The sequence below is a fragment of the Flavobacterium ardleyense genome (genome assembly GCF_042686085.1).
GTDB classification, from domain to species: Bacteria; Bacteroidota; Bacteroidia; order Flavobacteriales; family Flavobacteriaceae; genus Flavobacterium; species Flavobacterium ardleyense.
Genome location: NZ_JBHUOL010000010.1, coordinates 115,343 through 324,224 on the forward strand (window position 1 = coordinate 115,343; position 208,882 = coordinate 324,224).

A 208,882-nucleotide genomic window follows, 5' to 3' on the forward strand; every position below is an offset into this window, starting at 1 on the left:
AGCTTCTGATAATCTGTATTTTTCGAAATTATCTTCAATTTCTAATAACGCTTTCTGCAACTTCGCTTCGTACCATTCGATTGCAACTTTCGATGCCTCTGGTTGCACGATATCTGCTACTTCCCAACCTTTTATTAACTTGAAAGCATTCCAAATTTTGTTTGAAAATCCTTTTCCTTGATTGCATAATTCTTCGTCAAACAAAATGTCGTTTCCAGCCGAAGCACTTAATAGTAATCCAACACGAACACCATCAGCACCAAATTTTTCAATTAAGCCCAAAGGTTCTGGAGAATTTCCTAAAGATTTAGACATTTTACGACCTTGACTATCACGTACTAATCCAGTTAAATATACATTTGAAAATGGTTTTTCACCTGCATATTCATAACCTGCAATAATCATACGCGCAACCCAGAAGAATAAAATATCCGGACCCGTTACTAAATCATTTGTAGGATAATAATATTTAAAATCTTCATTTTCTGGATCTAAAACACCTCCAAAAACAGCCATTGGCCATAACCAAGATGAGAACCAAGTGTCTAAAGCATCTGCGTCCTGTCTTAAGTTGGCAGTGGTCAGTGATGAGTTGGCAGTTTTTACTTTCGCAAGCTCAAGTGCTTCTCCAATGTTTTTTGCTACTACGAAATCTTCTTTTCCGTCACCATAGAAATAAGCCGGAATTTGTTGGCCCCACCACAATTGACGTGAAATATTCCAATCGCGAATATTGTTTAACCAATGTGCATAAGTATTATTAAAACGATTTGGATATAATTTGATTTCATCTGATTCTAAAACGGCTTTGATAGCTGGTTTTACCAATTCTTCCATGCTTAAAAACCACTGATCAGACAAACGAGGTTCGATTACCGCTTTTGTACGTTCAGAAGTTCCTACTTTATTTAAATGCGTTTCGGTTTTTGCCAAAGCACCTTTTGTTTCTAATTCTTTTGCAATTTCTTCACGTACTACGAAACGATCTTTTCCTTGATAATGCAATCCAAATGAGTTCAGAGAAGCATCTTCATTAAAAATATCGATAATTTCTAAATTGTGTTTATCACCTAAAGCTTTATCGTTAGTATCGTGAGCCGGAGTTACTTTTAAACATCCAGTTCCGAATTCCACATCAACGTATTCGTCTTCAATAATTGGAATTACACGACCACAAATTGGAACAATTGCTTTTTTCCCTTTTAAATGTGTAAAACGTTCGTCATCTGGATTAATACAAATCGCGGTATCGCCAAAAATAGTTTCTGGACGCGTTGTTGCTACGGTTAAAAATTCTGATGAACCTTCAATTTGATAGTTGATGAAATATAATTTCCCTTGTCTTTCTTCGAAAATTACTTCTTCGTCTGACAATGTTGTTTTTGCTTCTGGATCCCAGTTCACCATTCTGAAACCTCTATAAATCAAACCTTTGTTGTATAAATCTACAAAAGAATGAATTACAGATTCAGACATGTCTGGATCCATTGTGAATTTCGTACGACTCCAATCGCACGAACAACCCAATTGTTTTAGTTGTTCTAAAATGGTTCCGCCGTATTTATCGGTCCATTCCCAAGCGTGTTTTAGGAATTCTTCACGAGTTAAGTCATTTTTATTGATTCCTTCTTCTTTTAATTTAGCTACAACTTTTGCTTCGGTTGCAATAGAAGCGTGATCAGTTCCAGGAACCCAACAAGCGTTAAATCCTTTTAAACGCGCGCGACGAATCAATACATCTTGAATTGTATTGTTCAACATGTGTCCCATATGCAATACTCCAGTCACGTTTGGTGGCGGAATTACAATGGTGTAAGGCGTTCTATGGTCGGGTTTTGAAGTGAAATAATCATTTTTCATCCAATAGTCGTACCACTTTTGTTCTACTTCTTTAGCGTTAAATTGAGCTGGAATCATATTTTATTTTTATTATATGTATAATGAAATGGAGTTACAAAAAAGCCTAAACTTCACTAGCTAGCCCCGATGGGAGCGGCATCCCGCCATTTTCTGGCGGATAGAGCGGACAGCGGGAATATGGACAACTAATAAGTGCCGAGCCATTCGGTTCTAAAAACACATTAGTTAAAACTTTGGTATGTTTTTTGTATTACTCTATGCAAAAGTAACTATATCACGAAAATAAAAAAAATGTTATGAGTACTTTGTTAGTTGCAAATATTTATTAAATTTACAGAAACCTATTAATTTATAAGATGATGAAAAAAATACTTGTTTATTTAACTGTTTTAGTTGGTATAACGTCTTTTGCTCAGAACGGTGCAAAGATTGAATTCAAACAAGAAACAATCAATTATGGAGAAGTTGAAAAGGGAAAAGATGATGGAATAAGAATTTTCGAATTTACCAATACTGGAGATGCTCCACTTACTATTATAAATGCGAAGTCAAGTTGTGGTTGTACTGTGCCGGAATGGCCAAAAGAGCCAATAGCTCCGGGAAAGAAAGGACAAATTAAAGTACAATACAATATGAATCCAGGTCCGATAAGTAAAACGATTACGATTGAAAGTAATGCAGTAAATCAGAAAAATGGAATGGTAGCACTTCGAATTAAAGGAAATGTTGTGGTAAAACAGGAAGTTAGTCCTCTAGTGAAAAAGAAAGGTTTTCCGAACTCATAATTAAAAGGTCCCAATTATATTGGGGCCTTTTTTTATAGTATTTTTTCTAAGTTAAATTCAAAATTAAGTTCTTTACCTTCTCGCTCTACACTGATTTTAATGCGTGTACCAGATTCTGATGTAAATAAATTTGTAATAGATTCTACGGTTAATTTATGGGCTTCCTTATTGTTTATTTTGATGATTTTATCGCCTACTTGTAATCCTGCATTAGCTGCGACTGAATTTTTTCTAATAGCATAAATTTCAAAAACGGATTTAAGCTTGTATTGGTAATTGAATTTTACATTTGAATTATCAAAAATAACTTTTTCAGAATGTAAGTTAGAACTTGAATAACTGGCGCTTTTTACTTCTTTTACCCATTGTAAGCCTGCATGTTGTATTTCAATACCTGCCATATTATACTCAAAAGGTAAACTAAAGTTATCGTTTTTCTTGAAGTAAAAATTTTTATTTTTATAATCTAAAATCCAATTGAACCTTTTAATGATTTCTCCTCCCAGCGAACCGTTACGGTCTTTAAAAATTCTTTTTTGATCGAAAAATATTTTTTCTGGATAAGCTACTAGTGCATTTCTTAAAATGTGATCCTCTAACATAACTTCTGATACTCTGGATTTTTTGCCCTCTATATCACCGGAAAAACCTCTTCCAAGCACATCAACAAAATAATTCTTGTTGCATTGAATGCTATCGTTTTCAAACAACCATAGTCCATCACTAAGTCCACTATCAAAAAGTAATTTTAATTTTAACTGTTTATCATCCACTTTAGCTTGTAAAAAAATGTAAGGTTTATTTTCGCTAAACGCTACAGTTGCTTTTTTGTATTTTTTTTGGAGTTTTTGGAGTTTTTTTTCTTTTTCCTTATAAATAATTATCCTACTTCTTTGATAGTCAATTTCAACTAAATGGTTTTCAAATAGAAAGTTTCCGAGAATTCCATTTACAGGAATGCCCAATTTATTTACAAAGCTTATTTCATGATTTTTTAAGAAAATCACTTCGAAATCAGTTTCTGTGTAATCCTTAATTTCGAGTTTATTCTTCTTTGACAGGTAACCTTCAATTGCTTCTTTTGTGCCAGCGCCCGAAACGATAATTTTATCTGCTTCATTGATGACTAATGAATCATTTGCTGGAACACTAAAAATCAAATTCTTTGACGATCCTGTATCTAAAATCATTTTTAATGCTGTTCCGTTAAATACAACATCAACAATCATTATATTATGAGTGAGCTCAAAAGGAATAGTTATTCTGTCTTTTTTTGATGCCCACTCAAATTGTGAGTATACTTCTCCAAAGTAAAGAAAACATAATAAGGGGATTAAATGCTTACTCATAAATAGATATATTATTAAATGTAAGTATTTTTTCGATTCTATAATCGTATTTAACACTTTTTAATGACTTGTTTGACATATATGACAAAAAAAAATCGCAATTTTGCATCTATCTAAATTAACAAGACATGCCAAAAGTATCCCTTAAAGGGCAACAAATGCCAGAATCGCCAATTAGAAAATTGGTTCCTTATGCTGATATTGCTAGAAAAAAAGGAAATAAAGTATATCATTTGAATATTGGTCAACCTGATATCAAGACTCCTGAAGTAGCTTTACAAGCTGTTAAAAACGCTGATATTAGCGTATTAGAATACAGTCACTCAGCTGGTTTTGAAAGCTATAGAACAAAACTTTCTCACTATTATAAAAATCAAGGTTTACCGATAGATACGCAAGATATCATTATCACTACAGGTGGTTCTGAAGCACTTATGTTTGCTATGGGAAGTACAATGGATGTGGATGATGAAATCATTATTCCAGAGCCATTTTACGCGAATTATAATGGTTTTTCTACAGCTTCAGGTGTGAAAGTAGTTCCTGTAATTTCAGGAATTGAAACTGGTTTTGCTTTGCCTCCTATCGAAGCTTTTGAGAAATTAATTACGCCAAAGACAAAAGCAATTTTAATTTGTAATCCAGGTAACCCAACAGGTTATTTATACTCAAAAGAGGAAATCTTAAAGTTAGCAGAAATTGTTAAGAAACACGATTTATTTTTAATTGCTGATGAAGTTTATAGAGAGTTTATCTATGATGGAGACGAACATTTTTCAGTGATGAATGTTCCAGGATTAGAAGAACATGCTATTATGATTGATTCGGTATCAAAACGCTACAGTATGTGTGGTGCTCGTATTGGTTGTATTGTTTCTAAAAATAAAGAAGTAATGGCAACTGCAATGAAATTTGCACAAGCACGTTTAAGCCCTCCAACTTATGCTCAAATTGCGAGTGAAGCAGCATTAGATACGCCACAAAGTTATTTTGACGATGTAATTTCAGAATATAGAGAAAGAAGAGATACTTTAATTTCAGAATTACAAAAAATTGAAGGAATTACTGTTGCAACACCAAAAGGAGCTTTCTATTGTATTGCAAAATTACCAATTGATAACGCAGATAAATTTGCACAATGGTTGTTAGAGTCATATGATTTCAATGGTGAAACTGTAATGGTGGCACCAGCGGCAGGTTTTTACTCTACTCCAGGTGTGGGATTAGATGAAGTTAGAATAGCTTACGTTTTAAAGAAAGAAGATCTAATAAAATCAGTTCAGATTTTAAAAGAAGCAATTACTGTTTACAACAATAAATAGTTTTAAATTATATAAATGAAAAAGCTCAATAGTGATATTGAGCTTTTTTTGTGGCGGATTTTTTAATGATTTAGTATGTACCACATAAAATAAAGCGATACTAGTTAAAGTATCGCTTTTGTTAAATTCTAAATTTTATAAATTATCTTATTAAAGAGAAATGGGCTTTAAATTGTTTACTCGATCCATTTTCTAAATAATCGACAGTGAACCAGTAATCTGTTGAAGGCAATTTGCTACCGTTATATAAACCGTCCCATCCTAATTGATCTGCTGGACGAATTTTCTTGAGTAGTTTGCCATATCTATCATATATAAATACCACTGCGTTGTCTTGATCTTCTAAGCCGATAACATTCCAAGTATCGTTGACTCCGTCACCATTTGGTGTGAAATAGTTCGGAAAACCTATTACTAAAACATCTTCAGTCAAGAAGGTACAACCTTGTGTATCAATTACGGTGATTGTATGTGGTCCAGAGCTTACGCCTTCAAATATATTTGATTCCTGTAATTCCCCTTGATCTAATTGATAGAGTAACGAACCTGTTCCACCTACTACTGTTGCTATAATAGTGGCATTATTACTAAAAGCATTGGTAACAATTGTTGTTAGTGAACTAGCTGGATATACAAAGTCAACCGTTGCAAATACTTCTTCGGACTTGCAAGTAGTTGTTGTGTTGGTTATAACTACAGAGTAGATTCCCACCTCATTTGCTGTATAAGTTGGCTGGTTTGCACCTGGAATTAATACACCATCTAAAAACCAATCAAAACTATAGCCAGTGGTTGCTAAGCCGGTATCCAATGTATAAAATTGAAAAGCCACACCTGTTGTTTCATTAACACATATTGTACCATCTTCTAAAGTTGGTTTTGGCAATGGATTTACAACTACCGTCACGGTAATTGCTGCGCCAGTACAGCCGTTCAATGCTGGAGTAACAGTGTAAATTACCGTTCCTTGTACTGTCGAAGCTATTAAACTATCAGTGATAGCAACTCCTGAACCAGCATTTGCTCCTGTTACATTCGTACTACTAAAGACAGTCCACTCAAATACAGTTCCTGCAATTGAAGCACTTAAATTAATATTTAGAGGATCGCCCGTACAAATTTCAGTGGTAGGTATTGCTCCGAAGAATTCCGGACGTGGTTTCACAGTTACTTGCACAGTTACTGGTAATCCAATACATCCGTTTAATGAAGGTGTAATAGTATAAATGACAAATCCACCTGTGGTAGCATCTGCAGAAGTTAATACGTCGTTAATTTTTGTACCACCTGCATTACTTGCTCCTGTTACTCCCGTAGCCGTGGATGTCCAAGTATAAGTAACTCCTGAAATATTACTAGAGAAATCAATTAGAGTTGCATTGCCTGAACAAATATCACTTAGTGCTGGGTCGGCAGTCATTATTGGCGTTGGATTAACATAAATAGTTATTACTTTCGGTGTTCCTGAACAGCTATTAGCTAAAGGAGTAATCGTATAAGTAACAAAACCACCACTTAAGTCATTATCTAAATTTAATGTTTGTGTGATTGTATCCCCATTGCCATTAATTATTAAAGCGCTATCTAAATTAGATGAAATTGCGCTCCAAGTAAATGTAGTTCCAGGAACTGTACTAGTTAAAGTAATGTTAGTAGTAGCACCAGAACAATAAGAAGTACTTGGCGAAGCTATGATTACTTCTGGGCGTGCGATAACTTGCACTGTCATTTGCGTTGTTGTTCCACATTCTCCTGTAGCTGGTGTAAAAGTATAAGTGGTAGAAGCATTTTCATTAAATAATGGGCTCCATGTTCCTACTATACCATTATTACTTCTTGTAGGTAATACTACAGCAATACCTTGACAGATAGGTTGAATTTGTGTAAAGGTTGGTAGTACAGGAATAAGTCCAGCACCATTACTAAATAATGCAGAAGCAACTGAAGTACATGTTGCGTTTGCTGAAGTAACAGTATAATTTGTGCCTAATGCCATACCGGAAATTAACCCTCCAGCTCCTACTGTAGGACCAGCTGGTGTGAATGTGTAAATATTTGCAACGTCATAGTTAGAAATAGTACTAGTACCATCCGCTAAACATGTAGGAAGGACAGATGCAATTGTTGGAACCGCTGGAGTTACCAACATGAAATCATTACTGAACGCTAATGAGGCAACTGATGAACAGCTTCCGTTATCGGCAACAACTGTATAACTTGTCCCTATAGTCATGTCAGAAATTAATCCTGCAACACCTACTGTTGGACCTGCTGGTGTAAATACATATGTTAAAGCTCCGTCGTAATTTGTGATCGTAGAAACACCGTCTGATGCACAAGTGGCTGCTGTAGTAGCAACTGTTGGTTGCACTGGAGTAACTAACATTGTTCCATTACTAAATAATGCAGAAGCAACCGAAGTACATGTTGCATTTGCTGAAGTAACAGTATAATCTGTTCCTAATGTCATTCCGGAAATTAATCCACCCGCTCCAATTGTAGGTCCAGCTGGTGTAAATGCAAAAGTATTTGCAACATCATAGTTAGAAATAGTACTAGTACCATCCGCTAAACAAGTAGGAAGGACAGATGCAATTGTTGGAACCGCTGGAGTTACCAACATTAAATCATTACTGAAAGTTGCTGAGTCAACTGATGAACAACTTCCGTTATCGGCAACAACCGTATAACTTGTACCTGCAGTCATGCTAGAAATTAATCCTGCAACACCTACTGTTGGACCTGCTGGTGTAAATACATACGTTAAAGCTCCGTCGTAATTTGTGATAGTAGAAACACCGTCTGATGCACAAGTGGCTGCTGTAGTAGCAACTGTTGGTTGCACTGGAGTAACTAACATTGTTCCATTACTAAATAATGCAGAAGCAACCGAAGTACATGTTGCATTTGCTGAAGTAACAGTATAATCTGTTCCTAATGTCATTCCGGAAATTAATCCACCCGCTCCAATTGTAGGTCCAGCTGGTGTAAATGCATAAGTATTTGCAACATCATAGTTAGAAATAGTACTAGTACCCTCCGCTAAACAAGTAGGCAAGAAAGATGCAATTGTTGGAATTGCTGGAGTTACTAACATTAAATCATTACTGAACGCCGCTGAGGCAACTGATGAACAGCTTCCATTATCGGCAACAACCGTATAACTTGTACCTGCAGTCATGCTAGAAATTAATCCTGCAACACCTACTGTTGGACCTGCTGGTGTAAATACATACGTTAAAGCTCCGTCGTAATTTGTGATAGTAGAAACACCGTCTGATGCACAACTAGTTGCCGTAGTAGCAACTGTTGGTTGCACTGGAGTTACTAACATTGTTCCATTACTAAATAATGCAGAAGCAACCGAAGTACATGTTGCATTTGCTGAAGTAACAGTATAATCTGTTCCTAATGTCATCCCGGAAATTAATCCGCCAGCTCCTACTGTAGGACCAGCTGGTGTGAATGTATAAGTATTTGCAACGTCATAGTTAGAAATAGTACTAGTACCATCCGCTAAACATGTAGGAAGGACAGATGCAATTGTTGGAACCGCTGGAGTTACCAACATTAATTCATTACTGAAAGTTGCTGAGGCAACTGATGAACAGCTTCCGTTATCGGCAACAACTGTATAACTTGTCCCTATAGTAATGTCAGAAATTAATCCTGCAACACCTACTGTTGGACCTGCTGGTGTAAATACATATGTTAAAGCTCCGTCGTAATTTGTGATAGTAGAAATACCGTCTGATGCACAAGTAGCTGTCGTAGTAGCAACTATCGGTTGCACCGGAATTGACAATTGTGCTCCATTATTGAATAATACAGAAGCAACCGAAGTACATGTTGCGTTTGCTGACGTAACAGTGTAATCTGTTCCTAATGTCATCCCAGAAATTAATCCACCCGCTCCTACAGTAGGACCAGCTGGTGTAAATGTATAAATATTTGCAACATCATAGTTAGAAATAGTACTAGTACCATCCGCTAAACAAGTAGGCGTTACAGATGTAATTGCTGGAACCGCTGGGGTTACCAACATTAAATCGTTACTGAACGCTGCTGAGTCAACTGATGAACAGCTTCCGTTATCGGCAACAACTGTATAACTTGTCCCGACAATCATGTCAGAAATTAATCCTGCAACACCTACTGTTGGACCCGCTGGTGTAAATACATATGTTAAAGCTCCATCGTAATTTGTGATAGTAGAAACACCGTCTGCTGCACAAGTAGCTGCCGTAGTAGTAATTATTGACTGCACTGGAATTGACAACTGCGCAACATTACTAAAGGGGACTGACGCTCCTGAGGTTGTAGTCCCATCATTAGCTGTTACTGTATAATCAGTTCCTAGTATCATTCCACTAATTACACCACCTGCTCCTACTGTAGGACCAACTGGTGTAAATGTATAAATTAAAGCTGCGTCGTAATTTAATATAACACTACTACCATCTACTGTACATGTTGGTGCAGTTGTTGTGATAGTGGGAACTGAAACTGTTGAACAGCTGTAATCTAGAAAAACAGAATTACCAACATCATTACAAACTGGATTACCTAAATTTTCGATGCGAATATAAATCTCTATAGATGCTGTTGGGCTATAATTAGCAGGATCTGCGATAAAATTTGAAGAACCATTCCAAGAATCCGTGACATTTTCATAAAAATAAACGACAAAATCTGCAGGCGATAAAGGTGCCACCATAGCAGGGATTAATGAAGTTAAATCATAAGGACCGCAACCAATAGGAATAGGTGATGGTGGCGGTACTACATTAGGTGGTACTGAAAATGCTATGACTATACTATCTGTAGCGAGATCCGAACATCCTGGTCTAGTAACTTCTACAGACCAAGTACCAGCTTGATTTACATTTAATGAATTAACAGTAGTAGTAGTAAAAGGAACACCATTAAAAAACCATGAGTAAGTTGGAGTTCCCGCCGTCGTAGGAGCTTGATTAAAAGTTGCAGTAATCGTATAATCTGTAATAGTTGTAGAACAGAATAACTCATCTTTTCCTAAATCAACTCCACAAACAATTTCACAGCTTAAAGCACCCGCTCCACCATTTTGAATTAAGCTGTAAGAACCAACTTGACCACTAAAATTAGTAACCAATAGCATATAAAACTGACCAGCAACTGCGTTTGTAATATTTACATCTTCGGTTCCTGAAGCTGAATAACTACAATCAACAACATTGCTAGGCCCTGTGTAACCTGGAGTATAGCCATATAAATTATTACAGTTATATGGTGTGTTAAATGGACCCCAAAGAATAAAATCCACATCAAGAGGAGAACCACCGCTAGTGGTCTGAGATAGTATAAAATCAATATTCCCTGATTGACCAACTTGTAAATAAAACCAAGCGGGATTTGGTGTAGAACCTAAACACCCGACAGATCCTGGGCTTACAACTCCAGTATTATTAGGGAAAGGTCCCTGATTACCCGAACACATTGCTGCAGCATTTTCACAAGTAGATGACTGTGAAAATGAGAAAGCAGATATAAATAAAAATAACAGTATTAATTTCTTCATAGCTCTTTATTTTAAAAACATAAAATAAGACCAATCTGATGCTTGCTCTTTATTGACTTCTTTCACCACAACTCTATATTTAAAGCATTTAGCCATTACTTCGAAGTGATTTAATTGATAAGATCCTTTTACTGAAAAGTTATCTTTATTTAATATTGAAAACTGAGATTTAAAATCATTTGCGTTTTCTCCGTTAAAACAATCGTAAATGGAATATACTTCTATAATAACTTCTTTATTTTTTAAATCTACTGAAGAGAAGTCCCACGAGATTTTAGCATCATTAATATAATCAAATTTTGAGTTGTCGATTTTTTCAATTTTAACCGCTTTTAGGTATGGATTTTTCAAATCTAATTTTTCTTGAGAAAAACCAGAAATTGTTATCAATACAACAAGAAATTGTAATAATTTTTTCATTATGTAGTTTATAAGTATGGTTTGATAAGCAAATTTAACAAAAAATTATAATTAACAAATATTTATTTAATAATTAACATATAGAAAGATTTAATAAAAGTTAATTGATTATCAATACTTATTAAAAGTTTATTAATTATCTTTGCATTCATTAAAAAATGCTAGTAATTTAATTGATACCCATGATACAAAACGAGGATTTTCAGGACGAATTAGGAAATAATCATGTTGCAACAAGTGCTGAAACACCAATGCGAGCTGATGCTTTTGTGATTTCTGACGAAGAAAAAATTGAATTGATAAAAAAAGATGTTGAAAAAATACTAAACACACTTGGTTTAGATTTAACGGACGACAGCTTAAAAGGTACTCCAAACCGAGTAGCGAAAATGTTTGTGAAAGAAATTTTTGGTGGATTAAATCCAGCGAAAAAACCAAGTTCTTCAACATTTGACAACAAATACAAGTACAACGAAATGCTTGTTGAGAAAAACATTGTTGTGTATTCTACTTGTGAACACCATTTATTGCCGATTGTAGGTCGTGCTCACGTGGCTTATATATCTAAAGGAACAGTTGTAGGTTTATCAAAAATGAATCGTATTGTTGATTATTTCTCAAAAAGACCACAAGTACAGGAACGTTTAACGATTCAAATTGTACAAGAATTGCAAAAAGTATTAGGTACGGATGACGTAGCTTGTGTAATTGACGCTAAACATTTATGTGTAAACTCAAGAGGAATTAGAGATATCGAAAGTAGCACGGTTACTGCTGAATTTGGCGGGAAATTTAAAGAAGATATTACAAGAAAAGAATTCTTGAATTATATTCAATTAGACACGAAGTTTTAAGTAGGTTGTAGGTTATAAATTGAATTAGATGCTGAAATAAATTCAGCATGAAAATAATCTTTTTACTGAATATTGCCACTGAAAACTGAAAACTGAAAACTGAAAACTGAGACTGACCACTGCCTACTGAATTAGCCCTGATAGGAATGAAAAGCCCGGAGCAAGAAAAATTTAGTTTTTGTTGTTTTAAAAATGCGACCAAAGAAGCACTTTTTAAAGCATAGAAAAACAAATTTTTATGCGAGGAATTGTAGTGGATAGCAGGATTGGCTTCAAAAATACTGAAATAAATTCAGCACAATAAAATAAAAAAACATGGAATTATATAAAAATCAAGCGTTAAAAATCTACAACACACTTTCGAGTGAGAAATCAACCTTTACTCCTATTCATGAGGGAAATATTGGGATGTATGTTTGTGGGCCTACGGTTTACAGCAATGTGCACCTAGGTAATGTGCGAACTTTTATGAGTTTTGATGTTATTTTCAGATATTTAAAATATCTAGGTTACAATGTTCGTTACGTAAGAAATATTACAGATGCTGGGCATTTAACTGATGACGGTGACGTGGATAATGACCGTTTTGTGAAGCAATCTCGTTTGGAAAAATTAGAACCCATGGAAATTGTACAGAAATATACTGTGGATTTTCATAAGGTTTTAGATACATTTAATTTTTTACCACCAACGATTGAACCGACCGCAACCGGACATATTTTAGAGCAAATAGAATTGACGGAAAAGTTAATTGCTGATGGTTTTGCTTACGAAAGTAACGGTTCGGTATATTTTGATGTGTTTGCTTACAATGCAAAAGGATTAAATTATGGCGAACTAAGCAATAGAAATGTTGAAGAATTATTTGCCAATACAAGAGATTTAGACGGTCAAAGTGAAAAGAAAAATCCACAAGATTTTGCACTTTGGAAAAATGCTTCTCCGGCACATATTATGCGTTGGAACTCGCCTTGGGGTGAAGGATTTCCAGGTTGGCATTTAGAATGTACTGCCATGAGTACGAAATACTTAGGTGAAAAATTTGATATTCACGGTGGCGGAATGGATTTAAAATTTCCACATCATGAATGTGAAGTAGCACAAGGAAAAGCGTGCAACGGACATACTCCAGTAAATTACTGGATGCACACAAATATGCTGACAATGAATGGTTTACGCATGAGTAAATCGACTGGTAATTATATTCTTCCAATGGAATTAGTTACTGGAGAAAATACTTTTTTCGAGAAAGCTTTTGCTCCAAATATCGTTCGTTTTTGTTTTTCGCAAGCCCATTATCGCAGTGTTTTAGATATTTCTAATGACGCGATGGTAGCAAGTGAAAAAGGTTTTAATCGTTTGATGGAAGCTTACAAATTGATTTCAAACCTAACTGCAAGTGCAACTTCTTCTTTAGACATTAAGGCTTGGAGACAAAGTTGTTATGATGCGATGAATGACGATTTTAATACACCAATTTTAATTGCACAATTGTTTGAGGGTTCTCGTTTTATTAATATTGTATATGACAACAAAGAAACTTTAACTGCCGAAGATATTCAACTTTTGGAAGCTACACTAAGTGGTTTCTTGTTTGATGTTTTAGGATTGCGAAATGAAAATACAGTTAGTGGAAGTTCAGATGCAACCGAGAAATTAAATGGTGTAGTTGAAATGTTAATTGGCATGCGTAATCAAGCAAGAGCTAATAAAGATTTCGCTATGTCTGACCAAATTAGAGATGAATTGTTAGCCATTGGTATTCAGTTGAAAGACGGAAAAGAAGGAACAACATTTTCAGTATAATAAATAAAAAATCTCTTTACGGAGATTTTTTTATGATGTAAAGTAAGAATATATGTGTAAAACCAGCGCTTCTATAAAACCAAAATCTCTAAAACAATGGATCGTTTTTCCATTGGTTTTATTGGTGCGATTTTATCAGGTAGGGATTTCACCTTTTACACCAGCTACTTGTAGATATGAGCCGACATGCTCAACTTACACACTTCAAGCATTGCAAAAACACGGATTATTTAAGGGAGGATGGCTCTCGATTAAACGTATTGCAAGTTGTAATCCTTGGGGAAAAACCGGTTATGATCCGGTTCCTTAATTATTAAAACAATAAACCTAGTCCTTCCAAGTTTTGCTATAGTTGAACGTGACTTTGCAATTGAAAAATTTCTTTGGACAATATTAACAACATTCCGGATAATAATATTTATTTTTACTTTTTTAAATAGAATAAACACTTATGATTTACGCTCTAAATATGGTTTGGAATCCTTCTGAAGGAATTGATTTTGGTTTTTTTATGTTACGTTTTTACAGTTTATCTTGGGTGTTAGCCTTTGGATTAGGTTGGTACGTAATCAAACCTATTTTTATTAGAGAACACGAGTCCGTAGATTCGTTAGATAAGCTTTTCGTTTATACGCTTGTTGCTACAATGTTAGGTGCAAGATTAGGACACGTTCTTTTTTACCAATCTGAATTATTTTACGAAGATCCTTTAAGTATTATCTTACCTATTAGTACAAGACCAACATTGCATTTCACTGGTTTTGCAGGATTAGCGAGTCATGGCGCAGCAATAGGAATTATTTTAACCATGTTTTATATTCAGAAAAGAGTGATAAAACGTTCCTTTTTATGGATTTTAGATCGTATTGTAATTCCAGTTTCTTTAGGTGCGATTTTTATTCGTTTGGGAAATTTTGTCAACTCTGAAATCATTGGTAAAGTAACTTCGCCAGATAGTTTTTTAGCGATGAAGTTTATTAGAGGTGAAGATTATAATGGCCCATTAGGTGAACCCGCTATAAAAGCACAAACGCAACTTCAAGATGCGCACCAAGCTTTTACTGCTGTGGCAAATGATCCACAATTTAAAACTATTTTAGACACATTTCCATATAGATACCCAGCACAGTTATATGAAGCAATATGTTATGTTTTTGTATTTGGTATTTTGATGTTTTTATATTGGAAAACCGAAGCAAGAAACAAACCTGGTTACTTATTTGGATTGTTTTTAATTTTGTTATGGACAATTCGCTTTGTAGTTGAGTTCTTTAAAGATAGTCAAGGTGGATTCGAAAAGTATCCGATATTTAACGCTCTATCGACAGGACAATGGTTAAGTATTCCATTTATAATTATAGGCTTCTACTTTGTACTGAAAGCAAAGGAAGTTAAGCCTTCACTTTAGAAAATTACAAATCTTAAAGTCAATGTGATGTTATTTTACGAAAAACCACATTAGCTATTTATACAAAAAAGCGATTAGAAATTCTAATCGCTTTTTTTGTGTTCTTTTATTCCTTTTTCTTTTGATCTTCGATACTTATTCCTATTCCTAAGACATTTGGTAAATAAGGTCCGTTAAAATTGTTTTTAATTCTGAAAGTATACTTTCCTATTTCCGGTTTGAAGTTGGGTTTGATTTGGAAATACACATCGCAAATGTCACCTGAACAATCTCCAAGTTCTTTTCCTGCAGCATCTTTTAACTTTAAATCAACAGGAATGATTTCAGTTTTTCCACTTGGTGAAATGATTACAACTTCTAAAGGAATCGATTCAAACTGATAGCCATAAATGTGTCCAAAATGTAATTTTAGCAACACCTTAGCGTCCCTATTTGTATTTGTATACTCTGATACTCTTTCGTTTGTTATAGCCCAGCGATTGTCTTCAAAATCACGATCAAAGGAATTATAGATTTCATTTGTATTACACAATTGAAACAAACACAGCATACAAACAAAAATAAATTTAGATTTCATATTCATAACGTTTTAGAATTATAAATATATAAAAAAAGTCCTGATGAAAATCAGGACTTTTTAAAACTATATAAAAAAGTGTTTAGTCTTCTTTCTTGAATTCAGCCATTTTACGACCTTCTTCTTCACCAATTGCATCTGCCATTAATGGTGTTGCAACGAATAGCGATGAATAAGTTCCTACTAAAATACCTACTAAAATAGCGAATACAAATCCTCTAATAGTTTCTCCACCTAAGATGAAGATTGAAACTAGTACAACTAAAGTTGTAGCAGAAGTATTCACTGTTCTAGATAATGTAGTGTTCAACGCTTTGTTCACTAATCCTTTAAAATCTGGTGATGAATTATAATTTAAATATTCACGTACTCTATCAAATACAATTACCGTGTCATTCAATGAATATCCAATTACAGTTAAGATTGCAGCAATAAATGCTTGGTCTAATTCCATGTTGAAAGGTAAAAAGTTGTAGAAGAATGAGAAAATACCCAATACAATAATAATATCATGTGTTACTGCTATTACTGCAGCAAATCCAAATTGCCATTTGCGGAATGTAACCATTAAGTAAATGAATACAACTAGTAAAGATCCCATAACTGCCCATAAAGAGTTCGTTTTAATATCCTTAGAAACTGTTCCAGTTACTTTAGCTGAAGATAAAATACCTACAGTTTTTCCGTCGTATAAATTAGCAAACTGCTCATAAGTCAAATTAGCTGGTAAGTTTTTCTTTAAACCTTCAAATAATTTTTCGTTAACTTCTCTATCCACTCCATCACCTTCTTCGTCAACTTTATATTTTGTAGTGATTTTTAATTGGTTGTCTGTACCAAATTTTTTAACCTCTGCTCCTGCTTCACCAAAAACAGCACTTAAATCTTTTGTTACATCATCTGAAACAACAGCCTTGTCAAAACGTACTTGGTATGTTCTACCACCTACGAAGTCAATTCCTGGATTCAATCCTTTAGTAACTAAAGAAACTATACTTAAAACAACTAAGATTGCAGAAATAGTGTACGTAATTTTCTTTTTCCCTAAGAAGTCAAAATTTAAATTTTTAAACCAGTTCTTAGTTAATGTAGTAGAGAATGTTAATTTCTCATTACGAGATAAACTATAATCTAAGATCATTCTTGTTACGAAAACCGCTGTAAACACAGAAGTAATAATACCAATTAATAAAGTAGTTGCGAAACCTTTAATTGGTCCTGTACCAAATACTAATAAAATGATTGCTGTTAAAGCAGTAGTGACGTTAGCATCAACAATTGAAGATAATGCTCCTTTCCATGTAAATGCATAGTCTGTAGCTTCTTGAACTGTTCTTCCGTTATCTAATTCTTCTTTTGCTCTTTCAAAGATAATTACGTTGGCATCTACCGCCATACCAATTGTTAATACAATACCCGCAATACCAGGCAATGTTAATACTGCTCCAAAACTTGCTAATGCACCAAATATAAATAAGATGTTCACTAACAAAGCCAAGTTAGCGTAGAAACCAGCTTTTCCGTAATAAACTACCATCCACAACAATACTAAAGAGAAACCTAAAACGAAAGAAATTAATCCGTTATTGATTGCTTCTTGTCCTAAAGATGGACCTACTAATTCTGATTGAACAATTTCTGCTCTTGCTGGTAATTTACCTGCTCCTAATATTTTTGTTAAATCTTGTGCGTCTTCAATAGTAAAACTACCTGAGATTCTAGAACTTCCTCCAGTAATTGGTTCATTAACTTGTGGTGCAGAATAAACCTTGTTATCCATTACAATAGCAATGAATCCTTGTTCTTTTGCAACTTTACTAGTCAATTTTTCCCACTCACGTGTTCCGTAAGTGTTCATATTCATGCTAACTCCTTGTTTTCCAAATTCGTCAGCTTCAGCTCTTGTATTAGTGATCATATCACCAGACAATGCCGGTTTGCCAGAAGCATCACCTTTTAATAAATATAAACGTGTAAATTCTGGGTTTTTTTCATCTGCTTTTTCCCAAACGAATCTAGAATGTGTTAAGTTACTTGGTTGCATTGCTTTAATATCGCTTCTTTTAAAGTAAGAATTGATAAGCGCTGTATCTTTTACTTTAGCAATACCAATAACTGGCGAACCAACTGGTTGTTGCGATAAAGGCTGTAATTTATCGAAAAGTGGATTTACAACTGCAGAAGAATCTGCTTTGTCAACTAATAAAGAATCAATACCTGTTGTTTTAACTGGCGCTTCTTTTTTAACTATTTCTGTTTTCTTTAATGCTTCGTTAATCTCAATTAAGTATCCGAATGCATCAGAATCTGTATGTGCAATCCAAAACTCTAATTGTGCTGAAGTTTGTAAGATTTTTTTAATTTTATCTACATCTTTAGCTCCTGGTAATTCTACCAAGATTCTTCCTGAGTTTCCTAATAATTGAATATTTGGTTGCGTAACACCAAACTGGTCAATACGCTCTCTTAGTACTTTAAAAGCACTTTCAACAGACTCATTAACTTTTAGTTTAATAATAGGTTGAACTTGTTTGTTAGTCATTCCTATTTTTATAACACCATCAAGATTTTTATTTCTAAAAACATCTACGTCTGCTAATTTTAAATTCGCTTTATCAGCTTCGTCAAAAAATGCATCGATAAAATCCTGATTTCCTTGTTGATTTACTTTTGCATCAGCAAGTGCTTTGTTGAAAGCTGGATTTTTTGTTTCGTTTGCCAATCCTTTTAGAATGTCTTTAACCGAAATTTGAAGAATTACGTTTAATCCTCCTTCAAGGTCAAGACCCTTATTGATTTGATTATCGGTTACTTCTTTGTATGTTTTTCCAAGAAATACTTTTTCTCTTTTTAAAGAGTCTAAGTACTGTAATTCTTTTTTGGAATCTCCTTTTGCAAATGCTTTAGCGTCATTTAATATGCCGTTTGCTGCAAAGGTGAATGAAAGTTGGTACACACATACCAAAGCAAAGATAATTGCGAAAAATTTAATAAGTCCTCTATTCTGCATTAGTCTATAATTTATTATTCTTATTTTATAAAAACGGACAAATATATAATTTACAATAGGAAATAGCAATTTTATTTTGATTAAAATTCCATTATACCCCTGATTGTAATGAAAAGCCTTTTAATTGTTAAAAATATATAGCTTTTACAATGAAAAACAGCGACCTAAGAAGCTCGTTTTTTGTTGCTAAAACCTTATTTTTACAATAAAAGCTTGTAATGAAAAGCGGGATTAGGTTCAAAAAAAAACTGCCAATTTCTTGACAGTTTCAGTATGAATTTCCCTACTATTACAACACTGATTTTAAATCGGCATTCATAGCTCTAACTGCTTCTGCTGATTTTGCAAAAGCCGCTTTTTCAGTATCATTTAATTTGACATCGATGATTTCTTCTACACCATTTCTTCCGATAATACATGGAACTCCCATGCAAATATCTTCTTGTCCATATTCGCCTTCTAAGAAAACTGAACAAGCAATCATGCGTTTTTGATTATTTAAAATGCTATCTACTAAATAAGCAACAGAAGCTCCTGGTGCATACCAAGCAGATGTTCCTAACAATCCTGTTAAAGTAGCTCCACCAACCATTGTAGAGGCAGCAACTTTATCTAATTCTTCTTGAGATAAATAATTAGAAACTGGTGCTCCATTGTAAGATGCTAAACGTGTTAATGGAATCATAGTTGTATCTCCATGACCACCAATAACCATTCCTTGTACATCATTACTTGGTTTATCTAAAGCTTTTGATAAGAAATATTTGAAACGTGAGCTATCTAAAGCCCCACCCATTCCAATTACTCTATTTTTAGGTAAACCTGTAGCTTTTAATGTTAAGTAAGTCATTGTATCCATTGGATTAGACACTACTACAATAATTGCTTCTGGCGAATGAACTAAAATGTTCTCAGCAACCGATTTAACGATTCCTGCGTTAATTCCAATTAATTCTTCACGAGTCATTCCTGGTTTTCTTGGAATTCCTGATGTAATTACAACTACATCACTTCCTGCTGTTTTAGAATAATCTCCAGTTGTTCCGGTTACTTGTGTGTTAAAAACAGTTGTTGTAGCACATTGCATGATATCCATAGCTTTACCTTCAGCAAAACCTTCTTTGATATCGACTAATACTACTTCACTTGCAATTTCTCTGTACGAAATAACGTCTGCGCATGTTGCACCAACGTTACCCGCACCAACTATAGTTACTTTCATTTTATTGTGTATGTTAAAATTATTAAATTCAGATTAAATCTTATTTTTTGTATTCTATTATTTTCGAGTACAAATTTACCAAAAAGCATTTAAAAATTAGATAAAAAAATTGGTTATTTACTATCCATTTAAAAAATTATATTGATTCAGTTTATACTTTTAGAATACAAAAGGGCATCTGAAAACAGACACCCTTTTGGTTATAATTTTGAGACAGCTTGACGCATTCCTTTTTGCAATAAAAAGAAAGCACTAAACAATCCTATTTTAAAATTTGAATTACGCATCAATTTTTGCGTAAGATGCATTTTTCTCAATAAATTCTCTACGTGGTGGAACCTCATCGCCCATTAACATAGAGAAAACTCGATCTGCTTCTGCTAAACTATCAATAGTTATTTTACGAAGCGTTCTGAAATCAGGATTTAATGTTGTGTCCCACAATTGTTCTGCGTTCATTTCCCCAAGACCTTTATAACGCTGGATTCCTGCGCTTCCTCCCATTCTTGCATTGGCAGAATCACGTTGATCATCATTCCAAGCGTATTCTTTTTTGTTTCCTTTTTTAACTAAATATAAAGGAGGAGTTGCAATATAAACGTGACCATTTTCGATTAACTCCTTCATATAACGGAAGAAGAAAGTCAAAATTAATGTTGAAATGTGAGAACCATCGACATCGGCATCACACATAATCACTACTTTATGGTAACGTAATTTTGCTAAGTTTAGAGCTTTACTATCTTCCTCTGTACCGATTGTAACACCAAGTGCAGTAAAGATATTTCGGATTTCTTCGTTTTCAAAAACTTTATGTTGCATTGCTTTTTCAACATTCAAAATCTTACCACGTAATGGTAGAATAGCTTGGAAAGCTCTATCACGACCTTGTTTAGCAGTTCCACCCGCCGAATCTCCCTCTACAAGGAAAATTTCGCATCTTGCTGGATCTTGTTCTGAACAATCTGATAGTTTTCCTGGTAATCCACCGCCACCCATAACGGTTTTACGCTGCACCATTTCACGTGCTTTTTTAGCAGCGTGACGTGCTTGAGCAGCCAAAATTACTTTTTGAACTATAATTCTTGCATCATTTGGATTTTCTTCCAAATAATTTTCTAACATTTCTGAAACTGATTGAGAAACTGGAGAAACTACTTCTCTATTTCCTAATTTAGTTTTAGTTTGACCTTCAAATTGAGGTTCTTGTACTTTTACCGAAATAATAGCCGTTAAACCTTCACGGAAGTCATCTCCAGAAATTTCGAATTTTAATTTATCTAACAATCCAGAAGAATCTGCATATTTCTTAAGCGTACGAGTTAAACCCATACGGAAACCTTGCAAGTGCGTTCCTCCTTCGTGTGTGTTGATATTATTTACATAAGAAAAAATGTTTTCCGTATAACTTTCATTATAGATAAGCGCTACTTCAACTGGAATATCTCCTTTTTCAAGTTCCATAGAAATTACATCACCAATAATAGGCACACGATTTCCATCTAAAAACTTGATAAATTCTTTCAATCCTTCTTCTGAATAGAATGTTTCGACTCTAACTTCTCCTTTTTCATCAATATCTCTCTTGTCTGTCAAAATGATTCTTAATCCTTTATTCAAGAAAGAAAGTTCGCGTAAACGAGCTGCTAATGTATCGTAAGCATATTCTAATGTTTGTGTAAAAATAGTAGGGTCTGGTCTAAAAGTAACTAATGTTCCTCTTTTATCTGTTTCCCCTATTTGTTTAACAGGATATAATGCTTTTCCTTTTTCGTATTCTTGTTCGTAAATTTTTCCGTCTTTAAAAACCGTAGCTCTTAAATGATCAGAAAGTGCATTTACACACGAAACACCAACACCGTGCAATCCTCCAGAAACCTTATAAGAATCTTTGTCGAATTTACCTCCAGCACCAATTTTAGTCATTACAACTTGAAGTGCTGAAACGCCTTCTTTTTTATGAAGGTCAACAGGAATACCACGTCCATTATCTTCTACAGAAACGGAATTGTCCTCATTAATAGCCACAAGAATAGTATCACAATGACCTGCTAAAGCTTCGTCAATTGAGTTATCTACTACTTCATATACTAAATGATGCAAACCTCTTGTACCTGTATCACCAATATACATCGAAGGACGCATTCTAACGTGCTCCATTCCTTCTAAGGCCTGTATACTATCCGCGGAATAGCCACCTTTGTTTATTTCTTCACTCATATTTATTAAATCTTAAACGACTTTTCTGTTAAACACACAAATATAGCCATTTAAAAAAGAAAATAGCTAAAAAGCACCTTAAAATCGCTTGAAGTTATCAACATTTGTTAATTTCTTAAAAGTGGCGCAAATGCGATAAAAAAAGGCTAATATCGAGTTTTAGCTCGTTTAGCCTTTTGTTTAAATTCAATTATTTATAAAGTCCCTTAAAAGCGGTTTAATGAACTCGAAAAATTAGTAATAATTTGAGATTTTAAGTACAATAGTCCTTTTACCGAAAATTTAAAACTTAAATTGCCTCTTGAAATGCTACTTCTTTTTGATAAGCATCAGCATGAACATTTGCAACCGCTCTTCCGGATGGATCGTTCATGTTTTTAAAAGCTTCATCCCACTCTAACGCAATTTTTGTACTGCAAGCCACACTCGCTTCTTGCGGAACACTTAAAGCTGCTGCATCACTTGGAAAATGATCCGTAAAAATCGAACGGTAGTAATACTCTTCTTTAGATGTTGGTGTTTGAATTGGAAATTTATATTTCGCGCTAGCTAATTGTTCATCCGAAACTTCTTTTGCAACGACTTGCTTCAAGGTATCAATCCAGCTGTAACCAACACCGTCACTGAATTGTTCTTTTTGGCGCCAAGCCACACTTTCTGGCAACATGTCTTCAAAAGCTTTTCGCAAAACCCATTTCTCCATGCGCTCACCGTTAATCATTTTATCTTGTGGGTTGATTCTCATGGCAACATCCATAAATTCTTTGTCCAAAAATGGTACACGACCTTCAATTCCCCAAGCGGCTAAACTTTTGTTGGCACGAAGACAATCGTACATATGCAATTTACCCAATTTACGAACTGTTTCTTCATGAAATTCTTGTGCGTTTGGTGCTTTATGAAAATATAAATAACCGCCAAATAATTCATCCGAACCTTCTCCCGAAAGCACCATTTTAATTCCCATTGATTTGATTACTCTTGCCATCAAATACATTGGTGTCGAAGCTCTAATTGTAGTTACATCATAGGTTTCAATGTTATAAATCACATCTTTAATAGCATCTAATCCTTCTTGAATGGTGAATTTTATTTCGTGATGAATGGTTGCTAAATGATCTGCGACTTTTCGGGCTGCAGCCAAATCAGGCGAACCTTCTAAACCAACTGCGAAAGAATGCAATTGCGGATACCAAGCATCTGATTTTCCGTCGTTTTCAATTCGTTTCTGCGCATATTTTTTGGCAATAGCCGAAGTAATAGAAGAATCTAATCCGCCCGAAAGTAATACGCCATAAGGCACATCGCTCATTAATTGTCTTTTTACCGCAGCTTCTAACGCTTCTTTAATTGCAGTAATACTAGTTTCGTTTTCTTTAACAGCTTCAAATTCCGTCCATTCTCTTTTGTACCATTGCACAAATTCTCCGTCTTTACTCGACATATAGTGTCCGGGCGGAAATAACTCAATTTTAGTACAAATACCTTCCAATGCTTTTAATTCGGATGCAACAAAAAATGTTCCGTGTTCATCCCATCCTATATATAAAGGTATAATTCCCATATGATCACGCGCAATAAAATATTCGTCTTTTACAACATCATAAATCGCGAAGCCAAAAATTCCATTCATTTCATCTGTAAAATTGACACCTTTTTCTTGGTATAAAGCTAAAATAACTTCGCAATCACTTTCGGTTTGAAATTCGTATTTCCCTTCGAATTGTTTTCTCAATTCACGATGGTTGTATATTTCGCCATTTGCAGCTAACACTAAACTTTTATCTTTTGATACCAAAGGTTGTTTCCCAGAAGCCGGATCTACAATAGCTAAACGTTCGTGAGCCATTATAGCTTTTTCATCACTATAAACTCCACTCCAATCTGGTCCTCGATGACGAAGTTTCTTAGACATTTCTAAAACCTTTGGTCTTAAAGTTGTTGCTTTTTGTTTCAAATCGAATGCACATACTATCCCACACATAATTCCTATATTTTTAAGTTTCTTAGTTTAAAGGATTATGTAACTAACCGTTTAAATCTTCAACAAAATTGAGTAATTAAGTTTAAGTACGAAACCATAAATCAATTATTAGTTATAAATAACAACTAAAAAACAGCTTTTAGATTAAATATGCAGTCAAAAAGAATGATTTTAATTTGTTTTGGTTACAAATCATAAAAAAACCACCCTAATGAGTGGTTGTGTGTTTTTATTCTATAGCTTTAATCTGGAAAACATTGGAATTTATTTGGACCACATCGCCACCTCCTTTTCCCATCAATTGACTTCCTAAAGGAGATTCTGAGGAAACTGCTATTATAGCAATCTCATCAATTTGGATTTTAGGCATGGCTCCACTAATATAAAACCACATGCCATTAGCTTGAACCAAACTTCCTAACGCTACTTTATTGTGCTTAGCATTTGTGTCAATTTTGTCAATTAATGCCTTTTGATTCAGATTTTCGGCTAATTTATGATTGAGTTTCTCTTGTTCCAAATGCATCATCGCCAAAGCTGTTTCATGTTTGTCTCCTGCCGAACCTTTAGCATCATTTTGTGCATCTCGTGCTAAATCAGAAATCATAAAACGCAACTCTTGAATCTTTTCTGATAAAAGATTTTGATACTCTACTTTTATCTTTTGTTTAAATGTCATAACCATAGTATTTTGGGACGAAGAAGTTGATACTCTAACTTTTATATAGTATTTTTTATGCTACAGAAATATCTATTTACAACTTGATGATTTTGTTATGAAGATGTTAACGCAGAATTGTTTTATATATTGTAAGAATTGTCACGAAAATAACCCTTAAAAAAAAGGCACAAAGAATAATAATATTCTTTGTGCCTCATTCTCTTACTTTATCTTATAATTTCCTAGAAATCAAATTTATAATTCGCTCCTAAAAGTATTTGAATTCCCTGAACTGGCATATTTGTCCAACGGTTATATTGTTGGTTTGCTAAATTATTCGCTTTTAAAAATCCAGTTAATCTTGCGTTGTATTTATAACCTACGTGTGCATTCAAATCAAAATAACTGTCTAAATTTTGCACTTTTTGTGTAAACGTTGCTGGGATTATTGCCATGTCGTCTTGAACGGTAATCATGTCTTTTCTTTCTCCAACAAAGAACACATTAGCGCCCGCATACCATTTTTCATTAATGTCAAAATCAATTGTAGTTCCAACTTTTAATTGTGGCAAATTCCATGCTTCTGCTTGTCTGTCTGTAGTAAAGTTATTATACGTTGCATTTACGCCAAATGAAACTGTTTTAGAAAAATCTGCTTTTAACTCTCCGAAAAGACTTAACGTTTTTACATTATCATAAACTACACCAAATGAATTACCGTAAGCGTAACCTTCCGTGTTAGCATAAGCTGGGTCGAATTCATTACTAACAAACATTGCTTTATCATCCTGATTCAAATACGAAGCTCTTACATTGAAAGCAACCGAATTCGCTAACTTACCTTTTAAACCCGCATAAATATCATATTTATTATCTGTAGGCGAAACGGAAATCGTTGGTGAAATAAATGCATTATCCTCCACGAAATCAGCATACGAATTTTGTTGCAAACTTCCTTCTGCACCAGCATAAGCGATTAAAATATCTCCCACTAATTTATAAGAGGCTTTAATGTTTGGATAAACAAAAATCTTACCATCACTTTCACCATTTACTTTAGCCGTTGCATAAAAGACTCCAGCACCAAGTTGAACCGATAAATCATCTTGCTGATATAAGATACTTGGTTTAATTCCCGCAATAATTGTACTGTATTTTAATTCCGAATCTACATCTAACATTCTCGCAAATGAACCACCCACGTAATCCACAACTAAATCAGCCTTAATTTTCTGACTCATTACTTCAAAGTCAAAATCTGGCTTGATAAAAAAGCGATTTTCACCTGAACTATATCCGTCTGAAAAACGTTTAAACTGCATTGACGCTTCCTTAAATATTCCATCTTTAAAACCTAATTTCCCACCTAATGCAATTGTGTTATAGCTTTGTTTCGAATCAATTCCTCCAATCGTTGCATCATCAAAAAAGATATTTTCTGATGGTAAACCATACCAGTTATAGACTTGGTTTTTTACGCCTAAATCTACATTCCAACTCATATCGCGCTCACGCACACCATACGTTAAATCTAAGCTAGTAGTTCCATATTTATCATCTAGTTGCAAATCTTTAATTCCTCCTTGAGAAGATAAATGACGCAACATTCCACCTACATAATTGCTTCGGCTTAAATTCTGAGTAATAAATAATTCTGCATTGATCGTTGGATAATTCCCAAAACCTAAAGTTGCATAGTTGTTGTATAATTTTTCTTTCTCAGTTTTATCAACTCCTGCTGCTTTTCCTTTAGCTGGAGTAAAAGTGGAAGCTACCGGAAACGAGAAAATGTTATATTGGATTGGTTCTTTCTTTTGCTCTTCTTCATCTTCTAACACAGGTGTTTCTTTGACTTTAAAAGCATCGGAAATAGTAGGCGTGTAAGGTTTAACAATGTTTACCACTTCAGAACCAATATTTTCATCTTTCTTCTGAGAAAACGAAAACTGGAACATTGTGAAAACTATTAAAACGGAAAAATATATTTTGTATTTGTTCATATTCTGAATATTTAAATGCAACAATTAATGAAGCACGACAATGAAATAAGGTGATTATTTTGTGATTGATGAATTTCGTTTTGCTTCCTCTCCTTTAACAACAGCTAATTCTTTCTGAGCCTCTTCAACTACATCTGCGTATTCTGAGAAGTTGTCAATTATACTTTTCAAAATTTCTGTAGCTTGAAAACTGTCATTCAACTGATAATAATTCTTTGCCATTAGCACTAAAGCTTTTGCTCCAAAATATTTATAGCCAGAATAATCCGTTGCGATTTTCTCCACTACTTTGTTAGAAGCATCGTATTTTTCTTCTTTGTTTTTAAAATAAGCATCATAATATAAGGCTTCCGCTTTAAGTTCTCCTTTTGCAATCTTATTTAAATTAGCATAAGCTTCTTTAGCTTTCGCTTCATCATTTGTTTTCACAGCGGCACGTGCCACAATAATTTGCGCATCACTCTTAATACGATCATCCACTTTATCGTTTGCTAAAACTTTATCAGCATAAACTACAGCATTTGAATAATCTTGTTTCTCATAGTATGATTTCATCAAATTCGACTTCGCATACATTCTATTTTGCGGGAATTCAGCTTCAGCTTCTAATCGTTTTAAAACTGGAATTGCACTGTCATAATTCTTAACTTTTAAATGTACCTGACATAATCTTGCTAAAGCTTGCTCGGTAAATTCATTTCTTGGTTTTACTACTACAAAATCATAATGTTTTACTGAATTCGCTTCTAAATTATCAGCAAAGTACAATTGCGCCAAATAGAAATTTGCTTTCAAAGCATGTAATCCATTTGGAAATTTGCTCACATAACTTGTAAATCCCGAAATGGCTAATTTTGAATTATTCTGTAAATATTGTTTTTCAGCCGATTCGTAAGTATCATTATCTAAATCTGCATTTGAAACCTCTACGAATGAAAGTGTTTTTACCCAATCTGCATATTCGTCAACTTTTCCATTATCAACATAAATCAAACGCGCTGTTGAAACTGCTTCAATTGATTCAGGCGAATTTGGAAATTCTGCTACAACTTTTTTAAATTTGACTAACGCCGGTTGCGTTTTGTTTCCGTTGTAGTAAATTAATCCTTGTTTCAAAATTGCTTTTGCAACATACGAACTAGATTTATAGCCATTAATTAATTTGTCATAAGTCGCAATCGCTTTATCTGTTTGGCTTTGGTTCACATAGGTATTTCCTAATTCATACAAAGCGTCATCTGCATATTGTGACGTAGGATACGTTTTTGCAAACTTCTCTAAATCTTCAATTTTTTTATCTGGTTTACTTACAAATCCGTAGCTAATTCCTTTTTGAAACGCCGCGTAATCTGCATCCACACTTTTCATATCGATTGCTTTGTTGTAAGCATCCATTGCAGGCCAATATTTTGTTGAGATGAAGTTACAATCTCCCAAGCGCAAATAAGAATCGGTTAGTCTTACCTTATCATCTTTACTAGAAACCGTATAATCATCGAATCTCTTAATTGCATTATCGTAATCTTTCAATTTGAAATAAGCATACGCCAAATTATAATTCGCATTACTATATTCAGGTGTATTTGGAGCTTCTGAACTGTTTAAGAATTGTAAAAAGCTTAATTTTGATTCTTCGAATTGGTCTAAACTATACTCTGTTTCTCCTTTCCAAAAAGTAGCTCTTGCTGTAAATTTTTTATCTTTATTTTCAGCCAGAGACTTCTTGAATAATCCGTAAGCACCTTTATAATCTCCATCTGTGTATAATTCTAAACCTCTGTAGAAAGTTACTTTTTGATAAGCCAACTTATTTTCAGGCGATTTACTTTTTTCTAACAATACTAGAGCTTCTTTATAATTTTTAGAAGTAATGTAAGAGCTAATTAACAAGGTATTGATTTCTTGTTTGCTGGCAGAATTCGGATATTTAGCTAAATAAGCATTCATGATTTCAGGAACAGATTGGTATGGATTCCCAATTTCATAACTCAGTTTAGCGTAATTTAAAGAAGCATCTTCCTGAATTTTCACATCAAACTGCATTTCCGAAGCTTTTTTGAAGGCATTCAAAGCTTGTTGCTTCTTATTAGTGTTCAAATAACTTTCAGCTAAATGATAATAAGCATTTTGAGCTACAGCATCATTTCCATCAATAATTTTATTGAATTGCGTAATTGCGTTTTCGTAATCTTTTTGTTGGTAATACGTATAACCTAGCTGATAGAAATCAGTATTATTCCATTTTCCTTTTTTTCCTTTATAGGCTAATAAATAAGGTAATGCTTTATCATATTGCTTCAAGTTGAAATAACTTTCACCAATAATTTTAGATAGTTCACTTTTTTCGTCGGCTCTAGATTTTGGCATTTGACCTTCACCTAAATCGATTGCTTTTTGAAAATTTCCCAATTTAAAATTCATATCGGCTTGGAAATAGCCCATTTTTTCTTTGTACTTATCCTGGTCTGAAACTTGTTCGAAATATTCATTCGCACTTTTATAATCATCCGTTTCATAAGACATAAAACCTAAATAGTATTTAGCTTGACTACCAAAAGTTTTAGAATTGACAACCATATTAAAGTATTTGACAGCTTCTTTGTTGTTTTTTATGGTGAAATAGGCATATCCTTTCTGAAAATTGTATTTTTCTTTATCAGCAAATGACATAGAACTAGCATCAGCTTTATCAAACCATTCGATAGCTTTTGGATAATTCCCTTCGTCAAAATAGTAATGTGCTACTTCAATATAAGCTTGATTTGTTTTGGTACTTGTAGGATATTCCTCTACAAATTCTTCGACTAAAACATCGGCGCCCATTTGGTTCAAACGGATTGCGCAGTTTGCGATATAATACGCACAATCTGCCTCAACTTCCTGATTTTGAGTCTTCGTTTTAACTTTGTCAAACAAAATTTGAGACGCTTGATATTGCTTGTCTTTATATAATTCAACAGCACGATTAAATTCGGTTAAGTCGTGTGTGTAAACAGCGGATTGTTGTGCAAAAAGAGTTCCAGAAAAGAAAACTATTAAAAAGGAAAGTTTTAAATACTTTATCATGTTATTCGTTTATTATAAGTTCCAAATATAAGGCTTATTCCTACTATAAACGAAGCAACTTAACATATTATTGTACTACTTTTAAACATAGTTTTTAACGAGAGTTGCAATTTTTTAGGTATTATCATTTAAAATTTTGATACCGAATCATAAGTTCTTACTTTTACATTTCAAAATACAAATTCACTATGTCAGAAGCAGTTCTATCTTTAAAAAACGCAACTATTTATCAAGAAAAAAATCCAGTTTTAACCGATGTAAATATCGAAGTTCAAAAAGGAGAGTTTATCTATTTAATTGGTAGGACAGGTTCGGGAAAAAGTAGTTTTCTAAAAACGCTTTACGCTGATTTAGCATTAACCCAAGGCGAAGGAAATATAGTCGATTATAATTTAGCAACTTTACAAGAAAAAGAAATTCCGTACCTGAGAAGAAAATTAGGAATTGTTTTTCAAGATTTTAAATTATTGCCAGATCGTAGTATAAAAGAGAATTTGCTTTTTGTATTAAAAGCTACCGGATGGGCTGAAAAAGCAGAAATGGAACTGAAAATTGAAGAAGTTTTAGATAAAGTTGGTATGAAAGGATTTGCTTCAAAATTGCCTCACCAACTTTCTGGAGGTGAACAACAGCGTATTGGTATTGCCAGAGCTTTATTAAACGATCCCGAATTAATTTTAGCGGATGAGCCAACAGGAAATTTAGATCCACAAACCAGCATAGAAATTATGGAAGTGCTTAAAAAAATCCATGAAAACGGAAAAACTATTTTAATGGCAACGCACGATTACGCTTTGGTTTTAAAATATCCTTCAAAAACATTGAAATTTGACGAAGGAAAGATTTTTGAAGTAGTTCAAAGAGTGGTTTAACTCTGAGAATCTTTTTTGTAATAGTGAGGATTTTCTTTAACTCCTTTTTTGAAAACTTTTCTCAAATTCATTCGCAACCAAGTATCAGTTTGTAATACCAAATCTATAAATTTATTTTCAGGTCTACCTCTAAATGAAGTTACATGAAAAGTATCAAATTTTTCTAACGGGACATCAGAAAAATAATAATTTGATACACATTTGCGTTCCTTATCTACAACAATTGGTGAAACAGAGTGTAGCGACTTGTTATGGGTAGCCATTACTGCCAACCTATTAAACCTACTTTCAATGGTAATCTGTTTTTCTGAAAGTCCAATTGGCCACAGTTCTAAATTTCCACCATTTTCTAATTTCCAATCTGGTGTTACATAATATAAAAGATTTAAAACACGCCATCTATTTCGTTCTTTATCGTGTGAATTATCTAAATGAGGATTTAAAAATTGTTTATACCCCATTAATGAAATACCTCCAGCATATAATTTTTCATCGGGAAAGGCCTGACTAATATTGCATACTTCAGCAATCAGCTTAACAATGCGTTCATCTTGAAATGCATATATAATATTTTCCAAAATTGGAGCATATAAATTCATTTGAGCAGCAACAAATTTATCTTCCCGAATACTTTTTTTCAAGACCATTTCAGCTGTTCTGGGAAAGCTTTCATGAATTTGAAGGGCTAAGTCTTGGGGCAAAAGATCATCAATAAAAAAAAAACCAATTTCATTTTTAGAATTCTTGAATTGTTCCGCTACAATCTCCTTGTTTTTCTCTATTTTTGAAAATATAATGTCAGCGAGCTGTTTTTTAGTCATCCTGAAAATTTTTATAAAATTAGTTAAATTTATTCAAAATGTTATCCATATTAATTCCAACATATAATTATTCCGTTTCACCTCTTATTTTGGAATTAAAAAGTCAAGCTGATCTACTAACTCTTCCTTATGAAATCATTGTTTTAGATGATTCAAGTTCTCTTTTTTTAGCTGAAAATCAAAAAATAAAGGAACTTGAAAATTGTTATTATCTAAAAAATGAAACAAATATTGGTCGCACAGCGACAAGAAATTTATTAGCAAAAAAAGCGACATTTAATAATTTATTATTTTTAGATGCGGATGTTTTTCCTGAAAAAAAGGCTTTTTTATCAAATTATAGTAAAATGGTTGACAAATTAGAAAATACTGTCATCTTCGGAGGTTATAAATATGTTACGGTTATTCCAGAAGAGTCAAAATCATTACGCTATTATTACGGGAAAGATAGAGAAGAAAAAGAAGCTTCAATCAGAAACAAAAACCCATATGGTTTCGTTTTCTCGGGAAATATGCTGATTTGTAAAAATATTTTTTTGGAAAATAATTATAAAAAATCTGACAATTTATATGGTTTGGATAATATATTTTCCCATCAACTCTATACCAAGAACATAAAGGCATTACATATTGATAATGGTATCTTTCATAATGGTTTGGAAGAAAATGAAGTATTTTTCACTAAATCTTTAGAAAGTGTGACAGCAAGAAAACAAATTTTATCAAACGATAAAAAAGGTTCGGAAATAAATAGTTTATTGCGCTATTATTCAATTTTAAAAAAAATAAAACTTCTTTTTGTTGCGAAAATTCTATTCAAATGGAGCGAGAAATATATGAAAAACAAAATAATAGCAGAAAAACCAAATTTGTTCTATTTTGACTTATACCGATTGGGTTATATTTGTAGTTTAGAAAATTAAAATGTATACAAAAATAAAGAAAAATTTATTTCAAATAATTCCGAAAAATTTCATTTTAAAAAACGAAGTTTGGCTTCGTAATTTACACTACCATTTGTTTTATAAAGGTAATAATCATGAATGTAGTATTTGTAAAAAGAAAGTAAAACAGTTTTTAAAGAATCATAATCATCTTATTTGTCCCAACTGTGGAAGCATTCAACGTAACAGACGATTGTGGCAACTTTTAGATCAAGAATTTATTATAAATAACACTACTATTTTAGATTTTTCGCCTTCTCGTGTTTTGTTTCGAAAATTAAAAAATAATAAAAAAATAAATTACATAAGTACTGATTTTGAAAATGAATTTATAGCTGATTATTCTTTTGACATTACCAATATCGACTTAAAAAGCAAAAGTATCCATTTGATTATCTGTTATCATATTTTAGAACATATTGAAAACGATAAAAAAGCGATGCAAGAACTTTTTCGAATCCTTAAAAATGGAGGAAAAGCATTAATTCAAACTCCTTTTAAAGACGGCGAAATTTATGAAGATTATTCAATAACTGATCCTGAAGAACGCAAAATTCATTTTGGACAAGAAGATCATGTTAGATTTTATAGTATTGATGGCTTAAAAAATCGCCTAGAAAATGAAGGTTTTAATGTGGAAATTCGAAAATTTGATAAAGAAGAATATTATCTAGGATTAGAAACTAACGAAACTATTTTAATTTGTCACAAAGAATGAATCCACAAATTTCAATAGTAATTCCTGTTTATAATAAGGATAAATGTATTGAAGACACGCTAAAAAGTATTTTTAGTCAGACGTTTACTGCTTATGAAATAATCATCATTAACGATGGTTCAACTGATGCTTCAGAAGTTGAAATTCTAAAATTTCAATCTGAAAAAATAAAGTATTTTAAGACGGAAAACAGAGGAGTTTCTCAAGCTAGAAATTTAGGTATCGATAAAGCAACTGGAACTTATATTGCATTTTTAGATGCTGATGATATTTGGTTTCCTAATCATTTGCAAAATCTTGTAGCATTAGTTAATAATTATCCAAATTGCGGAATTTACGCTACCAATTATGAGTTTTATTTCAATGAAAATAAAATCATAAAACCGAAATTTAAAGATATTCCCGCAGAAAATTGGCAAGGAATTGTTGTAGATTATTTCATAAGTAGTTTAGAATATCATTTGGTTTGGACAAGTGCTGCTTTAATTCCCAAAGCTATTTTTGCAACTGTTGGTAATTTTGATGAGAAAATTACACTTGGCGCAGGAGAAGATACAGATTTATGGATGCGAATTGCATTGCGCTATAAAATTGCATTTACTACTGTTGTTTCGGCCCAATATATTATGGAAAGTTCTTCTAAAATAAGTTCCATTAATACCAAAAAACGCACTTTCCCAAAGTTAGATAAATTTAAAAAAGAAGAGAAGAATAATCCATCTTTACATAAATTTTTAAATGTACAACGTACAATTTATGCCTTAAAGCACAAATTAGTAAACGATATTGACAAATTCAAATTTTATTATTCTGAAATTGATCAAAAACTATTAGACTTTAAAACAAAAATATTGTTAAAAATGCCTAATTCGTTTCTAATTCTACTATATAACGGAATGAGAAAAATAAAAAATAGTTCATTTTACTTTTATTTGTACACCAATATTATTAAGAAATAAGAGTTGATTTGATAAATTCTTCAAAATCTCTGACATAATCTTCTTCACAAAAAACATCAGAAGCGACGACTAGACAAACGGCTCCAGAGGAAAAGTTTTTGAGTTCTCTCCAAATACCATTATGGATTAATAATCCTTCAAAAGGTCTATTAAGAGGGATGGTTTTTTGGTGAGTCCCATCATTTAAAACAACGTCAAAACTTCCAGAAAGTGCAATTAAAAACTCTTGCTGCTCAATATGTGAATGTCCACCTCTTTCTGCACCAGTTGGCACATCATATAAGTAGTAAACGCGTTTAAATTCAAAAGGAATTACGTTCTTTTCAATTACAGAAAGATTTCCTCTTGGATCTTCTATTTTTGGGATTTGTACTATTTTTATATTCATTTTTATTGCTTAAAAAACGTTAACCAATCTACATAAATTTTATCGAAACTGTGCAATTTTGCTCGACTATTTGAAGCGTTTTTAATTTTAGAGTATTTATTTTGATCTAAAGTTATATGATTCATTTGAAAAGTTAAATCATCAAAATCCTGATTTTTAACCAAAATTCCAGTTTCGTTGTGGATGATCATTTCGTTAGGTCCTGATTCACAGTCAAAGGAAATAACTGGTGTTCCGCAAGCCATTGCTTCATTAATTACAGTTGGAAATCCCTCATTTTTACTAGTTAACACATAAAATAATGCATTTTTATAGAATTTATATGGGTTTTTTTGAAACCCTAAAAAAACTACATTTTCATAAACATTCATTTTTTTTGCTAATTCTGGAAGTTTTTGCTCTTCATAACCATCTCCCAAAAGCACTAATTGAATATTATTTTGCGGAAGAATAGACTTTGAGTAGGCTTCTATCAATAAATCAAACTGTTTAATATTTTCCTTATCATTCATTCTTCCAGCTGAAACAATATATTTTCCACTAATAGAAATTGGTTCATTTGCTAAACTTTTTAAAGATTGAAGTGCTAAAGGATTATAAAGTGTTGTAACATTATCATACTTGTAACGTAGTTTGACTTTTTCCTCAATAGCTTTTGAAACCGTAACAATTCCATATACACTTTTATATAAATTTGAAGCTAAATAGTCGCTACCAGGAAAATAAAATTCAGTATGGAAACTTCGAATTGTTGGAATATAATTTTCACTGTTGAACAATAATTGCATTGTCAGCCATTCTTGAACAAAAGAGCTTTTATTTCTAAAATCAATAATAAAATCAAACCTTTGTTGTTTTAAAAAGCGTTTCAAAACAAATAATCGTTTTATTCGATTGAAAATTCCTTTTGATTTTATTTTACCTAAATTTAGTAATTCACCCGAATAATCAAACGTAACTTTATCAACCACAATAACATTCCAAACAATATGATGATTTTCGAAAAATAATTTCGATAACAAAGCATGATTTTTATTAGAACCACCGTTTGCCAGGCTTGTACCAATGAGGCAAATTTTTAGCGATGATGGTTGAAAATTCGGCATTAATACTTAATTTAGACCACAAATATACTAAATATGCGTATTTTACTACTAGGCGATTACAGTAAATTACATAATTCATTAAAAGAAGGTCTAATAGCATTGGGTAACGAAGTTATTCTAGTGAGCGACGGCGATGATTTCAAAAACTACCCTTGCGATTATTCGATTCGTCCTAAATTTTTGCAAAGTTTTGGTGTTCGAAAAATTAAAAATCTGGTTTTTAGAATTACAAAATTTGATATTTGTGATTTAGAAAGAGGCATCCGGTTTTATTTTCTATTAAAAAAATTAAAAGGTTTTGATGCTGTTCAATTGATTAATGAAAGAAGTATTAAAACAACAGTCTCATTTGAGCAATATTTATTAAAAAAGATCTTTGAAAACAATAATAAAGTTTTTCTATTGTCTTGTGGAACTGATTTTGTAAACACGCAATTTTTATTAAAAAATAGTTTAAAATATTCCGTATTCACACCCTATTTCAATAATGAAACTGATTTAAAATGCTATTCTTACATGCTTTATTATGTGTCAAAATCACATCAAAAATTGCACCGTTTTGTATATGAAAATTGTGCAGGAGTTATTGCCTCGGATATGGATTATCACTTGCCACTTCTTAATTACAATAGCTATTTAGGCTTAATTGCAAATCCAATTAACACAGATGAAATCAGTTATTGTGAACCTGAAATAAATGATAAAATAATTATTTTTTTAGGTATAAATCGCTACAGTTATATTAGAAAAGGAATTATATTTTTTGAAAAAGCGTTGGCAGTTATTAAAGAAAAATATGCTGATAAAATTGAAATTATTATAACCGAAAACATTCCTTACACTGAATATATCAAGTTATATAGCCAAGCTCATATTTTGTTAGATCAAGTATACGCCTATGACCAAGGCTATAATGCACTAGAGGCTATGGCGCACGGAAAAGTAGTTTTCACAGGAGCAGAAACTGAATTTTTAGAACATTATAACTTATCCGAAGATGAAGTTTGCATCAATGCCCTACCTGACGAAAATGATATTGTTGCCAAACTTTCATTACTAATCGAAAATCCTAAAAAAATCTCAGAAATTTCAAAAAATGCAAGAAGTTTTATTGAAAAAGAGCACGATTATAAAGTTATTGCAAATACGTATTTAACTACTTGGTTTGAAAAATAAGTTTTCTAAAGTAAATACAAAGTATTAAAAAATATAATACATTAGTTAGACCATAAGCCATAACAGCACCTGTTGCGAAGTATTTAGGTATAAGAAGATTACTAAATAAGAAAAGTGCTCCAAAAGAGATGATTTCAGTTACAAAATAAGCTTTCACAATTTTTTTATAATAGAAACGTATTCCTAAAATTAAGGACATGGCTCTAAAAAAATCACCTACCATTTGCCAAAAAAACAAATTTGAAACAGGAATAAAGCTTTTGTTCAACAAGATTTGAATGGCTAAATTTCGTGTAAAATAGAGCACGATTAATCCTACTAAAAAAACAGGAATTATAGATTTATAATAATTGAAGGTCACAGTTCTTTCTGTAGCTCTATCTTTTGCTTTTGATAATTCAGGTAAAAAATAAAACGTAATTAACGAAGAAATAAAAAGCATATAGAAACCTGAAATTCGCTGCATTGCTTCATAATAACCTGCATCGTCAATAGTAGCAGTTTTACTGATTAAATTCCGAATAAAAATATAAATTGTTGCGCCTGTTGTCGCCGAAAAAAGCGCCATAAATCCTAAGGGAAGAAGATTTTTCAAAAGTTGAAAATCAATCTTACTTCTAGAAAGCACTGTTTTTATTGCAAAAAGCTTTTGGAAGTAGTATCCCGAAAATAAAAACTGAAAAAAAGAAAGTGTTGAAATAGAAATCAAAGCACCGTAAATTCCAAACTGCCACATCAACAGCAAAGAAATAATCAAACCCACAAAAGTGCTGTAAATATTTATTGCAGTTACTTTCTTGTATTGACTAAATCCATTAATTATCGATATAAAAAACAAATGAAAGACCTGGAAAGGCAAGAAAAAAGCAACGTAATATAATATGAAATGATAATTGGAATTATTTTCAAAAATTAGATGACTAAAAAAAGAATTTCCTGCTACAAGAATGATGCATAAAGCCAAGACAACGTACAGAAGAGTCCAAAATACATTGGCAACAAATTGACTTAACTTCTCTTCTTCTTTATGATAATTTGCAACCGATTTTACAATTCCGTTTTGCAAACCCAAAATCCCAACATTTTCTATTATGTTAGTAAGATTCCTCAAATTCCCCATCAATGCCATTCCAGAAGGTCCAATAAAATAGGCAATTGCTTTGGAAGAGACAAAACCTGTAATTACACGGACTAAAATAGCTAAACTATTCAAAGATGCTACTTTAAATACTTGCTTTTGAAAAATTTTCTGAAAAATATTCAATTTAATAGCTATTTAAAATTGTGATTATTTTTTGAATTTCATCAATTGTCAAAGTTGAATTTAATGGAATACTCAAAACTTCTCTATGAATTTGCTCTGTGGTGGGAAACGATAAATTATTCCACTCAGCCAATGCTTTTTGTTTATGCGGTGGAATTGGATAATGAATCATTGAATCTATGCCATTTGATTTTAAATGTTCTTGTAATGCTACTCTATTTTCGGTACGAAGTACAAATAAATGAAAGACGTGATTATTAGCCTCGTCCCAATATGGCAAAGTAATTTTATCGTTTTTAATTTGAGAAATATACATTTTCGCAAGCGCTCTTCTAATTTGACTTTCTTTGTCTAAATAAGGTAATTTCACATTTAAAAAAGCAGCTTGCAATTCATCTAAACGCGAATTTACACCAATATATTCATTCTCATATTTAATTTTTGAGCCATAATTTCGAAGCGCAAACAAGACATTTGCTAATTCATCGTCATTAGTTGTAATTGCACCGCCATCGCCTAAAGCTCCAAGATTTTTTCCTGGATAAAAGCTATAGGCTGTTGGGTGATGGGTGTTATGTGATGAGTGCTGAGATGCTGAAACAAGTTTAGCATGACAAACTGTACCTGACAACTCTGCCTGATTACTATCTACTGAACACTGAACATTAAATTTTGCGCCATGAGCTTGTGCACCATCTTCAACTACCAACAAATTATGTTTTTGAGCAATTGCGTTTATTTGATCCATTTCACAAAGTTGACCATAGAGATGAACAGGTAAAATAGCTCTTGTTTTTGAAGTGATTTTAGCTTCAATCAAATCGGGATTAATATTATACGTTTCTAATCTAGGTTCAACTAAAACCGGAACTAAATCAGCTTGTAAAATCGCGAAAATACTTGCTACATAGGTATTCGCGGGAACAATGACTTCATCGCCTTTTTGCAATTTCCCTAATTGAATGTAGGCTTTGAAAATCAAAACCAAAGCGTCTAATCCGTTACCAACACCAATACAATGTTTTGAATTCGTATATAACGCAAAATTGTTTTCAAAGGATTTGACTTCCTTTCCTAAAATATACCAACCTTCGGCTAAAAATTGATTTAATTTTTCTCTTAATTCCTTTTCAAAAGGTCGGTTTAATTTTTGTAAATCAAGAAATTTTATCATACTAATACGTTTTCAAGATTGCTATAATTTTTGGTGTCAATAGTATAAAAATTTTGAACTATTGTACGAGCACCAAGACTTTCTTTCCAATAAATTAGTCCTGAGTTTATATTTCTACCTTCATTTTCATTTGAAATTCCAAAATCAAAATACTTCTTATCTGCGAAAACATTTTTTATCAAATGATGATATAAAAAATCTAATCCGCCTAAATGATTATGTTTTGACAACCCTGAAATATATTGTGAATGTGCTACATTTTTAGTTTCAAAAACAGTAGTTCCAGCAACTAACTCGTTTTCGAAGTAGACATTGAATTGGCGAATGTTTCTTGAAAATTTAGAATGTAGTATTTGTATTTCTTGCAAAGAATGTACTGGTTTAGCATTGTGTTTTTCTTTTAAATTGGGTATTAACAGTTCTTTCCAGAATGATGTAAATTCATTCTCTTCTTTTACGACTAATTTATTTGTATTACCTCTTTCGATTCCTCTTTTTCTAATTTGAGAAAAATAAATAGGTTCATTCAAATCAATTACGGATAATGCATCGCATCTTATTTTTTTTGCATCCAAAATAAATAGTAAATACTCCATTTCGTCACTTGGAAAAGAAGTATAAATAGTTGGAATGTTTTTCAACTCAAGTTTTAAAAATGCATTTTCGTATAAAAAAGAAAGTATTTCTTTAAAAACAACTATAATCTCTGCAAACTTAACTTCATATTTAAAAACCAATCCTCCATACGTTAATCCTTGATGCGAAAAAAGCGTCTCTCCTACTCTATTTGCAGGTAAAATAGCTTTTAAATTTTGCTTCTCATCAAAAACAAGCAGTGAAAAATCATTAAATCTGTCCTTATGATATTCCATAAAATCACGATGAAACAAAAAAGTAGCATTTTTTGCATTAGCTACAAATTCATTCCAAATCCCAGCATCTTCTGATTGATATTTTTTAATGATATACTTTTTCAAAACTTCTATTTAAAGTGGAAAATTACTAATTTTTTACTGGATGGGCTTTCAATATTCCATAATTTAAAAAAAAAATAGTAAATTGGTTCCATAATTTCTCAATACCAACAAGTTGAAAAGATTACCATACCTTGTTTTCCTGCTCCAAATGATATATCCTACAGTAGTGAGAAGTCAAGATATTTCGCTTTATGAACAAGTCAACGGTCGTTATGACTTCACATTTGTGGGAAACACAATGAATAGTGCTGAAAACAATCCAACAAATTATTTAGTAACTGGAACTTCTTCTACGGCAGATTTATATTTAAATCCAGATGACACCTTAATTAAAGCCTACTTATATTGGGCTGGAAGTGGCGATGGTGATTTTGAAGTCGAGCTGAATGGTGTTCCAATAATTGCCGAGCGTACTTTTAGTCATTCTACATTCTACGATCCCTATACTTTTACTTATTTCAGTGCTTTTAAAGACATTACCTCTATTGTTGCTACTACTGGAAACGGTACTTATAAGATATCTGATTTAGATATATCTCCTTTTGAAATGCTTCACTACAGTAGAAAAACAAATTTTGCAGGTTGGGCAATTTTAATAGTGTACCAAAATGACACACTTCCTCTGAACCAATTGAATATTTACGATGGTTTACAAGGTGTTCCCGATAATTTACAAATTGATTTGACGAACTTATATGTTTTAGATAATAGTGGAGCAACAGCTGGTTTTATTGCGTGGGAAGGCGATTCGCAACTAGCAACGGAGACTTTTACAGTAAACGGAGTGGTTCTAAGTAATGCTTCAAATCCAGCTAATAATGTATTTAATAGTACGAGTTCGGTTACGGGTTCAAATACTTTATACAATATGGATTTGGATATTTATGACATTGAAGATTATATTGAAATTGGTGATACCGAAGCCACAATTACACTTTCTTCGTTCCAAGATTTCATTATGATTAATACCGTTGTCACGAAATTAAATAGTCAATTACCCGATGCAACCATCGTTTTAAATGATTATCAAACTTCCTGTAATTCGGGAACAATCGAACTAAACTACACGGTTTACAATATAAATAGTACTGAATTATTACCTGCTTCAACTCCTATTTCTTTTTACAATGGTTCACAATTAATTGGCACTTCTGCAACCGAATTTGACATTTTAATAGGTGGGAATGAATTAGGTTCAATTACATTAAATCTTCCTGCTGATACTCCTGAAACCTTTACTCTTTTAGCTGTTGTGGATGACATTGGAAACGGAAGTGGCATCGTAATCGAATTAAACGAAAACAACAATTCGAGCGAATTGTTAGTTAAACAGTGGTTATCGCCGAAATTCAATTTAGTACCAGATTTAATAAGTTGTAACTTAGGTTTTACAAAAGCAATTTTTAATTTTTCTAGGTATGAAGAGTTTGTGAAAACAGATAGCGATCAAACAGTTTCATTTTATAATTCCTTAGATGATGCGTCGAATAAAGTCAATGAAATTTCAAACATCACTAATTACGAGGCATTTACGACCACAAAACAAATATTTATTCGAATTGAAGATGAATATTGCTATTCCATAACTTCTTTTAATTTACTTACAAAAAACTGTCCGCCAATAATTTATAACTTTGTATCGGCTAATAATGACAATTCAAATGATGGATTTTTTATTGATGGCTTACGCGATATTTTCGTCAATTATAAAATAGAAATTTATAATCGCTGGGGAAAACACATTTGGACAGGCGATCAAAACAAACCCGATTGGAGTGGTTATGTGGCGGAAGGAATCGGAACTAAAAAAGCTCCAGCTGGAACTTATTTTTACATTTTATATCTAAATGATTCTGATTATCCAAAACCATTAACAGGCTATTTATATCTTACATACTAAGCTTACATATTTTGAGTATAAAAATTATAATCTTTTAAAATAGTACGAATAAAATCTTGATCATGACCCGATTGATTTTTAATTCCCGTAACAGAAAGTATTTTTTCCCTTAGTTTAATTATCGTAGCATAATCTCTTGTCGTCGCGGCCGTTTCAAAAGTTTCCTTGATAATTCTGACATCATTATCTGATAATTTAATTACCAAAGGATATGTAGGTACATAATCGACGTTAATATCTTGAATAATTGTATGGTTGATATTAATCTTATTCTTCAAACTTATTACAGCAGTTCCAGCAGCCATATCTCCTAACCGTTGATTTTTGTTACTTGCAATTACAGTAATTAATGCTATTATTCCATTACCAATCGAAATTTCTACCAAACGAAATAACCATCGAACTAAATAATCAGCGAAACCAGCTTGGTATCCATCTAGCTTAATAACTTTAGTTTTCATAATGCGTTTTCCAATAGTTTGTCCTTCAAATAAACTTTCTTGAACAATACTATAAAACATTATTGGTGAATAAATCGCTAAATAAATAGCCATCGTAGACCAGTTATCCATCGCATTAATGGCGCGGTCATAACCACTTTGTCTTAAAATAAAAACTAAAACTAAAACATAGGCTGTCATTACCACAATATCAAGGAGTTGCGATGCAATTCTATCACCTACAGAAGCAGCCGTAAAATTTATATTAACATTTTGTGTAGTATTTATGGATAATTGTGTCATATTTTTATATTTTAGCCCCCGATGAGAGAAATTGCATTTATTAAGCAAAATAAAGAAAAATGGCTTGAATTTGAACAAGCTATTTTTGGTAAAACTAAAAAAAATCCTGATGACTTAGCTAATTTGTACATACATTTAGTTAATGACTTGTCCTATGCACAAACTTATTACCCTAAAAGTAAGACAGTTGTCTACTTAAATCACTTAGCTGCGCAAACCTATCAAAAGATTTATAAGACGAAAAGAACGGAAACAAATCGAATAAAATATTTCTTTTTGACTGAAGTTCCACTTCTAGTCTATGAATATCGCAGGTATATTTTGTATGCTTTTCTTCTTTTTGGTATTTTAACAGCCATTGGAGTTGTATCAGCGAAAAATGATGCAAATTTCGTTCGATTGATTTTAGGTGATCAATACGTAAACATGACCCTCGAAAATATCGAAGATGGAAATCCAGTTGCGGTTTACAAAACAGGCAGTAATTGGGGAAGTTTCATTGGAATTACGCTTAATAATTTACGAGTTGGTGCACTTTCCTACTTCTTTGGCATTTTCATAGGAATAGGAACGTTTTATATATTAATGAAAAATTGCATTATGCTTGGTTCATTTCAATACTTTTTTTACGAAAGAGGTGTGTTTTGGGAAAGTGTTAGAGGCGTTTGGATTCACGGTTCCATGGAAATTTTTGCTATTGTAATTGAAGCTGCAGCCGGATTTATATTAGGCGCCAGTATTTTATTCCCTAGAACTTTCTCCCGAGTCAATTCTTTTAAAATAGGATTTAAAAATAGTTTCAAAATCTTTCTCAGCACCATGCCTTTTACATTTGCGGCAGGTTTCTTAGAAGGTTATATCACAAGATATTCAATGGAAATGCCAACCTATTTAAGTGTTGGAATCATATTAATTACGCTTTCTTTAATTAGTTTTTATTATTTAATTTACCCTTTTATAGTACATAAAAAAACCAAAAAATATGTTTCAACTTTATAAAAAAAGAGATTTCAGCTCATTAGTGGGTGATACTTTTAACTTTTTTAAGTTGGAAGGAAAAAATTATTTTAAAAACTACTTTATTATTAATGGTAGTTTGTTATTGCTTTTGGTGGTCATCTTCTATTTCTTTACCAGTATTTTTATACAAGGTGCGCTTACAAATATTCAAACTCCAAACGAGGAAAGTTTTTACAATGAAATGTATAGTAATTTAGGCCTATTTATTGGGCTTGGAACATTAATGCTCTTACTTATTATTGTCATTTCGATGTTGAATTACTCGTTTCCAGTCGCTTATCTTAAATTGATGGAGCAAAATAAAGAACGAAATTTCGAAAACTTAATACAATATTTTAAAAGTAAAGTAGGTCGAATTATTATATTCTTTCTACTTTCTATCGTGGTTCTGTTTCCATTACTTTTTGTTGTAATGTTTCTAACCTTCTTATCCGTTTTTATACTTATTGGGATTCCCTTGATTATCTTATTAACTCCAACATTAATGAGTTTTGTATCGCTATTCTACTATACTTATATTACAGAAGAAATAGGTTATTTTGAAGCGTTTGGAAAGGCTTTTGAAATGCTGAAAAAGAACTATTTTCCTATTGTTGGCGCTACATTTATCATGCATCTCATTACACAAATTACATTGGGAATTTTCACTATCATTCCTTATATAATTGGAATGATTTTCCTCTTTACAAATCCAGAAGCTATTGAAAACGAAAAGAATAATGGTTTTTCTGCAATAGCTATGATCCTAGTAGCAATTATTATAATTGCAACTATATTCAACTATACATTACAAAATTTAATGCTAGTAAATCAAGGAATTACTTATTATAGCTGTAAAGAAGAATTAGAAAATGTAAGTTTAAACAAAAGCATTGATTTAATTGGAACTGATGAAGCTTAAATACACGCTATACTCCCTACTCCTTTTCTTCGGAAATGCAATTGGCTTCTCGCAAGTTCAATCTGATTCTCTTGGTTACACCTCAAGAAAATTTGGTGATTTAAAAAATAAATACACCGGTTCTGATTTCAATTATATCGAAAGAACAAAGGTTGACACGTCTGCTTGGGACCGATTCTGGAGCGCTATAGGTAGATTTTTAAGCAATTTATTTGACTTCGGAAATGGCGTACAAGCACTGAGTGGTCTTGAAATCGTGATGAAAGTAATTGCGCTTTTGGTAATTATTTTTGTAGTTTACTTAATTGTTAAAATAATCATCAACAAAGAAGGTGGCTGGGTTTTCGGAAAATCTCCGAAGAAAATCAAAATCACAGAAATCACAGAAGAAGATATACATTCGATGGATTTTAGAAGTGCGATCACTACCGCTAAAAATGAAAAAAACCTACGATTAGCTACTAGATATTATTATTTATGGTTGTTAAAGTCGTTTTCAGACAAGGATATTATTGAGTGGGATATTGAAAAAACGAATGCTGATTATCTGAGTGAAATTTCGAATTTACAACTTAAAAAAGAATTTCAGTTTCTATCGTATGTCTATGAATACAGTTGGTATGGTGAATTTGAATTGACCTCAATCGATTTCGAAAGAACAGAAATTACTTTTCAAAAATTAATCGCAAGTAAATAAGATGCCAAAAAGTTTAAAAATATATTTATTCCTTTTAGTACTAATTTTTGTTGGTATTATTTGGGCAGACGCTACAAAAGACAAACCAATCGACTGGCGCGAAACCTATTCGATCAAAGATAAGATTCCGTTTGGGATGTATGTTTTTGACCAAGAATTTAAACAGGCGTTTGATACTCAAATTGTTGAAAAATTCAGCGAAACTCCTTACGAATATTTTGATGCTAAATACAGCAGTGAAGATTCCACTTATACCATCAATGGAACGGCTCTATTTATAGATAAAAGTTATGCAATAGATGAATATTCTGAAAAGGAGCTATTTTATTTTGCAAGTTATGGAAATGATGTGTTTTTGAGCACTTCAAATTTATCGCAATCTATGGCAGATTCTCTCGGATTTGAAATTGGATATCATAATAATTTTATCGATTCGCTTCAATTTAAAACGGAAGGATACGATAAACCGGATAATTTCTATTTTAAAAAAGGAATTAATAATGCATATTTCTCAAAAATCGATAGCACAACAACTTGGGTTTTAGGAACGCAAATCGATACCAAAGGAAAAGAAGTAACAAATTTTATTAGAGCTCCTTACAAAGGAGGTTTCTTCTATTTACATTTACAACCCGTAGTTTTTACCAATTACTATATGTTGGATAAAAATATAAAATATGCCGAAAATGTTTTAGAGTACATTCCTGAAGAAACTAACATCTACTGGAATGTAAAACAAAGAGAAGGCATTTCGAGTTCGCCAATGCGCTATTTATTGACTCAACCTGCTTTAAAATGGGCTTGGTTTTTGGCTTGGATTACCTTTATCATTTTTATGTTTTTTAATGCAAAAAGAAGACAAAGAGTTATACCAATTATTGAACCGTTGAAAAACACGACAGTTGATTTTACAAAAACAATTGGTAATCTCTATTATCAAGAGAAAAATCATCAAAATATTGCCGAAAAGAAAGTTGTTTTCTTCTTGGAAAAAATCCGAAACGAATACTATATTGACACGTTTAATTTAGATGAAACGTTTTGCAATAGGCTCCAACAAAAAACTGGAAATCAGAAAAAAGATATTGAAGAAGTGGTTTATCAAATTAAAAGAATTAGAAATCAAGGACAAACCACAGAACAAGAATTAATTACTTTTAACAATCTACTTGAAAAACTCAATTTATAACTGAAGTTGTTATAATATAAAAATGATGTTAGAAGTGAAAAATTAAAGAGAAAAAATATTTACTAATACTAAAAAATCAGTACCAATCATTAAAATCTGATGTTACTGTGTTCAAAAAAAATATGGGAAATAATTTTGAAAATACAACCGAACAAAACGAAAATGTAAATTTCGAATCGCGCTTAAATTTACAGCCGTTGCAAGAAAACGTTCAAAAGGTAAAAGCAGAAATAGGTAAAGTAATCGTGGGTCAAAGCAAAATGATTGATCAACTATTAGTAGCTGTTTTGTCTAACGGACACGTTTTATTAGAAGGAGTTCCTGGTGTGGCAAAAACCATAAGTGCGAAACTTTTGGCAAAAACGCTATCATTAGATTTCAGTAGAATTCAATTCACGCCAGATTTGATGCCTTCGGACATCATTGGAACATCAATTTTTGATTTGTCGAAATCAACTTTTGAATTTAAAAAAGGTCCGATTTTCTCTAATTTCGTTTTAATTGACGAAATCAATCGTGCGCCAGCAAAAACACAAGCAGCTTTGTTTGAAGTTATGGAAGAACGTCAAATTACGGCAGACGGCACCACTTACATTTTAGAAAAACCGTTTTTAGTAATTGCTACACAAAACCCTATTGAGCAAGAAGGAACCTATCGTTTGCCAGAAGCCCAATTAGACCGTTTTCTGTTTAAAATCACAATTGATTATCCAAATTTAGAAGAAGAAATCTATATTATTCAAAAAGAAAACGAATTACAGAGTCGTAATAAAATGGATACGATTGCGACAATTATTTCGCAAAGTAATATCATCGAATTTCAGGAATTAGTGAAGCAAATCCTAATTGAACAAAACTTAATTGAATACATAGCAAAAATAGTTTTGAATACACGTGAAAATGCCTTTTTATATTTAGGTGCTTCGCCAAGAGCTTCGATTGCGATTTTAAATGCATCTAAAGGTTTTGCTGCTTTAAGAGGAAGAGATTTTGTTACGCCAGACGATATTAAAGAAGCGGCTATTCCAGTTTTACAACACCGTGTTTTAGTTACTCCTGAACGCGAAATGGAAGGAATTACGAGCATTGAAATCATCAAGCAAATTGTGGATTCAGTAGAAATTCCGAGATAAATACTTACGTTTTAATTCAAACTAATGATTCGATTTTTCAAGCAACTTTACCTCAATAATTTCCTTTTTTATTGCCTTATGGGAATCATATTGCTATTTGTAGTAGCGTATTTTTATCCAGTGCTTTATAATGGCGTTTGGTATTTGTTGTATCTTTTGATCTTGTTTACAGCGATTGATATCTTACTATTATTTGTTTCCGATAAGAAAGTAATTGGAATTCGAAATATGTCGGAAAAGCTTTCAAATGGTGATGAAAACGAAATTAGTATTGCATTAAACAATCAATTCACCTTTGCCGTGTCGGTGAAAATAATTGACGAAATTCCGTTTCAATTCCAACAACGCAATTTTGAAGTAAAAAGAAAGATTAAACCCAAGGCTAAAGACGATTACCGCTACTTTTTAAGGCCAACGGAACGCGGTGAATATCTTTTTGGGAATTTGAATTTGTATGTTGCTTCGCCTCTTCGTTTCATTAGTCGAAGATTCACTTACGATAATAATCAAATGGTGCCAACCTATCCATCCTATATGCAATTGCGTAAATATGATTTGATGGCTTTTTCTAATAATTTATCTCAATATGGTTTAAAAAAGATTAGAAGAATTGGACACACTATGGAATTTGAGCAAATCAAAGAATATGTCCAAGGAGACGATTTAAGAACCATAAACTGGAAAGCTACGGCGAAGAAAAACCAATTAATGGTGAATCAGTTTCAGGATGAAAAATCGCAAAACGTTTATATGGTGATTGACAAAGGGCGCGTTATGAAAATGCCTTTTAACGGATTAAGTTTGTTAGATTATGCCATTAACGCGACATTAGTTTTATCGAACGTAATTTTAAAAAAACAGGATAAAGCAGGAATTTTAGCCTTTTCTAAAAAAGTAGAAAACCGAGTAGTTGCAGAAAAAAGACAAAGTCAAATGCAACTGATAATGGAAAATTTATACAACGTAAAAACCGATTTCTTTGAAAGTGATTTTAGCCGTTTGTATGTTGACATTAAGAAAAACATCAACCAAAGAAGTTTGATTATGTTGTATACCAACTTTGAAACTCTAGATGGTTTACACCGCCAACTTCCCTATTTAAAAGGAATTGCAAAAAATCATTTGTTAGTTGTAGTGTTTTTTAATAATACCGAATTAAACGAACTGATCCAAAAGAAAGCTGGAACTGTTCAGGAAATATATGACAAAGTAATAGCTGAGAAATTTGTTTTCGAAAAGCGTTTGATTGTCAACGAATTAAGAAAATACGGAATCTATTCAGTTTTAACTGAACCTGATAAATTGACTTTAGATACTATAAATAAATACTTAGAAATCAAAGCAAGAGGGATTTTGTAAGCAGACAATTTGTATTTATTGTAAAAATAAAGGATAGGACAATGCGCAGCAAAAAAATGTTTTTAATTTTCTTCTTGACTCTTTTTCTTACTAATTGTAAAGACAAGAAAATCGAATTACAAAAAGAAAGCATAAATCTAGAAAAGGTTCAAATTGACACCTCCAAAATTGCTGTTTTAAAATATGATAGCAGGTTTTTTGTAAGCAACAACCAATCTAAACCAACTAATTTAGCAGCTGACGATTTTATTAAAGTTGAAAAAATGCTGCACAATTTCATTAGTGATTATAATGCTGAACAAAATAGTAACTCTTCCGAATCAAAGCGAATAACCGAAGATTTATTAATCAATCTGAATCGCTACAAAAGACAGTATTTTGCGCTGCTAAATGCTAAAGGAGAAAAAGAAATTTGGATTAATTGTTTTTGTAAAGACAATAATCCGAATTGGAAAACAGAAAAAGTAATTGTCAAAGATGGTGGCAATTGCTATTTCAATTTAAAAGTAAACTTAACTACAGAAGAGTATTACGAAGTATATATTAATGGGAATGCTTAATTAGAAAAACATTAACTATTACTTTTTTAGATAGTAATAAGAAAGTAGTTGAAATCGCTATATTTATTGCTAGCAACTATTCGTAATTCTACTAACATTCACTTAGTACTATTGAAAACGATAACAAGATGGTTTGCGTTAGTGATGGGAGTGGCATCCTTTTTGTTTTTTTTCAAAACAAAAAGATAGAACGGACAGCACGACCTGAAAGGGAACGCCCAAATAAAAAATCTTAAATTAAATTAAAATGTCCTGCTTTCTACGATTCAATTATTAATTCTAATCTAAGTTCTCCATTAGATAATGTTCTGACAATAATAGCACTTAAATCTAAATCCTCAATATCGTGTCCCCAGATTCCATACTTTCCATCTGTTTGATTTCTGTTCTGTAAGCCTTTACTCTCACTTGAAGGAACTGTTTTGGTTTTAGCGGAATTCTCTTCTTCTTGATAAATTTCGTTGTAAGCAATACTTATTTTTTGAGCAAGTTCTTTACGTGTAAATCCTTTTGGATTATTGGACTTTATATTAATTTCAATTTCCTTGGCTAACGGATAATCAATAACTAAAGTGACATTATTGCTGTCAATTACGAATTCGTCTTTATCAATTAGGTTCTCTATCTCCGGATTTTTAACAGAGATCCACGGAATAATTCCATCTTCAAAAACTTCAGACATGGTTTTGTCGTCCGTTTTTACTTGAAATAATATTTCAGAAGAATTCTGTACTACTTCTGAAGTATTTTTTTCGTTTTTGTTAGTACAACCTAAAATTAGGCACGAAAATAAAATTTTGATAAATAAGTTTTTCATAATGTGCCTGATTTTAGGTTGTAATAAATTTATTTTTTAATTACTTTTCTTACTAGAGTCGTTCCGTCTTCAAATGCTATTTTAAGGAAGTAAATACCTTTGCTTACAAAAGAAGTGTCAATAGTTTTGCCTCCAACGTTCTTAACTACTGAACCATTTAAATTTAGCAACGAAAGCTCTTTTATTTCATTTTCAGAATAAACATTTAGTTCATTTTCAAATGGATTCAAAAAATGTACTTCATCTATTTTATCTACATCAGCTATTGAAAGGTTTGCAGGTATATATTTTGCAACAAAGTAGTTTTCACCTGCATCAGTATATTGTCCAGAAACTAAAAATGTTTCGCTGTTTATAAGGATAATATTATCTATAATTTCTTCCTCCGTATTTGTGTTTTCAATAAAAAAACCTTCGGTATTAAAGTCTGTATCAATAGTTCCATCCTCATTATATTGAACTATGTATGCATTTATTGGCGATTGTCCCAGGTTAGTGACTCCTGCAAACAGCAATTTATTACCGTTCGCTTTATAATCAATCAAGAGTGGCGGGTTATTGTTTTCTATTAAATTACCGTTTTGTCCAAATGTAGTGTCGATTGTTCCATTTTGTAAATAACGCGTTATACGCAATTGTGCTTCTCTTGAAGTTACAACAATAATTCTTCCTGTATTATCTGTAAAAAGTCCAAAACCTGTATCGTCATTATCTAAATCTGTAATATCCACTCCTCCATCTGTTCCAAAACTTGTAACTAAATCACCATTTGTACTCTTCTTCACAAGTTTGTATTGACCGGAACCTCCTAAACCTGCGCTAATAATACTTAAAAGATTATTATCATTTGCATAGATAGTTATACTTATTGGCGTGTCAACTTTTCCATCTATACCAAAAGAACTATCGATAATTCCATTACTGGTTAATTTAATAATATGCCCATGTCCTATTGCAAGGATCGAATTATCTGGCTCTATTAAAACGCTTCTTAAATCTTGCGATTGAGCGCTTAAATCAACTTCGCCATTGTTTCCAAAAGTAGTTACTGAATTGCCATTTGCATCTAACTTAAAAAGCTTTGCAGGAAAATTAAAATTAAATAATATTTCACCGTTTGTCAAAAGAGTAATACCTAATAAATCTTCAGACATACCCGTTATGTTGAAATAGCCATTAGTTGCAAATGTGGAATCTAGTGAGCCGTCAGCATTTAACCTTGCAATAAAATTTGTACCAGAAGCTTCTAAGTAACCTGCAAATAAAATCTTACCATCAGGTTGTAACGTCATATATGATCCTGTAGAACCAACTCGGTCAAGAGCAGCTATTCCATCTGTTCCAAAAGAATTGTCTAAAGCAATATTCTGACTACTAACATTATATGTTATAAGCGTAATAATTAAGAGTAATGTTTTTTTCATGTTGATAAATTATTGATTTAAGGATTTTTCATCCTGCTAGTTGCTAACGCTAGTGATGTTATAAGTTTGCGTTGTATTTTTGCAAAAATAGTAAAATATTTAAAAATAATAAGAAAAATTGTATGGTAAAGAATTCAGATATTACGATGTAATTACTGTCTCAATAATTCTCCACAACATCTAACTGATTCATAACGAGTGATGAATAGTTGTTTTAAAAAAAAAGAGATCTATTAAGCAGTACTTGTGAACGCTTTCATAGTATTTCTACCTAATTATATAATGTTTTTATTTCGCTGCTTTAATAACGTATAAACTGTATGGATCAATCGTGAAAAGTTTAAAATTTAGTTTTTTATCGGAGTAATAAAAATAAGGATTGTAATGTTTTTCTAAAGTGTCTTTATGTTGTGCGATTTTTTCTCCTTTAGCTTCATAAAATTCCTGTGTGGAACCTGATTCGCCAAAAGATATTGGTTTTATGAATTTCAAAGTGTCTTTTCCAACATAAAGATTACAAAATAAATTACCATTTACTTCGATGGATTCGCTTGAACCAGAATTTCCACCGATGTTATGTGTGACTCTTTCAAACTTTTCTCGTTGAAAATAAACAGGCTTAAAATTACTCCAGTCTGGTGCATTGCCATAATTATTTTCTTCATATTTCCCAAAAACATTGGCATAATAAGTAGTTTCACCTCGTTGTTCACTAACTTTATCGCGATCAGGCATAATAATATTAGTAAAGAATTTATACCATTTCCCTTCCGAAAAATAAACAATTTGTTGTTCTGGATTCTTACCTTCTACTGTGTAATTATTACCTTCTATTTTATAATATCCTCTTCCATAAACAATTCGCTCATAAAGTTTTACCTGTTCTTCCTCGTTCCACTGCAAATCTTTATTTTTAAATTCGAAAGGTTTTGAAAGCGTATCACCATCTAATATCCAACTTTTATAGTAGTTCTTATTAATGTTTACAATATAATCGTCAAACAGAATTTCCGTATAATTTTCATAGGTACGTTTAAAGACATAACTGTCTATAATGTTCCCATCTTTATCCAACTTATAAGTAGTATAATCTTGAAAAATCGTATTGCCACCACCATAGCGGTCCTTTTCTACCTCTTCGAAATCCCTATCTTTAGGAATGACACTAGTAATCACAATCAAATTATTTTTAGAAGAAATAAAATGACTAATCGGATCAAAGCTTTTAAACTTTAATTGCATTTCATACTTACCGAAATAAATTGGTTCGTCAGTAAGTACAGTTTGATAACTTTCATAGGCTTTGGGTAATTTCGAATTGTTAAATAAGTTTTTATTATATATATCCGCATCGCTATTTACGAGTATTACATAGCCTATAAAAATAACAATACCACCGAAAAGCCAGGGCAATTTTTTAATAGTCCTAAAATGGTTGTAAACGAAATAAAACACAAAGCTTACAACAAAAAGTATTATTCCGCCAATAATGGCTGCCAATTCTTCATACATTCCGCTAACCACAAAAGGCATAACTATAGCGTATATAAAGGTAATCACAAATGAGATCACAAAGGCTGTAAAATACGGACTATTCTTGTTTTCAGACATCTTTAAATACGTTATTTGAAGTGTTTTATAGTACTAAACTACTGTAATTATTTATATTAGACACGCTCATAATCTCCTTTCCAGTTCTGAATTGCTTTTTTGATGGCATCGCCTGAAAGGTTTTCAGTTAAAGCTCTTTGTGTAAGTGCTTTTAATTCTACATCAGGCGCGAAACGAAGCGCAAATAACTGGTCATCTTTTAATTGGTGCTCAAACTCTTCAAACCTTTGTCCAGTTGTGGCTAAATAACGATATCTAAGTTCTAGTCTCACAATTCTGTTTTGTAAAGTAAGTGCGTAATGCTGACGCAACATAAAAGCCAAACAAAACAATACCACAAAAATAGCACTGATAAAAGCCCAAAGTAAAACATCATCTGTTGTAAACGCAAAATAGACACTAAAAGCTATAAAGGCCATAATTACAGGGTAATATACAAAATGATGTGGCGGATAAAACCGAATGTGATTCTTGTAAGATTGCGTTTCCATATTTTTATTTTTCTTAAAGGTAGGTAAAGTAATTTATTTTTAAATTTTAGATAAATAAAAATATATTTATTTCTAAAACAATCACTAAACATTAATTTCTAAAAACCTTAAACGTCATTTTCAATTTAAACGTTCATTAATTAACGTCTCGAGGATTTCCGAACTATTCTTTATCAACTTTTCCAATTTCTAAATTACAAAATTTTCCTTCTTTTGTTATTGATTTTACTTCGAGCTCGTGTCCTGAATACATTGCGCGTATCGTTTTGATTAGGTCCGATGGATAAGAAGTGTTTTCAGCAGGTAATTTTTCTCCTTCGAGATTTTCTAACCAAATACTATCGTTTATTTTGCTCCAGTAAGTGGCGCTAATTTCTTTATTCACAACTTTTATTTTGATTTTAGACTTCACTAAATCCTGTTCGCACTGAAAACGTAAAGATAAATTTGTTTTAGGATTAAATTTTGGTCGTATTTTTTTTGACCATTCTTCTCGATGTTCTCTTTCGTCCTCATCAATTATGTCGTTATCAATGGACATTGTAAGATTTACTGGTACAGAATCACTTTCGATTTCGACTACTTCATTTTCAACGGATAAAAAATCCGTTATTTCTAAATTACTGTCTATAAAATCATGAGCTGATGAATCAACTTTCCCTTTATCGTCCCCATAATCTTTCGCAAAAATGTCAATAATCTCCGAATCTGGATTTTTTAAAAGAGTAAGTTCTTCTGCAATTTCCACTGTATCGTCACTTTCTATGCTATCAAACTTGACATTATCTTCTAAAGGTAATTTTGGTAAAACTTTGCGTGGCTTGAATAAAAATGAAAAAAATCCCATACGTAAAAGGTTTTGTTTGATGTTATGTTTCTACAACAGTTGACAGCTTCTAAATAATTTAAAAGCTCTAAATAATCAATTCGAAAATATAATAAACACGAATATAAAACTTTTCTTATAACATTATAGTGTATTCTTAAATATTTCTGTTCGATAAATTTTTCGCTTACCTCCTTTCCAAGCACATAAAATCAACCAAAACTAAATCCTAAAACACCTCCTAAATTCTAAATTTTGATTTTACTACGGGTTTGCGTTAGTGGTGGGAACGGCATCCTTTTTATATGTTTTCGATTTGCAAAAAATCGAAAACATATAAAAAGATATAGTGGACGACACGACCTGAAAGGGAACGCCCAAAAAACATTTGTTAAAACGATTTAAAAAATTCTTTATACTGAGATAATTTTTATCTTTAGCCTTTCCAAAACCAAAAAATATGAGATACTTATCGTTACTGATGGTTTTCTTGGTTTCCTTTAGCGGGAATTCGCAAGAATACTTTCCAAAAAATGATGGCGTAAAACAAAGTTTTATAAACTTTTACGCGCTAACTAATGCCACAATTTATGTTTCGGCCACGCAAAAGCTTGAAAAAGCGACATTGTTAGTGAAAGAAAATAAAATTATTGAAGTGGGAACTTCAGTTGCTATTCCAAAAGGTGCTATCGTTATCGATGCGACCGGAAAAACAATTTATCCTTCCTTCATTGAATTATACAGTGAGTTTGGAATTGTAAAGCCAACAGCAAGGCCAAGTGGGAATTTTAGTCCGCAATACGATAGTAATCGTGAAGGATATTACTGGAACGATCACGTGAAACCGGAGTACAATGCTTACGAAAATTTAGGTTTCGAAGAGAAAAACGCTGGACTTCTAAGAGAAGCTGGTTTTGGAACTGTTTTGAGTCACCACAGCGATGGCGTTATTGCAGGAACAGGAATTCTTTGGACATTAAACGAAAATGGTGGAAATGCTAACAGAATTATTAAAGACAAGGCTTCACAACATTTTACCTTTAGCCGAAGTAAATTTACAAAGCAAAGTTATCCGTCGTCAATGATGGGAAGTATGGCGTTGATTCGTCAGGTTTTTCACGATGCAAAATGGTATGCGCAAGGTAATGCAACGAATAAAGATATGTCCTTAGAAGCATTCAATGCGAATAAATCTTTGTTGCAAATAATCAACGCGAACGATAAATTAACCGATTTAAGAGCTTCTAAATTAGGAAACGAGTTTGGGGTGAAATTCTTAATCAAAGGTGGTGGAAATGAATTCGAAAGAATTGAAGAAATCAAAAAAACGGGTGCCACTTATATTATTCCAATCGATTTTCCGGAAGCTTATGATGTTTCTGATCCTTATTTAGCTCAACAAGTAAGTTTGAGCGATATGAAATTTTGGAATCAGGCGCCATTTAACTTGAAGATTTTAGCTGAGAATAATGTGGCTTTCGTAATTTCTTCTTCTGGTCTGAAAGATTTAAAATCGTTTTTACCGAATTTAAGAAAAGCCGTTTTATATGGTTTACCGAAAGAAAAAGCGCTACTAGCTTTGAGCGAAACTCCAGCAAAATTAGTAAATCAGTTTGATAAAGTAGGTTCAATTTCGAAAGGGAAATTAGCGAATTTCATCGTTGTTTCTGGTGATTTATTTGATGAGAAAACTACGATATTAGAGAATTGGGTTCAGGGAAACAGAAGTACAATTGATAAAATCAACCCAACCGATATTAGAGGAACTTATGCTTTAGCATTTGACAACCAAGAATTTGAATTAAAAATCAATGGCGAAACTTCGAAGTTTGAAGCAAAAACCGTTCGTGATAGTTTAGATTATGGTACGAAACTTCAGTTTTCAGATCCTTGGGTGAATTTGGTAATTAGAAATCAAGATTCAACTAAAGCGAACTTCGTAAGACTTTCAGGAACTTTCGTTGCAGGAAGTATGCAAGGAAAAGCCGTTTTAGAAAATGGTAAAGAAACTACTTGGACGGCAACTAAAAAAGATAGTTCAGATACAAAAGATAAGAAAGAAGATAAAAAAGACGAACCAAAAACGCCTGAAATGTATGCTATTACATTTCCAAATATCGCATACGGAAATACCGAAAAACCAAAACAAGAAACCTTGTTGTTTAAAAATGCAACAGTTTGGACGGGTGAAAAAGATGGAATCTTAACAGAGACTGACGTTTTGATTACAAACGGAAAGATTTCGAAGATTGGTAAAAACCTTTCGGCATCGAATGCAAAAACAATTGATGCAACCGGAAAACATTTAACAGCTGGAATCATTGACGAACATTCGCACATCGCAATTTCGAATGGTGTAAATGAAGGCGGACAAAATTCATCGGCAGAAGTAACGATTGAAGATGTTGTAAATTCTGAAGATATCAATATTTACAGAAATTTAGCGGGTGGCGTTACTTCTTCCAATTTATTACACGGTTCTGCGAATCCTATTGGTGGTCGTGCTGCGTTTGTGAAATTGAAATGGGGTTATTCACCAGAAGAAATGATTGTTAAAGACGCTCCAAAATACATCAAATTTGCTTTGGGTGAAAACGTAAAACAATCGAATTGGGGTGAAAATGCTCGTAATCGTTTTCCGCAATCGCGTATGGGTGTGGAACAAGTTTATGAAGATTATTTCACAAGAGCACAAGAGTATAAAAACGAATGGAATGCTTTTAAAACGGCAAAAGGAAAAAATAAGGTTTCACCAAGATACGATGTAGAAATGGAAGTTTTAGGCGAAATTTTAGCTAAGAAACGTTTCATTACTTGTCACTCTTATGTGCAATCTGAAATTAATATGCTAATGAAAGTCGCGGAACGTTTTGATTTTAAAATTCAAACCTTTACACACATTTTAGAAGGGTATAAATTAGCAGATAAAATGGCAGAACACGGAGTTGCAGGCTCAACATTTGCAGACTGGTGGGCTTATAAATATGAAGTAAACGACGCAATTCCTTACAATGCTTCAATCATGCAAAGTCAAGGTGTGAAAGTTTCTATCAATTCAGATGATGCTGAAATGTCGCGTCGTTTGAATCAAGAAGCTGCGAAAACTGTGAAATACGGAAACGTAACCGAAGAAGAAGCTTGGAATTTTGTAACGATTAATCCAGCACAAATTCTTCAGGTTGACGATAAAACCGGAAGTATCAAAGTAGGCAAAGATGCGGATGTAGTGCTTTGGACAGAAAGTCCATTGTCAATTTACACGCGTGCTGAAAAAACGGTTGTAGATGGAATTGTTTTTTACGATTTAGAAAAAGAAAACGAAACTTTAGGAGCAATCCAAAAAGAACGTGCAGCTTTAATCAATTTAATGCTTGACGCGAAAAACAAAGGAATGAAAACGCAAATGCCTAAGAAAAAGGAAAATGGTCATTATCACTGTGATACTATGGGCGAATATTGCAAAGAATCTCACTACAAACACAACTAATTATGAAAAAATATATAGTTCTTTTATCGCTGTCTTTGTTTGGGTTTGCCCAACAAACTCCGGCGCCAAAACAAACAAAAAGTATTCTTATTTTAAATGCGAAAGCCCATTTAGGAAACGGACAAGTAATTGAAAATAGTTTGATTTCGATCGTTGATGGAAAAATTGCAGCTATTGGTGATGCCACAGTTATGAGAGTTGCAGCGCATGATGTTACAATTGATGCTTCAGGAAAACACGTTTATCCAGGATTTATTGCACCAAATTCAACTTTAGGGTTGGTAGAAATTGACGCGGTTAGAGCTTCAGACGATGAAAGTGAAATTGGTGAATTTAATCCACACGTAAGAAGTATCATTGCTTACAACTCGGAATCTAAACTGGTTGAAACTACGCGACCAAATGGTGTTTTAATTGCACAGATTACTCCAAGAGGCGGCAGAATTCCAGGAAGTTCGTCGATTGTACAATTAGACGCTTGGACTTGGGAAGACGCAACGATTAAAGTGAATGATGGAATTCACTTAAACTGGCCAAAAAGCTATTCAAGAGCCGGTTGGTGGGCAGAACCAGGAGGAATTGAAATCAACAAAAACTACGAGCCACAAACTAAGTCGATCCAAGAGTACTTTGAAAGTGCCTTCGCTTATTTGGGAAGTAAAAACACAAAAAAAGATATTCCTTTTGAAGCGATGAATGGCTTACAATCAGGTCAAAAGACATTGTATATCAACGCAAATGGTGAAAAAGAAATTATTGATGCTGTTTTATTCAAAAAGAAAAACAATATCAAGAATATGACAATCGTTGGTGGATATTATGCTTTTAGAGTTGCACCATTATTAAAAGAAAATAATGTTTCTGTACTTTTAAAAAGAGTACACGATTTGCCTTTATTAGAAGATGAAGACGTCAATTTACCTTACAAAAATGCTAAATTATTAGTAGATGCTGGTGTTTTAGTTGGATTAGAAAATGCTGGTGATATGGAACGTATGCAAACTAGAAACCTACCTTTTTATGCTGGAACTTGTGCAGCTTGGGGACTTTCAAAAGAACAAGCTTTGCAATTAATTTCAGGAAACACCGCTAAAATATTAGGAATTGACGAACAATACGGAACTTTAGAAGCTGGTAAAAGTGCTACCTTATTTATTTCGGAAGGCGATGCTTTAGACATGAAATCGAACTTAATTTCATTGGCCTTTATCGATGGTAGAAATATCAGTTTAGATAGTCATCATACCGAATTGTACAAACGCTACAAAGAGAAATTTGAGCAAGCAAAAAAATAAATATTTGCCAAAAAGATTCAAAGCCACAAAGTATTTAATATTTTGTGGCTTTTTTAATGAAAAAACATACGATAATTCATATATATATATTCGTTTTAAAGACTTCACTTCAAAAAACAAAGTCTTGTTGAAAAAAAATATATCTTTGCTTTTTAAAATAATCCTTAGCGACTTCGTGTCTTTGTGGCAAATATGAAACAAATTACTTCTGTTCAAAATCCGTTTATCAAATCGTTGGTTCAACTTCAGGAAAAAGCAAAAGTTCGTAAACAAACGGGCACTTTTTTAATTGAAGGAAAGCGTGAAATCGAATTGGCCTTAAAGGGCGGTTATGAAATAGAAACAATTTTGTTTTTACCTGAAATAATTTCGGAAAAGGAATTAGGACATTTATTAGGTTCGAGTTATGCCGATAAAATCGAAATTTCTAAAGATGTTTATCAAAAATTAGCTTATCGCGATACTACAGAAGGAATTTTAGCGATTGCCAAAACAAAATCATTGGCTTTATCGGATTTAAAATTATCTAAAAATCCTTTAATTCTTATTGGAGAATCCTTAGAAAAACCTGGAAATATTGGTGCAATTTTAAGAACTGCTGATGCTGCAAATTGCGATGCTGTAATTATTGCCAATCCAAAAAGCGATTTATACAATCCAAATATTGTTCGTTCAAGCGTAGGTTGCTTGTTCACAAGACAAATTGCAGTGGGTTCAACCGAAGAAGTAATTGCGTTTTTAAAGGAAAAGAATATTAATTTTTATTCGGCCACTTTGCAAGATTCTACGGAATATCACACACAAGATTACACTACTCCTACTGCTTTAGTTGTGGGAACAGAAGCGACTGGTTTGTCTGAAAAATGGCGTACAGAAAGCACTAAAAACATTATCATTCCGATGCAAGGTGAAATTGATTCTATGAATGTTTCCGTCGCTGCCGCGATTTTACTGTTTGAAGCCAAAAGACAGCGACAATTTCAATAGCAATTACAAGCGCAGCATTCAATTTAAAATACAACAACAATTGCAATTTCAAATAGTAAATTAATTTATCGATTTTCTTTTAACATTATTGCATAATTCAAATTTTCGCCTTACTTTTAATAGGTTAAAGAAACTATATGACAGAATTAGAATTAGAAGCCGAGAACAAAGCAATCGCCCAAGAATACAAAGAATTACTTCGTATCAGTTATCAAACGCTTACCGATGAAGATAAGAAAATCATACGTAAAGCATTTGATGTAGCTGTTGATGCGCACAAAGATCAGCGCAGAAAATCTGGTGAAGCTTATATTTTTCATCCTATTGCTGTGGCGAAAATTGTCGCTAGAGATATTGGATTAGGCGCTACTTCGATTGCAGCGGCTTTAATGCACGATGTCGTTGAAGATACTGATATTACAGTTCAAGACATTGAAAAAATGTTCAATCCTAAAATTGCACAATTAGTTGAAGGATTAACCAAGATTGCCAAAGTAAAAACGGATCAGGAAATTTCAATGCAAGCGGAAAATTTCCGTAAAATGCTATTCACTTTAAATGATGACGTTAGGGTAATTATAATTAAAATCGCCGATAGATTGCACAATATGCAAACTATGGGAAGTATGGCGGATTATAAACAAGCCAAAATTGCTTCTGAAACTTTATATATTTATGCGCCACTCGCCCATCGATTAGGCTTGTACAATATCAAAACTCAGTTAGAGGATTTAGGATTAAAGTATACTGAGCCTGAAGTTTACAACGATATCGTTAGTAAAATCAAAGAAACCAAAGAAGAACAAGACGAATATATTAAATTCATTACTGACATTTTAAGTAAATCACTTGAAGCGGAAGATATTAAATTTACGATTAAAGGCCGACCGAAGTCTATTTATTCTATTCGGAGAAAAATGAAAGCGCAAAGCGTTACGTTTGATGAAGTTTATGACAAATTTGCCCTGCGAATTGTCTATGAATCTAATCTTCACGAAGAGAAATTCGTAGCTTGGAAAATTTATTCGGTGGTAACAGATCATTATCGTCCATCGCCAAGTAGATTGCGTGACTGGATTTCATCGCCGAAATCATCTGGTTATGAAGCGCTTCACATTACAGTAATGGGCCCGAAAGGGCGGTGGGTAGAAATTCAAGTTCGTAGTGAACGCATGAATGAGATCGCTGAAAAAGGTTACGCTGCACATTACAAATATAAAACTGGTGCCACTGAAGAGCACGGTTTAGAAATTTGGTTGAACCAATTAAAAGAAGCTTTAGAAAGTTCAGAAGGAAATGCTGTCGACTTTGTCGAAGACTTCAAGCTGAATCTATATGCTAAAGAAATTTATATTTTCACACCGAAAGGAGAAATTAAATCCTTGCCAAAAGGTGCAACTTCTCTAGATTTCGCATTTAGTATTCACTCTGAAATTGGTGTAAAAACAAGAGGAACAAGAGTAAACGGAAAATTAGTTCCTTTAAATCACGTTTTAAACAGCGGTGACCAGGTGGAGATTATTACTTCGGTAAATCAAAAACCAACTCTGCAATGGCTAGATTATGTGACGACTTCAAGAGCGAAAAATAAAATTAAAAATGCTTTAAACGAGAATGTAAAAAAAATTGGAGAAGACGGAAAAGAATTACTAGAGCGAAAATTACGTCATTTAAAAATCACTTTGAATGAAACTACAGTTAACGAATTAGTGAATTTCTTCAAGCTGAATACCAGTTTAGATCTGTTTTATAAAGCTGGAATTGGTGCTATCGAAAATCAACAATTAAAAGATTACGCTGCTCAAAAAAGCAATACGTTAGTAAACTTCTTTAAGAAAACTATTAAACGTTCGCCTTCACCAAATGAGCAATTCAACAAAAATGAAAGCGATAAGAAGTATGACATGCTCGTTTTTGGTTCTGAGCAAGATAAGTTAGACTATAAATTATCTACGTGTTGTAACCCGATTCCTGGTGACGAAGTGTTTGGCTTTGTTACAATTAACGAAGGAATCAAAGTACATAAAAAAGATTGTCCAAATGCAATTAGCATGCAATCGAATTATGCCTATCGAATTATTCAGGCAAAATGGATTGATTCTTCACAGCAAGAATTTAAAGCAATTTTGAAAATTACAGGAATGGATACAATGGGGTTAACCAATGAGTTAACAAAAGTTATATCGAATCAAATGAATGTTAACATACAAAGTATTGGATTAAGTAGTGAAGCTGGAATTTTCAAAGGCCAAGTTTCAGTAATTGTCCAAAACAATATAATTCTCAAAAAACTAATCGAAAATATTAAAAAAGTTGACGGAATTGAAAAAGTAATCAGGGTGAATAACAATTAAAATGATGCATAAAATAAGTAAACAAAAAGTTCTACTACTATTTTGTTTCATTGTAACCCAATTATTTTTGAACTGCAGCCCAAAACACGCAAGTCAGTTGGCCATAAGACAACAAACAGATTATGGCAACATTAGAATTTATACCAGGCTCGACACTTTAAAATTCAGAGACGAAAATTTTAAAGATGAAGTAAGAATCAGTTATTTAAAAATTGATTTAGAAGAAGCGAAGATTTCTTATGCAAATGAAACTTTTCTGGAAGGAGAGCAACGCGATGTGCCAAACTTAAAAAAAATATTTAAAAGTAAGGAATCTAATTATTACGTGGTGACAAGCGCCAATACATTTGAAATTCCTAAATCAGTATCTAAATATAAAAGAGCGTGGAATGATTTTGCAACACCAGGAAGATCAGTAACGCGCGCTAAAAAATACACTGTTTCGGGAAATTCAATACGATCTAAAAATTCAAAACCTGGATCATCTCATGTTTTTGACCCATCACTTACATTAAAAGCTAATGAAAATTAGTCTATACTTTTTAAAACCTATAAAATTCAACATACCAGAAACTTGGTACTTGGATAAAATAAATTATCTTTGCCAATATCTGGAGGTAACCTTATGGAAAACAAAAATCAAGAAATTGTAAAGACTGTTTTTACAAAATATTTAGAAGATAAAGCGCACCGCAAAACGCCGGAACGCTTTGCTATTCTTCAAGAGATTTACGCAGCTACTGAGCATTTTGATATCGAATCTTTGTATATCAAAATGAAAAATAAAAACTATCGTGTGAGTAGAGCTACTTTGTACAACACTATTGAACTTTTATTAGAATGTGGTTTGGTACGCCGTCATCAATTTGGACAAAATCAAGCGCATTACGAGAAATCGTATTTCGACAAGCAACATGATCATATCATTCTAACGGATACGGGAGAAGTTATGGAATTTTGCGATCCAAGAATTCAACAAATCAAAGAAACCATGGAAGAAATGTTTGGAATTGATATTCAATCGCATTCCTTATATTTCTACGGAACAAAAAAGAAATAAATACACAAACAACAACTAACAACAACACAATGACTGTAGATTTGCTACTTGGATTACAATGGGGAGACGAAGGAAAAGGAAAAATCGTTGACGTTCTTACCTCAAATTATGATATTATTGCCCGTTTTCAAGGAGGTCCTAATGCAGGACATACTTTAGAGTTTGACGGAATTAAACACGTTTTAAGAACAATTCCATCTGGAATTTTCCATAAAAAAGCGATCAACATCATCGGAAACGGTGTTGTAATTGACCCAGTAGTTTTTCAAAAAGAAATTGAAGGTTTAGCAAAATTTGACCTTGACATCGTAAGTAAACTACTTATTTCAAGAAAAGCGCATTTAATTTTACCAACACATCGTTTATTAGACGCTGCTTCTGAAGCTTCAAAAGGAAAAGCTAAAATTGGTTCTACTTTGAAAGGAATTGGCCCAACATACATGGACAAAACTGGAAGAAACGGTATTCGTGTTGGCGATATTGAATTAGAAGATTTCGAACAACGTTACAGACATTTAGCTGACAAGCATGAAGCTATGATTTCGTTCTATAATGTTGATTTACAATATGATTTAAAAGAATTAGAAGATGAATTCTTCGCAGCAGTTAATGAGTTGAAAAAATTAACTTTCATTGACAGTGAGGAATATTTAAACAAAGCATTAAAAGAAGGAAAATCAATATTAGCTGAAGGAGCGCAAGGTTCTTTATTAGATGTTGATTTCGGAACTTATCCTTTCGTAACTTCTTCAAATACTACCGCTGCTGGTGCTTGTACTGGTTTAGGAATTGCTCCTAACAAAGTAAAAGACGTTTTTGGAATTTTCAAGGCGTATATCACAAGAGTTGGAAGTGGACCATTCCCTACAGAAGATTTTACAACTGCTGGAGAAACAATGGCAAAAGTAGGAAATGAATTTGGATCAGTAACTGGGCGTGCGCGCCGTTGTGGTTGGTTAGATTTAGTTGCTTTGAAATATGCAGTTCAAGTAAATGGAGTTACTCAATTATATATGATGAAAGGTGATGTTCTTTCAGGATTTGACACTTTACAAGTTTGTACAGGTTATAATTACAAAGGACAAACGATTCAGCATTTACCTTATAACATTGAACCAGAAAATGTTACGCCAATTTTTACAGAAATGAAAGGATGGCATGCAGATTTAACTGGAATGACAACTTATGATGAATTGCCATTAGAGTTAAAAGAATATATTGAGTTTATTGAGAAAGAAGTTGAAGTGCCTATTAAAGTAATTTCAGTAGGACCAGATAGAAAACAAACAATTACCAAATAATATTAAAAACGCTTTCAATTGAAAGCGTTTTTTTTGCTTAAAATGATAATTTATTCTTAATTACCAATGCCTTTTAGAGTTTTTACTTAAATTTGACTCAAAATAAATACGTCTTGAAAAAAACATTTTTTTATACTACCATTTTATTCTTTTTTGTGGCTTTAGGTTTAGCCCAAGAAAACAAGGAAATCACTATTGAAAATTCTGATTTCATTGATAAAAATCAAAATGAAATTCCTGGAGCGATTGTGTTTACAGGAAATGTTCGCCTTTTACATAATGGTGTGAAGATTAGTTGTAATAAAGCGTATCAATTTGAAGATGAGAAATACATCAAAGCATTTGGGAATGTGCAGATAAATCAAGGTGATTCTATCTTTCTAAACAGCAAGTACGCTGAGTATGACGGAAAAATAGAGCTTGCTTTTGCTACGGGAGATGTTTCGTTGCGTTCACCAGAATCGACTTTAGTAACAGATACTGTATATTTTGACAAGAAAAATCAGGAAGCTTTTTACAACTCTTATGGAACTATTCAGAACAAGGAGAACACTTTAAAAAGTAAATCAGGCCGTTATTATTTGGACAAAAAAAAGTACAAATTCACAACAGCGGTTACCCTAACAAATCCGCAAAGTGTCATTAAAACAAATAACTTAGATTTCTACGAAAATAATGGTCACGCTTATGTTTTTGGACCTACAACCATTACAAGTAAAGGAAATGTGATTTATACCGAAAACGGCTTCTACGACACTAAGAAAGATGTTGGAAAACTTACTAAAAATTCAAAAATCACCTATGATAATAAAATAATTGAAGGTGACGATTTGTTTTTTGACCAAAAGAAGAATTATTCAAGAGGAGTTAATAATGTAAAGATTACCGATACCATAAATAAAGTTATTGCTACCGGCCATTATGCAGAATTATATCGAAATATTGAAACCAAAAAAGACTCAATGGTTTTAACGAGAAAAGCTTTGGTTAAAACATTGATAGAAAAAGACACCATGTATATGCATGGAAAGAAAATTATCGTTTCCGGACCTCAAACAGATCGTGTAATTAGAGCTTTTGATAATGTAAGATTTTATAAAACCGATATGAGTGGTAAGTGTGATTCGTTGCATTCAAGTACGAAAAACCAATTAACACAATTAATAGGAAATCCAGTTTTATGGAATGGCGAAAACCAAATGACAGGTGACGTGATGCATTTAGTTGGTAATAATGAAACTGAAAAACTTGATTCACTAAAAGTATTAAGTAATGCCTTTATCATTCAAAAAGACAGTTTGAGTAAAAACGGTTACAACCAAATGAAGGGTCAGAATTTATATGGAAGATTTGAAGACAACAAACTTCGAGAAGTAGATATTATAAAAAATGCAGAGTCCATCTACTATATTTGGACCGAAAAAAATGAATTTGTAGGCATCCGGAAAGCAGTGTGTAGCCGGATTAATATAGAAATGCTAGACAATCAAATAGAAACCGTAACTGGTCATAAGGATACAGAAAGCATCATTTATCCAGAAGACGCATTTCCCGAAAATGCACGAAGATTGAGGGGTTTTGTTTGGCGAGGCGATGAGCGAATTCTCACGCAAGACGACATTTTTCCAGCTGAAGAATTAGCTATAGACAAAAAAGTGCAAATCGAAGCGAAGAGTAAAGCGATTGAAAGTGAAATACCAATGGAAATTCAGAAAGAAACATTGGAGAAAAACAGCAAAAAATCAAAAACTAAAAGCTCTCCTAAAAAACCTACCAAAGCTGCAAAACAGACCTTAAAAACAGCAAGTAAATAATCTTTTAAAACGTTACAACAACGTAATAATTAAACGATTCAAAAAAATGATTGAAGATTTTTTTAAATACCAAGCCCAAACATCACCTTATCCATTAGCTTTAGAAGTAGCTTATGCGAAAGGATCCTATATTTATGACACAAGTGGCAATCCATATTTAGATTTTGTTGCAGGAGTTTCTGCATGCACATTAGGTCATCAACCGAAACGTGTAAATGATGCAATTAAGAAACAATTGGATACGTATTCGCACGTAATGGTTTATGGCGAATATGCCCAACATCCAGCAACAGAATTATGTAAATTATTAGCCGAGAACCTTCCCTACCCGCTTACTAAAACCTATTTAGTTAATTCTGGAACGGAAGCCATCGAAGGCGCTTTGAAGTTAGCTCGACGTATTACAGGGCGAAGTCAATTGATTTCCTGTCACAACGCTTATCATGGAAACACGATGGGAAGCATGAGCGTGATGGGATTCGAAGAACGCAAACAAGTTTTTCGTCCTTTGATTCCTGATGTGGATTTTATCACCTTCAACAACGAAGCCGATTTAGAAAAAATAACTACTAAAACAGCCGGAATCCTTTTAGAAACGATTCAAGGTGGCGCTGGTTTTATTGAACCTCATAATGATTTTCTTAAAAAAGTGCGTCAACGTTGTGACGAAGTAGGCGCCATTATGATATTAGACGAAATTCAACCTGGATTTGGTCGTACTGGTAAACTATTTGGATTTCAAAACTATGACGTTATTCCAGATGTTGTGGTTATGGGAAAAGGAATGGGCGGTGGCATGCCTGTTGGTGCTTTTACAGCATCAGAAAAAATGATGGACTTGTTGTCTCATGATCCAAAATTAGGACATATTACAACTTTTGGCGGACATCCTGTCATAGCTGCTGCTTGTTTGGCAACACTTCAAGAAGTTATTGAGACAAATTTGATGGCGGAAGCTTTGGAAAAAGAACAATTGTTCAGAAGTCTCTTAGTACATCCATTAATTAAGGAAATTCGCGGTCGAGGATTGATGTTAGCGGCGATGACTGAATCCGCTGATGTTACAAACGAGGTTATTCTACGTTGCCATAAAAGAGGTTTAATTTTATTTTGGTTGTTATTTGAAGGTTGTGCTATTCGAATTACGCCTCCTTTAACACTTTCAAACGAAGAAATTGAAAAAGGATGTGGCATTGTTATTGAGGTACTTAATGAAATTGAAAAAGAGTTGCAGAAATAGATATTGACAGCTCAATTGCTATTGATATCGACATTGTAAATTGTTAATTAAATTGTTTACAACAATTCCTTTTTTAACCTATGCTTGAATGTATTATAATTACCTTTATTTAGGATAATTCAAAAAAGAAAGCGCTATGAATTTGAGTCACGAAGAAGAAGAAAACAGCTTATCCTTATCTAAATTTGAATCAATGTTAAAGACTAACAAAGTTTTTTTCTTTGATTCTGAAGAGTTTGAAGATATCATTCTTCACTATATGGATACGGGAAGAATGAATTTAGCAAAAAAAGCGCTAAAATTAGGCTTGGAACAACATCCAAAATCTACGGGATTAAAATTAGTCCAAGTAGAAATGTTAGTTTATGAAGATAAACTCGAAGTAGCTGAAAAGTTATTGAACGAGTTGTATGCTATTGAACCTACTAACGAAGAAATATACATCCAGAAAGCCAATATATATTCCAAAAAAGACCAACACGAAAAAGCAATTGAATATTTAAAAATTGCATTAGAATATACCGACGATTTTGCTGACGTGCATTCTATGATTGGTATGGAATATCTTTTTATGGATAATTTAGAATTAGCAAAAGAGAATTTCATTAAATGCTTAGATGAAGATACCGAAGATTATTCGGCACTTTATAACGTGGTGTATTGTTTTGATTTTTTAGATCAAAACGAAGAAGCTGTAGTTTATTTAAATAATTTTATCGATAAGAATCCGTATAGTGAAGTGGCTTGGCATCAGTTAGGTCGCCAATTTTATGCGCTTAAAAACTACGAAAAAGCGGTTTGGGCATTCGATTATGCAACGCTGATTGATGAAGGTTTCTTAGGAGCTTTTATGGAAAAAGCGAAATCATATGAAAAACTAAAACAGTATAAAGAAGCGATTGAATGCTACAAAATAGCTATTGAATTAGATGATCCTTCTTCTTTTGTTTTACTTCGAATGGCAAAATGTTATGAGCGTCTTGAGAATTACGAATTTGCGTTAAATTATTACCAACAAACCGTGCATGAAGATCCTTCGCTAGATAAAGGTTGGATTGCAATCACTGATTTCTATATTCGTCAAAAAAACTATCAAAAAGCATTGTATTATGTGAATAAAGCAATTGCCATTGATGGTGAAAACCCAATGTATTGGAAACGCTACGCTGCAGTAAACAGTGCTTTACACTTTTTTGAAGAGGCAGAATTTGGCTACCGAAGAGCATTTGAATCTGGCGATGTCAATTTAGATACTTTTACACTTTGGACCGATGTTTTACAATTTTTAGGTGAATTTGAATCAGCTGTAGCCATTTTATTAGAAGCTACAGATCAATTCCCTGAAGAATATGAAATTGAATATCGCTTAGCAGGTTTATATTTTTTGATGAACAAAAAAATTAAAGCTACTTTTCATTTAAACAATGGATTACGATTGAATTATAAAAACAAAACCGTGCTAAGAGATTATTTCCCAGTTGTTTGGGAACGAACAGAGGTTAAAAATCTAATTGCTAAATTTAATAAATAACCTACATCTTTTGAGAACATCCGAAAATAATTCTCTGTTAAGCTGTCATGAAAATTCGAAACACTTCAGCTTAAAAGACATTCTGAAATAAATTCAGAAAAACAAAATTCAATTTTTCCGGATCGTTACTATATTGTTATGAGAAAACTATTCCCTGATTATTTAATTATTACACTAAAAGGCCTTGCAATGGGCGCTGCTGATGTGGTACCTGGTGTTTCTGGCGGCACAATTGCTTTTATTTCTGGTATCTATCAAGAATTAATTGATAGCATCAATAATGTTAATCTTTCCGTATTAAAAACATTCAGAAAAGAAGGTTTAAAAGCGGCTTGGCAGCAAGTTAACGGTAGCTTTTTACTTGCCTTACTAACAGGAATTTTCATCAGTGTTTTGACATTTTCTAAAATAATCACTCACTTATTAGAAGATCATCCCATTTTAGTTTGGTCATTCTTTTTCGGGTTAATTATCGCAAGTATTGTATTAATTTTTAAAGAAACCAGCAATTGGAAAGTTGTTGACGTTTTAGCTTTGGTTATAGGAATTGTAATCTCTTACTATATCACGATTGCACGACCGGTAAGCTCTCCAGACAGCTATTGGTATATATTCCTATCTGGATTCATTGCTATTATTGCTATGATTTTACCTGGAATCTCAGGAGCATTTATCTTGTTATTAATGGGTTCCTATGAAACGGTGATTGGAACAATCAATCGATTTAGAGAAGGAATTGTAAACTTTGACATGCAAATATTAGGTGAAGCAATGTTGAAATTAAGTGTTTTCGCACTTGGTGCAATTATCGGCTTGAAGTCCTTTTCTAAAATTTTACATTGGATGTTTGCAAAGCATAAAAACACCACATTAGCCCTACTAATAGGATTTATGGCAGGTTCTTTAAATAAAGTTTGGCCTTGGAAACAAGTTTTAGAAACCAGGGTAAATAGTCATGGTGAAGTTGTGCCTTTTATTGAAAATAGTGTTTTACCGCAAAACTTCGAGGGTAATCCACAGGTAATGACTGCTGTTATTCTTGCAATAGTAGGTTTTATAGTTATTTTCGGAATGGAAAAAATGGCTAGCAAATTAGGTAAAAACTAATGCTTTATAACACTAATTCAAGAAATTCGAAGTAACTTTGAATAGTATTTTAAAACAATCACAATGAAAAAGAAAAGCAAAAAACAGTTGAAATTTGGTATTATTGGCCGAAATATAGACTATTCTTTTTCTAAAAATTATTTTGCGGAAAAGTTTGAAGTCAACCATTTTGCGAACTGCGAATACAAGAATTACGATATCCAAAGTATCAAAGATTTTCCTAAATTAATTGCTGATAGTAAAGGTTTAGTTGGACTAAATATAACAATTCCGTATAAAGAAGAAATCATTCCTTACTTAGATAAAGTTTCGAAAAAAGCTAAAAAAATTGGTGCGGTAAATTGCATTACAGTTTCAAGAAATAAAAAACTAAAAGGCTACAATACCGATTATTACGGCTTTAAAAAAACGTTAGCACCACTTTTAAAAGAGCATCATAAAAAAGCATTGATTTTAGGAACAGGTGGCGCAAGTAAAGCGGTTGCTTATGCTTTACAAAAATTAAAAATTGAGTACGATTTCGTTTCTCGAACGCCAGATGAATTTCAATTAGCCTATTCCGATTTAAACGCTGAAATTTTCGATGAATATCATATAATTATCAACACAACTCCCATTGGAACTCATCCAAATATTGAAGATTGTCCTGATTTGGATTATAATTTATTTACCAAAAAGCACATTGCATATGATTTAGTTTACAATCCCGAAAAAACTGCTTTTTTAAGAAAGGCAAAAGAACAAGGGTCTAAGGTGAAAAACGGTTATGAAATGTTAGTTTTTCAAGCTGAGAAAGCTTGGGAAATTTGGAATGAATAAATTTTATTTATTGCTATTAAAAGATGCACAATGAACTAATTTCCAAATCCAAAAGGAGCAAATATAATCTAGTTCTAGTAGGACTTGGAATAATAATGCTGACCTTCTTCATTTATCTAATTGATATAAATTTTCAACCAACAAATGAATATGAAGAAGATCTTAAACCATTTGGATTTTTATTTCCGATCTTAGTTATTATATATTGCTTCTATTACTTATTAAATCAGAAGCGATTTTATGTATATAATACATATTTTGAAATTAAAGTTTTATTTAAAACTGATAAATATTTTTATTCAGAAATAAAAACGCATTATTCAGAAGAGTTTCAAGGGAAATATAGTGAATGGACTGAACATTATTTAGTTTTCAATACAGACGAAAAGATTACAATCGTCACAACAGAATACGATAATTTTCACGAGTTTTTCTATGAAATCAAACAACGAATTAAGAAAAATAAAAAGTTAAACACACTACTGAAGCAACCTAAATCGTTAAGATATGCAGTAATTTGTGGCATTATATCGTTGGTTCTTTTTTATTTTTCGAGCTATTTCTATGACTTTCGACCAATCGACCATAAAGATTATTTGTATATGCAAACTGTGCTACAAAATGATGAAACATTCGTGAGAAACGGAGAAGGTAAAAAACAAATTGAGATTGAAGTAATTGAACAAAAGGACTTTAATTTCATAATTAGCGGAAATAGTTATGCAGCAATTTCTGATCAATATAGTTTTAACGAAACTTTTAAAAAAGGTAATAAAATAGCAATCGGAATTAAAAAAGACGAATTCATTAAAAAAATATCAAAAACAAAAAAGCTGTCTTTTTTAGATAAATATTTTAATTTCAAATTAATTAGAGTTCATCAAATTAAAGATGCAACTGGTAAAAGTCTTATTGATTTGGAAGAAATTAACCGACTCAATACTGAAAGCAATTACCTTTCTATTGGTACACTTTCATTATTTGGATTATTATTTTTATTCTTGACTTTTGGAAATTACAAAGCGCATTTAAAAACTAATAAGTAATCTGAGTAACTAAAACCTAGTGCGAAGATAAATTGCTTCGATACATTTTCTTACAATAGTTCCAAATAGTATATCATAATTAGATATAATAGTTATTTGAGCAATCTTTTCAAAGAAAATAAGATTTAAATAGGCGATTTTTTTTGAATTTTGGTGGTGCTTTACTATCTTCACATAATATTAGTAACCTTAAGCATTTACACAATGTCAGAAGCACAACATGATAACCTGCAAAACGCAGACGGAGCAGACACAATTGAACAACAAGATGGTGTTACAATCAATAGTCAATCAGTTTTAGAAGAAATAGACAATTCTAATGCAGAAGAGAATGAAGATGACTCGATAAAAGGCAAACACGAAATTCCAATGCTGGAATACGATACGCTTTCTATGGAAGATTTAACGGCCGAATTGGAAAAATTGGTTGAGAATGAAAAAGTAATGGCTGTCAAAGACCACGTTGAGGAAATCAGAAAAGCATTTACAGACAAATATCATGAATTTATTGATGAGAAGAGAGAAGAATTCAATGCCCAAAACAATGAAGAAGGCTTGGATTTTGAATATCATTTTCCACTTAAGAATAAATTTGATACAATATTAAATTCTTACAGATCTAGTAAATCTAAGCATTTTAAAGAATTACAAAACAACTTAGAGAACAATTTTACAACACGTGAAAACTTAATTGAGGAGTTGAAACACTTAATCGATTCTGGTGAAACTAATATTGGAGATATGTTTAAAAAAGCCAACGATATTCGTGATCGTTGGAAAAATGCAGGAGCAATTCCAAGAGATAAATACAATATCTTATGGAATAACTACCATTTTCACATGGAGCGTTTTTATGATGTAATGCATTTAGACAAAGAAGCGCGTGACATTGATTTGAAGAATAATTTAGAGCACAAACAACATATTATTGTTAAAGCGAAAGAATTATTAAACGAAGCTGATGTGATGAAAGCTTTCCGCGAATTGCAATTGTTACATCGCGTTTGGAAAGAAGAAATTGGTCCGGTTGATAGAGATCAAAGAGAATTGATTTGGAATGAATTCAGTGAAATTACGAAGCAAATGCATGATAAGCGTGAAGGTTTATATGCCGTTGCTAGAGAAAAAGAAACTGACAACTTAGCCATAAAAAACGAAATTATCTTGTTAATTGAAACTTTGGGAACCGAGAAAATCGACTCACATAGTGGATGGCAGGCACAAATAAAAAAATTAGAAGCTTTGCGCGAAGCCTTTTTCAAAGCAGGAAAAGTGCCAGCGGAAGTTACAGAAGAAACTTGGGGTAAATTCAAAAATGCTGTTAGAGCTTTCAACGTGAATAAAAATGTCTTTTACAAAGATATTAAGCACGAGCAACACGAGAATTTACTTAAGAAACAAGCTTTGGTTGAAAAAGCTAAATCATTACAAGAAAGCGCTGATTTCAATGCAGCAACTCCTGTAATGAAGCAAATTCAAAACGATTGGAAGAAAATTGGTCACGTGCCAAGAAAATATTCAGATAGTATTTGGAAAGAATTCAAAGATGCTTGTAACGCCTATTTCGACAGAATGCACGATGCGAGAAATGCTGAAAGCACTGAAGAAGTTGAAGCTTTTGAAAAGAAAAAAACGTTCTTAGACGAATTAAAATCGTTTGAATTAACAGGCGATCACAAAATCGATTTAGACGCGATTAAAGTACACATTGCTACTTGGAAAACTTTTGGTAGAGTGCCACACAATCGCAGACATATTGAAGGAAAATTTAATAAGATTTTAGACGCATTGTTTGAAAAATTAAGTTTATCTAAAAAAGATACGGAGATGATCCGTTTTAATAATCGTTTAGAGCATATGAGCGAAAATGATGATAAACGCGCTTTAGAACAAGAACAGTATTTCATTAGAAAGAAAATTGACGAAGTTCAAGGTGAGATTTTCCAATTAGAAAATAACATTCAATTTATTAGCAGCAGCTCTAAAGGGAAAAATCCTTTTATTGAAGAGGTAGAAAAAAGTATCGAACGTCATAAAGATGATTTGAAACTGTGGAAAGAAAAGCTACAACAAATTAAAAGTCTTTAATTATAGAAATCCCAAGTTTAGGCTTGGGATTTTTTTTATAATTCGTTTTAATAAATTTTACGAATCGTTATGGTTTCATAGGGGAAAATGAGATGCTGAAACGAGTTCAGCATTACAAGTTTGTGGGTAACTTAATATTTCGTGGAATAAATCTCGCAGCTATGAAATATACATATTGAGATGCTGAAACGAGTTCAGCATGACAAGTTTGTGGGTAGCTTCATATTATGTTGAATAAATCTCGCAGCTATTAAACATACATATTGAGATGCTGAAACGAGTTCAGCATGATTAGGTTTCCGGAAAGTATATAACGTAAATTTTTAAGCATTAGTAAATCCGCTCACAAATTAAAATGTTTCTTACACACTACATACTGCAAACTGAAAACTACATTCTCTTCGCTTCTTCCCAAAAAACATCCATTTCGGCTAATGTCATATCGGCTAATGACTTTCCTAATTCGATTGCTTTACTTTCTAAATATTGAAAACGTCTGATGAATTTCTTATTGGTTCGTTCTAAAGCGTCTTCTGGATTAATTTTCAAAAATCGGGCATAATTTATCAATGAGAATAAAACATCTCCAAATTCAGCTTCCATTTTCTCTTGATCACCTGCTTCCACCTCAACCTGCAATTCTTTTAGCTCTTCTTGGACTTTATCCCAAACATGTTCTGGCTCTTCAAAATCAAAACCTACTCCTTTTACCTTCTCTTGAATGCGACTCGCTTTTACTAATGCTGGCAGACTTTTTGGAACACCTTCTAAAACAGATTTTTTGCCTTCTTTTAGTTTCAATTTTTCCCAATTGCGTTTTACTTCCTCTTCATCAGCAACTACAACATCACTATAAATATGCGGATGTCGGTGTATTAATTTATCACAAATAGAGTTCGCCACATCACCAATATCAAAAGCATTAGATTCACTTCCAATTTTTGAATAAAAAACAATATGCAATAACACATCGCCCAACTCCTTTTTGATTTCTTCCAAATCATTATCCAAAATAGCATCACCTAATTCATAGGTTTCCTCAATGGTTAAATGACGTAAACTTTCTAAGGTCTGTTTTTTATCCCATGGACATTTCTCACGGAGATCGTCCATAATATCAAGTAAACGTCCGAAAGCATCGAGTTTTTGTTGGCGTGTGTTCATTAGTAGTTGAATGTTATTGGTTTTTATTTAAAATACGGAAACAATTTCAGCATGACAAAAGTATAAAAATAAAAAATCCCGCGTTTAAAACGCAGGATTAATTGATATAATTTTCTTTTGCTTATTCAGCAGCCGGAGTTTCTTCTTCTTTAACTTCTTTTGATAAAGCTTCTACTGATACAAATCCTTTTGGTTGTAACAAGTTGTACCAATTTAAGATTTTTTTGATGTCAGAAGTATAAACTCTGTCTTCATCAAATTCTGGTAAAACTTCTCTAAAATAAGCTTTTAATTTTGCATCATCTTCTTTGTGAGACATTGCTAAACCATCATTCTCTTTAGTCGCAATTGCTTTTAAAACCTCAGCTAAACGTATTTCTTCTGAATAAGTATAAACTGCAATTTCAGACAACAAACTTACATTTGCTCTCATTCCTACAGTTATTCTTTTACCGTCTAATAAAGATTCGGCAACAAAACCTGTACGTGTTTGAATTTTTAATTCATATAATCCTGGTTTCCCAGAAACGGCTAATATTTTTTGAATACTCATGTTACTTGATTATTAAGGTTGGCAAATATATATTTTAAAGTTTAAAGACAAAATAAAAAATTGCTAAAAAATTAAAAACTTTTTCACAAACCACTTATTTCTAAAATTACCTTGCTCTTTTATTTACGAATTTCATTTTATAGTCGGGTCTAGCCTTACCATCCATGATATTTTGCAGTTTTTTAGCACATAATTTCTTTTTTAGAGAAGAAATGTGGTCTGTAAACAATATACCTTCGATATGATCGTACTCGTGCTGAATAACACGCGCGATTAATCCGTCGTAAACTTCAGTTTTTTTATTAAAATCTTCGTCAAAATACTCAATAGTAATTGTATCATGACGAAGCACATCTTCACGAACGTCTGGAATACTCAGACAACCTTCGTTAAACGCCCAAATATCACCTTCTTCTTTTAGAATTTTAGCATTAATAAAAGTTTTCTTGAATTCTTTCATTAACGCTGCTTCCTCTTCAGAGATATCATCGCCATCGCTAAATGGCTCAGTGTCCACAATAAACAAGCGAATAGGTAATCCTATTTGAGGTGCTGCTAAACCTACGCCGTGCGCATGATACATTGTATCATACATATTAGTAATTACTTCTTTTAAGTTGGGATAATCTTCCGGAATTACCTCTCCTACTTTGCGTAAAACTGGTTCTCCGTATCCATATATTGATAAAATCATGGTATTCGTATTATTTTTTGAAAGTGCAAAAGTACTATTTTTTATAATGCAAATAATCTTGAAGCATAATTGTTGCTGCAATTTCGTCAACTAATGCTTTATTTTGTCTTTGTTTTTTATTCAAACCACTATCAATCATCGTCTGAAAAGCCATTTTTGAAGTAAAACGTTCGTCTACTCTCGCTAAAGGCATTTCGGGGAAAGCTTTTACAAATTTCGCTACAAAAGCATTGATAATTGCAGCACTTTGCGATGGAGTTCCATCCATCTGCTTGGGTTCACCCACAATAACCTCAACTACCTTTTCTTTTAAAAAATAGTCTTTTAAAAAAGGAATTGCAGTTTCTGAAGCAATGGTAGTTAGCCCGAAAGCTATCATTTGCATTTCATCTGTTACTGCAATTCCTGTTCGTTTTATTCCGTAATCTATTGCTAAAATTCGCATTCAATAATTAGTTTCAGCAAAGATAAGCAGTTATTATTTAATAATTTCAAACTCAGCTATAGGAGCCATTTTTGCTTTATTTAATTTTAATGTTTCACCATCAAAGTTATAATTATCAGCCAATTCTAAAACTTCTGCTAATTCCTTTTCCATTGAAGAATCTGGACAAGCCATCATCGTCATACCTACTTTTGAAAATTTAATTTGGTTTTCTGCTTCTTTCAATTCATAATCTCCCATCATATTATTACAACCAGCATAACCAGAAAATCTTCCGTCAGTGCTAAAAATAATACCTAATTCTCTTTCTTCGTCTTTATTTTTCTCTATCGCTTTTCCGTTTAACTTTACTAAACGCCATGAAGAATTTGATAATACAACAGCACCATCTGTTGTTTCAACAGCATCCGATTGAACAACAATTGTATCGTTAGTAGTGTTATCATTGTTTTTTTCTGCTTCCTCTTTACATGACATAAAAGATAAGCTTACAAGTGCTAAAAGGATTAAATTCTTTTTCATAATAGTTTAATTTTTTACTAATTTAATTAATTTATAGATTGTAATAGCAAAAACAATTCCAAAATTATATAAAATGGTATATTTGCTACATAAATCAATTACAACAATGACTATTTTAAAAGCAACAATAGAACAAGCATGGGAAAATCGTGCTTTATTACAAGAAGACGCAACTCAAAAAGCGATTAGAGAAGTTATCGAATTATTAGATAGCGGTAAACTTCGCGTGGCTGAACCAATAAATGATGGGTGGCAAGTTAACGAATGGGTAAAAAAAGCCGTAGTTATGTACTTCCCTATTCAGAAAATGGAAACTTGGGAAGCGGGGATTTTTGAATTCCACGATAAAATGTTGTTGAAACGTGATTATGCTGCAAAAGGAATTCGCGTAGTGCCAAATGCAGTAGCAAGATATGGCGCATACATTTCAAGTGGCGTTATTTTAATGCCAAGTTATGTAAATATTGGTGCTTATGTAGATGAAGGAACAATGGTAGACACATGGGCAACCGTGGGAAGTTGTGCACAAATTGGGAAAAACGTTCACCTTTCTGGTGGTGTTGGAATCGGTGGTGTCCTAGAACCATTACAAGCAGCTCCAGTAATTATTGAAGACGGTGCTTTCATCGGGTCAAGATGTATTGTAGTTGAAGGTGTGCGTGTAGAGAAAGAAGCTGTTTTAGGTGCAAACGTTGTTTTGACTGCTTCTACTAAAATTATTGACGTTACTGGTGCAGAACCAAAAGAATATAAAGGAATTGTTCCAGCTCGCTCAGTAGTGATTCCAGGAAGTTATACTAAGAAATTTCCTGCTGGCGAATTTCAAGTACCTTGTGCTTTAATCATTGGCCAAAGAAAAGCTTCAACTGACTTGAAAACTTCTCTAAACGATGCATTGAGAGATTATAGCGTTGCCGTATAATTAACTTATTTTAAAAATCTACAAATTCATTCTATGCAAAATTATTTCCAAAGTATTAAACTGTTTTTTAAACGTTTTTTAATTGTACTTTTTGTTTATCAAATTTGTAGATTTTTATTTTATTTTTTCAATCGAAATGCCTTTGAAAGTATTTCAGCAAAGGGTTTTTTAGGTGGAATTCACTTTGATTTATCTGCCATTGCTTACATTAATTTACTATTTGTAGTGCTTCATCTGATTCCAGGAAATTTCAAATATAGACCTAATTATCAGAAAGGATTAAAAATTGCTTTCTATGTTGTTAACATAATCTTCATCCTAACAAATTTTGTAGATTTCGAATATTATAAATTCACGGGAAGACGCAGTACATTTGGTATGATTACCGCAACTGGTATGGAAAATGAAATTGGAGGGCTAATCTTTTCCTTTTTAATGGAGTTTTGGTACATTCCTTTATTAGCAATTCTCTTAGCTTTTGCATTTTGGAAAGCAATTCCAAATCTAAAAAATACAATCGAAACTAGCTCTAGTACACTGCAATTGCTAAAACAAAGTGGTTTATTTATCGTTTTATTAGCTTTTGTATTTTTACTAGGTCGTGGTGGAATTCAGAAAAAACCAATACGTATTGTGGATGCCGTAAATTATGGGTCTATCAATCAATCGGCAATTGTACTAAATACACCGTTTTGTATTCTAAAGACAATTGGTAAAAAGGAAACATTAGAATCGCCAAAGTTCTTTTCAGAAAGCGAATTAAATGAAATATTTAATCCAATAACGCAAACAAAGACTTCGGGCGAACCAAACAAAAAGAATGTTGTAATTCTGATTTTAGAAAGCTTTGGTAGAGAAAATACACAACGTGGACAAACTCCTTTTCTAGATTCACTAATTGAGAAATCATTGTTTTTTGAAAATGGATTCGCTAATGGGAAACTATCTATTGATGCCGTTCCTTCAACACTTTCAAGCATTCCAAGCTTAATGAACAATTCACTTATCACATCTAGTTATGCAATTAATGAAGTGTATGCTTTACCTAAGATTTTAAAAGATAATGGCTATCAAACTTCATTTTTTCATGGTGCTTTTAATGGCAGTCAGAACTTTGACCAATATTGTAAGGTAGCAGGATTCGACGCGTATTATGGAAAAGATGAATACGAAGGACCTGAAGCGTTTGACGGAAGATGGGGGATTTTTGATGAAGAATTTTTACAATATTTTTCAGGTAAAATGACGCAGTTCAAACAGCCGTTTTTCACCACATTATTCACAATTTCTTCTCACAATCCTTATATTATTCCTGAAAAGCACAAAGGTAAATTCCCGAAAGGAACAACTAAAATTCATGAAAGCATTGCTTATTCCGACTTCGCGTTACAACGCTTTTTTGAAACAGCTTCAAAGCAAGATTGGTATAAAAACACTTTATTCGTTGTTGTTGCCGATCACACTTCAGCAGAACCAACAGAAGACAAATATAAAACGAACGTAGGAAAATTTAGAATTCCAATATTATTTTTCGATCCTTCAAACCCTGAAATGGTTGGAAAAAACATGAAGAATCTACAACAAATCGATGTAATGCCTTCAGTATTAGATTACTTAAACATTGACACAAAAATGATTTCTTATGGTAAATCGTATCAATCTGAAAAGGATTTTGTAGTCTACTATTTGGATAATATTTATCATTATGTTTCAGGTGATTTCTATATGGCATTCGACGGAAAGAAATCATTAGGTTTATATAATTTCAAAGATGACGAATTACTAAAAACTAATCTACTAAAAACCGACAAAGCACAAGCTGACGAGATGGAACGCTTTATAAAAGCTTACATACAAAGTTTTAACGAACGCTTGATAGGAAACAAATTAACGATTCAGTAATTTTTCTTGACGCTGTAGTTTTAATAATTTAGCATATTTCATGTGGGAAAAAAAACCTTGAATTAATGCAATTGTAATACCGTCAATTCCGTTAAAAATTCCTTTTTTAAAGAAGTAACATCTAATAAAGGCAGTTAATCCATTCATTACAGGTTTGGCTGCTCCTACTCTTTTACCTTTATCAAAAAGTTGTTGTGCATGCCAAGTAGAATATTGATTTTTCTTTGCTATAATTTGCTCTAATGAATCCCAACCATAATGCAAAATATGAACAGGAACTCTTTTTTCGTTTGTAGTAACGATCGATTGATGCACTTTAGCGTCTGATGGTCTAGCTGTTTTCTTATTAAAAAAACGAACTTTGTGGTCTGGATACCATCCCGAAAAATCAATTAATTCATCTCCCAAAAAGTTTTTTACTCGAAACGAAAAAGCATCATAATTTCCTTCTAAGTATTTTTCTTTAACAATAAAATCAGTAGCATCTGTATCTAAAAACTCATCAGCATCTAAATTCAAAATCCAGTCATTAGCACAAAATGGGATTCCATGACTACGTTGCGGACCGTCACCTAAAAACTTTTGAGAAATAACTTTGGCTCCTTTTTCTTCGGCAATTTTCACAGTGTTGTCTGAACTTAAAGAATCTACAATAATAACTTCATTACACACTTTAAACAACGCGTCAATGCAGTTCCCTATGTTTTTTTCTTCGTTAAAAGTAATCACCAAGCCACTAATTGCCATAAAAAAGATATTTTTACAAAAATAGCTAAAATATTTTGTTATCAAAGCATAGAAATAGCTTCTACTTATGTATTTTCGCAGTAAATATATTTAAAAATTAACTTCTAAGTATGAAAAAGGTTTTGATTGTTGCTCCAGAATATATGGGTTATATTGTAAAAGTTGCAGATGAGCTTAGAAAAAATCAAGATTTAGAAGTTACTGATATTCATATCCCTACGTATAAATATAGTAGTTTAATTACAAAAGTTAAAAACTTTTATCTGAAGCGCGTTTCAAAAGATGTAAAATTCAAATACAGAGAAAAGTATATTAAAACAATTATTAAAAAGGAGACATTTGATATAATTTTAATTATTCGACCTGATTTATTTTCATTTGAATCTTTAGTTGATCTTAAATCTAAAACCAAAAACTTTAAAACATATTTCTTTGACGGGATACATCGTTATCCTAAAAAAAAGAAACTGCTCCCTTTATTTGATGAAATTTATAGTTTTGAACCAAGTGATTGCAAAGAATTTGGCTTTAAATTTATTACAAACTTTATTTATGAACTAGAAGCACCAACTACTACTTCCGAATCTTTAAAGTATAGTGTTTTTAACATTACTAGTTTCGATAGAAAAAGATTTGCTACTTTACTTAAAATCGCGAAGGTATTAAAAGAGCAGCAAAACGTTTTTAAAATAATTGTCAAGACTACTAAAAAAATCCCATCGACTGATTTAATAGAAATAATAAAAAATCCTATTCCTTTAGAAGAAGTAAAACTATACATAAAACAAGCAGTTTGTATGCTGGATTTAGGTGTAATCGATAAACATAGAGGACTAACTTTTAGAGTTTTTGAAGCGCTTGGTTATCATAAAAAAATCATTACTAATAATTCAGAAATTGCAACTTACGATTTCTACAATCCCCAAAACATCTTAATTATTGATGATCAAAACATTTCAATTCCAAATGATTTTTTAAATTCGCCTTATGCGCCCATTCCAGACGCTATAATTCGAAAATACACTTTGAGTAATTGGGTTGAAACGGTTTTTAAAGAAGTAATTTAAATTAAAAGACATTTAATGAAAATATTAATTATCCAACAAAAAAGAATTGGTGATGTTTTAACAAGCACCATTTTAAGTAATAACTTGAAAAAAAAATATCCTGATGCCATCATTGATTATATGTGCTATGCGCACTGTGTTGATGTATTGATAGGAAATCCAAATATTAATGAAATAATAGTTCTTGAACAAGAAGTTAGAAAGTCATATCCTAAATTGTTCAAGTTTTTCTGGCAAATAAGAAAAAGAAAATACAATGTAATTATTGATGCTTACAGCAAGCTTGAAACCAATTTAATAACATTATTTTCGGGAGCAGCAACAAAAATTTCATATCATAAGAGTTACTCCGTTGTTTTCTATAATCACAACATGAAGCGAATTGAAAATGGTACAAAATCAGATTTAGGATTAGCCATTGATAATAGATTAATGCTTTTAGAACCACTAATTAAAGAGCCAGTAAAAGACTACAAACCTCTTTTGTTTTTGACTCCAAAAGAAATTCTAGAAGGTAAAGAAATACTGGAAAATGCGAATATTAACACAGCAACTAAGCCTTTAGTAATGTTTAGTATTCTAGGTAGCGAATGGTATAAATCGTACCCATTTGAAAAAATGGCGCAATTGATTGACCATACAGTAACACAAACCAATGCAGATATCCTTTTTAATTACGTTCCTTCTCAAATTGAAGATGCAACAAAGATTTACGATTTCTGTGCAGCTAAAACGAAAGCAAATATTCACTTTAATGTTTATGGCAAAAGCCTACGTCAATTTTTAGGATTGTTATCACATTGTAAAATGCTAATTGGTAATGAAGGTGGGACAGTAAATATGGCTAAGGCTTTAAATGTGCCAACATTTTCACTTTTTTCTCCATCAGTAGATAAGGAAACTTGGCAAATTTTTGAAGATAATAAAAATATTTCCATACATCTGAAAGACATAAAACCAGAGATTTATGAACAACATGACGGTTTATATATTAAAGAACATACGTTTAAATACTTTGATGAATATCCAATTGAGTTAATTAAAGATAAACTGGATGATTTTTTTAATGCGGTGCTGGAAAAATAAATTTAAATTAATTAACAGCTAGTATTACTTTATAATGGTAGCTGTTGATTATTTTAGAGAAGAAGAAATTATAAATATTGTGAAATTCCATTTTCAATATAAGTAATATTATTCTTTCTATTATAACCGCGAATTGCATTATTTTTTTTCCATATTTCTGGTGAAGCATATCCTCTTTTGTGATCTAGATGCAAACAAACCGCAGCATAACGAACTTGCTTGGCTAACACGCCATAATTGAATAAACGCTCGCCTACTTCCCTATCTAAACCTCCGTATTGCATTGCTTCATTAAATCCATTAATTGCTAGCAGATCACTTTTAAAACAAGAAGTATTGTGTCCGTTGAATGTTTTTTTTGTAGGAGTTAACCAATTCATTAAAGTTGCAATAAAAGGCATCTTAATTAGTTTTGACAATTTAAAACTTTTCCCTACACCGTTTTTTATCAACCATGATATATTGAAGCATTGTTCATTATCAATAGTTTCTGGCGTAATTTTTATAGAAGTTTCCATTGGTAATTTAAAATAGCCTCCTGATAAGAAATATCCCTTTTCTTTGTGTTTTAGGTGTTGGGCTACAAAGTCTTTACGCGGAATACAATCTCCATCAGTAAACAATAAATAAGGAGCGTTAGCTTGAATAATGGCTTTATTGAGGATTTTGCATTTTTGAAAACCATCATCTTCATGCCAAACATGAAGGACGGGGTGTTTGAATTTATCTTTAAAAGAATCAACTACCTGTTTTGTTTTTTCAGAAGAACCGTCATCAGCAATTACCAACTCAAAATCCTGCACTGTTTGTAAGCTATAGCCAACAAGCACTTTTTTAAGCCATTCTTCGGAATTGAATGTAGTAATTAAAATGGATAATTTCATTTATTGGATAAAAAGTGAAAATTACTACTTTTTCCAGAATTTAAGCTTCCGTTTGATTCTTTTTTTTCTTGCAAAACGATATTGAAAATCGGAAGTAAGTTGCCACATTGTTTCGAATACTTTAGTCTCGTCTTCACCATAGAGCTTTGCATATTCATTACTCATGATAGCTATCATTTCTTTTTTTGGAGTTATTTTTGAAAGATTCTTCATGCGCGTTTGAAAATCAATCGTTTGATGGAATTTCATTCGATTTAAATCGACCAGATAAAAAGAATACTTTCCATTTCCTTCATTAATAATTAAAGTATTACCAGGTGAATGATCTAAAAACTCTATCCCTTTTTGATGCATATCGAAAGTAAATTGCGTAAACTGGCGCAAAATATTTTCGCTATCCGGATAATCTGTCTCTACTAATTCTCGATAGGTTAAATCGCAATTCAAATGTTCGCAAACATAATAACTTTCATTTAATCCTAAAACATCAAAATTTTCAAAATACGCAATCGGCTCTGGTGTTCCAATTCCCTTTTCTAATAAAATAGAAGCATATTCAAAGGAACGTTTAGCCTTCGATTTTCTAAAATATCGATATGCAATTTTATTAATTAAATTCGGTTTTTTGAAGGCTTTTACACTAATAGTTTTACCATCAATTTCAAATAATTTTATACTATTTCTATTACCAATGATAAAATCAACACCAGAATTTTCAAAATATTTTATGTAATTATCAATGATATTTTCAAATTTTAAAAATTTTTTGTGGTATTTTGAAAGCATAAATAAATATTTTAATCCAAAAGTAAATATTATCTACTACTAATCAAATTTAATAGTTAATTTTACGCCAAATATTTTTTTTCTCAAGATGAAAATCACTGTAATATCCTATGACAATTGGGGCTTTAATAAACATATTGTCAATTCTTTGATTGCGAACAATCATGAAGTAAAACATATCGATTTTAGTAAATTTAAATATAAATACCCTAATTTTTTATTTAAAATTTACAATTTCACTTTAAAGACTTTTTTTAAGCAAAACCTAAAAACAAAGTTTTATGGCAAATGCATTTTAAGTGAACTTGATAAAAACCAAGAAAAACAAGATTTAATTTTGACAATTAAAGGTGATTTCATTGCGCCTGAATATGCAAAACAGATTAAGAACTACACTAAAAAATCAACAGCATTCTTTAATGATAACATAAAAAGATGTCCGAAAATCATTGGAGTTTTAAATTGTTTTGACGAAGTGTATTCATTTGAAAAAGAAGATTGTGAAAAGTATAACTTAAAACACAAAACAAATTTTATTTATAATTTTCAAACAGGAAACACAACTAAAGAAGTTAAGACAACCGTTTTTAATGTTTCATCTATTGGAAAAAGGATTGAGCTGATCAGCAAAATTGCATCGGAATTAAAACGACAAAATATTTTGTACAATATTCTAATTTTCGACAAAAAAAACAAACTTAAAAACAACTCATTAGTAACTTCAATCCAACATACTATTTCTTTAGAAGAAGTAAATGATTATATTAGCAATTCAAGTTGTTTGTTAGATTTACAGCGAAAAAATCAGTCGGGATTATCTTTTAGGGTTTTTGAAAGTATGGGATTGCATAAAAAACTAATTACTACAAACTCCTCTATTAAAAATTACGAGTTTTATAATGAAAATAACATACTAATAATTGATTCTAGTAATCCAATTATTGATGCTGATTTTTGCAATAAACCTTATCAAGCAGTTCCTGCTACTATTCTTGAACAATATAAATTAACAGGTTGGATAAATGATTTTTTAGTTTAAGAAATCGCAAAATAATTTGTCACAAAAACATAAAACATGAAGTCTATAAATTACGCTTTTTTAAAACAATTATATTTACAGTTTGTATTAAATTTTTTCGTAGTGCTCATAATAGCCTTACCTTACTTAAGTTATATTGAAAATGACAATGAAATAAAAGCGAAAATTTATTTTTACGCGACCACACTGAGTCACTTCTTCTTTTTAGCCGCCTTACCACTGTTAGTTGCGATGTTAATTTATTTGATTTCTAGATCAATTAAATTGAGTAGTATAATCTTCATGACGTTAATGATTATTATGCTTGTTGTTTTAAAAATTGATGCAAATATTTTTACTCAATTTAGGTATCATTTATCTCCTATTGTATTTAGTTTATTGTTTGGAAAAAGAGCTAGCGACATCTTTCAGTTTTCGTCATCAAATGTAATAACTGGTGTTCTGTTTATAGTGGGGTTGATCTTAATGCAGTTACTGTTTTTTTACGTGGCAAAGAAAATAATTGCACGAAAAAACAAATTTTATATTAAAAAAACACTTGCGTTTTTCTTAATCTGCTTACTATATAGTCATGCAATGTTCGCTTGGGCAGATGTGAATTTTTACAGACCAATCTTACAATATAAAAATGTATATCCTGCTTTTTTCCCACTAACTGCAGAAGGGTTTATGACCAAATTAGGATTAGTGGACGAAGAATTAATTAAAAAAAATAAAAAAATTAGTCAAAATCAGACGCAAAACTCTGTTCAATACCCCTTAAAACCAATAACTTCAATTCCTGTAGAAAATAAAAAAGATATACTTTTTATAATTATCGACTCTTGGCGATTTGATTGTTTAACAGATGAAATCACGCCGAATGTAAATAAATTCGCTGCACAATCACAATTATTCCACAACCACAATAGTGGTTCTAATATGACAACAGGCGGTATATTTTCATTATTTTATGGAATACCTGCTACATATTTTGACTCCTTTACTGGCATTGAAAAATCGCCCGTTTTCATTGATGAATTACAAAAGCAAAATTATGAAATTGGTGTTTTTAGCAGTTCAACTATAGAAAACCCGCCATTTGACAGAAACGTTTTTATCAAATTGAAAGATATTCGATTATTTTCTGATGGTGTTTCTCCTTCAGAAAGAGATCTAGATGTCACAAAAGACTGGATGGCATTTGACAAAAAAAGAGATCTATCAAAACCATCTTTTAGCTTTCTATTTTATGACGCTGCACATGGATTTGATTATCCAGATTCCTACAACATTCCTTTTAAACCTTCTTTAGCTGAAGTAGATTTTCTTGATTTAAACGACAGTTACGATGCTAAACCGCTCATAAACAGATATAAAAACGCCCTTCACTTTATAGATAATGAAGTAGGTAAAGTAATTGAACACCTTAAGAGTCAGAATAAGTTAGAGAATACAATTATTGTGATTACAGGTGATCACGGACAAGAATTTAATGATAATAAAAAAGGATATTGGCAACACGGTGGAAACTTTTCGAAATTCCAGATTCAAGTTCCAATGATAATCTATGATGCTTCCAAAGAGGCTAAACAGTACAATCACCTAACTTTACATTATGACATTGTGCCATCATTAATGAAAAATTATTTAGGCACCACTACTAATATCGGAGATTTTAGTGTAGGGCAAAACATCTTTGAAAGTAAGAAAAGAGATTGGTTTGTTTGTGGCTATAATCAAAAATACTCCGTGATTGAGCAAAATAAAATTACAAACATCTATACTTCTGGATTATTTGACATTACTGATTTAAAGTTAAACATTCTCAATCACGACCTTAATTATGATGTAATTGAACATGCGTTTGCAGATACAAATAAATTTTATATCAAGAAGAAATAACTCAAATAGGGACTTGATTAACATCGAAGTTTATAAAAAAAGCAAATTCATTAAATAAAGAACTATTTATATTAATTAAGAATTATCTTCGTTGCCGCTAAAAGCTTTAAGTTCTATATAAATCACTACAAGTACTTGAAAAAAGAAATAGCGAAACGTAGCTTATTATTATTGCCAAATATATGCCGAAAAATATTTACATTGTTTGTCCTCCAAATAAAGCAACAGGTGGACCTGAAGCATTACATCAATTAGGTTATATCCTAAACACTTTAGGTTATAATGCAAAAATGCTCTATTCAACTTATAAGAAAGAGCCTGTACATCCATTCTATAAAAACTATGATGTTCCTTATGTAAGGAACGTAAAAGACAGCGTAGATAATGTGATTGTAATTCCAGAGTCCATGACTAATCTGATTGCAAAATATCCATTATCACAAAAGAAAATATGGTGGTTAAGCCTTGATTTCTATGAGGTATTAATGAATAATAGAGAAAATAAAAAGAACTGGATTAGAAAACTTTTTGTTCCTTATAAACATACAGAATATCGTTTTGAGTCTAACAAATCAGTTACACATTGGTACCAATCTCAAAGAACTAAAGAGTTTTTACTAACTAAAAAATTAGATAATAAAATAGATTATTTATGCGATTATGTTAACGAACTTTTCTTCGAGAATCTTCCTGATTCATTTTCAAAGGAAAACAATATCACTTATAATCCGAAAAAAGGCTTACACAAAATCGAGAAATACATGAAGCTTTTACCTCAGTACAATTGGATTCCCTTATCCGGTATGACTAGAGAAGAAATGAGGGTTACGTTACGAAAAGCAAAACTTCATATTGATTTTGGCTATTTTCCGGGTCGCGACAAAATCCCTAGAGAAGCTTTGATTTCTGGTGTTTGTTTAATAACTGGTAGAGATGGAACTTCAGCTTTTACAGAAGATTTAGGTATTCCAGAGAAGTATAAATTACATAAAGATGAAATCTCAACTGAGAAAATAACCGCACTCATAAATCATACAATGCAGAATTATGAAGAGGTTTTTAGTGAATTTATAGCTTTTAGAAATTTTGTAATGAGCGAGAAAGAAAGTATGATTAAAAATGTGGAAAAACTTTTTACCAAAGCATAATTACTTCACTTGTATCGCGTTACTCATAAAGTACAAAATGCCCATCTAATGAAAATTTGCATAATTAGTTTTGATTCTACATATTTTGATCACAACATTAAACTTGAACTAGAAAGAAGAAGTATTGATGTAAATCATATTGACGCTTCAAAGTTTAAATTCAAATATAAATCCGTTTTCGATAGAATAAATATAAATCTCAACAATAAAGAATATAAAAAAAACAAAAAGAGAGAAGCTCTTGAAGAATATATTCTAAAAAAAATTACAGCAATTGGAAAACAGGAAATTATCCTCTTTATTCGACCCGATAAAATAAGCAGAGTAACCCATTTAGAAATAAAAAAACAAACTAAAACATACATTAGTTACATATATGATAGTTGTAAACGATTTCCGATAGACCATCTCTTAAATGGTGTATTTGATGAAATATTTTCGTTTGATTTAGTTGATTCAAAAAAATACAATTTCACCTTTATCCCTAATTACATTTATATGGAGAAAAGAGAGTCGGATTTAAGTAAATTAAACAACAACATCTTCATGGTAATTTCAATAGACGAACGTTTTAATTTCTTAAACAAACTTGCAAACTATCTTTCCAGCCAAAATATTAGTTATAAGTTTATAGCTGTAGGTAAAAAACTTCCCGAAAAAACAAATAAGAATATTGTTTTTTCTAAAAGAACGTTACTTCCTTGTGATTTAAAAGACGACTTAGAGCATTCCAAAATATTTTTAGATTTAATTCGAAAAGATCATAATGGATTAAGTTTTAGAATATTTGAAGCTATAGCTATGCAAAGAAAAATAATTACCACGAACAAAACAATAAAGAATTACGATTTTTACAACCCAAATAATATTTTAATCCTCGATAGTGACACCGATATCAATATAAGTAATGATTTTCTAGCCACACCTTATGAACCATTAAGCGAAGCTATTTATTGTAAATATACCATTCAAAATTGGGTAAACACCGTATTTAAAATCAACTAATTACTTTACTAAACTAAGAATCTTCTCTTCTATTGGTAATCTTTACGATGGAACTTTTACATTTCAAAAACAGCGGATGAAAAACGACAAATTTATTTCTTGTACGGATGTGTATTATTCCGCTTATGCCAAATAAAATCTATATTAATATCAGGTATTTTAACTTCCACAAATAAGTCTTATCGTTTATTTTTTTTTTGAACTACATGATTTGATGGCTCTATATATTTAATAGAATTGAATTAAGAAATAATTATCGAAGATATTTTAATTTCTTAAATTATTCTTTAGTAAAACCACATCGAATTAATATTGTGCAAATGAATAATGAGATTTTTAAGAAACATATCGAGAAAGAACACATTATAAAGACAAGGATTTTAAAGTGGTTAAAAAATTACGATGTTATTCTACCTTATAAAAGAAGTTTAAAAAACGATCACCAATATATTTCCATTACTCAAGAATATTGCCTAAATCACATAGAAAATGATTGGAATGTAACCATGCAAATTATTTTAGAAAAATATCCTGATTACCAAAAGAGCATCAAGAAGTACTTAGATAATAATAATAAAATATTTTTGATGAATATGTTTGTTAGTAATCGTAAATTTGTGGACGATTATTGCTCCTGGCTTTTTGATATTTTATTTGAAGTAGAAAAAAGAATCAGTTTTAGTGATGATCCTTATCAAAAGAGAGATTTTGGATTTATTAGTGAACGATTATTTACTTTATATATTTTTCACAACAAACTAAAAGTCAAAGAATTACCTTTATTATTTATTAAAGATTATTTTTAAAAATGGAAAACATCAATACCGAAGTACACAACGCTTACGAAATCATCAAAGACGGTGGCATTATCTTATATCCTACGGATACCGTTTGGGGAATTGGTTGCGATGCCACGAATGAAGAAGCTATAAAGAAAATTTACGCGCTAAAAAAACGTGTAGAAAGCAAAAGCATGATTATTTTGATGAATAGCGAACGTATGATTTATAATGTATTCAAAGAAGTTCCAGAAGTAGCTTGGCAAATTTTAGATTTGTCAGAAAATCCGACAACTTTAATTTTAGACAATCCAAGAAACGTCGCGAAAAATATAATTGCAGCAGACAACACCTTAGGAGTTCGATTGGTGACTGATCCGTTCTGTTTCAAACTGATGGAACGCATGAAAAAACCATTAGTTTCCACATCGGCTAATATTTCTGGAATCTTAAGCCCTACTTCATTTAAAGATATTAGTCCAGAAATTATAAATGGTGTCGACTATGTCGTAAATTTGCACAAAGACAAAGTATGTAAAAATCCTTCTACGATTATTAAGTTAGGATTGAATATGCAGGTTAAGGTTATTAGAAAATAATAAAACTTCATTATTTGCCATTTACTAAAGGAAAATTCCATCTAAAATTATGTGATTTTTTTCTTTAGTCGAAATGTCAAAAATTAAATACAGAATGAATTACAAACAACATTTAGAACATCCCATTTTTGATATAATTTCGAAAGCAGCACAAGAATTAAACTTGGAATGCTATGTAATTGGCGGTTTTGTTCGTGATATATTATTAGAACGAGATCATAAAAAAGACATTGATATTGTTGCTGTTGGTAGTGGAATTGAACTCGCTTTAAAAGTGTCCGAATTAATTCCGTTTCATCCAAAGGTACAAGTTTTTAAAAATTATGGGACAGCAATGCTTCGTTATGATGACATTGATGTGGAATTTGTGGGAGCTCGAAAAGAATCGTATTCACACGATAGTCGCAATCCACTAGTTGAAAACGGAACTTTAAAAGACGATCAAGAACGACGAGATTTAACTATAAATGCTTTGGCTTTCTCATTAAATCTTGACAATTTTGGTGATTTGTTAGACCCTTTTAATGGTGTATCAGATTTAGAGCATAAAATCATCAAAACGCCTCTGAATCCTGATATTACGTATTCAGATGATCCGTTGCGAATGATGCGTGCCATTCGATTTGCTACCCAACTAAATTTTCAAATCGAAGACGAATCATTAGAAGCGATTTCTCGAAATAAAGAACGTATTTCAATTATTTCAGGCGAACGTATTGTTGATGAATTACATAAAATATTAGCTTCAGAAAAACCTTCTGTTGGGTTTATATTACTATACAAAACTGGTCTTTTGGACATTATCTTACCGGAATTAACGGCTTTGAATAATGTGGAAGAAGTAGAAGGTCATACACACAAAAACAATTTTTATCATACCTTAGAAGTTGTTGATAATATTTGTCCGAATACGGATGATGTTTGGCTAAGATGGTCCGCATTATTACACGATATTGGAAAAGCTCCGACAAAAAGATTTAGTAAAAAACAAGGTTGGACCTTCCACGGACATGAATTTTTAGGCGGAAAAATGGTCAAAAAAATATTTGAACGTTTGCACATGCCTTTGAATCATAAAATGAAGTTTGTCCAAAAAATGGTTATGATGAGTTCACGCCCCATTGTTCTAGCAGAAGATATTGTTACGGATTCAGCTGTTCGAAGATTGGTTTTTGATGCTGGTGAAGATGTTGAAAACCTTATGATTTTATGCGAAGCTGATATAACTACAAAAAATTCGAAAAAATTCCAGAAATATCATAATAACTTCAAAATTGTACGTACAAAAATTGTTGAAGTTGAAGAAAAAGATAGAGTTCGTGTCTTTCAACCGCCTATTTCGGGCGAACAAATTATGGAATTATTTGATCTAAAACCATGTAGAGAAATTGGCCAACTAAAAGAAGCGGTTAAAGAAGCCATTTTAGAGGGCGAAATTCAAAATGAATACGAAGCCGCTTTAGCATTTGTGCTTGAAAAAGCCAAGAAAATGGGATTAGAAAGAGTTTAACTATTGTTTCATTTGAATATCAAATCAATTTATTAATTTTACTAAAAATATGGATTATGACAATTGCTGAACAAAAATTAGAATTGATTCAAAAGATAATCGCTTGTAACGATATCAATATTTTAATGGAGATTAAAGCGATACTTCTTGCAGATAAAAACAAAGTAGCTGAGCCATCTACCTCTTACGAAAAGGAAGAAAAAGTTTATGTGTTCAATGAATGGCAACAAGAAAGAATTCATAAATCAATCAAACAAGTCGAAAACGGAGAATTTTTAACTGAAGAAGAAGCTGAAAAAGATATTCAAGAATGGTTCAAGGAACAAGAAAAATTATTTGGTCAGTAAATGCCGTTGAAGTCAAGAAAAATATCTTTAACTATTGGAATAATACAAATAAATCAACTGTTTACAGTAAAAAATTAGACCGAATTTTTAAAGAAACACTTAAACAAATGACTTCTTTCTCAGAAGGTTCAATTACGACTACTTATAAAAATATCAGAATGGTACTAGTACGAGATTATTATATAATTTTTGAGATCACTGACAAAGCTATTACCGTTTTAGACATTTGGGACACAAGGCAAAATCCGGAAAATTTTCCAATAGAATAAAAATGAAAAACAATAAATCAGTCATCATTTGGCTACTTTCAGGTTGTGTATTGCTATTTATCATGGTTATGGTAGGCGGAATTACACGTTTAACAAATTCAGGTTTATCAATGACCGATTGGCATTTAATAAACGACACCTTCCCTCCTATGTCGGAAGAAAAATGGGTCGAATATTTCGAAGAATATAAAAAGTTTCCAGAATACCTTCAGGTTAATCAGTACAAAGACTTTCAATTAGACGATTATAAATTCATTTTCTTTTGGGAATGGTTTCACCGTTTTATTGGTAGAATTATCGGTGTAGTCTTTATCATTCCATTTATTTATTTCTGGGTTAAGAAACGATTGGATAAAGAAACCATCAAAAAGTGTTTCATTTTATTAGGAATGGGAGCTTTCCAAGGTTTTCTAGGCTGGTTTATGGTGGCTAGTGGCTTAAAAGACATGCCCGATGTGAGTCATTTCAGATTAGCAATTCACTTAACTTTCGCTTTTATTACGTTTGCTTACACGCTTTGGGTAGCTTTAGACTTAATTTATCCAAACAAGAGATTACCTGTTTTACCATTAAGAAAAATAGCACGAATTGCATTAGCTGTTTTAATCATCCAAATCATTTATGGAGGATTTGTTGCTGGTTTAAATGCTGGTTTAATTCACAACCATTGGCCTTTAATGAGTGATGGTCAATTTTTTCACGATAGTATTAAGTTAGAGCAATCAAACTTATTATTAGCCTTTATAGAAGGAAAAAGTGGTGTGCAATTCATTCATAGAACTTTCGCCTATTTCGTAGTAGGAATGATCATATTATTGTTCATTAAAAGCCGTAATTTCATACTAGATAAAGGACAAGATACAGGTGTGAAAATCGTGTTGGTATTTGTATTCCTACAATTCGTTTTAGGAGTTTTCACATTGTTATATCACGTGCCACTTTGGTTGGGATTAGCCCATCAATTAATGGCATTTTTGTTATTGACCGCCATGACATTTACAACACATCGTTTTTCGAAATAAAAAATTATAATTGGGTTCCGACTATATTGTCACATTTACATTGATATTAATTACATGTCTAAACTTGCCGAAAAAGATAAATTTTTAGATTTATCCGACTATGGAAGACCTTTAGGAAAAGCGATTGCTTTGCAATTAAAAAACACAAAATTCACACCAATTCATGTGACCCTACTTTTTGGGATATCAGGATTAATTGCCATTTACTGCATCTTAGAAAAGCAGTATTTATTAGCGGGGTTTTTCATCGTTTTGAAATCAATTATTGATGCTGCCGATGGCGAATTAGCACGTATAAAAAACACACCATCCTACTCTGGAAGATATTTAGATAGTGTGTTTGATATTGTATTAAATTTCTTGTTTTTTATGACGATTTATTATGTTTCAAATGCTTCAATTTGGCTAACATTACTAGCGTTTTTTTGTATCCAATTACAAGGAACATTATACAATTATTACTACGTAATTTTAAGAAACAAATCAGTTGGTGGAGATTCTACTTCTAAGATTTTTGAATACAAATCGCCTAAAGCATTGCCAGGAGAAAGTCAAAAAACAGTTGATATTCTGTTCCAGTTTTACACTATTTTCTACGGAGGTTTTGACAAGATAATTCACGCTTTAGACCAAGACGCTTACAAAGTAAAAACGTTCCCAAATTGGTTTATGACGGCAGTATCAATTTATGGATTGGGATTTCAATTGTTGATTATTGCGATTCTTTTACCATTAAATCTGATTGATTACATCGTTCCATTTTTTATTATATTTACTGTATTCCTCTTTGTTTTAATCGGTATTAGAAAGCGATACATTAAGGCGTAAAGCGAGCCATAGGATTTATCTATAGTTGTTATTTAAAAAATTGATTCCCATTACTTTATACAAAATCAATTCAACCATAAATTTACTATGTATTTCTATCCGATCCAAGATTTAAAATCGGAAACTTTTTCTCTAGAAACAATAACCTCATCGTCTTTATAAGAAGGTAAAATCACCTTTAAACGCGAATTGCTATACATCTGAATTTCCTTAATCGCTTTCAATGGAACGATAAACTTTCGGCTAACGCGATAAAAATCTTTCGGATCAAGCTCTGCTTCTATTTGTTCTAAGTTGCAATCTAAAAGATAATTTCGGTTTTCTAAAGTATGCAAATAAGTGCCTTTATTTTCACTGTAAAAACATTCCACCTCATCAATACCAATCACTTTAAGTTGTTGTCCGATTTTTACAGAAAAACGCTTTTTATACTCTTTCGCTTCATTGCCTAAAAACATCTTTTTAATCATATCAAAATCCAACGAAGAAACACTGCTTTTTTGCTGTTGATTTTTGAATTTATTAATCGCTTTTTCGAGCTCCTCTTCGTCGATTGGTTTCAGCAAATAATCAATGCTATTTAGCTTGAAAGCACGCAACGCATATTCGTCAAAAGCAGTCGTAAAAATGATGGCACTTTTGACTTCAATTTTCTCGAATATCTCAAACGATAAACCATCCGATAATTGAATGTCTAGAAATATTAAATCGGGATGTTTATTCTCCTGAAACCATGCGATTGCTTCTTCAACCGAATGCAACATTTGATCGACTTCTAAGCCTAATTTCTCTATTTTTCTTTGCAATAATCTTGCAGCTGGTTTTTCGTCTTCAATGATGATTATGTTCATTTTAAATAATGGTTATAAATTTAAGTGCTTAAAAGATTAAAAGGTTTTGCGAAAATACTCCGACTGAAAACTGCGACTGAGAACTGAAAACTTATTTATTCCCAAACTCGTTTTTTATCTTCTTCCATAAACTCTCTAATCTTTTTTTCTTCCCAATCTTTGCCTAAAATAAAGTTAGGTAAAAACACCGAAAGACCGTGTGCTAAAAGTCCAATTCCCCAAAAGAATAATGTCACGAAATTTTCGATTTTAAAATAGCTCTCTCCTTCTTTTAAATTCTGAATATTTAGAATTACAATCATAGCATTTATCACCAAATAAACCAATGCGTGAGTATAAAAACTTTTGATTCTTTTTACACGTTTAAGTGCTTGTTCGTATTTTATTATATCTTGATTTTCCATTTTATTATTTTTTTTTAAATGCCGCGAAGTCGCTAAGCATGAAGTTTATATTTTCAATTTAAGTAAGTCATTATTTTTAGTCTGAACGTCCAAATTCAGACCGTCAGAAAATCTAATTTATTTCCACTGATTACTTTTCTCTTTGTTCATTATTTCTTGAATTTTTCGTTCTTCCCAAGTCTTTCCATAACCAAATACACTAAAAGCGTGAATTGTCAATCCCATTCCCCAACCTAATAACGGAAACCAAAACCATTGAAAACTGGTGGTTGAAAGATTTAAGAATATTAACCCTGGAATTACCAGGCAATAAGAAATTAAACTGCCGTAAAATCCTATCAATGCGTCTAAACGTTTTTTTGCTCTGTCGTAAGCAGATTTCTCGTTGAAATTATATGTTGTTTCCATAACTGATATTTGTTTGGTTAAAATTGGAAGTCTTACGATAAAGTGCTCATTGGTGTTTTCTACCAATACATGTCTTTGAGATAAAATCGCATAACGATTCACGATGTTTTGCAGTCCAACGCCTTTTCGATCTTGTAAAACTTCTTTCTTTTGTAAATTATTTGAAATTACTAATTGATCATTTTCAATACTGATTTTAATATGCAACGGTTTTGTTTCGCTAACCACATTGTGTTTGATGCAATTTTCTAACAACAATTGCAACGACAACGGAACGACTTTTGCTTCTTCATTTTCAAAATTTTCCGGAATTTCGAAGGTTATGCTATTTTCAAAACGCATCATCAATAAATTCATATACGTTTTAGCGAAGTGCAATTCTTCCGAAACAGAAACCAAATCTTTGTCTTTTTGTTCTAAAACGTAGCGATAAATTTTGGATAATGATGTGGTGAATTTTTGTGCATTTGCAGGATTTTCCTCAATTATCGAACTCAAAACATTCAGACTATTAAATAAGAAATGTGGATCAATTTGATTTTTTAGACTTTCAAATTGTGCTGAAGCCGTTCCTGCAATTATTTTTTGTTGCTTAACTTTATTTTCTTGGTAAGCTTTGTAAAAATAAAAGGCGTGAAAAGCCAACGTGATGAAAAAAGTTATAATAATTGCTATCAGATAGTTTAAAGTCGATTCGTTTTTAAGGAATTCTGTAAGAGTTGCACCTTCCACAACAACATCTTCAAAAATCCGAAGCAAGAAAATAACTAGAATCGAAATCGCAAATGAGCCTAAAAAACCAAGCAATATTCTTCTTTTTGTAAAGCGTTCGGATTTAAAAATAGAATCTAAATAAATGAACAATATCGCGTTAGCAAAATATAAGGCAAATCCGTACAGAACCGTATATCCAAAATTGATGGCTAAATCCCTATTCAATGCTACGGTAATTCCGCTTATCAAACGTATTAATACTAAAACTAAAAATACGGAAACTGATATGATTAAGGCTCTCGGAACTTCTTTTATAAGTTTTTGAATCATTTTTGTGTTTATTTACAGTTTTTCAATGCTTCTTGAGCTTTCTCTAAACCCCAATTCGGATGCAACGCTGTTTCAGGTTTAAAAGTAGCAAAAAGTTTGATTGATTTTTCAATCTGTTCACACATTGGTTGCGTATCTTGACCAAAATAATTCGCCATTCCCATTTCAAAAGAAGCTTTTTGAAAAATAACTCTCGGATTTTCGGGAGCAATTTCATAAGCTTTATTCAAAAGAGCTTCTACGTCTCCAGATAAACTCCGACCATATGTCATCGGGTCATATACAATCCAAGCCGTGTGAATCATCGCTTGCATCACTAAAACTTCCGGATTATCACCAGCCGAACCATTACAAACATCTTGTGCTTTTTGGGCATTTTGTAATAACAGAATTGTTTTTGCTTTGTCTTTTTCCTCAAAAGCCTGAACCGTGTTTACCATTGCGATGTAATAATTTGGCAACCAATTGTTTTTTTCAACCGAAGCAATTCGTTCAAAATGCACTAAAGCTTCCGTAGTCTTTCCTTCTTTCCAAGTTTTTAAAGCCGAAGCCATTCCTTGATCAAATTTTGTTTGTGCTGTTACAGCCGAAGCAACAAACAATGCGATAAATATAATAATTCGTATCATAATGTGAAAAATTTAATTGTTATTGATTTTGATTTTGAACTTAAACTTGTTCCTGTTTGATGATTCAAAATTGCGACACTTCACACCTTTTAAAAATTTATGTTGACCGAATTGTATTTTTTTAAGGATGAATTGTATTTTTTAACTTTATTATAAACCGTTTTATTTTCTTATGCCCTAAATTTGCACTTTCACTTCATTTCCAAACTTGATTTATGAGCACTATAACTCACGTAAAAAAACATTTTGTATTTATAAAGTATCAAAAACTCATTATAGCAGCAATAGTAATTGGTTTTTTAGCTTCATTTCTAGCCATATCTTTAAAAAGAGGCACCGAACATTATGAAGAATTACTTTTTAATCATGCTTCTGAAAATAATTTTTTATTGTTTGTATTTCCATTAATTGGTTTGACTATTATTGCTTTTTTAAGATATTATCTATTCAATAATAAGGCGAACAAAGGCATCAAGGAAATATTTGAAACTACCGAAAAAAGAAAAAACAGCTTGCCTATTTATAAAATTCCTTCACACTTTATTAATGGTTTATTCACGGTTATTTTTGGTGGTTCTACTGGAATTGAAGTTTCAACGGTTGTGGCTGCTGCAACAATTGGTTCGATAACCCAACAAAAAGAAAACTTATTAAATCGCCATAAATTAGAATTGATTTGTGCCGGAGTAGCAGCTGGAATAACCGCACTATTTTTCAGTCCTTTTGCAGGAATTCTATTTGCTTACGAAGTAATTTCAAAAAAATTATCGAAAGCTTTTATTTTAGTCACTACAATATCAGTTACAGTTTCGATTGTGATTTGTATTTTATTACACGAAAAACCACTATTTAATGTCGTAATCCAAGAATGGCAATGGAAAGCATTTCCCTATTTCATTTTACTAGGAATTATTGCAGGAATGAACGCGGTTTATCTTACGAAAACAGTATTATTCTTTAAAGCAAAATTTGCTACGTTCAAGAAAAATTCTACAAAAGTAATTTTGAGTGCCGTTTTCATTAGTATTGGATTATTCGTCTTACCTCAATTATATGGCGATGGCTATCATGCAATCAAAGAAAATTTAGCTAATTCTAATACTTTGGTATTAACGATTCCAATATTCATCACCATAATCGGAATCATCATTTTTAAGCCAATTCTTACTTCACTTACACTTGCTGGTGGTGGCGATGGCGGCGTTTTTGCACCAAGTATTTTTATCGGAGGATTTATCGGCCTGTTATTAGCCGTTGTGTTGAATACGTTTTTTAATGCTAACGTAATTCCTTTAAACTTTATGATCATCGGAATGGGTGCAATGCTAAGTGCTAGTATTCACGCACCTTTTACAGCGATATTTTTAACTTGCGGATTAGTCAATGATTACAGTTTATTATTCCCTATTTTAGTAACTTGTTTAGTTGCTAAATATGTTTCAAAAAGAATTTATCCCTTTACCGTTTATAGTTTCGCAAAAAACAAATTATGTCTTCAAGAAAAAAAATAAAGCGTAATTACAGAAAAGCAAAATACGTTTTTTATAGAGAAACACTAATCGATTACAGAGAGCATTTTTGGGCTTTTGTGGGTTCCTTTATTGGACTAGGCTTAATAAGTCTTTTGCAATTTAAAATTTTCACGCCACAAGATTACGTTTTTCTAATTGGATCATTCGGTGCTTCTTCTGTGCTTATTTATGGCGTTATTGAAAGTCCGTTGGCCCAACCTCGAAATTTAATTGGTGGTCATGTGGTTTCTGCCATTGTTGGTGTTACCATTCAAAAACTACTTCCCGATTTAATTTGGATTGCCGCACCATTAGCGGTTTCGTTGTCCATTATATTAATGCAAGTTACCAAAACCTTACATCCGCCTGGAGGTGCGACGGCTTTGATCGCTATTGCAGGTTCAGAAAAAGTAAAAGAATTAGGGTATTGGTATGTTGTTTCTCCCGTTTTATTGGGAACAATTATATTATTAATTACGGCTTTGGTGTTTAACAATATGTCTTCAAAAAGACAATATCCGGCAAGAGGCAACTTTTTATCTAAAAAAGAACTTAAAAAACGAATCCCTTTTCTGTAAGTTTGTACTTTCACAGAAAAGATATTTATGGCATTTCAAGATATTTTAGATTCAATTTATACCGAAGTTCTTCAAGTTGAAAATACGGGAAAGAAGGCCGATTATATTCCGGAAATAGAAAAAGTTGATGGCGATAAATACGGAATTGCTTTAGTAGATATAAATCAGAAAGTATTTACTAAAGGTGATGCTAATGAGAAATTTTCGATTCAAAGTATCTCCAAAGTAATCACAACGTCTTTAATTTTTTCAAAAATCGGAAATGAGCTTTGGAAACGAGTGGGCAAAGAACCTTCGGGCAATGCATTTAACTCGCTAATTCAATTGGAATTTGAAAAAGGAATTCCGAGAAATCCATTTATAAACGCTGGTGCTTTGGTAATCGCCGACTTAATGCTAGAACATTTCGAAAATCCAAAAGAATATTTACTAAATTTCGTAAGAGAACTGACCGAAAATCCGACCATAAATTACAATCAGAATGTAATTCAATCGGAAACTGAAAATGGTTATAGAAATGCAGCTTTGGTCAATTTTATAAAATCATTTGACAACATCAAACACCAGCCCGAAGAAGTTTTAGACTTTTATTACCACCAATGTTCTATTGAAATGACTTGCGTGGATTTGGCCAAATGTTTTCAAGTATTTGCAAATAATGGTGTGATTCCGCAAAGCAATAAACAATTTCTAACTTCTAGCCAATGCAAACGAATGAATGCGTTGATGCAAATGTGTGGCTTTTATGATCAAGCGGGCGAATTCACTTTTAAAGTTGGATTACCCGGAAAAAGTGGTGTTGGTGGTGGCGTTGTTGCCATTTTTCCAAATCATTACACGGTAGCCGTTTGGAGTCCGAAATTAAATAAAAAAGGAAATTCATTCTACGGTTTAGAAACGTTAGAACGCTTAACGACTGAAACCGAAGCTTCAATCTTTTAAATAATACTTATGAAAAAAATATGTATCCTTCTTCTTGTCTTCCCAATATTGACCTTCGCGCAAGATTTTAAACAACAATTCAACGAAAAATTTAAAACTAAAGATTATAAATTTGAAGAAGTCAAAACTATTCTTGATAATTGGAAAGTAAAATCAAAAAATGACGTTGATTATTACATCGCTGCGTTTAACTTTTACTTTACAGAATCACAAAAAGAAATGATTCAGTTGGCAGCAAAAGTTCCTGATGACAATCGTGAAGCTTTAGTGCTAAAAGATTCTTTAGGAAATTCTGCAGGTTATATGTATTCGCAAATTACTAATAATGATTCGCTATTTGCAATTTCACAAAAAACAATAGACGAAGGCATAAAATTATTTCCAAATCGACTGGATTTACGTTTTGGCAAAATTCACACTTTAGGAAAATATGAACGATTTGAAGAATACACGAATGAAATTCTAAAAACGATTGACTATTCTGAAAATATAAAACACCAATGGCTTTAGGCTGAAAATAAAAAACGTGACGATCCCGAACACTTTTTCATTGATGCGGTGCAACGTTATCAAAACCATTTATATCAGCTCGAACTGGATGACAATATGAAAAAAGTCGCCAAGAAAATGTATGAAACCTTTCCTTCTAGTGTTTATACAATTTCTAGCTATGGTGTAACATTTTTATTAGAGAACAAAAATAAAGAAGCTTTAGAACTGTATAAAAAAGCAGAGAAAATCAATCCCAATGACGTTATTGTTTTAAATAATATTGCAATAATTTACGAACGTTTGGCTGACATTGAACAAGCTAAAAAATATTACAAGAAAATTGTAAGTGTTGGCGATGAGAAATCAAAAACATTAGCGCAAAAGAAACTAGCCGAATTAAAATAAAATCGTAGTAAAATTCAAAATAGCGAATTTTACAGCGCAGATAGTTCTATCTGTTAAAATACTAAAAACAGAGGAGGTTTTCACTCAAGAAACCTAAAACAAGAAATTTCCGTATATGAATGTATGCGAAAACTACTCTTACTCCTGCTTCTAACTATTTTGCCAACAACAATAGTTGCTCAAAAAATAGATAATATGGTTGCTTTTAGAACCATTAAAAGTGATTCCTACTTTCGATTCAACTATGAAAACGATTATTTTGCCTCCACAGATGAAAATTATACGCAAGGTTATAATTTAGAACTCGTATTGCCTGTTTTCAAAAAAAATCCAATCAACTATCTTTTTTATAAACCTGAAAATAGTATTATTAAATACGGTTTAGCACTAGAACATATTGGGTTTACGCCAGATGCTTACGAAAAAACTGAAATTCAGTATAACGATCGTCCTTTTGCTTCTGCCATAATGCTAAAAAGTTTTCTAATCGCAACAGATACCCTTCAAAAAAGTAGCTTTACTTCTTCCTTTAGTCTAGGAATAATCGGTCCAGGAGCTTTTGGAAAAGAAATGCAAGTCGGCATTCACGAAGCCACCGGAAATGTTATTCCACAAGGATGGCGCAATCAAATTAAAAATGACGCCGTTATCAATTATGAAATTGCTTATGAAAAACAACTTGTACGACTAAAAAATATATTTTCATTGCAAACTAAAACCACTTTAAAAGTTGGAACCTTGCATACCAATGCTTCCGTTGGATTAAATGCAACAATCGGTTTGATTAATAACGCGTTTAATTCCTCAAAAGATAAATTCAATTTCTATTTTTATACACAACCTGTTGTTAGTGTTATTGGATATGATGCTACTTTACAAGGTGGCATATTTAATAGAGAAAGCCCTTATGTAATTGTAAGTAATGACATCAACCGATTTACTGCCCAACATAATTATGGTTTTATTTTAAAAACGAAAACACTTTACTTTGAATATTCAAGAAGCAGCATCACTAGAGAATTTAAATATGGAACTGCTGCAAAATGGGGCGGCGTTAGAATTGGTTTTACCTTCTAAAATAAAATCACAAATAAAATCTTATTAACAATTCTTAAATTCCAAATGGCAAATCGTAAATAATACTTACTTTTGCAGTTCTTAAAATTACAATCCTTATGATTTATAAATTCCGAGCTATTCTCGATGCAGAAGAAGATATTTTTAGAGATATCGCTATAGAAAGTGACGCTACTTTAGAAGATTTACACAATGCTTTAATCAATGCTTTTGGCTTTGACGGATCAGAAGTTGGTGCGTTTTATACTTGCGGCAAAGACTGGGCTTGGCATGAAGAAGATGGAATTCCGATGTTTGACACAGGCGATATTCCAGGTGAAATCAAAACAATGGCCGAGTACAAATTAGACGATTTAGTACACGAACAAAACACCAAATTAGTTTATATCTACGATTTATTTTCAATGTGGACATTCTTCTTAGAATTAGCTGCAATTGAAGAGAAAATTCCGGGTGAAATCTATCCAACACTTTTGTTTTCGCACGGTGAATTACCAGACGAAGCAGGTCAAAGTGGATTAAGAGGCGATTTAACAAACGACGATATGTTTGGTGAATTTGAAGATGATTTAGACGAAGATGATTTAGATATGTTTGAAGGCGACGAAGGCTACGAAGACATGGGTTTTGAAGAAAACTACAACTAGTCCCCTAACCCGCAAAAGGGGAAATAAAAACTAACACGTCCCGTTCTCTTCCCCTTTGGGGAGGCTGGTTGGGGCAAATAATTTACAAAAATGATTAATCTATTTAATACTCATATTGAGAATTTATCCATTCACCGCGTTGGAAACAAAAGTAGAAACGAAGCCTTGTTTTTATCAGACAATCCGTATGGTTTGAATGATGAAATTATGCCTTTGTTAAAAGAATACTTCTTCAAATCGTTTAGAGAAAAAGAAGAAAACTACTATCAATTTGCACACGAAGTAGATTTAGAATATAACGATATGTATAATTTTGCAACGGAAGTGTTCAACAATCCGAGCGAGATTCATAATGTATCTAAAAAAATCACAAAACACCTTTTTGAACAATCGAATCATCCGCACATTAAAAACGGAGAAGTTTATGTAGCTTATTTATCACATGTTTCTATTGACAATAATGTGGTAGATGCGATTGGAATTTTCAAAAGTGAAGTACAAACTGATTTCTTACAATTTGAAGAAAACGGAAGCAACTTAGAAATGATTTTACAGCAAGGAATCAACTTAAGTAAATTAGATAAAGGTTGTTTAATCTTCAATTACAAAAAAGAAGAAGGGTATAAAATTCTAACGGTGGACAGTAATCGTTATGATGCACGTTATTGGTTAGAACATTTCCTAGCAGTCGATGCGTTTCAAGATGAAAACTTCATGACTAAGAAATATTTAAAATTCTGTCAAGAGTTTGCTAAAGAAGTAGTGCTTCCGGCCGAAGACAAACAACAAGAAGTTTTGTTTATGAACCGTGCCATCAATCACTTTGCTAAGAATGATGAGTTTGAAGAAACTGCTTTCTTGAATGAAGTAATGCAAAATCCGGAGTTTATTCCTGAATTTAAAAACTACAAGGTAGATAAAGGAGCAAAATATAGCATCGAAGACGTTTCTAGTTTCCCTATTGCAAATGCAGCTGTTACCGATGTGCGTCGTACTTTGAAAAATACGATTATTTTAGATACCAATATCCAAATCAAATTAGATTTTATCAATCCAGAAAGTGCGGAGAAATTTGTAGAAAAAGGTTGGGACGAAGAAAAACAAATGTATTATTACTTGGTTTACTTCAACAAAGAACAAAAATCATAAGTTACTGCTTATAAAAAATACCAAGCCTCAGCTATTCATTTAGTTGAGGCTTTTTTTTGAAAGAACTTTAACACAATATTTTGTTTAATCTTTTTACTTTATAATTAAACGTTTTGTACCTTTGATAAAAATATAAAGTATTATGGCAAAGAAAAAAGAAATTACCAAACAAGATATAGTAGGTTTCTACATTGATTATTATTTAGAAAATAACAAACAACCTGAATCAGTTTACAAATTCGCGAAGCATTATGGTTTTGAAGAACCGTTTTTTTACGCAACTTTTTCTTCATTTGAACAAATTGAGAAAACTTATTTCTCTTCAATATTTGAACAAACCATGTCCTTATTAGAAAAAAGCGAAGAGTTTTCAGGATACGATGCAAGAACAAAATTGTTAAGTTTCTATTTCACATATTTCGAAATGCTAACGGCAAACAGAAGTTTCACATTAGCACTTTTACAACAAGATAAAAACAAGTTGAAAAGCTTGGCGAAACTATCAGATTTCAGAAAACACTTCATCAACTTTTACAATGAACTAGAAATTGAGCGAATTGATTTAAAACAAGAGAAATTAGTTGAAATTCAAGAAAAAAGCATGAGTCAAATGGCTTGGTTCCAATTGCTTCTTACTTTAAAATTCTGGATGGACGATACTTCTCTATCTTTTGAAAAAACAGACATTTATATTGAGAAATCAGTTAATACAAGTTTTGACTTAATGGACATTGCTCCTTTAAAAAGTCTAATTGACTTCGGAAAATTTATGTGGAAAGAAAAAGTTTCGTTTAAAATGTAATACCCTTCAAACAAATAGTTTGAGAACAATATAGCTTTAAATTTAAAGTAAAAAAAATGAAAACAATAGACAGTATTCCTACTTCTAAAATTCAACGCGCTTCTAAACTGATTCAAACCGGTGCAAAAGTTGGGGTAAATTACCTGAAATATTACGGGGACAAACTTACCAAAACCGAAGAAGAAGCTAAAGAAAACCTGAACATCAACAACGCTGCTGATATTTATGACGGGTTGAAACAACTTAAGGGAAGTGCTTTGAAAGTTGCTCAAATGTTGAGTATGGACAAAAACATCTTGCCAAAAGCTTATGTGGAGAAATTCTCATTGGCTCAGTTTTCGGTGCCACCTTTGTCGCCGCCTTTAGTGAATAAAACGTTTAAGAAATATTTTGGCAAACCGCCACAAGAATTGTTTGACACCTTTAATTCTACTTCTGTAAACGCGGCAAGTATTGGTCAAGTGCATCAAGCGACTAAAGATGGTAAAAATTTAGCGGTTAAAATCCAATATCCGGGTGTTGCAGAAAGCATTAGTTCAGATTTGGCGATGGTGAAACCTATTGCTATTAAAATGTTTAATATTAGAGGAAAAGACTCGGACAAATACTTTAAAGAAGTTGAAGATAAATTGATTGAAGAAACCAATTACGTCATCGAAGTTAAGCAAAGTATCGAAATGGCCGAAGCTTGTAAACACATTCCAAACCTGATTTTTCCACAATACTATGCAGAATGGTCTTCGGATAAAATCATTACGATGGATTGGATGACGGGCGAACATTTGTCTGAATTCACCGCTTACAATACCGATAATGCCAAGTCAAATATCTTAGGACAAACGCTTTGGGATTTTTATATGTTCCAAATGCACAACCTTCGGAAAGTCCACGCAGATCCGCATCCTGGGAATTTCCTAATCACAAAAGACACCCAATTAGTGGCCTTAGATTTTGGATGCATCAAAGAAGTGCCAGACGATTTCTATATTCCGTATTTTGAATTGGCCGAAAAGAAAAATCTAGATAATCCCGTTTATTTCCAGTCGAAATTATACGAATTAGAGATTTTAAGAAAAGAAGACACCAAAGAAGAAGTAGAATTTTTCACCGAAATGTTTCACGAATTACTAAGTTTATTCGCCCGACCATTTCACGTAGAAGAATTTGATTTCTCAGACGACGGTTTCTTTGGCGAAATTGCCGATTTAGGCGAACGCTATTCAAAAAGCACCGAATTACGCAATATGAACGGTAACCGTGGCTCCAAACATTTCATTTACATCAACCGCACCTTCTTTGGTTTATACAATTTAATGCACGATTTAAAAGCCGACAAAGTCCAAATCAACAACTTTAGAAAGTACTAACTTTTTGCCCCATAATTACCTTAAGAATCCTCAACCAGCCATAGTTGAGGATTTTTTTTGTTTTATTTTTTGGGCGTGCCCTTTCAGGTGGAGCTCTTCGTTGCAATCTTTTTTTTAAAGAAAAAAAAAAAGGATTTCCACTGCGATCACTCACGCAATATTGTCCTAAATTGATAAATTGTTTGATGGTGATAATTTGTGCTGGAATTTAAATTCTTCTAACGTTATGCAGTTTTGCATTATTATTTCAAAATTTGTAGGAAATGGAGGATTTTTATTTACATTTGGGAAGAAGATAGATTTTTTTTAAAAAATTTTTTATGACAAATTTGGTGGTTAGTTAATGTTAACTAATTTACAATAAAGTTAGTTGATATTTTAAAATTATAGTATTAATGAATTTCGTAGACATATCAAACTTAAATATAACAACTGAACTAGAGGTATTAAAAAGAGACACTCAACGTTATAGTTCTTTCCTTTACCAACACAAAGGTGTTTTTTTTGCAGATAATAAGAGGATAGGAAATAATGATTCAGAAGAAGCAAAGACAAAATTTATTAATGTTTTAACAAAAGCGAAAGAAGAAAATGTTTCTCTAGTATTATCACCTGAATACTCCTGTCCAAAATCAGTAATAGATGACATAATAGCTAATCCAGAATTACAACCTTCACAACAAAAAATTTGGGCTCTAGGTGGTGAATCTCTCAACAAAGAAGAATTGAAATATTTTAAAGATTTACAAAATGTAAATATTCATATTCATTTTGAAAATTGTTATGATATTTCAGATAAAAATTATGTAGACCCTTTATACTATATTTTTAAAGGAAAGCATAATGGAGATGATAAACTGATAATATTAATTCAGTTCAAAACTAGTCATATGGGAGGCTTATGGAGTAGCCAAACAGAGCCGGACAATATAATTGAAGGAGATACTATTTATATTATCAAGAATAATAATCAATCAGTTAGACTGATGTCTTTTATATGTTCTGAAGCTATGAATTTTACCGCTCAATATGAGCCACAATTAATTCAACATCATAACTGGTTAGATTCACCTTACCTAATGTTGAGTCTTCAATTTAACCCCAATCCATCACATCCTAATTTCATTGCTTTTAAACAATTTGTGTTAAGTAATGAAAGAAGGGAATTAATTTCATTGAATTGGGGTTTTTCAACAACTATTTTTGGTAAGGGAGCTCTTTATGCAGAAAATAATGCTCCTAGAAGTGGTATATATTTCAAAACATCAGACACTGAATTAGATTATAAAAAGGATAAAATAATTAATAACCACAAGAAAGGACTATATTTTTTACAAATTAAGAGAGAAAAACGTGTTTATTTTTTAAATCGAGATATAGAATTATTTAAAATTCATAATAAATCTGTTCATATTATTGAAGGTGTAGATGAACAAAGAAGAAGAGAAGGACCTACTGTAAGTAATATATATTTATTGGATGATACTTTCAACATATTAGAAATTTTAGGAGATATACCTGATAATCATATTAGATTTTTGACTAAACAAGGAGTTTCAAACACGTATTTTCTAGATTCAACAAAATCAGTTATTGATAAAGAAATTCTTCTTAACATTTCGACTGGCAAAGTAAAACCTAAAGAAGGAAACAAATGGTCCGATATTATCAATCTAAATAGTTTTTCTCTAAATGAAGCAGATGAATGTAATAATAGGTTAACTTACCTAGAAGACACGTATGTTAATAGTGAAACTAATAGAAGTAATTATTGTTCAAGCATAATAGAATTAGATAACAATATTTTACCTAATAATTCTTTATATCCACATAGCTTAAAACGCTTTAAATATAAGGATTTGAAATTAGCTTTTTCTAATGATGCAAGTGATTATAGCTACCTTTATAATGTTGTTAATGAAAGTAATGAGATTCAAAAAGCTACAATTTGTTATTTGGGGTATGCATCAGATAGAGATATTGAGCATACTTTTGATGAATTACAAAAACTATTTGAAAAAGGCACTGTTGGAATCGATACCATTGTAGTTTATTACAAGCGAGGTAATTCAATCTTAGAAAAATCAATCCCAGACGCAGCAGCAATAACTAAAACACCAACAAATCATAATTCAATAACCGAATAAATTATGAATATTCAGCAAATAATAGATAAATCCCAAAACATCTTCCCTAATGGTCTAGAGCAGATAAATGATACTTTATATAAAGCAAAATACCAAATTACAGACAAAACTGCTGGTATATATTTTTTAAACTTTGAAAAAGAAATTACAGAAGATTATTTTGAAGAATTACAATATAAACATTTAGCAGAAGAATTCTATAATCAAGAAGAAACTCTTCAATGGAATATCTATTTGTTATTTGTAAATAGTAAGATTTCCGATGATTTGAAAATAAAAATTTTAAAGGATGATAAGTATGCTCGGAAATTAGTTTTTACTGATGCTGAATTTATTGATTATTTTAAACTTGAAAAATCAGTTAAAACAGAACTACCAAATATCTTATCTGAATGGAAAGATGAGTTAAACAAAGTGGGACTGCAAGAATTATATTCTACTGCATCTATAGAAGGTATTGTTAGAAATTTTCTTAATGATACAGCAAATGCCCCTAAAAAACGAGTAGATAAACCGCTAGGACATATTCCCAATATAAACAAGGTTAACTCAATAAGTTTAAAAGAGTCTTACAGACGATATCCTCAAGAAATTAGGGATTTCAATTTCGGTTCAGTAAACTTATTTACAGGCTCTAATGGAGTTGGAAAAACAAGTGTTTTGGAATCAATAGAATTAATTCTAACTGGTGATACGCAAAGGAACAAAGGTAAGTCTGAAATTTCAAATTCTATAACAGCTGTTTTGAATGACAGTATTTCTGATGAATATATTCATAATACTAAAAAGTATAAAGAAAGAGGAATAAAATGGTATAATAGACGAGAAAATGAACAAGGTAATCAAACATATAAATCCTTTAATCAATTTAATTTTTTTAATACGGATGCTGCACAACAATTCTCCAATGCAAACGAATGGGATACAATAAATGAGTCATTAAAAGAAATAGTTTTAGGAGAAGAATATACTACTTTAAAAGCTAAAATAGGAAAAGTATATGATAGGTTAAAATCGGAACTTAAAAAAACATCAGAAGTCTTAGATTACAAAAAGAATAATGTACAAATAAACAATAAAAGAATAAATGAATTAAAAATTGATAAAAACTTTGATGAACTTAAAGAAAATATCAAATATAATATTTCAAACTTAAAATACAGAAATCCAATTGATGAATCTAACTATTCATTTGCAAATCTGTTTATTAATGAATTAAACAATGAACTTGAATTTATTTTAAATAATACATCGTTTATTAATTACAATGCTTTTATAGAATTTAAAGAACAGTTTAAAACACGTGTCTCTTTAATAACCGTGAGGAAAAAAATATACAATGACAATAAAAATAAATTTAATAAATTTATTTCAGATAGATTAAAAAATGAAAATATTCTTGTAAAAGGAAACAGATTATTAAAATATATAAAAATTGATAGTAGTAATAATATTGAAGAGGTAGAACTTAATAATGAAAATTACAAAGTATTACTTCAAATAATTAATACTTTAAAAGATTTAACAGATTTACAATTTGATATTTATAATTTAAAAGAAGAAAAAAAAACTTTATCAGCTATAATACAGGAGAAAAAAGATTCTCTTAAAATTAAACAAGAATTATATATTTCACTAAAAATTGAAATAGAAACTTTACAAAGTAGTTTCAACCAAAATCAAAAGTTAATAAATCAACTTAGAAATTTAGGAAAAGAAATATTAAATCATAATTCACACAATAATAATTGTCCTCTATGTGAACAAGAAATATCCAAAGATTTATTATTATCTAAACTTGAAAATGAATTTTCAAATGATCAAGTCAAAAGACTTATAAATGAAAAAAACGAAAAAATTAGTAACTTATTAAAAGAAATTAATGCTTTTGAAACGGAAATAAAAAACTTAATTCATTATGATGCTGTTATTGCTAATTCATTCAAAGAATATGATAATTTAAGTATTGAATCAATTAATAAAACAATTGCAAAAACTTTGACGAAAGAAAAAGAGTTATTATCGCAAAAAGAGAAAAATGACAGTATAATGTCACAAATTAATTTAATTGAAGGTAGTATTTCAGAATATTCCAATTTGAAATCCGAATTATCATTAATTTATGAAGGTAAAGAAATTTCTAACAAACAGATTTTGGAAGAAATTATTACGAATTTAATTAATGAGATAGCCTCAAGTTATATTATATCTGCCAAAATAAAATCTGAAAACATTGATATTATAGAATATCTAAATAATGAATTAAAATTAAAAGATCATGAAGATAATATTGACAGAATTGAAGAAATTGTAAAATCCGATGAAACTCTAATAGAAACAATAAACTTTAGTTTTGATAAAATCAAACAATACATCAAAATACCAAATGATGAAAAAATTATTGACATATCAAAAGAATTATCACTGTTAAAAGAAAACTTAAATACATTAACTCAATTAGAAAATAGTCAAAATGAAATTAAAAAACTATTGAGTACTAATAGTGAAATAGAAATTTCAGTACCTTTAGATGAAACATTGAAAAACAGACTAAGTAAAGCCGTGCGAGTATTAAATAAATTAAGCGGTAATATTGAGGATTCTATATTACAGGAGTTTTTCGATACAAATTTAAATGAAATAAAGGATATTTTTAAAACGATACATTCACCTCAAGAGTTTACTGATATTAAGTTTATAAATAAGAAATTGGTTTTATTTAAAGATGATGACGATACAACTTATGAGATTTCACAAATTAGCACAGGTCAAAGAGGAGCTTTAGTGCTATCTATTTTTATAAGTTTAAATAGAAAATTACAGGATGGTCCACAAATATTAATCTTCGATGATCCTGTAACTTTTATAGATGACTTCAATGCTTTATCCTTTTTAGATTTCTTAAGATATTTTATTGTAAAAGAAAACAAGCAAATCTTCTTCGCAACGGCAAATAAAAAATTCGCAAGTCTTTTCAAAAAGAAATTTGATTTCTTAGGTGAAGATGAGTTTAAAGAATTTAAATTAGAAAGATAAAAACACCAACTAAATAGTGCTTATTAGAAAATTAAATATTTGGGTAAATTTATAATTCGCATAAAGGAAAATTTTTGAAGATTATTTGATTTTTTCAAAATCCGCTTCTTCAACAAGTACTAAAACGGGAAATATTATTTAGTTTAAAATCGTTAAATAAAATAATTAGCTGTAAATAAAAATCTACTTAAAAGTATAATTAATGCCACAAGAAACGAAATCCACCAAACTATCACCAATAACCAACGCATTATTTATCGGGTTCTTATTTGGCATTGTATTTTACAGCATTGCAAAAAATACTTGGGGTTTGTTTACGTTAATTCCATTGTTTATCGCTTACAAATTAATAAAGAATTCTAAAAATAGATAGTTGTTAAAACCTCTACTCCAAATAAAAAACCATGAAAATATTGAAAAACTTTTCTTTACTACTACTTTTTGCAATGGTTGTAAACCTTTTTTCTTGCAGATCAATTCCTGAAAATGCGGTAGCAGTTAAAACTTTTGAAAAAGAAAAATACCTTGGCAAATGGTATGAAATTGCTCGCCTTGATTTCAAATTTGAAAAAGATTTAAATAATACGACTGCAGAATATTCGCTAAGAGAAGATGGAAAAATTAAAGTCGTTAATAAAGGATACAACACAAAAAAAGAGAAGTGGTCACAAGCGATAGGAAAAGCTAAATTTGTGGGTGCTGAAAATGTGGCAATGCTTAAAGTTTCTTTCTTTGGCCCTTTCTATTCGGGATATAATGTAATCGCAATTGACGAAAATTACAACTATGCTTTGGTCGCTGGAAAGAACAAAAAATTCTTATGGATTTTAGCAAGAGAAACAACTATTCCTGAAGATATTAAACAAAACTATTTAAAAATTGCTCAAAATATTGGCTACAATACAAACGATCTTTTATGGATTGAACATAATAATCAGAAGTAAGCGCATATTTTTAATTTTTCCGCTGTACTAATACCTAAACGCCTTCGGTTAATTATTAAAGCGAATAAAGAAAAATATTTGGAAAAGTTATCCATCAGAAGTAACTCAAAAGCTATGTCTCAACTTCGGGCAATCGGCACAATTGCAAAAACTTGATTGCAAGTATATCTTCAACGAAATCTAACAGCTTTTTAATTTTAAAAATGGCTTTTTTTATACGGCAAAAGAATTATAAAGTTTCGAGCCATTTTCGTTCATCAAATAGTGAAGAGTTTACAAAAAAATTCGCATTAAAAAATGGTAAACCAATACCTTTTTTACTATATCTTCGTTTTATAAAAAGTGGGCTTTCTTAAAAACCACAAGTCGGCAAGCAAGAATTCGTTAGCGTAATTAGTATTGAAAAAAGAATAAGATGAATAAAGAACTTTGGGATAAGATAACAGCATTTGATTTTGATAAACCTTACACCGAATACGGGTTTTCTATTCGGTTAGCAAATGAGAATTATTGGACAAAGGAATTTACAGCACTTGCTCTTTTAGAATACAAAAAATTCATGTATTTGGCCGCAACGTCAGAATTTATGGTTTCGCCTTCTGCAATTGTAGATACGGTTTGGCACCAACATTTAATTTTCACGCAGTCGTATCAAGAGTTTTGCACGTTGCTTAAAAAGCAAATCCAACATATTCCTTCAACCCATAACAGAGAAGACTTCGAGAAGTTTAAAGAAGCGAAAATAAAAACAAATACGCTTTATTCGGCTATTTTTGGGCAACAGCCTACAACCATTTGGGAATGCAACGATATGTTTGAAAGCTTAAATTTGGTCAAAGCCAAAATAAATATTCGAACGTTTACCATCTTTGGTATTCTGGTGTGTATCTTATTGACGGTTCCGGCTTATTTTGTGCTAGAACCTTTGTATGTGAAAATCAATAATCCTGATTTCATCTTCGGTTATATTTTCTTAGCGGTTGCTGCATTTATAGGTCTTGAAATATACAATCGTTTGACACTAAATACCATCGCGCAAGCATTTGACAAAAAATCATTCATATTCAACCTCACTCCTTTTGAACTTATTTATTTAAAAACACAAAAAACTTCAAATGTTATCCATGGAACGGTTAATGAATTAATAGCGAATAAAACAATTCATGTCAACAGCGATAAATCAATAGAACTTTCTGCTGTTCAGAAAATTACATCAGATGAGCAACTTCAAACCGTGAAAAGTTTACAAGATATTAATCAAACCTTTTATCCTACTTTATCAAAACTACTGCTTCAAAAACCCATATTTGGAAACATCAGCAATTGTATGGATGCTTTTCAAAAACATTGCGCTAAATCACAGAAATTCGCGAATCTCTTTTATACGAACTTTTCGGTTTTAGCACTACTAGTAATGCTTGGATTCCTTAGAGCAACAATCGGATTTTCAAGAGATAAAGCCGTTACTCAAATTATATTTGCCTGCATAATTTTGACCATTATAGCAGTTATTTCCCTAATACGATTAACGAAACTTATGGGTACAAAGACAATTCCGGAACTATACAGAAATCAAATTCTGACGAAACAACAAATTGCGGACAACTGGCAATGGACTTATTTTCTGTTAGGCGCTTCTGTATTATCAACCTCCTTTGCTCCTCTTGCAAGTTACACGGACAGCAGTTTTAGCAGTGGCAGTTCTTGCGGTAGTTCCTGTGGAGGTGGCGGAAGCAGTTGTGGAAGTTCATGCGGCGGTTGTGGTGGTGATTAATAGAAACAGCCAAATTTATAACTAAGCCAAGCAACAGGACGTTATACCAAAGTAAAACGGAAATTTAAATCAACAAGTCTTCAATGAAAACTATAATTAACTTTATAATTACGCTGCTTTTTGTAATTCCAACAATTGGTAACGCCCAACTTTGTATCATTTACGATAAAGATGGCGCAACCAATGTGCGGGAAGAAGCAAGTATTCGTTCCAAAGTAATTGGTAAGTTGTTTGAAGGACAAGTTTTTGCGATTTCAAGTTACATAGAGGCAGAGGTGAACCAATCTAAAGAATGGATTGCAGTTAATTTTCCACTAGAAAAAAATGCAAAAGAGAAGAAATTCCTAAAATTTGACGGAGAAGAAAAAGTAGGTTTCGTACACAAAAGCAGATTGGTTGAATTAGACGAGTTACCCGTTTTTGAGCGAATTAAAGAGCAAAAGAATAAAGCAATTCATGCGTTTAACGAAGTTCAAATTACAATTGAAACACAAACTTTTAATGACGCAAATCACAAAATAGTTCGAGATAAATACGGCTCTTACTTAATTGATGGTGAAGTAGCTTATACTTATAGTGAAGGCACAAATATTGAAATTAAAAGTATTTCGATGCAATCAAAAAATGAAACCTTTGTAATTCCAAACACCGCCTTTAAAAACTTATTTATGGTCGATGCTTCCCGGACTGAGGTTTATATTGGTAAAAAAAATGAATATTATATTGTTTTTAGCGCCGCTGATGGTTCTCAGAGCTATAATATTATTTACTGTTTGAAAGATAATCAGCTGTTTTCAATGACCGTAACTTCAGTAATTCCTTAAAGAAATCGCTAGCAGAACGTTTTAATGAGCACCACTTATCCAAATCCCTGGGACTTCAAAAATACGTACAAGAAACTTGCTTCGGCAACTGCGCTTCATCAGGTTGTTTATTACGATTTAAATGAAATTGGAATGAGCGGTCCACTCGGTGGAAAATGTTTTATTGAAAATAGTAAAGGACTGAAAATCAAACTTAATTATTGGTGCGCGGGTCCGCCCGTGTGGGAAACATCCGGAAAGTTAGTCGCCATCCCCATCTGGACAAATCATGAATTTAAAGGAATTATCCAACATATAGGACTTTTCAATATAGAAACATCCGTATTAAAAATATTTTCTAAAAGTTTCACCCTACTCGATTTACGTTCTTTTGAGCAAGGAATAATTCAAGGTTTTGACAGTCCGCTTTATAAGACAAAAACAGTTAATTTTGACATCGAAAGCGAACGCATTAGCCAGATAATCAGTTTAAAACAATAATTTCCCAAGAACAACAATACGAATTTAACTTTTCTTTATTTATAAAAATTTTGCAATCAACTATATTTACGACCGATGAAAACTGAATCGTTTCTATTAAAACAATTTTCGAAAGTAATAAAACCGTAAAATAATGAAAAAACAAGTACTTAAGTTTTTAAGCTTATCCTTTATTATCCTTTTAGCTTCTTGCGATAAAGAAGTAGGAACAAGTGGTGTTGTAATTAATAAACTAACTGGCGACAGAATCGCTGGTGTAACGGTTAAAATGACATCTGAACAAGGAAATCGTGAGGTACTAACAATAGCAAATGGTTATTTTGATACGTTTAAATCGTTTAGTTGCGGGTTCTCAAGTTGCAATGATGACTATAAAATTGAATTCTCAAAAGAAGGATACGAAACCAAAGTGATTCATGAAAACTTCTATAATGAAGCAGAAGCAACATTTGTAAATCCTACCACAAAAGACACTTTGATTGTAGCGTTAGAGAATTTGTAATATAATTTGATGTGAGATTGCAGAGAAAAGAGTAGGTTTATGAATTAAACTGGCATTATAAATGCACTGCTCCAAGTCAATTCCTAAATGGTTGAAAATGTACAAAATCTCGTTTTATAACGGTTAGTAAACTCATAAAAATTCCAATATAAAAAATATGCAAAAAATAGCAACAATCATTTTGACTTTCCTCTTGTATTCGTTTACACAGGCACAAACAGTCACCGAACTTTACCAAAACAAGAATTTCCCAGAGCTTGTTAAACTTGAAAAAAATGCAACCAAATTAACTCCAGACGAATTATATATGGTAGGTTTTGCATTTTTTCAACTTGAAAATGACAATAAAGCTATTGAATTCTACAACAAAGCTATTCAAAAAGGACTAGACAACGGTTCGGTCTACTTTTATAAAGGACTTTCACTTTGTTATTTAAAAAGGTATGACGAAGCATTGATTGAAATCGACATTGCTTTAAAAAAAGAACCTACTAATCAGGAATTTTTGAGTCAAAAAGGGCAGATTTATAGATATCAAGGAAAAGAAGACATTGCTTTAGAGTTCTTTGAAGAGGCAACTAAACTACCCAATACATTTGGAGAACCATTTTTTTGGGTAGCCTATATTTATCACGGAAAGCAAGAATTTCAAAAAGCTTTAAACTTGTATTACGTGGCTGCAGAAAAAGTAGCACCACAAAATAGTTATTACGGAACTACATTTGAAAGTATCGGTCAACTTGAGTATACTTTTACAAAAGATTATGCGAAATCTGCAAAAGCGTATGCTCAAGCAATTGCGATAGACCCCGACAATTACGAATTACACTACAAACTTATGAAATCTTTAAATGCTGCAAAAGAATATGTCAAAGCAGAAAATGCATTTTTAGTAGTAAAAAAAGCTTTCGAAGAAGGGAAACTACCACAAACCGATATGGAAATAAAAACCGTGCCGGTCGCCGAATTTCAATGGAATGGACAAACCGCATCAATCACAAGATCACTTATTGACCCCAAAGAAACTTTAGACATTTCCTACAAAGTTTTTTTGCTAACTAAAGAGGGAGATAAAGTAGAAAGACGCTTTGTTGTAGAAAAAACAGTACAGGTTGAAAAAAACGGTGCAAAACATTTATTATGTGAGCAAGATAAAAAAACCGGAGGACATATTACTTATCCTTACGGTTGGTCCACAGATAAAATACAACTTGACGATTTAGAAGATGTAGTAAAACTAATTCTTGACGGTAAAATGAAATATGCAGCAAAATCTGCGCCTAACAAGAAGTAATGCGAAGATTTTAAACTTAAAACAACTGTCAGAAAAAATTCTAATTTCATTACTAATAACTTTTTATGCTTCACAGGATTCTATTTTGGGAAAAGAAGTTTAATGTAGGGAATTGAAACTCTTAAAATAAAAAAACTAACATTTTCAATAAAATCGACTTCTTGATTTTTAAGCAGTAACAAAAAGCAAAAACGTTCGTCTTATTCTTAAATCAAAAAACGAACAAACTTTGGAAACCATCTTAAAAATCAATAATCTCAACAAGATTTACAACAAACGCGTGCACGCTGTAAAAAACGTGTCGTTTGAAATCAAGAAGGGAAATGTATATGGAATTCTTGGGCCAAACGGTTCCGGAAAATCCACCACTTTAGGAATCGTATTGAATGTAGTCAACAAAACTTCGGGCGATTTCGAATGGTTTGGCGGAAAAGTTGAAACGCACGATGCTTTGAAAAAAGTAGGTGCTATTATCGAACGCCCGAACTTCTATCCTTATATGACCGCCAAAGAAAATTTGGAATTGGTTTGTAAAATCAAAGGAACTCCCTTTTCAAAAGTAACCGAAAAGTTAGAATTAGTTGGACTACTTGAACGTCAAAACGACAAATTCAGAACCTATTCTTTAGGAATGAAACAACGTTTAGCGATTGCTTCTGCCCTATTAAATGATCCTGAAATATTAATTCTAGACGAACCTACAAACGGTTTAGATCCGCAAGGAATTCGTCAAATTAGAGATATCATCCGAGAAATTGCTTCCCACGGAACTACTATTTTATTGGCTTCGCATTTGTTAGATGAAGTCCAAAAAGTATGCAGTCATGTTGTCGTTTTGCGTAAAGGCGAAATGCTTTACCAAGGCTCGGTAAACGATATGATCGAAAATAACAGTTTCTTCGAACTGAAATCAAATGACATTTCAAAATTAAAAACGGTTCTTCAATCGCATCCTGCTGTTGAAAAAATTGTAGATGAAGAAGATAAAATTCTGGTTTATGTCAAACAAGATATTCCTTCATCCGAACTCAATTCCTATTTGTTTGAACAAAATATTGTTTTAGAACATCTTGTGAAAAGAAAAAATAGCTTAGAAGAACAATTTTTAGAATTAATCAAAAACTAATACGTAATGAAAAGATTACTATCCATAGAATTTCAGAAAATCTGGAAGAACAAAGCCAGCAAATTTCTACTCCTAACCTATTTTGTACTATTAAGTTTTATTGCATTAATCGCTTCTCTAAAATTTAACATTGGTTCTTTTGAAGTAAATATTGCCAATCAAGGGATTTTTAACTTCCCTTATATCTGGCACTTTAACACCTATATTGCTGCGTGGTTTAAGTTTTTCTTAGCTATAATTATTGTCTCTATGATGGCAAATGAATACACTTATGGCACCTTAAAACAGAATTTAATTGATGGATTAAGTAAAAAAGAATTTATACTTTCTAAATTTTTAGTTGTTATCGTTTTGGCTTTAGCTTCCACAGTATTTGTGTTTATCATGTCATTACTATTAGGCTATTCGTTCTCCGCTTATAATGAATTCTCAATTGTTTTTTCAGATTTAGAATATCTATTAGCACTATTTGTAAAACTTACGGCCTTTTTCTCTTTCTGTCTATTTGTTGGTATTTTGATTAAAAGAAGTGCTTTTGCTTTGGGGTTTATATTCGTATGGTTTGTATTTGAAAAATTATTTTACAGTATTTTGAAATTTCCAATTTTAAAAGGAACTAGCAAAGTTGAAAATTTTGCAGATACATTGTATAATTTCTTCCCTTTAGAAGCAATGAGCAACTTAATTAAAGAACCTTTTACACGATTAAGTTTTGCAAAAACCATAGAAGCTAGTATTGGAGGAGAGCAAGTTGCAAGAGATTACAGCATTCATTTCTCAGAAATCAGCATTGTTTTAGCGTGGACAATTGTATTTATTTTAACATCATATTACATCTTGAAAAAGAGAGATTTATAGTATCTTTGCGAGCTATGATTACACTTAAATATACCCTAAAAGTTGTAATTTTCGGATTGTTCTTTCAATTTGGAAATGCCCAATACATCACTGTTGATCAGACCTACACAGCACAAGATTTAGTTGAGAATGTGCTCGTTAATAGTTCGTGTGCTAATGTGTCAAATGTTAGTGTTTCCGGAGGAAATTTCGCTTCTGGCGTAAAAAGTTTCGGTTATTTTGACGGAGCTGGAACAGCATTTCCCTTTGAAAAAGGAATCATTCTAACCACCGGAAAAATCACAGATGCTCCAGGTCCTAATTCATACATTTCAGATGGCGGCGGCGGAATGAATTGGCCTGGCGATCAAGATTTAGATCAAGCTTTAGGGTTAAACAATACGTATAATGCTACTGTTTTAGAATTTGATTTTGTGCCTTTAGGGAATAAAATCAGCTTTGATTATATCTTTTCGTCCGAACAATATTTACTATATCCCACAGCAAGCCAGTGTAATTTTACCGATGGTTTTGCGTTTTTATTGAAAGAAGCCGGAAGTGCAACTTATCAAAATCTAGCGGTTATTCCAGGAACTACAACTCCAGTTAAAGTGAATACTGTTCGAGGTCCAGGAACCACTTGTCCGCCAGCGAATGCTGCGTACTTTGACGCTTTTAATGACGACGAACATCCTACAAATTTTAATGGTCAGACAGTGGTTTTAACCGCGCAATCCGATGTAATTCCGGGAACAACATATCATATTAAGTTAGTAATTGCTGATGAAGGAAACTATCGTTATGATTCGGCCATTTTCTTAGGCGGAGGAAGTTTTAATTTTGGAGTTAGCATCGGAGATGATCGTTTAATTGCAAACGGAAATCCACTTTGTCAATCAGAAACATTAGTTGTTGATGGAACGCAAACAGGTGCAACTGCTTACCAGTGGCTTCAAAATGGAGTAATTCTTCCAGGCGAAACTAATGCAATTTATACTATAACTTCGGAAGGAAATTATAGTGTTCAAATAAATTATGGCGCCACTTGTCAAACAACAGGAACAATTAAAATTGAAAATGCACCAATCTTATCAATCAGCCAAGATGAATTTACTTTGTGCGATGCAGATGCAGTTCAAGATGGAAAAACGGTATTTAATTTAACTCAAATTGCTGCCGATTTATTTACTAGTATTCCTTCAAGCTACATTATTTCATTCTTTGAAACACCAACAAGCACAGTTGCTCTACCAGATAATTATACCAATTCAACCGCTTTCAACCAAACAATTTATGCTCGAATTACGAACATTCAAGGTTGCTATACCGATGTTCCTGTGCGATTAATTGTAAATACTTTTGATGCTGTTTTAGTGGATGAAGAATTAGGATTGTGTGAAAATAATCCAATAATTCTAAATGCAGGAAATGGATTTGCATCGTACAGCTGGAATACAACTCCAGTTCAAACTTCGCAAGAAATAACAGTTAATGCAGCCGGAACTTATAGTGTTACACTTACTAATGCTACGAATTGTTCGAAAACGAAAACCTTTACGGTTACGGCTTCAGGAATTGCAACTATAACTGCTATTGTAATTAATGATTTTGCAAGCAACAATACCGCAACTATTGAATTTAGTGGATTAGGAATCTACGAATTTTCACTAGATGGAAGTAATTACCAAAGTTCGCCAGTGTTCAATAATTTAGAAGAAGGCCAATATACGGTTTTTGTGAAAGACACTAAAGATTGTGGAATAGTTTCAGCAAGCTTCTATATTTTGGATTACCCAAAATACTTTACTCCAAATAGCGATGGCTATAATGATTTTTGGATGATAAAAAACCTAGACAAGCGCAATTTAGAAAACAGTAAAATCAAAATTTTTGATCGCTACGGAAAATTCGTTTATCAAATAATTCCAGAAAGTGCTGGTTGGGATGGAAACCTTAATGGCGTTCAATTACCAAGTACTGATTATTGGTTTGTAATGGATTTGAAAGACGGAAAAACAGTAAAAGGACATTTCTCTTTAAAACGATAGGCATAATAATTGCAGAATAGACTACAAAATAATATATTCGCAGTATGATGCAAAAACACGAAATAGAAGCTATTAAATTAGCCTTAGCTACACCAAAAAGAATTGCCATAATTCCACATAGAAATCCAGATGGAGACGCTATGGGTTCCACTTTAGGCTTATATCATATTTTAAAACAATTGCAGCACGATGTTGTCGTAATTGCTCCAAATGAATTTCCAGATTTCTTAGCTTGGCTTCCAGAAAGCGAAAAAGTGATGGTTTTTGAACGTAGTTTTGACAAATGTAAAGCTATTTTAGAAAAAGCAGAATTACTTTTCACTTTAGACTTCAATGCTTTGCACAGAACGGGTGACCAAATGGAAAATCTACTAAAAACACTTACTGCAACAAGTGTAATGATTGACCATCACCAAGCGCCTGATGGCTATGCGACTTATACTTTTTCAGATACTGCTTATGGTTCAACTTGCCAAATGGTTTATGATTTCATCTATCAACTAGGCTACGAAAACTTGCTAAACAAAACAGTTGCAACATGTTTATACACCGGAATTGTAACAGATTCAGGCGGATTTCGTTTCCCAAAAACAACAAGTGCTACTCATAAATGTGTCGCAGATTTGATTGATAGAGGCATCAACAATAGTGAGATTCATAATTTACTGTTTGATGATTCTACCTATAATCGTTTATTATTGTTAGGAAAAGCATTGCAGAATTTAAAGATATTAAACGAATACAAAACGTCATATATTACCTTAAGTCAAGATGAATTGAATGAATTTGGTCATCAAAAAGGCGATACAGAAGGTATTGTTAATTATGGCCTTAGCATAAAAGGGATCGATTTTACAGCGATTTTTATCGAGAATAAAGAAGAAGGAATTGTGAAAATCTCATTCCGTTCGCAAGGTGCTTTTGATGTAAACCAATTTGCACGCACTCATTTTGAAGGTGGCGGTCACATTAATGCCGCTGGTGGAAAATCTTTTTTGCCACTTGAAGAAACAGTACAAAAATTTATTGCTATTTTAGCATCAGAAAAAAAATAAAAATGAAACCATATTCCTACCTACTAATCGCTTCGATGGCACTTCTATCTGCAAGTTGTTCAAAACAGCAACAAGCGCGCCAGCCTGTTTCGCACAAATCAGGAACTTTTATCAAAGAATCAATTGAACGAAATAAAATATTAGTAGCTAGCGAAGAAAACCTAATCGATTCAGTGATTAAAAATGATACGCTTAAACAATATGTAGCTTCAAGCAAAGGATATTGGTATAAGTATGATCATAAAATAGACGAAGCGCTATCTTTTCCAAAAAGAGGTGATATTGTGTATTATGAATACGAAATAAAGGATTTAGAGAGTAATGTTATCTATTCTAAAGTTGAAACCAAACCGCAAGTCTATTATGTAGATAAAGAAAACATAATGACGGGATTGCGTGATGGTATCAAACTTATGAAAAAAGGAGAAACGGTTACTTTCCTATTTCCATCGCACATGGCATACGGTTATCATGGCGATAATAAAAAAATCAGTACAAACGAACCATTGATTTGTACGGTTACATTAAATGACTTTAAAACAGATACACAAGCAAAATAAAAATGAAAACAATGAGACCAATTTCAATTTTACTAGTAAGCTTACTAGCACTTTTCACTTCTTGTACAAAATCTTATGACCAGCTAAAAGAGGGAATCTACGCTGAAATAGAAACTTCTAAAGGAAATATGATTGTACAATTAGAGTACAAAAAAGTTCCAAATACAGTTGCCAATTTCATTACACTTGCCGAAGGTAAAAACCAATTTGTAAGTGATGAATTTAAAGAAAAGCCTTTTTATGATGGCTTAAAGTTTCATAGAGTAATTCCTGAATTCATGATTCAAGGAGGCGATCCTAATGGTGACGGTTCTGGAGGACCTGGTTATAAATTTAAAGATGAATTTCATCCTGATTTAAAACACAGTAAAGCTGGAATATTATCAATGGCAAATGCTGGACCTGGAACAAACGGAAGTCAGTTTTTTATTACCCATAAAGATACTCCGTGGTTAGATAATATGCACACCGTTTTTGGCGAAGTAGTTGAAGGATTAGAAGTTATCAATTTGATTGAAGCAAATGACATCATTGATAAAGTTACAATTATCCGTATTGGGACTGATGCTAAAAAGTTTGATGCCATTAAAATATTTAAAAACTACTATTCAAAAGTAGAAAAGGAACAAAAAGAAGAGGAAGAGCAAGGAAGAATTTTATTAGAGAATAAGGTAAAAGAAATCAATGCTTTAAAAGAAAATGGAACGAAAGCCGCTTCTGGATTAATTTACGAAATTACTGATAAAGGATCTGATAAAAAACCAGATGCAAACAGCAGCGTTTTAATCAACTATTCAGGATTCTTAGAAAACGGAATGCAATTTGATACTACTATAGAAGAGAGCGCAAAACAATATGGCTCATACAACGGCAACAAAGCAGCACAAAATGGATATAGTCCGTACCCAGCAAAAATGAATGACTTACAATTTATCCCTGGATTTATCGAAGGAATTAAGATGCTAAATTACGGTGGAAAGGCAAAATTATACATTCCCGCTAATTTAGCTTATGGTGAGCAAGGTGCAGGAGGAGTTATTCCACCAAATGCAAATATTATTTTTGAAATTGAAATTTTAGAAAACCCAACAAAATAATTACAATGAAAAACATAGTTAAAACTATTGCCATCGCGCTAAGCTGCATTACTTTAGGGTTTGCGCAGAGCAAAAAGCAAGAAGGGATGTTTGCCGAAATCAATACGACAAAAGGAACTATAGTTGTTGCATTAGAATTTCAAAAAACACCTATAACCGTGGCGAGTTTTGTTTCGTTAGCGGAAGGAAATAACAACCAAGTTAAAGACTCTTTTAAAGGAAAACCGTTCTATAATGGTTTGAAGTTTCACAGAGTAATTAAAGATTTTATGGTGCAAGGTGGTTGTCCAGATGGAACTGGTGCAGGCGAACCGGGTTATAAATTTATAGATGAAATTACAGACTTAACACATGAAGGTCCTGGAATATTATCTATGGCAAATTCAGGACCGGGAACAAATGGAAGTCAATTTTTCATTACACACAAACAAACTGCTTGGTTAGACGGAAAACACACTGTTTTTGGTCACGTTATTACAGGGCAAGAAATTATAGATAAAATCGAGCAAAACGATGTAATAAATTCTGTTGTCATTATTAGAAAAGGAAAAGAAGCTAAAAAATTCAAAGCGGATAAAATTTTCAATGATTATTTTGACAAGAAAGAAGAAAATGATAAGATTCAAGCTGTGAAAAATGATGAAGCTAAGAAAGCTTTAGTAGCAGTTCTTGCTGAAAAACAAAAAATTCAAGCAGAAATAGAAGCACAAAAGAAAAAAGAAATTGAAGCGAAATTAGTAGGAATTAAAGCCGCTAAAGTAACGTCATTAAATGCTTTAAGAGCTACTGCAATTAAAACTCCGTCTGGCTTAGAATATGTAATTACTGCAAAAGGTGATGGCAAAAAACCAGCTGATGGTGCAAATATATTTGTTCATTATTCGGGGTATTTTGAAGATGGAACTTTATTTGACAGCAGCCATGAAGATGTTTCAAGAACTAATGGAAAATTTGATCAAAGCAGAAAAGATGGAAATGGCTACGCTCCTTTTCCATTTAAATATGCAAATAAAACAGGTTTAATCGCTGGTTTTTTAGAAGGTGTTAATATGTTATCATTTGGTGACAAAATTACGTTATTCATCCCTTCAAATCTTGCATATGGCGAGGCTGGTGCTGGCGGTGTAATTCCTGGAAATGCCAATCTAATTTTTGAAGTGGAAATCTTAGAAACGCAACCTTCGAAATAAAAGAGATAAAAATTAAGCCGACTGGCTCTACTTGTAAAAATGTCATACTGAAATTATTTTAGTGTGACATTTTTTTTTAGCGCAACAACAAATCATGCATGAAAAGACTTTAATTTCTTAAAAAAGTTAAAACATAAATACTTTCGAAAATTTAAACAACAAAAAAGCCTCAAAACGCATTGTTTTAAGGCTTCTTTATAATCTTATGACTACAATATTAGAACTTCCAATCGAAGTCGTCTTTATCGCTAAAAACAGCTCCTACTTCCACTTTTACAATCTCATTGTAATCCACATGGAAAAAAATCCAATTGTCTTCGTTAAAATAACTCATCATTCCTTCGATGGTATCTGTTTCGAAAGCTTTTAGCTTATTTTTCTCTAGAATTGGAAAAATTTCACTCCAGTTCTTTCCGATCAAAGTTGTTCCAAATAATTTTGCACTTGGCTCTGAAGTGGTAATGTATCCTAATTTATAATCTTCTTCTTTGTAAAGAATCAAACGTAATTTTCTTGCGTTGTACATAAAGACAACGTTTTCTTCTTCGTCTTTATATTGTGTATCGGGTTTTCCCAATACTTTGATAACATCTTGCTCTTTCATTCCGAAAAGCAAATTATCAATTCCGTATTTTAATTTTATTTCCATGCTAGTATATGCTAAAAAATCCCGATTTTCATCGGGATTTAGATTTATGCTATTTTAAAACGTTTTCTATCGTTTTCTGTCAGATAAATTTTACGAAGACGAATTGATTTTGGAGTTACCTCAACATATTCATCTTTTTGGATATATTCTAACGCTTCTTCTAATGAGAATTTGATTGGCGGGATAATTCTCGCTTTTTCGTCATTTCCTGAAGAACGAACGTTTGATTGTTTCTTAGCTTTCGTCACGTTGATACACATATCATCGCCACGGCTATTTTCTCCAATTACTTGACCTTCGTAGATTTCCTCGTTAGGATCAACGAAGAATTTACCTCTATCTTGTAATTTATCAATAGAATAAGGAATTGCTTTTCCATTTTCCATAGAAATTAACGATCCATTATTACGTCCAGGAATATCACCTTTTAATGGTTCATATCCAATGTAACGGTGTGACATAATTGCTTCCCCAGCTGTAGCAGTAAGTAATTGATTTCTTAAACCGATAATTCCACGAGATGGAATGTTAAATTTAATAATCATACGTTCTCCTTTACCTTCCATAGAAAGCATTTCACCTTTACGAAGCGAAACGAATTCTACTGCTCTACCTGAAAGATTTTCTGGTAAATCGATAGTTAATTCTTCAATTGGTTCACATTTAACACCATCAACTTCTTTGATGATTACTTGTGGCTGACCGATTTGTAATTCATAACCTTCTCTTCTCATTGTTTCAATAAGAACAGATAAGTGAAGTACACCACGACCAAAAACCATAAATTTATCAGCAGAATCAGTTTCACCTAACTTCATAGCTAAGTTTTTCTCTAATTCTTTTGTTAGACGATCTCTAATATGACGAGAAGTTACAAATTTACCTTCTTTACCAAAGAATGGTGAATCGTTAATTGTAAACAACATACTCATAGTTGGTTCGTCAATATCAATAGTTTTTAAAGCTTCTGGATTTTCATAATCAGCGATAGTATCACCAATTTCGAAACCTTCTACTCCAATAATTGCACAGATATCTCCAGCAATTACTTCTTCAACTTTTTTACGACCTAAACCTTCGAAAGTATGAAGTTCTTTAATTCTTGATTTGATTATTTTACCATCTCTCTTTACTAAAGAAATTGGCATACCTTCTCTTAATACACCTCTTTCTAAACGACCAATCGCAATACGACCTGTGAAAGAAGAGAAATCTAATGAAGTAATTAACATTTGAGGTGTTCCTTCAGATACTTTAGGAGCTGGTACATGTTTAAGTACCATATCTAATAAAGGCTCTAAGTTTTCAGTTTGAACTCTAAAATCATCTGACATCCAGTTGTTTTTAGCAGATCCATAAACTGTAGGGAAATCTAACTGATCTTCTGTAGCACCTAATTCGAACATTAAGTCGAATACTTTTTCATGAACTTCTTCTGGCGTACAGTTTTCTTTATCAACTTTATTGATAACTACACAAGGCTTTAATCCTAAATCAATTGCTTTTTGAAGTACAAAACGCGTTTGTGGCATAGGACCTTCAAATGCATCTACTAAAAGACATACACCATCTGCCATATTAAGCACACGTTCAACCTCACCACCAAAGTCAGCGTGACCTGGAGTGTCAATAATATTTATTTTTGTTCCTTTATACATTACCGAAACGTTCTTAGAAGTAATAGTAATACCTCTTTCACGTTCCAAGTCGTTATTGTCAAGGATTAAATCTCCTGAATTTTCGTTTTCACGAAATAGTTGACAATGGTACATAATTTTGTCTACTATGGTAGTCTTACCGTGATCGACGTGAGCAATAATTGCAATGTTTCTAATAGGAGTCATTTATTAATTTTTAAGGGTGCAAATATAATCTTTATTTTTTTTAATTTACTATAGTAATCAATACTTTACGAAAAAAATATTGGAAACAAAAAAAAGCTCCCTAAAAAAGAGAGCTTTATTATAATTACGAGTACATTATTATAACGTAGCTACGAATTTTGATAATTTAGATTTTATGTTAGAAGCTTTGTTATTATGAATAACATTTTTCTTAGCTAACCTGTCAATCATAGAGAAAACTGATGATAACTTTGCAGTTGCTTCAGCTTTGTCAGTAGCTAAACGAATAGCTTTGATTGCATTACGAGTAGTTTTGTGTTGGTATCTGTTCAACACTCTTTTCTTATCGTTACTTCTAATTCTTTTTAAAGCAGATTGATGACTTGCCATTTTGTTCTTTTTTTTAATTGTAATAATTGTTATAAACTACTAGTTAAAAAAGAAAAACCTCCCACAACTTTAAAACAGTCACTTTGGTTTTAACTAATAAAATAATACTCGAGACACCAACTATTATTTTACAAAACTTATTTACAACTAATTCTGTAGCCCGTAGGGGAATCGAACCCCTCTTACATGGATGAAAACCATGCGTCCTAACCGATAGACGAACGGGCCATTAACCTATTCTTTTTTGTATTCTCAACTTGTAGCCCGTAGGGGAATCGAACCCCTCTTACATGGATGAAAACCATGCGTCCTAACCGATAGACGAACGGGCCATTACATTATTTCTGTAATGCGAGTGCAAAAATACAACTTATTTTGATATCTGCAAGACCTAGGCCAAAAATTTTCGTTTTTTTTAATACGCCTTAGCAAAAAGCACTCGTCCATTTGAAGAATTCCCAGTAAGCACACAGCTTCCCGCCTCTTCCACTCTATTTAATGCAATACAACGAATTGTTGCTTTTGTAAGATCTTTAATTTTCTCTTCTGTTTCAGCTGTTCCATCCCAATGTGCAGAAATGAAGCCACCTTTAGTTTCTAAAACTTCTTTAAACTCTTCGAAAGAATTTACTTCTGTAATATGCGAATCTCTATAATTCAATGCGTTAGTGAATAAATCGCTTTGAATTCTCTTCAATAAATTTTGGATATAAACTTCAATTCCTTCTTTAGAAACGACTTCTTTTGACAAATTGTCTCTTCTTGCCACTTCATACGTTCCATTCTCTAAATCGTTAGGTCCAACAGCAATTCTGACAGGAACACCCTTTAATTCCCACTCAGCAAATTTGAAACCCGGTTTTTGAGTATCTCTATTGTCAAACTTTACAGAAACGCCTAGTTTTTTCAATTCTGTCATTAAACCATTGACTTGCTCAGAAATAGCGTCAAATTGCTCCTCTGTTCTGTAAATAGGCACAATCACAACTTGAATAGGTGCCAAATTTGGAGGTAAAACCAATCCTTTATCATCTGAGTGCGTCATTACTAAAGCTCCCATTAAACGCGTTGAAACACCCCAAGACGTTCCCCAAACATATTCTTGCTTCCCTTCTTTGTTTGCGAATTTCACATCAAATGCTTTTGCGAAATTTTGACCTAAAAAGTGAGAAGTTCCCGCTTGCAATGCTTTTCCATCCTGCATCAAAGCTTCGATACAGTAGGTTTCTTCTGCCCCTGCAAAGCGTTCTGTTTCTGTTTTTAATCCTTTCACCACTGGAATTGCCATAAATTCTTGAGCAAATTCAGCATAAACATGCATCATTTTTTCAGATTCTTCAATTGCCTCCTCGCGTGTTGCGTGAGCCGTATGCCCTTCTTGCCACAAAAACTCCGCAGTTCTTAAGAACAAACGCGTTCTCATTTCCCATCGCACCACATTTGCCCACTGGTTGATCAATAAAGGTAAATCTCTGTAAGACTGGACCCAACCTTTATAAGTTGACCAAATTATAGCTTCACTAGTAGGACGAACAATTAGCTCTTCTTCCAGTTTTGCATTTGGGTCAACCATTAATTTTCCAGGGTTATTTTCGTCGTTTTTTAAACGGTAATGTGTTACAATTGCACACTCTTTAGCAAAGCCTTCTGCATTTTTTTCTTCGGCTTCAAACATACTTTTAGGCACAAAAAGCGGAAAATACGCATTTTCATGTCCTGTTTCTTTAAACATTTTATCTAATTGAGCTTGCATTTTTTCCCAAATTGCATAGCCATAGGGTTTAATTACCATACACCCTCTAACTCCTGAATTCTCAGCTAAGTCAGCCTTTACGACTAATTCATTATACCATTTGGAATAATCTTCTGCTCTTGTTGTTAAGTTCTTGCTCATAATGAATAAATTGGCATAAAAATTGTTATATTAATTTTAACTATAAAGTTCGACAAAAATAGTTAAATTTGAGGTGTCCAACAATAAAAAAATAAGCGCTATGAAAACTTATTCTACTATTAATAAAAAATACATTGCTTTTTCCATACTTGGTCTATTAGCAATATTCACCACTTCATGTGGTTCGTACCAAAATTCATCGTATTATGATAACGATGGTGTTTACAAATCTGCAGAACGCCCACAAGAGCGAACTGAGAACAAATATAGTGAACAAAATATTGAAAAATCTAATGAGTATACGCAACAATTCAGAGCTATGCAAGAAGATTATTCGTATTTCACTGATGTAGAAAATTATGAATCGCAAGATCAAGATACGGTTGTAACAGTCTACAGAAATGATTATAACAATAATAACAGCTACGCAGGCTGGGGAAATAATGCTTCTGATGTAACTGTCAATTATTACAACTCAGGTTGGAATAATTGGTATTCTCCATATTGGGGATATTCTAATTATGGATATGGTGGCTATTATGGAAGTGGCTGGGGAATTGGCTTCAGTTCTTGGTACGGCCCAAGCTATGGATGGAATTCTTGGTACGGAAACGGCTGGGGAGGTTATTATGGATCAGGCTGGGGCAATGGATATTATAACAGTTACTACAATAATGGCTATTACAACAATGGTTACTACGGTGGTTACTATGGAAGAAATACAGTAAGAAACGCTGGAAGAAGAGGTGGTGATGGTTATTACAACGGGAATTCTGGAAGAAATTCAGGGAATTATAATACCCAAGGAAGAACAAATACTAACTTCTCTAGAACTTCGAGAATAAATAATACAAGAAACACAAATTCTCCAACAAGAACTGTAACACCTAGAACTTCTACGCCAAGAAACAATTCCGCTCCAACAAGAACTTACACACCAAGAGATAATTCTAACTCAACGCCAAGAACTTCTACGCCTAGGACTTCTACGCCTAGGACTTCTACGCCTAGAGATAACTCTACTCCCCCAAGAACTTCTACACCAAGAACCTCTACACCAAGAGATAATTCAACTCCGGCAAGAACAAACACAACTAGAGATAATTCTAATTCAAGCCCTAGAAGCAACAATAGCTATTCAACTCCAAGAAGTTCAGGCGGTAGCTCTTCTGGCGGCGGTGGCGGACGTACTTCTAGCGGTGGCAGAGGCGGACGCGGTTAATTGTTACATTTAGAATTCTATCTTATAAAATAAATAAAATGAGAAAAATTATAGTATCACTCTTGTTAGGTAGCGCTATGCTGTCAACTGCTCAAGAGACCACAATAAATGACGCATTGCGATATGCTACAAATAATTTAACAGGAACGGCTCGCTTTAGAGGAATGAGTGGCGCCTTTGGAGCTGTTGGAGGCGATATGTCTGCTATCAATGTCAATCCTGCAGGTTCAGCATTTTTTAACAACAACTATGCAAGTATTTCAGGAAGTAGTTTTAACTCTAAAAACAACTCCAATTACTTTGGAAATGTAACAAATGACAAATTTAGCACATTAGATTTAAATCAGATTGGAGCCGTTTTAGTTTTTAATGATAAGTCAGGGAAATCTGATTGGTCTAAAATTGTAGTGGGTTTAAATTATGAAAACACTAATGATTTTGACAATCGCTTCTTTAATGCTGGAGTAAACCCAAATAACTCTATTGATCGTTATTTCTTAGATAAAGCACAAGGCCTACCTCTTGAATATGTTGTAACAGAACAAGGAGAATCAATCACTGAATTATATACTTATTTAGGACAGACTAGTGGATTAGGTTTTCCTGCACAACAAGCAATGTTAGCTTTTCAAGGTTATTTAATTGATACTGACGCACCTGAATCTTATTTCAGTAATGTAGAGACTAGTGGAAATTATTACCAAGACAACTATGTTACTACTACAGGTTATAATGGCAAATTATCTTTTAATTTTGCGACTTCTTATCAAAACAAATTGTTTTTAGGAATTAACTTAAATGCACATTTCACAGATTACCTAAAAAGTTCATCTGTATATGAAAGTAATAACAATCGTTTAAATGATACTGGTTTTACTGCTACAGACATTCAATTTGACAACGAATTGTATACTTACGGTACAGGATTCTCACTGAATTTAGGAGCTATCTATAAATTTACAGAAAGTTTTAGAGGTGGAATTGCTTATGAGTCTCCAACTTGGTATCGCTTGAATGATGAATTAGCACAACGCTTAATAGTTGTTAGAACCGATGGCGTTAGCGATTTTCGTGAGGTTATAGCACCAAACACAACGAATCTTTACGATACTTACAAAATACAAACACCTAGTAAATGGACAGTTAGTGCTGCTTACATATTTGACAAAATAGGTTTGTTAAGTATTGATTACGCAATGAAAGATTATAGCAACACAAAATTTAAACCAACAAGCGATGACACATACCGTAATTTAAATACTGATATGGATAACCTATTTCAAAACGCATACGAATTAAGAATTGGTGGGGAATACAAAATAAAGCAATGGAGTGTTCGTGGCGGCTATCGCTTTGAAGAAAGTCCATACAAAAACGATTTTGCAATGGGTGATTTAACGGGATATTCAACAGGGATTGGTTATAATTTTGGTGAAAGTAAATTAGATTTAGCTTACGCAAATGACCACAGAAATTACAACATGGCATTAATTTCTTCAGGAATGAACGATACAGCTAGAATAAGAACTACAAATAACAACGTAACGCTTACCTACTCTATTAACTTCTAAGAATTTAAAATATTATACAAAACCACTTTTCAATCGAAGTGGTTTTTTTTTGGACCGACCTCAGCTACTAGCCCCGATGGGAGTGGCATCCTTTTTTTATCTTTTAAGTTTACCAAACTTAGAAGATGAAAAAAGATAAAACGGACAGCGGGACCAAACCTTTAAAAAATTCACAATAGCTGGTGCTTCTACTGATTATTTTATGTAATTTTGCACCTCAAATTTAAAAGCATGAGAACCAAATCGTTAAAGAAAAATAAAATCAATGTAATTACGCTAGGATGTTCAAAAAACACCTATGATAGCGAAGTTTTAATGGGACAGTTGAAAGCCAGTGGCAAAGACGTTGCTCATGAACAAGAAGGAAACATCGTTGTAATTAATACTTGTGGTTTTATTGACAATGCAAAAGAAGAATCGATCAATACGATTTTGGAATATGTAGAAAAAAAAGAGCAAGGAATTGTTGATAAAGTATTCGTAACTGGATGTTTATCGGAAAGATATCGTCCTGATTTAGAAAAGGAAATTCCGGATGTGGATCAATATTTTGGTACTACAGAATTACCTTTATTATTGAAAGCTTTAGGAGCAGATTATAAACACGAATTATTGGGAGAACGTTTAACGACTACGCCAAAAAATTACGCGTATTTAAAAATTGCGGAAGGTTGTGATAGACCTTGTAGTTTTTGTGCGATTCCATTGATGCGTGGAACTCACGTTTCGCAATCGATTGAAAAATTAGTGAGAGAAGCAGAAGGTTTAGCGAAAAACGGTGTTAAAGAATTGATCTTAATTGCTCAAGATTTAACGTATTACGGATTGGATTTATACAAAAAACGTAATCTCGCCGAATTATTAGAAAACCTTTCAAAAGTAGAAGGAATTGAATGGATTCGTTTGCATTATGCCTTCCCGACTGGTTTTCCTATGGATGTTTTAGATTTAATGAAACGCGAACCAAAGATTTGTAATTATATTGATATTCCGTTGCAACATATTTCAGACAAAATTCTGAAATCTATGAAGCGTGGAACAACCAAAGAAAAAACAACTAAGTTATTACAAGAATTCAGAGAAAGAGTTCCTGGAATGGCTATTAGAACAACATTAATTGTTGGATATCCTGGTGAAACACAAGAAGATTTTGAAATTCTTCGTGATTGGGTTCAGGAAATGAAGTTTGAACGTTTAGGTTGTTTTACTTATTCGCATGAAGAAAATACGGGAGCTTACGTTTTAGAAGATGACGTACCGCAAGAAGTGAAACAAGCACGTGCTGCTGAAATCATGGATTTACAATCGCAAATTTCGTGGGATTTGAATCAGGAAAAAATTGGTCAGACTTTTAAATGTGTTATTGACAGAAAAGAAGGACAACACTTCATTGGAAGAACTGAATTTGATAGTCCGGATGTGGATAATGAAGTTTTAGTTGATGCTTCTAAATACTATTTAAAAACAGGAGATTTTGTAAACTTAAAAGTAACAGATGCTACTGAATTTGATTTGTACGCCGAACCAATTTCTTAAAGTATGAAAAAGATTTTTCTTGTAATTATTTTTATTTTTTCGATTACAACATTGTCAGCACAGGTCAATAGATCTATTGGTGCTGGACAATATGAAAACAAAAAGAAAAACAAAAATAAACAAATTGATTTAGTTGAAATTTTAAAAGACAAATTAAATCTTGATGGATTCCAAGAAGCTATTGTACGTAATTTAATCAATGACAATCAAGCCATAACAAAAGAAATAATTGAATCTACTGCTTATTCTGACATAGAAAAGAGAGATAAAATAAGTAAAATTGGAGACGAATTTAATGCAGAAATCAAAAAGTCGCTTTCACCTGAGCAAATTGAAAAATATGACAAATTGATTTCTAAAAAATAAATTCTTTAAAAATCCTTTACACAAACAGGATTATAAAGTGATTATTTTAGTTATCATTAATTACCAATTGAAAATTGAACAAGCTAACTTCAGAAATACTGAAAAAGCTTAAAAATAATTTATGAAATCACTTTATATTCTTATGTTTTTCATTGGCTCTACTTTAGGTATTGCCCAATTAAAAACAATCACTAACCAAACTACTTATCCATTTTGGATCAATGTTCCGACTGCTGAAAAGAACGAGAAACAGCCTATTTTTATTTTTCTTCATGGAAAAAGTCTTTCGGGAACTGATTTAAATCGCGTGAAACGCTATGGTGTATTACGCGCAATGGAAAAAGGAAGAAAGATTCCGGCTATAGTTATTGCCCCTCAATTAGCGAAAGGAAGTTGGAATCCTGACAAAGTTTTAGAAGTTTTAGAATACGTTCAAAAAAACTATAATACTGATAATACTAGAATTTATGTTTGCGGAATGAGTTTAGGCGGTTATGGAACACTCCATTTTGCCGGAAAACACGCTGATAAAATCACAGCGGCTGTCGCTATTTGCGGTGGTGGAAATACCGCTGACGGATGCAAACTAGGAACTATTCCACTTTGGATCCAACACGGCGATAAAGATTTTATTGTTCCTATTTCGGAATCAGAGAAAGTTGTGAACGCTATTAAAAAGTGTAATAAAAAAGCAAATTTAATTTTCACGATAATAAAAGGTGGAAATCACAGTAGTGTGGAGCAACTTTTTCACGAAGATGCAATGTACGATTGGTTATTCGCGCAAAAGAGAGAATGATTTCACTAGAAATCTACTATCTTTGCAAACTATGAATACAACCTTATTATCATCTCCACTTCAAGGATTTACCGACTTTAGATTTAGAAATGCGTTCCACAAATACTTTGGAGGGATAGACACTTTCTATTCGCCTTACATAAAACTAAACGGAAAATTAGTCATTAAAGGTTCTTATGAAAGAGATATTCTACCAGAAAACAACACGACATTAGAAGTTATTCCACAAATCATCACTAGTGATGCGGACGAATTTCTATTTGTGGCGAAGTACGTTCAGGAATTAGGTTACAAAGAATTGAACTGGAATTTAGGTTGTCCTTATCCCATGGTTGCAAAATGTGGAATGGGTTCAGGATTGATTAAAAATACGGATCAAATTGAACATATTTTAAAGCGTGTTCATAATGAAACAGATATAATTGTTTCAATGAAAATGCGAATGGGTTACGAAAATCCGACTGAAATTTTAGATGTTTTTCCAATTTTAGACCAATATCCAATTAAAAATATTGCGATTCATGCAAGAATTGGCAAACAATTATACAAAGGTGGAGTTGATTTAGATTCATTTCAAAATTGTTTAGCACATACCAAACATAAATTATACTACAACGGCGATATTACGACTGTAGCGAAGTTTAAAGAAATGCAAGAACGTTTTTCTTCAATCGATCATTTTATGATTGGAAGGGGTTTAATTTCGGATCCATTTTTACCTTCGATGATTAAAAATGATACTGCCGAATATCCGAAAAACAGATTTGAAATTTTTGAAGAATTTCACGATACCATTTATCAAGAATATGACGCGTATTTATCTGGGCCAACACCTATTCGTATGAAGATGTTGGGATTTTGGGAATACTTTTCGGAATCATTTTCTAATCCACAAAAAACCTATAAAAAGATTAAAAAAGCAGGAAATAGTAAAAACTATGAAATTGCTGTTAAGGAGATTTTTAAAGGAGAAAAATAATAGTAACTACTGATTCGCCAATTCAATTGCCTTATTTAAAACAGCGTCTGTTCCTTTTTTAATATCTATAAGTGTGCTTTCAATATTTACATCAGGTACAATTCCAATTTTTTGAGCAGGCTTCCAATCTGAATAGTACATACCTTGAGTGGTAAAGTACGCAGTGTAGTTTCCTGGTAAAATAAAAAATGAAGCAGCACCATCCGTTCCGGCGGTTTGACTTCCGATAACTTTTGTTTTGTGATAGGATTGCAATACCATTGCACTAAATTCTGCTTTACTTTGACTGTTTTCATCTACAAGAACATAAATCAATCCTTCATAAGCGGGACTAATAAACTCATCAAGTTTAATTTCTGGTATTGGCGCAAAATATCCCGGATATTCTAGTTTTGCTTCAGTTGCCTGAAAAACCACAAATTCTTTTTTGTGCAAATGACGAGAAACTACAAAAGCTATATTTTCTTTCGGGTAATTTCTTAGATCAATTAGAATTGCTTTTTTGTTGTTCCAACTTTGGAATAAACTATCAATCTGTTGTACAGAAGCATTTTCAGCATTTAAATAGCCTATTTTTTCATTTATTTCGTACGAATTTTTAGATGCACTATTAACTTCATTCAATTTAATAGTTTTTGAAATTAACTGTACTTTCTTTCCATTGCGTTCTATCCCAAGCTTTACATCATCTTTATTAGTACGATTAATTTCTGTAGCCAGATTTCTGAGTGTTGTTTTATCGTTAGAAGCAACATTATATTTTTTCAAATCCGCTTTCAAAGATGCAATTGATTTACCATCAATAGAAGTAAGAATATCACCAGCAATAAGATTTGATTCTTCCATAGCATGAGTTACTACAAGCTTATCTTTAATGAATTTTGTATTTATTGATAAAGAATAATTGCCAAAATATTCACCTGTTAACTCATTTGGAAATAACATACCGTGTGTATCTTCTATTTGGACTACTAATTCATTAAGACATAATGCATAATCCAGTTCTGTCTTAGTAGCAACGATCTTTGGAATAAACTGCATAAGCACGTCATCCCAGTTTTTAGAAATTAAATTTTTATAAGGATACCAATATTCTATAGCGTTCCAAAATCTAAATAATGCTAAAATTTTAATTCCATCATCACTAGAATTCATTGATTCGTATGCAAATTCGTTTTGAAAACTCAGACCACTTTCTTCACTGCTCGTAACTGTATACTGTTTAATTTCTCTCTTAAAATTAGCAACATTTAAAAGTACACGTTTTAAATCTGCTGTCTTAAAACCCTTATCAATCCAGCCTAAATTGCCTGCTTGTTTAAAGTTATTATTGCTAAAATCGTACTTCGTAATTTCACCCTCTTCAAGCTTTTTTACCCAATTTAAAACATCCTTTTCAAAATTCATTGAATATATTAGAGGAAGATTATCAAAAAGCTCATTGTCCCAATTTTTACTGTTCGATGTAAGAGTAGGATGATAATATTTTAAATAACCCCATATTTTCCCTAATAAAAATAAATTTTTCGTTTCGTTTTTTGATAAATTATTTTTTAACTTAAATCCTGAATTTTCTCTTTCAACTGAAATAAATTTTCCGGGTTTTAGATTTTCTATAGCGATTTCATTTATTTCTAAAGAGGCATTGTCCAACCAAATTTGACCGCCAGAAAAATTAGCCGCGATGGTAATTTTATCACAGTCTGGCGTATAAGGAAGGGTCACTTCGTATGCTTTCCAATCGTTAGTTCCTTCTAAAGTAGGGCCTAAATTAAAATACTTTTCAACTTTATCAGTGCCAACAATCAAATATATGAAAGCTTGTTTGACATCTTCGGTTTTCAAATAGATTTTAAGACGTATAGATTCGCCTTCAAAAGAACCTCTTATAACATTGCTTATTCCATTGCCTTTTTGCTCGGGATCTGTTAAAAGAAGTGATTGCGATCCGCTCACTTTTTGAACCTTATCAAACTTGAAGTTTTGATTTTCATCATCAATAACCCAGTTAGAAAGTGCTGGATTGTCAAAGTTTAAATTATAATCTAAACCTTGTGAAAAAAGTATAGATACTTGAAAAATGAACGCAAAAACAATAAATTTTTTCATACTAATATTTTAAATTAAACCTTAAAATGATCTCCTATTTTCTTTCCTATAATATAGGCGATTCCTACCCCAAGGATCAAAATCCAAAGATTCATGAAGATAAAAAAGGTAAAAGCAATTGGATTTTCAAGCGAATTGAAGCAATACGTTTCTAGTAAAAAACAAAAACTAATCGTTTCCTTAGCAAAAAACGTTAAGACATAACTTAAGACTAACGTAATTCCCAAAGCCGATAAAACATAAACCAGATTTTTATTCATCGGTTTTTTTCCGGTAGGCTGAAATACATTACGCTCTGCCTCAGTACGTTTGTTGTTTTGAAGCGACCAAATCACTTTATTAGCTTCGTCGTCTATATTGTTCATTTTTATTTTTTTTAATCGCAAAGACACTAAGATTTAAAAACCATAGCAAAGTTATCTTTGAAATTTATTTAATTTATAAAATCTGTAAAATCAAGGTTCAAAAATTCGCTAGTGAAACGCTTAAACACAAAACGAAGTTCCACTATTATTTATTGTAATAAAGTAACTAATGTTGCAAAATCTACTTTTTGTTGTTCACCAGAAGCTAAGTTTTTAAGCGTAAATTCATTCAACGTCATTTCTTCCTCACCTACTAAAATTGCAAATGGAATTCCTCTTTTATCAGCGTGTTGAAACTGTTTCCCAATCTTCGTATTATCAGGATATAATTCCACTTTAATGCCCGATTGACGTAATTTCCCAATGGCTTGCATCGCATACAAAGCTTCTTTATCTCCAAAATTCAAGAATAACGCTTTTGACGTTGCTAAAACTGTTTCAGGAAATAAACCCAATTCTTCGATTACCAAAGCAATTCGGTCTAAACCAAAGGATATTCCAACGCCACTCATGTTTTTCAAGCCAAAAATTCCGGTTAAATCGTCGTAACGACCACCACCGCCAATCGAACCCATCGCTACTCCTTTTGGAGCTGAAACTTCAAAAATTGCTCCTGTATAATAATTTAAACCACGAGCCAATGTTACATCTAAATCTAAGAAAGCAGTTTGTAATCCTAAAGCAGCGACGTTATCACAGATGAATTGCAATTCGCTCACACCTTTCATTCCCTCTTCAGATGATGCCAATAAATCAGCTAATTTTTGTATTTTTTCAGTTATTGTTCCGGTGAAATTGAATAGCGGTTGTACTTTTACTAGCGCTTCATCTGAAATCCCTTTTTCAAGCATCTCTTTTTTCACACCGTCTTCCCCTATTTTATCTAATTTATCCAAAGCCACCGTAAAATCAATCAATTTATCCGAAGCACCAATTACCTCAGCAATTCCGGATAATATTTTACGATTGTTGATTTTTATAGTAACGCCAGCTAGTCCCAATTGACTAAATACCGAATCATATAATTGCACTAATTCTACTTCTTGCCAAAGCGAATTCGAACCTACAACATCAGCATCACACTGAAAAAATTCTCTGAAACGTCCTTTTTGTGGGCGATCTGCTCTCCAAACCGGTTGAATTTGATATCTTTTGAATGGGAATTCAATTTCATTTTGGTGTTGCACCACATATCTCGCAAACGGAACCGTTAAATCATAACGCAATGCTTTTTCAGAAATATGACTCGTTAACTTCAAGCTGTCTCTATTTTCCAATAAAGTAGCATCGGCCTTACCTAAATAATCTCCTGAATTTAAAATTTTAAAAATCAGGCGATCGCCTTCTTCACCATATTTTCCCATTAAAGTTTCCGAATTTTCAAACGAAGGTGTTTCAATAGGTTGGAATCCAAACTTCTCAAAATTCGCTTTTATCGTACTGAAAATATAATTGCGTTTCGCTACTTCTGCAGGTGAAAAATCTCTTGTTCCTTTTGGTATACTTGGTTTTTGAGCCATGGTGAAATTTAGAATTTTATGAATTGGTAATCTAATCGTTTCTTGTGCAAATATCGGATTTATTCAACGTTTAAAAAAAAAATAGCAAACTAATTAAACATATAAGTCATATGAGTATTTTAAAAGCTTAAAAAGTTAAAGTGTAAACTTAAATGACTTATCTGTTTAAAATATTTAATATTAATATTATGTAACAAAAAACACACTCTTTAGTCTTATAGTTATGGTAGGATTATTTAAAGAAAACACGAAAATTGCGCTTGATTCTATTAAAAGTCAGGCTTTGCGAACATCTTTAACCGTGATGATTATTGCTATTGGAATTACAGCTTTGGTTTGTATTCTAACGGTAGTTTCGGCGTTAGAGAATACTATTCTAAAAGATTTTGCTTCTATGGGAGCTAATACTTTTTCGATTAGTCAATACGATTTCTCTGCCGAAATCAATCAAAATGATGCTACGCAAAGAGTAAATTCAATAATTAGTTATCCGGAAGCAAAGGCTTTTCAAGATAAATATAATTTCCCTTTTACAAATACTTCACTATCTTTTACTGCTGGTTCAGCTGTTGAAGTGAAATATGGTGAAAAGAAAACCGACCCTGAAATTAGTATTTTGGGCGTGGATGATAATTTTTGTCCAAATAAAGGCTTAAAAGTGGCAAGTGGTAGAAATTTCAATTCATTTGATATTGAAAACAACAATTACGTTTGCGTTTTAGGTTCTGATTTTGAAAAAGGTTTGTTTGCGGGTTTAAATCCAATTGATAAAGTAATTTCTATTCGTGGTGCAAAATTTAAAGTGATTGGCGTATTAAAGGAAAAAGGTTCCACTTTTGGAAACAGTCAGGATTTACGTGTTTTAATTCCGATACAAGTGGCGCGTTCTCTGTTTTCTGCTCCAAATATTAATTATTCGTTAGATGTTATGGTCGACAATGAAGCATTGCTAGACGAAGCGGTAGATGATGCCATTATTACAATGCGAAGAGTTCGAAAACTTAATCCGGTTTCAAAAAATGATTTTGGAATTGAAAGAAGCGATGATTTAATTCAGACTTTATTATCCAATACAGCAGTTTTAAGCATTTCAGCTTGGGTAATTGGAATTATTACGGTATTCGGTTCGTCCATAGCGTTGATGAATATTATGTTGGTTTCCGTTTCAGAAAGAACACGAGAAATTGGGATTAGGAAAGCGCTTGGTGCGAAGAGAACGACAATTGCTGGACAATTTTTTACTGAAACTTTAGTAATTGGTCAGTTAGGCGGTTTGGTAGGAATTATCTTAGGTGTTTTAAGTGGTTGGGGAATTGCTACGGCCATTGGCTTCTCCTTTGTGATTCCTTGGACAGCAGTAATTGCTGCGGTAATAACTACATTTATTGTAACTATAGCTTCTGGATTATATCCTGCGGTAAAGGCATCAAAATTAGATCCAGTTGAGGCGTTGAGACATGAATAAGTTTTTCTTAACCACAAAGCCACAAAGAATACACAATGCACACAAAGTTTTAAATTAAATCTTAGTGTAACTTAGTGAAAATACTTTGTGAAACTTTGTGTTACAATTTTAAACTGTACATTTTATCATTCGATCATTACCGTAAATATCTTTCTTCAATTCGATATTTTTAAAACCTAAATTTTCAAGTAATTCGACAGTTTCTTTTCCTAAATATTGATTAATTTCGAAAAACAATAATCCGTTTGGCGTTAGGTTTTTTAGAGCTAGTTGAGCAATTTTTCTATAAAAAAGTAAAGCATCGGTATCTTCAACAAATAATGCTAAATGCGGTTCGAAGTCTAAAACATTCTTCTTAATTTCCAGTTTTTCTAAATTGCGCACATAAGGCGGATTCGAAACGATAATTTCAAATTGTTGCTTTAAATCTTCCGTTTCTAAAATATTTTGAAGGATAAAATTGATTTCAACTTGATTTAATTCAGCATTTTTTCGGGCGACTTTCAAAGCTTCATCTGAAACGTCAATCGCTGAAACTTCGGCTTGAGGAATGTTTTTCTTTAATGAAATCGGAATACAACCCGTTCCAGTTCCTATGTCTAAAATCGTTAGCTTTTCTCTTTTGTTATTTTTATTTTCAGTTTCAATAATCCAATCTACCAATTCTTCTGTTTCAGAGCGAGGAATTAAAGTATGTTCATTTACATAAAACTTCGAATCATAAAACCAAGTTTCGCCAATAATATATTGAATCGGTTTTTCTGTTTTTAATTGGGAAATTATAACTTCCCACTTTAGAACTTCTGCTTCAGAAATTTCGACATTCGGATTTAAAGCTAAATCAATTCGTTTCAAATTGTGCAAATATTCAGTTAAGATGAAAAAGAAACTTTCGACTTCATTTTCATCGTGAATTCCTTTTAAAGATTCGAAAAAGTAAAATTTTAGCGCTTTAATTTTCATTTTGCTCATTATATTTTTTAAACATATTTTCCCAATATTCGTAAACAAAATTTTGATAGGCTAAAGTTGGCAGCCCAACAGCAATTCTTCGTTTATCTAAATTTCCGTAATCATTAATCTTTTCTTTTTCAATATTTTGATAAATGCCATAATCAAAAACTCCGTTACTTCTTAATATACTGTCTGACAAATTACCATAGAGTTTAGCAGACGCTCTACCTCTTTTAATTAAGTCAAGTAAAATTGGCTTCCAAAAATCAGCTTTACTACTTCTAATATGCATTACTAAAACTGAGATTTCAGGATCATAATTATCTACGTTATAATTTCCAACTTGATTAAATGAATGGCCGGGGAAAAAATCATAATCAACAACAATCTTATACAATTTTAATTGATTAACACTATCAACCACCTTTGCTTTTTCTTCATCATATCCATTTGTTCTAACACTTTGGTCGTCAATTTTCATTTGATGCAACTCTTTTCGTAAATTAAAATCTACTTTCTCTATATAGTTTTTAGCATACTTTTCTTTATTTCGATGTAATTTCTTCCAAGACTTTGTGTTTTGAATATTGAGAAAAATAGAATCATTTTTTATGCTATTAAAATTATAGCCATAATCTCTAACTAATATTTCTAAATAATAAACTGCTTCTTTTGGTTTATTTAAAAACGTAGCACATTCTGCCAAAATTCTTGGCTCGTAAATTCCTGTCTGATTTAGCAAAGGGCAATTCTTTTCCGCCGTTTTTAATAAATCATAAGCTTTTTGATAATCTTTATTCAAATATTCGAAATGCGCTTGATACACAAGTTGATAATAATTATTGATGTAATCATATTCTTGGTTAATTTTCTTCTTTTGAGAAAATCCAACTACCGAAACCAATACTAGAAGTAAAATCTTAATTTTCATATTATAAATGTTTAATCATCCAAACTTGACAACTATTATGACCTGTATTTCCCATTGGAGCAGAAAGATTTTCAAAACCAATTCGTTGATATAACTTTTGAGCCGTTGTCATAAAAGACAAAGTTTCCAAATAACACAATTCGAAATTTTGTGCTTTGGCAAATTCTAAACAATTTTGAATTATTTTTTCGGCATAACCGCTTCCTCGAATTTCAGGAGCAAAATACATTTTCTGCAATTCACAAACAGAAATAGCTTCGTTTTCTAAGGGTGCAATTCCACAACCGCCTACTACTTTTCCATCTTTTTCAACCACATAATAGTTGGAACGTGGCGATTGGTAGACTTCAAATAAAGTATCTAAAATTGGATCGGCATAAGCAGTTCCAATCTTTGGCGCATCTAATTCGTGAAAAATAGCTCTAATTACTTCGGCAATTTGCGCATTATCTTTTTGTTGGATTTCTCTAATTATCATAGCGGTAAAAATACATAAATTGGTTGAACCGATTAGTACTTTTAAATTTTTAACATATAAGTCATTTAAGTTTTTCCAATCCTGAGAATAAAATTAGAAATAGTAAAATATTTAAAATTATTAAACTTACCTGACTTAAATGTTTATTATTTTAATCTTAAAAATGCTACTTTTGTATCATGACTAAACACGAATTTTATATAAAACGCTGTATTGAATTGGCTAAAAACGGTTTGGGAACTACTTATCCAAATCCTTTAGTAGGAAGTGTTGTTGTTTACAAAGACCAAATCATTGGCGAAGGTTGGCACAGAAAAGCTGGCGAACCGCACGCTGAAGTCAATGCAGTAAATGCTGTAAAAGACAAATCATTATTGAAAGATGCGACGATTTACGTGACTTTAGAACCTTGTAGTCATTTTGGAAAAACACCGCCTTGTTGCGATTTAATTATTGCCAATAAAATTCCGAATGTAGTAATTGGAACGGTTGATCCTTTCGCAAAAGTAGCCGGAAATGGCATCAAACGATTGGTTGAAAGTGGTAAAAACGTAACCATTGGCGTTTTAGAAGAGGAATGCAACGAACTCAACAAGCGATTTTTTACATTTCATAAGAAAAAACGACCTTATGTAGTTTTAAAGTGGGCTGAAACTTCAGACGGATTTATTGCTCCAAAAAAGATACTGAAACAAGTTCAGCATGACAAATTAGCTCCGGTTTGGATTACAAATCCCTATTCGCGTCAATTGGTCCACAAGTGGAGAACGGAAGAGCAAGCAATTTTAGTAGGAACAAATACGGTTTTAGAAGATAATCCGAAATTAGACGCAAGAGATTTTGTAGGAAATAATCCTATTCGAATTGTTTTGGATAAAACTGGTAAAATCTCAGAGAAATTCAATGTTAAAGACGCATCTCTAAAAACAATTTTTATAACAGAAAGTAAAAAATTCACATCAACTGAAAATTGTACTTATGAAAATGCTATCTTTGGAAATAGCCTTGCCCATTCTATTTTAAACATATTATATAAAAACAACATACAATCTGTATTGATAGAAGGCGGAACAACTACGCTACAAACCTTTATAAACGAAGGACTTTGGGACGAAGCAAGGATTTTTAACGGAAGTATAAAATTTCAAGACGGATTGGAAGCGCCAAAGATAAATGGCGAAATCTCTTCTAGTTTTGATATAATAAAAGACCACATTAATATAATCAGAAATTATGATTGAAGCTATTATTTTTGACTTTGGAGACGTTTTTTTAGATTTAAACAATGAAGCAATTGATACCGAATTTAAAAAATTAGGGTTAACTGCTTGGCATGATGATTTAGATAAATTAAACAAACTGTATGAAATTGGAAAAATTGACGAACTAGAATTTCTACAAGGTTTCCAAAAATATTTACCAAATGCCGAATTGACTGAAATTAGAACCGCTTGGAATTCAATTTTAGGCAGTTTTCCTTTATATAGATTAGAATTTCTTCAAATGATCGCTACAAAATATCGCTTATTTCTTTTAAGCAACACCGATCATACACATATTGAAAAGTTCGAACATCATGTGGGACAAACTTTCGCGCGTGATTTTTACAGTTGTTTTGAAAAAGTATATTTCTCTTACGAAATTGGCTTGAGAAAACCAGACGAAAACACATTCAAATACGTAATAAACAATCACAACTTAAATCCTAAAAAAACTCTTTTTGTTGACGACAACAAGAAAAATACAGATGTAGCTGCTGAATTGGGTTTATTAGTTTGGACATTACAACCTGGAGTAGATGACGTTACTGAACTTTTCGATAAAAAAATTATTGAATAATTAGTGGTTTATTTATTTCTAAGCATTTTATTCAACACGTTACCGTTTGTACTATTTAAGCTTTTTGCCAAATACGACATTGATGTCTTACAAGCACTTGTCGTTAATTATCTAACGGCTTTTTTAGTTGGGCTATTATTTTTAGAAGAATCAACAACCATTTATGAAGTAGGAAACCAGAGCTGGCTAATAGGAAGCATTCTCTTAGGTATTGTTTTTATTGTGAATTTTTATTTCACCACTTTAGCTTCGCAGCTAAACGGACTTTCTGTAGCAACGGTTGCTTCAAAAATGTCCGTTATTATTCCTGTTGGACTAGGTGTTTTCATATATAATGAGCACCTAAGTCCACTTAAAATTATTGGAATAGCGATAGCTTTGCTTGCTGTTTACTTCACATCGATGAAAGAAGCTTCAATTTCTAAAAAATGTAATTTTCTACTTTATCCGATTTTAGTATTTTTTGGAGCCGGAATAATTGATTCTAGTTTGAAATACTTACAAACATTTTACCTTCCAACAAATAGAATACAATTATTTTCTACCGTTACTTTTTTATTTGCATTCGTTGTTGGAATTTTAGCACTTCTATATAAATCTATAAAAGGCGAAATAGCATTCAAGGGAAAAAATATCATTGGCGGCATCATTTTAGGTGTTCCTAATTACTTCGCACTCTACTTTTTAGTGAAAATGTTAGAAGCAAAAGCGTTTCAAAGTGCCACTTTATTTACCATTCATAACATTGCTATCGTAATAGTTTCTACCTTTGTGGGCATCTTATTCTTCAAAGAAACCATTTCAAAACGGAATGCTTTCGGAATAGGATTGGCTTTATTTGCCTTATTTTTAGTTACTTATTAAAAATGTCAACCTTAGAAAACGATACATACAAAACTATTGCACTTCCATCTGAAGAAGTCCTATTTAAAGAAAAAAACAGTAAATTCTTTGGATACGCTTTTCCTGTGACTTCCGAAGAAGACGTAAAAGAAATCTTAGAAAAACTACGTAAAGATCATTTTTCAGCAAGACATTGGTGTTATGCTTACCAAATCGGTATTGAAAAAACTCAATATCGCGCTAATGATGACGGCGAACCAAATAACAGTGCTGGAATGCCAATTTACGGTCAAATACAATCGTTTGAGGTTACTAATGTGTTAATTGTAGTTGTCAGGTACTTCGGTGGCGTAAAGCTCGGCGTTGGCGGTTTAATCACAGCTTATAAAACTACTGCACAAATGGCATTAGAAAATGCAGCAATTATTGAGAAAACAATTGACATTCATTTTATTATTTCTTTTGGCTATGCAAATATGAATAAAGTGATGCGCATCATAAAAGAAAAAAATCTACAAATTATAGCGCAAAAAATGGAAATGGATTGCGAAATTGAGATTGCCACAAGAAAAAAAAATGTCCAAATTTTATTGGACACTTTTGAAAGTTTGTACGAAATTAAAATAACCGAACTTTAATTTTTTTACAAGGCATTTATCTTCTCCAAAACATAATCTGGAGGCAAAATTGGACGACCAGATTTCATGTCCACAAACACCAACATTGAGTATCCAGTTGTTAATAACTCCTTTTCCTCATTATAGATTTCATAGTCGAATTCTATCTTCACAGAAGTCTGACTTTTCAAGATTGTTTTAACCGTTAGCAAATCATCATATCGGGCAGGCTTCTTATAATTCATTGACAAAGACACCACTGGAAGCATAACACCGTTTTCCTCCATCCATTTATAGGAAACCCCCATGTTTCTTAGCCATTCCACCCTACCCATTTCAAAATATTGTGCATAATTACCATGATACACCACTCCCATTTGGTCTGTTTCCGCATAACGCACACGAACTTGAAACTCATATTCTTTCATACTAAATTATATTATTTATTTAAATTAAAAATCCCTATACTCATTACAATATTTTTTCCGCATAATCAATAGAAAAAAACTTTTTTATACAGAAAATTGTTCACATATTTGCTAACCCAAATAAAGAGCAAAATAAGACCTTATTATTTTTGTAAGGTAACCTATACAAAACAAAAAAACAACTTCTGATAATTACAATTTTATGACTAAAACTGCGCAATCAGTATGGAACAACTGTCTGTCTTTTATTAAAGACAATATTCAAGATCAAGCCTACAAGACTTGGTTTGAACCGATTCAGTCAGTTGAGCTAAATGACAATGCGTTGTCTATCCAAGTACCTAGTAAATTTTTCTACGAGTGGCTAGAGGAACACTATGTGAAATTATTAAAAGTGGCATTAACTAAAGAACTTGGTCCAAGTGCAAAGTTATTGTATAAAATTAGAATGGAAAACACTTATGGTAATAAACTTCCATTTACTGAACAAATTCCTAGTTACAATAGAACGGCAGTAAAGACCCAAGAAGTTGATGTGCCGATTGCAAATAAAAATCCGGAACTTAAAAATCCATTTATAATACCTGGTATTCGCAATTTAAAAATCGAATCACAACTGAATGCTAATTATAGTTTTGACAACTTCTTAGAAGGAGATGCAAACCGATTAGCAAGAAGTGCTGGTATGGCGGTTGCTAACAAACCTGGAGGAACTTCTTTCAATCCGTTATTGATTTTTGGAGGAGTTGGTTTAGGGAAAACGCATTTAGCGCACGCTATTGGTGTTGAGATTAAAGATAAATATCCTGAAAAAACTGTTTTATATATTTCTGCTGAAATCTTCACGCAACAATATATTGATTCGGTTAAGAAAAATACCCGTATTGATTTCATTCACTTCTATCAATTGATTGATGTGTTAATCCTTGATGATGTTCAATTTTTATCAGGAAAATCAGGAACACAAGATGTTTTCTTCCACATATTCAACCATTTACATCAAAATGGAAAACAAGTAATTCTTACATCTGACAAAGCGCCGGTGGACATGCAAGATATTGAGCAACGCTTATTATCTCGATTCAAATGGGGACTTTCAGCAGAATTACACCAACCCGATTACGAAACACGTATTTCAATCCTGAAGAATATTCTATATAGAGATGGTGTTGAGATCCCCGAAGAAATAATCGAATATGTCGCTAAAAACATTAAGTCTAACGTTCGTGAATTAGAAGGTGCTATTATTTCATTAATTGCTCAATCTTCTTTCAATAAGCGTGAAGTAACTATTGACTTAGCGAAACAGGTAGTAGAGAAATTTGTAAAAAATGTAAAGCGTGAAATTTCTATTGATTATATTCAGAAAACTGTTTCTGATTATTTCCAGTTAGACATTGAAATTTTACAGTCTAAAACAAGAAAACGTCACGTGGTGCAAGCTCGTCAATTAGCTATGTTTTTTGCAAAAAAATTCACGAAAGCTTCTTTAGCCAATATTGGTTCGCAAATTGGAGATAGAGATCATGCTACCGTTTTGCACGCTTGTAAAACTGTAGATAATTTAGTAGCTACAGACAAACAATTTAAAAAGTTTGTTGACGATATCAACAAAAAATTATCGCTGTAAATGTCGGTTAAAATTCTAATGGTTTGCTTGGGAAACATTTGTCGATCTCCTTTGGCAGAAGGAATTATGCGTGCTAATCTTCCACAAGATTGTTTTGTTGATTCCGCTGGAACTGGCGCTTGGCACGCAGGTCAATTACCTGATAAACGCTCTATTGCAACAGCAAAAAATAGAGGTTTAGACATTACAAACCAAAGAGCACGTCAATTTAAAGTCAGTGATTTTGATACTTTTGATTTCATTTATGTAATGGATAATTCTAACTATCAAGATGTAATTGCCTTAGCTCCTACTAAAGAAGCAAAATTAAAAGTAAAACTAATTTTAAACGAAATTTTTCCAAACGAAAATGTTGACGTGCCAGATCCTTATTATGGAGGAGACGATGGTTTTGAAAATGTTTTTGATATTTTAGAACAAGCTTGCGGAATAATTGCAACGAAACTTTAAAATCACCATTATGAAATCACTTGGAAAACTCTATTTAATTCCTTGTACATTGTCTAATCCTGGAGAAACTACTGTTGTTCCGGAAGATGTTTTGCCACAAACTATTAAAAGAACCATTGATTTTATCGACCTTTTCATTGTTGAAAATGAAAAAACTGCTCGTCGATTTATAAAAATCATTCATCCTGAAAAAAAACAACCTGAGTTGAAATTTTCAGTATTAAACAAACACACTGAAACGGCTGCGCATTACGAATTCATAAAGCCTCTTTTAAATGGCGAAAACATTGGAATATTAAGTGAGTCAGGCTGTCCTGGTATTGCTGATCCTGGTGCTGTGATTGTAAAAATCGCGCACGAAAAAGGAATTCAAGTGGTTCCTTTAGTAGGTCCGAGTTCCATTTTACTAGCTTTAATGGCAAGTGGCATGAACGGACAAAGTTTTGCCTTCAATGGTTATTTACCAATAGACAAAGACGACAAGAAACAAGCGATTAAAGGTTTCGAACGCTTATCGCATGAAAAAAACCAGTCGCAATTGTTTATTGAAACACCTTATAGAAACAATAAATTAATGGAGGATTTGGTGCAAATATTGCAACCTAGTACGTATTTATGTGTGGCTTGTGATATTACATTACCAACAGAATACATAAAAACGAAAACTATTAACGAGTGGAAAAAAGAAAAGGCCGATTTACATAATCGACCTTGTATCTTTATTATACACAAAATGTAATTATTCTAAAACTACTTTTGCATTTACATCTGCATCGATGTGTGAAACATCATAACCTGCAAACTTTTTCATGTAACTTGATAACGAGGTTCCAAAACCATCTTTAAAACCATTTCTACCATTACTTCTCAAGTATTTTTTTACTGAGCCTGCACCACCTAAATGAGCAGCCGCCACTAAACCTGATTCTGTAATTTCGATTCCGTTGATTACCTTACCTGAGTATTTTTCAATTTCTTTTCGCAATTGCCATTTGTTACGAGCAATTAAAGCTTTGAAAGCTTTGTCCTGCCATTCGGCATTTCGCAAAAATTCTTGAAAATCATATACACCCACGGTTCGTAATGTACTTTTACCGAATTGATATTTTCCCATGTATCCAAATGGATTAACTAAATGTAAAATACCTCTTGACTCACGGTAAGCCATTTTTTGAGCAAAACCTGCGAAGGTTTTTCCTACATGTGGTACTGAAACTTCGACCACTTCTTCTACTATAACTTCATTTTCTACGGTGTACTGAATCACTTCGTTATCCGCTAAATGAAACCCTTTTACCTTTTTTTCGTCTAGGCTAATAAAACCCGACGAAATTACTGCAACTAGGATTGTCAATCCTAAAATGTAAGACCCTTTTTTTATCATGAATTGTTATTTCTCAGCGTCTGTCACTCATCTGAAATTACCGGGGCAAAGATACAAAAAAAATTATAATATTGATTTACAGCTTGTTAATCTTTTCTAAAAGTAGATGAAGTGTGCTTTAACTCCGTTGTAATCATCGTATTGCAAAGTAGGTGCAGGAATTTTTATAGTGTTAAAAACAGCGAAAAGCGACTTCAAAAAATGTGATTTTGTATCGATTTTCGTCAGATCTATGTCCAGACTTAGGTAAAATTGACGATATTCTTGTTGAAAAATACCGTTTTTGAGCGCGTCAGAATTGCTTCCGTAAAGCATATTTTCGCCTCCATAACCGATGGCAAGATTTAACCATTTTGGCACGAAGGAATCTTTAGTAAAAGAGTGAATATTGAAAGACAACCAATACGTTTGTCCGTTATAATCCTTTAATAATTGTTCATTTAAAGATTTCCCAAGCGTTTCTGGCCGTTGTTGTGCAAATTTTGTTTGATGAAATGAGAATTTTGGCGTGATGCGTTGTTCCTTCCAAAGTAATTCTTGCGAAACATATAAAGCGGTTCCGGTTGCGTTTGCGATAATATCTCCGGTTGATGCTCCCCATTCTTGCGAAAAGCCATCAAAAACCTCGACAACCGTTAAAAATCCGAATCCGACTGTTGCACCATAAATTAATTGTTCTTTTTGAGAAGCACCACTCCATTGCAACAATTCAGCTCCTGCTCTACCTAAATGATAGGAAGAATAAAAGTGTCCGACTTTATCTATTTGTAACCATTGGTCGTTATCGTTAAAAAAATGAAAATTAGATTGCGGATAATCTTTGTACCAAATTTGGTTCAAACCAATTAGTGTTGCTCCTAATACAACTGATTCACCAATATAAACACTCGATTTTCTAGGTTTATTTAAGGAATCGGAAGGTGTTAGAAAAGATTCAAAAGACGATTGTGCGTGACTGAAAACAGAACCAAAAAGGAAAATAAAACACAAACTAGCCCTGATTGGAGTGGAAATCTTTTTATAAAACCCAAAAGTTTTATAAAAAATTGCAGCGGAAAGCAGGAATAAGGAAACCAAAGAAGCACAAGCCATTCGCTCCAAAATCTATCGGTTTATGCCTAATTTATTTACCCAAGCCGAATATCGTTTTGCATTTTCTTGATGCATTGCATAATTTGAAGCAAAAGCGTGATAACCCGGTTTGTCTGGATTAGCACAGAAATAAATGTAATCGTGGTTTTCTGCGTTTAGAACGGCATCAATTGACGAAACATCGGGCATTGCGATTGGTCCGGGAGGTAATCCTTTATTAATATAGGTATTGTAGGGCGAATTTATGCGAAGATCGTTGAAGAAAACACGTTTGATTTCCTGATCAAAATCGCCCGAATTCTTTTTTATGGCATAAATCACGGTTGGATCTGCTTGCAATGGCATTTCTTGTTGCAAACGATTCAAATAAACTCCCGCAACTGCAGGACGTTCATCTACTTTTGCAGTTTCTTTTTGCACTATTGAAGCTAAAATACTAACTTCTGTAGGTGTTAAATTCTTCGCTTTCGCTTTATCTAAACGCTCTTGATTCCAAAACTTCTTGTATTCTTTAGCTAATTTACTAGCAATTTTATCCGCTGGTGTATCCCAATAAAACTCGTAAGTATTAGGAATGAATACAGCTAAGATTGTTTCTTCTGTAACATCATTTTCTTCTAAAAACTTTGGGTTTGTAAAAGCCTCTTTCAATGTTGAAGTGTCTGGCTCAAGCTGACTTGATAAACGTTCTACCAGTTTCTCTATAGTTTCTTGATTATTAAAAGCAACTTTAACGGGAACGTCTAAACGAAGGCTTCGAACGATATCAAAACTCGTCATTCCGTTTTTTAATAAAAATTTACCTGATTTTACAGATGTATCGTAATTTCTTGAAGTGGCAACGAAATCAAATTTGCTGAAATTTTCAACCATTGGCTCCATGATTCCCTTCACGTCTTCATAAGTGGAATTGGTAGGAATGTATACAAAAACTTCGTTTTGAGAGAATTTTGTATTGGGCGTAAATGCTTTAAAATAAACATAAACACAGATAGATGTTGCAACAAGCGCTCCAGCAACAACAATTATTGAAAATACTTTTTTTACGTTCAAGAGAGAAAATTTTTAATTATTATTTACTAATTGAAGAAGCATTTCGTCTTTATAAACGTTGTTTACTTTCATCCAATCTTTTTTTGTGCCAATGATTTGAAAGCCAAATTTAGTAAAAAGTTGCAAACTAATTTCATTCTCACTCCCAATATTTGCATATAACTGATGCAATTGCAACTGATGAAACGCGTATTGAATAATTAGCTCCAAGGCTTGTCCTCCAATTCCTTGGTTGCGATGGTTTTCATTTGAAATTAAAATTCCAACTCCTGCTCTATTATTTCTAGGATCAAAATCAAATAAATCGATTAATCCGACGGCTTCCAAGGTGTTGTTTAAACAAATCGCTAAACGCAATTGCTTTGCTTCGTAAATATCCTGATGTGCGTTTTCTAAATACTGACGAATTAAAAAGCGACTGTAAGGCGATTGTGTGTTGCTAACTTCCCAAATAGTTTCGTCATTTTCTATTCGGTAAACAAAAGCTAAATCTTCGGGCTCTAAAGCTCTTAAATAAATGCTATTTCCTTTAAGTGTTATCAAATTTATTTGTCTTTTTTATTTAATACTATTGCAACTGCAACACCCGCTACTATTAATAGCAAAACCAATACTATTCCAAAAATTGCTACCATAAATTAACTATTAATTGTTCCTTCAAATACAAAAGTTGCGGGTCCGATTAGAAAAACCTTGGTGTAATTTCCATTATTTTCTTCGAATTTTACTTTTAATTTTCCGCCTTGTACCTTTATATTAATCGTGTTATTTTTTGTTTTTCCGGTTTGATGCATTGCGATGGCTACAGCTGTTGCTCCAGTTCCACACGACAAAGTTTCATCTTCCACACCTCTTTCGTAAGTGCGAATTGCAAAAGTGTCATTTGAAATTTGCCTTACAAAGTTAACATTACTTCCTGCATTTCCATATAAATCAGAATACCGAATTTTTGAACCTTCGGATTTTACATCTAAAGTTTCTAAATCTGAAATTAAGGCCACGTGATGAGGCGAACCTGTATTTAAAAAAGTATAATTAGTTTCGTTTTTTATGGCATCAACATCTTTCATTTGAAGGGCAACATTATTATCGGCATTAATTGTGGCGAAATGATAACCATCGACGGCTTCAAATTCGGCCTTATCGGAAATTACGCCCATTTGCTTCGCGAAAGCTACTAAACATCTGCCACCATTGCCACACATTGAACTTTCGTTTCCGTCCGAATTATAATATACCATTTTGAAATCATATTGCGGATGATTCTCTAATAGAATTAATCCGTCTGCACCAATTCCAAAACGTCTATCGCAAAGTCTTTCAATCAGTTGAATATTTTTCTTTGGAAAAAAGTCGGTGCGATTGTCAATCATCACGAAATCATTTCCAGTTCCTTGGTATTTATAAAAAGTGAGCTTCATTATATTTCTATTTAGTACAAAAGTACAATTATTAATAAGATGTTAAACAATGTTAATCGTGCGTTAAACTGATTTTTTGGAATGGAAATTGTATTTAACTTTACGTAAATAAAAATTAATAACATGAAAAAATTTGGAAGTTTATTATTTGTAGCACTTTTAAGTGGCGCTATCACATTAGGCGCTTACAAATTCTTTTTGGAACCTAATAATGCAGGAAAACTGACGCTTGCTTCACCTAGTTTTGCAAAGAATGTGAGTCTAGGTGCTGAAAACATTGATTTTACAGTAGCGGCAGCAAATACAATTCACACGGTTGTTCACGTAAAAAACAAAACGGTTTCAAAAGTTCCGAGTAGTCCCTTTATGGAATATTTCTATGGGTATCGTGGCGACAGAGAACAGACCCAAATTGGGACGGGTTCTGGTGTAATTATAACTGAAGATGGCTATATTGTGACGAATAATCACGTTATTCAAAATGCTTCGGAATTAGAAGTTACGTTGAATAATAATAAATCGTACATCGCCAAGTTAGTTGGAACCGATTCAAAAATGGATATTGCTCTGTTGAAAATTGATACTAGTGAAAAATTACCTTATACTGTCTTTGGGGATTCGGATGCGATTAAAGTTGGTGAATGGGTTTTGGCTGTTGGAAATCCTTACAATCTAAATTCAACTGTTACGGCTGGAATTGTTTCGGCTAAAGCCAGAAATTTAGCTAAAGACGGACTTCAATCATTTATTCAAACGGATGCTGCGGTGAATCCTGGAAATAGTGGTGGTGCTTTAGTCAACACAAATGGTGAATTAATCGGAATTAATACAATGATTTCTTCTCCAACGGGAAGTTATGCTGGTTATTCTTTTGCCGTTCCTTCAAACATTACTAGAAAAATTATTGAAGATTTAATGCAATTTGGAAATGTACAAAGAGGTGTTTTAGGAATTGAAGGTGGCGAATTGAATTCGAACTTTTCGAAAGAAATTGGAATTAAAGAAACACAAGGCTTCTATATTAATAAGGTAACTAAAAATTCAGGTGCTGAAAAAGGTGGTTTACAAAAAGGAGACGTTATTACCCAATTAGACGATAGAAAAATCAATGGTTTTACCGAGCTTAATGCTTATATTAATACGAAAAGACCAAACGATGTGATTCAAGTTAAGATTATCAGAGATGGAAAACAGAAAACACTTCCTGTAATATTAACTAAAAAAGAAATTTTAAATTATGAATTCAACGGTATCGAGTTTGAGGACATTGATGCATCGGACAAAAAACAGTTGAATATTAGAGAAGGTATAAAAATTAAAAGTGTTGCCAATCCTGAATATTTAGAATATAAAGAAATTTTAGAAGGTGCTGTTATATTGAGCATTGACGGACAAAAAGCAAAAGATATGGAATCAGTTTCAAGCTATTTAGCTAAGAAAGAAAATCAAAAAGCACGTTATCAAATTATGACTAAAAACGGTCAGATGTATAGTATTATTATGTAATTTTATGTTGTAATAAAAATCAAAACCAGTCTTTTCAAACAAGGCTGGTTTTTTTATGCAAAAAGTTTCTCGAAAAGGTTATAAATCTATACTTTTGCAAATATAAACACACAATAACTATTTTTGATGGACAACATAACTTTGTACGAAAAAGAGATTGCTTTTCAGACTGATAGAAGGAAGGCTGGAGTTGAATTTATTAAAATCATTAGCGATTTATGGTTTGATAAATCAATTGAATTGGTTTTATTCCGCAATCAACTAATTGACAATAGCGTTAGTGAAATTATTAATTTACACGAATATGCAGTAGCTTTCGTTGGTAAATCAATTAACATTTTTGATTCTGTTGAAATTGCAACTGCGATAGCTACTTTAGATTTACCACCTTCTAGAATTGATATTGGAAAACTTACTTATGAATATCACTTAGAGGATAATAAGTATAATGATGCCACTGCATTTGTTGTAGACAAGCTTAAAAATGCTAAAAACTTCCAAGAAATTAAACCAAGAGACGTTGTTTTGTACGGATTTGGAAGAATTGGTCGTTTATTAGCTCGCGAAATGATGTCGAAAATTGGAAAAGGACAACAATTACGATTGAGAGCTATTGTTACAAGAGATAAACATGATACTGTTTTATTAGAGAAAAGAGCTTCATTATTAAGATATGATTCTATTCATGGAGATTTTCAAGGTTCTGTGATTGCTGATCCTGAAAATAATGCTTTATTAATTAATGGAACTACGGTTCACATGATTACAGCAAATTCTCCAGAAGAAATTGATTATACTGCTTTTGGCATTGAAGACGCATTAATCATTGATAATACAGGTGCTTTCACTACTGAAGAGGCTTTACAAAGACATTTAGTTTCAAAAGGTGCAGCTAAAGTTTTATTAACTGCTCCAGGAAAAGGTGTTCCGAATATTGTTTATGGTGTAAATCACGATGAATATAATCCTGATGAAGTGAATATTTTCTCTGCTGCTTCTTGTACAACAAATGCAATTACTCCAATTTTAAAAGCAGTTGAAGATACTTTAGGCGTTGTTAAAGGACATTTAGAGACGATTCATGCGTATACAAATGACCAGAATTTAGTGGATAATATGCACAAAAAGTACCGTCGTGGTCGTGCTGCAGCATTAAATATGGTTATTACTGAAACTGGTGCTGGAACTGCAGTTGCAAAAGCATTACCAAGTTTAGCTGGAAAATTAACTTCAAACGCTATTCGTGTTCCTGTTCCAAACGGTTCATTAGTGGTATTAAACTTAGAAGTTGGAAAAGAAACATCTGTTGCTGCAATAAACGACATCATGAAGCAATATGCTCTTGAAGGTGAATTAGTAGAGCAAATCAAATATTCTTTGAATAACGAGCTAGTATCTTCTGATATTGTAGGAACTTCTGCTCCTGCGATTTATGACAGTAACGCAACGATCGTTTCTGCAGATGGAAAAAACATTGTATTGTATGTTTGGTATGATAATGAATATGGATATAGCCATCAGGTAATTCGTTTAGCAAAATATGTTGCTAAAGTTAGAAGATATACTTACTACTAGTAGACTGAAAAATATAGAATAAAAAATAGCTCCTTAAGGAGCTATTTTTGTTTTATCAATTCTTGTAAGGTTATTTTTAAATCAAAAGTTGTATGTCTTTTATGTAGCAATCTAATAGAAAACACTAATTATGATAAGGTAATTCTATTTTCTAAGAAGTGAAGAAAATTTGGCGATAACTACTTAATTACAATTACTTCTTTAACTTCAATTTAATCATTCAATACTCTATTAACTTGCACAAATCTTCGTGCGTAGTAATGCTCTTTTGTAGATGATATAATTACTCCCGCTTGAACCGAAGAATGTATGAATTTAATTTCATCATCTAGCACTTCCGTGACCATTCCTACGTGATTAATGTAACCTCTTCCGTTTGTAGTAAAGAATATTAAGTCTCCTTTTTGAGCATTAGAACGATCTATTTTAACGCCTGATCCCGACATTGAAGCGGATGTTCGAGGCAAAGTCAAATCAATGTTTTTATAAGTCGTTAACATCAAACCTGAACAATCAAAGCCAGCGCTAGTTGTACCACCACCGCGATAACGTGTACCAATATGTTCACAAGCTTTAGCAACTAAAAAATCAGCTTTTGAAGTGTTTTCCAAAGACATTGCTCTTGCGTCTCTTTTTTCAACAAAATTGAATTTATTATCATCAATTTCTAAAGTTCCTAACTTAATGATTAAAAGATAACCCGCAGGTAAATTCTCTGCAACTTCTTCATTTAATTCTTTTAAATCATTTAATTTTAATTTGTATTTTTTAGCTATTTTATATAAAGTTTCACCTTTTTGTACAGTATGGATCATATTTCCTAACTCATCCTCACAAACGATCGGAGCCACGTAAACATCTGGCATTATAATTCTTGGTAATTCTGTCTTTTTAGATACTACTTCCTCTTCAATAACTGCCTCACCATTCGAAGCAACTATGATAATCTTATCTCCAATTTGAATACTTTCTGGAGTAATTGCAGGATTTAATTCTTTTATTTTATCTAGTGAAACACCGTATTGCTTGGAGATCTTATATAACGACTCACCGGCAACCACTGTATGAATTTCTGCAGGTTCAATTTTTTCAACAACAGCTTTTTTATTCTTATCTTCTTTTTTATAATTCTTATTTGGAATTATCAAGGTTGCTTTAAGTGGTAATATAGCTCCTTTAACCTTTGGATTTAGTTTGTAAATATCAGATTCCATCACTTTATACTTTTTCGCGATCGAATAGATTGATTCCCCACTTGATACAGTATGTTTTATCGTTTTTTGCGAAAAAACAGCAGTAGAAATGAAAAATAGTAAAAAGGCAAAAATTTTAAAAAAGCGCATTATAATAAGATTTTAATAATTTCTTTATTTTACAAAGGATTTGCAAGATAAAAAAACTCCCTTAAATAAGGGAGTTTTTAACATTAATTTATTTTATAAAGGAATATTTCCGTGTTTACGTTTTGGCGTATCAACCACTTTATTTTCGAGCATACTGAATGCTTTCATTAATTTTCTACGGGTATCGTGTGGTAAAATCACCTCATCAATAAATCCACGTTGGGCTGCTGTATAAGGATTAGCGAATAATTCAGCATATTGTGCTTCTTTCTCTGCTAATTTTGCTGCAGGATCCGCAGCTTCGCTAATTTCCTTTTTGAAGATAATTTCCGAAGCTCCTTTTGCTCCCATTACTGCAATTTCAGCACTTGGCCAAGCAAAATTCATATCCGCACCAATGTGTTTTGAATTCATTACATCATAAGCACCACCATAAGCTTTACGCGTAATTACGGTAACTCTTGGAACCGTTGCTTCGCTGAAAGCGTATAACAATTTAGCTCCGTGAACTATAATTCCGTTCCATTCTTGGTCTGTTCCTGGTAAGAATCCAGGCACATCTTCTAATACTAATAAAGGAATATTGAAACAATCACAAAAACGTACGAAACGTGCTGCTTTTATTGAAGATTTTACATCCAAACAACCTGCTAAAAATTTAGGATTATTCGCTACAATTCCAATACTTCTTCCACCTAAACGAGCAAAACCTACAATGATATTTTCAGCAAAATCTTTGTGGATTTCAAAGAAAGAATCTTCGTCAATGATATTTTCGATAACCTCAAGCATATCATAAGGTTTGTTCGCATTATCTGGAACGATGCTGTCTAGCTTCTCACGTTTTTCATCACCAACTGTGTAAGGTAATTTCGGAGTCGTTTCTCTATTATTTTGAGGTAAATAGCTCAATAAGTTTTTGATATCTTCTAGACATTCAATTCCGTTTGGCGAAGTAATATGTGCAACTCCTGATTTTGTTGAATGAGTGCTTGCTCCTCCTAGTTCTTCAGAAGTTACTGTTTCATTGGTTACAGTTTTCACAACGTTTGGTCCGGTTACGAACATATAACTGCTTCCTTCTACCATCATTGTGAAATCGGTCATCGCTGGAGAATAAACTGCTCCACCAGCACAAGGTCCCATAATAGCTGAAATCTGAGGAATTACTCCAGAAGACTGAACGTTTCTGAAGAAAATATCAGCATAACCGCCTAATGAACGTACGCCTTCTTGAATACGAGCACCACCAGAATCATTTAATCCAATCATTGGCGCACCACTTTTTAGTGCCATATCCATTACTTTACAGATTTTTTCTGCATGTGTTTCAGACAATGAACCACCAAAAACTGTAAAATCCTGTGCGAAGACATAAACAACTCTTCCGTTTATAGTTCCATAACCTGTTACTACTCCATCACCGTAATAGATTTCTTTTTCCATTCCGAAATCGGTCGTTCTGTGTGTAACTAACATTCCGATTTCTTCAAATGAACCTTCATCCATTAAATATTCAACGCGTTCACGAGCCGTTAATTTCTTTTTTGCGTGATGAGAAGCTATTCTTTTTTCGCCTCCGCCTAATTTGGCTAAAGCAATTTTATCGTTTAATACTTTTATTTTGTCTTGCATATTCATTTTTATTTTGCCGCTAAGACACTAAGGCTCAAAGTTTTTTAAAAAAAATATTCTTAAAATAAAATTGACTTCGTGACTTTGTGGCTTTGTGGCTATATTTCGAGACTTTTTTTTTATTGAATTGGTAATCGCAACACTTTTTGATCTTCCAGATAAGCTTGTAAAGCAATCATTGCAGCAATTTCTGCTTCAGTGTCTAATTTTGATTTTAGTTTTTCCGCATCATAAAACGCTTTTACAAAACCAGTATCAAAATCGCCTGAACGAAATGCTTCGTGCTCCATTACAAATTTTCCAAATGGCAATGTTGTTGCAACTCCTTCAATGTGATAATTATCGATGGCTTTAATCATTAATTCAATAGCCTCTTCACGCGTTTTTCCGTAAGTCACTAATTTAGAAAGCATTGGATCGTAATAAATAGGCACATCCATTCCTTGTTGAATTCCGTTATCTACACGAATTCCTTCACCTTCAGGTAAAATATAAGTACTTAAAAAGCCAACATTTGGTAAGAAATCATTCAAAGAATCTTCTGCATAAACACGAAGTTCCATAGCGTGACCGTGAATTTTCAAATCTTCTTGCTTCATTGTTAAAGCTTCACCACGAGCCACACGAATTTGTAATTCTACTAAATCTAATCCGGAAATCATTTCAGTAACCGGATGCTCTACTTGCAAACGGGTATTCATTTCTAAGAAATAGAAGTTGTGATTTTCATCCATTAAAAACTCAACCGTTCCTGCTCCTAAATAATCACAAGCTCTGGCTACTTTTACAGCAGCTTCGCCCATTTCTTTTCTTTTTTCTGGTGTTAATATCGCAGATGGTGCTTCTTCTACTACTTTTTGATGACGACGTTGAATACTGCATTCTCTCTCAAAAATATGCAATACGTTGCCGTGACTGTCCGCCATAATTTGAATTTCGATATGACGTGGTTTTGTTACATATTTTTCAATAAAAACAGAACCATCTCCAAAAGCATTTACGGCTTCAGAAATTGCTCGATCCATTTGCGAAATGAAATCGGCTTCTTTTTCTACAATTCGCATTCCTTTTCCACCACCGCCAGCGGCAGCTTTTATCAAAATAGGAAATCCGATTTCAGTAGCGATTTTCTTTGCTTCTTCGATATCTGTAATGGCATCTTCCGTTCCTGGAACCATCGGAATATTGTAATCTTTCACAGCATCTTTTGCTGCTAATTTATTCCCCATCATTTCGATAGCTTTCGATTTTGGTCCGATGAAAATTATGTTGTTCTTTTCGCATTCTTCTGCAAACTGTGAATTTTCACTCAAGAAACCATAGCCTGGATGAACGGCATCAACACCAAGCTCTTTACAAACTTCAATAATCTTATCGCCTCTCAAATACGATTGACTCGATGGTGCTTCACCAATGCAAACTGCTTCATCAGCAAATTTTACGTGCAACGCATTTCTGTCTGCCGTAGAGAAAACAGCCACCGTTTTGATGCCCATTTTCTTAGCCGTTTTCATTACTCGAATCGCAATTTCACCACGATTGGCAACTAATATTTTGGTTATATTTTTCATTTTATTCAATTTTTGCTACAAAGACGCAAAGTCGCAAAGTTTGTTTTTTGAAGACAAATCCGTTAAGGTCTTAATATCGTGCTGTTTCAATTCTTATTAAAAAATCAACAGAAAGAATATTTAGAAGAACTTAGTGTCTTTGCGTCTTTGCGACCTATTTTCTATTCAAATTCTATTAATAATTGTCCTTTATCTACAGCATTTCCTTTTACAACCGCTATCGATTTGATTACTCCATCTCGTGGCGAAAGAAAACTGTTTTCCATTTTCATTGCTTCCAAAATTAATAAAGGATCATTTTCTTTTACAGTTTGTCCCACTTCTACGCTGATTTCAAGAATTAATCCTGGCATTGGTGCTTTTATGGCATTGACCACTTTTGTTTTACCACGCTCAATTCCCATACTTTTGATTAATTCGTCTAAAGGATTAGAAATGGCAACTTCGTACGTATTATTATTTACTTTAACTGTGTATTTTTTAGCAATAAAATCTGTAGAAATAATTTCTGCTTGGTAAGGTTTACTATCGTTTAAGATGTGAAATTTTGATTTTTCGACACGAACAGCATCGAGTTTTTCAAGATCGCTTTCCGTAAATTCAAAATTATTTGAATTATTTACAGAAAGTTTGTAGTTATTGTTCATATCAGAATTTTTAAGTGGTCGTAAATTTACAAAAAGAAACCGTTTTCGAAAATCTAAACTGTTATTAATTTGGTAAGTTGGTATAGTTTTGAAACTAAGAAAGATTTTATGAGTTAAAAAAAGATTGAATAAAACAAATTCGTACATTAAAATTTAAAATTCCATACTTTTGTCAAAACAATAAAACTTCTAAATTCTTTTTAGACATTTAGTCTAAAAATTTTACGCGATTTAAACAATATAACTACCATTTGAAAATCAACCCTTTTATGATGAATAACTTATAGTATGTTAGATTTAATAAAATTCATTTTTTTTAAGAAAAATATTAATGAAATTGCAGTCGGAAATAAACTGAAATTATTTTTAATATTATTTTGTATTAATTTTTTAATTATGGTTTTAAGTAAAATTGTCTTTGTAGAACTTGAGGATTTAGGCCTAATTCAAAAAATAAATAAGGAAAAGAAGATACTTTATACTGGTTTTAAATTGTTCGCAATTACTGGATTTTTAGTTCCAATTATAGAAGAAATAATTAATAGACTTTGGCTAAAGTTTAATAAATATTATCTTCCAATCTCCATGAGTTTATTTGTTTTTATATTTTATTATGTTTTTATATTTAATAACAACATTGACAGCTTATTTTCAACACCATTAGACTTTTTAAAATCGCTATTTATGTCCATAGTAGTATTTTATATTATTAAGCTATTTGTTATAAAAAACGAAAAAACACTCATCTACATTTACGAACGACACATTTTAAAAATTTTAATGGGATCAGCGCTGTTTTTTTCACTTCTACACCTCTCAACTTATAACTTTAATACAGCTAATAGTATCTATTTTGTTCCTTTTTTTTTAGCTCCTTATTTCATTGCTGGAATTCTTTTAGGCTATGTAAGATTGACGTTAGGTTTTCGTTCAGCACTTTATTTTCACATTCTTCATAACTCGATTTTAGTTGGATTGAAAATACTAATTTCGTGAAATTTCGAAACAATTGTTTTACTTGCTGAAATCGATTTATGAATTTACTACGGTTTGCGTTAGGGAGCGCAGCGGCATCCTTTTTAGTTTTATAGGTTTGATAAAACCTGTGAAATTAAAAAGATATAGCGAAGAGCACGACCTGAAAGGGAACGCCCAGATCAAGAGCAGTTTCAAAAATCAATAACAATTACAATAACAATTGCAATATCAAATTAAAAAACTAATTTAAAAAATTAAAAAACCAATAAGCCGAATTGACGTAGGGTTTGTATCGGTTTGCTGTACCAAAACAGCTCAAAATCTTCAAAATTGGTCTCGAAATCGGCTTTTAGTTGCGTAAATGTTGTTTTTTCATCGGAAAATACCGAAATTCTATCTAAAATTGAAACCAGCCATTTTCCTTCTTCGGCATTTAAAGTGATGTCGAATGTTTGGGTTTTGTGGTGAAAAGTTAACTTGATCATTTCCCACGAATTTCCTTTTTTTGACTTGGTAAAAGTTTCGGTTTGAGGCGTTCCGTCTAGCCAAATTACGCGAGCATTTGGTTTTGTGGTGAATTGCGGTTCCTTTTTAAGGCAATTCTGAATGAAATCTGCGGAAACTTTAGTTTTTGGAATTTTGAAATCGAACCAATCTTGTAAATCGTAATCGAAACAAATGCCGTGCATATAATTGAACAACGATTTCTTCAATCCGAAGCTGAATTTCTCGTGATTGATTCCGGTTTTATCCTTAAAATTGATGTCGTTATTCGCGAAAGTAATCGCGTTTTTCTCGGGAGTTACACCAAATTCCTCGGGAAGCAATCCGATTGGCGAATGGGCCGTCATCGCAAATTGATGCCAAAATCCACTTTGCAACACACCCGATTCAAACAATTGTCGCACCAATTCCAAGCTATCAACTGTTTCTTGAATCGTTTGAGTGGGAAAACCATACATCAAATAAGAATGCACCATTATGCCACTTTCGGTGAAATTCCGGGTGACTTGAGCGACTTGCTCAACGGTTACTCCTTTTTTGATTAGTGCTAGAAGTCGGTCTGAAGCCACTTCCAATCCGCCAGAAACGGCGATACAACCAGAAGCTTTTAGCAAAATACATAAATCGGCTGTAAAACTTTTTTCGAAACGAATGTTGGTCCACCAAGTGACAACGATATTCCGTTTGATGATTTCCAACGCCACTTCACGCATCAATGCTGGCGGTGCAGCTTCATCTACAAAATGAAATCCGTTTTCGCCTGTTTGTGCGACCAATTCTTCCATTCGATCTACTAAAATCTTAGCAGCGATGGGTTCATAAATCTTTATATAATCGAGTGAAATATCACAAAAAGTACATTTTCCCCAATAGCATCCGTGTGCCATTGTGAGTTTATTCCATCGGCCATCGCTCCATAAACTGTGCATAGGATTGGCGATTTCGATTACTGAAATATATTTATCCAACAACAAATCGGAATAATCGGGCGTGCCGACTTCGCTTTGTTTGTAATCGTGACGTAATGTGTTATTTTTATAAACTACTTCATGATTTTCTAGAAGAAATGTTCGTTTAAATTGAGGTTCTACAGTAAGGTCTGGATTACAAACTGCACTATGTAGTAATTCTACCGGCAATTCGCCATCATCTAAAGTAATAAAATCGAAAAACTCAAAAACTCGTTTGTCTTTTAATTCGCGTAATTCTGTATTTGGAAAGCCTCCACCCATGGAAACGTTAATCGTTGGATAATTTGCTTTTATGAATTGGGCACAACGAAAAGCACTGTATAAATTCCCAGGAAAAGGAACTGAAATCAGGACTAATTTAGGTTGAACCGATTGAATTCTTTCCTCTAAAATACGAAGTGTGCTTTTGTCAAAAAATGTTAGGTCGTTTTGAAGGTAAGCATACATTTCGTCGAAGGAATTTGCACTTCTTCCTAAACGTTCAGCATAGCGACTAAATCCGAAATTCTCATCGATACATTCGACAATAAAATCAGATAAATCTTCTAGATATAAAGTGGCTAAATGCTTCGCTTTATCTTGCATTCCCATAGTTCCGAACGCATAATCCATATCGTCTAATTGTGCAAAACGAGAAGCTTCGGGAATAAAATTACCGGAACAAATTTGTCTGGCTAACGAAGGATTTTTACCTTGAAGAAACGCAATTATTGAATCAACTGTTTTGATGTATTCGTTTTTCAAAGCAATAATTCGCTGGGTATTTTCTGAAATTGCTGCATCAGAAGCTACCGATTGAAACATTGAAATCAATTCTTTTTTTGAAAATACATCAATAATCACTTCTATACCCAAATCCATCTGAAATGCGGAAATGTTTTTGGTATTCAAAAAACCTTTGATGTAAGCCGTTGCTGGATACGGTGTATTCAGTTGGGTAAAAGGCGGGGTGATTAATAAAATGTCTTTCAAGGGAATTGCTTTTTGCAAAGGTAGAATTAATTTAAGTTGATTTATTATGAAATAAATATTTGGTGTTAAAATGTATGATTATAAATAGTATTTTTGCCGTCTTAGATTTTTATATGAAAACACTTTACATTACGATTGTATTCCTTTTTACGATTGGCTTATTTGGACAAAATCAAACTAAATCAGTAGGATTTATTGAGAATAAAGGGCAAATTATAGATCAGAAAGGAAAGGAAAATAAAAACGTTCGCTTTTTATTGAATACTAATGGGCTAAATGTGCAATTGAGGACTTATGGCTTTTCTTACGATGTCTATGAGACTGAAAAAACACCTTTAACTAAAAAAGATAAAGAATTTCATTCTACTATTGCAAATTTAGAAAATGCGACTAAAACTCCAGAATATTCATTAAAATATAAGTATCACAGGATTGACATCGACTTTTTAAATGCAAACCAAAACGTTAAGTTAATTCCGGAAGAAAAATCTACAGATTATGACAATTATTATAATGTTGTTCATGCTCCAAACGGAATAACAAATGTATATAAGTTTCAAAAAGTAACGTATCAAAACATTTACAATAATATAGATGTTGTGTTTTTTATCCCGAAAGACAGTACAAAGGTTGTAGAATATAATTTTATAGTAAAACCAGGTGGAAAAGTATCTGACATTCAGCTAAAGTTCAATGGTGCAAAAACGGATTTGGTAGCTAATAAAATCAAAATGAATCTTCGTTTTGGGCAAATGGATGAAACCTTGCCTTTAAGTTGGATTGAAAACGGAAATTTAAAACAAGAAATTTCCGTTAATTATAAAAAAATAAAGAAGAATATTTATGGTTTTGAAGGTGAGATAAATTCTTCAAATAAAACGATAGTGATTGATCCGGTTCCTGTTAGGCTTTGGGGAACATTATATGGAGATAGAACTAATAATCATTATTCATTAGGTACCGTAAACAATACAATAGATTCCTACGGCAATTTGTATATGTCTGGTTCTACTTCAGCATCAAACTCATCTTTTGCTACTTCTGGTGCACACCAAAACTCTATTCCTACTTCACAATATTTAAATACAAATGGTATTATTGTAAAATTTAATACAAATGGAACAAGATTATGGGGTACATACTACGGAGGAATTAATTATAATGATATTCGTGGCATAAAAGCAGACTCACAAAATAATATTATTATAACTGGTCAAACACAGTCGCCAATAAATATTAGTACAATTGGATCTCATCAAGAGAATTTCCAAGGAAATCGAGATGCTTATATTGTTAAATTTAATGAATCAGGAGTGAGAATTTGGGGTACTTATTTTGGTGGAAATAATGATGACTTCGCATTTGGTTTAGATATAGATAATTTAAATAACATATATATTGTAGGTGGTACTTCAAGTGTTTCAGGAATTGCTCATAATTCTAATTTTCAATCCCACTTATTTCAAAGTACTTCAAGTTATAGCGATGCTTTTATAGCAAAATTAGATTCAACAGGAACTATTATTTGGAGTACCTATGCTGGTGGTGAAAGCTTTGAAAGTTTTAATGCTGTGGTTGTTAAGGATAACCATGTAGTTGCGGTTGGTTATACTAGAAGTGAGAATAACATCGCAACAAGTGGAGTGTTTCAAGAGACTAAATATCCAAACGGACAAATTGATGGTATTATTTATAAATTTTCAAATAATGGAAATAGATTATGGTCTTCATATTACGGTGGTGACAATATAGAAGAAATTCTTTCTGTAGAAATTGATGATGAAAATAATATTTATATTGGAGGTCAAACAGCCAGTAGTTCCAACATGACAACAACAGGAAGTTTTCAATTTTCAGCTCAAGAATTATATAAAGGATTTTTCGCTAAATTATCTAATAGTGGAGCAAGAGTTTGGGGTTCATACTTAAATAATTTAAATGTTTATTCAATTATTTATAAAAACAACGCTATTTACGTTGGAGCAACTGGAAGTTCTAGCAATCAAAATCTAACGAATTCTTGTTCTTTCAATAGGAATCTTAATGGAAAAAGTTTGGGATATATTGGTAAATTTTCTAAAAATTGTAATTTAATTTGGGGCTCATTCCTCGGTGGAGATGCAATGAATGGCGGTTTTGTTATTGATTATGCAACCAAATTGTCTATTGATAACAACAATAATATTTATGTTTCTGGAATAACCAGTTCCAATAACTTAATATCAGATAGCAGTAGTCATCAACAAAACATGATAGGATTATCAAATTACTATTCTATGAAGTTTCTGGAAACTAGTCCAAATGTAATTAATATTTCAAGTAACTCACCCGCATGCGTTGGTGGTACAATTAACCTAACAGCATCTGGTGGAACCAACTATTTATGGACGGGCCCAAATGGGTTTACATCTATAGAACAAAATCCAATAATTCCAAATGCAACCGTTTTAAATAGTGGAGAATATTCTTGTGAAATTACTGGAACTGGAGCCTGCGATAATACAGCTATGTTAAACATTGTTGTTGGAGATACAAGTCCACCTGTTCCAAACATAACATCATTACCAGAAATAAATGGTGATTGTAATACTGTTATTTCAACTCTTCCGACTGCTTTGGATGGTTGTGCTGGAACTATTACTGGAACTACAACAAATCCATTAACTTACTCAACTCCTGGAAATTATACGATTACTTGGAATTATGATGATGGAAATGGAAACATTAGCAATCAAACACAGAATGTTACAATTTCATCTGTTGTATTACCAACATTAACATCACCACAGCAATTCTGCCTTCAGGAAAACGCAACTATAAATAACATTCAAATTACAGGACAAAATATTAATTGGTATGATGCACCAACTAACGGTAATATTTTACCATCAACAACAATTTTGCAAAATGGCATAACTTATTATGCTTCACAAACAATAAACGGTTGCGAAAGTACAAGAGTTCCTGTTTTAGTCAATATTCAAAATACACCTGCTCCAACAGGAAATATAAATCAAAGTTTTTGCACAACTGAAAATGCAACTTTAAATACTATTGCTATTACCGGAACCGATATCATTTGGTACGATAGCTTGTCTGCAAATACTGTTTTACCAATTGGTACGCTATTACAAAATGGTACCACTTATTATGCTTCCCAAACTATAAATGGCTGTGAAAGCTCAACACGATTAGCCATTACCATTCAACTAATTAATACTTTAAATGCCACTAATTATTCTGAAAATTTCTGTGATGAATTGAATAATGGTTTTGAAACGATTAATTTAACTAATTACAATGCAAATTTAATTGCTTCCACTGGAAATACATTTAAATACTATTATTCTTTAAATGGTGCTACAAATCAAATTGTTTCGGAAGAGATTTTGAATTCATCGAATTACAATCTAACAATCGGTAACGATATTATTTATGTAAGAATTGATTCACCAAATACATGTTTTCAAGTAGTGGAAGTGAATCTTACTTTAGTCAGTAAACCAATCGTTACTATTAATGATACAATGCCGATCTGCGAAGGTTCTTCTATTACAATTTCGGCTGGAAATGGATTTGACACTTATCTTTGGTCTACAAACGAAGTTACACCTTCAATTACAGTTTTTCAGCCTGGAACTTATTCGGTGACCGTTTCAGAAAATCATGGAACATTTGTTTGCTCTTCTACAAAAAACTTTAATGTCGTGAATTCAAATATTGGAACAATTTCGCAAGTAATTACTTCCGATTGGACTCAGAACGAAAACACAATTACTGTTTTACTGGCCGATACAAGTTCTGGCAACTATGAATACTCGCTAAATGGAATCGACTATCAAGATAATAATACTTTTTATGGCTTAGAAAATGGTGAATATACCGTTTATGTAAGAGATAAAAATGGTTGCGGAGTTAATTCCGAATCTGTTTATTTGTTGATGTATCCGAAATATTTTACGCCAAATGGTGATGGTCATAATGATTACTGGACGATTAAATTTTCTGAAAACGAACCCAATTTAATGGTAACTATTTTTGATCGATATGGAAAGGCAATTACACAATTTAATCCTAATAATTTTGGTTGGGACGGAACTTATAACGGAAAACCACTTCCGTCAACAGATTATTGGTTTGTTGTAAAAAGACAAAACGGAAAAGAACACAAAGGTCATTTTTCATTGAAAAGATAAATTCATAAGCGTATGTTAAACCTTCATTAGGCTATTTATTTTTTGATTATTTTAGCAAAAAATAAATAGCCTAATGCCAAGTGACTGTATAAACTATCAAAATTCGGGATATTTCTCAAAACTAATCGTAGATTATTTAGACGAAAAGTCTGAATTGCAATCTTTATACAATAGATTTCCGAAAATTGAGAACTTTCAGGAACAAATTAGAGAGAAAAGCATCAATTTCAATGACAAGCACAAAAGGCAAGTTTTAGTTGAATCGCTAGAAAAACAATATGCAAATTTTGTTATTTCGGATGCGACTTCGGCTAATATTCAACTACTAATAGAAGATAATACATTTACTATTACAACAGGTCACCAATTGAATTTATTCACGGGTCCGTTGTATTTTTTATATAAAATTGTTTCGACTATTAATTTGTGTAAAGAACTGAAATTGGTTTATCCGCAATTTAATTTTGTACCCGTTTATTGGATGGCGACGGAAGATCACGATTTTGATGAGATTAATTATTTCAACTTCAAAAATCAAAAGATTCGATGGAATCGCGAGAGTTTTGGTCCGGTTGGAAGACTTTCTACGGAAGGTTTAGAGGAAGTATTTGAAACTTTTTCTAAAGAATTGGGCTTAGGAACGAATGCCGATTTTATTCGGGATTTGTTTAAGAAATCTTATTTAGAACATTCGAATTTGGCTGATGCCACTCGTTTTTTAGCGAATGAATTGTTTAAAAATGAAGGTTTGGTGATTCTAGATGGTGATTCGCACGAGTTGAAGCAACTTTTTATTCCTTATGCGAAGAAAGAATTGTTGGAACAAACTTCGTTTGAAAAAGTAAACGAAACACTTCCAAAATTAAACGATTATAACATTCAAGTTAATCCACGAGAAATTAATCTTTTTTATATTGAAGATGATTTGCGAGAACGTATTGTTTTTGAAGACGGCGTTTATAAGGTGAATAATACGAATACCACATTTGCCGAAAGTGAAATTTTAGCCGAATTAGAAAATAATCCTAAAAAATTTAGTCCGAATGTAATTTTAAGACCGCTTTATCAGGAAGTTATTTTACCCAATTTATGTTACATTGGAGGAGGAGGCGAAATTGCTTATTGGTTGGAATTGAAATCGAACTTTGAGGCGAATAATGTTACTTTTCCGATGCTATTGATACGTAATTCTGTCTTATTACCTTCTGAAAAGCAAGCTTCTAAATTGGATAAATTAGCGTTAAATTGGAAAGATATGTTTTTATCGCAACAAACGTTAATTGATAACAAAACGAATGAATTATCCAATTTTACGATTGATTTTTCAGTACAGAAAGAAGCGTTGAAAAAACAGTTTGAAGGCTTACATCAAATTGCGAATCAAACCGACAAATCGTTTATTGGTGCAGTGAAAGCTCAAGAAGCGAAACAAATAAAAGGTTTAGATCATTTAGAGAAACGTTTATTGAAAGCCGAACGAAAAAACCACGCCGATCAATTAGAACGAATAACTCTTATACAAAACGAATTGTTTCCTAATAAAAGTTTGCAAGAACGTCAGGTTAATTTTAGTGTGTTTTATTCGGAATTTGGTCCGAGTTTAATTGCTAGTTTATTGGAAGAATTGAAACCTTTGGAGCAGGAGTTTGAGGTGCTAGTTTTGAAATAAATTTGATTTTTCACACTTCTAGAAATCCCGCAAGTAAACAACAATAAAAGACCATTCTCAATTAGCCCTGATTGCAGTGGAAATCTTTTTCTAAAATCTTTTAATTTTAGAAAAAATTGCAACGGAAAGCAGGAATATGGAAACCAAAAAAGCCCAAGCGATTCGCTCCAAAAACTTTTAATCTAGAATTATTATTTTTTAAACTAAAATCGTACCTTTGCACTCAAATTAAAAAACAAAAAAAATGGCTACAAATAGAACATTTACAATGATTAAACCAGATGGTGTTGAAAACGGACACATTGGTGGGATTTTAAACATGATTACTGAAGGTGGATTTAAAATCGTATCTTTAAAATTAACGCAATTGACTGTTGCTGATGCTCAAGCATTTTATTCAGTTCACGCTGCAAGACCATTTTATGGTGAATTAGTTGAGTTTATGTCTAGAGGGCCTATCGTTGCTGCTATCTTAGAAAAAGAAAACGCTGTTGAAGATTTTAGAACTTTGATTGGTGCTACAAATCCTGCTGACGCTGCTGATGGAACTATCCGTAAAAAATATGCTAAGTCAATTGGTGAAAATGCTGTTCACGGTTCAGATTCTGATGAGAATGCTGCTATTGAAGCTGCTTTCCATTTTGCTGGAAGAGAAATGTTCTAGATTTCTGATTTAAAGAAATTTTAAGTTTATATATTAGAAAAAAAACTCTTTTCAATTGAAACGAGTTTTTTTTTATCTTAATACTAAAGTTTGAACCAAATCTTTTCGAAGCTCTTCGTTGATCATTTTTATGATTTTGTCTTTTCCGTAACTTAATTCTTCTCGCAATACGGAAGACGATAAAGCCACATAAAGCGTTGTCCCTTTCAATTGAATTTCTGTAGTGTAATTATTAACACCGTTTCCCATAAGGTTTTTCCAAGCATCACGCACGTTTACAACGTCCATTCCACCTTCCAACTTATTTTGTGAAACAAATTGTTTTAGAACATCGCCAATTGAGCTTTCCTCACTAAATCGTTTTGCCATAATTATTTTACTGTAAAAGGAATAGGTCTTTTGTAATGGTATTCTAATTCTTGCTTGTTTTTAAGCACTAATTTATCAGCAGTTAATTCAATGATGGTTTCATCCCAATTAGCAAACTCCGTAGTGTATTTAATAGTAGCAACACCTTCTTTAACATTAATTGCAAGATCTTCGTTTATATCATTTGTTAGGTAAGTTCCGTCTACCTGAGGCATTACCTTTTTGCGAAATCCTTTTTTATCCTCCACTTTGAAAAAATCAACCGTTTCATTGATCTTATATTCTTTCTTCTCTCCGTCTGGCATCATCACTTTTTCTATTTCCCAGTAGCCATTAAGATACTGCAAATCAGTTTCTGCTATGAATTGTTTGCAGGAAACTAATACTCCAAAAACTAGAAACAGCACAACTTTTTTCATACTTCACTTTTTTATTAAGCCTTAAAATTACAAATAATACGCATTAGATATGAACTTTTCAGAACATTTATTTTATTGCTTCTACCTAAAAAAAAAACTATAATTAATCCATATCTAAACGAGTACAAAGTTAAGAAATCTAAAGCCTATCGGCGAAATTAGTTCAAAAAAAATGCTGTTATTAACTAACAGCATTTTAATATTTTTACTTTTTCACTTTCTTTTTAGGACCTGTTAGTTTTATGATTACAAACATCAAAAGTGCAAATGATGCCAATCTAAACATTAAAATAACATTTTCATTTTCAAAAGGAATAGCAACTAAAGCCAACACAATCGCTACTATTAGCAGCCTAACTGTTTTATATTTAAAAAAGTTCATCTTTCTTATCCTATTTGAAAAATGAATCTACAAATTCATATTTATTGAAAACCTGTAAATCTTCGATTCCTTCACCAACACCAATATATTTTACAGGAATTTGAAATTGGTCCGAAATACCAATAACCACTCCACCTTTTGCCGTTCCATCTAATTTAGTTACTGCTAAGCAAGAAACCTCAGTAGCAGCGGTAAATTGTTTGGCTTGTTCAAAAGCATTTTGTCCTGTAGAACCATCTAATACTAAAAGTACATCGTTTGGCGTATCTTCAACTACTTTTTGCATTACTTTTTTAACCTTTGAAAGTTCATTCATCAGTCCAACTTTATTATGCAAACGGCCAGCAGTGTCAATAATAACAATATCTGCATTTTGCGCCACAGCGCTTTGTAAGGTATCAAAAGCCACGGAAGCAGGATCACTTCCCATTTGTTGTTTTACGATTGGCACACCTACTCGATCTGCCCAAATTTGCAATTGATCAATAGCTGCAGCTCTGAAAGTATCACCAGCTCCTAAAACGACGCTATAACCGGCTTTTTTAAATTGATAAGCTAGTTTACCAATAGTCGTTGTTTTACCAACACCATTAACACCAACCACCATTAAAACGTAAGGTTTTTTATCTTTAGGAATTGAGAATTCAGTAGCCTCACCAGAATTTGTTTCCGACAATAAACTCGCGATTTCCTCTCTTAGAATTTCATTTAATTCACTTGTTCCTAAATATTTATCTTTAGAAACACGTTCTTCGATACGACTGATAATTTTTAATGTGGTTTCAACACCTACATCAGAAGAAACAAGTATTTCTTCTAAATTATCAAGAACTTCATCATCAACTTTAGATTTTCCGGCAACTGCTTTAGTTAGTTTTGAAAAAAAAGAATTTTTCGTTTTTTCCAAGCCTTTGTCTAAATTTTCTTTTTTGTCCGAAGAAAATATTTTTTTAAAAAAACTCATAGGTATTTTTTTATAGAGGTTACTCTAATCAGAAACAAATGTAAAAATAAAAAAGCTACTTTCAAACGAAAGTAGCTTATCTATATGATTGTTTTATGAATTATTTCTTTTTCAAGAATTCATCAACTAATTCAGGAGCCATTACAGATTCAGTGAATGTGTATGCACCAGTCTTCGGAGATTTAACCATCTTAATAGCTTTGGTTAATCTTTTCGAAGCCGTTTGTAAGGATGCGATGCTTTTCTTTGCCATGACTTGTCTTATTTAATTTCTTTATGTACTGTTACTCTTTTTAAGATTGGATTAAATTTCTTAATCTCTAATCTGTCTGGAGTATTCTTTTTGTTCTTAGTAGTAATGTAACGAGATGTTCCAGGAACTCCTGAAGTTTTGTGCTCTGTACATTCTAAAATAACTTGGATTCTGTTACCTTTCTTTGCCATCTTGATATATGTTATTGCGGATTATACAGATTTTACAAATCCGTTTGCTTTTGCACTTTTCAATACAGCAGCAATTCCATTTTTATTAATAGTTTTTAATGCAGCAGTTGAAATCTTCAACGTTACCCATCTATCTTCTTCAGGAATGTAAAAACGTTTTTTTACTAAATTAACAGAGAATTTTCTCTTTGTTTTATTCATAGCGTGAGAAACATTGTTCCCTACCATTGCTCTTTTACCTGTAAGTTCACAAACTCTTGACATTATTATTCAGCTTTATTTCGTTATCTAAAATCAGGGTGCAAAGAAACAAAAACGTTTTCAAATACACAACTATCTTTTACTATTTTTTTAAAATTTCTTTGTAAATAAGTTCTAAGGCTTTGCTAACAGCCCTATCTATAACCTTTTCCCGTGGTTGTCCAAAATTAAATTCTTGGGAAAACACACCGTTTGGAGTGGCAATTGCAATAAAAACCGTTCCAATTTCCGCATCTGAATCACCTTTATTTGGTCCAGCATTTCCGGTTGTAGCGATTGCAAAATCCGTTTTCATCATTTGTTGCACGCTTAAAGCCATTGCTTCTGTAATTTCTGCACTAACAACGCTGTATTTTTCTAAAATTTCTTCAGAAATATGCAAAACATCCACTTTTGCTTGCGAGGCATAACTGACAACACTTCCTTTGAAATATTTAGAAGAACCTGGAACTTCGGTCAATAAAGACGCAATCTTCCCTCCTGTGCAACTTTCTGCCGTTGAAAGCGTGAGATTATCTTCCGTTAACAACCTGCCTAAAACAACCTCTATCGGCTCATCTTCGTTATATCCTACAATTATGTCGTGAATCAACAAATCAAGCATTTCGACTTGCTTTTTCATTTCAGCTAAAAGCAATTCATGATTTGTTCCTCTTGCGGTTAATCGCAACCTCACCTTTCCTGGACTTGGTAGATAAGCTAATCGAATAAATGGAGGCAAATTATCTTCCCATTCTTCAATTTCTTCTGCAATCAAACTTTCACCTCGACCATAAGTCATAATGGTTTGATGCACAATATACGGACGTTCAAACTTCGTCGCCAAAGCAGGAACAACCTCATTATCAACCAAATATTTCATTTCATAAGGTACGCCCGGCAAGGAAATAAAAACGGTGTTTTCCTTTTCCATCCACATTCCAGGGGCTGTTCCAACTTGATTAAAAAGCACTTTCGCTTTTGTAGGAACCAACGCTTGTTCCTTGTTGATTTGAGTAATTGGTCGCTTATAAAAGCCTTCAATAATTCCTTTTACATGAAGTAAAATCGCTTCGTTTTCAACTAAAGTATCTTCAAAATATTCACAAAATGTTTTCTTAGTGATGTCATCTTTTGTTGGACCTAATCCGCCAGTAACTAGCACAACATCAACTTTGTTCTGTAATTTTTCGAAGGTTTCTAAAATATGTGTTTTATCGTCTGAAATGGAAATCATTTCGTGTGTTGCAATACCAATTTTATCTAAAGCTTTTGCAATATAAGACGAATTTGTATCTACAATTTGGCCAATAAGAATCTCATCGCCAATAGTAATAATTGTCGCTTTCATAGGTTAAATTTTATTTGCTATGGAAACCTACGGCATTACCCTATTCAACAAATAAGACTGGTTTCACAAACTTATCGTTAAAAGTAATTTAATAGGCAAAAATATAGTTTCAGGGAACTTGTTTATATTTTGAAATCTTTTTTGATTTCTTTGATCGCTAAATCAATTCGATCTCTCAAAGATTTGAATACTTCTTTAATTTCTTTCTTTTTACCTTCTTCTTTAGCCCAATTCATTATCTGAATATTCTCTTCGTAGGCAATATCCATTCCTAATAAATCTAAAGTAGGTTTAATTTTGTGACAAGCCGCATAGGCTCTTGTGTAGTCTTTTTCTTTTATAGAACCTTTTATACATTTAATTTCAGCCGGCACTTCCTCTAAAAATAGAGTTACAATTTGTAATGCAAATTCGGTATCGTTTTCCGAAATTTCATAAACTTTTGCTAGATTATACTGTAACGCCATCTCTATTTAATTTGAATTTTAAACATTTGTTTTTCTTCTATAAAACCCTCTAAAACATCACCTTCTGTAACTTTAGCAACACCTTTTGGTGTTCCTGTAAAAATAATATCACCTTTTTTTAACGTGAAATATTGCGAAACATAAGCAACTAATTCATCAATTTTCCATAACATTAAGTTGGAATTTCCTACTTGAACGCTAGTTCCATTAGATTTTAATTCAAAGTTAATATTTTCTACAGAAGAAAAATCTTTTATCGATAAAAAGGCTCCAATCACCGCTGAATGGTCAAAAGCCTTTGCTTTTTCCCAAGGTAAGCCCTTCTCTTTCAATTTAGTCTGCACATCTCTAGCCGTAAAATCAATTCCCAATCCGATTTCATCGTAATATTTGTGAGCAAATTTTGCATCAATGTATTTTCCTACTTTACAAATCTTCACCAAAAGCTCTACTTCGTGATGCACATCATTACTAAAAGGCGGAATTACAAACGGTGTTTTTTTAGGCAAAACTGCTGTATCCGGTTTCATAAAGATAACCGGTTCTGTTGGTTTCTCGTTATTTAATTCGGAAATATGGTCAACGTAATTGCGACCGATACAGATTATCTTCATAGCAAATAGTCAGTAGTAAGTTTTCAGTGATCAGTATATTTACCGAACACCAAAAACTTATCACTTTATTTAGTGTTTAATTTTCTTAATTTAATAGCTGTCAATACCTTTTTTGTATATAACGGGAAATCAGCATTTTGAATCCAGCCGAAATAACCTGGCTCTGCTTCTAAAACCTCATCCACTAATCTTCCTTTGTGTTTTCCGAAACTGAAAATTTCTTTTTCATCCTTATTTAGCGCTATAAATCCTGCGAAATCTACCGACTTTTTTCTAGTAGTAAACTCAGATAGGAATTTCATATCGTTCTCCAAATCGGGATATCTATCTAATTGTGCTTTTAGAATTTCATAAGTTGCCATTGTGTCTGCTTCCGCCGAATGGGCGTTTTCTAAGCTTTCGCCACAATAGAATTTATAACCTGCACTTAATGTTCTTTCTTCTTTCTTATGGAAAATAGTCTGAATATCTACAGAAACTCTATTTTTCATATCGAAATCGATTTCGGCACGAAGCATTTCTTCTGCTAATAACGGAATATCAAATCTATCTGAATTGAAACCTGCCAAATCTGAATCTTTGATCATATTATGGACTTGCGTAGCTAATTCCTTAAAAGTAGGCTCATTCGCCACTTTTTCATCTGTGATTCCGTGAACGGCAGTTGTTTGTGGCGGAATTGGAATAGTAGGATTTACTAACCACGTTTTACTTTCTTTATTTCCGTTTGGAAAAACTTTAAAAATCGAAATTTCTACAATTCGGTCACGAGCCACATCAATTCCAGTGGTTTCAAGATCGAAAAAACAAATAGGGCGTGTTAATTTTAGTTCCATAGCGTTTAAATATCCTGCAAAGATAAATATTTTAGTATAAGATTTTCTAAAAGAAAGTATAAAAAAGGACTACAAAAGAAGGTTTTATGATTTAAATTCTGACGTAGTATCAATTCATTTCCTGTTTAGCCCTGATGGGAGTGGCATCCTTTTTATAAACCTAACAGGTTGCAAAAACCTGGTAGGGTTTTGAAAAGATAGAACGTACAGCAGGAATAAGGTTTCCCAAAATGCCCGAACGATTCGCTCCAAAAAAAAAACCGATAGCTATGAAACTATCGGTTTATAAGTATTTTGAGAAGCTGAAACGAGTTCAGCTTGACAAATTATAGATTTATTCTAAGATTAATAATCTCTGTTTACATCAAATGCTTCTAAATATTCGGCTACTCTTTTTACGAAGCTTCCTCCTAATGCACCATCTACAACTCTGTGGTCATAAGAATGTGATAAGAACATTTTTTGACGGATTCCGATGAAATCTCCTTCTGGAGTTTCGATAACAGCAGGTACTTTTCTGATGGCGCCAAGAGCTAAGATTCCAACTTGTGGCTGGTTGATAATTGGTGTTCCAAAAACCGAACCAAATGTTCCAACGTTTGTTACTGTATAAGTACCGCCTTGTGTATCGTCTGGTTTTAATTTTCCTGCTTTTGCACGACCTCCTAAATCGTTCACCGCTTTTGCCATACCTACCAAGTTTAATTGGTCTGCATTTTTAATAACCGGTACAATTAGGTTTCCGTTTGGTAAAGCCGCTGCCATTCCTAAGTTGATGTTTTTACGTTTGATGATTGTATCACCATCCACTGAAATATTCATCATAGGGAAATCTTTCAACGCTTTTGCAACCGCTTCCATCATAATAGGTGTGAACGTTAATTTTTCACCTTCGCGTTTTTCGAAAGCACCTTTAACTTTCTCTCTCCATTTTACAATGTTCGTTACATCCACTTCAATAAACGACTGCACGTGAGCAGAAGTTTGTACCGAAGCTACCATATAACCAGAAATTAGCTTACGCATTCTGTCCATTTCAATTACTTCATCACCTCCATTTACTGAAACTGGTGCTTTTGGAGCTTCCACTTTAGCCGTTGGAGTTGCTTGAACATTTGCAACAACTGGTTGAGCAACCGCTTGCGTTCCTCTATTTTTAATATAACCTAATAAGTCTTCTTTGTTTACACGACCGTCTTTACCAGAACCTGCAATAGCTTCTAATTCTGCCAATGAAATTCCTTCTTCTTTAGCAATATTTTTTACTAAAGGCGAGAAAAATTTATCAGATGCAGAAAAATCGGCAGCCGATACCGTTTCTTTAGCTGTTTCAATTGTTTTTGCAATTTCTGCAACCGCAACTGGTGTTTCTGCTTTAACCTCTGGTGTTGCAACTGCGCCACCTGCTGTTTCAATGATTGCAATAGTTTGACCTACTTGCACTACATCGTCTACGTTAAAAAGAATTTCAACAAGTGTTCCAGCTACTTCAGAAGGCACTTCGCTGTCTACCTTATCAGTAGCGATTTCTAGTACTGCTTCGTCCATTTCGATGGTATCACCAACGTTTTTTAACCAGTTGGTAACCGTTGCCTCAGCAACACTTTCTCCCATTTTGGGTAATTTCAATTCAAACTTTGCCATATCTTTAAACTAAAGTTGTGTTTTTTCTATTTGATTGCAAAAATACTAATTTTTCGTTCGTTTTGTAACTAATTCAATAATTTTTTATAACAATTTTATTTGTCCACGATCATTTGAGTTATTGCTACCGATTAGATAGTTAGAACTCGCAATGTAATTCTTAAAACTTATATTTTTATTTGTATTTGATTGCATAAAAGTAATGATTTCACAGAAACTAATGGTAGTTGTGTCAAAAATGATTTCAATATTTTCTTTCGGATTGTTTACAAATTGATTAAAATCAGACAAATATGTTGTTTTTTGATCTAACTTTAGTTGGAAATTTCTTCGTGATAACACAATATATTCAGAAATAGATCGAATTTCTTGCTTCTGTTGGCTTTTCTTTACTAAACTGAATACGAAACTTCCGACTTGCATCATTACATCAAAAAACCACGATTTCTTAAAGTGTTTTTTATAGAAAAACTGCATTGCTTCGCGAAAACGCTTCATATATATGCCATCGCGAACCGTACTTTCTCCTTTATAATGAATTACTGAAGTTTCGTGGAAATAGTAATTTGATTTTCCGGATTTCGAAATCATATAACTGAGATCAATATCGTCGGAATACATAAAACAGTTTTCATCGAAACCTCCAACTTGAAGGTATAATCCCCGCTTTAAAACCATAAAAGCACCAACGAGAATGGCAACTTTACCTGTTTCGTTCTCAGATAAATGTTGGGCATAATATTGATTAAAGCAGCTCGAATTTGGAAAAACCTTATACAATCCGAAGATTTTAGTAAAAGCGACCCAAGGCGTTGGAACTCCTCGTTTTGATTCGGGTAGAAATTTTCCTGAACCGTCGATAAGTTTGCAACCCACTATTCCAGTGTTCAGTTGCCAGTTTTCAGTTTTCAGAAATTTAGTAAATGTGTCTTCGGCGACGATTGTGTCTGGATTTAAAATGCAAAGATATTCGCCTTTTGCTTCGGCTACACCAATATTATTACCTTTTGGGAAACCTGAATTTTCTTTATTTTCTATTAGTTTAATGTGTGGGAATTTATCTTTCATCATCGCACAACTGTCGTCTGGCGAATTGTTATCTATGACAATGATTTCGCCGTCAATACCTACCAAGGCTTTTTCAACACTTAAAACGCATTGTTCAAGGAAATAACGAACATTATAATTGAGTATGATTACGGATAATTGCATGAGGCGAAGATAAATAAAACTTTAATTTTATTCTAATGAACTAAAATAATTAAGAAAAACGTAATACCTTCGGGATTCAAAAAGTAAAAAAGATTTAGAAATGAAATTTATATTTAAAATTACGCTGTTCTTATTATCATTATCGGTGTTTTCTCAGGAAGATATACAGTCAAAATATGATAAAAAGGAAGTTTATATCCCTATGCGAGATGGTACAAAACTTTTTACAGCCATTTACACACCAAAAGATATTGCAACAAATAAAAAGTACCCTTTTTTAATGCAAAGAACATGTTACAGCATTGCTCCTTATGGTGAAGAAAATTTCAAAAAATCAGTAGGTCCAAACATTTACCTGGCAAAAGATAAGTATATTTTTGTTTATCAAGATGTAAGAGGAAGATTTATGAGCGAAGGTGTTTTTACCAATATGACGCCACAAGTAGTGCAAAAATCTAAAAAAGATGTTGATGAAAGTACGGATACTTACGACACTGTTGATTGGCTGATTAAGAATATTAAAAACAACAATGGAAAAGTAGGGCAATATGGGACATCTTATCCTGGTTTCTATACGGCTGTGGGAGCAATTTCAAATCATCCGGCATTAGTTGCTTCATCTCCTCAAGCGCCAATTTCAGATTTCTTTTTTGATGATTTTCAACATAATGGTGCTTTTGTTATGGGTTATTTCAGAACTTTTCCAGTTTTTGGCGTTCAAAAAACAAAAGCAGAAAAAGAAGCTTGGTATATGGATTCTTTTATAAAACCAACAGCTAAAGATGGTTCTGTTTTCTATAACGAATTAGGCACTTTAAAAGAAGCGTCTGATAAATATTATAAAGATAATTTCTTCATGCAAGAAATTATGGACCATCCGAATTATGATGCATTTTGGCAATCTAGAAACTTACTTCCTCATCTGAAAGGTATTAAGCACGCGGTTATGACTGTTGGAGGTTGGTATGATGCTGAAGATTTATCTGGTCCTTTAAACATTTACAAAACGATTGAAAAAAACAACCCAAAAGCAAAGAACACTATTGTAATGGGACCTTTTTCGCATGGCGCATGGTCAAGAGAATCTGGAAAACATTTTCATAATGACATCTATTTTGGAGACAGCATCGCTACTTTTTATCAAAAAAACATTGAATATAAATTCTTTAACCATTATTTAAAAGAAAATTCAAAAAATACGATCGCACTTCCTGAAGCTTATATGTTTGATACTGGAAAGAAAGAATGGAAAGAATTCAATAGCTGGCCACCAAAAGAAAGTAGTAAATTAAACTTCTTTTTAAATTCAGACGGAAAATTAGCCAAAGTAAGACCTCAAGACTCTTCCTATTCGGAATATTATAGCGACCCTAACAATCCAGTTCCAAGTAGTGTTAATTATGCCGAATATAATGGTTTTACGCCTAGAAATTATATGAGTGAAGATCAGCGTTTTGCATTAAGTAGACCAGACGTGGTTACTTTTACAACTGAATATTTAACAGAAGACATAACTTTAGCAGGAGAAATTATGGCAAAATTGAAGATTGCTTCGACATCTTCGGATGCTGATTTCATTGTGAAATTAATTGATATTTATCCTGCAGATGAACCTGCAAACACAGATAAACCAAACGTACTTTATGCTAACTACCATCAAATGGTTCGCAGTGAAGTTATGCCTGCACGTTTTAGAACTAGTTTTGAAAAACCAGAAGCACTAACGCCAAATTCAGCTACAGTAGTAAATTTCAGACTTCAAGATGTGTTACATACTTTCAAGAAGGGACACAAAATTCAAATACAAATTCAGAGTTCTTGGTATCCTATGATCGCCATCAATTCTCAGAAATTTATTGAAAATCAGCATTTAGCAAAAAAAGAAGATTACACTAAAGCTTTCATTAAGATATTTAATGAAAGTCATATTGAAGTAGAAATTTTAAAATAAAAAGAATAGAAGCTGTCAGAAATGACGGCTTTTTTATTAAAATTTAAAAAAATTGCTTCATTCCTCACAATGAACTACTTTTGCAAAATAATTGGCACATTGCCTTTTAGTTTAATTGTGAATAAGAAATGAATTACCTTTCAGTTGAAAATATCTCTAAAGCTTATGGCGAACGCGTTTTATTTGACAGCGTTTCGTTTGGAATAAACAAAGATCAAAAAATTGCATTCATTGCTAAAAATGGTTCGGGTAAAACCACCATTATGAATATGATTAATGGTCTTGACGAACCCGATACTGGTCAAATTGTTATGCGCAAGGATATCAACATGGCGTTTTTGTCGCAAAGTAATAATTTGCAAGACGAATTAACGGTTGAAGAAAATATTTTCGCATCAGACAATGAAATTTTAAAAGTAATTGAGCGTTACGAAAAAGCTTTAGAAAAGCCAGAAGATGAAGAAGCTTACCAAAGAGCTTTTGATGATATGGACCGCCACAATGCTTGGGATTTTGAAACACAATTCAAGCAAATTTTAACGAAACTAAAGTTGGAAGACTTGAAATTGAAAGTTAAAAGTATGTCGGGTGGACAAAAGAAACGTTTGTCATTGGCAATCATTTTAATTAGTAAACCAGATTTATTGATTTTAGATGAACCTACCAATCACTTGGATTTAGAGATGATTGAATGGTTAGAAGATTATTTTGCAAAAGAAAACATCACCTTATTTATGGTAACGCACGACCGTTTCTTCTTGGAGCGTGTTTGTAACGAAATCATTGAATTAGATAACGGAAAAATTTACCAATACAAAGGAAACTATTCGTACTATTTAGAGAAAAAAGAAGAACGACTTGCTTCTGAAAATTCGAGTATTGATAAAGCACAAAACCTTTTCGTAAAGGAATTGGCTTGGATGCGTCGTCAACCAAAAGCAAGAACTACCAAATCTAAATCGCGTCAAGACGATTTCTATGTGATTAAAGAAAAAGCAGAAAGCCGTCGTAAAGAAAACGTGGTGGAGCTAGAAATCAATATGGAACGCATGGGTAGCAAGATTATCGAGATGGTAAAACTGCATAAAAGCTTTGGCGATAACGTAATTTTAGATGGTTTTACTTATGCTTTCCAACGTGGTGAACGTATTGGGATTATTGGTAAAAACGGAACAGGAAAATCGACTTTCTTAAATATTTTAACCCAAACAGCACCACCAGATTCTGGAACTGTAACGATTGGTGAAACTATTAAAATTGGCTATTATACCCAAAGTGGTATCAATCCAAAACCAGGACAAAAAGTAATCGATATTATTAAAGAATATGGCGAATATATTCCACTTACTAAAGGTAGAATTATTTCGGCTACGCAATTATTAGAGCGTTTCTTATTTGATGCAAAAAAACAATATGATTTCGTAGAAAAATTAAGTGGTGGTGAATTAAAACGTCTGTATTTATGTACGGTTTTAATCCAAAATCCAAACTTTTTGATTCTGGATGAGCCAACGAATGACTTGGACATTGTTACTTTAAATGTATTGGAAAGTTTCTTATTAGACTTCCCAGGATGTTTACTAGTAGTGAGTCACGACCGTTATTTTATGGATAAAATTGTAGATCACTTATTTGTTTTTAGAGGTCAAGGTGTAATTGAAGATTTCCCAGGAAACTACTCTGATTTTAGAAGTTATGAAGATTCTGCTGATGTGGCTCAAAAAGAGGAAAACAAAGCAGATAAGAAAGACTGGAAACAAAACAATCCAACGGGTAACCTGACATTTAACGAGCAGAAAGAGTATCAGAAAACAGAAAAAGAAATTAAAGATTTAGAAGCTCAAAAAATCGCAATTGAACAACTTTTTGCAGATGGAAAAGTGGCAGATGAAAGCATCGCGAAGAAAGCTAATGAATTACAAAATATCATCAATAAAATTGCATCCAAAGAAGAACGCTGGTTTGAATTGAGTGCGAAAATGGAAGGATAGAAAAAGTCTCAGTGTTCAGTTTACAATCCCCAAGAGTTTTAGGACACAACTAAAATGTTGGGGATTTTTCTTTTAAAAATATCAGATTAAACTTTTGCTATAAACTGAAGCATCTCAAATCTTAAAACGTTTTATAACTTTATTGTATCTTCGCTCCTGTTTTAAAAATACACTTTTACTATGTTATTTATCGTGAAATCCTACATAAAATTCCTAATTCACGCCAAAAATGAACACGGCGTGCATTCACCTTTTGTGTTTGATTTAGTTATGAAATGCATTTATGATAAAACGAATTATCCCGAATACGAAGTTTTAAAAAACTACCGAAAATCGCTTTTAGAAAATAAAACCACGATTGAAGTAACCGATTTTGGTGCGGGTTCACGCGTTTTTAAATCGAATACCAGAGAAGTTTCAAAAATTGCTAAAACCGCCGGAATTACATCAAAGAATGCGGAATTACTTTTTAGAATCGTTCATTATTTTCAACCAAAAACTATTTTAGAAATCGGAACTTCCTTAGGATTAGCAACTTCTGCTCTTTCTTGTGAAAATCAAAATGCGAAAATAATTACTTTAGAAGGTTGTCCGCAAACATTAAATCAAGGACAATTGCAATTGCAAAAATTCAACTTCAATAACGTTCAATGTTTGAATACTGAATTTTCAATCTATTTCGAAAACCTTAAACTTGAAACCTCAAACTTGAAACCTCAAATCTTCGATTTGATTTACTTCGATGGCAATCATTCTAAAAAAGCCACTTTAGCTTATTTTGAAGCCTTATTACCAACAATTTCTAATGATTCCGTTTGGATTTTCGACGATATTCATTGGTCGCCGGATATGGAAGAAGCTTGGGAACTCATCAAAAATCATCCCCAAGTTTCGGTAACGGTTGACACTTTTCAATGGGGAATCGTCTTTTTTCGAAAAGAACAAAACAAAGAACATTTCATAATCAACCCGAATCGCACTTGGACTTCGCACTTATTTGAGAAATTTAGATTTTAGTGTAACAAAATCCGTTCTTTTTCTACTTATAGAATAGTTATGAAGTCTGTTTTCTGAATTCATAATTCTAAATTCTAAATTCATTATGGCAAATCCGTTAATCAAAATAACCAATATCAAAAGAGATTTCCCTTTAGGAAACGAAATCGTTTATGTTTTAAAAGGCATCGATTTAGAAATTAATAAAGGCGAATATGTTGCATTGATGGGACCATCAGGTTCTGGAAAATCCACTTTAATGAACATTTTAGGTTGTTTAGACACACCGACATCAGGAACTTACATTTTAAACGGAAAACACGTTAGTGAAATGCAAGACGATGAATTGGCAGGTATTCGAAATAAAGAAATCGGATTCGTTTTTCAGACCTTCAACTTGATGCCGAGAACAACGGCTTTGGATAATGTTGCGTTGCCAATGGTTTATGCTGGACATTCAAAATCGGAACGTAACGAGCGCGCTACAGAAGTATTGACGCAAGTAGGTTTGAATGACCGAATGGACCACAAACCTAATCAACTTTCTGGTGGTCAACGCCAGCGTGTAGCAGTTGCGAGAGCCTTAGTTAACAAGCCTTCCATCATTTTAGCCGATGAACCTACTGGAAACTTAGACAGTAAAACTTCGCTTGAAATCATGGGCCTTTTCAATGAAATTCACGCACAAGGAAATACCGTTATTTTAGTAACACACGAAGAAGATATTGCTGCTTACGCCCACAGAATCATCCGTTTACGCGATGGAATTATCGAAAGTGACAAGCCAAATAAATAATAAAAACCAATAAATTATGAACTCATTAAAAAAAATCGGCGTTACCGTTATGGTAATCGGTGCAGCGTTAGCATTGTATAATATGTATCACAACGTTTCAGTTTTTACCAACTACGCTTTTTATATCGTAATAATTGGAATGATACTTACGATTATTCCTACGTTTATGAATAAAGGTAAATAAGTTTAAACCCCAGCTTTAACAATTTTTAGAAAATAATTTTATTTTTTTTGAAGCGAATGTCTGGGCTTTTTTGTTATCCTTATTCCTGCTGTACGTTCTATCTTTTCAAAACCCTAATCGGGTTTTAAAAAGGATGTCACTCCCATCAGGGCTAAAAAGCCATTCATTTTTATGCTTGAAATCTTTTTCAAAAGAACTATCTTTGCACAAAATTGCTGAAAATGACCTTATCAACCTACACAAAAGAATTCCGATACAATTTCAAACTCGCCTACCCTATTATTTTAGGAATGGTTGGGCACACAATTGTTGGAATTGTAGATAATATAATGGTTGGGAAGTTAGGTGCTACAGAGTTAGCAGCTGTTTCGCTTGGTAATAGCTTCATCTTCGTGGCACTTTCTATCGGAATCGGATTTTCAACAGCAATTACACCATTAGTAGCCGAATCAGACGGAAGAAATGATGTTGCTGCTGGTCGTTCTGCCTTTCACCATGGTTTGTACTTGTGTACTATTTTAGGCGTTGCGTTATTCACTTTAATCTTTTTCTCTAAACCATTAATTGGATTTATGGGACAACCCGATGCAGTTGTGGATATGGCAAAACCGTACTTAGATATCGTAGGGTTTTCTTTGATTCCTTTAATCATCTATCAAGCTTACAAACAATTTGCCGACGGATTGAGTGAAACCAAATATTCAATGTGGGCAACCATTATTGGAAACATCACCAACGTAATTATCAACTATTTTTTAATTTACGGAATTTGGATTTTTCCACAATTGGGAATCGTCGGAGCCGCTATCGGAACCATTGCTTCTCGTTTTGTGATGCTAGGTTTTATGCATTATATGATGAATTTAAAACCGAAATTTCACCCTTATTTTAAAGGCTTTAGTCTAAAAGAAATTAAGAAAGAAGTAAATAAAAAAATCATCAAAATCGGACTGCCTTCCGCTATGCAAATGTTTTTCGAAGTTGGTTTATTTACAGGAGCCATTTGGTTAAGCGGCATGATTGGAACTACCAGTCAAGCAGCCAATCAAATTGCATTGAGCTTAGCTTCGTTGACCTTCATGTTTGCCATGGGATTAAGTGTTACGGCAATGATTAGAGTGGGAAATCAAAAAGGACTGGGCGATTTTGTTAACCTAAGAAAAGTAGCGCTTTCCATATTCCTTTTGGCAACCATCATCGAAATATTTTTCGCACTATTATTTGTAGCTTTACATAAAGTTTTACCTTATATATTTGTAGATATTAATGATCTTAAAAACCTTACTGAAAATTTAGAAGTAATCGCCATTGCTACAAATTTATTATTAGTTGCTGCTATTTTCCAAATTTCTGATGGTTTACAAGTAGTTGCTCTTGGTGCTTTGAGAGGTTTACAAGATGCAAAAGTTCCAATGTATTTGGCATTTATATCCTATTGGGTTATCGGTTTTCCAATCTCTATTTACTTAGGGTTAGAAACCGAACTAAAAGCGGTTGGCGTGTGGATCGGATTATTAGCGGGCTTAACCGCAGCTTCTGTTTTACTATTTATGCGTTTCAACTATTTGACAAAAAAATTAATTCGCGAACAACAACTTTTCAAAGTTTAAAATTTAAAAAATATAGCTATGACTTATCCAAAATTCGTAATCGGTGATAATACAGACTTTCCAGAAGATATTTTTATCATTCATTTAGAATATCCAAGATTCATCATCAATTTAAAAGATGACGAAGTTGAATTCCTAGAAGACATTGAAGAAGAGGATGAAAAAGAATTAGAATCAGAAATGGAGCATTTAATCACCATTGCTGGTGAATTTTATGACCGTGAAATTGAGCGTTACGAAGAGTAGCAATAAAATTACTGTACAAATATCTTTTGTTTTATCGCATATAAAACAAGGCCTACTCTATTTTTGACATTTAATTTTACAAACAAGCAGTCTCTATATCCATCTATCGTTTTTGGACTTAGGTTCATCTCATCGGCGATCTCTTTATATGTTTTTTCAGAACAAACATGTTTTAGGAAATCAATTTCTCGTTCCTTTAAAACTGTATCGTCGTAAGATCCTTTTAAAGAATTTACTAATATATTAGTAACCGTATTTGAATGATAACAACCTTCGTCCATTATCTTTAGCAACGCCATTTCAAGGATTTCCTTATCCACATCTTTTAAGAGATAACCTCTGGCACCTGCACGAATCATATTTAAGATAACGCTCTCATCTTCTTCAACAGTTAGAGCCAAAACACTTACTTCAGGATAATTTATGGTGAGCCATTTTGTGGTTTCAATACCATTCATAATAGGCATATTAACATCCATCAGAACAATATCTGGAACTACTTTTTCAAATTCAATTTTTTTAATTAATTCGCTTCCATTCTTGCACAGATATAATACTTCAAAATTCTCAAATTGATTAACAATTCCAGATATAGCTTGCGATAAAAGCGTATGATCTTCTACAATTACAACGCTAAATTTTTTCATAATATTATAAATTTTCAAAAGCAATAAGCTTTTATCTTGTATTCGTGAGGGCAATAATTAAACTAGTGCCTGTATCTATTTCAGAATTAATAGCAACTTCTGCGTTTATCAAGGCGCCTCTTTTCTTCATATTGGTTAAACCAATTCCATTATTACCTGCATTATTGACTTCAAATCCTCTCCCATTATCAATTGCCTTAATGTATAATTTATTTTTAACATACTCCATTTCTACCGCTAATTCCGTGGCTTTTGAATGCTTAATGGTGTTTGAAAAAAACTCTTGCAAGATTCTAAATATAATAATTTCCGCTTTTTTGTCTAGCTGAAATATGTCACCCTTCGTTGTTAAACTAGCTTTTATGTAATTTAGTTTGTTAAAGCGGTCAATTTCGATTTGAACTGCTTCTGAAAGATTTATTTTACTAATATAATCTGGATTAATCGACTTAGACAAGGACCTGACCTCATTTATAATAGTGGTTAAATTGTCATTGACATCAGTAATGTGATGCGGATTTTCCTTCACACTTTGAAGTTGAATTTTCGCAAGAGTAAGCAATTGCCCTATATTATCGTGCAACTCCCAACTGATATTTCGCAATGTCTGTTCTCTAATTTCAACTTGCGATTCTATAATTTCTTTTTCATACTGGCGCGCTGCTTCAGTTTGGTGCATTAACAAGACATTCTTCTTTTTCTGAAATATTACGAAAAGAAAAACCATAACTACACAAAGGCTAAATAAGCCAAGAATCGCTAATAGTAACGCTTCTGTTCCTTGCTGCACCATATAAATCCTGAAATGATTAATATATTATAAATAAAAACCAATAAATAACTCGCCGTATAAATATACGGAATTGTAGCTGAATCGTAGTAATATTTACGAATAACATTAAATGGAATATTAGGGAGCACCGATAATAACAAGGCAATACTAATCCAAAAAATGAGCATTTTATTAATATGAATGATTTTATGTGAGTTTAATATTTCTAGTAAAAACAAAGTGACTGCACAAATTATAAAGAATCCACCTATCATGTAAGCTGTAGAAAAATAATCTTCTACAAAGTTTTCATAAAAAATATAAAATGTAAATATCAAGTAATAGATTATTTTTAGGACCTGAATTATATTTTTATTCACAACGCTTTTAACTGCTTTTTCATACATAAGAAAGAAGAAGCTAAAGGAGACAAATTGATAAATATTGTAGAGAAAAGCATTGTAAATCGATACATTTTCACTGTATATTTTAGCGGAAAAATCATTTATTACAATGTACCACAATAGATATAAAAAGTATTTTAAAAAAGTGCTTTTATACTTGTAATAATTAAAAGTACCTACTAATGCAGTGACTATTTGAAAATAAGTTAGAAAAGTTTTAATATCATGTAGCGGTAAAAGTGTAATATCCATATTTATCTTCTTGGAGGTGGCGTCAATTGTAATTCGTTTAACATAATACTAGTATGCTCTTCTGTTTCAAGCTTGTTAGATGCTCCTTTATAAACATTAGTACGTTGATTAATTGATTTCTTGTTTAAAAACAAATCTGCAACAGGCGTAAAATCACCAATATATTTATTTGATCCCTTTGGTGCTATAGTAAAAGGTACGTGCTTTAAATTAGTATATGTTCTTGACAATTCCGTTTCTTCTATTTCAACAGTAGGAGCTATAAAAAAAGTTTCTCTTCCTTGGTATTTCGGTTCTTTGTCAACCGTTGCGTATTTATTTTGATTTGGATAGGCTGCGAAGTAAAAACGCAAACCAGAGATTTTTTTGTTATTCAACTTCTCAACTTCTTCAAGAAAAGCAACATATTTTTTTAAGCTATCTAAACCAATATAGGCAAATTCAGTTCCTTGATATTGATTTCCATTTATACTTTTTGCCTTCTCTATTAAAGGTAAAATACTAGAATCATATTCATCTTTCATTTCAATTGCTTGATTCAAAGATATAATTTGGTTAGGAACCATTTTCTCAATATCCTGTTTTTCAACTTCTGCAACGTTGTCATTTCCTTTTATTCCTTTTATTTCTTCCTTATTTCCATCTTGACAAGAAATAAATAATGAAAGGCCCATAAGTAAAACTGAAGTACTCAATTTTTTAGTAAAATTTTCCATAATTGTTTGTTTGTTAAAGTAATAAGCAAATATATAAGTAATAGTCTACAACGAATATAGGAAAAACACCCTTTTTGACTAAAGTGATTTTCTGTTTAAAAAAAGGTGTTTAAACTACTGAATTACAGATAGATATAAGCCAATTTTGTAATGTCTAAAACAACTAATGCAATTTGCAAAGTGATTTATAAGATGACAGGGAAGCCGAAAACTGTTTAGAGTAGGTAAACTATAAATTATTATATTATGTCAAAATTTGAACCAATACCAAAGGATTTTACGCAAGTACTATTTGGTGAAGTATTTAAAAAGATAACAAATGGTGGCGATGCAAAAATGTTAGGAATGAATGATTTTGTCGCTTGGAATACCGTGCCAGAAGCTCTAGATAAGCAAGCTTTTGATTTTGCTGCAAAAGGATTTTTTGGTTCTGTAAAAAAAGAAGAAAACATGTCTCAAGAAGAATATAACAACCTTAGATCTTCAAAAAAATGGAGTGCCTATATTTATTCTCAAGAATTTTCTGAATTAGTTGATAAGATTCCTTCCACTATACCAGCCTTAAAACCAGATGGCACAAGAGAGATGACTATTTGGAGCGATTCTCTAAAACGTGTATCCCAAATATATGAAGATGCTTTGCTGTTTTCAGTAGTATTAAACACAGAACTCGATCCAAAATTGCTGAAAAAAATCGATACAATGCGCAAAAAACTGTTTACTATAAAAAAATTAGCAAATCCTGATTTTGACGATACTTCAATTGAACATCCAGAAGATAATCCAAAGTTTGTTTTCCAAAGTTTTATTTCACCTAGCTATCTAAAGTATTTAGAATATGAAATTAAATACTACGCTGCGGAAGAAGAATTCCGAAATTTAGAAGCAGCTGCGCAAGGAGGAAACGATCCACAAGCCATAACAGACTTGGCTTTAAAAGGAGGTATGTTAAAAAAGAAAGTGGTAAATGCAATGAAAGCATGGGAAACCCTTGGATTTAAAACCCAAATTGAAAAAGTGCAAAATTATATCTCTCAAGTTGAGGAGGGTAATTTCTTAACTTTAAAGGAGCGCTATAAAACAGAATTTAGTATTGCCAAAAGAACATCGGTATTAACGAGTAACTCTTTTAACATTTCTGCTCCTTTACCTTCGAATGTATTAAATAATTCAGATGGATGGATGAACTTTGAATTTAGTAAATCTCACTATGATAGTTCCTATTCTTCAAAGTCAAAAAACTGGGGTGCAAGTGCAGGATTTGGCGGTTCTTCATGGGGAGCATCAGCACATATTAAAGGTGAGAAAGTAGATGCCTCTTCTAAATTGAACTTCAATGATTTTAATATGAGTTTCAAAATTTCAAAATGTTCTATTAATAGAGGTTGGTTAGGAATGCCTTTCGTAGAATCTAGATATTGGAAATTTCCTAAAACATCGCCTCAAGTAATTAACAATTCAGTTATTAGCAATGGTATTGGAGGAAAGCAAGGCAACGGGCCAGAGCCTTTGATGCCAGCTGTAATTTCTGAAATGTATATAATAAAGGATTTAAAAATTGGATTTAATGAAGGTTCAGACTCTTTTAATTATGTAAAAAACACAATAGGTGGCGGTGGTAGTGTTAATATTTTCGGATTTAACGCCGGCGGTCATTATAGCCAATCAGCTACTGACGTAACGTCAACTACTGAAAGAACAGGGCAAAATCAAACGGCAAAAGGTTATTTACTGCTGGGATATAAATGCCATATTGTGCCTTTATCTCCAAATCCAAGTCCTAATATTAAGGACTCTGAATGGACAATTCCTGATTAAATCTCTAAACTAATAAATCCATTTCAAAGTTTTATTACCGACTGTAATAAAAATTTGAAATGGATTTAAACTAATAAACTATGAAATATTACATATCATTATTCCAAAAACTTAAAGATATTTATGAATCACAAAGCGGTCAAAGTAAAGAAGCGGTATTACTTTGCCCCTCACAAAGGGTGTTCACAAATGAGGAATTAAGTTTACTAGGGCCTAAAAACATAACAAACCAAGACAATCTCTTAGAGTCTTTTAATAAAAAAAGAGATATTTCTTACCAATTGAATTCGATTCCTATTTCTGATTCTTTTTGGGACATCAATCCGAGCAATTCTTTATTCGACAGATACAGGGAAATTTTACAAGCTATTAAACCAAAAAAAATAAAAGAAAGTCTGTTAAATATGGATGATGAAATTGAATCTATCTTGTTCTTAAAGGGAAAAGAAACGAAAGAATTCAAAGAGTATAAGAAATATCTCGACTTGCTACAAGATACGATAAATTTAGTTGAACAACATTTAGCACAATTCGACGCCCTCATTTCTGAACAGCAAAAAGACTTATGGACCGAAAAACTATTTGTGCTACAAACCAAAACAAAATTAGCTTATACCAATTTAGAAGTTAAAGGTTATAAAAGCGCAATAGAAGCTGTTTTAGAAAAAATTAATAAAAAAAGCGATTTAGAAAATTACCTGCAACTATTAAGTGCTTCAAAATCATTTTTTGATATTGCAGAAAAAACCGATATTGATACCTTGGCATCTTATCATGATATAAGTTTTGTTCCTTATGATTTTATGAAATCAGAATCGGGATGGAACAAATTAAAGCTTTCAAAATCAGAACTTGAAAATGATTATCAGCTGGCAAGAAAATCAAACGACAACTTACCGCAAGAAATTTTATCAATCGATTATGATGAGAAATACATCACTGGCATAGAATTAGAATATTCATTTGTCCATTTAAAAAGAGGATGGTTCAATAAAAAAGTATTAGAATCAGAATTTTTGGAACTGCCAGATGACAAACAAATTTCCGACGGAGCTACTATTTCTAATGAATTTATGCTTTCTGCCTTTCCAAAGACAATGATATTGATCAAAAATTTAAAAATAAATATTGATTCAAATATTGATTTAGAACAGAACAATTCAAATCAGATCATACAGTTTGGCCCTTTGGTAATGAAAGCGCAACTTTTCACTAATCATTTAACAAAAGTTAGATTTGTAAAAGCTATTACAAATAAAGACACTTTACTTTCTAATCAGTTAAATTATAAGGTAAGTAAAGCAAATTTAACTGATGCTGCAGTTAAGATTCCTTTGACTAAAACTATTGACCCATTAGTGATGCAAAAAGCTAATCCAACTGCATTTAGCAGATTCAGTAGAAATCCAAAAGAAATCCTTTCGAAGCGTTCAAGTTTGCAAAAAGATGCTCCAGCTAATGCGGTAGTGAGCCAATTTATCATTATGCCGCACTTTGTAACTGCAATAAATCAGACCGTAATTATTCCTTCAAATACAAAGATTAATATAAAATTAATTAACAAAATAGCAAAAGAAATTCCAATATATCAATGCAGTGTTTCTATTTTAGGAATAGGTACAAACTTTTCATTGGATATTGAAACGAATCAAGAAAGTCTTGCTACTTGCAAATTACCATTAGGATCCTACAAAATTGAATTCCGAATAAATGGTTATAAACCTTTGACAACTACTATTAAAGTTGAGAATACGAATAATATGACTTTAGAATATACTTTAGAACCAGACGAAGTTACTTTTGAAAGTTACTTTCTAATTGGCATGGTCTGCGAAAGAATGTCAAAAAATCCACAATAAATTAAAAAAAAATAAATCATGAATTATCCAAATAGAACTATTAAAAAAGGGGAAAAAGACGCAACAATTGTTGTTGAAGTTCAAAAAATGTTGAATAAACGTGGTATAGTTAAAGTGACTATAAACGGCGTTTTTGATGAACTTATGAAATCTTCAGTAAAGCTATTCCAAAGTATGACTACTGATGTTTATGGAAACCTTCTTATTGCAGATGGTGTAATTGGACCCATAACGTGGGGCGCTTTATTTGAAAATGAAAAGATTAAAGTGGAAAAAACTTCAAAGTCTTTACTAGAAGCAGCCCTTGAAATTGCAACTTCACAAATAGGCGTTCTTGAGCAACCGTTAGGAAGCAATGCCGGACCTGAGGTTGAAAAATATCTTGCAAGTGTTCGCTCTTCAAAAGGAAACCCTTGGTGTATGGCCTTTGTCTACTATTGTTTTCAAGAAGCGTCAAAAACGCTCAAAACTACAAACCCTTTAATTAGAACCGGTGGTTGTTTATCGCAATGGAATAGAACTATAGCGAAGAAAATAACTGCAAGTACTGCCCAATCTAATCCATCATTTGTGATACCTGGTTCAATTTTTATTATTGATCATGGAAGTGGCTTGGGACATACAGGGATTGTAAAAGAAGTGAACAATGGATATATTACAACTATTGAAGGAAACACAAACAATAAGAAAAGCAGAGAAGGAATTGGTGTATTTTTACTTCAGAGTAGAAAGCTAAATTCAATAAATAAAGGCTTTATTGTTTGTTCTTAATAATCCATTAAAAAAAGTAAGGCTCCTTATGTAGAATTATAATCGCAATGTATAAATCACACCGTAAATTTAAAAGCTACCAAGCAATTTGAACTTATAATCCTTTTTTCTTGCTCTAAGAAGAAAGGATTTTTTTTATTTAAGCAATTACAGGGTAACAAATCTATTTCCTAATTGATATACTAGTAATAAACACATACTGATCATGAAAAATAAATTAGTTCTTTTAGCAATTATCTGCGCAGCTTTACTAAGTTGCGATACAGATTACGATAACGACCCCAACACAATTTGTAATGCAAAGTTTTATTCCTTTCAAACTCAAAATGAAGCAACTGCAGTTGGAGATATTTTTAACGTTGGATACTTAAGTAAATTTAATGCTGCTACTCCATCAGTATTTAGCAATTCTATTCCTAACAACTCATTTACCGATGTAGGAACATTGTTCTATCCGTCAAGCTCATTAAAATTTGATAATTCTGAACTTGTTTGTTTAGCTAATAAAACTGGCGGAAAAAGACTTTTTAAAGCCGACTTAATAAGTAATACTTTAATTCAAAATAACGCTATAAGTTCGAGCTTAAGCGCACCCGTTTTTGTATTTAATAATTTGCGCTTTTTAAAAATAACAAATAAAGTAACTCAAACTAGTGCTCCATATAATGATGTAATTAGTTTCGATGCAGAACTAGTAGACGAATCAGAAACATCCGTTTCAGGCGCACCTCAGAATATTATCTTACCTAGTGCAGTAGAAAACGGATTTAGAGACGCTAACATTGAAGGAGTGTTCTTAAATAACAAAGTTTATTTCTTGGCAAATTGTCAAATCCTAGTTTACGATATAATTACAAATCTTTTTAGTGTTCACACCATTTCAACGTATAATCAGGCTAACGACCGAAAATTCATGCAAGGAATGGAAATCAGTAACACAAATACTTTAGTAATGTTGCAACAAACAGTTTCACCTAATTATAAAATTGAAATTATAGAATTGCCTTCCGTAGCCACATCAGTTTTTACACCTATCGTGAAATATAATTTACTACAAGCCGACTTTCCTGCAAACGCTCCTCAATTAGCATCGATAATTAATACGATGGACAGACGATCAACAACTTATGATAAGTGTGATAACAAATATTATTTAACTTATATGAGCAATTACAATCCTTATAATACAGAAGTATATGAAATTGATTTGAACGCCTATTCCATTGCAAGTTATCCCTTTAATAACAACTTCCTATTTGGTCTTGAAGTCCAAAAGTAAATTAAAAACAATCATAAAAATTAAGAAATCATGAATAAACTAACACTTTTATCGCTTCTATTCACGGCTACTATTATAATGAGTTGCAGTGACGATGACACGAATGTAAATGCTCTAAATTGTCCCGATAGTGAAATTGTGGGAATACAATTTCAAACAGCATCAACCACAACTCGTTTTGGCGTGGCCGACTTTGTAACTACAACTCCTGGAATATTAGTTTCTCAAATTGGTCCAACACAAAATTTCACAACAAATACTTTTCAGACGCAATTAAACATGCATGATGGCGCTTACAACACTATTGACGGAAGCTATGTGAATGTCGATAATGGAAATAACACGTTATATAAATTAACTAGTGCTGGTGTATTAACAACTCCAGCATTACCAGCAAACGTTGGAACTATTAATGCACCCGAATTTATTAATGGAAACCTTTATTTTGGAAATGTAGAATACTTTAACAACTATTTAGAATTTAGAGTTTTAGATAGTAACTATGCTACTTTACAAACAGTAACAATCAATAATCCTTCAACTTCTGTAAATTATTATTCATCATTCACTTCAACTACAAATGGTGTAGATAAACTATATTATGTAATAGGTACAAATTTGATTACGTATGATATTAATACAACTACTACCACTACCACAGTAATTGGAAGTCTAAATTACTCAGGGAACTTGCTAGGAATAGAATATGTGGATGCAACACATTTGTTGGTTCTTCGACACGATTTTAACGGTGCTGATACTGAATTAGTTCAATTAGACATAAGTAATCCTACAGCTGTAATTGAAACCAATGTAGTTAATTTATCGTATAAAGCGAACGAAGAAAACTTTAGTACCACTTACGACAAATGCAATAAACGCTATTTTATAGTTACTAAATCACAAGATTTTTCAACGACACATTATACAAGAGTTGATCTTTCTGCTAGTATTCCTGTGGTAAGTACAAATTCAAATAATTCAATTTATGTTGCTGGTATAAAAAGTAGAAATTAGTTAAGTTGGTTGCTTTTATTTCTAAAATCCCTATCGTTTTTAAAACTTTAGGGGTTTTTTATTGCAATCAGGGGTAACAAAACGGGGTTTCAATTGATATACTTATAAATAACTTAAATCCGTAAATTATGAAAACCAAGATATTTATAGCCGTACTTTTTATTACAGCATTCATCAGCTGTGATTCTTCATCAGATCCTATTTCTCCACTTGTAGTTCCCAATACAGCAAATCATCTTTATATTAAAACACAGAATATTGGAGGTTTTGAATGTAATGTATGGGATTTTAATGAAGACTTCGGCACAAATCCAACAGGTTTTAAAAGAAATGATATCATTTTACCAGCTACTTTTGGAACTAGTTTAAGAATGACGCAATCATCTGCATATTCTAAAATTGCGATTCAAGGTGCAAAGCGATATGTTGTTTCTTCAGGTGATCGTGTTCTAGTTTATGATGTTTCAGCCGCAACAACTCCTACTCCTTTAGAATTTCCAATTGCTCACATAAATGCAATGAAATTCATCAATGGTCGTTTCTTTATGGTAGTAAATTATGAGTTGAAAGAGTATGATGTAATGACAATGACACCGATTAGTACATTTACACCGATCCAACTACTACCAACCGCATTGTCTTCAAACATCACTTCAAATGGTAATTTCTTATACATTATTTCAAGTGCGCAATTTTATAAAATAGATATTTCCGGAGGTGGATCACTTATTTCGGGTTACCCAAAACAACTTTCATTGACAAATCTTGATGGCTTACATTATGTAAATAATCCGAATCCAGCATCGCCATGTAATAATGCGCTTTATGTTGTTAGAGAAAACGCTGCTTCAAAACAATTAATTACAATTGATGAAGCAACTGGTGCCGAAACTGTGGTGGTAGATTTAACAACAACTTTTACTTCAAACGGGAGTCGAATTTCAACAATACTTGATACCGAAACGGAATTTTATTATATCTATAGTTTGAATTCACATGTATTAAACACTTCAACCGCTACTGTGATCGACTTAACACCTAACTCTGGAATTGTCACTCCAACGGCAATTAATACGCTTCCTGGTTATTATTTTGGTGTTCAGTTGAAAAATTAAATTATACAAATCATACCTTGTCTTTTATGAGATAAGGTATGATTTTATATTAGAAAATTAAGGTAATTTAGTTTTTAAAATAGCGTTCCAATAAAATTTGAGCCGCTGCAAAAGGTGAAAGTTGGTTATTTTGAACCGCTTTTTTATTTTCTTCCAAAAGAGTACTAATTTCGGGATGATTATAAAACCGTGTTTTCAATTGTTCATTAATCGTTTCCATCATCCAAAATTGATTCTGACTTTGGCGTTTTTCATCAAAATAGCTATTGGCTTTAACCATTTCAAAATAGGAGGAAATAATTTCCCAAACAGCATCAATTCCCGTTTGTTCATAAGCACTGCAAGTCGTCACTTTCGGAATCCAACCGCTACTTTTCGCCGGAAACAAATGCAAAGCACGATTAAATTCAGTTTTAGCTAATTTCGCTTTTTGAATGTTATCGCCATCCGCTTTGTTAATTACAATGGTATCTGCCATTTCCATAATTCCGCGTTTTATTCCTTGTAATTCATCTCCAGCTCCTGAAATTTTCAACAACAGAAAGAAATCTACCATACTGTGAACGGCAGTTTCGCTTTGGCCTACTCCTACTGTTTCAATAATAATGGTATCGAAACCACAAGCTTCACACAAAATTATCGATTCTCTAGTTTTTCTGGCAACGCCACCTAAAGTATCACCCGAAGCACTTGGCCTGATAAAAGCATTTTCGTCTTTAACCAGTTCTTCCATGCGGGTTTTATCACCTAAAATACTTCCATGACTAATAGAAGAACTTGGATCAACCGCCAAAACCGCAACTTTTTTTCCAATTGAAGTCAAATACTTACCAAAAGCTTCGATAAAAGTACTTTTTCCAACACCGGGAACACCAGTAATTCCGATACGTACCGATTTATTAGCATGTGGCAAACAATCCTTAATCACTTCATTCGCTTTTTCCAAATGTTCTGGATTCGTGCTTTCTACTAAAGTAATTGCTCGACTCAAAGCCGTTTTATCACCGTTCAAAATTCGAGTCACCAATTCTTCTGTCGAAGGTTTTTTTCTTCGGAATTGCTGAATTTGATGCGCCACTACTGAACTTACAGCTTCTGGTTGGTCCACACCATGAACTTCGGATAAGGCTGATTTTTTATTTGGTGTTTTCAAAAGGATAATTGCTTTCTGTAAATTTACAAAAAATGTAGGAATATAAAACAGTTGAAGCAGAAGGTTTAAAATTCATCCCAATTTATTTACTATTTTTATATCTTTACACTTCAAATTTACACTATGAACTTGAATCCTGAAATTCTTTTAGCACTTGAAACTATTGTAGGAACTTCTTATATTTTTACTGATGAAGCTACGCGAAAAAATTACGGTCACGATGAAACGGAAGATTTAAGTTTTCCGCCTCAAGTTGTGGTTAAACCTGCAAATACTTTTGAAGTTTCCGAAATATTAAAGGTTTCAAATAAATATAAAATTCCGACAGTGCCAATTGGTGCCAGAACTGGATTAAGTGGAGGTGCTTTAGCAATTTATGGTGGCATTGGAATTTCGATGGAACGCTTTAACAAGATTATTGAAATCGATGAACGTAATTTACAAATCACCACAGAACCTGGAGTTATTACGCAAGTCCTGCGTGAAGCTGTGGCTGAAAAAGGTTTATTATATCCAGTAGATCCGAGTAGCATGGGAAGTTGTTGGATTGGCGGAAATATTGCCGAAAATGCAGGAGGTGCGCGAGCTTTAAAATATGGTGTTACCAAAGATTATGTGCTTAATTTAGAAGTAGTTTTACCAACAGGCGATATCATTTGGACCGGAGCCAATACGTTGAAAAACTCAACAGGTTACAACCTTACTCAATTGATGGTTGGAAGCGAAGGAACTCTAGGAATCGTAACAAAAGCTGTATTGAAATTAATTCCACAAAACAACTATAACGTCTTACTTTTAGTGCCATTTGTTAAGGCTGAAGAAGCATGCGAAGCAGTTTCGGCAATTTTTAGAGCCGGAATAATTCCAAGCGCTTTGGAATTTATGGAGCGCGATGCTATCGACTGGACCTTAAAGTTTGTAGACGGAGTAAATGTGAACATAAACGACAATATACAAGCACATTTATTGATTGAAGTGGATGGGAATTATCCTGAAATTTTAATGCAAGAAGCCGAGAAAATTCTACACGTAGTGGAACAATTTGAAATAGATGAGGTTTTGTTTGCCGATACCGATGAACAGAAAAATGCACTTTGGAAATTACGCCGAGCTGTGGGAGAAGCGGTAAAATCAAATTCTATTTATAAAGAAGTCGATACAGTGGTGCCAAGATATGAATTGCCGAAACTTTTAAAAGGCATCAAAGAAATTGGAAATAAATACGGATTTCAATCGGTTTGTTATGGTCACGCAGGTGATGGAAATTTACATGTGAACATCATTAAAGGTGAAATGACGGACGACAATTGGCAAACGCAAGTTCCACAAGGAATCAGAGAAATTTTTGAATTAACGATTGGATTAAAAGGAACACTTTCAGGCGAACACGGAATCGGATTAGTCCAAAAAAACTATATGGACATTGCGTTTTCAAAAGTACATTTAGAACTAATGGAACGCATCAAAGCGATTTTCGACCCAAATAATGTGCTGAATCCTGGAAAGATTTTTCCGGATGAGGAATAGATTTTATTCTATTTTTTATTATGTCGTCTCTACGAGACTTAACTAGTTTTCCGTTGTATATCGTTACCTAAATATAATCCCTAACGGGATTTATAAAATTGACGAAAACAATATTAAATCATTTTAAGCTATTAATTAGGTATAATTTTGTAGATTCCTTGTTAGATTCTCAAGAGAGAGATTATATCTAATTGTACTATTTAACTCAATTAGATACAATCCATAACGAGATTTATAAAATTAAATAAATTTATAGTAATAAATCATTTTAAGCTATTAATTAGTTATAATTTTGTAGGTTTCTTGTTAGATTCTCAAGAGAGAGATTATATCTAATTGTACTATTGAACTCAATTATTAGCTTATCCCGTAGGGATTATATAGAGGTAAAATTAATCTCAAATAAAAGTAGTCCCGTAGGGACGATATATCGTTATGAGCTCAACCTAAATTGGTTCCTTAAAAATATATCGTTCATCGTATTCAATAGCAAAGGCTTCAAGAAATTTTAAATATTCGTCTTTAAAAGATTCCTTTTTATGATGAACTTCTTGATTTTGAATATAACGAATAACATTAGCAACGTGAGATTTCGAATATGAAAACGCTCCATATCCTTCCTGCCATTCAAATTTCACTTTTAGGAACTTCTTCTCATTGATCCATTTTGACGAACTCCCTTTTATATCTTGCAGTAAATCAGAAATAGATTGAGTAGGTCGCATACCAATGAAAATATGAATATGGTCTTCAACTCCATTGATAGCTAATAATTTATGATTGTTCTTTTTTATAATACCTGCAATATATTGATATAATTCCTCTTTGAAGGAAGAATGAATTAATCCATTTCGGTATTTCACCGCAAAAACAAACCGAACGTGTATTTGTGTGTAAGTGTTTGCCATATTATATCATCCCTACAGGACTTAATTAGTTTGAGTCTATACGTTACCTAGATGTTATCCCTACGGGATATTATAAAAGTCAATTTATTAGCTCCTATACTTTTAACCCCCTTTACTATTTATTCAAAAACTCCACCAAATTGGCATCTGGATTTTTAAACGTTGGCAGTTGTTCGACTATACTTGCCACACGTTTTTTATTTAACTTCATTGTAATATCAGCTTCGGTAGTAAACAGCAAAAGCCACATAAACGGGTTATTGATGTATTGCGTCAACTCTGATTCCAAGTCTTCTATAGGATGAATGTGTAAAACTTCTTGTTTTTCAGTAATGTAAATTTTATGCGTCATCGCTAATTTCAAAATATTGTCTTCTACGATCGTTTTGACATAAATATTCTGCAATTCTGGTTTTCCAATCGTTTTTGAAAGAGTTAATTTAGCAAATGTTCCATTGGCAATACTTGCTTTAACCTGATTAAAAAACTCCGTGTAAACGATATTATTTGCTTGTGTATCCATTAAAGTCCTAATTGTTTTTGTATTTTATCATTGAAAATCATAGAAAACATTTTGTTCTCATTGTCTTTGTTTAAAAACTTCCACTTATTGTTCGTTAAACTATCAGCAACGGCTATAAGTGTTGAACGCAATTCAATTTTGAACGTGCTTGTCAATTTGTTATACGTTACTTTTTCTGCACCCATGTTTACTTTAAAAACATCTAACATACCTTCTGGATCTTCCATTGGTACTTTAAAAGTCATTTCCATTACATTGTTATAAGTAAGAACGCAAAATAATTTATCTTCAATTTTCTTAATTTCACCAAATAAAAATTTAGGATCACTTTCTATCAATTTGATTGAAAACTGCTCATTATCCATCATTTGTCCAAACATTTCCTTCATTTGGTCTTTAGAAACAATATCAAAAACCTTTGGATAAGTAGTGTCGAAAATATCCTCATAATTCATGTTTATTCCCGCTTTATACGAACGTAATGCTTCCGATTTTAGGGTATTCATATCTTGTGCTAAAAGCGCAAACGCTTGAAAAAGGAAAAAAGTGAAGGCAACTATTCTTAATTTCATAAGTAGTATTTTAAATTTTTATCAAATATAAAAAATCCCCAACTACTTTCAGCAATTGGGGATTGATATTAATCTCTTTTAGGAGAATTCTTTTTATCGCGTTTCTCTTCTTTTTTCTCTTTTGCCGTTTTTAGAGGTTCTTTCTTAACGGATTTCTTTGCATCTTGACTTTTTGCCATAATAACCATTTTAATTTAAAGTAAATATAAGAAATTATCAGATATAAAAAACGCTATCCTTATTAATATACCAAAATAAAATAATTTATTATATTTACCAAAGTAAAATAAAACATTGATATGAAAAAAATCACAACAATCGCAGTAGCTTTTCTTTTGTTTACTGGCGCAACAATGAATGCACAAACTGCATTAAAAAAAGGTTCAGTTACTTATAAAATGGAAATAACTGGAGATAATGAAGCTAATGCAATGATGGGTGAAAGCACAATGTCTGTTCATTTTAATGAAACTATGCAGGCTACAGATGTTAATATGATGGGTGGTATGATGTTAATGAAAACAATTACACCTCTAGGTAATTTTAAAGACTCAAAAATGTCAGTTGAAGCTATGGGAATGAAATATGAAATCATCGAAATTAGTGACGAAGCTCTAGAAGCTAACAAAGGTGTAGGAAACGTGGATGATGCATTAGAAATTAAGTACGACAAAAAAGATACGAAAGAGATCGCAGGTTTTAAATGCTACAAAGCTATAGTTAAGATGAAAGACGGAACGTCAAATGATTTTTATATTACAGAAGGAATTGCGTCTCAGGGTTCAAAAGATGCAAAATTAAAACTTGCTGGATATCCGCTACAATTAACAACTTCAACTCCAAATGGGGAAGTAACAATGACGGCTACTTCTTTTTCTAAAGAATTACCAAAAGATTGCTTTTCAGTTGGAGAAGGATTTACTAAAGTTACTATGGAAGAATTCCAAAAACAAATGGGCGGAATGTAATACACACCGCTCTGTCCCGTCCTAAATAATCGATACAGATTATTAGACAAAAATATTAAATTAAACAGTTGCAAAATCGA

Annotated in this window: 185 protein-coding genes and 2 tRNA genes (1 of these 187 only partly in view); 108 read left to right on the forward strand and 79 right to left on the reverse strand. The window is 32.4% G+C overall.

Annotated elements, in window-relative coordinates; all coding sequences use genetic code 11:
* Positions 1 to 1,917, reverse strand: the 5' portion of a protein-coding gene (locus ACFSX9_RS04445; RefSeq protein ID WP_379804921.1) for a valine--tRNA ligase. Its footprint begins 711 nt before the window's first position; 1,917 of the gene's 2,628 nt are visible here — the first part of the coding sequence; the start codon lies at positions 1,915 to 1,917; its stop codon lies beyond the left edge, outside the window.
* 302 nt (positions 1,918 to 2,219) lie between these two features.
* Here ACFSX9_RS04445 and ACFSX9_RS04450 point away from each other — a divergent pair, with 302 nt between their 5' ends.
* Positions 2,220 to 2,645 carry a DUF1573 domain-containing protein gene (locus ACFSX9_RS04450; protein WP_379804924.1) on the forward strand — a complete coding sequence of 142 codons (426 nt, stop codon included), beginning with the start codon at positions 2,220 to 2,222 and terminating at the stop codon, positions 2,643 to 2,645.
* A 32-nt stretch (positions 2,646 to 2,677) separates the two neighbouring features.
* On the opposite strand, the gene ACFSX9_RS04455 is transcribed toward ACFSX9_RS04450, so the two are convergent.
* Positions 2,678 to 3,994 carry an aspartyl protease family protein gene (locus ACFSX9_RS04455; RefSeq protein WP_379804927.1) on the reverse strand — a complete coding sequence of 439 codons (1,317 nt, stop codon included), beginning with the start codon at positions 3,992 to 3,994 and terminating at the stop codon, positions 2,678 to 2,680.
* A 128-nt stretch (positions 3,995 to 4,122) separates the two neighbouring features.
* Between ACFSX9_RS04455 and ACFSX9_RS04460 the strand changes: the two genes are divergently transcribed.
* Positions 4,123 to 5,316: a pyridoxal phosphate-dependent aminotransferase gene (locus ACFSX9_RS04460; RefSeq protein WP_379804929.1), complete on the forward strand. Its 1,194-nt coding sequence runs from the start codon at positions 4,123 to 4,125 to the stop codon at positions 5,314 to 5,316.
* Positions 5,317 to 5,458: 142 nt separating this feature from the next.
* Here the strand turns inward: ACFSX9_RS04460 and ACFSX9_RS04465 are convergent, their stop codons facing one another.
* Both ACFSX9_RS04465 and ACFSX9_RS04470 read right to left on the reverse strand, forming a co-directional pair.
* Positions 5,459 to 10,876 carry a T9SS type B sorting domain-containing protein gene (locus ACFSX9_RS04465; protein WP_379804932.1) on the reverse strand — a complete coding sequence of 1,806 codons (5,418 nt, stop codon included), beginning with the start codon at positions 10,874 to 10,876 and terminating at the stop codon, positions 5,459 to 5,461.
* A 6-nt stretch (positions 10,877 to 10,882) separates the two neighbouring features.
* Complete coding sequence (locus ACFSX9_RS04470; RefSeq protein ID WP_379804935.1) at positions 10,883 to 11,296, reverse strand: hypothetical protein; 414 nt, start codon at positions 11,294 to 11,296, stop codon at positions 10,883 to 10,885.
* Positions 11,297 to 11,478: 182 nt separating this feature from the next.
* Between ACFSX9_RS04470 and folE the strand changes: the two genes are divergently transcribed.
* The 4 genes from folE to lgt all read left to right on the forward strand — a co-directional run bounded on the left by folE (position 11,479) and on the right by lgt (position 15,364).
* Entirely contained in the window at positions 11,479 to 12,150 is a 672-nt protein-coding gene (folE, locus tag ACFSX9_RS04475) for a GTP cyclohydrolase I FolE (protein WP_379804938.1), read from the forward strand.
* Between the two features lie 315 nt (positions 12,151 to 12,465).
* Positions 12,466 to 13,956, forward strand: coding sequence for a cysteine--tRNA ligase (gene cysS / locus ACFSX9_RS04480; RefSeq protein WP_379804940.1), 1,491 nt, complete (start codon positions 12,466 to 12,468; stop codon positions 13,954 to 13,956).
* 52 nt (positions 13,957 to 14,008) lie between these two features.
* Positions 14,009 to 14,266, forward strand: a complete 258-nt coding sequence (gene yidD / locus ACFSX9_RS04485; protein WP_379804943.1) for a membrane protein insertion efficiency factor YidD — start codon at positions 14,009 to 14,011, stop codon at positions 14,264 to 14,266.
* A gap of 141 nt (positions 14,267 to 14,407) precedes the next feature.
* Complete coding sequence (gene lgt / locus ACFSX9_RS04490; protein WP_379804946.1) at positions 14,408 to 15,364, forward strand: prolipoprotein diacylglyceryl transferase; 957 nt, start codon at positions 14,408 to 14,410, stop codon at positions 15,362 to 15,364.
* 106 nt (positions 15,365 to 15,470) lie between these two features.
* On the opposite strand, the gene ACFSX9_RS04495 is transcribed toward lgt, so the two are convergent.
* From ACFSX9_RS04495 to ACFSX9_RS04530, 8 genes are all read right to left on the reverse strand, one after another.
* On the reverse strand, positions 15,471 to 15,941 hold the full coding sequence (locus tag ACFSX9_RS04495) for a gliding motility lipoprotein GldH family protein (RefSeq protein ID WP_379804949.1): 471 nt from the start codon (positions 15,939 to 15,941) through the stop codon (positions 15,471 to 15,473).
* An 82-nt stretch (positions 15,942 to 16,023) separates the two neighbouring features.
* Positions 16,024 to 18,951: a protein translocase subunit SecDF gene (gene secDF, locus ACFSX9_RS04500; protein ID WP_379804952.1), complete on the reverse strand. Its 2,928-nt coding sequence runs from the start codon at positions 18,949 to 18,951 to the stop codon at positions 16,024 to 16,026.
* A 289-nt stretch (positions 18,952 to 19,240) separates the two neighbouring features.
* Positions 19,241 to 20,173, reverse strand: a complete 933-nt coding sequence (locus tag ACFSX9_RS04505; RefSeq protein WP_379804954.1) for a malate dehydrogenase — start codon at positions 20,171 to 20,173, stop codon at positions 19,241 to 19,243.
* A gap of 279 nt (positions 20,174 to 20,452) precedes the next feature.
* Positions 20,453 to 22,393, reverse strand: a complete 1,941-nt coding sequence (gene gyrB / locus ACFSX9_RS04510) for a DNA topoisomerase (ATP-hydrolyzing) subunit B (RefSeq protein WP_379804957.1) — start codon at positions 22,391 to 22,393, stop codon at positions 20,453 to 20,455.
* Between the two features lie 289 nt (positions 22,394 to 22,682).
* The gene (gene asnB, locus ACFSX9_RS04515) at positions 22,683 to 24,377 is read right to left on the reverse strand and encodes an asparagine synthase B (RefSeq protein ID WP_379804960.1); all 1,695 of its coding nucleotides are present in this window, start codon (positions 24,375 to 24,377) and stop codon (positions 22,683 to 22,685) included.
* A gap of 229 nt (positions 24,378 to 24,606) precedes the next feature.
* Positions 24,607 to 25,056, reverse strand: a complete 450-nt coding sequence (locus ACFSX9_RS04520) for a hypothetical protein (protein WP_379804963.1) — start codon at positions 25,054 to 25,056, stop codon at positions 24,607 to 24,609.
* A 224-nt stretch (positions 25,057 to 25,280) separates the two neighbouring features.
* A complete protein-coding gene (locus ACFSX9_RS04525; RefSeq protein WP_379804966.1) occupies positions 25,281 to 27,038 on the reverse strand; it encodes a TonB-dependent receptor in 1,758 nt (585 codons plus the stop codon).
* 54 nt (positions 27,039 to 27,092) lie between these two features.
* Entirely contained in the window at positions 27,093 to 30,104 is a 3,012-nt protein-coding gene (locus ACFSX9_RS04530; protein ID WP_379804969.1) for a tetratricopeptide repeat protein, read from the reverse strand.
* Between the two features lie 188 nt (positions 30,105 to 30,292).
* Between ACFSX9_RS04530 and ACFSX9_RS04535 the strand changes: the two genes are divergently transcribed.
* Positions 30,293 to 30,976: a cell division ATP-binding protein FtsE gene (locus ACFSX9_RS04535; RefSeq protein WP_379804972.1), complete on the forward strand. Its 684-nt coding sequence runs from the start codon at positions 30,293 to 30,295 to the stop codon at positions 30,974 to 30,976.
* Here ACFSX9_RS04535 and ACFSX9_RS04540 read toward each other — a convergent pair.
* A complete protein-coding gene (locus ACFSX9_RS04540; RefSeq protein WP_379804975.1) occupies positions 30,973 to 31,797 on the reverse strand; it encodes a 2OG-Fe(II) oxygenase in 825 nt (274 codons plus the stop codon). The two genes, ACFSX9_RS04535 and ACFSX9_RS04540, sit on opposite strands and share 4 nt — an antisense overlap.
* Positions 31,798 to 31,835: 38 nt before the next feature.
* Here ACFSX9_RS04540 and ACFSX9_RS04545 point away from each other — a divergent pair, with 38 nt between their 5' ends.
* From ACFSX9_RS04545 to ACFSX9_RS04555, 3 genes are read left to right on the forward strand one after another with little or no spacing between them, the layout of a single operon-like run.
* Complete coding sequence (locus tag ACFSX9_RS04545) at positions 31,836 to 32,720, forward strand: glycosyltransferase family 2 protein (RefSeq protein ID WP_379804978.1); 885 nt, start codon at positions 31,836 to 31,838, stop codon at positions 32,718 to 32,720.
* Position 32,721: 1 nt separating this feature from the next.
* Positions 32,722 to 33,459, forward strand: a complete 738-nt coding sequence (locus ACFSX9_RS04550) for a class I SAM-dependent methyltransferase (RefSeq protein ID WP_379804980.1) — start codon at positions 32,722 to 32,724, stop codon at positions 33,457 to 33,459.
* Positions 33,456 to 34,418: a glycosyltransferase family 2 protein gene (locus ACFSX9_RS04555; RefSeq protein ID WP_379804982.1), complete on the forward strand. Its 963-nt coding sequence runs from the start codon at positions 33,456 to 33,458 to the stop codon at positions 34,416 to 34,418. Before ACFSX9_RS04550 ends, ACFSX9_RS04555 begins: the two co-directional genes overlap by 4 nt.
* On the opposite strand, the gene ACFSX9_RS04560 is transcribed toward ACFSX9_RS04555, so the two are convergent.
* Positions 34,408 to 34,806, reverse strand: coding sequence for a sugar 3,4-ketoisomerase (locus tag ACFSX9_RS04560; RefSeq protein ID WP_379804985.1), 399 nt, complete (start codon positions 34,804 to 34,806; stop codon positions 34,408 to 34,410). The genes ACFSX9_RS04555 and ACFSX9_RS04560 overlap by 11 nt on opposite strands.
* Before the next feature lie 2 nt (positions 34,807 to 34,808).
* Positions 34,809 to 35,912 carry a glycosyltransferase gene (locus ACFSX9_RS04565; RefSeq protein ID WP_379804988.1) on the reverse strand — a complete coding sequence of 368 codons (1,104 nt, stop codon included), beginning with the start codon at positions 35,910 to 35,912 and terminating at the stop codon, positions 34,809 to 34,811.
* 33 nt (positions 35,913 to 35,945) lie between these two features.
* Between ACFSX9_RS04565 and ACFSX9_RS04570 the strand changes: the two genes are divergently transcribed.
* Positions 35,946 to 37,088: a glycosyltransferase family protein gene (locus ACFSX9_RS04570; protein ID WP_379804991.1), complete on the forward strand. Its 1,143-nt coding sequence runs from the start codon at positions 35,946 to 35,948 to the stop codon at positions 37,086 to 37,088.
* Here the strand turns inward: ACFSX9_RS04570 and ACFSX9_RS04575 are convergent.
* The 3 genes from ACFSX9_RS04575 to ACFSX9_RS04585 are packed head-to-tail and all read right to left on the reverse strand — an operon-like array spanning position 37,069 to position 40,503.
* Positions 37,069 to 38,301 carry an O-antigen translocase gene (locus ACFSX9_RS04575; RefSeq protein ID WP_379804993.1) on the reverse strand — a complete coding sequence of 411 codons (1,233 nt, stop codon included), beginning with the start codon at positions 38,299 to 38,301 and terminating at the stop codon, positions 37,069 to 37,071. The genes ACFSX9_RS04570 and ACFSX9_RS04575 overlap by 20 nt on opposite strands.
* 52 nt (positions 38,302 to 38,353) lie before the next feature.
* Positions 38,354 to 39,526, reverse strand: a complete 1,173-nt coding sequence (locus tag ACFSX9_RS04580) for a DegT/DnrJ/EryC1/StrS family aminotransferase (protein WP_379804995.1) — start codon at positions 39,524 to 39,526, stop codon at positions 38,354 to 38,356.
* Positions 39,523 to 40,503 carry a GNAT family N-acetyltransferase gene (locus ACFSX9_RS04585; RefSeq protein WP_379804997.1) on the reverse strand — a complete coding sequence of 327 codons (981 nt, stop codon included), beginning with the start codon at positions 40,501 to 40,503 and terminating at the stop codon, positions 39,523 to 39,525. Before ACFSX9_RS04585 ends, ACFSX9_RS04580 begins: the two co-directional genes overlap by 4 nt.
* Before the next feature lie 148 nt (positions 40,504 to 40,651).
* Between ACFSX9_RS04585 and ACFSX9_RS04590 the strand changes: the two genes are divergently transcribed.
* Positions 40,652 to 42,403, forward strand: coding sequence for a T9SS type B sorting domain-containing protein (locus ACFSX9_RS04590; protein WP_379805000.1), 1,752 nt, complete (start codon positions 40,652 to 40,654; stop codon positions 42,401 to 42,403).
* Positions 42,404 to 42,405: 2 nt separating this feature from the next.
* On the opposite strand, the gene ACFSX9_RS04595 is transcribed toward ACFSX9_RS04590, so the two are convergent.
* Entirely contained in the window at positions 42,406 to 43,146 is a 741-nt protein-coding gene (locus ACFSX9_RS04595) for an RDD family protein (protein WP_379805003.1), read from the reverse strand.
* A gap of 21 nt (positions 43,147 to 43,167) precedes the next feature.
* On the opposite strand from ACFSX9_RS04595, the gene ACFSX9_RS04600 reads away from it, so the two are divergent.
* The 7 genes from ACFSX9_RS04600 to ACFSX9_RS04630 all read left to right on the forward strand — a co-directional run bounded on the left by ACFSX9_RS04600 (position 43,168) and on the right by ACFSX9_RS04630 (position 50,005).
* Positions 43,168 to 44,145: a stage II sporulation protein M gene (locus ACFSX9_RS04600; RefSeq protein ID WP_379805006.1), complete on the forward strand. Its 978-nt coding sequence runs from the start codon at positions 43,168 to 43,170 to the stop codon at positions 44,143 to 44,145.
* The gene (locus ACFSX9_RS04605) at positions 44,129 to 45,067 is read left to right on the forward strand and encodes a hypothetical protein (protein ID WP_379805008.1); all 939 of its coding nucleotides are present in this window, start codon (positions 44,129 to 44,131) and stop codon (positions 45,065 to 45,067) included. Before ACFSX9_RS04600 ends, ACFSX9_RS04605 begins: the two co-directional genes overlap by 17 nt.
* Positions 45,057 to 45,764, forward strand: coding sequence for a DUF4129 domain-containing protein (locus ACFSX9_RS04610; protein ID WP_379805010.1), 708 nt, complete (start codon positions 45,057 to 45,059; stop codon positions 45,762 to 45,764). The genes ACFSX9_RS04605 and ACFSX9_RS04610 overlap by 11 nt, the downstream gene beginning before the upstream one ends.
* Before the next feature lies 1 nt (position 45,765).
* Complete coding sequence (locus tag ACFSX9_RS04615; protein ID WP_379805013.1) at positions 45,766 to 46,953, forward strand: DUF4350 domain-containing protein; 1,188 nt, start codon at positions 45,766 to 45,768, stop codon at positions 46,951 to 46,953.
* 122 nt (positions 46,954 to 47,075) lie between these two features.
* Entirely contained in the window at positions 47,076 to 48,086 is a 1,011-nt protein-coding gene (locus tag ACFSX9_RS04620; RefSeq protein ID WP_379805015.1) for an AAA family ATPase, read from the forward strand.
* 78 nt (positions 48,087 to 48,164) lie between these two features.
* Positions 48,165 to 49,445, forward strand: a complete 1,281-nt coding sequence (locus ACFSX9_RS04625) for a DUF58 domain-containing protein (protein ID WP_379805017.1) — start codon at positions 48,165 to 48,167, stop codon at positions 49,443 to 49,445.
* A 56-nt stretch (positions 49,446 to 49,501) separates the two neighbouring features.
* A complete protein-coding gene (locus ACFSX9_RS04630) occupies positions 49,502 to 50,005 on the forward strand; it encodes a hypothetical protein (protein WP_379805019.1) in 504 nt (167 codons plus the stop codon).
* 259 nt (positions 50,006 to 50,264) lie between these two features.
* On the opposite strand, the gene ACFSX9_RS04635 is transcribed toward ACFSX9_RS04630, so the two are convergent.
* The 5 genes from ACFSX9_RS04635 to ACFSX9_RS04655 form a co-directional block, all read right to left on the reverse strand.
* Positions 50,265 to 50,822, reverse strand: coding sequence for a hypothetical protein (locus ACFSX9_RS04635; RefSeq protein ID WP_379805021.1), 558 nt, complete (start codon positions 50,820 to 50,822; stop codon positions 50,265 to 50,267).
* Positions 50,823 to 50,851: 29 nt separating this feature from the next.
* On the reverse strand, positions 50,852 to 52,246 hold the full coding sequence (locus ACFSX9_RS04640; protein ID WP_379805024.1) for a T9SS type A sorting domain-containing protein: 1,395 nt from the start codon (positions 52,244 to 52,246) through the stop codon (positions 50,852 to 50,854).
* Between the two features lie 288 nt (positions 52,247 to 52,534).
* On the reverse strand, positions 52,535 to 53,857 hold the full coding sequence (locus ACFSX9_RS04645; RefSeq protein ID WP_379805026.1) for a hypothetical protein: 1,323 nt from the start codon (positions 53,855 to 53,857) through the stop codon (positions 52,535 to 52,537).
* 56 nt (positions 53,858 to 53,913) lie between these two features.
* Entirely contained in the window at positions 53,914 to 54,348 is a 435-nt protein-coding gene (locus ACFSX9_RS04650) for a DUF6526 family protein (RefSeq protein WP_379805029.1), read from the reverse strand.
* Positions 54,349 to 54,511: 163 nt separating this feature from the next.
* On the reverse strand, positions 54,512 to 55,195 hold the full coding sequence (locus tag ACFSX9_RS04655) for a hypothetical protein (RefSeq protein WP_379805032.1): 684 nt from the start codon (positions 55,193 to 55,195) through the stop codon (positions 54,512 to 54,514).
* 439 nt (positions 55,196 to 55,634) lie between these two features.
* Between ACFSX9_RS04655 and ACFSX9_RS04660 the strand changes: the two genes are divergently transcribed.
* From ACFSX9_RS04660 to ACFSX9_RS04725, 14 genes are all read left to right on the forward strand, one after another.
* Positions 55,635 to 58,661, forward strand: coding sequence for an amidohydrolase family protein (locus ACFSX9_RS04660; protein ID WP_379805035.1), 3,027 nt, complete (start codon positions 55,635 to 55,637; stop codon positions 58,659 to 58,661).
* A gap of 2 nt (positions 58,662 to 58,663) precedes the next feature.
* Positions 58,664 to 59,956, forward strand: coding sequence for an amidohydrolase family protein (locus ACFSX9_RS04665; protein ID WP_379805037.1), 1,293 nt, complete (start codon positions 58,664 to 58,666; stop codon positions 59,954 to 59,956).
* Between the two features lie 192 nt (positions 59,957 to 60,148).
* Positions 60,149 to 60,943, forward strand: a complete 795-nt coding sequence (locus ACFSX9_RS04670; RefSeq protein WP_379805040.1) for a TrmH family RNA methyltransferase — start codon at positions 60,149 to 60,151, stop codon at positions 60,941 to 60,943.
* Between the two features lie 137 nt (positions 60,944 to 61,080).
* A complete protein-coding gene (locus tag ACFSX9_RS04675; protein WP_379805042.1) occupies positions 61,081 to 63,297 on the forward strand; it encodes a RelA/SpoT family protein in 2,217 nt (738 codons plus the stop codon).
* A 67-nt stretch (positions 63,298 to 63,364) separates the two neighbouring features.
* Entirely contained in the window at positions 63,365 to 63,829 is a 465-nt protein-coding gene (locus tag ACFSX9_RS04680; RefSeq protein WP_379805044.1) for a hypothetical protein, read from the forward strand.
* A gap of 93 nt (positions 63,830 to 63,922) precedes the next feature.
* Positions 63,923 to 64,357, forward strand: a complete 435-nt coding sequence (locus ACFSX9_RS04685; protein WP_379805046.1) for a Fur family transcriptional regulator — start codon at positions 63,923 to 63,925, stop codon at positions 64,355 to 64,357.
* 29 nt (positions 64,358 to 64,386) lie between these two features.
* A complete protein-coding gene (locus ACFSX9_RS04690; RefSeq protein ID WP_379805048.1) occupies positions 64,387 to 65,658 on the forward strand; it encodes an adenylosuccinate synthase in 1,272 nt (423 codons plus the stop codon).
* Positions 65,659 to 65,771: 113 nt separating this feature from the next.
* Complete coding sequence (locus tag ACFSX9_RS04695; RefSeq protein ID WP_379805051.1) at positions 65,772 to 67,472, forward strand: OstA-like protein; 1,701 nt, start codon at positions 65,772 to 65,774, stop codon at positions 67,470 to 67,472.
* Positions 67,473 to 67,518: 46 nt separating this feature from the next.
* Positions 67,519 to 68,712, forward strand: a complete 1,194-nt coding sequence (locus ACFSX9_RS04700; RefSeq protein WP_379805054.1) for an aspartate aminotransferase family protein — start codon at positions 67,519 to 67,521, stop codon at positions 68,710 to 68,712.
* Between the two features lie 136 nt (positions 68,713 to 68,848).
* Entirely contained in the window at positions 68,849 to 70,243 is a 1,395-nt protein-coding gene (locus ACFSX9_RS04705) for a tetratricopeptide repeat protein (protein WP_379805056.1), read from the forward strand.
* A gap of 138 nt (positions 70,244 to 70,381) precedes the next feature.
* Positions 70,382 to 71,350 carry a DUF368 domain-containing protein gene (locus tag ACFSX9_RS04710; RefSeq protein WP_379805059.1) on the forward strand — a complete coding sequence of 323 codons (969 nt, stop codon included), beginning with the start codon at positions 70,382 to 70,384 and terminating at the stop codon, positions 71,348 to 71,350.
* Positions 71,351 to 71,413: 63 nt separating this feature from the next.
* Entirely contained in the window at positions 71,414 to 72,169 is a 756-nt protein-coding gene (locus tag ACFSX9_RS04715) for a shikimate dehydrogenase family protein (protein WP_379805062.1), read from the forward strand.
* A gap of 95 nt (positions 72,170 to 72,264) precedes the next feature.
* The gene (locus ACFSX9_RS04720; protein WP_379805065.1) at positions 72,265 to 73,215 is read left to right on the forward strand and encodes a hypothetical protein; all 951 of its coding nucleotides are present in this window, start codon (positions 72,265 to 72,267) and stop codon (positions 73,213 to 73,215) included.
* 204 nt (positions 73,216 to 73,419) lie between these two features.
* Positions 73,420 to 75,303: a DUF349 domain-containing protein gene (locus ACFSX9_RS04725; protein ID WP_379805067.1), complete on the forward strand. Its 1,884-nt coding sequence runs from the start codon at positions 73,420 to 73,422 to the stop codon at positions 75,301 to 75,303.
* Positions 75,304 to 75,693: 390 nt separating this feature from the next.
* Here ACFSX9_RS04725 and mazG read toward each other — a convergent pair whose 3' ends face one another.
* The 5 genes from mazG to ACFSX9_RS04750 form a co-directional block, all read right to left on the reverse strand.
* The gene (gene mazG / locus ACFSX9_RS04730; protein ID WP_379805069.1) at positions 75,694 to 76,467 is read right to left on the reverse strand and encodes a nucleoside triphosphate pyrophosphohydrolase; all 774 of its coding nucleotides are present in this window, start codon (positions 76,465 to 76,467) and stop codon (positions 75,694 to 75,696) included.
* Positions 76,468 to 76,588: 121 nt separating this feature from the next.
* Positions 76,589 to 77,020, reverse strand: coding sequence for a DUF5606 family protein (locus ACFSX9_RS04735; RefSeq protein ID WP_379805071.1), 432 nt, complete (start codon positions 77,018 to 77,020; stop codon positions 76,589 to 76,591).
* A gap of 106 nt (positions 77,021 to 77,126) precedes the next feature.
* On the reverse strand, positions 77,127 to 77,714 hold the full coding sequence (gene def, locus ACFSX9_RS04740; protein ID WP_379805073.1) for a peptide deformylase: 588 nt from the start codon (positions 77,712 to 77,714) through the stop codon (positions 77,127 to 77,129).
* A 34-nt stretch (positions 77,715 to 77,748) separates the two neighbouring features.
* Positions 77,749 to 78,159: a Holliday junction resolvase RuvX gene (gene ruvX / locus ACFSX9_RS04745; protein ID WP_379805076.1), complete on the reverse strand. Its 411-nt coding sequence runs from the start codon at positions 78,157 to 78,159 to the stop codon at positions 77,749 to 77,751.
* Positions 78,160 to 78,192: 33 nt separating this feature from the next.
* On the reverse strand, positions 78,193 to 78,681 hold the full coding sequence (locus ACFSX9_RS04750) for an META domain-containing protein (RefSeq protein ID WP_379805085.1): 489 nt from the start codon (positions 78,679 to 78,681) through the stop codon (positions 78,193 to 78,195).
* Between the two features lie 106 nt (positions 78,682 to 78,787).
* On the opposite strand from ACFSX9_RS04750, the gene ACFSX9_RS04755 reads away from it, so the two are divergent.
* Together ACFSX9_RS04755 and ACFSX9_RS04760 are read left to right on the forward strand one after the other, a co-directional pair.
* Entirely contained in the window at positions 78,788 to 79,603 is an 816-nt protein-coding gene (locus tag ACFSX9_RS04755) for a 2,3,4,5-tetrahydropyridine-2,6-dicarboxylate N-succinyltransferase (RefSeq protein ID WP_379805393.1), read from the forward strand.
* Between the two features lie 33 nt (positions 79,604 to 79,636).
* Positions 79,637 to 81,505 (forward strand): LTA synthase family protein, encoded by a 1,869-nt coding sequence (locus ACFSX9_RS04760; RefSeq protein WP_379805088.1) that lies wholly within the window; start codon positions 79,637 to 79,639, stop codon positions 81,503 to 81,505.
* Here the strand turns inward: ACFSX9_RS04760 and ACFSX9_RS04765 are convergent.
* A complete protein-coding gene (locus ACFSX9_RS04765) occupies positions 81,491 to 82,252 on the reverse strand; it encodes a glycosyltransferase family 2 protein (protein ID WP_379805091.1) in 762 nt (253 codons plus the stop codon). The genes ACFSX9_RS04760 and ACFSX9_RS04765 overlap by 15 nt on opposite strands.
* A gap of 110 nt (positions 82,253 to 82,362) precedes the next feature.
* Here ACFSX9_RS04765 and ACFSX9_RS04770 point away from each other — a divergent pair, with 110 nt between their 5' ends.
* Positions 82,363 to 83,319 (forward strand): hypothetical protein, encoded by a 957-nt coding sequence (locus ACFSX9_RS04770; RefSeq protein WP_379805093.1) that lies wholly within the window; start codon positions 82,363 to 82,365, stop codon positions 83,317 to 83,319.
* Between the two features lie 15 nt (positions 83,320 to 83,334).
* Complete coding sequence (locus tag ACFSX9_RS04775; protein ID WP_379805095.1) at positions 83,335 to 84,405, forward strand: glycosyltransferase family 9 protein; 1,071 nt, start codon at positions 83,335 to 83,337, stop codon at positions 84,403 to 84,405.
* A gap of 68 nt (positions 84,406 to 84,473) precedes the next feature.
* Here the strand turns inward: ACFSX9_RS04775 and ACFSX9_RS04780 are convergent, their stop codons facing one another.
* Positions 84,474 to 85,289 (reverse strand): glycosyltransferase family 2 protein, encoded by an 816-nt coding sequence (locus ACFSX9_RS04780; RefSeq protein WP_379805097.1) that lies wholly within the window; start codon positions 85,287 to 85,289, stop codon positions 84,474 to 84,476.
* Between the two features lie 24 nt (positions 85,290 to 85,313).
* Positions 85,314 to 86,075: a Kdo domain containing protein gene (locus ACFSX9_RS04785; RefSeq protein WP_379805100.1), complete on the reverse strand. Its 762-nt coding sequence runs from the start codon at positions 86,073 to 86,075 to the stop codon at positions 85,314 to 85,316.
* A gap of 88 nt (positions 86,076 to 86,163) precedes the next feature.
* On the opposite strand from ACFSX9_RS04785, the gene ACFSX9_RS04790 reads away from it, so the two are divergent.
* The 11 genes from ACFSX9_RS04790 to ACFSX9_RS04840 all read left to right on the forward strand — a co-directional run bounded on the left by ACFSX9_RS04790 (position 86,164) and on the right by ACFSX9_RS04840 (position 96,505).
* Positions 86,164 to 87,114: a hypothetical protein gene (locus tag ACFSX9_RS04790; protein ID WP_379805102.1), complete on the forward strand. Its 951-nt coding sequence runs from the start codon at positions 86,164 to 86,166 to the stop codon at positions 87,112 to 87,114.
* Between the two features lie 36 nt (positions 87,115 to 87,150).
* Entirely contained in the window at positions 87,151 to 88,998 is a 1,848-nt protein-coding gene (locus tag ACFSX9_RS04795; RefSeq protein WP_379805105.1) for a DUF3413 domain-containing protein, read from the forward strand.
* Between the two features lie 182 nt (positions 88,999 to 89,180).
* A complete protein-coding gene (locus ACFSX9_RS04800) occupies positions 89,181 to 90,146 on the forward strand; it encodes a hypothetical protein (RefSeq protein WP_379805107.1) in 966 nt (321 codons plus the stop codon).
* 48 nt (positions 90,147 to 90,194) lie between these two features.
* On the forward strand, positions 90,195 to 91,151 hold the full coding sequence (locus tag ACFSX9_RS04805; RefSeq protein WP_379805109.1) for a hypothetical protein: 957 nt from the start codon (positions 90,195 to 90,197) through the stop codon (positions 91,149 to 91,151).
* 236 nt (positions 91,152 to 91,387) lie between these two features.
* Positions 91,388 to 91,957, forward strand: coding sequence for a DUF4422 domain-containing protein (locus ACFSX9_RS04810; protein ID WP_379805395.1), 570 nt, complete (start codon positions 91,388 to 91,390; stop codon positions 91,955 to 91,957).
* Between the two features lie 2 nt (positions 91,958 to 91,959).
* The gene (locus tag ACFSX9_RS04815; protein ID WP_379805111.1) at positions 91,960 to 92,529 is read left to right on the forward strand and encodes an L-threonylcarbamoyladenylate synthase; all 570 of its coding nucleotides are present in this window, start codon (positions 91,960 to 91,962) and stop codon (positions 92,527 to 92,529) included.
* Between the two features lie 94 nt (positions 92,530 to 92,623).
* The gene (locus tag ACFSX9_RS04820; RefSeq protein ID WP_379805114.1) at positions 92,624 to 94,039 is read left to right on the forward strand and encodes a CCA tRNA nucleotidyltransferase; all 1,416 of its coding nucleotides are present in this window, start codon (positions 92,624 to 92,626) and stop codon (positions 94,037 to 94,039) included.
* A 56-nt stretch (positions 94,040 to 94,095) separates the two neighbouring features.
* Complete coding sequence (locus ACFSX9_RS04825; protein ID WP_379805117.1) at positions 94,096 to 94,386, forward strand: hypothetical protein; 291 nt, start codon at positions 94,096 to 94,098, stop codon at positions 94,384 to 94,386.
* Positions 94,350 to 94,655, forward strand: a complete 306-nt coding sequence (locus ACFSX9_RS04830) for a type II toxin-antitoxin system RelE/ParE family toxin (protein ID WP_379805119.1) — start codon at positions 94,350 to 94,352, stop codon at positions 94,653 to 94,655. Before ACFSX9_RS04825 ends, ACFSX9_RS04830 begins: the two co-directional genes overlap by 37 nt.
* Before the next feature lie 2 nt (positions 94,656 to 94,657).
* Positions 94,658 to 95,677 carry a COX15/CtaA family protein gene (locus ACFSX9_RS04835; protein WP_379805122.1) on the forward strand — a complete coding sequence of 340 codons (1,020 nt, stop codon included), beginning with the start codon at positions 94,658 to 94,660 and terminating at the stop codon, positions 95,675 to 95,677.
* Between the two features lie 54 nt (positions 95,678 to 95,731).
* Positions 95,732 to 96,505: a CDP-alcohol phosphatidyltransferase family protein gene (locus ACFSX9_RS04840; RefSeq protein WP_379805124.1), complete on the forward strand. Its 774-nt coding sequence runs from the start codon at positions 95,732 to 95,734 to the stop codon at positions 96,503 to 96,505.
* Between the two features lie 95 nt (positions 96,506 to 96,600).
* On the opposite strand, the gene ACFSX9_RS04845 is transcribed toward ACFSX9_RS04840, so the two are convergent.
* The 4 genes from ACFSX9_RS04845 to ACFSX9_RS04860 form a co-directional block, all read right to left on the reverse strand.
* Positions 96,601 to 97,356: a LytR/AlgR family response regulator transcription factor gene (locus ACFSX9_RS04845; RefSeq protein WP_379805126.1), complete on the reverse strand. Its 756-nt coding sequence runs from the start codon at positions 97,354 to 97,356 to the stop codon at positions 96,601 to 96,603.
* A 95-nt stretch (positions 97,357 to 97,451) separates the two neighbouring features.
* On the reverse strand, positions 97,452 to 97,760 hold the full coding sequence (locus ACFSX9_RS04850) for a 2TM domain-containing protein (protein ID WP_379805128.1): 309 nt from the start codon (positions 97,758 to 97,760) through the stop codon (positions 97,452 to 97,454).
* A gap of 117 nt (positions 97,761 to 97,877) precedes the next feature.
* Positions 97,878 to 99,212 carry a 2TM domain-containing protein gene (locus ACFSX9_RS04855; protein ID WP_379805129.1) on the reverse strand — a complete coding sequence of 445 codons (1,335 nt, stop codon included), beginning with the start codon at positions 99,210 to 99,212 and terminating at the stop codon, positions 97,878 to 97,880.
* Between the two features lie 8 nt (positions 99,213 to 99,220).
* Positions 99,221 to 99,841: a hypothetical protein gene (locus tag ACFSX9_RS04860; RefSeq protein WP_379805131.1), complete on the reverse strand. Its 621-nt coding sequence runs from the start codon at positions 99,839 to 99,841 to the stop codon at positions 99,221 to 99,223.
* 215 nt (positions 99,842 to 100,056) lie between these two features.
* On the opposite strand from ACFSX9_RS04860, the gene ACFSX9_RS04865 reads away from it, so the two are divergent.
* From ACFSX9_RS04865 to ACFSX9_RS04985, 25 genes are all read left to right on the forward strand, one after another.
* The gene (locus tag ACFSX9_RS04865; RefSeq protein WP_379805133.1) at positions 100,057 to 101,352 is read left to right on the forward strand and encodes a chloride channel protein; all 1,296 of its coding nucleotides are present in this window, start codon (positions 100,057 to 100,059) and stop codon (positions 101,350 to 101,352) included.
* Positions 101,331 to 101,930 (forward strand): HPP family protein, encoded by a 600-nt coding sequence (locus ACFSX9_RS04870; protein WP_379805135.1) that lies wholly within the window; start codon positions 101,331 to 101,333, stop codon positions 101,928 to 101,930. Before ACFSX9_RS04865 ends, ACFSX9_RS04870 begins: the two co-directional genes overlap by 22 nt.
* Before the next feature lie 27 nt (positions 101,931 to 101,957).
* Positions 101,958 to 102,872, forward strand: a complete 915-nt coding sequence (locus ACFSX9_RS04875) for a glutaminase (RefSeq protein WP_379805138.1) — start codon at positions 101,958 to 101,960, stop codon at positions 102,870 to 102,872.
* Between the two features lie 9 nt (positions 102,873 to 102,881).
* On the forward strand, positions 102,882 to 103,382 hold the full coding sequence (locus ACFSX9_RS04880; protein WP_379805140.1) for a hypothetical protein: 501 nt from the start codon (positions 102,882 to 102,884) through the stop codon (positions 103,380 to 103,382).
* A 96-nt stretch (positions 103,383 to 103,478) separates the two neighbouring features.
* Positions 103,479 to 103,769, forward strand: a complete 291-nt coding sequence (locus ACFSX9_RS04885) for a tetratricopeptide repeat protein (protein ID WP_379805143.1) — start codon at positions 103,479 to 103,481, stop codon at positions 103,767 to 103,769.
* A gap of 123 nt (positions 103,770 to 103,892) precedes the next feature.
* Positions 103,893 to 104,846, forward strand: coding sequence for a lipid A deacylase LpxR family protein (locus tag ACFSX9_RS04890; protein WP_379805145.1), 954 nt, complete (start codon positions 103,893 to 103,895; stop codon positions 104,844 to 104,846).
* 98 nt (positions 104,847 to 104,944) lie between these two features.
* The gene (locus ACFSX9_RS04895) at positions 104,945 to 105,493 is read left to right on the forward strand and encodes an IS1096 element passenger TnpR family protein (protein WP_379805147.1); all 549 of its coding nucleotides are present in this window, start codon (positions 104,945 to 104,947) and stop codon (positions 105,491 to 105,493) included.
* 90 nt (positions 105,494 to 105,583) lie between these two features.
* Positions 105,584 to 106,642 (forward strand): nucleoid-associated protein, encoded by a 1,059-nt coding sequence (locus ACFSX9_RS04900; protein WP_379805149.1) that lies wholly within the window; start codon positions 105,584 to 105,586, stop codon positions 106,640 to 106,642.
* A gap of 142 nt (positions 106,643 to 106,784) precedes the next feature.
* Positions 106,785 to 107,444, forward strand: coding sequence for a TetR family transcriptional regulator C-terminal domain-containing protein (locus tag ACFSX9_RS04905; protein ID WP_379805151.1), 660 nt, complete (start codon positions 106,785 to 106,787; stop codon positions 107,442 to 107,444).
* 56 nt (positions 107,445 to 107,500) lie between these two features.
* On the forward strand, positions 107,501 to 108,811 hold the full coding sequence (locus ACFSX9_RS04910) for an ABC1 kinase family protein (protein ID WP_379805154.1): 1,311 nt from the start codon (positions 107,501 to 107,503) through the stop codon (positions 108,809 to 108,811).
* Positions 108,812 to 109,206: 395 nt separating this feature from the next.
* On the forward strand, positions 109,207 to 110,958 hold the full coding sequence (locus ACFSX9_RS04915) for a hypothetical protein (RefSeq protein WP_379805156.1): 1,752 nt from the start codon (positions 109,207 to 109,209) through the stop codon (positions 110,956 to 110,958).
* 3 nt (positions 110,959 to 110,961) lie between these two features.
* Entirely contained in the window at positions 110,962 to 113,994 is a 3,033-nt protein-coding gene (locus ACFSX9_RS04920) for an AAA family ATPase (RefSeq protein WP_379805159.1), read from the forward strand.
* A gap of 404 nt (positions 113,995 to 114,398) precedes the next feature.
* Positions 114,399 to 114,938 (forward strand): lipocalin family protein, encoded by a 540-nt coding sequence (locus ACFSX9_RS04925; RefSeq protein ID WP_379805162.1) that lies wholly within the window; start codon positions 114,399 to 114,401, stop codon positions 114,936 to 114,938.
* Between the two features lie 415 nt (positions 114,939 to 115,353).
* Positions 115,354 to 116,712: a glycine-rich domain-containing protein gene (locus tag ACFSX9_RS04930; RefSeq protein WP_379805164.1), complete on the forward strand. Its 1,359-nt coding sequence runs from the start codon at positions 115,354 to 115,356 to the stop codon at positions 116,710 to 116,712.
* An 83-nt stretch (positions 116,713 to 116,795) separates the two neighbouring features.
* Positions 116,796 to 117,536: a hypothetical protein gene (locus ACFSX9_RS04935; RefSeq protein WP_379805166.1), complete on the forward strand. Its 741-nt coding sequence runs from the start codon at positions 116,796 to 116,798 to the stop codon at positions 117,534 to 117,536.
* A 24-nt stretch (positions 117,537 to 117,560) separates the two neighbouring features.
* Complete coding sequence (locus ACFSX9_RS04940) at positions 117,561 to 118,016, forward strand: hypothetical protein (protein ID WP_379805168.1); 456 nt, start codon at positions 117,561 to 117,563, stop codon at positions 118,014 to 118,016.
* Positions 118,017 to 118,149: 133 nt separating this feature from the next.
* On the forward strand, positions 118,150 to 118,518 hold the full coding sequence (locus tag ACFSX9_RS04945) for a carboxypeptidase-like regulatory domain-containing protein (RefSeq protein WP_379805171.1): 369 nt from the start codon (positions 118,150 to 118,152) through the stop codon (positions 118,516 to 118,518).
* A gap of 157 nt (positions 118,519 to 118,675) precedes the next feature.
* A complete protein-coding gene (locus ACFSX9_RS04950) occupies positions 118,676 to 119,812 on the forward strand; it encodes a tetratricopeptide repeat protein (RefSeq protein ID WP_379805174.1) in 1,137 nt (378 codons plus the stop codon).
* A 229-nt stretch (positions 119,813 to 120,041) separates the two neighbouring features.
* Entirely contained in the window at positions 120,042 to 120,938 is an 897-nt protein-coding gene (locus ACFSX9_RS04955; protein WP_379805177.1) for an ABC transporter ATP-binding protein, read from the forward strand.
* A gap of 6 nt (positions 120,939 to 120,944) precedes the next feature.
* Positions 120,945 to 121,796 carry an ABC transporter permease gene (locus ACFSX9_RS04960; RefSeq protein ID WP_379805179.1) on the forward strand — a complete coding sequence of 284 codons (852 nt, stop codon included), beginning with the start codon at positions 120,945 to 120,947 and terminating at the stop codon, positions 121,794 to 121,796.
* A gap of 14 nt (positions 121,797 to 121,810) precedes the next feature.
* On the forward strand, positions 121,811 to 123,823 hold the full coding sequence (locus ACFSX9_RS04965) for a T9SS type B sorting domain-containing protein (RefSeq protein ID WP_379805181.1): 2,013 nt from the start codon (positions 121,811 to 121,813) through the stop codon (positions 123,821 to 123,823).
* 44 nt (positions 123,824 to 123,867) lie between these two features.
* Complete coding sequence (locus ACFSX9_RS04970; RefSeq protein WP_379805184.1) at positions 123,868 to 124,878, forward strand: DHH family phosphoesterase; 1,011 nt, start codon at positions 123,868 to 123,870, stop codon at positions 124,876 to 124,878.
* Positions 124,879 to 124,880: 2 nt separating this feature from the next.
* The gene (gldI, locus tag ACFSX9_RS04975; protein WP_379805187.1) at positions 124,881 to 125,438 is read left to right on the forward strand and encodes a gliding motility-associated peptidyl-prolyl isomerase GldI; all 558 of its coding nucleotides are present in this window, start codon (positions 124,881 to 124,883) and stop codon (positions 125,436 to 125,438) included.
* Positions 125,439 to 125,449: 11 nt separating this feature from the next.
* On the forward strand, positions 125,450 to 126,535 hold the full coding sequence (locus ACFSX9_RS04980; RefSeq protein WP_379805190.1) for a peptidylprolyl isomerase: 1,086 nt from the start codon (positions 125,450 to 125,452) through the stop codon (positions 126,533 to 126,535).
* Positions 126,536 to 126,540: 5 nt separating this feature from the next.
* Positions 126,541 to 127,725 (forward strand): peptidylprolyl isomerase, encoded by a 1,185-nt coding sequence (locus ACFSX9_RS04985; protein ID WP_379805192.1) that lies wholly within the window; start codon positions 126,541 to 126,543, stop codon positions 127,723 to 127,725.
* A 217-nt stretch (positions 127,726 to 127,942) separates the two neighbouring features.
* Here ACFSX9_RS04985 and ACFSX9_RS04990 read toward each other — a convergent pair whose 3' ends face one another.
* The 6 genes from ACFSX9_RS04990 to proS form a co-directional block, all read right to left on the reverse strand.
* On the reverse strand, positions 127,943 to 128,374 hold the full coding sequence (locus ACFSX9_RS04990; RefSeq protein WP_379805194.1) for a hypothetical protein: 432 nt from the start codon (positions 128,372 to 128,374) through the stop codon (positions 127,943 to 127,945).
* Positions 128,375 to 128,418: 44 nt separating this feature from the next.
* Complete coding sequence (gene typA / locus ACFSX9_RS04995; RefSeq protein ID WP_379805197.1) at positions 128,419 to 130,218, reverse strand: translational GTPase TypA; 1,800 nt, start codon at positions 130,216 to 130,218, stop codon at positions 128,419 to 128,421.
* A gap of 138 nt (positions 130,219 to 130,356) precedes the next feature.
* Positions 130,357 to 130,608 (reverse strand): 30S ribosomal protein S20, encoded by a 252-nt coding sequence (gene rpsT, locus ACFSX9_RS05000; RefSeq protein ID WP_379805200.1) that lies wholly within the window; start codon positions 130,606 to 130,608, stop codon positions 130,357 to 130,359.
* Between the two features lie 156 nt (positions 130,609 to 130,764).
* A tRNA-Glu gene (locus ACFSX9_RS05005) sits at positions 130,765 to 130,836 on the reverse strand.
* Positions 130,837 to 130,868: 32 nt separating this feature from the next.
* Positions 130,869 to 130,940 (reverse strand) — tRNA-Glu (locus ACFSX9_RS05010).
* An 83-nt stretch (positions 130,941 to 131,023) separates the two neighbouring features.
* On the reverse strand, positions 131,024 to 132,502 hold the full coding sequence (gene proS, locus ACFSX9_RS05015) for a proline--tRNA ligase (protein ID WP_379805203.1): 1,479 nt from the start codon (positions 132,500 to 132,502) through the stop codon (positions 131,024 to 131,026).
* A gap of 100 nt (positions 132,503 to 132,602) precedes the next feature.
* On the opposite strand from proS, the gene ACFSX9_RS05020 reads away from it, so the two are divergent.
* From ACFSX9_RS05020 to ACFSX9_RS05045, 6 genes are all read left to right on the forward strand, one after another.
* Positions 132,603 to 133,724, forward strand: coding sequence for a hypothetical protein (locus ACFSX9_RS05020; protein WP_379805205.1), 1,122 nt, complete (start codon positions 132,603 to 132,605; stop codon positions 133,722 to 133,724).
* A gap of 38 nt (positions 133,725 to 133,762) precedes the next feature.
* Positions 133,763 to 135,295: an OmpP1/FadL family transporter gene (locus tag ACFSX9_RS05025; RefSeq protein WP_379805208.1), complete on the forward strand. Its 1,533-nt coding sequence runs from the start codon at positions 133,763 to 133,765 to the stop codon at positions 135,293 to 135,295.
* Between the two features lie 231 nt (positions 135,296 to 135,526).
* Positions 135,527 to 136,831 (forward strand): 30S ribosomal protein S12 methylthiotransferase RimO, encoded by a 1,305-nt coding sequence (rimO, locus tag ACFSX9_RS05030; RefSeq protein WP_379805211.1) that lies wholly within the window; start codon positions 135,527 to 135,529, stop codon positions 136,829 to 136,831.
* A 3-nt stretch (positions 136,832 to 136,834) separates the two neighbouring features.
* Positions 136,835 to 137,197 (forward strand): hypothetical protein, encoded by a 363-nt coding sequence (locus ACFSX9_RS05035; protein WP_379805213.1) that lies wholly within the window; start codon positions 136,835 to 136,837, stop codon positions 137,195 to 137,197.
* A gap of 121 nt (positions 137,198 to 137,318) precedes the next feature.
* Entirely contained in the window at positions 137,319 to 137,996 is a 678-nt protein-coding gene (locus tag ACFSX9_RS05040; protein WP_379805215.1) for a carboxylesterase family protein, read from the forward strand.
* A 31-nt stretch (positions 137,997 to 138,027) separates the two neighbouring features.
* A complete protein-coding gene (locus ACFSX9_RS05045) occupies positions 138,028 to 138,975 on the forward strand; it encodes a tRNA dihydrouridine synthase (RefSeq protein WP_379805217.1) in 948 nt (315 codons plus the stop codon).
* A 6-nt stretch (positions 138,976 to 138,981) separates the two neighbouring features.
* Here the strand turns inward: ACFSX9_RS05045 and ACFSX9_RS05050 are convergent, their stop codons facing one another.
* From ACFSX9_RS05050 to hisS, 3 genes are all read right to left on the reverse strand, one after another.
* Positions 138,982 to 141,084 carry a S41 family peptidase gene (locus ACFSX9_RS05050; RefSeq protein ID WP_379805219.1) on the reverse strand — a complete coding sequence of 701 codons (2,103 nt, stop codon included), beginning with the start codon at positions 141,082 to 141,084 and terminating at the stop codon, positions 138,982 to 138,984.
* 14 nt (positions 141,085 to 141,098) lie between these two features.
* On the reverse strand, positions 141,099 to 141,449 hold the full coding sequence (locus tag ACFSX9_RS05055; protein WP_379805221.1) for a hypothetical protein: 351 nt from the start codon (positions 141,447 to 141,449) through the stop codon (positions 141,099 to 141,101).
* A gap of 149 nt (positions 141,450 to 141,598) precedes the next feature.
* A complete protein-coding gene (gene hisS, locus ACFSX9_RS05060; RefSeq protein ID WP_379805223.1) occupies positions 141,599 to 142,969 on the reverse strand; it encodes a histidine--tRNA ligase in 1,371 nt (456 codons plus the stop codon).
* Positions 142,970 to 143,192: 223 nt separating this feature from the next.
* Between hisS and ACFSX9_RS05065 the strand changes: the two genes are divergently transcribed.
* Entirely contained in the window at positions 143,193 to 144,434 is a 1,242-nt protein-coding gene (locus ACFSX9_RS05065; protein WP_379805225.1) for an ABC transporter permease, read from the forward strand.
* 108 nt (positions 144,435 to 144,542) lie between these two features.
* Here ACFSX9_RS05065 and prmC read toward each other — a convergent pair whose 3' ends face one another.
* The 3 genes from prmC to ACFSX9_RS05080 are packed head-to-tail and all read right to left on the reverse strand — an operon-like array spanning position 144,543 to position 146,797.
* On the reverse strand, positions 144,543 to 145,397 hold the full coding sequence (gene prmC, locus ACFSX9_RS05070) for a peptide chain release factor N(5)-glutamine methyltransferase (protein WP_379805227.1): 855 nt from the start codon (positions 145,395 to 145,397) through the stop codon (positions 144,543 to 144,545).
* Positions 145,387 to 146,319 (reverse strand): hypothetical protein, encoded by a 933-nt coding sequence (locus ACFSX9_RS05075; RefSeq protein ID WP_379805229.1) that lies wholly within the window; start codon positions 146,317 to 146,319, stop codon positions 145,387 to 145,389. Before ACFSX9_RS05075 ends, prmC begins: the two co-directional genes overlap by 11 nt.
* 1 nt (position 146,320) lies before the next feature.
* On the reverse strand, positions 146,321 to 146,797 hold the full coding sequence (locus ACFSX9_RS05080; RefSeq protein ID WP_379805231.1) for a GNAT family N-acetyltransferase: 477 nt from the start codon (positions 146,795 to 146,797) through the stop codon (positions 146,321 to 146,323).
* 179 nt (positions 146,798 to 146,976) lie between these two features.
* Here ACFSX9_RS05080 and ribD point away from each other — a divergent pair, with 179 nt between their 5' ends.
* The 4 genes from ribD to ACFSX9_RS05100 are packed head-to-tail and all read left to right on the forward strand — an operon-like array spanning position 146,977 to position 150,117.
* The gene (gene ribD, locus ACFSX9_RS05085) at positions 146,977 to 148,038 is read left to right on the forward strand and encodes a bifunctional diaminohydroxyphosphoribosylaminopyrimidine deaminase/5-amino-6-(5-phosphoribosylamino)uracil reductase RibD (RefSeq protein WP_379805233.1); all 1,062 of its coding nucleotides are present in this window, start codon (positions 146,977 to 146,979) and stop codon (positions 148,036 to 148,038) included.
* Entirely contained in the window at positions 148,031 to 148,636 is a 606-nt protein-coding gene (locus tag ACFSX9_RS05090; RefSeq protein ID WP_379805235.1) for an HAD family hydrolase, read from the forward strand. The genes ribD and ACFSX9_RS05090 overlap by 8 nt, the downstream gene beginning before the upstream one ends.
* A gap of 3 nt (positions 148,637 to 148,639) precedes the next feature.
* Positions 148,640 to 149,500 (forward strand): EamA family transporter, encoded by an 861-nt coding sequence (locus tag ACFSX9_RS05095; protein WP_379805238.1) that lies wholly within the window; start codon positions 148,640 to 148,642, stop codon positions 149,498 to 149,500.
* Positions 149,501 to 149,502: 2 nt separating this feature from the next.
* Positions 149,503 to 150,117 (forward strand): IMPACT family protein, encoded by a 615-nt coding sequence (locus ACFSX9_RS05100; RefSeq protein WP_379805239.1) that lies wholly within the window; start codon positions 149,503 to 149,505, stop codon positions 150,115 to 150,117.
* Positions 150,118 to 150,122: 5 nt separating this feature from the next.
* Here the strand turns inward: ACFSX9_RS05100 and ACFSX9_RS05105 are convergent, their stop codons facing one another.
* Entirely contained in the window at positions 150,123 to 150,524 is a 402-nt protein-coding gene (locus ACFSX9_RS05105) for an acyl-CoA thioesterase (RefSeq protein WP_379805241.1), read from the reverse strand.
* Positions 150,525 to 150,726: 202 nt separating this feature from the next.
* On the opposite strand from ACFSX9_RS05105, the gene dnaA reads away from it, so the two are divergent.
* Genes dnaA through ACFSX9_RS05120 form a run of 3 tightly spaced genes read left to right on the forward strand, consistent with a single transcriptional unit; the run spans position 150,727 to position 153,343 of the window.
* A complete protein-coding gene (dnaA, locus tag ACFSX9_RS05110; RefSeq protein WP_379805244.1) occupies positions 150,727 to 152,154 on the forward strand; it encodes a chromosomal replication initiator protein DnaA in 1,428 nt (475 codons plus the stop codon).
* A complete protein-coding gene (locus ACFSX9_RS05115) occupies positions 152,155 to 152,604 on the forward strand; it encodes a low molecular weight protein-tyrosine-phosphatase (RefSeq protein WP_379805247.1) in 450 nt (149 codons plus the stop codon).
* Between the two features lie 10 nt (positions 152,605 to 152,614).
* Positions 152,615 to 153,343 (forward strand): SAM-dependent methyltransferase, encoded by a 729-nt coding sequence (locus ACFSX9_RS05120; RefSeq protein ID WP_379805249.1) that lies wholly within the window; start codon positions 152,615 to 152,617, stop codon positions 153,341 to 153,343.
* Here the strand turns inward: ACFSX9_RS05120 and ACFSX9_RS05125 are convergent, their stop codons facing one another.
* The 5 genes from ACFSX9_RS05125 to dapF form a co-directional block, all read right to left on the reverse strand.
* A complete protein-coding gene (locus ACFSX9_RS05125) occupies positions 153,344 to 153,988 on the reverse strand; it encodes a peptidoglycan-binding protein LysM (protein WP_379805251.1) in 645 nt (214 codons plus the stop codon). It lies immediately after the preceding gene.
* A 96-nt stretch (positions 153,989 to 154,084) separates the two neighbouring features.
* A complete protein-coding gene (locus ACFSX9_RS05130; RefSeq protein ID WP_379805253.1) occupies positions 154,085 to 154,978 on the reverse strand; it encodes a DUF2279 domain-containing protein in 894 nt (297 codons plus the stop codon).
* A gap of 114 nt (positions 154,979 to 155,092) precedes the next feature.
* Positions 155,093 to 156,133 carry an endolytic transglycosylase MltG gene (gene mltG / locus ACFSX9_RS05135; protein WP_379805256.1) on the reverse strand — a complete coding sequence of 347 codons (1,041 nt, stop codon included), beginning with the start codon at positions 156,131 to 156,133 and terminating at the stop codon, positions 155,093 to 155,095.
* Between the two features lie 12 nt (positions 156,134 to 156,145).
* Positions 156,146 to 156,676, reverse strand: coding sequence for a GNAT family N-acetyltransferase (locus ACFSX9_RS05140; RefSeq protein WP_379805258.1), 531 nt, complete (start codon positions 156,674 to 156,676; stop codon positions 156,146 to 156,148).
* Positions 156,677 to 156,771: 95 nt separating this feature from the next.
* Positions 156,772 to 157,554, reverse strand: coding sequence for a diaminopimelate epimerase (dapF, locus tag ACFSX9_RS05145; protein WP_379805260.1), 783 nt, complete (start codon positions 157,552 to 157,554; stop codon positions 156,772 to 156,774).
* 123 nt (positions 157,555 to 157,677) lie between these two features.
* Here dapF and ACFSX9_RS05150 point away from each other — a divergent pair, with 123 nt between their 5' ends.
* Complete coding sequence (locus ACFSX9_RS05150; RefSeq protein WP_379805263.1) at positions 157,678 to 159,060, forward strand: S1C family serine protease; 1,383 nt, start codon at positions 157,678 to 157,680, stop codon at positions 159,058 to 159,060.
* A 126-nt stretch (positions 159,061 to 159,186) separates the two neighbouring features.
* Entirely contained in the window at positions 159,187 to 160,635 is a 1,449-nt protein-coding gene (locus ACFSX9_RS05155; protein ID WP_379805266.1) for a glyceraldehyde-3-phosphate dehydrogenase, read from the forward strand.
* A 212-nt stretch (positions 160,636 to 160,847) separates the two neighbouring features.
* Here ACFSX9_RS05155 and ACFSX9_RS05160 read toward each other — a convergent pair whose 3' ends face one another.
* The 4 genes from ACFSX9_RS05160 to ACFSX9_RS05175 form a co-directional block, all read right to left on the reverse strand.
* Positions 160,848 to 161,978 carry a LysM peptidoglycan-binding domain-containing protein gene (locus ACFSX9_RS05160; RefSeq protein WP_379805269.1) on the reverse strand — a complete coding sequence of 377 codons (1,131 nt, stop codon included), beginning with the start codon at positions 161,976 to 161,978 and terminating at the stop codon, positions 160,848 to 160,850.
* Between the two features lie 93 nt (positions 161,979 to 162,071).
* The gene (locus tag ACFSX9_RS05165; protein ID WP_379805398.1) at positions 162,072 to 163,613 is read right to left on the reverse strand and encodes an acyl-CoA carboxylase subunit beta; all 1,542 of its coding nucleotides are present in this window, start codon (positions 163,611 to 163,613) and stop codon (positions 162,072 to 162,074) included.
* Between the two features lie 119 nt (positions 163,614 to 163,732).
* On the reverse strand, positions 163,733 to 165,175 hold the full coding sequence (accC, locus tag ACFSX9_RS05170; RefSeq protein WP_379805400.1) for an acetyl-CoA carboxylase biotin carboxylase subunit: 1,443 nt from the start codon (positions 165,173 to 165,175) through the stop codon (positions 163,733 to 163,735).
* A gap of 170 nt (positions 165,176 to 165,345) precedes the next feature.
* The gene (locus ACFSX9_RS05175) at positions 165,346 to 165,831 is read right to left on the reverse strand and encodes a biotin/lipoyl-containing protein (RefSeq protein ID WP_379805272.1); all 486 of its coding nucleotides are present in this window, start codon (positions 165,829 to 165,831) and stop codon (positions 165,346 to 165,348) included.
* A gap of 288 nt (positions 165,832 to 166,119) precedes the next feature.
* On the opposite strand from ACFSX9_RS05175, the gene ACFSX9_RS05180 reads away from it, so the two are divergent.
* Positions 166,120 to 166,827 (forward strand): hypothetical protein, encoded by a 708-nt coding sequence (locus ACFSX9_RS05180; RefSeq protein ID WP_379805274.1) that lies wholly within the window; start codon positions 166,120 to 166,122, stop codon positions 166,825 to 166,827.
* Between the two features lie 236 nt (positions 166,828 to 167,063).
* On the opposite strand, the gene ACFSX9_RS05185 is transcribed toward ACFSX9_RS05180, so the two are convergent.
* Positions 167,064 to 169,256, reverse strand: a complete 2,193-nt coding sequence (locus tag ACFSX9_RS05185; protein WP_379805276.1) for a B12-binding domain-containing radical SAM protein — start codon at positions 169,254 to 169,256, stop codon at positions 167,064 to 167,066.
* A 74-nt stretch (positions 169,257 to 169,330) separates the two neighbouring features.
* Between ACFSX9_RS05185 and ACFSX9_RS05190 the strand changes: the two genes are divergently transcribed.
* From ACFSX9_RS05190 to ACFSX9_RS05200, 3 genes are all read left to right on the forward strand, one after another.
* Positions 169,331 to 173,452, forward strand: coding sequence for a DUF7948 domain-containing protein (locus ACFSX9_RS05190; RefSeq protein WP_379805282.1), 4,122 nt, complete (start codon positions 169,331 to 169,333; stop codon positions 173,450 to 173,452).
* A 73-nt stretch (positions 173,453 to 173,525) separates the two neighbouring features.
* A complete protein-coding gene (bshC, locus tag ACFSX9_RS05195) occupies positions 173,526 to 175,121 on the forward strand; it encodes a bacillithiol biosynthesis cysteine-adding enzyme BshC (RefSeq protein ID WP_379805306.1) in 1,596 nt (531 codons plus the stop codon).
* 244 nt (positions 175,122 to 175,365) lie between these two features.
* The gene (locus tag ACFSX9_RS05200) at positions 175,366 to 175,785 is read left to right on the forward strand and encodes a nucleoside-diphosphate kinase (protein WP_379805309.1); all 420 of its coding nucleotides are present in this window, start codon (positions 175,366 to 175,368) and stop codon (positions 175,783 to 175,785) included.
* 72 nt (positions 175,786 to 175,857) lie between these two features.
* Here ACFSX9_RS05200 and ACFSX9_RS05205 read toward each other — a convergent pair whose 3' ends face one another.
* From ACFSX9_RS05205 to ACFSX9_RS05265, 13 genes are all read right to left on the reverse strand, one after another.
* Positions 175,858 to 176,154 carry a DUF721 domain-containing protein gene (locus tag ACFSX9_RS05205; RefSeq protein ID WP_379805311.1) on the reverse strand — a complete coding sequence of 99 codons (297 nt, stop codon included), beginning with the start codon at positions 176,152 to 176,154 and terminating at the stop codon, positions 175,858 to 175,860.
* A 2-nt stretch (positions 176,155 to 176,156) separates the two neighbouring features.
* A complete protein-coding gene (locus ACFSX9_RS05210; RefSeq protein WP_379805314.1) occupies positions 176,157 to 176,573 on the reverse strand; it encodes a lipocalin-like domain-containing protein in 417 nt (138 codons plus the stop codon).
* Positions 176,574 to 176,778: 205 nt separating this feature from the next.
* Positions 176,779 to 176,955, reverse strand: a complete 177-nt coding sequence (locus ACFSX9_RS05215; protein ID WP_379805315.1) for a hypothetical protein — start codon at positions 176,953 to 176,955, stop codon at positions 176,779 to 176,781.
* Positions 176,956 to 176,965: 10 nt separating this feature from the next.
* Positions 176,966 to 177,919, reverse strand: coding sequence for a signal recognition particle-docking protein FtsY (ftsY, locus tag ACFSX9_RS05220; RefSeq protein ID WP_379805316.1), 954 nt, complete (start codon positions 177,917 to 177,919; stop codon positions 176,966 to 176,968).
* A 100-nt stretch (positions 177,920 to 178,019) separates the two neighbouring features.
* On the reverse strand, positions 178,020 to 178,172 hold the full coding sequence (locus tag ACFSX9_RS05225; RefSeq protein ID WP_379805318.1) for a DUF4295 domain-containing protein: 153 nt from the start codon (positions 178,170 to 178,172) through the stop codon (positions 178,020 to 178,022).
* A gap of 8 nt (positions 178,173 to 178,180) precedes the next feature.
* The gene (gene rpmG / locus ACFSX9_RS05230) at positions 178,181 to 178,363 is read right to left on the reverse strand and encodes a 50S ribosomal protein L33 (protein ID WP_008253902.1); all 183 of its coding nucleotides are present in this window, start codon (positions 178,361 to 178,363) and stop codon (positions 178,181 to 178,183) included.
* A gap of 21 nt (positions 178,364 to 178,384) precedes the next feature.
* Positions 178,385 to 178,627 carry a 50S ribosomal protein L28 gene (gene rpmB / locus ACFSX9_RS05235; RefSeq protein ID WP_379805321.1) on the reverse strand — a complete coding sequence of 81 codons (243 nt, stop codon included), beginning with the start codon at positions 178,625 to 178,627 and terminating at the stop codon, positions 178,385 to 178,387.
* 79 nt (positions 178,628 to 178,706) lie between these two features.
* Complete coding sequence (locus ACFSX9_RS05240) at positions 178,707 to 179,954, reverse strand: CinA family nicotinamide mononucleotide deamidase-related protein (RefSeq protein ID WP_379805323.1); 1,248 nt, start codon at positions 179,952 to 179,954, stop codon at positions 178,707 to 178,709.
* Positions 179,955 to 180,076: 122 nt separating this feature from the next.
* The gene (locus ACFSX9_RS05245) at positions 180,077 to 180,421 is read right to left on the reverse strand and encodes a histidine kinase (RefSeq protein ID WP_379805325.1); all 345 of its coding nucleotides are present in this window, start codon (positions 180,419 to 180,421) and stop codon (positions 180,077 to 180,079) included.
* A 2-nt stretch (positions 180,422 to 180,423) separates the two neighbouring features.
* A complete protein-coding gene (locus ACFSX9_RS05250; RefSeq protein ID WP_379805327.1) occupies positions 180,424 to 181,035 on the reverse strand; it encodes a fumarylacetoacetate hydrolase family protein in 612 nt (203 codons plus the stop codon).
* A 65-nt stretch (positions 181,036 to 181,100) separates the two neighbouring features.
* Complete coding sequence (locus ACFSX9_RS05255; protein WP_379805329.1) at positions 181,101 to 181,871, reverse strand: exonuclease domain-containing protein; 771 nt, start codon at positions 181,869 to 181,871, stop codon at positions 181,101 to 181,103.
* Positions 181,872 to 182,216: 345 nt separating this feature from the next.
* Positions 182,217 to 183,515: a dihydrolipoamide acetyltransferase family protein gene (locus tag ACFSX9_RS05260; RefSeq protein WP_379805332.1), complete on the reverse strand. Its 1,299-nt coding sequence runs from the start codon at positions 183,513 to 183,515 to the stop codon at positions 182,217 to 182,219.
* A gap of 84 nt (positions 183,516 to 183,599) precedes the next feature.
* On the reverse strand, positions 183,600 to 184,727 hold the full coding sequence (locus ACFSX9_RS05265) for a glycosyltransferase family 2 protein (RefSeq protein ID WP_379805335.1): 1,128 nt from the start codon (positions 184,725 to 184,727) through the stop codon (positions 183,600 to 183,602).
* Between the two features lie 100 nt (positions 184,728 to 184,827).
* Here ACFSX9_RS05265 and ACFSX9_RS05270 point away from each other — a divergent pair, with 100 nt between their 5' ends.
* The 7 genes from ACFSX9_RS05270 to ACFSX9_RS05300 all read left to right on the forward strand — a co-directional run bounded on the left by ACFSX9_RS05270 (position 184,828) and on the right by ACFSX9_RS05300 (position 192,501).
* Entirely contained in the window at positions 184,828 to 186,678 is a 1,851-nt protein-coding gene (locus ACFSX9_RS05270; protein ID WP_379805338.1) for a CocE/NonD family hydrolase, read from the forward strand.
* Positions 186,679 to 186,806: 128 nt separating this feature from the next.
* Positions 186,807 to 188,669: an ABC-F family ATP-binding cassette domain-containing protein gene (locus ACFSX9_RS05275; protein WP_379805341.1), complete on the forward strand. Its 1,863-nt coding sequence runs from the start codon at positions 186,807 to 186,809 to the stop codon at positions 188,667 to 188,669.
* 180 nt (positions 188,670 to 188,849) lie between these two features.
* Entirely contained in the window at positions 188,850 to 189,686 is an 837-nt protein-coding gene (locus ACFSX9_RS05280; protein WP_379805344.1) for an O-methyltransferase, read from the forward strand.
* 85 nt (positions 189,687 to 189,771) lie between these two features.
* On the forward strand, positions 189,772 to 190,461 hold the full coding sequence (locus tag ACFSX9_RS05285) for an ABC transporter ATP-binding protein (protein WP_379805346.1): 690 nt from the start codon (positions 189,772 to 189,774) through the stop codon (positions 190,459 to 190,461).
* Between the two features lie 16 nt (positions 190,462 to 190,477).
* The gene (locus ACFSX9_RS05290; RefSeq protein WP_379805348.1) at positions 190,478 to 190,645 is read left to right on the forward strand and encodes a hypothetical protein; all 168 of its coding nucleotides are present in this window, start codon (positions 190,478 to 190,480) and stop codon (positions 190,643 to 190,645) included.
* Between the two features lie 221 nt (positions 190,646 to 190,866).
* Entirely contained in the window at positions 190,867 to 192,255 is a 1,389-nt protein-coding gene (locus ACFSX9_RS05295) for an MATE family efflux transporter (protein ID WP_379805350.1), read from the forward strand.
* 18 nt (positions 192,256 to 192,273) lie between these two features.
* On the forward strand, positions 192,274 to 192,501 hold the full coding sequence (locus ACFSX9_RS05300; protein WP_322550329.1) for a hypothetical protein: 228 nt from the start codon (positions 192,274 to 192,276) through the stop codon (positions 192,499 to 192,501).
* An 8-nt stretch (positions 192,502 to 192,509) separates the two neighbouring features.
* Here the strand turns inward: ACFSX9_RS05300 and ACFSX9_RS05305 are convergent, their stop codons facing one another.
* From ACFSX9_RS05305 to ACFSX9_RS05315, 3 genes are all read right to left on the reverse strand, one after another.
* A complete protein-coding gene (locus ACFSX9_RS05305; protein ID WP_379805352.1) occupies positions 192,510 to 193,148 on the reverse strand; it encodes a response regulator in 639 nt (212 codons plus the stop codon).
* A 31-nt stretch (positions 193,149 to 193,179) separates the two neighbouring features.
* The gene (locus tag ACFSX9_RS05310) at positions 193,180 to 193,941 is read right to left on the reverse strand and encodes a sensor histidine kinase (protein WP_379805354.1); all 762 of its coding nucleotides are present in this window, start codon (positions 193,939 to 193,941) and stop codon (positions 193,180 to 193,182) included.
* Positions 193,942 to 194,578: 637 nt separating this feature from the next.
* A complete protein-coding gene (locus ACFSX9_RS05315; RefSeq protein WP_379805356.1) occupies positions 194,579 to 195,292 on the reverse strand; it encodes a hypothetical protein in 714 nt (237 codons plus the stop codon).
* A 246-nt stretch (positions 195,293 to 195,538) separates the two neighbouring features.
* Between ACFSX9_RS05315 and ACFSX9_RS05320 the strand changes: the two genes are divergently transcribed.
* The 6 genes from ACFSX9_RS05320 (at position 195,539) to ACFSX9_RS05345 (ending at position 203,151) form a co-directional block, all read left to right on the forward strand.
* The gene (locus tag ACFSX9_RS05320; RefSeq protein ID WP_379805359.1) at positions 195,539 to 197,110 is read left to right on the forward strand and encodes a hypothetical protein; all 1,572 of its coding nucleotides are present in this window, start codon (positions 195,539 to 195,541) and stop codon (positions 197,108 to 197,110) included.
* An 80-nt stretch (positions 197,111 to 197,190) separates the two neighbouring features.
* Positions 197,191 to 198,969, forward strand: a complete 1,779-nt coding sequence (locus ACFSX9_RS05325) for a hypothetical protein (RefSeq protein ID WP_379805361.1) — start codon at positions 197,191 to 197,193, stop codon at positions 198,967 to 198,969.
* An 18-nt stretch (positions 198,970 to 198,987) separates the two neighbouring features.
* Positions 198,988 to 199,740: a CHAP domain-containing protein gene (locus ACFSX9_RS05330; RefSeq protein ID WP_379805363.1), complete on the forward strand. Its 753-nt coding sequence runs from the start codon at positions 198,988 to 198,990 to the stop codon at positions 199,738 to 199,740.
* Between the two features lie 205 nt (positions 199,741 to 199,945).
* A complete protein-coding gene (locus ACFSX9_RS05335; RefSeq protein ID WP_379805365.1) occupies positions 199,946 to 201,019 on the forward strand; it encodes a hypothetical protein in 1,074 nt (357 codons plus the stop codon).
* A gap of 30 nt (positions 201,020 to 201,049) precedes the next feature.
* Entirely contained in the window at positions 201,050 to 202,036 is a 987-nt protein-coding gene (locus ACFSX9_RS05340; RefSeq protein WP_379805367.1) for a hypothetical protein, read from the forward strand.
* Positions 202,037 to 202,164: 128 nt separating this feature from the next.
* Positions 202,165 to 203,151: a hypothetical protein gene (locus ACFSX9_RS05345; RefSeq protein WP_379805369.1), complete on the forward strand. Its 987-nt coding sequence runs from the start codon at positions 202,165 to 202,167 to the stop codon at positions 203,149 to 203,151.
* 67 nt (positions 203,152 to 203,218) lie between these two features.
* Here ACFSX9_RS05345 and meaB read toward each other — a convergent pair whose 3' ends face one another.
* On the reverse strand, positions 203,219 to 204,304 hold the full coding sequence (gene meaB, locus ACFSX9_RS05350) for a methylmalonyl Co-A mutase-associated GTPase MeaB (protein WP_379805371.1): 1,086 nt from the start codon (positions 204,302 to 204,304) through the stop codon (positions 203,219 to 203,221).
* Positions 204,305 to 204,427: 123 nt separating this feature from the next.
* On the opposite strand from meaB, the gene ACFSX9_RS05355 reads away from it, so the two are divergent.
* Entirely contained in the window at positions 204,428 to 205,831 is a 1,404-nt protein-coding gene (locus tag ACFSX9_RS05355; RefSeq protein ID WP_379805373.1) for an FAD-binding oxidoreductase, read from the forward strand.
* A 446-nt stretch (positions 205,832 to 206,277) separates the two neighbouring features.
* On the opposite strand, the gene tnpA is transcribed toward ACFSX9_RS05355, so the two are convergent.
* From tnpA to ACFSX9_RS05370, 3 genes are all read right to left on the reverse strand, one after another.
* Positions 206,278 to 206,739, reverse strand: coding sequence for an IS200/IS605 family transposase (tnpA, locus tag ACFSX9_RS05360; RefSeq protein ID WP_379805375.1), 462 nt, complete (start codon positions 206,737 to 206,739; stop codon positions 206,278 to 206,280).
* Between the two features lie 115 nt (positions 206,740 to 206,854).
* Positions 206,855 to 207,262 (reverse strand): hypothetical protein, encoded by a 408-nt coding sequence (locus ACFSX9_RS05365; protein ID WP_379805378.1) that lies wholly within the window; start codon positions 207,260 to 207,262, stop codon positions 206,855 to 206,857.
* Positions 207,262 to 207,834, reverse strand: coding sequence for a hypothetical protein (locus ACFSX9_RS05370; RefSeq protein ID WP_379805380.1), 573 nt, complete (start codon positions 207,832 to 207,834; stop codon positions 207,262 to 207,264). The genes ACFSX9_RS05365 and ACFSX9_RS05370 overlap by 1 nt, the downstream gene beginning before the upstream one ends.
* Positions 207,835 to 208,133: 299 nt before the next feature.
* Here ACFSX9_RS05370 and ACFSX9_RS05375 point away from each other — a divergent pair, with 299 nt between their 5' ends.
* Positions 208,134 to 208,802 carry a hypothetical protein gene (locus ACFSX9_RS05375; RefSeq protein ID WP_379805382.1) on the forward strand — a complete coding sequence of 223 codons (669 nt, stop codon included), beginning with the start codon at positions 208,134 to 208,136 and terminating at the stop codon, positions 208,800 to 208,802.
* The last annotated feature ends 80 nt before the right edge of the window (positions 208,803 to 208,882 follow it).

Bases quoted from the DNA above. Each gene is read 5' to 3' on its own strand.
- ACFSX9_RS04785 (WP_379805100.1), bottom strand. From the start codon at position 86,075: ATGCTTTCAAAATACCACAAAAAATTTTTAAAATTTGAAAATATCATT.
- ACFSX9_RS05160 (WP_379805269.1), bottom strand. From the start codon at position 161,978: ATGCGCTTTTTTAAAATTTTTGCCTTTTTACTATTTTTCATTTCTACT.
- ACFSX9_RS04685 (WP_379805046.1), top strand. From the start codon at position 63,923: ATGGAAAACAAAAATCAAGAAATTGTAAAGACTGTTTTTACAAAATAT.
- ACFSX9_RS05020 (WP_379805205.1), top strand. From the start codon at position 132,603: ATGAAAACTTATTCTACTATTAATAAAAAATACATTGCTTTTTCCATA.
- ACFSX9_RS04705 (WP_379805056.1), top strand. From the start codon at position 68,849: ATGAATTTGAGTCACGAAGAAGAAGAAAACAGCTTATCCTTATCTAAA.
- ACFSX9_RS04625 (WP_379805017.1), top strand. From the start codon at position 48,165: ATGGGAATCATATTGCTATTTGTAGTAGCGTATTTTTATCCAGTGCTT.
- ACFSX9_RS05365 (WP_379805378.1), bottom strand. From the start codon at position 207,262: ATGGATACACAAGCAAATAATATCGTTTACACGGAGTTTTTTAATCAG.
- ACFSX9_RS04815 (WP_379805111.1), top strand. From the start codon at position 91,960: ATGGAAAACATCAATACCGAAGTACACAACGCTTACGAAATCATCAAA.
- ACFSX9_RS04895 (WP_379805147.1), top strand. From the start codon at position 104,945: ATGATTTATAAATTCCGAGCTATTCTCGATGCAGAAGAAGATATTTTT.
- ACFSX9_RS04840 (WP_379805124.1), top strand. From the start codon at position 95,732: ATGTCTAAACTTGCCGAAAAAGATAAATTTTTAGATTTATCCGACTAT.
- ACFSX9_RS04590 (WP_379805000.1), top strand. From the start codon at position 40,652: ATGATATATCCTACAGTAGTGAGAAGTCAAGATATTTCGCTTTATGAA.
- ACFSX9_RS05200 (WP_379805309.1), top strand. From the start codon at position 175,366: ATGGCTACAAATAGAACATTTACAATGATTAAACCAGATGGTGTTGAA.
- ACFSX9_RS05175 (WP_379805272.1), bottom strand. From the start codon at position 165,831: ATGAACAATAACTACAAACTTTCTGTAAATAATTCAAATAATTTTGAA.
- ACFSX9_RS05105 (WP_379805241.1), bottom strand. From the start codon at position 150,524: ATGAAAGAATATGAGTTTCAAGTTCGTGTGCGTTATGCGGAAACAGAC.
- ACFSX9_RS05345 (WP_379805369.1), top strand. From the start codon at position 202,165: ATGAAAACCAAGATATTTATAGCCGTACTTTTTATTACAGCATTCATC.
- ACFSX9_RS04970 (WP_379805184.1), top strand. From the start codon at position 123,868: ATGATGCAAAAACACGAAATAGAAGCTATTAAATTAGCCTTAGCTACA.
- ACFSX9_RS04580 (WP_379804995.1), bottom strand. From the start codon at position 39,526: ATGATAAAATTTCTTGATTTACAAAAATTAAACCGACCTTTTGAAAAG.
- ACFSX9_RS05155 (WP_379805266.1), top strand. From the start codon at position 159,187: ATGGACAACATAACTTTGTACGAAAAAGAGATTGCTTTTCAGACTGAT.
- ACFSX9_RS04965 (WP_379805181.1), top strand. From the start codon at position 121,811: ATGATTACACTTAAATATACCCTAAAAGTTGTAATTTTCGGATTGTTC.
- ACFSX9_RS04925 (WP_379805162.1), top strand. From the start codon at position 114,399: ATGAAAATATTGAAAAACTTTTCTTTACTACTACTTTTTGCAATGGTT.
- ACFSX9_RS04645 (WP_379805026.1), bottom strand. From the start codon at position 53,857: ATGTCTGAAAACAAGAATAGTCCGTATTTTACAGCCTTTGTGATCTCA.
- ACFSX9_RS04505 (WP_379804954.1), bottom strand. From the start codon at position 20,173: ATGAAAGTAACTATAGTTGGTGCGGGTAACGTTGGTGCAACATGCGCA.
- ACFSX9_RS05190 (WP_379805282.1), top strand. From the start codon at position 169,331: ATGATTATAAATAGTATTTTTGCCGTCTTAGATTTTTATATGAAAACA.
- hisS (WP_379805223.1), bottom strand. From the start codon at position 142,969: ATGGCTCAAAAACCAAGTATACCAAAAGGAACAAGAGATTTTTCACCT.
- ACFSX9_RS04980 (WP_379805190.1), top strand. From the start codon at position 125,450: ATGAGACCAATTTCAATTTTACTAGTAAGCTTACTAGCACTTTTCACT.
- rpsT (WP_379805200.1), bottom strand. From the start codon at position 130,608: ATGGCAAGTCATCAATCTGCTTTAAAAAGAATTAGAAGTAACGATAAG.
- ACFSX9_RS05215 (WP_379805315.1), bottom strand. From the start codon at position 176,955: ATGAACTTTTTTAAATATAAAACAGTTAGGCTGCTAATAGTAGCGATT.
- cysS (WP_379804940.1), top strand. From the start codon at position 12,466: ATGGAATTATATAAAAATCAAGCGTTAAAAATCTACAACACACTTTCG.
- ACFSX9_RS04635 (WP_379805021.1), bottom strand. From the start codon at position 50,822: ATGAAAAACTTATTTATCAAAATTTTATTTTCGTGCCTAATTTTAGGT.
- asnB (WP_379804960.1), bottom strand. From the start codon at position 24,377: ATGTGTGGGATAGTATGTGCATTCGATTTGAAACAAAAAGCAACAACT.
- ACFSX9_RS05355 (WP_379805373.1), top strand. From the start codon at position 204,428: ATGAACTTGAATCCTGAAATTCTTTTAGCACTTGAAACTATTGTAGGA.
- ACFSX9_RS04470 (WP_379804935.1), bottom strand. From the start codon at position 11,296: ATGAAAAAATTATTACAATTTCTTGTTGTATTGATAACAATTTCTGGT.
- ftsY (WP_379805316.1), bottom strand. From the start codon at position 177,919: ATGAGTTTTTTTAAAAAAATATTTTCTTCGGACAAAAAAGAAAATTTA.
- def (WP_379805073.1), bottom strand. From the start codon at position 77,714: ATGATTTTATCAATATATGGATACGGAGAACCAGTTTTACGCAAAGTA.
- ACFSX9_RS04550 (WP_379804980.1), top strand. From the start codon at position 32,722: ATGTATACAAAAATAAAGAAAAATTTATTTCAAATAATTCCGAAAAAT.
- ACFSX9_RS04915 (WP_379805156.1), top strand. From the start codon at position 109,207: ATGAATTTCGTAGACATATCAAACTTAAATATAACAACTGAACTAGAG.
- ACFSX9_RS05330 (WP_379805363.1), top strand. From the start codon at position 198,988: ATGAATTATCCAAATAGAACTATTAAAAAAGGGGAAAAAGACGCAACA.
- ACFSX9_RS05025 (WP_379805208.1), top strand. From the start codon at position 133,763: ATGAGAAAAATTATAGTATCACTCTTGTTAGGTAGCGCTATGCTGTCA.
- ACFSX9_RS04630 (WP_379805019.1), top strand. From the start codon at position 49,502: ATGTTTTTAATTTTCTTCTTGACTCTTTTTCTTACTAATTGTAAAGAC.
- ACFSX9_RS05280 (WP_379805344.1), top strand. From the start codon at position 188,850: ATGTTATTTATCGTGAAATCCTACATAAAATTCCTAATTCACGCCAAA.
- ACFSX9_RS04910 (WP_379805154.1), top strand. From the start codon at position 107,501: ATGAAAACAATAGACAGTATTCCTACTTCTAAAATTCAACGCGCTTCT.
- ACFSX9_RS05205 (WP_379805311.1), bottom strand. From the start codon at position 176,154: ATGGCAAAACGATTTAGTGAGGAAAGCTCAATTGGCGATGTTCTAAAA.
- ACFSX9_RS04735 (WP_379805071.1), bottom strand. From the start codon at position 77,020: ATGAGTATTCAAAAAATATTAGCCGTTTCTGGGAAACCAGGATTATAT.
- ACFSX9_RS04755 (WP_379805393.1), top strand. From the start codon at position 78,788: ATGACTATTTTAAAAGCAACAATAGAACAAGCATGGGAAAATCGTGCT.
- ACFSX9_RS04650 (WP_379805029.1), bottom strand. From the start codon at position 54,348: ATGGAAACGCAATCTTACAAGAATCACATTCGGTTTTATCCGCCACAT.
- ACFSX9_RS05275 (WP_379805341.1), top strand. From the start codon at position 186,807: ATGAATTACCTTTCAGTTGAAAATATCTCTAAAGCTTATGGCGAACGC.
- ACFSX9_RS05165 (WP_379805398.1), bottom strand. From the start codon at position 163,613: ATGCAAGACAAAATAAAAGTATTAAACGATAAAATTGCTTTAGCCAAA.
- ACFSX9_RS05290 (WP_379805348.1), top strand. From the start codon at position 190,478: ATGAACTCATTAAAAAAAATCGGCGTTACCGTTATGGTAATCGGTGCA.
- tnpA (WP_379805375.1), bottom strand. From the start codon at position 206,739: ATGGCAAACACTTACACACAAATACACGTTCGGTTTGTTTTTGCGGTG.
- ACFSX9_RS04530 (WP_379804969.1), bottom strand. From the start codon at position 30,104: ATGATAAAGTATTTAAAACTTTCCTTTTTAATAGTTTTCTTTTCTGGA.
- ACFSX9_RS04865 (WP_379805133.1), top strand. From the start codon at position 100,057: ATGAGCACTATAACTCACGTAAAAAAACATTTTGTATTTATAAAGTAT.
- typA (WP_379805197.1), bottom strand. From the start codon at position 130,218: ATGACTCCTATTAGAAACATTGCAATTATTGCTCACGTCGATCACGGT.
- ACFSX9_RS04870 (WP_379805135.1), top strand. From the start codon at position 101,331: ATGTCTTCAAGAAAAAAAATAAAGCGTAATTACAGAAAAGCAAAATAC.
- ACFSX9_RS04570 (WP_379804991.1), top strand. From the start codon at position 35,946: ATGCGTATTTTACTACTAGGCGATTACAGTAAATTACATAATTCATTA.
- ACFSX9_RS05045 (WP_379805217.1), top strand. From the start codon at position 138,028: ATGAATACAACCTTATTATCATCTCCACTTCAAGGATTTACCGACTTT.
- ACFSX9_RS04905 (WP_379805151.1), top strand. From the start codon at position 106,785: ATGGCAAAGAAAAAAGAAATTACCAAACAAGATATAGTAGGTTTCTAC.
- gldI (WP_379805187.1), top strand. From the start codon at position 124,881: ATGAAACCATATTCCTACCTACTAATCGCTTCGATGGCACTTCTATCT.
- ACFSX9_RS04830 (WP_379805119.1), top strand. From the start codon at position 94,350: ATGGTTCAAGGAACAAGAAAAATTATTTGGTCAGTAAATGCCGTTGAA.
- ACFSX9_RS04795 (WP_379805105.1), top strand. From the start codon at position 87,151: ATGAAGTCTATAAATTACGCTTTTTTAAAACAATTATATTTACAGTTT.
- ACFSX9_RS05265 (WP_379805335.1), bottom strand. From the start codon at position 184,727: ATGCAATTATCCGTAATCATACTCAATTATAATGTTCGTTATTTCCTT.
- ruvX (WP_379805076.1), bottom strand. From the start codon at position 78,159: ATGCGAATTTTAGCAATAGATTACGGAATAAAACGAACAGGAATTGCA.
- ACFSX9_RS05210 (WP_379805314.1), bottom strand. From the start codon at position 176,573: ATGAAAAAAGTTGTGCTGTTTCTAGTTTTTGGAGTATTAGTTTCCTGC.
- ACFSX9_RS05150 (WP_379805263.1), top strand. From the start codon at position 157,678: ATGAAAAAATTTGGAAGTTTATTATTTGTAGCACTTTTAAGTGGCGCT.
- ACFSX9_RS05305 (WP_379805352.1), bottom strand. From the start codon at position 193,148: ATGAAAAAATTTAGCGTTGTAATTGTAGAAGATCATACGCTTTTATCG.
- ACFSX9_RS04690 (WP_379805048.1), top strand. From the start codon at position 64,387: ATGACTGTAGATTTGCTACTTGGATTACAATGGGGAGACGAAGGAAAA.
- ACFSX9_RS04655 (WP_379805032.1), bottom strand. From the start codon at position 55,195: ATGGGATTTTTTTCATTTTTATTCAAGCCACGCAAAGTTTTACCAAAA.
- ACFSX9_RS04675 (WP_379805042.1), top strand. From the start codon at position 61,081: ATGACAGAATTAGAATTAGAAGCCGAGAACAAAGCAATCGCCCAAGAA.
- ACFSX9_RS05260 (WP_379805332.1), bottom strand. From the start codon at position 183,515: ATGGCAAAGTTTGAATTGAAATTACCCAAAATGGGAGAAAGTGTTGCT.
- ACFSX9_RS04715 (WP_379805062.1), top strand. From the start codon at position 71,414: ATGAAAAAGAAAAGCAAAAAACAGTTGAAATTTGGTATTATTGGCCGA.
- folE (WP_379804938.1), top strand. From the start codon at position 11,479: ATGATACAAAACGAGGATTTTCAGGACGAATTAGGAAATAATCATGTT.
- ACFSX9_RS05180 (WP_379805274.1), top strand. From the start codon at position 166,120: ATGTTAGATTTAATAAAATTCATTTTTTTTAAGAAAAATATTAATGAA.
- ACFSX9_RS04450 (WP_379804924.1), top strand. From the start codon at position 2,220: ATGAAAAAAATACTTGTTTATTTAACTGTTTTAGTTGGTATAACGTCT.
- ACFSX9_RS05255 (WP_379805329.1), bottom strand. From the start codon at position 181,871: ATGGAACTAAAATTAACACGCCCTATTTGTTTTTTCGATCTTGAAACC.
- ACFSX9_RS05125 (WP_379805251.1), bottom strand. From the start codon at position 153,988: ATGATAAAAAAAGGGTCTTACATTTTAGGATTGACAATCCTAGTTGCA.
- dapF (WP_379805260.1), bottom strand. From the start codon at position 157,554: ATGAAGCTCACTTTTTATAAATACCAAGGAACTGGAAATGATTTCGTG.
- ACFSX9_RS05055 (WP_379805221.1), bottom strand. From the start codon at position 141,449: ATGAACAATATAGACGACGAAGCTAATAAAGTGATTTGGTCGCTTCAA.
- ACFSX9_RS04945 (WP_379805171.1), top strand. From the start codon at position 118,150: ATGAAAAAACAAGTACTTAAGTTTTTAAGCTTATCCTTTATTATCCTT.
- ACFSX9_RS04495 (WP_379804949.1), bottom strand. From the start codon at position 15,941: ATGAAATCTAAATTTATTTTTGTTTGTATGCTGTGTTTGTTTCAATTG.
- ACFSX9_RS05225 (WP_379805318.1), bottom strand. From the start codon at position 178,172: ATGGCAAAGAAAAGCATCGCATCCTTACAAACGGCTTCGAAAAGATTA.
- ACFSX9_RS04460 (WP_379804929.1), top strand. From the start codon at position 4,123: ATGCCAAAAGTATCCCTTAAAGGGCAACAAATGCCAGAATCGCCAATT.
- ACFSX9_RS05295 (WP_379805350.1), top strand. From the start codon at position 190,867: ATGACCTTATCAACCTACACAAAAGAATTCCGATACAATTTCAAACTC.
- ACFSX9_RS04525 (WP_379804966.1), bottom strand. From the start codon at position 27,038: ATGAACAAATACAAAATATATTTTTCCGTTTTAATAGTTTTCACAATG.
- ACFSX9_RS05100 (WP_379805239.1), top strand. From the start codon at position 149,503: ATGTCAACCTTAGAAAACGATACATACAAAACTATTGCACTTCCATCT.
- ACFSX9_RS04660 (WP_379805035.1), top strand. From the start codon at position 55,635: ATGAGATACTTATCGTTACTGATGGTTTTCTTGGTTTCCTTTAGCGGG.
- mazG (WP_379805069.1), bottom strand. From the start codon at position 76,467: ATGAACACACGCCAACAAAAACTCGATGCTTTCGGACGTTTACTTGAT.
- ACFSX9_RS05075 (WP_379805229.1), bottom strand. From the start codon at position 146,319: ATGAAAATTAAGATTTTACTTCTAGTATTGGTTTCGGTAGTTGGATTT.
- ACFSX9_RS04940 (WP_379805168.1), top strand. From the start codon at position 117,561: ATGAGCACCACTTATCCAAATCCCTGGGACTTCAAAAATACGTACAAG.
- ACFSX9_RS05240 (WP_379805323.1), bottom strand. From the start codon at position 179,954: ATGAAAGCGACAATTATTACTATTGGCGATGAGATTCTTATTGGCCAA.
- ACFSX9_RS04875 (WP_379805138.1), top strand. From the start codon at position 101,958: ATGGCATTTCAAGATATTTTAGATTCAATTTATACCGAAGTTCTTCAA.
- ACFSX9_RS05050 (WP_379805219.1), bottom strand. From the start codon at position 141,084: ATGAAAAAATTTATTGTTTTTGCGTTCATTTTTCAAGTATCTATACTT.
- ACFSX9_RS04725 (WP_379805067.1), top strand. From the start codon at position 73,420: ATGTCAGAAGCACAACATGATAACCTGCAAAACGCAGACGGAGCAGAC.
- ACFSX9_RS05245 (WP_379805325.1), bottom strand. From the start codon at position 180,421: ATGGCGTTACAGTATAATCTAGCAAAAGTTTATGAAATTTCGGAAAAC.
- ACFSX9_RS04595 (WP_379805003.1), bottom strand. From the start codon at position 43,146: ATGACACAATTATCCATAAATACTACACAAAATGTTAATATAAATTTT.
- ACFSX9_RS04985 (WP_379805192.1), top strand. From the start codon at position 126,541: ATGAAAAACATAGTTAAAACTATTGCCATCGCGCTAAGCTGCATTACT.
- yidD (WP_379804943.1), top strand. From the start codon at position 14,009: ATGTGTAAAACCAGCGCTTCTATAAAACCAAAATCTCTAAAACAATGG.
- ACFSX9_RS04770 (WP_379805093.1), top strand. From the start codon at position 82,363: ATGAAAAAGGTTTTGATTGTTGCTCCAGAATATATGGGTTATATTGTA.
- ACFSX9_RS04880 (WP_379805140.1), top strand. From the start codon at position 102,882: ATGAAAAAAATATGTATCCTTCTTCTTGTCTTCCCAATATTGACCTTC.
- ACFSX9_RS04890 (WP_379805145.1), top strand. From the start codon at position 103,893: ATGCGAAAACTACTCTTACTCCTGCTTCTAACTATTTTGCCAACAACA.
- ACFSX9_RS04920 (WP_379805159.1), top strand. From the start codon at position 110,962: ATGAATATTCAGCAAATAATAGATAAATCCCAAAACATCTTCCCTAAT.
- ACFSX9_RS04620 (WP_379805015.1), top strand. From the start codon at position 47,076: ATGGGAAATAATTTTGAAAATACAACCGAACAAAACGAAAATGTAAAT.
- ACFSX9_RS04765 (WP_379805091.1), bottom strand. From the start codon at position 82,252: ATGGCAATTAGTGGCTTGGTGATTACTTTTAACGAAGAAAAAAACATA.
- ACFSX9_RS05340 (WP_379805367.1), top strand. From the start codon at position 201,050: ATGAATAAACTAACACTTTTATCGCTTCTATTCACGGCTACTATTATA.
- ACFSX9_RS04845 (WP_379805126.1), bottom strand. From the start codon at position 97,356: ATGAACATAATCATCATTGAAGACGAAAAACCAGCTGCAAGATTATTG.
- ACFSX9_RS04935 (WP_379805166.1), top strand. From the start codon at position 116,796: ATGAAAACTATAATTAACTTTATAATTACGCTGCTTTTTGTAATTCCA.
- ACFSX9_RS04805 (WP_379805109.1), top strand. From the start codon at position 90,195: ATGAAAATTTGCATAATTAGTTTTGATTCTACATATTTTGATCACAAC.
- ACFSX9_RS05035 (WP_379805213.1), top strand. From the start codon at position 136,835: ATGAAAAAGATTTTTCTTGTAATTATTTTTATTTTTTCGATTACAACA.
- ACFSX9_RS05285 (WP_379805346.1), top strand. From the start codon at position 189,772: ATGGCAAATCCGTTAATCAAAATAACCAATATCAAAAGAGATTTCCCT.
- ACFSX9_RS04700 (WP_379805054.1), top strand. From the start codon at position 67,519: ATGATTGAAGATTTTTTTAAATACCAAGCCCAAACATCACCTTATCCA.
- ACFSX9_RS05115 (WP_379805247.1), top strand. From the start codon at position 152,155: ATGTCGGTTAAAATTCTAATGGTTTGCTTGGGAAACATTTGTCGATCT.
- ACFSX9_RS04930 (WP_379805164.1), top strand. From the start codon at position 115,354: ATGAATAAAGAACTTTGGGATAAGATAACAGCATTTGATTTTGATAAA.
- ACFSX9_RS05315 (WP_379805356.1), bottom strand. From the start codon at position 195,292: ATGGAAAATTTTACTAAAAAATTGAGTACTTCAGTTTTACTTATGGGC.
- ACFSX9_RS04465 (WP_379804932.1), bottom strand. From the start codon at position 10,876: ATGAAGAAATTAATACTGTTATTTTTATTTATATCTGCTTTCTCATTT.
- ACFSX9_RS04545 (WP_379804978.1), top strand. From the start codon at position 31,836: ATGTTATCCATATTAATTCCAACATATAATTATTCCGTTTCACCTCTT.
- ACFSX9_RS04855 (WP_379805129.1), bottom strand. From the start codon at position 99,212: ATGATTCAAAAACTTATAAAAGAAGTTCCGAGAGCCTTAATCATATCA.
- ACFSX9_RS04610 (WP_379805010.1), top strand. From the start codon at position 45,057: ATGAAGCTTAAATACACGCTATACTCCCTACTCCTTTTCTTCGGAAAT.
- ACFSX9_RS05040 (WP_379805215.1), top strand. From the start codon at position 137,319: ATGAAATCACTTTATATTCTTATGTTTTTCATTGGCTCTACTTTAGGT.
- rpmB (WP_379805321.1), bottom strand. From the start codon at position 178,627: ATGTCAAGAGTTTGTGAACTTACAGGTAAAAGAGCAATGGTAGGGAAC.
- ACFSX9_RS04750 (WP_379805085.1), bottom strand. From the start codon at position 78,681: ATGAAAAAGAATTTAATCCTTTTAGCACTTGTAAGCTTATCTTTTATG.
- ACFSX9_RS04885 (WP_379805143.1), top strand. From the start codon at position 103,479: ATGAAAAAAGTCGCCAAGAAAATGTATGAAACCTTTCCTTCTAGTGTT.
- dnaA (WP_379805244.1), top strand. From the start codon at position 150,727: ATGACTAAAACTGCGCAATCAGTATGGAACAACTGTCTGTCTTTTATT.
- ACFSX9_RS04790 (WP_379805102.1), top strand. From the start codon at position 86,164: ATGAAAATCACTGTAATATCCTATGACAATTGGGGCTTTAATAAACAT.
- ACFSX9_RS05250 (WP_379805327.1), bottom strand. From the start codon at position 181,035: ATGAAGATAATCTGTATCGGTCGCAATTACGTTGACCATATTTCCGAA.
- secDF (WP_379804952.1), bottom strand. From the start codon at position 18,951: ATGCAGAATAGAGGACTTATTAAATTTTTCGCAATTATCTTTGCTTTG.
- prmC (WP_379805227.1), bottom strand. From the start codon at position 145,397: ATGAAAATTAAAGCGCTAAAATTTTACTTTTTCGAATCTTTAAAAGGA.
- ACFSX9_RS04900 (WP_379805149.1), top strand. From the start codon at position 105,584: ATGATTAATCTATTTAATACTCATATTGAGAATTTATCCATTCACCGC.
- ACFSX9_RS05370 (WP_379805380.1), bottom strand. From the start codon at position 207,834: ATGAAATTAAGAATAGTTGCCTTCACTTTTTTCCTTTTTCAAGCGTTT.
- ACFSX9_RS05080 (WP_379805231.1), bottom strand. From the start codon at position 146,797: ATGATAATTAGAGAAATCCAACAAAAAGATAATGCGCAAATTGCCGAA.
- ACFSX9_RS04640 (WP_379805024.1), bottom strand. From the start codon at position 52,246: ATGAAAAAAACATTACTCTTAATTATTACGCTTATAACATATAATGTT.
- ACFSX9_RS04560 (WP_379804985.1), bottom strand. From the start codon at position 34,806: ATGAATATAAAAATAGTACAAATCCCAAAAATAGAAGATCCAAGAGGA.
- ACFSX9_RS04455 (WP_379804927.1), bottom strand. From the start codon at position 3,994: ATGAGTAAGCATTTAATCCCCTTATTATGTTTTCTTTACTTTGGAGAA.
- ACFSX9_RS05120 (WP_379805249.1), top strand. From the start codon at position 152,615: ATGAAATCACTTGGAAAACTCTATTTAATTCCTTGTACATTGTCTAAT.
- ACFSX9_RS05310 (WP_379805354.1), bottom strand. From the start codon at position 193,941: ATGGTGCAGCAAGGAACAGAAGCGTTACTATTAGCGATTCTTGGCTTA.
- ACFSX9_RS04565 (WP_379804988.1), bottom strand. From the start codon at position 35,912: ATGCCGAATTTTCAACCATCATCGCTAAAAATTTGCCTCATTGGTACA.
- ACFSX9_RS04780 (WP_379805097.1), bottom strand. From the start codon at position 85,289: ATGAAATTATCCATTTTAATTACTACATTCAATTCCGAAGAATGGCTT.
- ACFSX9_RS05270 (WP_379805338.1), top strand. From the start codon at position 184,828: ATGAAATTTATATTTAAAATTACGCTGTTCTTATTATCATTATCGGTG.
- ACFSX9_RS05090 (WP_379805235.1), top strand. From the start codon at position 148,031: ATGATTGAAGCTATTATTTTTGACTTTGGAGACGTTTTTTTAGATTTA.
- ACFSX9_RS04605 (WP_379805008.1), top strand. From the start codon at position 44,129: ATGTTTCAACTTTATAAAAAAAGAGATTTCAGCTCATTAGTGGGTGAT.
- ACFSX9_RS05325 (WP_379805361.1), top strand. From the start codon at position 197,191: ATGAAATATTACATATCATTATTCCAAAAACTTAAAGATATTTATGAA.
- ACFSX9_RS04665 (WP_379805037.1), top strand. From the start codon at position 58,664: ATGAAAAAATATATAGTTCTTTTATCGCTGTCTTTGTTTGGGTTTGCC.
- ACFSX9_RS04615 (WP_379805013.1), top strand. From the start codon at position 45,766: ATGCCAAAAAGTTTAAAAATATATTTATTCCTTTTAGTACTAATTTTT.
- ACFSX9_RS04540 (WP_379804975.1), bottom strand. From the start codon at position 31,797: ATGACTAAAAAACAGCTCGCTGACATTATATTTTCAAAAATAGAGAAA.
- rimO (WP_379805211.1), top strand. From the start codon at position 135,527: ATGAGAACCAAATCGTTAAAGAAAAATAAAATCAATGTAATTACGCTA.
- ACFSX9_RS05320 (WP_379805359.1), top strand. From the start codon at position 195,539: ATGTCAAAATTTGAACCAATACCAAAGGATTTTACGCAAGTACTATTT.
- rpmG (WP_008253902.1), bottom strand. From the start codon at position 178,363: ATGGCAAAGAAAGGTAACAGAATCCAAGTTATTTTAGAATGTACAGAG.
- lgt (WP_379804946.1), top strand. From the start codon at position 14,408: ATGATTTACGCTCTAAATATGGTTTGGAATCCTTCTGAAGGAATTGAT.
- ACFSX9_RS04775 (WP_379805095.1), top strand. From the start codon at position 83,335: ATGAAAATATTAATTATCCAACAAAAAAGAATTGGTGATGTTTTAACA.
- ACFSX9_RS04600 (WP_379805006.1), top strand. From the start codon at position 43,168: ATGAGAGAAATTGCATTTATTAAGCAAAATAAAGAAAAATGGCTTGAA.
- ACFSX9_RS04950 (WP_379805174.1), top strand. From the start codon at position 118,676: ATGCAAAAAATAGCAACAATCATTTTGACTTTCCTCTTGTATTCGTTT.
- ACFSX9_RS04670 (WP_379805040.1), top strand. From the start codon at position 60,149: ATGAAACAAATTACTTCTGTTCAAAATCCGTTTATCAAATCGTTGGTT.
- ACFSX9_RS04800 (WP_379805107.1), top strand. From the start codon at position 89,181: ATGCCGAAAAATATTTACATTGTTTGTCCTCCAAATAAAGCAACAGGT.
- gyrB (WP_379804957.1), bottom strand. From the start codon at position 22,393: ATGAGTGAAGAAATAAACAAAGGTGGCTATTCCGCGGATAGTATACAG.
- ribD (WP_379805233.1), top strand. From the start codon at position 146,977: ATGACTAAACACGAATTTTATATAAAACGCTGTATTGAATTGGCTAAA.
- ACFSX9_RS04850 (WP_379805128.1), bottom strand. From the start codon at position 97,760: ATGGAAAATCAAGATATAATAAAATACGAACAAGCACTTAAACGTGTA.
- ACFSX9_RS04555 (WP_379804982.1), top strand. From the start codon at position 33,456: ATGAATCCACAAATTTCAATAGTAATTCCTGTTTATAATAAGGATAAA.
- ACFSX9_RS04960 (WP_379805179.1), top strand. From the start codon at position 120,945: ATGAAAAGATTACTATCCATAGAATTTCAGAAAATCTGGAAGAACAAA.
- ACFSX9_RS04710 (WP_379805059.1), top strand. From the start codon at position 70,382: ATGAGAAAACTATTCCCTGATTATTTAATTATTACACTAAAAGGCCTT.
- ACFSX9_RS05065 (WP_379805225.1), top strand. From the start codon at position 143,193: ATGGTAGGATTATTTAAAGAAAACACGAAAATTGCGCTTGATTCTATT.
- ACFSX9_RS05335 (WP_379805365.1), top strand. From the start codon at position 199,946: ATGAAAAATAAATTAGTTCTTTTAGCAATTATCTGCGCAGCTTTACTA.
- ACFSX9_RS04820 (WP_379805114.1), top strand. From the start codon at position 92,624: ATGAATTACAAACAACATTTAGAACATCCCATTTTTGATATAATTTCG.
- ACFSX9_RS04835 (WP_379805122.1), top strand. From the start codon at position 94,658: ATGAAAAACAATAAATCAGTCATCATTTGGCTACTTTCAGGTTGTGTA.
- ACFSX9_RS04860 (WP_379805131.1), bottom strand. From the start codon at position 99,841: ATGATACGAATTATTATATTTATCGCATTGTTTGTTGCTTCGGCTGTA.
- ACFSX9_RS05375 (WP_379805382.1), top strand. From the start codon at position 208,134: ATGAAAAAAATCACAACAATCGCAGTAGCTTTTCTTTTGTTTACTGGC.
- ACFSX9_RS04760 (WP_379805088.1), top strand. From the start codon at position 79,637: ATGCAAAATTATTTCCAAAGTATTAAACTGTTTTTTAAACGTTTTTTA.
- bshC (WP_379805306.1), top strand. From the start codon at position 173,526: ATGCCAAGTGACTGTATAAACTATCAAAATTCGGGATATTTCTCAAAA.
- ACFSX9_RS04825 (WP_379805117.1), top strand. From the start codon at position 94,096: ATGACAATTGCTGAACAAAAATTAGAATTGATTCAAAAGATAATCGCT.
- ACFSX9_RS04990 (WP_379805194.1), bottom strand. From the start codon at position 128,374: ATGGAAATAAAATTAAAATACGGAATTGATAATTTGCTTTTCGGAATG.
- proS (WP_379805203.1), bottom strand. From the start codon at position 132,502: ATGAGCAAGAACTTAACAACAAGAGCAGAAGATTATTCCAAATGGTAT.
- ACFSX9_RS05300 (WP_322550329.1), top strand. From the start codon at position 192,274: ATGACTTATCCAAAATTCGTAATCGGTGATAATACAGACTTTCCAGAA.
- ACFSX9_RS04520 (WP_379804963.1), bottom strand. From the start codon at position 25,056: ATGACATTTAAACAAAAGATAAAAGTAGAGTATCAAAATCTTTTATCA.
- ACFSX9_RS04720 (WP_379805065.1), top strand. From the start codon at position 72,265: ATGCTGACCTTCTTCATTTATCTAATTGATATAAATTTTCAACCAACA.
- ACFSX9_RS04535 (WP_379804972.1), top strand. From the start codon at position 30,293: ATGTCAGAAGCAGTTCTATCTTTAAAAAACGCAACTATTTATCAAGAA.